The sequence below is a fragment of the Sutcliffiella sp. NPDC057660 genome, from assembly GCF_042800035.1.
GTDB lineage: Bacteria > Bacillota > Bacilli > Bacillales > Bacillaceae_I > Sutcliffiella_A.
This window is the reverse complement of sequence record NZ_JBHVHV010000008.1, coordinates 1-230,686: the sequence shown is the minus strand read 5'-3', so window position 1 is coordinate 230,686 and position 230,686 is coordinate 1. Positions and strand designations below refer to the sequence as shown.

Annotated in this window: 214 protein-coding genes, 1 other RNA gene, 10 pseudogenes, 1 riboswitch and 1 other annotated feature; of the genes and pseudogenes, 50 read left to right on the top strand and 175 right to left on the bottom strand. The window is 40.5% G+C overall.

All coding sequences use genetic code 11. The features are described 5' to 3' along the window. Positions 1-356: 356 nt before the first annotated feature. The 6 genes from ACFVAD_RS11380 to ACFVAD_RS11355 form a co-directional block, all read right to left on the bottom strand. Positions 357-494, bottom strand: coding sequence for a hypothetical protein (locus tag ACFVAD_RS11380; protein WP_386639652.1), 138 nt, complete (start codon positions 492-494; stop codon positions 357-359). Between the two features lie 15 nt (positions 495-509). Continuing rightward, a complete protein-coding gene (locus ACFVAD_RS11375) occupies positions 510-797 on the bottom strand; it encodes a hypothetical protein (RefSeq protein WP_386639649.1) in 288 nt (95 codons plus the stop codon). Positions 798-903: 106 nt separating this feature from the next. Beyond that, entirely contained in the window at positions 904-1,419 is a 516-nt protein-coding gene (locus ACFVAD_RS11370) for a hypothetical protein (RefSeq protein ID WP_235252822.1), read from the bottom strand. A gap of 432 nt (positions 1,420-1,851) precedes the next feature. Beyond that, positions 1,852-3,015 carry a Ger(x)C family spore germination protein gene (locus ACFVAD_RS11365; RefSeq protein ID WP_386639646.1) on the bottom strand — a complete coding sequence of 388 codons (1,164 nt, stop codon included), beginning with the start codon at positions 3,013-3,015 and terminating at the stop codon, positions 1,852-1,854. Continuing rightward, positions 3,012-4,025 (bottom strand): spore germination protein, encoded by a 1,014-nt coding sequence (locus tag ACFVAD_RS11360; protein ID WP_386639644.1) that lies wholly within the window; start codon positions 4,023-4,025, stop codon positions 3,012-3,014. Before ACFVAD_RS11360 ends, ACFVAD_RS11365 begins: the two co-directional genes overlap by 4 nt. Further along, complete coding sequence (locus ACFVAD_RS11355; protein WP_386639642.1) at positions 3,979-4,281, bottom strand: N-acetylmuramoyl-L-alanine amidase family protein; 303 nt, start codon at positions 4,279-4,281, stop codon at positions 3,979-3,981. The genes ACFVAD_RS11360 and ACFVAD_RS11355 overlap by 47 nt, the downstream gene beginning before the upstream one ends. 364 nt (positions 4,282-4,645) lie before the next feature. On the opposite strand from ACFVAD_RS11355, the gene ACFVAD_RS11350 reads away from it, so the two are divergent. Further along, a complete protein-coding gene (locus ACFVAD_RS11350; RefSeq protein ID WP_144521919.1) occupies positions 4,646-5,098 on the top strand; it encodes a hypothetical protein in 453 nt (150 codons plus the stop codon). A 254-nt stretch (positions 5,099-5,352) separates the two neighbouring features. Here ACFVAD_RS11350 and ACFVAD_RS11345 read toward each other — a convergent pair whose 3' ends face one another. Continuing rightward, on the bottom strand, positions 5,353-5,928 hold the full coding sequence (locus ACFVAD_RS11345; protein WP_001169292.1) for a recombinase family protein: 576 nt from the start codon (positions 5,926-5,928) through the stop codon (positions 5,353-5,355). 151 nt (positions 5,929-6,079) lie between these two features. On the opposite strand from ACFVAD_RS11345, the gene ACFVAD_RS11340 reads away from it, so the two are divergent. Then, positions 6,080-9,046 (top strand): Tn3 family transposase, encoded by a 2,967-nt coding sequence (locus tag ACFVAD_RS11340; protein ID WP_386639634.1) that lies wholly within the window; start codon positions 6,080-6,082, stop codon positions 9,044-9,046. Positions 9,047-9,216: 170 nt separating this feature from the next. Here the strand turns inward: ACFVAD_RS11340 and ACFVAD_RS11335 are convergent, their stop codons facing one another. From ACFVAD_RS11335 to ACFVAD_RS11325, 3 genes are all read right to left on the bottom strand, one after another. Continuing rightward, a complete protein-coding gene (locus tag ACFVAD_RS11335) occupies positions 9,217-10,638 on the bottom strand; it encodes an ATP-binding protein (RefSeq protein WP_386639632.1) in 1,422 nt (473 codons plus the stop codon). After that, positions 10,625-11,308: a response regulator transcription factor gene (locus ACFVAD_RS11330; RefSeq protein ID WP_386639628.1), complete on the bottom strand. Its 684-nt coding sequence runs from the start codon at positions 11,306-11,308 to the stop codon at positions 10,625-10,627. The genes ACFVAD_RS11335 and ACFVAD_RS11330 overlap by 14 nt, the downstream gene beginning before the upstream one ends. A 153-nt stretch (positions 11,309-11,461) precedes the next feature. Beyond that, complete coding sequence (locus tag ACFVAD_RS11325; RefSeq protein ID WP_386639625.1) at positions 11,462-12,508, bottom strand: ATP synthase beta subunit C-terminal domain-containing protein; 1,047 nt, start codon at positions 12,506-12,508, stop codon at positions 11,462-11,464. Between the two features lie 266 nt (positions 12,509-12,774). Here ACFVAD_RS11325 and ACFVAD_RS11320 point away from each other — a divergent pair, with 266 nt between their 5' ends. Then, entirely contained in the window at positions 12,775-14,124 is a 1,350-nt protein-coding gene (locus ACFVAD_RS11320) for a glucoamylase family protein (protein WP_386639621.1), read from the top strand. A 253-nt stretch (positions 14,125-14,377) separates the two neighbouring features. Here ACFVAD_RS11320 and ACFVAD_RS11315 read toward each other — a convergent pair whose 3' ends face one another. Both ACFVAD_RS11315 and ACFVAD_RS11310 read right to left on the bottom strand, forming a co-directional pair. Beyond that, the gene (locus ACFVAD_RS11315; RefSeq protein WP_386639618.1) at positions 14,378-15,772 is read right to left on the bottom strand and encodes an L-cystine transporter; all 1,395 of its coding nucleotides are present in this window, start codon (positions 15,770-15,772) and stop codon (positions 14,378-14,380) included. Positions 15,773-15,917: 145 nt separating this feature from the next. After that, positions 15,918-16,187, bottom strand: coding sequence for a DUF1292 domain-containing protein (locus ACFVAD_RS11310; RefSeq protein WP_386639616.1), 270 nt, complete (start codon positions 16,185-16,187; stop codon positions 15,918-15,920). 160 nt (positions 16,188-16,347) lie between these two features. Between ACFVAD_RS11310 and ACFVAD_RS11305 the strand changes: the two genes are divergently transcribed. Next, complete coding sequence (locus ACFVAD_RS11305; protein WP_386639614.1) at positions 16,348-17,760, top strand: amidase; 1,413 nt, start codon at positions 16,348-16,350, stop codon at positions 17,758-17,760. A 65-nt stretch (positions 17,761-17,825) separates the two neighbouring features. Here the strand turns inward: ACFVAD_RS11305 and ssrS are convergent. From ssrS to ACFVAD_RS11265, 8 genes are all read right to left on the bottom strand, one after another. Further along, positions 17,826-18,013, bottom strand: a non-coding RNA gene (ssrS, locus tag ACFVAD_RS11300) — 6S RNA. A gap of 106 nt (positions 18,014-18,119) precedes the next feature. Further along, positions 18,120-18,413: a DUF6509 family protein gene (locus ACFVAD_RS11295; protein ID WP_386639612.1), complete on the bottom strand. Its 294-nt coding sequence runs from the start codon at positions 18,411-18,413 to the stop codon at positions 18,120-18,122. Positions 18,414-18,432: 19 nt separating this feature from the next. Beyond that, positions 18,433-19,677, bottom strand: a complete 1,245-nt coding sequence (locus ACFVAD_RS11290) for a DEAD/DEAH box helicase (protein ID WP_386639609.1) — start codon at positions 19,675-19,677, stop codon at positions 18,433-18,435. Positions 19,678-19,791: 114 nt separating this feature from the next. Next, entirely contained in the window at positions 19,792-20,391 is a 600-nt protein-coding gene (locus tag ACFVAD_RS11285) for a response regulator (protein ID WP_386639607.1), read from the bottom strand. Beyond that, on the bottom strand, positions 20,388-21,524 hold the full coding sequence (locus tag ACFVAD_RS11280; protein WP_386639604.1) for a sensor histidine kinase: 1,137 nt from the start codon (positions 21,522-21,524) through the stop codon (positions 20,388-20,390). Before ACFVAD_RS11280 ends, ACFVAD_RS11285 begins: the two co-directional genes overlap by 4 nt. A 597-nt stretch (positions 21,525-22,121) precedes the next feature. Next, positions 22,122-22,730, bottom strand: coding sequence for a hypothetical protein (locus ACFVAD_RS11275; protein WP_386639601.1), 609 nt, complete (start codon positions 22,728-22,730; stop codon positions 22,122-22,124). Positions 22,731-22,808: 78 nt separating this feature from the next. After that, complete coding sequence (locus ACFVAD_RS11270; protein WP_386639598.1) at positions 22,809-23,294, bottom strand: zinc metalloprotease; 486 nt, start codon at positions 23,292-23,294, stop codon at positions 22,809-22,811. A 124-nt stretch (positions 23,295-23,418) separates the two neighbouring features. Next, positions 23,419-24,585, bottom strand: coding sequence for a tetratricopeptide repeat protein (locus ACFVAD_RS11265; RefSeq protein WP_386639595.1), 1,167 nt, complete (start codon positions 24,583-24,585; stop codon positions 23,419-23,421). A 336-nt stretch (positions 24,586-24,921) separates the two neighbouring features. Here ACFVAD_RS11265 and ACFVAD_RS11260 point away from each other — a divergent pair, with 336 nt between their 5' ends. The 3 genes from ACFVAD_RS11260 to cydS are packed head-to-tail and all read left to right on the top strand — an operon-like array spanning position 24,922 to position 27,401. Continuing rightward, a complete protein-coding gene (locus ACFVAD_RS11260) occupies positions 24,922-26,259 on the top strand; it encodes a cytochrome ubiquinol oxidase subunit I (RefSeq protein ID WP_386639591.1) in 1,338 nt (445 codons plus the stop codon). Positions 26,260-26,272: 13 nt separating this feature from the next. After that, positions 26,273-27,286, top strand: a complete 1,014-nt coding sequence (locus ACFVAD_RS11255) for a cytochrome d ubiquinol oxidase subunit II (protein ID WP_386639588.1) — start codon at positions 26,273-26,275, stop codon at positions 27,284-27,286. A gap of 13 nt (positions 27,287-27,299) precedes the next feature. Further along, a complete protein-coding gene (gene cydS / locus ACFVAD_RS11250) occupies positions 27,300-27,401 on the top strand; it encodes a cytochrome bd oxidase small subunit CydS family protein (RefSeq protein WP_386639586.1) in 102 nt (33 codons plus the stop codon). A gap of 336 nt (positions 27,402-27,737) precedes the next feature. Here cydS and ACFVAD_RS11245 read toward each other — a convergent pair whose 3' ends face one another. From ACFVAD_RS11245 to ACFVAD_RS11195, 11 genes and pseudogenes are all read right to left on the bottom strand, one after another. Continuing rightward, a complete protein-coding gene (locus tag ACFVAD_RS11245; protein WP_386639683.1) occupies positions 27,738-28,097 on the bottom strand; it encodes a glyoxalase superfamily protein in 360 nt (119 codons plus the stop codon). A gap of 5 nt (positions 28,098-28,102) precedes the next feature. After that, a complete protein-coding gene (locus ACFVAD_RS11240; RefSeq protein ID WP_386639583.1) occupies positions 28,103-28,738 on the bottom strand; it encodes an NUDIX hydrolase in 636 nt (211 codons plus the stop codon). Between the two features lie 60 nt (positions 28,739-28,798). Beyond that, on the bottom strand, positions 28,799-30,046 hold the full coding sequence (tyrS, locus tag ACFVAD_RS11235) for a tyrosine--tRNA ligase (protein ID WP_386639580.1): 1,248 nt from the start codon (positions 30,044-30,046) through the stop codon (positions 28,799-28,801). Between the two features lie 45 nt (positions 30,047-30,091). Next, positions 30,092-30,302 (bottom strand) — a binding site (T-box leader). 57 nt (positions 30,303-30,359) lie between these two features. Continuing rightward, positions 30,360-30,678 (bottom strand): annotated as a pseudogene (locus ACFVAD_RS11230) (winged helix-turn-helix transcriptional regulator). A 398-nt stretch (positions 30,679-31,076) separates the two neighbouring features. Continuing rightward, positions 31,077-31,733 (bottom strand): Type 1 glutamine amidotransferase-like domain-containing protein, encoded by a 657-nt coding sequence (locus ACFVAD_RS11225; RefSeq protein ID WP_386639577.1) that lies wholly within the window; start codon positions 31,731-31,733, stop codon positions 31,077-31,079. Positions 31,734-31,868: 135 nt separating this feature from the next. Beyond that, positions 31,869-32,714: an AraC family transcriptional regulator gene (locus ACFVAD_RS11220; RefSeq protein ID WP_386639574.1), complete on the bottom strand. Its 846-nt coding sequence runs from the start codon at positions 32,712-32,714 to the stop codon at positions 31,869-31,871. Between the two features lie 528 nt (positions 32,715-33,242). After that, positions 33,243-34,529, bottom strand: coding sequence for an IS110 family RNA-guided transposase (locus ACFVAD_RS11215; protein ID WP_386639571.1), 1,287 nt, complete (start codon positions 34,527-34,529; stop codon positions 33,243-33,245). Positions 34,530-34,745: 216 nt separating this feature from the next. Further along, the gene (locus ACFVAD_RS11210; protein WP_386639568.1) at positions 34,746-34,958 is read right to left on the bottom strand and encodes a PF20097 family protein; all 213 of its coding nucleotides are present in this window, start codon (positions 34,956-34,958) and stop codon (positions 34,746-34,748) included. A gap of 70 nt (positions 34,959-35,028) precedes the next feature. After that, positions 35,029-35,280 (bottom strand): glycosyl transferase, encoded by a 252-nt coding sequence (locus ACFVAD_RS11205; protein ID WP_386639565.1) that lies wholly within the window; start codon positions 35,278-35,280, stop codon positions 35,029-35,031. 270 nt (positions 35,281-35,550) lie between these two features. After that, entirely contained in the window at positions 35,551-35,763 is a 213-nt protein-coding gene (locus tag ACFVAD_RS11200) for a hypothetical protein (protein WP_386639562.1), read from the bottom strand. A gap of 2 nt (positions 35,764-35,765) precedes the next feature. After that, positions 35,766-36,026 (bottom strand): histidine phosphatase family protein, encoded by a 261-nt coding sequence (locus ACFVAD_RS11195; protein WP_386639559.1) that lies wholly within the window; start codon positions 36,024-36,026, stop codon positions 35,766-35,768. 331 nt (positions 36,027-36,357) lie between these two features. Between ACFVAD_RS11195 and ACFVAD_RS11190 the strand changes: the two genes are divergently transcribed. The 3 genes from ACFVAD_RS11190 to ACFVAD_RS11180 all read left to right on the top strand — a co-directional run bounded on the left by ACFVAD_RS11190 (position 36,358) and on the right by ACFVAD_RS11180 (position 38,302). After that, positions 36,358-37,101, top strand: coding sequence for a hypothetical protein (locus ACFVAD_RS11190; protein ID WP_386639556.1), 744 nt, complete (start codon positions 36,358-36,360; stop codon positions 37,099-37,101). 14 nt (positions 37,102-37,115) lie between these two features. Beyond that, positions 37,116-37,982 carry a DUF3307 domain-containing protein gene (locus ACFVAD_RS11185; RefSeq protein ID WP_386639553.1) on the top strand — a complete coding sequence of 289 codons (867 nt, stop codon included), beginning with the start codon at positions 37,116-37,118 and terminating at the stop codon, positions 37,980-37,982. 173 nt (positions 37,983-38,155) lie between these two features. Further along, positions 38,156-38,302, top strand: coding sequence for a hypothetical protein (locus tag ACFVAD_RS11180; RefSeq protein ID WP_386639550.1), 147 nt, complete (start codon positions 38,156-38,158; stop codon positions 38,300-38,302). Between the two features lie 158 nt (positions 38,303-38,460). On the opposite strand, the gene ACFVAD_RS11175 is transcribed toward ACFVAD_RS11180, so the two are convergent. Continuing rightward, positions 38,461-39,438, bottom strand: a complete 978-nt coding sequence (locus ACFVAD_RS11175) for a ring-cleaving dioxygenase (RefSeq protein WP_386639547.1) — start codon at positions 39,436-39,438, stop codon at positions 38,461-38,463. A gap of 183 nt (positions 39,439-39,621) precedes the next feature. After that, on the bottom strand, positions 39,622-40,425 hold the full coding sequence (locus ACFVAD_RS11170; protein WP_386639544.1) for an RDD family protein: 804 nt from the start codon (positions 40,423-40,425) through the stop codon (positions 39,622-39,624). Between the two features lie 110 nt (positions 40,426-40,535). Between ACFVAD_RS11170 and ACFVAD_RS11165 the strand changes: the two genes are divergently transcribed. Continuing rightward, positions 40,536-41,504, top strand: a complete 969-nt coding sequence (locus tag ACFVAD_RS11165; RefSeq protein ID WP_386639542.1) for a stage II sporulation protein M — start codon at positions 40,536-40,538, stop codon at positions 41,502-41,504. On the opposite strand, the gene ACFVAD_RS11160 is transcribed toward ACFVAD_RS11165, so the two are convergent. The 17 genes from ACFVAD_RS11160 to ACFVAD_RS11080 all read right to left on the bottom strand — a co-directional run bounded on the left by ACFVAD_RS11160 (position 41,496) and on the right by ACFVAD_RS11080 (position 58,958). Beyond that, positions 41,496-42,854: a DUF58 domain-containing protein gene (locus ACFVAD_RS11160; RefSeq protein WP_386639539.1), complete on the bottom strand. Its 1,359-nt coding sequence runs from the start codon at positions 42,852-42,854 to the stop codon at positions 41,496-41,498. The two genes, ACFVAD_RS11165 and ACFVAD_RS11160, sit on opposite strands and share 9 nt — an antisense overlap. Further along, the gene (locus ACFVAD_RS11155; RefSeq protein WP_386639536.1) at positions 42,805-43,734 is read right to left on the bottom strand and encodes an AAA family ATPase; all 930 of its coding nucleotides are present in this window, start codon (positions 43,732-43,734) and stop codon (positions 42,805-42,807) included. Before ACFVAD_RS11155 ends, ACFVAD_RS11160 begins: the two co-directional genes overlap by 50 nt. Then, positions 43,731-44,867, bottom strand: coding sequence for a DUF4350 domain-containing protein (locus ACFVAD_RS11150; RefSeq protein ID WP_386639533.1), 1,137 nt, complete (start codon positions 44,865-44,867; stop codon positions 43,731-43,733). Before ACFVAD_RS11150 ends, ACFVAD_RS11155 begins: the two co-directional genes overlap by 4 nt. A 24-nt stretch (positions 44,868-44,891) precedes the next feature. Then, on the bottom strand, positions 44,892-45,527 hold the full coding sequence (locus ACFVAD_RS11145; RefSeq protein ID WP_386639530.1) for a DUF4129 domain-containing protein: 636 nt from the start codon (positions 45,525-45,527) through the stop codon (positions 44,892-44,894). Between the two features lie 33 nt (positions 45,528-45,560). Continuing rightward, positions 45,561-46,475 (bottom strand): hypothetical protein, encoded by a 915-nt coding sequence (locus ACFVAD_RS11140; RefSeq protein WP_386639528.1) that lies wholly within the window; start codon positions 46,473-46,475, stop codon positions 45,561-45,563. Positions 46,476-46,956: 481 nt separating this feature from the next. Further along, on the bottom strand, positions 46,957-48,036 hold the full coding sequence (locus tag ACFVAD_RS11135; RefSeq protein WP_386639525.1) for a Ger(x)C family spore germination protein: 1,080 nt from the start codon (positions 48,034-48,036) through the stop codon (positions 46,957-46,959). Continuing rightward, on the bottom strand, positions 47,957-49,126 hold the full coding sequence (locus ACFVAD_RS11130) for a GerAB/ArcD/ProY family transporter (RefSeq protein ID WP_386639523.1): 1,170 nt from the start codon (positions 49,124-49,126) through the stop codon (positions 47,957-47,959). The genes ACFVAD_RS11135 and ACFVAD_RS11130 overlap by 80 nt, the downstream gene beginning before the upstream one ends. Before the next feature lie 14 nt (positions 49,127-49,140). Next, positions 49,141-50,679: a spore germination protein gene (locus tag ACFVAD_RS11125; RefSeq protein ID WP_386639520.1), complete on the bottom strand. Its 1,539-nt coding sequence runs from the start codon at positions 50,677-50,679 to the stop codon at positions 49,141-49,143. A gap of 578 nt (positions 50,680-51,257) precedes the next feature. Beyond that, entirely contained in the window at positions 51,258-51,632 is a 375-nt protein-coding gene (locus ACFVAD_RS11120) for a nucleotide excision repair endonuclease (RefSeq protein ID WP_386639518.1), read from the bottom strand. Between the two features lie 59 nt (positions 51,633-51,691). After that, positions 51,692-52,828, bottom strand: coding sequence for an NAD(P)/FAD-dependent oxidoreductase (locus ACFVAD_RS11115; RefSeq protein ID WP_386639515.1), 1,137 nt, complete (start codon positions 52,826-52,828; stop codon positions 51,692-51,694). A gap of 143 nt (positions 52,829-52,971) precedes the next feature. Continuing rightward, positions 52,972-53,793 carry an adenosylmethionine decarboxylase gene (gene speD, locus ACFVAD_RS11110; RefSeq protein ID WP_386639513.1) on the bottom strand — a complete coding sequence of 274 codons (822 nt, stop codon included), beginning with the start codon at positions 53,791-53,793 and terminating at the stop codon, positions 52,972-52,974. Positions 53,794-53,879: 86 nt separating this feature from the next. After that, positions 53,880-54,794, bottom strand: coding sequence for a CBASS cGAMP-activated phospholipase (locus tag ACFVAD_RS11105; protein WP_386639510.1), 915 nt, complete (start codon positions 54,792-54,794; stop codon positions 53,880-53,882). Positions 54,795-54,838: 44 nt separating this feature from the next. Next, entirely contained in the window at positions 54,839-55,375 is a 537-nt protein-coding gene (locus ACFVAD_RS11100; RefSeq protein ID WP_386639508.1) for a hypothetical protein, read from the bottom strand. Further along, positions 55,372-55,854, bottom strand: a complete 483-nt coding sequence (locus ACFVAD_RS11095; protein WP_386639505.1) for a hypothetical protein — start codon at positions 55,852-55,854, stop codon at positions 55,372-55,374. The genes ACFVAD_RS11100 and ACFVAD_RS11095 overlap by 4 nt, the downstream gene beginning before the upstream one ends. 74 nt (positions 55,855-55,928) lie before the next feature. Next, entirely contained in the window at positions 55,929-56,876 is a 948-nt protein-coding gene (locus tag ACFVAD_RS11090; RefSeq protein WP_386639502.1) for an ArsA family ATPase, read from the bottom strand. 10 nt (positions 56,877-56,886) lie between these two features. Further along, on the bottom strand, positions 56,887-57,150 hold the full coding sequence (locus ACFVAD_RS11085; RefSeq protein ID WP_386639500.1) for a cory-CC-star protein: 264 nt from the start codon (positions 57,148-57,150) through the stop codon (positions 56,887-56,889). 65 nt (positions 57,151-57,215) lie between these two features. Then, the gene (locus ACFVAD_RS11080) at positions 57,216-58,958 is read right to left on the bottom strand and encodes a carbon starvation CstA family protein (protein ID WP_386639497.1); all 1,743 of its coding nucleotides are present in this window, start codon (positions 58,956-58,958) and stop codon (positions 57,216-57,218) included. A 361-nt stretch (positions 58,959-59,319) separates the two neighbouring features. Between ACFVAD_RS11080 and ACFVAD_RS11075 the strand changes: the two genes are divergently transcribed. After that, the gene (locus ACFVAD_RS11075; protein ID WP_386639495.1) at positions 59,320-60,651 is read left to right on the top strand and encodes an SGNH/GDSL hydrolase family protein; all 1,332 of its coding nucleotides are present in this window, start codon (positions 59,320-59,322) and stop codon (positions 60,649-60,651) included. Between the two features lie 58 nt (positions 60,652-60,709). Here the strand turns inward: ACFVAD_RS11075 and lsrF are convergent, their stop codons facing one another. From lsrF to ACFVAD_RS11055, 4 genes are read right to left on the bottom strand one after another with little or no spacing between them, the layout of a single operon-like run. Next, positions 60,710-61,498 carry a 3-hydroxy-5-phosphonooxypentane-2,4-dione thiolase gene (gene lsrF / locus ACFVAD_RS11070; protein WP_386639493.1) on the bottom strand — a complete coding sequence of 263 codons (789 nt, stop codon included), beginning with the start codon at positions 61,496-61,498 and terminating at the stop codon, positions 60,710-60,712. Between the two features lie 22 nt (positions 61,499-61,520). Further along, positions 61,521-61,874, bottom strand: coding sequence for a cupin domain-containing protein (locus tag ACFVAD_RS11065; RefSeq protein WP_386639491.1), 354 nt, complete (start codon positions 61,872-61,874; stop codon positions 61,521-61,523). Between the two features lie 24 nt (positions 61,875-61,898). Then, a complete protein-coding gene (lsrK, locus tag ACFVAD_RS11060; RefSeq protein ID WP_386639489.1) occupies positions 61,899-63,458 on the bottom strand; it encodes an autoinducer-2 kinase in 1,560 nt (519 codons plus the stop codon). Between the two features lies 1 nt (position 63,459). Then, the gene (locus ACFVAD_RS11055; RefSeq protein WP_386639487.1) at positions 63,460-64,404 is read right to left on the bottom strand and encodes a sugar-binding transcriptional regulator; all 945 of its coding nucleotides are present in this window, start codon (positions 64,402-64,404) and stop codon (positions 63,460-63,462) included. A gap of 264 nt (positions 64,405-64,668) precedes the next feature. On the opposite strand from ACFVAD_RS11055, the gene ACFVAD_RS11050 reads away from it, so the two are divergent. The 4 genes and pseudogenes from ACFVAD_RS11050 (at position 64,669) to lsrB (ending at position 69,255) form a co-directional block, all read left to right on the top strand. Beyond that, positions 64,669-66,177 carry a sugar ABC transporter ATP-binding protein gene (locus ACFVAD_RS11050; protein ID WP_386639485.1) on the top strand — a complete coding sequence of 503 codons (1,509 nt, stop codon included), beginning with the start codon at positions 64,669-64,671 and terminating at the stop codon, positions 66,175-66,177. Then, positions 66,174-67,097, top strand: a pseudogene (locus ACFVAD_RS11045) (ABC transporter permease subunit); the annotation flags it as partial. The gene ACFVAD_RS11050 and the pseudogene ACFVAD_RS11045, both read left to right, overlap by 4 nt. Before the next feature lie 109 nt (positions 67,098-67,206). After that, positions 67,207-68,202 carry an ABC transporter permease gene (locus tag ACFVAD_RS11040; protein WP_483887609.1) on the top strand — a complete coding sequence of 332 codons (996 nt, stop codon included), beginning with the start codon at positions 67,207-67,209 and terminating at the stop codon, positions 68,200-68,202. A 12-nt stretch (positions 68,203-68,214) separates the two neighbouring features. Next, positions 68,215-69,255, top strand: coding sequence for an autoinducer 2 ABC transporter substrate-binding protein LsrB (lsrB, locus tag ACFVAD_RS11035; RefSeq protein WP_386639480.1), 1,041 nt, complete (start codon positions 68,215-68,217; stop codon positions 69,253-69,255). 67 nt (positions 69,256-69,322) lie between these two features. On the opposite strand, the gene ACFVAD_RS11030 is transcribed toward lsrB, so the two are convergent. The 4 genes from ACFVAD_RS11030 to ACFVAD_RS11015 all read right to left on the bottom strand — a co-directional run bounded on the left by ACFVAD_RS11030 (position 69,323) and on the right by ACFVAD_RS11015 (position 75,536). Next, positions 69,323-71,842, bottom strand: coding sequence for an AAA family ATPase (locus ACFVAD_RS11030; RefSeq protein ID WP_386639477.1), 2,520 nt, complete (start codon positions 71,840-71,842; stop codon positions 69,323-69,325). Between the two features lie 151 nt (positions 71,843-71,993). Continuing rightward, on the bottom strand, positions 71,994-73,064 hold the full coding sequence (locus tag ACFVAD_RS11025) for a helicase-related protein (protein ID WP_386639680.1): 1,071 nt from the start codon (positions 73,062-73,064) through the stop codon (positions 71,994-71,996). Beyond that, complete coding sequence (locus tag ACFVAD_RS11020; protein ID WP_386639475.1) at positions 73,013-74,692, bottom strand: DEAD/DEAH box helicase family protein; 1,680 nt, start codon at positions 74,690-74,692, stop codon at positions 73,013-73,015. The genes ACFVAD_RS11025 and ACFVAD_RS11020 overlap by 52 nt, the downstream gene beginning before the upstream one ends. A 43-nt stretch (positions 74,693-74,735) precedes the next feature. Continuing rightward, a complete protein-coding gene (locus ACFVAD_RS11015) occupies positions 74,736-75,536 on the bottom strand; it encodes a S1C family serine protease (RefSeq protein WP_386639472.1) in 801 nt (266 codons plus the stop codon). 199 nt (positions 75,537-75,735) lie between these two features. On the opposite strand from ACFVAD_RS11015, the gene ACFVAD_RS11010 reads away from it, so the two are divergent. Further along, positions 75,736-76,266 carry a YceI family protein gene (locus ACFVAD_RS11010; protein WP_386639469.1) on the top strand — a complete coding sequence of 177 codons (531 nt, stop codon included), beginning with the start codon at positions 75,736-75,738 and terminating at the stop codon, positions 76,264-76,266. Between the two features lie 184 nt (positions 76,267-76,450). On the opposite strand, the gene ACFVAD_RS11005 is transcribed toward ACFVAD_RS11010, so the two are convergent. Genes ACFVAD_RS11005 through ACFVAD_RS10995 form a run of 3 tightly spaced genes read right to left on the bottom strand, consistent with a single transcriptional unit; the run spans position 76,451 to position 78,711 of the window. Then, a complete protein-coding gene (locus ACFVAD_RS11005; RefSeq protein ID WP_386639466.1) occupies positions 76,451-77,122 on the bottom strand; it encodes a GNAT family N-acetyltransferase in 672 nt (223 codons plus the stop codon). Between the two features lie 20 nt (positions 77,123-77,142). Beyond that, the gene (locus ACFVAD_RS11000; RefSeq protein WP_386639463.1) at positions 77,143-77,811 is read right to left on the bottom strand and encodes a GNAT family N-acetyltransferase; all 669 of its coding nucleotides are present in this window, start codon (positions 77,809-77,811) and stop codon (positions 77,143-77,145) included. Between the two features lie 12 nt (positions 77,812-77,823). After that, complete coding sequence (locus ACFVAD_RS10995) at positions 77,824-78,711, bottom strand: carbon-nitrogen hydrolase family protein (RefSeq protein ID WP_386639461.1); 888 nt, start codon at positions 78,709-78,711, stop codon at positions 77,824-77,826. A 367-nt stretch (positions 78,712-79,078) separates the two neighbouring features. Between ACFVAD_RS10995 and ACFVAD_RS10990 the strand changes: the two genes are divergently transcribed. Continuing rightward, positions 79,079-79,267, top strand: a complete 189-nt coding sequence (locus ACFVAD_RS10990) for a hypothetical protein (RefSeq protein WP_204414725.1) — start codon at positions 79,079-79,081, stop codon at positions 79,265-79,267. Between the two features lie 120 nt (positions 79,268-79,387). Here the strand turns inward: ACFVAD_RS10990 and ACFVAD_RS10985 are convergent, their stop codons facing one another. The 8 genes from ACFVAD_RS10985 to ACFVAD_RS10950 all read right to left on the bottom strand — a co-directional run bounded on the left by ACFVAD_RS10985 (position 79,388) and on the right by ACFVAD_RS10950 (position 90,036). Further along, positions 79,388-81,397: a penicillin-binding transpeptidase domain-containing protein gene (locus tag ACFVAD_RS10985; RefSeq protein WP_386639457.1), complete on the bottom strand. Its 2,010-nt coding sequence runs from the start codon at positions 81,395-81,397 to the stop codon at positions 79,388-79,390. 139 nt (positions 81,398-81,536) lie between these two features. Beyond that, positions 81,537-82,163: a flavodoxin family protein gene (locus ACFVAD_RS10980; RefSeq protein ID WP_386639454.1), complete on the bottom strand. Its 627-nt coding sequence runs from the start codon at positions 82,161-82,163 to the stop codon at positions 81,537-81,539. 118 nt (positions 82,164-82,281) lie between these two features. Further along, complete coding sequence (locus tag ACFVAD_RS10975) at positions 82,282-83,976, bottom strand: M3 family oligoendopeptidase (RefSeq protein WP_386639450.1); 1,695 nt, start codon at positions 83,974-83,976, stop codon at positions 82,282-82,284. Between the two features lie 617 nt (positions 83,977-84,593). After that, the gene (locus ACFVAD_RS10970; protein ID WP_386639447.1) at positions 84,594-85,604 is read right to left on the bottom strand and encodes an LLM class flavin-dependent oxidoreductase; all 1,011 of its coding nucleotides are present in this window, start codon (positions 85,602-85,604) and stop codon (positions 84,594-84,596) included. Positions 85,605-85,628: 24 nt separating this feature from the next. Further along, positions 85,629-86,798, bottom strand: a complete 1,170-nt coding sequence (locus ACFVAD_RS10965; protein WP_386639445.1) for a M20 family metallopeptidase — start codon at positions 86,796-86,798, stop codon at positions 85,629-85,631. 295 nt (positions 86,799-87,093) lie between these two features. Continuing rightward, positions 87,094-87,186: a YjcZ family sporulation protein gene (locus ACFVAD_RS10960; RefSeq protein WP_386639443.1), complete on the bottom strand. Its 93-nt coding sequence runs from the start codon at positions 87,184-87,186 to the stop codon at positions 87,094-87,096. Between the two features lie 139 nt (positions 87,187-87,325). After that, positions 87,326-88,558 carry an aminopeptidase gene (locus ACFVAD_RS10955; protein WP_386639441.1) on the bottom strand — a complete coding sequence of 411 codons (1,233 nt, stop codon included), beginning with the start codon at positions 88,556-88,558 and terminating at the stop codon, positions 87,326-87,328. 191 nt (positions 88,559-88,749) lie between these two features. Continuing rightward, positions 88,750-90,036 (bottom strand): hypothetical protein, encoded by a 1,287-nt coding sequence (locus ACFVAD_RS10950; RefSeq protein WP_386639439.1) that lies wholly within the window; start codon positions 90,034-90,036, stop codon positions 88,750-88,752. Positions 90,037-90,245: 209 nt separating this feature from the next. Here ACFVAD_RS10950 and ACFVAD_RS10945 point away from each other — a divergent pair, with 209 nt between their 5' ends. Beyond that, positions 90,246-91,001: an AraC family transcriptional regulator gene (locus ACFVAD_RS10945; protein ID WP_386639437.1), complete on the top strand. Its 756-nt coding sequence runs from the start codon at positions 90,246-90,248 to the stop codon at positions 90,999-91,001. Between the two features lie 50 nt (positions 91,002-91,051). On the opposite strand, the gene dat is transcribed toward ACFVAD_RS10945, so the two are convergent. The 3 genes from dat to ACFVAD_RS10930 all read right to left on the bottom strand — a co-directional run bounded on the left by dat (position 91,052) and on the right by ACFVAD_RS10930 (position 94,019). After that, the gene (dat, locus tag ACFVAD_RS10940) at positions 91,052-91,906 is read right to left on the bottom strand and encodes a D-amino-acid transaminase (RefSeq protein WP_386639435.1); all 855 of its coding nucleotides are present in this window, start codon (positions 91,904-91,906) and stop codon (positions 91,052-91,054) included. A gap of 15 nt (positions 91,907-91,921) precedes the next feature. Further along, on the bottom strand, positions 91,922-92,683 hold the full coding sequence (locus ACFVAD_RS10935; protein WP_386639432.1) for an exodeoxyribonuclease III: 762 nt from the start codon (positions 92,681-92,683) through the stop codon (positions 91,922-91,924). A 430-nt stretch (positions 92,684-93,113) separates the two neighbouring features. Further along, the gene (locus ACFVAD_RS10930) at positions 93,114-94,019 is read right to left on the bottom strand and encodes a DUF899 family protein (RefSeq protein WP_386639430.1); all 906 of its coding nucleotides are present in this window, start codon (positions 94,017-94,019) and stop codon (positions 93,114-93,116) included. Between the two features lie 107 nt (positions 94,020-94,126). Here ACFVAD_RS10930 and ACFVAD_RS10925 point away from each other — a divergent pair, with 107 nt between their 5' ends. Next, entirely contained in the window at positions 94,127-94,453 is a 327-nt protein-coding gene (locus tag ACFVAD_RS10925) for a hypothetical protein (protein ID WP_386639428.1), read from the top strand. A 294-nt stretch (positions 94,454-94,747) separates the two neighbouring features. Beyond that, entirely contained in the window at positions 94,748-95,086 is a 339-nt protein-coding gene (locus ACFVAD_RS10920) for a hypothetical protein (protein WP_386639426.1), read from the top strand. Positions 95,087-95,234: 148 nt separating this feature from the next. Here ACFVAD_RS10920 and helD read toward each other — a convergent pair. The 8 genes and pseudogenes from helD to rpiB form a co-directional block, all read right to left on the bottom strand. After that, a pseudogene (helD, locus tag ACFVAD_RS10915) lies at positions 95,235-97,576 on the bottom strand (RNA polymerase recycling motor HelD). Between the two features lie 258 nt (positions 97,577-97,834). Further along, a complete protein-coding gene (locus tag ACFVAD_RS10910; protein ID WP_386639423.1) occupies positions 97,835-98,131 on the bottom strand; it encodes a ferredoxin family protein in 297 nt (98 codons plus the stop codon). After that, complete coding sequence (locus tag ACFVAD_RS10905) at positions 98,131-99,426, bottom strand: FAD-dependent oxidoreductase (protein WP_386639421.1); 1,296 nt, start codon at positions 99,424-99,426, stop codon at positions 98,131-98,133. Before ACFVAD_RS10905 ends, ACFVAD_RS10910 begins: the two co-directional genes overlap by 1 nt. Continuing rightward, complete coding sequence (locus tag ACFVAD_RS10900; RefSeq protein WP_386639418.1) at positions 99,419-100,444, bottom strand: electron transfer flavoprotein subunit alpha/FixB family protein; 1,026 nt, start codon at positions 100,442-100,444, stop codon at positions 99,419-99,421. Before ACFVAD_RS10900 ends, ACFVAD_RS10905 begins: the two co-directional genes overlap by 8 nt. Then, positions 100,444-101,271 (bottom strand): electron transfer flavoprotein subunit beta/FixA family protein, encoded by an 828-nt coding sequence (locus ACFVAD_RS10895; protein ID WP_386639416.1) that lies wholly within the window; start codon positions 101,269-101,271, stop codon positions 100,444-100,446. Before ACFVAD_RS10895 ends, ACFVAD_RS10900 begins: the two co-directional genes overlap by 1 nt. A gap of 1,050 nt (positions 101,272-102,321) precedes the next feature. Beyond that, positions 102,322-104,328 (bottom strand): transketolase, encoded by a 2,007-nt coding sequence (tkt, locus tag ACFVAD_RS10890; protein WP_386639413.1) that lies wholly within the window; start codon positions 104,326-104,328, stop codon positions 102,322-102,324. Positions 104,329-104,466: 138 nt separating this feature from the next. Then, positions 104,467-105,432 (bottom strand): class II fructose-bisphosphatase, encoded by a 966-nt coding sequence (glpX, locus tag ACFVAD_RS10885; protein ID WP_386639410.1) that lies wholly within the window; start codon positions 105,430-105,432, stop codon positions 104,467-104,469. Positions 105,433-105,479: 47 nt separating this feature from the next. Next, on the bottom strand, positions 105,480-105,962 hold the full coding sequence (gene rpiB / locus ACFVAD_RS10880; protein ID WP_386639408.1) for a ribose 5-phosphate isomerase B: 483 nt from the start codon (positions 105,960-105,962) through the stop codon (positions 105,480-105,482). Between the two features lie 267 nt (positions 105,963-106,229). Here rpiB and ACFVAD_RS10875 point away from each other — a divergent pair, with 267 nt between their 5' ends. Then, positions 106,230-107,000 carry a DeoR/GlpR family DNA-binding transcription regulator gene (locus ACFVAD_RS10875; RefSeq protein WP_386639405.1) on the top strand — a complete coding sequence of 257 codons (771 nt, stop codon included), beginning with the start codon at positions 106,230-106,232 and terminating at the stop codon, positions 106,998-107,000. Between the two features lie 225 nt (positions 107,001-107,225). On the opposite strand, the gene ACFVAD_RS10870 is transcribed toward ACFVAD_RS10875, so the two are convergent. The 13 genes and pseudogenes from ACFVAD_RS10870 to ACFVAD_RS10810 all read right to left on the bottom strand — a co-directional run bounded on the left by ACFVAD_RS10870 (position 107,226) and on the right by ACFVAD_RS10810 (position 117,714). After that, entirely contained in the window at positions 107,226-107,999 is a 774-nt protein-coding gene (locus tag ACFVAD_RS10870; protein ID WP_386639402.1) for a triose-phosphate isomerase, read from the bottom strand. Further along, positions 107,996-108,655, bottom strand: coding sequence for a dihydroxyacetone kinase subunit DhaL (dhaL, locus tag ACFVAD_RS10865; RefSeq protein ID WP_386639399.1), 660 nt, complete (start codon positions 108,653-108,655; stop codon positions 107,996-107,998). Before dhaL (ACFVAD_RS10865) ends, ACFVAD_RS10870 begins: the two co-directional genes overlap by 4 nt. Positions 108,656-108,670: 15 nt before the next feature. Continuing rightward, positions 108,671-108,874, bottom strand: a pseudogene (locus ACFVAD_RS10860) (dihydroxyacetone kinase subunit DhaK); the annotation flags it as partial. Positions 108,875-108,951: 77 nt separating this feature from the next. Then, positions 108,952-109,224, bottom strand: a pseudogene (locus ACFVAD_RS10855) (dihydroxyacetone kinase subunit DhaK); the annotation flags it as partial. A 146-nt stretch (positions 109,225-109,370) separates the two neighbouring features. Further along, on the bottom strand, positions 109,371-109,532 hold the full coding sequence (locus ACFVAD_RS10850) for a dihydroxyacetone kinase subunit DhaK (protein ID WP_386639677.1): 162 nt from the start codon (positions 109,530-109,532) through the stop codon (positions 109,371-109,373). A gap of 294 nt (positions 109,533-109,826) precedes the next feature. Next, the gene (locus ACFVAD_RS10845) at positions 109,827-111,335 is read right to left on the bottom strand and encodes a tripartite tricarboxylate transporter permease (protein WP_386639396.1); all 1,509 of its coding nucleotides are present in this window, start codon (positions 111,333-111,335) and stop codon (positions 109,827-109,829) included. A 15-nt stretch (positions 111,336-111,350) separates the two neighbouring features. Continuing rightward, positions 111,351-111,809, bottom strand: a complete 459-nt coding sequence (locus ACFVAD_RS10840; protein WP_386639393.1) for a tripartite tricarboxylate transporter TctB family protein — start codon at positions 111,807-111,809, stop codon at positions 111,351-111,353. Between the two features lie 107 nt (positions 111,810-111,916). Then, positions 111,917-112,912 carry a tripartite tricarboxylate transporter substrate binding protein gene (locus tag ACFVAD_RS10835; protein ID WP_386639391.1) on the bottom strand — a complete coding sequence of 332 codons (996 nt, stop codon included), beginning with the start codon at positions 112,910-112,912 and terminating at the stop codon, positions 111,917-111,919. Positions 112,913-113,278: 366 nt separating this feature from the next. Beyond that, positions 113,279-113,935 (bottom strand): dihydroxyacetone kinase subunit DhaL, encoded by a 657-nt coding sequence (gene dhaL, locus ACFVAD_RS10830; RefSeq protein ID WP_386639388.1) that lies wholly within the window; start codon positions 113,933-113,935, stop codon positions 113,279-113,281. A 58-nt stretch (positions 113,936-113,993) separates the two neighbouring features. Continuing rightward, positions 113,994-114,995: a dihydroxyacetone kinase subunit DhaK gene (gene dhaK / locus ACFVAD_RS10825; RefSeq protein ID WP_386639385.1), complete on the bottom strand. Its 1,002-nt coding sequence runs from the start codon at positions 114,993-114,995 to the stop codon at positions 113,994-113,996. A 39-nt stretch (positions 114,996-115,034) separates the two neighbouring features. Then, positions 115,035-115,937 (bottom strand): dihydrodipicolinate synthase family protein, encoded by a 903-nt coding sequence (locus ACFVAD_RS10820; RefSeq protein WP_386639382.1) that lies wholly within the window; start codon positions 115,935-115,937, stop codon positions 115,035-115,037. 50 nt (positions 115,938-115,987) lie between these two features. Further along, positions 115,988-116,887: a sugar phosphate isomerase/epimerase family protein gene (locus ACFVAD_RS10815; protein WP_386639380.1), complete on the bottom strand. Its 900-nt coding sequence runs from the start codon at positions 116,885-116,887 to the stop codon at positions 115,988-115,990. Beyond that, on the bottom strand, positions 116,887-117,714 hold the full coding sequence (locus tag ACFVAD_RS10810) for a sugar phosphate isomerase/epimerase family protein (RefSeq protein ID WP_386639377.1): 828 nt from the start codon (positions 117,712-117,714) through the stop codon (positions 116,887-116,889). The genes ACFVAD_RS10815 and ACFVAD_RS10810 overlap by 1 nt, the downstream gene beginning before the upstream one ends. 580 nt (positions 117,715-118,294) lie before the next feature. Between ACFVAD_RS10810 and ACFVAD_RS10805 the strand changes: the two genes are divergently transcribed. Continuing rightward, positions 118,295-118,612, top strand: a complete 318-nt coding sequence (locus ACFVAD_RS10805) for a hypothetical protein (protein WP_386639374.1) — start codon at positions 118,295-118,297, stop codon at positions 118,610-118,612. Between the two features lie 224 nt (positions 118,613-118,836). Here ACFVAD_RS10805 and ACFVAD_RS10800 read toward each other — a convergent pair whose 3' ends face one another. Genes ACFVAD_RS10800 through ACFVAD_RS10785 form a run of 4 tightly spaced genes read right to left on the bottom strand, consistent with a single transcriptional unit; the run spans position 118,837 to position 120,782 of the window. Then, on the bottom strand, positions 118,837-118,983 hold the full coding sequence (locus tag ACFVAD_RS10800; protein WP_386639371.1) for a hypothetical protein: 147 nt from the start codon (positions 118,981-118,983) through the stop codon (positions 118,837-118,839). Between the two features lie 57 nt (positions 118,984-119,040). Beyond that, positions 119,041-120,177: a zinc-dependent alcohol dehydrogenase gene (locus ACFVAD_RS10795; protein ID WP_386639369.1), complete on the bottom strand. Its 1,137-nt coding sequence runs from the start codon at positions 120,175-120,177 to the stop codon at positions 119,041-119,043. Between the two features lie 16 nt (positions 120,178-120,193). Further along, on the bottom strand, positions 120,194-120,556 hold the full coding sequence (locus tag ACFVAD_RS10790) for a spore coat protein (RefSeq protein WP_386639366.1): 363 nt from the start codon (positions 120,554-120,556) through the stop codon (positions 120,194-120,196). Positions 120,557-120,566: 10 nt separating this feature from the next. Next, positions 120,567-120,782, bottom strand: a complete 216-nt coding sequence (locus ACFVAD_RS10785; RefSeq protein WP_386639364.1) for a spore coat protein — start codon at positions 120,780-120,782, stop codon at positions 120,567-120,569. Between the two features lie 144 nt (positions 120,783-120,926). Here ACFVAD_RS10785 and ACFVAD_RS10780 point away from each other — a divergent pair, with 144 nt between their 5' ends. After that, positions 120,927-121,139, top strand: a complete 213-nt coding sequence (locus ACFVAD_RS10780; protein ID WP_386639361.1) for a hypothetical protein — start codon at positions 120,927-120,929, stop codon at positions 121,137-121,139. Next, a complete protein-coding gene (locus ACFVAD_RS10775) occupies positions 121,132-121,431 on the top strand; it encodes a spore coat protein (RefSeq protein WP_386639358.1) in 300 nt (99 codons plus the stop codon). The genes ACFVAD_RS10780 and ACFVAD_RS10775 overlap by 8 nt, the downstream gene beginning before the upstream one ends. Positions 121,432-121,546: 115 nt before the next feature. Here ACFVAD_RS10775 and ACFVAD_RS10770 read toward each other — a convergent pair. From ACFVAD_RS10770 to ACFVAD_RS10745, 6 genes and pseudogenes are all read right to left on the bottom strand, one after another. Further along, positions 121,547-121,690, bottom strand: a pseudogene (locus ACFVAD_RS10770) (tRNA 2-thiouridine(34) synthase MnmA); the annotation flags it as partial. A 22-nt stretch (positions 121,691-121,712) separates the two neighbouring features. Beyond that, positions 121,713-122,693 (bottom strand): LLM class flavin-dependent oxidoreductase, encoded by a 981-nt coding sequence (locus ACFVAD_RS10765; protein ID WP_386639355.1) that lies wholly within the window; start codon positions 122,691-122,693, stop codon positions 121,713-121,715. Between the two features lie 22 nt (positions 122,694-122,715). Next, the gene (locus ACFVAD_RS10760) at positions 122,716-122,997 is read right to left on the bottom strand and encodes a DUF3219 family protein (protein WP_386639352.1); all 282 of its coding nucleotides are present in this window, start codon (positions 122,995-122,997) and stop codon (positions 122,716-122,718) included. A gap of 423 nt (positions 122,998-123,420) precedes the next feature. Continuing rightward, positions 123,421-124,368, bottom strand: coding sequence for an LLM class oxidoreductase (locus ACFVAD_RS10755; protein WP_386639350.1), 948 nt, complete (start codon positions 124,366-124,368; stop codon positions 123,421-123,423). A gap of 320 nt (positions 124,369-124,688) precedes the next feature. After that, entirely contained in the window at positions 124,689-124,997 is a 309-nt protein-coding gene (locus ACFVAD_RS10750) for an ArsR/SmtB family transcription factor (protein ID WP_386639347.1), read from the bottom strand. 105 nt (positions 124,998-125,102) lie between these two features. Next, the gene (locus tag ACFVAD_RS10745) at positions 125,103-125,981 is read right to left on the bottom strand and encodes a LysR family transcriptional regulator (protein WP_386639344.1); all 879 of its coding nucleotides are present in this window, start codon (positions 125,979-125,981) and stop codon (positions 125,103-125,105) included. A 114-nt stretch (positions 125,982-126,095) separates the two neighbouring features. On the opposite strand from ACFVAD_RS10745, the gene ACFVAD_RS10740 reads away from it, so the two are divergent. Continuing rightward, positions 126,096-127,175 (top strand): citrate synthase/methylcitrate synthase, encoded by a 1,080-nt coding sequence (locus ACFVAD_RS10740; protein ID WP_386639341.1) that lies wholly within the window; start codon positions 126,096-126,098, stop codon positions 127,173-127,175. A gap of 84 nt (positions 127,176-127,259) precedes the next feature. Here the strand turns inward: ACFVAD_RS10740 and ACFVAD_RS10735 are convergent, their stop codons facing one another. The 4 genes from ACFVAD_RS10735 to ACFVAD_RS10720 all read right to left on the bottom strand — a co-directional run bounded on the left by ACFVAD_RS10735 (position 127,260) and on the right by ACFVAD_RS10720 (position 131,166). Then, a complete protein-coding gene (locus ACFVAD_RS10735; protein WP_386639675.1) occupies positions 127,260-127,967 on the bottom strand; it encodes a DsbA family oxidoreductase in 708 nt (235 codons plus the stop codon). Positions 127,968-128,067: 100 nt separating this feature from the next. After that, positions 128,068-130,329: an AAA domain-containing protein gene (locus ACFVAD_RS10730; RefSeq protein ID WP_386639338.1), complete on the bottom strand. Its 2,262-nt coding sequence runs from the start codon at positions 130,327-130,329 to the stop codon at positions 128,068-128,070. Positions 130,330-130,429: 100 nt separating this feature from the next. Beyond that, positions 130,430-130,732 carry a hypothetical protein gene (locus ACFVAD_RS10725; RefSeq protein ID WP_386639335.1) on the bottom strand — a complete coding sequence of 101 codons (303 nt, stop codon included), beginning with the start codon at positions 130,730-130,732 and terminating at the stop codon, positions 130,430-130,432. A gap of 68 nt (positions 130,733-130,800) precedes the next feature. Beyond that, positions 130,801-131,166 (bottom strand): hypothetical protein, encoded by a 366-nt coding sequence (locus ACFVAD_RS10720; protein WP_386639333.1) that lies wholly within the window; start codon positions 131,164-131,166, stop codon positions 130,801-130,803. 213 nt (positions 131,167-131,379) lie between these two features. On the opposite strand from ACFVAD_RS10720, the gene ACFVAD_RS10715 reads away from it, so the two are divergent. Continuing rightward, positions 131,380-131,586 carry a hypothetical protein gene (locus tag ACFVAD_RS10715; RefSeq protein WP_386639330.1) on the top strand — a complete coding sequence of 69 codons (207 nt, stop codon included), beginning with the start codon at positions 131,380-131,382 and terminating at the stop codon, positions 131,584-131,586. 374 nt (positions 131,587-131,960) lie between these two features. Continuing rightward, the gene (locus tag ACFVAD_RS10710; protein WP_386639328.1) at positions 131,961-132,281 is read left to right on the top strand and encodes a hypothetical protein; all 321 of its coding nucleotides are present in this window, start codon (positions 131,961-131,963) and stop codon (positions 132,279-132,281) included. A gap of 50 nt (positions 132,282-132,331) precedes the next feature. On the opposite strand, the gene ACFVAD_RS10705 is transcribed toward ACFVAD_RS10710, so the two are convergent. The 20 genes from ACFVAD_RS10705 to ACFVAD_RS10610 form a co-directional block, all read right to left on the bottom strand. Then, positions 132,332-133,189, bottom strand: a complete 858-nt coding sequence (locus tag ACFVAD_RS10705; RefSeq protein ID WP_386639325.1) for a YihY/virulence factor BrkB family protein — start codon at positions 133,187-133,189, stop codon at positions 132,332-132,334. Positions 133,190-133,216: 27 nt separating this feature from the next. Next, positions 133,217-134,074 carry a dimethylarginine dimethylaminohydrolase family protein gene (locus ACFVAD_RS10700; protein WP_386639672.1) on the bottom strand — a complete coding sequence of 286 codons (858 nt, stop codon included), beginning with the start codon at positions 134,072-134,074 and terminating at the stop codon, positions 133,217-133,219. Positions 134,075-134,375: 301 nt separating this feature from the next. Next, positions 134,376-135,197: a CAP domain-containing protein gene (locus tag ACFVAD_RS10695; RefSeq protein ID WP_386639322.1), complete on the bottom strand. Its 822-nt coding sequence runs from the start codon at positions 135,195-135,197 to the stop codon at positions 134,376-134,378. A gap of 112 nt (positions 135,198-135,309) precedes the next feature. Next, positions 135,310-136,269 (bottom strand): Gfo/Idh/MocA family protein, encoded by a 960-nt coding sequence (locus ACFVAD_RS10690; RefSeq protein ID WP_386639319.1) that lies wholly within the window; start codon positions 136,267-136,269, stop codon positions 135,310-135,312. A 64-nt stretch (positions 136,270-136,333) separates the two neighbouring features. Next, positions 136,334-136,852, bottom strand: coding sequence for a type 1 glutamine amidotransferase domain-containing protein (locus ACFVAD_RS10685; protein ID WP_386639670.1), 519 nt, complete (start codon positions 136,850-136,852; stop codon positions 136,334-136,336). 69 nt (positions 136,853-136,921) lie between these two features. Beyond that, positions 136,922-138,043, bottom strand: coding sequence for an alpha-hydroxy-acid oxidizing protein (locus ACFVAD_RS10680; RefSeq protein WP_386639317.1), 1,122 nt, complete (start codon positions 138,041-138,043; stop codon positions 136,922-136,924). 10 nt (positions 138,044-138,053) lie between these two features. Continuing rightward, the gene (locus ACFVAD_RS10675; RefSeq protein WP_386639315.1) at positions 138,054-138,728 is read right to left on the bottom strand and encodes a methionine ABC transporter permease; all 675 of its coding nucleotides are present in this window, start codon (positions 138,726-138,728) and stop codon (positions 138,054-138,056) included. Beyond that, positions 138,700-139,740 carry a methionine ABC transporter ATP-binding protein gene (locus ACFVAD_RS10670; protein ID WP_386639311.1) on the bottom strand — a complete coding sequence of 347 codons (1,041 nt, stop codon included), beginning with the start codon at positions 139,738-139,740 and terminating at the stop codon, positions 138,700-138,702. The genes ACFVAD_RS10675 and ACFVAD_RS10670 overlap by 29 nt, the downstream gene beginning before the upstream one ends. Positions 139,741-139,815: 75 nt before the next feature. After that, on the bottom strand, positions 139,816-140,631 hold the full coding sequence (locus tag ACFVAD_RS10665; protein ID WP_386639308.1) for a MetQ/NlpA family ABC transporter substrate-binding protein: 816 nt from the start codon (positions 140,629-140,631) through the stop codon (positions 139,816-139,818). 1 nt (position 140,632) lies between these two features. Then, the gene (locus ACFVAD_RS10660) at positions 140,633-141,721 is read right to left on the bottom strand and encodes an iron-containing alcohol dehydrogenase family protein (protein WP_386639305.1); all 1,089 of its coding nucleotides are present in this window, start codon (positions 141,719-141,721) and stop codon (positions 140,633-140,635) included. Between the two features lie 84 nt (positions 141,722-141,805). Then, positions 141,806-141,915, bottom strand: a riboswitch (SAM riboswitch). Positions 141,916-142,292: 377 nt separating this feature from the next. Next, positions 142,293-143,666 carry an argininosuccinate lyase gene (gene argH, locus ACFVAD_RS10655; protein ID WP_386639302.1) on the bottom strand — a complete coding sequence of 458 codons (1,374 nt, stop codon included), beginning with the start codon at positions 143,664-143,666 and terminating at the stop codon, positions 142,293-142,295. A 31-nt stretch (positions 143,667-143,697) separates the two neighbouring features. Further along, positions 143,698-144,912 (bottom strand): argininosuccinate synthase, encoded by a 1,215-nt coding sequence (locus ACFVAD_RS10650; protein ID WP_386639300.1) that lies wholly within the window; start codon positions 144,910-144,912, stop codon positions 143,698-143,700. Between the two features lie 67 nt (positions 144,913-144,979). Next, on the bottom strand, positions 144,980-145,954 hold the full coding sequence (argF, locus tag ACFVAD_RS10645; RefSeq protein WP_386639297.1) for an ornithine carbamoyltransferase: 975 nt from the start codon (positions 145,952-145,954) through the stop codon (positions 144,980-144,982). Beyond that, entirely contained in the window at positions 145,939-149,169 is a 3,231-nt protein-coding gene (carB, locus tag ACFVAD_RS10640) for a carbamoyl-phosphate synthase (glutamine-hydrolyzing) large subunit (protein ID WP_386639294.1), read from the bottom strand. Before carB ends, argF begins: the two co-directional genes overlap by 16 nt. Further along, the gene (locus ACFVAD_RS10635) at positions 149,156-150,232 is read right to left on the bottom strand and encodes a carbamoyl phosphate synthase small subunit (protein WP_386639667.1); all 1,077 of its coding nucleotides are present in this window, start codon (positions 150,230-150,232) and stop codon (positions 149,156-149,158) included. Before ACFVAD_RS10635 ends, carB begins: the two co-directional genes overlap by 14 nt. Positions 150,233-150,234: 2 nt before the next feature. After that, complete coding sequence (locus ACFVAD_RS10630; RefSeq protein ID WP_386639664.1) at positions 150,235-151,389, bottom strand: aspartate aminotransferase family protein; 1,155 nt, start codon at positions 151,387-151,389, stop codon at positions 150,235-150,237. Positions 151,390-151,414: 25 nt separating this feature from the next. Next, positions 151,415-152,209 (bottom strand): acetylglutamate kinase, encoded by a 795-nt coding sequence (gene argB / locus ACFVAD_RS10625; RefSeq protein ID WP_386639291.1) that lies wholly within the window; start codon positions 152,207-152,209, stop codon positions 151,415-151,417. 13 nt (positions 152,210-152,222) lie between these two features. Then, positions 152,223-153,464 (bottom strand): bifunctional glutamate N-acetyltransferase/amino-acid acetyltransferase ArgJ, encoded by a 1,242-nt coding sequence (gene argJ, locus ACFVAD_RS10620; protein WP_386639288.1) that lies wholly within the window; start codon positions 153,462-153,464, stop codon positions 152,223-152,225. 22 nt (positions 153,465-153,486) lie between these two features. Continuing rightward, on the bottom strand, positions 153,487-154,524 hold the full coding sequence (argC, locus tag ACFVAD_RS10615; RefSeq protein WP_386639661.1) for an N-acetyl-gamma-glutamyl-phosphate reductase: 1,038 nt from the start codon (positions 154,522-154,524) through the stop codon (positions 153,487-153,489). Between the two features lie 111 nt (positions 154,525-154,635). Then, the gene (locus ACFVAD_RS10610; protein ID WP_386639286.1) at positions 154,636-155,772 is read right to left on the bottom strand and encodes a M20 family metallopeptidase; all 1,137 of its coding nucleotides are present in this window, start codon (positions 155,770-155,772) and stop codon (positions 154,636-154,638) included. A gap of 377 nt (positions 155,773-156,149) precedes the next feature. Here ACFVAD_RS10610 and ACFVAD_RS10605 point away from each other — a divergent pair, with 377 nt between their 5' ends. The 5 genes from ACFVAD_RS10605 (at position 156,150) to ACFVAD_RS10585 (ending at position 160,979) form a co-directional block, all read left to right on the top strand. After that, entirely contained in the window at positions 156,150-157,127 is a 978-nt protein-coding gene (locus ACFVAD_RS10605) for a Gfo/Idh/MocA family protein (protein ID WP_386639283.1), read from the top strand. A 234-nt stretch (positions 157,128-157,361) separates the two neighbouring features. Beyond that, a complete protein-coding gene (locus ACFVAD_RS10600) occupies positions 157,362-157,565 on the top strand; it encodes a hypothetical protein (protein WP_386639280.1) in 204 nt (67 codons plus the stop codon). A gap of 34 nt (positions 157,566-157,599) precedes the next feature. After that, positions 157,600-158,067 carry a spore coat protein gene (locus ACFVAD_RS10595; RefSeq protein WP_386639659.1) on the top strand — a complete coding sequence of 156 codons (468 nt, stop codon included), beginning with the start codon at positions 157,600-157,602 and terminating at the stop codon, positions 158,065-158,067. 392 nt (positions 158,068-158,459) lie between these two features. Next, entirely contained in the window at positions 158,460-159,251 is a 792-nt protein-coding gene (locus ACFVAD_RS10590; protein WP_386639277.1) for a hypothetical protein, read from the top strand. A 90-nt stretch (positions 159,252-159,341) separates the two neighbouring features. Continuing rightward, positions 159,342-160,979, top strand: coding sequence for an AMP-binding protein (locus tag ACFVAD_RS10585; protein WP_386639274.1), 1,638 nt, complete (start codon positions 159,342-159,344; stop codon positions 160,977-160,979). A 247-nt stretch (positions 160,980-161,226) separates the two neighbouring features. On the opposite strand, the gene ltaE is transcribed toward ACFVAD_RS10585, so the two are convergent. After that, positions 161,227-162,261: a low-specificity L-threonine aldolase gene (ltaE, locus tag ACFVAD_RS10580; protein WP_386639271.1), complete on the bottom strand. Its 1,035-nt coding sequence runs from the start codon at positions 162,259-162,261 to the stop codon at positions 161,227-161,229. 121 nt (positions 162,262-162,382) lie between these two features. Between ltaE and ACFVAD_RS10575 the strand changes: the two are divergent. The 5 genes and pseudogenes from ACFVAD_RS10575 (at position 162,383) to ACFVAD_RS10555 (ending at position 168,655) form a co-directional block, all read left to right on the top strand. After that, positions 162,383-163,861: pseudogene (locus ACFVAD_RS10575) on the top strand (spore germination protein). A 13-nt stretch (positions 163,862-163,874) separates the two neighbouring features. Continuing rightward, complete coding sequence (locus ACFVAD_RS10570) at positions 163,875-165,068, top strand: Ger(x)C family spore germination protein (protein ID WP_386639268.1); 1,194 nt, start codon at positions 163,875-163,877, stop codon at positions 165,066-165,068. Positions 165,069-165,088: 20 nt separating this feature from the next. After that, a complete protein-coding gene (locus ACFVAD_RS10565) occupies positions 165,089-166,189 on the top strand; it encodes a GerAB/ArcD/ProY family transporter (protein WP_386639265.1) in 1,101 nt (366 codons plus the stop codon). 99 nt (positions 166,190-166,288) lie between these two features. After that, a complete protein-coding gene (locus tag ACFVAD_RS10560; RefSeq protein WP_386639262.1) occupies positions 166,289-167,521 on the top strand; it encodes an MFS transporter in 1,233 nt (410 codons plus the stop codon). Positions 167,522-167,593: 72 nt separating this feature from the next. Beyond that, complete coding sequence (locus ACFVAD_RS10555; RefSeq protein WP_386639260.1) at positions 167,594-168,655, top strand: DUF3900 domain-containing protein; 1,062 nt, start codon at positions 167,594-167,596, stop codon at positions 168,653-168,655. Between the two features lie 244 nt (positions 168,656-168,899). Here the strand turns inward: ACFVAD_RS10555 and ACFVAD_RS10550 are convergent, their stop codons facing one another. Genes ACFVAD_RS10550 through msrA form a run of 3 tightly spaced genes read right to left on the bottom strand, consistent with a single transcriptional unit; the run spans position 168,900 to position 171,095 of the window. After that, complete coding sequence (locus tag ACFVAD_RS10550) at positions 168,900-169,289, bottom strand: VOC family protein (protein WP_386639257.1); 390 nt, start codon at positions 169,287-169,289, stop codon at positions 168,900-168,902. Between the two features lie 21 nt (positions 169,290-169,310). Then, complete coding sequence (locus ACFVAD_RS10545; protein WP_386639254.1) at positions 169,311-170,498, bottom strand: DHH family phosphoesterase; 1,188 nt, start codon at positions 170,496-170,498, stop codon at positions 169,311-169,313. Positions 170,499-170,549: 51 nt separating this feature from the next. Continuing rightward, on the bottom strand, positions 170,550-171,095 hold the full coding sequence (gene msrA, locus ACFVAD_RS10540) for a peptide-methionine (S)-S-oxide reductase MsrA (RefSeq protein ID WP_386639251.1): 546 nt from the start codon (positions 171,093-171,095) through the stop codon (positions 170,550-170,552). Between the two features lie 244 nt (positions 171,096-171,339). On the opposite strand from msrA, the gene ACFVAD_RS10535 reads away from it, so the two are divergent. After that, positions 171,340-172,875 carry a hypothetical protein gene (locus tag ACFVAD_RS10535; RefSeq protein WP_386639249.1) on the top strand — a complete coding sequence of 512 codons (1,536 nt, stop codon included), beginning with the start codon at positions 171,340-171,342 and terminating at the stop codon, positions 172,873-172,875. Positions 172,876-173,282: 407 nt separating this feature from the next. On the opposite strand, the gene ACFVAD_RS10530 is transcribed toward ACFVAD_RS10535, so the two are convergent. From ACFVAD_RS10530 to ACFVAD_RS10520, 3 genes are all read right to left on the bottom strand, one after another. Next, positions 173,283-173,549 (bottom strand): hypothetical protein, encoded by a 267-nt coding sequence (locus ACFVAD_RS10530; RefSeq protein WP_386639247.1) that lies wholly within the window; start codon positions 173,547-173,549, stop codon positions 173,283-173,285. 95 nt (positions 173,550-173,644) lie between these two features. Further along, positions 173,645-175,801, bottom strand: coding sequence for a DNA helicase RecQ (recQ, locus tag ACFVAD_RS10525; RefSeq protein WP_386639245.1), 2,157 nt, complete (start codon positions 175,799-175,801; stop codon positions 173,645-173,647). Between the two features lie 130 nt (positions 175,802-175,931). Further along, a complete protein-coding gene (locus ACFVAD_RS10520) occupies positions 175,932-176,477 on the bottom strand; it encodes an HD domain-containing protein (protein ID WP_386639242.1) in 546 nt (181 codons plus the stop codon). Positions 176,478-176,670: 193 nt separating this feature from the next. On the opposite strand from ACFVAD_RS10520, the gene adh reads away from it, so the two are divergent. Both adh and ACFVAD_RS10510 read left to right on the top strand, forming a co-directional pair. Then, positions 176,671-178,191, top strand: coding sequence for an aldehyde dehydrogenase (adh, locus tag ACFVAD_RS10515; protein ID WP_386639239.1), 1,521 nt, complete (start codon positions 176,671-176,673; stop codon positions 178,189-178,191). 1 nt (position 178,192) lies between these two features. After that, a complete protein-coding gene (locus tag ACFVAD_RS10510; protein ID WP_386639237.1) occupies positions 178,193-178,522 on the top strand; it encodes a DUF779 domain-containing protein in 330 nt (109 codons plus the stop codon). 69 nt (positions 178,523-178,591) lie between these two features. Here ACFVAD_RS10510 and ACFVAD_RS10505 read toward each other — a convergent pair whose 3' ends face one another. Then, a complete protein-coding gene (locus ACFVAD_RS10505) occupies positions 178,592-179,389 on the bottom strand; it encodes a DUF2935 domain-containing protein (protein WP_386639235.1) in 798 nt (265 codons plus the stop codon). Between the two features lie 162 nt (positions 179,390-179,551). On the opposite strand from ACFVAD_RS10505, the gene ACFVAD_RS10500 reads away from it, so the two are divergent. From ACFVAD_RS10500 to trhA, 4 genes are all read left to right on the top strand, one after another. Beyond that, a complete protein-coding gene (locus tag ACFVAD_RS10500) occupies positions 179,552-179,989 on the top strand; it encodes a cupredoxin domain-containing protein (protein WP_386639232.1) in 438 nt (145 codons plus the stop codon). Between the two features lie 137 nt (positions 179,990-180,126). After that, positions 180,127-181,746, top strand: a complete 1,620-nt coding sequence (locus ACFVAD_RS10495; RefSeq protein ID WP_386639229.1) for an ABC-F family ATP-binding cassette domain-containing protein — start codon at positions 180,127-180,129, stop codon at positions 181,744-181,746. Positions 181,747-182,078: 332 nt separating this feature from the next. Further along, the gene (locus ACFVAD_RS10490; RefSeq protein WP_386639227.1) at positions 182,079-183,182 is read left to right on the top strand and encodes an AI-2E family transporter; all 1,104 of its coding nucleotides are present in this window, start codon (positions 182,079-182,081) and stop codon (positions 183,180-183,182) included. Positions 183,183-183,371: 189 nt separating this feature from the next. Then, on the top strand, positions 183,372-184,019 hold the full coding sequence (gene trhA, locus ACFVAD_RS10485; RefSeq protein ID WP_386639224.1) for a PAQR family membrane homeostasis protein TrhA: 648 nt from the start codon (positions 183,372-183,374) through the stop codon (positions 184,017-184,019). A 36-nt stretch (positions 184,020-184,055) separates the two neighbouring features. Here trhA and ACFVAD_RS10480 read toward each other — a convergent pair whose 3' ends face one another. From ACFVAD_RS10480 to ACFVAD_RS10465, 4 genes are all read right to left on the bottom strand, one after another. Continuing rightward, on the bottom strand, positions 184,056-185,501 hold the full coding sequence (locus ACFVAD_RS10480; RefSeq protein ID WP_386639222.1) for a phospholipase D family protein: 1,446 nt from the start codon (positions 185,499-185,501) through the stop codon (positions 184,056-184,058). A 106-nt stretch (positions 185,502-185,607) separates the two neighbouring features. Then, a complete protein-coding gene (locus ACFVAD_RS10475) occupies positions 185,608-186,393 on the bottom strand; it encodes an STAS domain-containing protein (RefSeq protein WP_386639220.1) in 786 nt (261 codons plus the stop codon). Between the two features lie 43 nt (positions 186,394-186,436). Beyond that, a complete protein-coding gene (locus ACFVAD_RS10470) occupies positions 186,437-187,528 on the bottom strand; it encodes a PQQ-dependent sugar dehydrogenase (RefSeq protein WP_386639218.1) in 1,092 nt (363 codons plus the stop codon). Between the two features lie 630 nt (positions 187,529-188,158). Beyond that, positions 188,159-188,362: a DUF6501 family protein gene (locus tag ACFVAD_RS10465; RefSeq protein WP_386639216.1), complete on the bottom strand. Its 204-nt coding sequence runs from the start codon at positions 188,360-188,362 to the stop codon at positions 188,159-188,161. A 116-nt stretch (positions 188,363-188,478) separates the two neighbouring features. Here ACFVAD_RS10465 and ACFVAD_RS10460 point away from each other — a divergent pair, with 116 nt between their 5' ends. Continuing rightward, complete coding sequence (locus ACFVAD_RS10460; protein WP_386639214.1) at positions 188,479-189,180, top strand: class I SAM-dependent methyltransferase; 702 nt, start codon at positions 188,479-188,481, stop codon at positions 189,178-189,180. Between the two features lie 236 nt (positions 189,181-189,416). Next, entirely contained in the window at positions 189,417-190,004 is a 588-nt protein-coding gene (locus tag ACFVAD_RS10455; protein WP_386639211.1) for a cell wall hydrolase, read from the top strand. Between the two features lie 44 nt (positions 190,005-190,048). On the opposite strand, the gene ACFVAD_RS10450 is transcribed toward ACFVAD_RS10455, so the two are convergent. Both ACFVAD_RS10450 and ACFVAD_RS10445 read right to left on the bottom strand, forming a co-directional pair. Continuing rightward, positions 190,049-190,240, bottom strand: coding sequence for a DUF2187 family protein (locus tag ACFVAD_RS10450; protein ID WP_386639209.1), 192 nt, complete (start codon positions 190,238-190,240; stop codon positions 190,049-190,051). A gap of 44 nt (positions 190,241-190,284) precedes the next feature. Continuing rightward, positions 190,285-191,151 carry an alpha/beta hydrolase gene (locus tag ACFVAD_RS10445; protein WP_386639206.1) on the bottom strand — a complete coding sequence of 289 codons (867 nt, stop codon included), beginning with the start codon at positions 191,149-191,151 and terminating at the stop codon, positions 190,285-190,287. 110 nt (positions 191,152-191,261) lie between these two features. Here ACFVAD_RS10445 and ACFVAD_RS10440 point away from each other — a divergent pair. Then, a pseudogene (locus ACFVAD_RS10440) lies at positions 191,262-191,762 on the top strand (YhcN/YlaJ family sporulation lipoprotein); the annotation flags it as partial. Between the two features lie 70 nt (positions 191,763-191,832). Here ACFVAD_RS10440 and ACFVAD_RS10435 read toward each other — a convergent pair. The 19 genes and pseudogenes from ACFVAD_RS10435 to ACFVAD_RS10345 form a co-directional block, all read right to left on the bottom strand. After that, on the bottom strand, positions 191,833-193,026 hold the full coding sequence (locus ACFVAD_RS10435) for a toxic anion resistance protein (RefSeq protein ID WP_386639203.1): 1,194 nt from the start codon (positions 193,024-193,026) through the stop codon (positions 191,833-191,835). A gap of 14 nt (positions 193,027-193,040) precedes the next feature. Continuing rightward, positions 193,041-193,664 (bottom strand): 5-bromo-4-chloroindolyl phosphate hydrolysis family protein, encoded by a 624-nt coding sequence (locus ACFVAD_RS10430; protein WP_386639200.1) that lies wholly within the window; start codon positions 193,662-193,664, stop codon positions 193,041-193,043. Positions 193,665-193,829: 165 nt separating this feature from the next. Next, entirely contained in the window at positions 193,830-195,245 is a 1,416-nt protein-coding gene (locus ACFVAD_RS10425; RefSeq protein ID WP_386639198.1) for an NAD-dependent succinate-semialdehyde dehydrogenase, read from the bottom strand. A gap of 102 nt (positions 195,246-195,347) precedes the next feature. Then, positions 195,348-196,553 carry an MFS transporter gene (locus ACFVAD_RS10420; RefSeq protein WP_386639195.1) on the bottom strand — a complete coding sequence of 402 codons (1,206 nt, stop codon included), beginning with the start codon at positions 196,551-196,553 and terminating at the stop codon, positions 195,348-195,350. A 255-nt stretch (positions 196,554-196,808) separates the two neighbouring features. Continuing rightward, positions 196,809-198,056: a DUF4153 domain-containing protein gene (locus ACFVAD_RS10415; protein WP_386639193.1), complete on the bottom strand. Its 1,248-nt coding sequence runs from the start codon at positions 198,054-198,056 to the stop codon at positions 196,809-196,811. A 41-nt stretch (positions 198,057-198,097) separates the two neighbouring features. After that, a pseudogene (locus tag ACFVAD_RS10410) lies at positions 198,098-198,231 on the bottom strand (helix-turn-helix domain-containing protein). Between the two features lie 641 nt (positions 198,232-198,872). Continuing rightward, entirely contained in the window at positions 198,873-199,883 is a 1,011-nt protein-coding gene (locus ACFVAD_RS10405; protein ID WP_386639191.1) for a DUF3231 family protein, read from the bottom strand. Between the two features lie 453 nt (positions 199,884-200,336). Further along, positions 200,337-200,654 (bottom strand): hypothetical protein, encoded by a 318-nt coding sequence (locus tag ACFVAD_RS10400; protein ID WP_386639188.1) that lies wholly within the window; start codon positions 200,652-200,654, stop codon positions 200,337-200,339. Positions 200,655-201,190: 536 nt separating this feature from the next. Continuing rightward, a pseudogene (locus tag ACFVAD_RS10395) lies at positions 201,191-201,289 on the bottom strand (NUDIX hydrolase); the annotation flags it as partial. A gap of 306 nt (positions 201,290-201,595) precedes the next feature. Further along, positions 201,596-201,832, bottom strand: a complete 237-nt coding sequence (locus ACFVAD_RS10390; protein ID WP_386639185.1) for a hypothetical protein — start codon at positions 201,830-201,832, stop codon at positions 201,596-201,598. Between the two features lie 193 nt (positions 201,833-202,025). Further along, positions 202,026-202,694, bottom strand: coding sequence for a DNA alkylation repair protein (locus tag ACFVAD_RS10385; RefSeq protein WP_386639182.1), 669 nt, complete (start codon positions 202,692-202,694; stop codon positions 202,026-202,028). 287 nt (positions 202,695-202,981) lie between these two features. Then, positions 202,982-203,509 (bottom strand): hypothetical protein, encoded by a 528-nt coding sequence (locus ACFVAD_RS10380; RefSeq protein ID WP_386639179.1) that lies wholly within the window; start codon positions 203,507-203,509, stop codon positions 202,982-202,984. Positions 203,510-203,522: 13 nt separating this feature from the next. Continuing rightward, a complete protein-coding gene (locus ACFVAD_RS10375) occupies positions 203,523-203,975 on the bottom strand; it encodes a LytTR family DNA-binding domain-containing protein (protein WP_386639177.1) in 453 nt (150 codons plus the stop codon). Between the two features lie 519 nt (positions 203,976-204,494). Beyond that, a complete protein-coding gene (locus tag ACFVAD_RS10370; protein WP_386639175.1) occupies positions 204,495-205,010 on the bottom strand; it encodes a YusW family protein in 516 nt (171 codons plus the stop codon). Positions 205,011-205,063: 53 nt separating this feature from the next. Continuing rightward, the gene (locus tag ACFVAD_RS10365; RefSeq protein WP_386639172.1) at positions 205,064-205,711 is read right to left on the bottom strand and encodes a phosphatase PAP2 family protein; all 648 of its coding nucleotides are present in this window, start codon (positions 205,709-205,711) and stop codon (positions 205,064-205,066) included. 72 nt (positions 205,712-205,783) lie between these two features. Further along, positions 205,784-207,706, bottom strand: a complete 1,923-nt coding sequence (locus ACFVAD_RS10360; RefSeq protein WP_386639169.1) for a vWA domain-containing protein — start codon at positions 207,704-207,706, stop codon at positions 205,784-205,786. 11 nt (positions 207,707-207,717) lie between these two features. Next, entirely contained in the window at positions 207,718-208,596 is an 879-nt protein-coding gene (locus ACFVAD_RS10355) for an ATP-binding protein (RefSeq protein WP_386639167.1), read from the bottom strand. Positions 208,597-208,731: 135 nt separating this feature from the next. Next, on the bottom strand, positions 208,732-210,057 hold the full coding sequence (gene ltrA, locus ACFVAD_RS10350) for a group II intron reverse transcriptase/maturase (RefSeq protein ID WP_386639165.1): 1,326 nt from the start codon (positions 210,055-210,057) through the stop codon (positions 208,732-208,734). Between the two features lie 719 nt (positions 210,058-210,776). Continuing rightward, positions 210,777-211,553, bottom strand: coding sequence for a TerC family protein (locus tag ACFVAD_RS10345; protein ID WP_386639163.1), 777 nt, complete (start codon positions 211,551-211,553; stop codon positions 210,777-210,779). A 493-nt stretch (positions 211,554-212,046) separates the two neighbouring features. On the opposite strand from ACFVAD_RS10345, the gene ACFVAD_RS10340 reads away from it, so the two are divergent. Both ACFVAD_RS10340 and ACFVAD_RS10335 read left to right on the top strand, forming a co-directional pair. Next, positions 212,047-213,414, top strand: coding sequence for an MATE family efflux transporter (locus tag ACFVAD_RS10340; RefSeq protein WP_386639160.1), 1,368 nt, complete (start codon positions 212,047-212,049; stop codon positions 213,412-213,414). Positions 213,415-213,522: 108 nt separating this feature from the next. Further along, positions 213,523-213,906 carry a hypothetical protein gene (locus tag ACFVAD_RS10335; protein WP_386639158.1) on the top strand — a complete coding sequence of 128 codons (384 nt, stop codon included), beginning with the start codon at positions 213,523-213,525 and terminating at the stop codon, positions 213,904-213,906. Between the two features lie 56 nt (positions 213,907-213,962). On the opposite strand, the gene ACFVAD_RS10330 is transcribed toward ACFVAD_RS10335, so the two are convergent. The 15 genes from ACFVAD_RS10330 to ACFVAD_RS10260 form a co-directional block, all read right to left on the bottom strand. Continuing rightward, on the bottom strand, positions 213,963-214,823 hold the full coding sequence (locus tag ACFVAD_RS10330; protein ID WP_386639156.1) for a CAP domain-containing protein: 861 nt from the start codon (positions 214,821-214,823) through the stop codon (positions 213,963-213,965). A gap of 405 nt (positions 214,824-215,228) precedes the next feature. Next, positions 215,229-216,380, bottom strand: a complete 1,152-nt coding sequence (locus ACFVAD_RS10325) for a homogentisate 1,2-dioxygenase (RefSeq protein ID WP_386639153.1) — start codon at positions 216,378-216,380, stop codon at positions 215,229-215,231. A 17-nt stretch (positions 216,381-216,397) separates the two neighbouring features. After that, positions 216,398-217,309 carry a fumarylacetoacetate hydrolase family protein gene (locus ACFVAD_RS10320; RefSeq protein ID WP_386639151.1) on the bottom strand — a complete coding sequence of 304 codons (912 nt, stop codon included), beginning with the start codon at positions 217,307-217,309 and terminating at the stop codon, positions 216,398-216,400. Position 217,310: 1 nt separating this feature from the next. Continuing rightward, positions 217,311-217,928, bottom strand: a complete 618-nt coding sequence (locus ACFVAD_RS10315; RefSeq protein ID WP_386639149.1) for a flavin reductase family protein — start codon at positions 217,926-217,928, stop codon at positions 217,311-217,313. After that, positions 217,925-219,040, bottom strand: a complete 1,116-nt coding sequence (gene hisC / locus ACFVAD_RS10310; RefSeq protein WP_386639146.1) for a histidinol-phosphate transaminase — start codon at positions 219,038-219,040, stop codon at positions 217,925-217,927. Before hisC ends, ACFVAD_RS10315 begins: the two co-directional genes overlap by 4 nt. A gap of 638 nt (positions 219,041-219,678) precedes the next feature. Then, positions 219,679-220,797, bottom strand: a complete 1,119-nt coding sequence (hppD, locus tag ACFVAD_RS10305) for a 4-hydroxyphenylpyruvate dioxygenase (protein ID WP_386639144.1) — start codon at positions 220,795-220,797, stop codon at positions 219,679-219,681. 120 nt (positions 220,798-220,917) lie between these two features. Continuing rightward, entirely contained in the window at positions 220,918-222,351 is a 1,434-nt protein-coding gene (locus ACFVAD_RS10300; RefSeq protein ID WP_386639142.1) for a dihydrolipoyl dehydrogenase family protein, read from the bottom strand. Position 222,352: 1 nt separating this feature from the next. Then, on the bottom strand, positions 222,353-223,606 hold the full coding sequence (locus ACFVAD_RS10295) for a dihydrolipoamide acetyltransferase family protein (protein WP_386639139.1): 1,254 nt from the start codon (positions 223,604-223,606) through the stop codon (positions 222,353-222,355). A 17-nt stretch (positions 223,607-223,623) separates the two neighbouring features. Then, complete coding sequence (locus ACFVAD_RS10290) at positions 223,624-224,619, bottom strand: alpha-ketoacid dehydrogenase subunit beta (RefSeq protein WP_386639136.1); 996 nt, start codon at positions 224,617-224,619, stop codon at positions 223,624-223,626. Beyond that, a complete protein-coding gene (pdhA, locus tag ACFVAD_RS10285) occupies positions 224,616-225,686 on the bottom strand; it encodes a pyruvate dehydrogenase (acetyl-transferring) E1 component subunit alpha (RefSeq protein WP_386639134.1) in 1,071 nt (356 codons plus the stop codon). The genes ACFVAD_RS10290 and pdhA overlap by 4 nt, the downstream gene beginning before the upstream one ends. Positions 225,687-225,704: 18 nt before the next feature. Then, on the bottom strand, positions 225,705-226,811 hold the full coding sequence (locus tag ACFVAD_RS10280) for a Leu/Phe/Val dehydrogenase (protein ID WP_386639656.1): 1,107 nt from the start codon (positions 226,809-226,811) through the stop codon (positions 225,705-225,707). A 70-nt stretch (positions 226,812-226,881) separates the two neighbouring features. Next, a complete protein-coding gene (locus ACFVAD_RS10275; RefSeq protein ID WP_386639132.1) occupies positions 226,882-227,271 on the bottom strand; it encodes a thioesterase family protein in 390 nt (129 codons plus the stop codon). Positions 227,272-227,476: 205 nt separating this feature from the next. Further along, on the bottom strand, positions 227,477-228,271 hold the full coding sequence (locus ACFVAD_RS10270; protein ID WP_386639131.1) for an ABC transporter ATP-binding protein: 795 nt from the start codon (positions 228,269-228,271) through the stop codon (positions 227,477-227,479). Continuing rightward, complete coding sequence (locus tag ACFVAD_RS10265) at positions 228,249-229,271, bottom strand: ABC transporter permease (RefSeq protein WP_386639129.1); 1,023 nt, start codon at positions 229,269-229,271, stop codon at positions 228,249-228,251. The genes ACFVAD_RS10270 and ACFVAD_RS10265 overlap by 23 nt, the downstream gene beginning before the upstream one ends. Positions 229,272-229,347: 76 nt before the next feature. After that, the gene (locus tag ACFVAD_RS10260; RefSeq protein ID WP_386639126.1) at positions 229,348-230,352 is read right to left on the bottom strand and encodes an ABC transporter substrate binding protein; all 1,005 of its coding nucleotides are present in this window, start codon (positions 230,350-230,352) and stop codon (positions 229,348-229,350) included. Positions 230,353-230,686: the final 334 nt, after the last annotated feature.

The window sequence follows — 230,686 nt, the reverse complement described above, 5'->3', positions numbered from 1 at the left end:
TGAAATATAGCAACCGTTTTGATTATAAGGCTATTTTATATATAAGGGATCCCACTAACAAAAAGCGCTTAAAACATACGCTAAGCATAATTCGTCATGAATAAAGCCGATTTTTCCTCAACTTACGAGAAATAATCGGCTTTATGGATAAGGGGACAATCGTTTGTCAAAATGAATCCATTCCTAAATACTATTTAAAAACCGGTTGATGTGAAACCATTACCATAATCTAAAAAGAGAGTATTATTCGGGGTGACACAAAAATAATTTATTCAAGTGGATTAACGGACTAGTGCGCCTAATATATGTGATATATATAAAGATATCTTACCATAGTGTAACGGGAGGGTAGTGATTTAGTACAGGATATCTGATGTTAAAAAGACTCCGGCAGGAGGAACGCCGTTCTGATATATAGGAGGTTCAGTGAGTGTTGTATCAGTTGTAGCAATCCAAGTTCCGTACTCACCTGCAAGCAAAGAGGGAGGTTTCATAATAAACCGTCCACTTTAAACGAAATGACGAATTCTAATCGAGGGATCATCAAATATAGTTAAGTTACCAAAAAATGAGGCATATGGTGAATCAAAACTTATTTGTTTGGTGTTTTCTTCCCAATACCCATTAATTTGAATAGGTGTACCACGAAAATTAATTGTACCAGATACTTTATTATTACCTGTAATAGAACTAATGATGAGTACTCCCCAAATAATGGGTCGACCGGCTATAGAAGCCGAAATACCCCATTTTGATGGAAAAGGTATACTAACCATGAGTTTCTGTGCAGTTTGCAAAAGTTGATTCCTCGTTTCGTAATAATCATAAATACAAGAGTTTAAAGTTTAATTTCTATCTATACATCAGAGTGTTAAAAAAAGAAAGAAAGTCTAATAAATTATTTTAATATTTATTCATTTTGAATCTTCCATATTCGGTTTCGAACATTTCATTTACTTCCCAAGATTCAACGGTTTTATAAGCTGTTTGTTGATCAAAGCCTTTTCCCAGAAGGTAGGCCATTGCGGCAATTTCAGTTAGCGCATGTTCATAGGAAGTAAGAGCAACTTCTTTTAGACCATAATCAACAAAAGGCTTTATTGCCATTAATGTTTCACTTTTCAAATCCTGATCCGAATTTTCTCTCTCATCGGATTCATTACCCTCTAGATTTGGATGTGCTTCTTTGTATAGCACCTCCCACTGTTCATACAGACTTGTAGCTGTCTCAAAGTCCTCAGAGTCTACTGTTAAATTTTTTTGTAATTTACTCATTAAATTACGCCATGTCTCTTCCCATTCCTCTAAAGTTCTTAAGTCAAAGAGTTTTGAGAACTTCGGTTTCACACTTTCCCAATGAACATAAATGTCGGTACACCATCCCAATAAATATTTATAGTTTTCCGTTTGGGCTTCCATTTTTTTATCACCCTTTTTAAATTTTTTCACTTCTAAAAAAAGAAGCAATATCGCGTGTAAAATGAGGTTAAATACCTTTTAAAACCAATTTACAATTCTATGGTATGTTTCACTTATGTCCCTAGACTAGGCATTTGTCTCATTTAACAAAATAAATTTTGTTTTCTTTCCAAACGGATAAATATGTTGCATTCTGCAAGTATAATTTTCCTTTGCAAACAAGGCCGGTGTTAAAAGTATAAAGACATTTTAAAACGTTCTTAACAAACAGATAAAGAGCAGGTAAGCTGAGGAACTTGATAAAAACCTGAAGGGGTTCCGTCAGGAAAATGCGGATTTACAACGTTAAACTATTTTTTGGGAAACAAAAACCTTGCTTCCCCAACGCTAAGCAGAAGAAGCAAGGTGAGTTAATAATTTCACTTGCCAGAATCACGAGGTGGATTCACCATGTTCATGTAATTTATATCTTCCAGGGTAAACAATATTCACCTCAACCTTTACATGGCGCAGGGAATCTTGGTTTAAAACGAGTTGCTGTTTTCCTGTGGCAATGCTCTTCCATTGATGTGGATGTTTGCGATACAAAGATTCGCCCAAATTGTAAATATCTATACCCTCTTTAAAAGCAGTTTGATACGTTTTGCGGATTTGCTCCTCTATTTTTTCCTGAGCCATTTGTGTGAGTTCCTTTTCGGTAAGGTCCGTATGCAATTCATTGATCCCTGCCTTCACTTTTACTGAAATATCGAAATACGCCTTGTTCAATTTCACAATAGGAGTCACTTCATATTTGGGTTTTTCTGCGACAAGAACAGCCGCAAGCTTTTCTTCGGCAAACAAATCAAGAGGTACTCGGATCGTGTGAGTACTTAGCCAGGGCATTCCCGACAAATCCTTAAGATCCATTCGTCCATAATAATTGTGTAGATCATATACATGTATGCCAGAATATCTAAGCAGCTCTTTTGGTTTATTACTTTCCTGCCATTGACCTTTGCGAAGCGATAATTCCGGTATATAACTGGTTCTGGCCTTTTCGTTTGAGTCCAGTACAAATTGTTGCAGGCGGACCGGAGCAAGGATAGAACGCTGTCTGAAATTTTGCTCGGGATTGTGAAGAATGGATGCATTTGGCGATAATCTAAAAAATGGGGTTGCCAGCAAGATTTCTTCAGGAGGCTCTCTTGTGCTAAACAGCCAGGCCAAGTACCTTATTTCACGATAACGGTTGATCAATTCCAGCACTTCTCCGACTTTGTTTTCCTTCATCAATCTCTCGCTGAACAAAATGGCAGAGATTTGTCCCAAGTTTAAGCGTTGTTGTGATGTACTGTACAAATTATTTGCCGCCTCCGTAAACGAGGAACCTTCGCCTTTGCCCACCCAAACCGGGGGCTGCTCCGCTTTTTGCTGTCCCTCCAGCTTGGCCACTGTCGAGAAATCAAGCAATTGCACATACAAGGTGTATTGGCCATCGACATAGTCTATTCCAACAGCCGTAGCATAGTTCATGTTTTGCACTTCATATCTGCTCCAGCAACCGGTAAGGGTGAGAAGAAGGAAAAGTGCAATCATACTTTTATATCTCCTCATTTATGCCTGTCCCCTTGCCTTGTAGAATCTCGTGTCTTCAACATGTCCGGTCGAGTGTTTCGCCATGGCCAAGGTAATCGAAACAAAGCGTTGGCCAAGTCTTTAAATGGAGGTGATATTGGGGCCAAGTAAGGCAAGCCGCATGAACGCAATGAGGCTAAATGGCTGAGCACAATAAATAATCCAAGAAAGAAGCCATAAATGCCAAGCGTGGCAGACAGAATGAAAAGAAAAAAGCGTAAGGTACTAATCGTTCCAGCCAATGATAGGCTCGATAAAGTTGAACCAAAGATTTGTGTAATTGCTCCGATGACAACGATACCTGGGGATAAGAATCCAGCACGAATGGCCGCATCCCCCAGGATAAGTCCTCCTACAACCGTTACCGTGGAGCCGACCGCAGAAGGCAATCGGATACCAGCTTCCCGCAGGATTTCTAAGAAGAGAAGTGCAATAAACATTTCAACTGCCACATCAAAAGGGATTCCCAACCGGTTAATCCCCAAAGTGGCAAGTAGATAATAGGGCAGCTGATCTTGATGATAGGAAAGAATGGCAACAAAAAATGCAGGAAGCAGTAGCGATACGGACAAGCCAAGTAAACGAAGCGTTTGACCAAATGTAGCTGCCAAAGCAGTAAAGTGGATATCTTCGGGTGCTTTCACAAGCAAAAATAAATTGGCAGGCGCAATCAACGCAGCCGGTGTACCATCCACAATCAACGCTACACGCCCATTGAGCATACAGTTCACGGTAAAGTCTGCTCTGCCTGTATACCCCATCAAAGGAAACAATGCTTTTGTCGGTTCCATTAATTCTTCTAGCTGAGTGGCGCTAAACGCTCCGTCAATGTGAAGATCATCTAATTTATTCTTTACATCTTGAACAATCTTAGGATCAACAATGTCACGCATGTAAAGAATTGCAACGGTTGTTTTCGTGCGAACGCCTACTTTTTTCGTTTCATAAACCATGCTGGTTGATTTGATTCGTTTCCGAATTAACGCCACATTGACTCCCACTTCTTCCACAAATCCATCCTTTGGCCCCCGTACCGAAAGCATTCGCATCATCTGTACGTTCTTGCAAGCTGCGCGTAATATCTGCTGTTCTACTCATTTTAATTTGCAGGCCTTCATAATGGTTTTCCAAGAGATTTCGGATGCTATGGGAAATATTTAAGGTAATTTCTTTTTCCTGCATCCCATTGCCAATAGCTCCTGGGTCCATTCTCCCGTGACCAGGATCTAAATATAATTTAAACATTTTACACCACCTCGTACAAATAAAATATGATCGAAGAGTAACGGAGGTATAGGAATTCGTCTGAGATACATATAAAAATAGGTGATGATAGGCATTACATTTCATTGAATCAGATGATTTATTTTAAAGCTAAGAAATTTTCCAAATGCGAGACCATATGTATGAGCAGCAGCAATTAATGTTCCATATTTTTCGTGGGTCAGGCAAACTCTTGTTCATCTAGACAGTAGGCTGATTGATTATTGATGCTTCTTTCTTAACAAAACACCTAAGTGATTCTCTGTGCATATACTGTATCATTACTACAGGATTATGATTAAATACAACTCAATCCATACATAAAATAATCAAGGAGAGGTTAATTTTGAAAATTCCAAAGACAGCCAAAGTTAGTATCCCCTTTCCATCCGTATGGGGGATTGATGCTTCTATTGCGGGGAGATCCATTATTAGAGGTATACTTACCATTGATTCCATTGTAGACAACAAAGTAGTAGGTACAGTTAATTTTCGTGGTATACCTATTCCGATTAATGGGTATTGGGACGAAAGCGCTAAACAAATAAGTTTCGATTCACCATATGCCTCCTTTTTTGGCAACTTGACAATATTTGATGAGACCGCTATAAGCATTCGGCATTTCATTTTAAGTGGACGGTTTATAATGAAACCTCCCTCTTTGCTGGCTGGTGAATACGGAAATTGGATTGCTACAACCTTTACAACCCGTTTGGGACCTCCCATATATACTAATGTTTTACCACCTGCTGGTGCCTTTTCAGTCTCAAGTATGCTCTTGGGACAGCAATTGTTTTAATTAGACCATGACTTTATAAAAACAACCTTCCTTTGTGATTGACTAAGGTTGTTTTTTATAAAGTGTTCTCGAAAAATACAGCCTTGCTTTAAATCTGAGTTTAGCGTATATCTCCGTTAAAATGTACTCGGAACCCTTTGATGATCGTGCCTAGTTAGATAAACAAATATTGATACTTCCTTATAGAAATAGCCTGCTTGGTTAGGTACGTTGTTTCACAATCCCCGGAAATTTTTAATATAAGTAATGAATGCTTATTTTTTTCCTTCCGATAGCTTTCTATATAAAGAAGCTCTAGATACATTTGTAATTTCACAAATTTGATTTACAGTCATATTTCCTTCTTTATATAGCTTTACTGCATAATTCATTCCTGCGTGATTTTTATGATATTTCTTTAACCGTCCTTTAAACTTCCCTTCTTTCTTTGCGAGCTCAATTCCTTCACGCTGACGCATACGAATAAGGTCTCGCTCTAATTGGTTAACACCAGCCATTACCGTAATTAAGAATTGGCTATATGGATTATCTTCTGATAAATCTAGCCATGTATCCTTAAGTGATTTTAAGCTTGCCTTTTTATTTCGTATTAAATCAATCAATTCAAATAAATCTTGCGTACTTCGAGTGATCCGAGTTAAATCTGTAACATAAATAATGTCACCTTCCTGTAAATCCTCTAACATTTTTTGAAGTTGTTCACGATCTTTTGTGGCTCCTGAAATTTTTTCTTCATAAATAATATCCATTCCAATTTCGTTCAATTGCCGAAATTGCCTTGAAGGATTTTGGCTAGTCGAACTGACGCGTACATAACCGATTTTCTGCAAAATTTCACCTCGTTTTTGAGACAAGTCTTATGAGACACTCTTAACTATGATTTTATCAGTCTACTATACTTGTATCAATAGAGTACACTCTATTGATATATAATTGAACTAATTAATTAACTGAATAATTATGGAAATGGGATGATACTGAATGAAAATTGCGAGAGGTAGAGAATTGCTTACACTGGAACAGAGGCAGGATTTTATGCAAATCCCTGAAGATGAATGGATATTGGGGACCTACTTCACTTTTTCCAAACGGGATTTAGAAATAGTTAATAAGCGAAGGAGAGAAGAAAACCGTTTAGGGTTTGCTGTTCAATTAGCTGTTCTTCGGTATCCCGGTTGGCCATACACTCATATCAAAAGCATCCCGGAATCAGTCATACATTATATATCGAAACAAATCGGTGCCACTCCATCTTCGATTAGTCTTTATCCTCAAAGAGAAAATACACTTTGGGATCATTTGAAAGAACTTCGAAGTGAATACGACTTTGTAACTTTTACTCTAAGAGAATATCGAATAGCATTTAAGCATCTTCATCAATTAGCTTTTGAAAATGGCGATGCCATACATCTACTACATGAATGTATAGATTTTCTAAGAAAAAACAAAATCATACTGCCTGCTATTACTACACTTGAAAGAATGGTGTGGGAGGCAAGGGCAATGGCTGAAAAGAAACTGTTTAATACTGTTAGTCAATCTCTTACAAATGAACAAAAAGGAAAGCTTGAAGAGATCATTACTTCGCAGCATCCATCCGAATCCAATAAAACGATATTGGGTTGGTTAAAGGAACCACCGGGTCATCCTTCACCCGAAACATTTCTAAAAGTAATAGAACGACTCGAATACATACGAGGAATGGAATTAGAAACGGTACAAATTAGTCATTTGCATCGCAATCGCCTGTTACAACTATCTCGCTTAGGCTCAAGATATGAGCCATATGCATTCCGTGACTTTCAAGAAAATAAGCGATATTCGATATTAACCGTCTATTTATTACATCTTACTCAAGAGTTAACGGATAAAGCTTTTGAAATTCATGATAGACAAATACTTAGTCTGTTATCAAAAGGCCGTAAGGCTCAAGAGGAAATTCAGAAACAAAACGGTAAAAAGCTGAATGAGAAAGTTATACACTTTACGAACATCGGACAAGCTTTAATCAAAGCAAAAAAGGAAAAATTAGACGTTTTTGAGGTTTTAGAATCCGTTATCGAATGGAATTCTTTTGTCTCTTCGGTCGAAGAAGCTCAGGAGCTTGCACGCCCTGCCGACTATGATTATTTAGACTTACTGCAAAAACGATTTTATTCACTTAGAAAATATACGCCAACGCTATTAAGGGTATTGGAATTTCATTCTACAAAAGCAAATGAGCCACTTTTACAAGCTGTTGAGATTATCCGTGGAATGAACGAATCCGGAAAGCGAAAAGTGCCTGATGACTCACCTGTGGATTTTATTTCAAAACGTTGGAAAAAGCATTTATACGAGGATGATGGTACAACAATCAATCGTCATTACTATGAAATGGCTGTTTTAACAGAACTTCGGGAGCATGTTAGGGCAGGAGATGTTTCCATTGTTGGCAGCAGACAATATAGAGACTTTGAAGAATATTTGTTTTCAGAAGATACATGGAATCAAACGAAGGAGAATACAAGATTATCAGTTAGTTTATCATTCGAGGATTATATGACGGAGAGAACCAGCAGCCTTAACAAAAGGTTAAAGTGGTTAGCTACCAATTCCAACAAGTTAGACGGGGTTTCTCTTGAAAAAGGAAAGCTGTCAATTGCACGCTTAGAAAAAGATGTTCCAGAAGAAGCAAAAAAATTTAGTGCAAGCCTGTATCAGATGCTACCAAGAATAAAATTAACCGATTTACTGATGGATATTGCTTATATAACAGGATTTCATGAGCAATTTATTCATGCTTCCAATAATCGAAAACCGGATAAAGAAGAAACAATTATTATTATGGCTGCTCTTTTAGGAATGGGAATGAATATTGGTTTAAGCAAAATGGCTGAAGCAACACCCGGACTTACATATAAGCAATTGGCCAATGTATCACAATGGCGCATGTATGAAGATGCAATGAATAAAGCCCAAGCCGTATTAGTAAATTTTCATCACAAATTGCAATTGTCCTCCTATTGGGGAGACGGTACAACATCCTCGTCCGATGGTATGAGAATGCAGATAGGCGTTTCATCGCTACATGCAGATGCAAACCCACATTATGGAACTGGAAAAGGAGCCACCATCTATCGTTTTACAAGTGATCAATTTTCTTCTTATTACACAAAGATTATTCATACTAATTCAAGGGATGCGATTCATGTTTTGGATGGTTTGTTACACCATGAGACGGATCTAAATATAGTAGAGCATTATACAGACACGGCTGGTTACACAGACCAAATATTCGGACTGACCCATTTATTAGGATTTAAATTTGCTCCAAGAATACGAGATTTATCAGACTCGAAATTATTTACAATAGATAAGGCAAGTGAGTATCCAAAATTAGAAGTCATTTTACGTGGACAAATAAATAAAAAGGTCATTAAAGAGAATTATGAGGATGTTTTGCGATTAGCTCATTCTATAAGGGAAGGAACAGTTTCAGCATCCCTTATTATGGGGAAATTAGGTTCTTATTCAAGACAAAACAGCTTGGCTACAGCCTTACGTGAGATGGGCCGAATAGAAAAAACGATCTTTATTTTGAATTATATTTCGGATGAATCATTAAGAAGAAAAATACAAAAAGGATTGAATAAAGGAGAAGCCATGAATGGACTGGCAAGAGCTATTTTCTTCGGAAAACAAGGCGAGCTTAGGGAACGAACCATACAGCATCAATTGCAAAGGGCCAGTGCCTTAAACATAATTATCAATGCCATCAGTATCTGGAATACTTTACATCTAACAAAGGCAGTTGAATATCAAAAACGGTCAGGTAGTTTTAATGAAGAATTATTGCACCATATGTCACCTCTAGGTTGGGAACATATTAATTTACTTGGAGAATACCATTTTAATTCGGAGAAAATGGTCTCGTTAGATTCTTTAAGACCATTGAAACTTTCTTAACGTTGTTAAAACTGGGGGAATCGTCTTGAAAATGGGCTTAGCGTTGTAAATCCGCATTTTCCTGACGCTACCCCAAGAACAAGAATAACGGGTGAATGTGTCAGGTGAATGTCGGTGGGCAAATGGAAATAAAAAACCCACAATGGAACAATGTTAACAACATCATTTCATTATGGGTTTTCATTATTTCCGATTAATGGAAGAGAAACTTTAAAAGTCGATCCTTTGGTTGAGGATTCTACTAATATTAGCTCTCCTCCAAGGGCATGTGCAATCATTTTACTGAAGGGGAGCCCAATTCCCAACCCTCTTAATTTAAACTTCTTGTTATCTCCTCGGTAAAATCTCTCGAAAATAAGACTCTGTTCCTCAATTGGAATACCACAGCCAGTATCTTGAATAGTGATCGAGAGGTGATCGAATTCTTTTTTCATGCTAAGTGTAACCATTCCTTCCTTCACAATCGCTTGTTTGGCGTTGTTCAGAAGGTTGAACAGCACCTGTTTTAAGCGCATGGCATCCGTTTCTATCTGCTCATCCTCTTCAAGAAGACAAATTTTCAGCTCAACAAAGTTATCCTGTTGTGAGTGCTTCCATTGATAGGCAGTTTCCGCCACTACCCGATTGATAAAATGGTGCTCATTGATGATGGACAGCTGGTTAACGGAGAAAGAATTGAAATCCAGCAGATCTGCAATCATTTTTTGCATTCTGAACGTTTCCTTCAAAGAGATTGCTATAAATTCTTTTGCATCTATTCCAGTCACAACGTCATCTCTAACTGCCTGCAAAAGACCACTTATAGATGTAACAGGTGTCTTCAACTCATGTGTCACACCAGCCAAAAGCTCTGTTCGCAAGGATTCGAGTTGCTGTAACCGGTCTGCCATCTCTCTAAAGGATTCGACAAGTTCATATGTCTCTTCTTCGTGCAGGTTTTCAGGTAATTGAAAGGTATAGTTCCCCTCCTGTACCTGTTTTGCTGCTATAGCCACTTCTTTAATCGGTGAGGAAAGCTTTCTTGATAAAAAGTAGATCGCTGCCCATCCCAATATTGCCAAACTGCCTAGCATAATGAATAATAGGCTATATTCTTGTTTGACTTCTACCAGCTCGTTTTCTGGTTGGATGATTACGACCCATCCTACAATCTCCCTGTTAATTTCTATTGGTGCCTTAACTAGATATTCCTGAATCTTATTTCCGTCCGCAATCTTTTGAACCTGCTCCTCATTATTCAAAAGATTCTGCGGCAAAGTTCCTTTAAAAGATTGTCTTATGGATCGATTGGCAGAAAGAATAGTTCCGTCTTTATCAACGATATAAATGACTCCATTTGTCCTATGCTCAGGATCTTTGAACATGGGAGTATTATCCCTCGGAATAAATCTCCCTTGTTCATAATTCGAAACTCGGCTCGCAATTTCCTCTGCCATAAAAATGGTCATATTCAATCGGTTTTCCAAAGCGGAATGTTTGATCCACAGCACTGAAAGGAAAGCGATGACGATCAATCCGATCATCAGAGTGATAAAATATCTTGTTGTCCAATATCGTAAAAGTGATGGCCTTTTATCTCTAATCTTTAACACAGAATTGATACCCCAGTCCCCGCAGTGTCTTTATCTCCCCTTCATGGATGGACCATTCCCCGAGAGCTTTACGTATTCTTTTTACAGCAAGATCTACAGCTCTATCACTGCCGTCATAATCCATTCCCCATACCCGATCTAGTAGTTGTTCTCTTGTAAAGGTTTGATTTGGATGCTGCGAGAGGAATAGAAATAAGGCCAAGTCCCTTGGAGATAAAGGAATTGTTACTCCATAAAGAGAAACAGAATGAGACTTCCAGTTTACCGTCAATTGTCCGAATCGCTTGACACCATCAGGTTTTGTTTTATTGCCAGACCTTCTAAGAACAGCCTGTACCCTGGCAACCACTTCATCTGCAATAAATGGTTTCGTTATGTAATCATCTGCTCCACCTTTTAATCCGTTTAGGCGGTATGTGATCTCATCGAGTGCCGTCAGCATGATAACAGGACAGCTTCCTATCATTCGAATCTCCTCAAGGATCTTCCATCCATTTGTTTCCGGAAGCATGATATCCAGTAGCACCAAAGCCGGGAGTTCCTGTTGAAAAAGACGGATTGCTTCATTTCCATCAAAGGCTTGCACCACTTGATAACCTTCTTTTTGCAAATATACCTTAAGCACTTGATTGATTGGCACCTCATCCTCCACAACTAAAACCTTCTCCATCCGTTCCACTCCTTTGAACCTATTATACCTAAACATGAATAAGCATGAAAATCACAAGTACCATCCAGCCATAGTAGCCCAAGAATATGTCGGGAAGATGTCAAAATAAAAAAAAGACCCCGGTGCCAATACCGAAGTCCATAGCATTATATACTATCTTAATGAACCAATATAAATTAGAGAATCAACCTGCACTGTATCTAAAGAGCCGTCCAGAATTTTTCTGACATCACTAAGGGTATCCTGCAGACTGACGGATTCCCCTTTTTTCCCGGAGAACTGCTCCGCTACATAAAAGGGCTGCGTCAGATAAGCTTCCAGTCTTTCTCCCCTTTGGAAAGTTAGTAGCTCGGATTCTGGTAGTCGGTCGGTGCCCCTGACATTTACCAAAGACCGTAATTCCCTGTAGCGGCGTAATAACTTTTGTGCACGCTGTTGGATGCTTAGATGCTGCAGATCCAAATGTGCTCCTTCGAGGACAGAGGATGTGGAGTAGACGGGATTTATTGCCGGGAATTTGTGTCTTGCTGCCAGGTCTGCATCAAACTGCCAGAGTGTTTCAAGTGGACCGAATGGAAGATCCTCATCCACCACTTCTCCACTTAAGTCAACCAAAAAGGTGGTAACAGAATGGATGCCTACATTGTCAAGCTTCTCCTGTAGTTCCTGAATCTTGCCGGAAAGGACGTGACTTCTGTCTGCTGCAAAAGCAATTTCTTTTGAATTTCCTAGTGCCAGCGCTTTTTCATAGCTTTCTTCAATGGAGTTTGTAATAACATCTATCTCGTTGCTGATGTCGTTGACTTCTGGATGATTTCCTTCCGGATTCAGCAGCATGGTTGTAAAACCATCCATCTTTAAACGATAGAATAATTCAGCAAGCAATACAAGTTGCCCCATCCCGGGACGAGCCACCAATCCATTAGTGCCGCCTTTTGTTAATGGCGCAAATAAATCTACCACTTTAATTTTCGTTTCGATCATTTCTACCTTCTCCCCTCTGATAATCAAATCATCCAAACTGCAGCCTGCCAAATCAGCAAGAGCAACCAAGGTACGGACCTCCGCCCTTCCTACCGGAATTTTACCTGTGCAAAGATTTGATACTGTCGCCGGGCGTAAACCGACGGATTTGGCAGCACTCGTTAAATTTGGGACACGCCTTCTTAGCAAGGAAACATTTAATCTTATATTATCCAAATTTTACACCCCTTCCTTACTTTCAACAGTAATATATTTTCCGTTGTAAAGCAATCATTAAATTACTTTTAAGAGAAAAAAATATTACGCTAAAGGAGTGTGTGCAGTGTTGCATGATACATTCTGAATAATTGATTCTAAAGTATTGCTAGGATTTGCTAAAAAGGTTATATTTACAGAAATGAATGCCCTTTCATACCGCGAAATTGAAACGTTTCACTTCGGAGGGTATTTTATTCCATTTTATAAGGAAAGGAGATAGTTGTATGAAAAAATATGTAATTTCAGCAATATCTGTAGTTATTCTTGCTGCTATTGTTTTCTTTGTATTAAATTACATGGATACAGGAAAGAAAGCAGACGGGGAACTTGATCAGGAATTACTGGTCACTGCAGAAAAAACGTTTCGATTTTTTGAGGATTATACTGATCCAGCCACGGGACTGACGATGGACCGGGTTGATTTTGAAACGAAGGAGGTTAAAGCGGAGCATACCTCCCCAACCAATATTTCGATGTATTTGATGGGAATGGTTTCAGCAGTTGAGCTTGACTTGATTTCAAAAAAGGAAGCCGAGGAGAAAGTCGAAACCACCCTTCACACTTTGGAGAAAATGGAAAAATGGAATGGACTCTATTATAACTGGTATAATACGAAGGACGGCTCGCTGAAAAAGGATTGGGGACAGTTCATCTCGAGTGTCGATAATGGGTGGCTTACTGCAGGACTTATCGTCACCGGCCAATATTTTGAAGACTTGAAAGGAATGACAGACCCGTTAGTTGCGGCCATGGACTATTCCCACCTCTACGACCCGCAAGTTGGTCATCTCTATGGAGGTTATGACGTAGAAAAGAAAAGCGTGACTTCACACCATTACGGTTTGCTCTATACGGAACCCCGAGTTGCCAGCTATTTGGCAATCGGAAAAGGTGATGTGCCAAAAGAGCACTGGTGGAAGCTGTACCGTGCTTTCCCTCCGGAATTCGACTGGCAGCAGCAACGGCCTAACGGAACGATGGAAACGTATGACGGGATTGAACTCTTCCAGGGCTATTATGAGTATGAAGGAATTAAATATGTTCCAAGCTGGGGCGGCAGCATGTTTGAAGCGCTTATGCCTAGTCTCGTGTTAAAGGAAAATGAGCTGGGTACGAAAGCATTGGGATTAAACAACAAGCATCACGTTGAGGGGCAGATTCGTTTTGCAGAAAAGAACGAGTATAGAGCATGGGGCTTCTCGCCCGCAGGCATCCGTAATAATTATGGGGAGTTTGGTGTTCCTGCACTCGGTACAGAAGGGTATGAGGACAAGGCGACAGTCACTCCACACGCAACCTTCCTTGCGCTTGAGCATGCACCGGATGAAGCTCTTGCAAATATCCAAGCGTTAAAAGAACTTGATGCAAATGGCGAGGATTATGGATTCTATGATACAGTCAACCTTACATCCGGGGAAGTGGCACACTCCTATCTTTCCTTGGATCAGGGGATGATCTTAGTCTCTATCGCCAACTATTTACGTGATGGAGTCATTCGTGAATACTTCCATCAGGATCCGATTGGGAAGAAGCCGGAGCATTTGTTGGAGAAAGAAAACTTTAATATACAATGATGTGCTATTAAACAGCATTATTAAAAGCCTTGGCACTTTCCGAGGCTTTTTCTTATTGCTTTGAAACTTTGTTCAGAGCCAATGAAAAAATACTTGTAATGATAATAGGTGAGCCGAGAAATTATTTTCATTGCGTGCGAACGTATTTTCATTCGCATTTGCACTTCTGTTCATTTGTTTTGAACGAAAGTTCGAGTGTGATGATTGCTAAAAAAAAACGGCAGATCTCTCTGCCGCTTCCCTTCAATCTTTATCAAGCATCCGCTTCAAAATCAGTGGATGGTGGACGATTGTAAACAGTGGTATCCAAGTTTCCGGTTGCCTTTCCGGTCAGCACTCCTGCTGTCATACTTCCACTAACATTCAGTGCAGTACGTCCCATATCAATCAGCGGTTCAACGGAAATCAGCAAGCCTGCCAATGCTATCGGCAGATCCATCGCAGATAGTACAAGAATGGCAGCGAATGTTGCCCCTCCTCCTACTCCCGCCACACCGAAGGAACTAATGGCAACGACTAAAATCAACATGAACAAGAAAGATGGATCAAGTGGATTGATTCCGACAGTTGGTGCAATCATCACTGCCAACATCGCAGGATAAACTCCTGCACAACCATTCTGACCAATGGATAAACCGAATGAACCGGCAAAGTTTGCCACCCCATCTGATACTCCCAGCTCCTTCGTTTGCGCTTTGATATTTAACGGTAACGTCCCGGCGCTTGTTCTGGATGTGAAAGCGAAGGATAGAACCGGAAATGCCTTCTTTACATATGTTAAAGGATTCAATCCGGCAAACATCAAGAGCAGCAGGTGAATTCCAAAGACAATAAGTAGCGCGACATAGGAAGCTGCTACAAACTCTCCCAGCTTTGCTATGGCACCGTAATCACTGGTGGCGGTCACACGGGTCATGATGGCCAGAATTCCATAAGGTGTCAGACGAAGGATCAATGTTACCACACGCATAATAATCGTATAGAAGGTATCCACCAGTTTGGCAAAAGAATCGGCCTGTTCGGCATTCTTCCTGCGAACCCCAAGATATGCGATACCTATGAATGCTGCAAATATGACGACAGCGATTGTAGAAGTGGAGCGTGCCCCTGTAAAATCAAGGAAGACATTCGCAGGCAATAAATCCAGCATCTGCTGTGGGAAGGTTTTGGAAGCAAGGTCACCAGCACGTGATTCCAATTGCTCCCCCCTTGCTGTTTCTGCATCACCTTGCTCTATCTCAATTGCTTCTAGATCAAATAAGACGGTCGTACCGATACCGACTGCAGCGGCAATCGCTGTCGTACCGAGCAATATACCGATGATAAGAGCACTCACTTTTCCTATATTGCTTTTTAGCGTCAGGCGTGTAAACGCAGCGATGATGCTAATGAATACAAGCGGCATGACAATCATTTGAAGAAACTTCACATAGCCTGAACCGACGATATTGAACCAGTCGATGGAACCGGCGAGCACCTCCGAATCAGCTCCATATGCGTATTGCAATCCCAGACCGAAAACAATCCCGATGCCTAAGCCTGCAAACACGCGCTTGGCAAAGGAGACTCCATTCTTTTGCATCTTGTACAGCCCAAAACACAGTAAGAGTAAAAGAAAAATATTAAGGACGAGTAAAAAATTATCCATGCTGTCTTTCCTCCCTTTATCTTCATTACTGAAGCGTTGAGGCTTCTCTACATCTTATGGGCTTATTGGATGAACATGCCTCAGACAATAAAAAAAGAAAGTAGGACAGGCACCTTGTAGGGTACTTGTTCTACTTTCCTGCTTCTTATTCTTGCTCTTCTACTACTCCCTCGAATGCAGAGGAGACTTTATCAAATTCTTCGTCGGACTCTATTTCGGAAAGTTCTCCATCCTCTTCCACTTTCAAGAAAAAGATATCTACGTCACCAGTGGTCTGCTTCTCGACTTCTTCGACAAACGCTACAGCTACGTACGTGGAGCCCTCCACATCCATTGTTCCTAGTACTTCTAGTTCCTGATCCTGGTCATTTTCATCCTGAACGATGAAAATATCTCCTACTTCCACTTTATCCATCCTTATATCTCCCTTCCATTCCTATCGATGACATTCACTATTATCCTATCTTCCCTTTTACGAAAATTAATATACCTCCGTATCGTAGAAAATGGACCTTCCTATCTTACCATAATGTGCTAATCTATTAATAGTCATACTACATAAATGAGGTGTACATATGGAAGAATATGTGGAGATGGATGCAGTCGGTCTTAGTGAACTAGTAAAAAGGAAAGAAGTAAAACCAAGTGAATTGGTGGAATCGGCTATTGACAGGAGTAAGCAGGTCAATCCCCTCATCAATGCCGTAATAATCGAGATGTTTGATGAAGCAAGGAGCTTGGCTACATCGGATGATCTGTCTTCACCCTTTGCAGGTGTCCCTTATCTAATGAAAGACTTGGAGTTTTTTGCAGGAGCACCTTATACAGCTGGTTCGAGACTTTTAAAGGATTTCTTATGTCCTACAGATTCCGTATTATCTTCACGGATACGCAGGTCCGGATTGATTACAATTGGAAAAACGAACACTTGTGAGCTTGGCATTCAACCAATTACCGAACCGGAGCTTTACGGACCAACTCGAAACCCTTGGAATCTTAGCTTTACCGCTGGAGGTTCAAGTGGTGGATCTGCTGCTGCTGTGGCAGCTGGAATTGTCCCAATGGCCCATGCCTCGGATGGCGGTGGTTCAATCCGAATACCGGCTTCCTGCTGTGGTATATTCGGGATGAAAATCAGTAGAGGACGAAACCCAAGAAACCCCGATACTCTCGGATTGGGTGTCAGTCATTGTGTTTCCAGGAGTGTTCGTGATAGTGCCGCATTACTCGATGCTACACATGGGCCAGGATTTGGAGATCCATATGTTGCACCCTCACCTATTCAGTCCTTTATCAAAGAAGTTACGACCACTCCTGGTAGGCTGAGAATAGGTTTTCTATCAACCACATTCGATGGGAAGCCGATTGATCCCGATTGCAGGGATGCGGTAGTGGATGCAGCCAAATTGTGTACGGAATTAGGACATCATGTGGAAGAAGCAAGCCCGGCAGTCAATGTGGAAGCATTTACGAATGCCTTTACCGTTTTATGGTATCAGATGGTAACGCTGGGAATCGCTTCTCTCCCTGCACTTGTCGGAAAAGTGGCAAGCGCGGAGCACTTTGAACGGCTGACTTGGGAAATAGGTCAGGCTGGAGCAAAGTATACCGGGGTGGAAACCCTGACTGCCATGTCCTATATGCAGCAATTGGCAGGTACAATGGCACGATTCTTCACAGACTATGATTTGCTACTTACACCGACCCTATCTAAACCACCTGTAAAAATAGGGGAATTGGTATACAAGGGGAATCTTGAGGAGTATTCAAGGCTAGCGAATGGATGGGTTCCTTATACGCCTCTTGCCAATGCGACTGGGATACCGGCGATGAATGTGCCTCTCTATTGGAATGATAACAATCTACCAATCGGTGTTCAATTTTTCGCCCCATACGGCGACGAGGCCACGCTGTTCCGTCTTGCAGGTCAGCTTGAGGAGGCACGTCCATGGGCTGGTAGAATGCCTGCCTTTACGAAAACGTCTTAAAAGCAAAAGAAAACCCAGCGTCCGAATCGGATGCTGGGTAGTTTTAGGTTTAAATTAGTATGGAAGTACAAGCCACAACTGCCGTAACTTAGTATAAGAAAGTTTTAAACCACCACTCCTGAAAGTGGGTGTTCGCAAAAACATTCTTGTCGTCCTCTATCTCGGAGGCTTGACATTCCTGCTTTTATATAAAACTCCCTAGTTAAGTATAAAGGTTAAAACTTTGTTATGGTTACGTGCATCGCAGCTTGTTTTACTATAGTACAGTAGAATAGATTGAAATGCAACTATCAACTATTAGTTGAAATCATTGAAATTATCCGTCTATTGCGACCCTCTTGCCAGTGTTGTCCTTTTGCTTAAAAGACACCATGCTCGAGCTCCTTTATGCAATACTCCTTCATCAATGCCAGCTCTTCTTCTTCCAATTCAAAGTCAAGCAAGGTGTTGGTTGAATCCTCGTAGAGATGATACTGGACAATTCTTGTTCCGTTGTCATCTACTGCTACAATCGCTTTGATAAAGACACCATTCTCCATATGCATCTCGTCATCTTCGGGAATTTCGATGTCTATGAGGAATTCATAGCGGTCTCCAGTCAATATTCCTGTCGGGTCTTTCAGTTTTTCTGCTTCATGTCCGGTAATGTTCATATCTGACATCCTTTCTCTACTATCGTTTTCTTCTATTGAATTCTTGTTTTTGGCTAGCGGTAAATTCTTTTTTCTTCTGAGCTGATTTTCCCGCTTTTTTGATGTTCATTTCTCTTTCCTTCTCATAATCGTCGCGATCGGGAATGCTGATTCCTTTGATGACGACTCTCTCCAAGGTCTGCTTGATTCCCTTTTCAATCAACTGTAGATTATCAACGTCCCTTGGTGCAAATAATGTATAAGCCGAGCCATCACCGCTTGCTCTGCCTGTTCTCCCGGTTCTATGTATATACGTCTCAACATCTTCTGGGACATCATAGTTATAGACGTGTGTAACACCTTCCACATCGAGCCCTCTTGCCGCCACATCCGTTGCAACAAGGTACTGAAGCTTGGCATCGCGGAAGTTCCTCATCGCACGCTGGCGTTTGGACTGAGGGATATCCCCGTGCAGTTCATCCGTCAAAAAACCTTTTTCCTTAAGGGTCGCATTTAATTTTTCCACCCTTGCTTTTGTCCGGCAGAAAATGATTGCCAAATAGGGCTGGTGTTCCTGTATCAGGTGAAGCAAAGTACCTTCTTTGCGTCGATCGGTGGTTTCAACAGCGTACTGCTTGATCTTATGGACGGTAACCTGTTTTTCTTTGATTTCAATGTGCTCAGGACTTTTCATATACTTACTGGCAAGTGCATGAATTTCCTTAGGGATGGTCGCGGAGAATAAAAGGGTCTGCCGTGATGGGAAAGTTTCGTGGATAATAGTATCCACATCAGGCAAAAATCCCATCAATAACATCTGATCTGCCTCATCTATGACAAGCATCTTCAAAGTCGAAAGATCAATCGTCCCACGTCTCACATGATCTAAAAGTCTTCCTGGTGTCGCCACAATGATATGCTGCGCACCTTTCAGCTTCTTCAGCTGATGCTGGACGTCCTGTCCCCCAAAAATCGCGAGTACATTTACTCCATCAATGTTTTCCATCATCTTCTTTATTTCTTTCGTTATCTGATGAGCAAGCTCACGGGTAGGTGTTAGGATTAGAGCTTGTGTATCGGGATTGTTAACATCGATCTTCTCGAGGATCGGCAGCACAAACGCCAAAGTCTTTCCTGTACCTGTCTGCGCTTGTGCAATAATATCTTTTCCGTCCAATACGGCTGGAATCGTTTTTTCCTGTATGGGTGTTGGTGTGACAAGTCCTAAGGATTTCAATGTATGGTTCAGTTCTTTTTTAATTCCCAATTGTAAAAAGTCAGGCATGTAGATCACGTCTCTCTTCTATTAAGTTGCTATTTTGCTTCCTAACTATAACATAACCAAGATTAACAAAAAATAAAAAACGGTCCCGATGGAGTCCGTTTCTTCATAATGATATTATTTGAACCATCCCTTTTCCTTGGATTGGGTAATGGCCTCAATTCTGTTTTTCACTTCGAGCTTATCGAGAATGGTAGAAATATAATTTCTTACCGTGCCGCTTTTGATGCTGAGCTCTTCAGCTATTTCCTGCGTATTCTTTCCATCTGCAACTAGCTCAAGAACCGCTTTTTCCCTTTCAGTCAATGGATTTTCCTCTCCATAAACATCATCCATCAGCTCAGGAGCATAGACCCGTTTTCCATCCATGATGCTGCGAATGGAGCTGGCAAGCTCTTCACTGGGGCTATCTTTCAACAAATACCCTTTCACGCCGGCTTTTAATGCTCGCTGGAAATAGCCGGTGCGGGCAAACGTTGTTAAAATGATGACTTTGCAATTCGTCCCCTTTAATTCTTCTGCTGCATCCAACCCCGTTTTCAAAGGCATTTCTATATCCATCATGCAAATATCGGGTTTGTATTGATTGTAGAGGGCAATGGCCTCCTCGCCGTTACCTGCCATGCCCACCACTTCCATATCATCTTCCAAATCCAGCAATGAACCTAAAGCACCCAGCATCATTCTCTGATCCTCGGCTATTACTATACGAATCATACATACTCCCCCTTATCTCTCTGCATCACCACATTCGGTACTTTGATGAGAACGGTAGTTCCTTCTTCCGCTTCTATCTCTAGCGTTCCGTTCACAAACTCAAGTCGTTCCTTCATACCCGATATTCCGCTGCCTTTTAATAAATCCTGTTCCTCTTTCATGCCGATCCCATTATCTGTGATAGTGAGACGCAGCTCCTTACCTTTTTGCTCTATCTGAATATGACATTCTGTTGCCTTACTGTGTTTCACCACATTTGTTACGGACTCTTTTAGACACATGCTTAATATATTTTCGAGAAACAGCGAACTGTTTTTCAACGGAAGATCATGATCAATCGTGCATGCAATTTCTGCTGCATCCAAGATTTGTCTTACCCGTACCATTTCTTCCTTCAGTCGAATTCCGCGCATCTGGGAGACCATATTCCTTACTTCATTCAAAGCGGTTCTAGCGGTCTGCTGTACATCCTTCAGCTCATTTTTTGCCTGCTCGGGATTTTTATTAATAAGCTTCCGCGCCAAATCACTTTTAAGGCCAATGAGTGAAAGCTTTTGCCCTAGAGTATCGTGGAGGTCCCTGGCAATCCTCTGTCTCTCCTCTTGCTTGACCAGCTCGGAAATACGCTTGTTTGCAACGTCCAGTTGTGCTTCCAATCTGTCTTGCTTTCCTTTGTTGAAGAGGTTGAAGGGTAAAAGGATAACGCTGATCCATATAATTACGATAAACGGCAATTGAGTCAGGAATAGATCATCCCTTAATGCCAGGTTAATATTGATTGCAACGGTTGTTGCAACGAGATGAATAATATAAAGCGTGATAAATGCTATTCGATTTTTTATTTTTCCATTATAGTAAGCGATGTAAAAAGCGAAATAAATAAAATGAAAAACGATGGTCATGGTAATGGAAATGGCAATCAATATACAAGTCCATAGATAGACAGGCCATTTTTTTGATAAAAATGCAAAACGGTAAGATACAAAAAATAAGATAGTCAGAACGATTCCGATAATAACCTCCATTGTTGAGGAGGATTGAAAGATGAAATAAAATGGCAGGATACTGAAAACACTCCATATATACGGGTTGATTCCAGATCCTTTTTGAAAAATCAAGTACCTTTTTTGCATAATATAAACCTCTTTATTCTGTATGAAAGTTTTGTCTTTCTGCTATTTTACCATATTAAATAGGAAAGTAATGTAAAACCAGAGTTATGTGGGACAAAAAAATGTACTTTTTTCAAGTACATTCTAGGCTGTAGACAAACTTGAGGTAATTCGAGGTTGTCTACAGTTTTTTGTGTACCTGTATAATTAAGCCCGTTGATTTCCGTTCCAGGCACTGCGCTTATCCTTAGGCGGTCCGGGAGCCTCCTCGACGCTGCGCGTCTGCGGGGTCTCCCTTGTCCCTTCCTCCCGCAGGAGTCTCCGTGCCTTCCACTCCAATCATACTGAGTTTTCTAAACTTTTTGCGGACCGATAACCACGTGTATTTTTAAATTATAATTAAAAAACACGTGAGGTAATAAAGATGCTTACTAAAGAGGGATACCGTGAATATTAATCCCCGAAGCATCTCTGTGCTACTGTTGAAATGTATAGATTATCAAAAGGTGGTATTCAAGAGATTTATCCAACGATATCATCCAACTAAATCGGATAATGGGGTTCAGAATTTGACCAGTCCGAACCCCTTATTTCAAGTACATTCTAAAACATTACTCATCAAATCGTCCATTGATCATGAATGATTCCCACTACATACCATTTGTCATCAAGCTTTTCTATTACCACCCGGAGGCTCTTCCAGTCCATTCCCTCATACTTCTCCTCAAATCCAGGGAAATGAAACTCTACGACCGTTGCGCCCGGATAAACCTCCATACTGTTATCAATGCTATTGCCATGACCAAGTCTCTTGTTAATGGAGATTTGCTCTGCATGTAAAAAGTCAGCATCATAGACAAACTTTTTATAGTATTCATGGAAGGACAATTCAATCGGGTCGCCTGTGCCGTCATATTCCCCCCATAGATAGATTTGCTGATTCTCTTTTAGTGCACCTACCTCACTCGCTGATAACACGAGATTTTTTTCCACATCGATATAGCCATATGGGGTAAAACGGACCCCCTTGGTAGGATGTATCAGGTCTTTTAAAGCGGAAAAGTCTTTTTCTTTTAATAGCTTTACAGCAGCAAAGGCAGAATCCTCTGCGCTTAATTCCTTTTCCACTACTGGTTCAGGGTCTTCCATCTCTTTCATTTCTTTCATGGAGCATCCCATAGAACTAATGCCTGCAACCAATATTATCAAAAGTGCGATCATTCTCATATTTCGTTCTCCTCCGCATTCCATTTATTTAAAGTATGGCCAAAATGGAAGCACAAGAACATTCGAACCCAATCTTTTTCAGTTGGAAGGATTTTTATCGAACTTTTTGTTGGTCAGTACATTTAAAGCAGCCATTCCATCGCTTGGACATCCATTCAGATGGTTGATGGGAAACAGAGAGAAAAAGACAAAGTAAAAGGAAAAGTAGGTGAACTGATAGATTAGGATATTAGGCTCGATCACCCCTTTCATGATCAATCCATTCAAAATCAGGATGGAGGCGATGTTAAACAAGGACCCTCCCAAATATACCAATGCTTTTTCAATTTTCCCTGCTCTATTACTGACTGTGATATATTCACACCAACCATCATAAAAGTAAAGCTTTCTAATTCTGAGGGAACCAATCTTAAACAATATGTTTCCAGTCCCGATATGAACAATCACTTTTCCGCCAAATAATTTTGCAAAGAAAAAATGCCCTAATTCATGTAAGATGGTGACCATTGGCAAAACGAGGAAGAAAGAGACAAAGAACTTCCATAGATCATTAAATCCGAACATCAGCAACCACTCCTAAACCTGATTTTATACAAGTAAATAGAAGTCTTTTTCCCCTAAATGAATATAAAAAAACACACCAAATTTCAAAATGGTGTGTCATATTGAAATGAATCGGGCTCCAGTATTAGATGAGGGTCGTCTTATTCTTCCAAACTTTTAAACTTAATTCGTAATATTCACAGGCTGACTGGTATCTGTCAGTCGATGTATAATACTCTGCCAAAATCTCGGCATATTTAGCCACGTTATCTTTGTCTCCCGCTCTTGTAAAATAATCGATCACATAATCGGATATATATTTTTCGATTTCAGGATTTTTAGTTATTAAATATATGTGAACATTGAAATGTATAATATATTCCTCTATTTTATTTCTTTGGGCCAATACCAAGCCTTCTTCCGCCCAACCAAGAGCAAATTCATTCTGATTAAGCTTGTAATACTCTTTAACCAGGGTATTGATGGAAAACAAGCTTCTGTCTTCCTCTTTTTTAAGTTTAAGTGATTCCAAGAAATAAAAGATGGCATCTTCTGAGTTTCCCAAGAATGATTGCATACATCCAAGGTTATGCAGGGCCATGGATTCCAGATACACATCCTTCAAGTCTACTCCGATTTTTTTTGCATAAAGATAGTTTTCTTGGGCTTTTTCCAATTGATGGACTTTATGATAGCTCAAACCAAGAATAACGTGGCACTCTGCCGATCTCCGGTTATAATACAGGGATTGATAAATAGAAAGCGCTTTTTCGGCATAGGTGATCGCTTCGAAGTAATCGGATGTTTTTTGGCTTGTCAATGCAATTTGATAAAACAGCTCCGCCTTATCTTCTTCTGATAATGGAAGTTTATTATGCATCTCCAATGCCTGTTTTAATATGAATATGGATTGTAGGTTATCGTTTACTCGATAATAGTAGATTCCGATGGTCTTCTTCCGAATATACTCAATGATAGTATTTTTGCTTGTCGGGAGGTCGGATATCTGGTTATAAAGGCTGTCGATTAGCTTCTTATCAAAGATTAAAAGGGCATATTTCAGTTTTACACATAAATAAAGCAGCAATGTTTCGTGAGGCATGGTTTGACTTCCTATATTGTATTCCTCATTAATATAGCTCAGTTTTTTCCATGACTCTTTCGGGTCCTGTCTGACAGTACTCTCGTAGCAGCTTAACAGCTTGTCCACTAAATCCAATAGGTGTGAAGCGGGAAAAATCCCTTGAGATAAATTTTCCTGTGAGATACCTTTTTTGTTTCGGTAGTAATCGATCATTTCTCCGTTTCTCAATGCCAACACCCTTTATTTGAATTATAAGAATATTTTACCATCATTTTCTACAATTATATACAATTTTCTGTGAAATTTTCCTATTTGATGTGCTTATAAGGACGTTAGTACCATGTTTACACTTCATTTTAAGCCGGTCACAAATTCGTCGCTGTCCTGCCATAAAGTTGTCATAAACAGTGCCCTCTACCCTGTTTTGTTACAAAGGAAAAGGGAATATACTTAAGAACATACAAGAACTTAAATCTTATATTGTGAAGTATTGAGCAAACTATTGTATACTATTGTTAAGAATTTATTATTGATGGTTCTATCAGTGACCAAAGGAGTGAAAATATGTTTGGTTTAGAGTATGATCCGGTTCTATACAGCAGAATTTTAACTGGTCTGACGCTTGCGGTCCACGTCATCTTCGCAACTGTAGGTGTAGGTGTTCCACTAATGATTGCTCTTGCGGAATGGATGGGTATCAAACGGAACGACGAACATTATCGTCTTCTCGCACGCAGGTGGGCCCGCGGTTTTGTCATCACCGTTGCAGTCGGTGTTGTGACGGGTACGGCTATCGGCCTGCAATTAAGCCTTTTATGGCCGAATTTGATGCAGCTTGCAGGACATGTAATTAGTCTTCCGTTGTTCTTGGAGACATTCGCTTTCTTCTTTGAAGCTATTTTTCTAGGTATCTACTTATATACTTGGGATCGATTTAAAAAGAAAATCTATCATTTTATCCTGTTGATTCCTGTGGCTCTTGGTGCCATGGCTTCTGGCTTCTTTATATCCACTGTCAACAGCTTCATGAATTCACCTAGTGGATTCGAAATTGAGAATGGTGTATTGACGAATATTAGTCCTCTTGGTGCAATGTTCAACCCTGCCACACCAACCAAAGTGGCACACGTGTTATCTTCTGCTTATTTGACAACAGCATTTGTTCTGGCGGGAATTGCCGCCATTGCCATTCTGCGAGGAAGAAATCATGTTTATCATAAAAAAGCACTGCATCTGACAATGACAGCTGCAGCCGTATTCGCCATTTCCACTGCAGTAATTGGGGATTTATCCGGTAAATATCTAGCAGAGTATCAGCCTGAAAAACTGGCTGCTGCAGAATGGCATTTTGAAACTTCGACTGAGGCACCGCTACTTATCGGCGGATATCTGACAGAGGACAACAAAGTCAAATATGCACTTGAAATTCCATATGCCTTAAGCATCCTTGCGCATGGTGACCCAAAATCTGAGGTAATCGGACTCGAGGAATTTCCTGAGGAAGAGCTTCCGCCTTTGGTCGTACACTATTTCTTTGACCTGATGGTCGGTATCGGAATGTTCCTTGCCCTTGTCTCTATCCTTTATGTTGTTATTGCCAAGGTGAAAAAATGGAATGAATGGAACAGGCCGCTACTTTGGGCAATAGCAGCCGGCTCCCCATTAGCATTACTTGCCATAGAGATGGGCTGGTTCTTTGCCGAGCTAGGAAGACAGCCGTGGCTGCTTGTCGGATATATGACTGTTTCAGAAGGGGCTACCACATCCGAGCATGTCGATCTTATGCTGGTGCTTTTCATCATTCTTTATGCAGTACTTTGTACAACATGTATTACGGTACTAAGAAAAATGTTTAAAAATAATCCAGTCGAAAAAGAACTGCAAGAAAAAGGCATGGAGTAAAGGAGGGGAAAACATGAGTTATGAAGTTGTAGGTATTACGGTTTTATGGACATTTCTATACGGATATTTGATTGTTGCTTCAATTGACTTTGGTGCCGGATTTTTCAGCTACTATTCTACTGTTACAAAGAAGGACCATCTCATTGATAAAGTGATTGTCCGTTACCTCTCTCCTGTTTGGGAGGTCACCAATGTGTTTCTTGTTTTCTTCTTTATCGGGATTGTCGGCTTCTTCCCTTCCACAGCCTATTATTACGGAACAACTTTGCTGATACCAGGTAGTATCGCGATTATCCTGTTGGCGATCCGTGGAAGTTATTATGCCTTTCATCACTATGGTGCAAAAGGCAGCAAGTTTTATCAGCTTTTATATGGAGCTACAGGCCTGTTGATACCAGCCGCACTTTCTGTTGTATTGACCATATCCGAAGGTGGATTCATCAGCCTTGCCGGTGATGTAGTAACATTGGATTATGGTGCTTTGTTTTCAAGCTTCTATTCTTGGACGGTTGTCATTTTGGCACTGGTCAGTGTGCTATATATATCCGCTTATTTTCTTGCATACTATGCAAGAACAGCCAAGGACGAAAAAGCTTTTGAAGTGTTGCGCAAATATGCGCTTAACTGGAGCCTTCCTACCATCCTGGCAAGTGTGCTCGTATTCTTCGCACTCAGTGACCACAATCCGAGTCACTTTGAAAGGATGCTGAATCTTTCATGGATGTTCAGTCTTTCTTTCCTCTTCTTCCTTGGAGCGGTGTATCTGATGTGGAAGAAGCAGCGTCTTGGACTCTCTTTCATTTTCGTCATGCTTCAATTCGCGACAGCATTCTTTGGATATGGGGCATCTCATATGCCATACCTTCTGTATCCATACTTGACGATCTATGACGGGTTTACAAATGAGTCAATGGCTATTGCCTTGATTACCGCCTTCATCGGTGGTCTATGCTTATTGATTCCATCGCTTTATCTTTTAATGCGTCTCTTCCTATTTGATAATCAATATGTACAAGGGAAAAAGTAAGGAGGTTTTTAAAATGGAGAATTTTTTGATTATGATCGCTCCCCCTCTTATCATTGTCGTGGCGATTGGTGTGTTGTTTCTGTGGGGAGCGGCAGGCAAAGAGAAGTATAAATAAAAAGGGGCCTGGGACAAAACTAAAAAAATCTAACAAAAAGACGAATAATTTAAGTGCCGGCTCTAAATACCGCTATTGATTTCCGTGCAAGACTTCGCTTTCCGCGGGTGACCCGTGAGCCTCCTCGGCTTCGCCTGCGGGGTCTCACATTGGCCACTGCTCCCGCAGGAGTCTTCGTCTTGCACTCCAATCAACCGCTAGTGTAATCTAAAACCTAAACGTATATTTTAATACTTTCAAAAAACCGAACTAATTTGGACGAAAACTCAAATTAGTTCGGTTTTTACTTAGGCTAAAACACTTTTGTCCCAGCCTCTTTTTTGTAGTGAAAACTTTTTACTGGATTCTCTCGTAAAAGACAATTCGATTGCCAAATGGGTCGCCAACGGATATCTCCTTGGTTCCCCATGGTTTTTGCTCTAGGCCGGGTCTTGCGAAACGGTAGTTCTTCTCGATCAGCCCTTTGTGATAGTCTTCAATTGAACTCGTCTCGATTCTTACCGCAGACCCTGGTGTGCTATCACCATGATGTTCAGAAAGATGCAGAATACAATCCCCCCTGGAAACCTCCATATACAAAGGGAAATCCGCTTCAAAACGGTGCTCCCATTTTCTTTCGAAACCCAAAAAGTCCATATAGAATTCTTCTGCTTTTTCCACATCGAAAATACGTAGTATAGGGATAACCGCTTTCATCTCACTCATCGGGATTCCTCCTCCAATTTCATTTTTATAGCTGCAAATGTCTCCATGTAAAAGTGATCTTCATGCTGAACGAAATGACCTTTTTTCACAGTCTCTTTCCATTCTGCTCTTTCCCCGTTAGAAGCCATTTTGAATCCATCTGCCTCTACTTTTTCTGTCTTTCCTTTCCACAGTTCAATCATATCATCCAACCTCACCTTTGCCATCCCTGAAACTTCTTCAGGCTGCAGAATAAAATCCTCCATATCATACTTCCTGACTAGTAAAAATACATGTGCCAATTCACGGTCTATCAGTTCCTGATGAACGTTGGTGTATGGAATCACCCCCAATGGCATGAGATCTCCCATTATTACATCGATTCCAATCTCTTCCTTCACTTCCCTGATTCCATCCTCCACTGTCTCTGTAGCCAAAATATGCCCAGCTGCTGTAATATCCAGTAGATTCGGATAATCCTTCTTTTGTTTGCTTCTGAGCTGGAAGTAGATGTATTCTACCCCCTCTTCCCTACTGACAAGCCAAAAATGAAAAGTTTCATGCCAATAGCCTTTTTTATGTACTTCTTCTCTGGTCGCTACACCAACATACTTTCCACTTTCATCAAATACCTTCAGTTTTTCCGACTCCATCCTCCATGCCTCCGTTCCTATCCTTCTCTTTATTGGTCGAGCAGGTAAACCTTGCTCGACCTATGAAATGCTCACCTTTAAAAACTTCCTTTTCCCTACCTGAATGATAAAGTCCTTCTCGAAACCTACAAGAAGATCAACCTCCATCACCTTTTCTCCATTGATTCTTATCCCACCATTCTGTATCATGCGGCGAGCCTCACTTTTAGAGCTTTGCAATTCCAATTGAACTAGCAAATCTATTATTGGTATTGACTTCTCAGCTTTCCATATGATCTCAGGTGTATCTTCAGGTATTGCTCCGCGTTGGAAAACAGTCTTAAAATGCTCTTCAGCAAGCTTTGCCGTTTCTTCATCATGGTACATTCGCACAATGACTTTTCCAAGATGCATCTTCGCATCCCTTGGATGTAAGTCTCCTTTTTCCAGCTTCACGGCTATTTCAGTCTTTTCTTCTTGCGGCAGATCTGTTATCAGATTGAAGTACTTCATTGTTAACTCGTCGGGAATGCTCATGATTTTCCCCAACATCTCGTTAGGCTCTTCATCAACACCGATGTAATTATTCTTGGACTTAGACATTTTCTCCACTCCATCCAAGCCTTCCAATAAAGGCAGCATGATGACAACCTGCTTTTCTTTCTCGAAATGCTCCTGAAGGTGTCTGCCCATCAGCACATTGAAATGCTGGTCCGTACCGCCAAGCTCCACATCACTTTCCAGTTCAACAGAATCATAGCCTTGCATCAGCGGGTAGAAAAACTCATGAAGGGAAATCGGCTTACCTGTCGCCAATCTTTCGGAAAAATCATTCCTCTCCAACAATCGTGCAACTGTTATACTTGCAGATAAGTTTATCGTATCCTCAAGGCCTAATTTGGAGAGCCAGCTTGAATTGTAGTATAGTTCCACTTTCTCCATATCCAGTACCTTGCTGAATTGTTCAAAGTATGTTTTTGCATTGTGCTTTACTTCTTCGTTAGTCAATTGCTTCCTTGCAGTTGATTTGCCGGTAGGGTCGCCGATCTTCCCGGTGAAATCGCCAATGATCAACTGAATGATGTGGCCATTCTCCTGAAACTGCTTCAGCTTATTCAGCACAACCGTATGCCCCAAATGTACGTCTGGAGCAGATGGGTCCAAACCGAGCTTAATTTTAAGCGGACGCCCTGTCATAAGTGACTTTCCGATTTTCTCCTTCATTTCATGTTCCGGTATAATTTGCGATACCCCACTTTGGTATATCGTGAATTGCCTCTCCATTTCTATTTGTTGCTCTTTCGACAGCTTATTTTTCACAGTCCCCATCAACAATTCCTCCAACTATATAAAATAAAAAAACCACGCCCCTAAGAAAGGGACGTGGTTTACGCGGTACCACCCTTTGTTGAAGATTTCTCTTCCACTCAAACGAATAACGGTTCGGCCGTCTTCTGCTACTCTTATGTTCACAAAAGAAGTTCAAGGAGGTAATTCGCCATTATCTTTGTACTGATTTCCACCTACCATCAGCTCTCTCTAACAGGGAGATAATATACTACTGGATTCCTATCAAAACTTATTATTTAATTTTTATTTATTCTAATGGATATTCCAGATAAATACAACAATAAATTTTTGATTATTCTGCTCCATTCTTTTCGATTTTCCCTTCCCCCCAAGCGCACATGGCGTCGAGGATCGAACGAATTGACCAGCCATACTCTCTGGTAAGGAGTAGACTACCTTCGGCGGTACCTGATCAAATACGGTACGGTTGGTCACTCCATCGCTTTCAAGTTCTCTGAATTGCTGTGTCAGCATTTATTGTGTAATTCCGGGCATCAATTTTTTAATTCGCTTGTTCTCTTTTCGCCCTTGATCAAATGGCACATGACGACGACCTTCCATTTTCCTCCTATCACATCCAATGTCGCTTCTACCGGTATATTATAAGCCATCCAATAATCCTCCTCCTTTACAGCAGGGTACTTGCAGGTACCTACCGTACTTAAAAGTGCGTACTTCTGTTTTGCACTTTATGATCTCTGTATGTAATGACATTTTAATCCCCCCTTTAAGACGTAAAACTATCTTCCAGAAATACTGCCCGATTCCTTAATTGCAATTATTTCAAAACGAGTTAATAAACTCTATCTTTTTTCGATAATTAAAAAGACACTTACCCCTTTATAGATAAGTGCAATTTTAGCAGCGCCCTTTTGCTGAAGACCGTTCTGCACATCTATTCTTTCTGTATAACTAAGAAAACAATCCTATCTTGCGTAGTTCTCCTTCATTAAATTAAAAATAGAAGCTTTACATAAAGAAATTAATACAATTAATCCATAGCTATTCACTACAAATAGAGCGTCTCATCCAATTTCTGAATCTTTGAGCGGGAAATTAAATATACATTGCCAAAAATGTCGATTTTGTCTCCCTTTGTACGTACAGCGCAATCTTTGTTCGACGCATAAATATTCATTTCTTCCGATAAGGGAGACAGTTCACTTTGAACCAGCGCAATGTTATTTTCAAGATCAAAGTGAGACAGGACGGAAAAATCGTCAAGGCCGATTCCGTCGTAAACAGAGCTAATTTCATCTCCAAAGTTTTTTGAGCATAACCATTTAGCGGACATATTGATCGCACCAGCGCTTGCTCCCATAACAACGGCTCTGCTTTTTTTAATCAAATCCGACAATTCATATTCCATCAAAAAATCTTTTTGTTTAAGAATACTTCCACCCAACAAGAAAATGACTGAAGCATTTTGAATTAACGTTTGTGCATCTTCCTTCTGTACGCGATAATTAATTAAACGATATTCATCAAACATAATGCCTGCCTGGTCAAGCCATGAACGTTCAGTAGCACCATCATCTTCATAAAAAAATGGATTCGAGCTAATCATAACAAGCGATTTTCTATCAGTTATATCCTCCTGTAAAACCCTGCCCAGATTCTCTGGAAAAAAGTTGCTAAACCAACCTAAATAATAGTGAATTTTCATAAGTATCCCCAGTCATTACTCATTCTCTTTTCTTGTTACTAACACAATATTCTCAATATGGCCCGATTTAATTGTTTGGACTCAAGCGTTTATTAAGTAATTGCGCCAGATTGTTAAAGATGAATTATTGAAAAATTATCTAAGAATAATTGGAACCCATAATTCATGACGCGGTTTATGCCCTGATCCATAATAACATTCAATACAAGGTAAATTAGCAAGTTCATATCCTGATGTAGGAACCCATTCAGAATATAAACGTTTCCATGCCTCAACAATATTTGGGAAAACAGCCCATGTACTTGGCGGAATATTTAAAGTTTGCATTTCTTCAGGAAACTCACCATCATACCGTACTCCCATAAAATAATCAAATTCTTCATCAGTGATGGCTGCCTCATTTCCACATACACCTAAAATTCCTTCTAGTGAGCATTTCGGATTCTCCCACGACATATCTATTAATTCCTGCATAAATCCTTCATTTTTCGCTTTGCTCCAAAGTGTTGGAATACTTTTAAAGGCTCTGTTTGTTTTTACTGGTTTACTCTTACCAACAATTCTTATTTCAAATTCTAATTTTTCAATTCTATACTCCATTTCAGTGTCTCCCTTTATTGATAATTGAAAGGAAATTTTCGGAAAGGCTCTTAATTGTATCCCCTGATGACGACATTCAGATGGTTTTATTCCATGGGTTCTTTGAAAAGCACGGGAAAATGAATCAGCAGATTCGTAACCGTACTTATTTGCAATTTCTAAAATTCGAATATGACTTTTTTGCAATTCGAATGCAGCAAGTGTCAATTTCCTACGCCTAATATATTCCGACAGTGAAATTCCTGTTATAGATGCAAACATTCTAGAAAAGTGAAACTCCGAACAGTAAGCAATCTTTGCTAATTGTTTGTAATCAATTTCATGCTCCAAATTATCCTCTATATAATCTAATACATTATTCATTCTAACAAGCCAGTCCATATAATCCTCCTTTCAATACCAATATTAAAAAAACCGAAAATTTTGGTCCGATATTATTTGCTTAAAAAAGTAGGTTTCACAAAAACAAGTTTAATTTACCTTCTTCAACAATCCTCCCTCTATAAAGAAAGAGATAACTCTTGTTTTCTCACTCATTCTCAATATTTCTATTAGACTTATATCTTTAAGACATTTGAATTATGGGTAGATGTTGAAAGTAAGGGGAATTTTGGGCATTTAGAGAAAAAGAAAGCTAACCTACCCAGCCACTTCAATCCAAAAAATGGTTAACTAGTAAAAGTATGGTCGCACTGGTGGATCTCCACATTTCTCATGGAGGTCAACCCTCCCATTTCTCACAGAGTCTATGCTCTAAAATTCCTTCGTCCAACCTTTCCATGAGGTGGATGTCAGTCATGCTGCCCTACAGGGTCTATGCCCGCACTTTAGTTGTTCTACTGACTAATCCGTGCTTCAAATGTCTATGTCAAAATCTCTAGAAAAAACTATATATTGAACGTTAATAACTTAAGCCGCATTCTGTATTGGAGCCAAGTGAGGTATGTCCCTCAACATTCGTTCTTCACTAAATTCACATTGCTTCGTGCCAATCGCAAATAAGATACGAATAATCTTGTTACATATGGCAATCATGGACTGCATCTTCTTCAAAGGATTACTCTTTCGAGTTGTATAGTAGTGATGTAGAGCCTTAAAAGCTGCATTCTTGGCGACTAACGGCATAGCTACTCGGAAGAGGAGAGCTCTGAGTGCTTTCCTACCTCGTTTCGTTATTTTCGTTAGTCCTTTATGTTTCCCAGAGGTGTTTTCCTTCAAGTTTAGTCCGGCCAATTTAATGATTTGGCGAGGGTGAGAGTAGTTCCCTAGGTCTCCTACTTCCGCATAGAAACCTGCCACTGTCTCCTTGCCAATTCCAGTAATGGCTAACATCTGTGGAACTCCAGGAATATGTTCGAGAAGCTCTTCAATATCAGAGTCTAACTCTTCGAACCTTTCGATTATCAACTCATACTTTTCTAGTAAGGTGCGGAGCTCTAATTTAGCCATTTTTGAACCTTCACGAATGCCAATTGAGTTTTTGGCAGCTCGTTTAAGTTCATGAATTTTACGGAGTCCAACCGCACGTTTTACTGCCTTTCTGAGGTGAATCAGGATCTCTTGATCCGAGATATGTTCCAGCTCATGTGGTAATACATTCAACTTTAATAATTGTAGTGCTGCTTTCCCCTCCCAATCCTTAAAAACGGTTAGGAATTCAGGGAAATAGCGGTCTAACCAGTTGTGAATTTGCCCTTGAAGCACCTGTAGATCAACAGACAAAAGATCACGTATTTTTCTGGCCACACGAAGTTCTGCATACACTCCTTGCGGAATATTTGGTTCAGCGTATCTTCCATCTTTGACTAACTGTGCAATTACTTTGGCATCTTTCACATCATTTTTGGTTGGTGAATTATCATCCAATTCCTTCGACTTTTTTACATGCATTGGATTCACTACGACAAACTTAATCTCTTTTTCTTTTAAGAAATGAGCGAGGTTAAGCCAATAGTGGCCAGTAGGTTCCATGCCTATAATGACCTTCTCCATTTCATTTTCGTTCATTAGCTGCTTGATCCAGTCTAGAAACATCTCGAAATGGGTTTGGGTATTTTCAAAGTGACAAGGTGCTCCAAACTCCAATCCTCTGAAGTCTTGAGCACGTGCCACATGCTTGAACTTCGCAATATCTACACCAATAATTAGTGTTTGAGAAGTGATTTGAGCAATCTTTTCATTTTGGTTATAATTCATCTTGAAGGCCTCCTGGTATATATGATTTTGTCCATTTTGCTGGCCAGCTCAGGACACTCATATCATACCAAGAGGTTATTTTTTATTTCAAACCCCATTTTTCTTCATAACAGGAATGCTGCCCTATTCTTAAGTAAGGAGCGATCCGCTATGCTGCAGTCGTTCCCAGGTTTTAAAAAAAATGAGGCTTAAGAAACTTCTTTTCTAATCATTATTTTAATTGTATTTAAAAATAACTAGATTACATTTTTCACATCTAAATGCTGGAATTTTACTTATTTGAAAAATTGCATCTTTTATTAATACTTCATTTCCAAAATCAGCGATTATTGAATCAGCCGATTCTGACCAACAAATTCTACGAGGAGAAAAAATATATCCCTGCTTCCCTTCATTACTGCATTCAGGACAACTAACAATCTCGTTCATATTTAGTCACTCCACCCTTTCGCATCTCCCTTATTTCTCTAATATTTTCCTGATTGAAGCAACCTCCCTGTTAGCTTCTTGTACAATAGCTCCATTTAATGCCATATTTATTTTTTTCTTTTAGTAAAGTAACTACCCCAATGCTGAACACCAAGATACCAATTAACATCAATGAATGTATAAATCCGTTTAGAAGAGGTACAAAATCTCCTGTTAGATTCTGGTTTCGATACACAATAGTAACTAGGCTGTACCCTAAAGGGGAACTAACCAGTAAAATAATAATCCCAAAAATAAAATATAACATTGCTTGTTTCGTCATCAATCATTCCCCCTATTTTAATTTAATTCTTCTGCTTTATCGCTTAATACCAATTATTTCAAATATCGTCTATTTACTCAATATATATTTTCCATAAAAAAGAAGCTTACCTTGTTACAGATAAGCGTCCTTTAATTGAATAACTAAAATCTGAAATCACTCATAAAATCACTTAATTCTTATTAAACTAGGTGCTTTACTTTAAGTACAATTCTTCACATAAACCAACTATTACTTAAAATTAAATGTTTTATAATCACCAGAATCAGATCAGAATTTTAATATATTTCCATCCGAAGGTATCCCTTCAAAGAAAGCACCTATGCAACCTGTGGTACATCTGTGACCAGATATAAGAACATTTAATTCTTTTTTTCCATGTTGTATTTCAAGTTCTTTCATAAAGCTAAACACTCTTTTTACAAATAGACTTGGTTCTTCAATCCCTTTATACAAATAAGAATCAGGTAATTTACCAGCCATTTTTACTTCTTTAATATGTAATCTGAATCAAAGACATCCAATCTATCATCCAAAACCACTGACTTTCCAGTAACTATTTCTGCTGTTTGTACGGCTCTCTCTTGTGGGGAAGAAAATACAAAATCGAAATCTATATTCTGTAATTTCGCTTTTAAAGCCTTTGCTTGTTCGATTCCGAAATCATTTAATGGTAAACCCATTTTCCTTTGCATCTTACGTTCTTTATTCAAGTCTGTATGTCCATGTCTAATTACATATATCATGTCATATCCCCTTATTAAATAATCCTGCCCTTGAGCAACAGTGGCAGGTCATCATTTAGAAAATTCTGGTAACATCAGCTTACCTGGAACGGAAATCAACGGGCTTTATGATACAGGTACACAAAAAACTTTAGACAACCCCGATTTACCTCGTGTGTGTCTAAATTCTAAATCCACGTTTATACGTGGATTTTTTGATTATATCATCTACTTATCTTTGATTCGATTAATCTATCGAATTAATGTATAATTTGATTATATAGTCGAATTAATTTAAAATATATGCATAAACTAGTAAAACGTTTAGTTGGATGATGGAGGAGGACAGCTTATGAAGAGACCCGTATCGGTGTTTATGATGGATGTAACGGATTCCAGCAGAAATTGGAAAGATGTTTCCTCCTATTTGGAAAAGGTGGAAACTTACATAAAACTCTGGACAAAAGGATTGCCGAATGTCCATGTCAAGCACCGTCTCGGTGATGAAATTGTCTGTATTTTTGACCATTATGCCACTGCTTATACAGTCGCGTTTTATATAGGTCAAATCTGGAAGTTTACGGATCAGCCACCCTACTTCGGCATGTCATTTGGACTTGTGGATGAAGATATTTCGGATATTGATATTGATAAGTGGAATCACCCCCTGATGAAACATGCCAGAATGGCAAATGAGAAAATCAAGCAGTCCACAAATCGGTCACCTATCCTTCTGTTTCCCGATTCGGATGCGATGTCCATCCCATCTGTGGAGATGAGCAATCTTCTGCTTGAATATCAAGGAAAACTGATAGCTGAGCAAACGAAGCTTCAGCGTCTCATTTCGGGACTATTTTCCGTATTGGATGAACAAAAGACGATAGCAAGCCTATTAGGAAAGTCCCCTTCTACCATCTCAAGCCACTACAAGAAAGGAAATTGTGAGATAATACTTAAAACCTTGAATACCATACAAAACACCTTAAACAACCTGGAGGAGACACAATCCGGGACCTATCCGAGTAATATTACGAAAGAGCTGCAAAACACAATAAAGAATCATTTGAAACAGAACTTGGTTATTATTACGAATTAGTAAGGAGCGGAACCATGATTGTTCTTAGCCTCATTCTTGCACACCTTGTAGCTGATTTTTACCTTCAGACGGAAAAGATGGTGTACGATAAAAAGAAGTTCCTTAAGCTCCATCTACTCCATCACACACTAGTCACCATTGTGACACTGTGGATCCTGTATTATTTGCAGGATTTTTCAAATATCATGGCAACCGTACTATTTCCTACCTTGTCGATCGTTATTTTCCATGCGCTGATTGATCTGGCCAAAATGCACCTGCAGGAAAAAGTCATTTTTATGAAGCAAAAAAATGGCTGGAATCTTGCCTTATTCATTACAGATCAAGTATTACACCTGTTTACTATTTTAGCAGTTTGCTATTTCTTCCTTGAGGTGAACCTTTATCACTTGATTGATACGATTTTAGTAAACTTGCATATGAAAGATGGCATGATTGCCGACAAATCATTGATTGGCAGCACTCTCTTTATCATTATAATGTTTATTTTGATTACGTCGGTCACAGGTCACTTTATAAAGATACTACTTGGATCCCTGACCCGTCACCTCTCTCTTTTCGAAGGGAAGTATACACTCCGTGATGTAGAAATAAGCGCCACAAGTCAAAAAAGCTTGTCCGAGGAGTATACATATATGGTAATGAAGCATCAGGACCTTTCCCGTGGCAAAGTGATCGGCTATCTTGAGCGGTTGCTTGTAGTGGCACTCATCCTGATGGGCTCGTTCTCTGCTGTCGGGTTTATCGTTGCTGCAAAATCCTTGACCCGTTTCAAGCAGATGGATGATCGTGACTGGGCGGAGTATTTTCTGCTTGGCACCTTGACCTCCTTCCTCTTTGCAATTGTAATTGGAATTATTCTGAAAGTGGTATTTTGGTAAAGCTTTGATAGCTGTAAATATACTCTATGTAACATAAAGCATGGGTTTAAAAGCCCTTCTTATTTTCTCCCATCCCTATCAAATTGCAAAAAAAGGGTGTTTTATCCGGTCAAAGACCCTGTCTCCTTCTATTAATTTACATATGATAGATAATAGAAAGGGGTGATCAATTCGTGAATCGAATTCAAAGCATCTTGAAAAATATCGGAGAAGATTATAAAGAAGAATTAGAAGTGTATGGAGCACTAAGAAAACTTGTAGCAGCCCGATTAATTAATGGCGCTAGAAAAGGTTTAGAGCGTTTGGAAGAGAGACTATAAATTAGTGCCCCTTGCAAGAATATTGTGTCGGATCAGGCATAATGTTCTTTGCTTACATACCGTTCTGATTTATTAATAAATATAACGTTTAAATCTTTTACAAAATAAAAAAGTCCATTCTTTCTTTAATTGAATGAAGAATGGACTTTATTTGTTTTTTATTCTTTTTTAAAGTCGAAAGTACTTCTTACTGTATTTATAGGGCGAACAAAGCTTTCAATCTGCTCTCTTTTCGCTTCAAGGAAGGGAGGAAGGGACAATTTTTCCCCTAGTGTTTCATAAGGCTCATCACCCATGAATCCTGGACCATCTGTCGCAAATTCAAATAATATTTGAGGTGCTATGCGAGCATATAAGGACTCAAAGAAATAACGGTTCACATGACCGGAAGTATGGAATCCAAAACTCTTCAGCCTTTGGTCCCACTCCTCGATAACAGAACGGTCCTCCACCCTGAATGCTGCATGGTGAACTGTACCATAGCCTTGCATTGCCTGAGGGAGATCCTTGTTATGCTCCGCAATTATCTGGGCACCATTTCCACCCTCACCAACTTCAAATAGGTAGGTGGAGCCGCTGTGAGATACTTCTTTAAAAAGCAACGCCTTTTCTAACACTTCTTTAAAGAAATCGAAGTTCGCCACTCTTATTGTTATTGGGCCTAAACCTGTAATTGCATGCTCTAATGGGATCGGCCCTTTTTGCCATGGAGTTCCCGAAGCGACACCTTTATTCTTTTCATCTGAAATCAATTGATATTGCTGATCGTCAAAGTCAACAAAATTCAGCACCTTTTTTCCGAACTGCTCTTCTATGCCTGAATGCTTCACCTTCAAGCGATCAAATCTATTTAACCAATAGTCGAGGGACGCATCTGTTGGTACTCGAAACGCTGTCCGGAATATTTCATTAGTACCATGAGAGCCTTTTTGGATTCCCGGGAAGTCAAAGAATGTCATATCTGTCCCAGGACTCCCTTTATCATCTGCGAAAAAAAGATGATATGTCTGGATGTCATCTTGGTTTACAGTTTTCTTAACGAGTCTCATCCCTAATACATAAGTGAAAAATTCATAGTTCTTTTCAGCACTGCTCGTAATGGCAGTAACATGATGTATGCCTTTTAAACCATTCATTTATATTACCTCCTGTTTTGAGAATTATCTTTGCGAGTGAAAAAATATATCTTGAATTCGAGATAAATATATCAAACCAATTTAATAAAGTCAAACTGATTACCCGAAAAAACTCATGTAAGTTTAAAAAAGCCCAACTTCTCACCAGAGAAATTGGACTAAGCAAATTGAAAATAATTTAAATTACAGTTCAAACTCCCATTCATCCTTCAACAATAGATAAAGGACAAGCAACAAATTCTCTAGCTCCTCGTATCCTTTTTCCCCAACCGTCATCCCGAGCTTAGGAGCTACAATTTCTGCAACCTGTCGGGTCAAGAGTATCCTATCATCAACAGAAAGCTGAAGGAAACGGTTTGTATAGGTTTTCAATAACTTCCAATCTTTTTCGTTGAATCGTTTTAAATCGTACTCGTTCAACGGTAGATTCTCGCGGGAAAGTCCCCGGCTATGGATTTCTTTTTCAATTGCAGTCATCTTCTTTTTCTTCTTCTTCCGTCTCTCATGGACTACTATGGTACCTGTCACAAGATCTCCAAGCCGTTTATGCTTGGTATGGAAGAAAATCATCAACATACCCACCAGATAGTTCATCGGCAGGCTATCAATGATACGCAAGAGGTTGCGTATCAGGCTCGATAAAAGGGTAATGCTGTGACCATTTTCCTGGATTACTCGAATACCCAACATCTTCTTGCCTAGCGTACTTCCGCCTGAAAAATACTCAAATGCAAAGAAATAACCCCATCTGATAATGAAAATTAAAATGATTGCCGCTGCAACAAGGTAGGAAGGCATATTAGCGGAAAAGAAATCCATGAAAGTTCCATTGATCATGAATAACAATCCAATGATGATAAGAATATTGACGATCAACAGGATAATCTGATCAATGATAAACGCGGCTGCGCGGCTTCCAAGACCTGCAGATTGGAATTGTAATGATACATATTCTGGTGTTTTTATGTCCACTTGCTCAGCGTTCAAGGGTATTACCTCATTTCATGGATAAATTTTACCAATAGTGTTTCTATTTATCTATAATATTACTATAATAAAGGTTAATAACAATAAATGACAAGAAGGTGTAAACCTGTATGAATGTAAAACAATTTGTGAAACAGCATCGAGATGTATGGAAAGAACTCGAAGAAATCGTGACAGAACTACATAAGAGTAAAAATATCACCGGAAAAAGAATCAGCAAATTTCATCGTCTATACCGAAAAGCAGCACAGCATCTTTCCTATAGTCAGACCTATTTTCCTAATGAAGAAGTTACACAATATTTGAATGGCCTTGTCTCCAAATCTCATAATCTGCTTTATAAGGATCAGGTTTCGAGCTGGAAACAAACACGTCAATTCTTTGGAGTGAAATTTGTTGGTCTGCTTATTGAGCAATGGAAATTTGTCATGATCGCTATGGCGCTTTTCACAATCGGTTTTCTAGGAAGTTATGCGGCTGTGGCGAATGATGAGCTTCTACTATACTCTGTATTGCCTGCCGGAATGGCCAACAGCTTCGATCCGGACCAGCTTGGTGCAAATGAGGGTCACGTGGATGCACCACTGATGTCAGCTTCCATCATGACCAACAATATTCAGGTAGCTTTCCTTGCTTTTGCAGGTGGAATTACATTTGGTCTCCTTACCGTTTATGTATTGATCTATAACGGGATTATTGTTGGTGCCATTGCAGCCTTATTCTGGCACTATGATAAAACCTATGAGTTCTGGGCATACATCGTACCTCATGGAATGATTGAGCTTACCGCCATTTTCATTGCAGGGGGAGCAGGCCTTCTGATGGGTTACAGGCTATTTGTACCTGGTCCTTATTCCAGAGGTTACCAGTTGAAAGAAAACGCAAAACGATCTGTTCAGCTTTTACTTGGAACGATTCCATTATTCATCATAGCAGGTGTAATTGAAGGGTTCATCACACCTGCAGCCATTTCGTTTGAAGCGAAATACTTTGTAGCGGTCCTTACTGTTGTCGGGCTAATCCTCTATATCGGTATTGCGAAAATGAAACTCCAAAAGCAGGAGCAACTGCTACAATAATCCTCTATTGATCATATCAATGTAATAGGATACTGCGGTTGTTGCTAGCTTTTCTTCCCGGGCCTCCACCATTAGGAGGCCTTGTTTTTCCCATTTTGCTTTTCCATCCTTCTTGATCAGGATCTGCTGTTGTGCGATACTTTTTACCATGGTTTGCTGTGCATATACAGGTGCCTCTTTGCTTCTACTCACCAGCATATCGTCCTCCACTCCAATCATCAGGAACAAGTGCCTTTGTCTCAATCTTTTCAGATAGATCAATGCACTTTCTTCATGAAGGAAAGTCTGAATATCACTGAATAACAGAATGAGACTGCGCTTTTTCTGTACAAGCTGAAGATAATTTAAAATCTCCCCATAATTGGATTCCGCAGCATCCACTTCCAGATTATAGATACCTTGAAGAATGGTTTGAAGATGAGACATGCCTTTTGCTGGTGGAATATAAACTTTCACCTTTTTGGAGAAAGCAAGAGCGGCTACATAATCACCCTTTTGTAAAGCGGCAGCGGTCACAGTCAGGGCAGCCTCGATGGATTTCTCCAATCGGTTCCCATTTTTCAGTTCAGCTCCCATCATTCTTCCGCAATCAATCAATATGGTAATATGTTTCCCATGCTCCGGTTCATATTCATTTGTCATTACTTCCTGCAGCTTAGCAGTCTGACGCCAGTTGATTTTTCGTGGGTCATCCCCTACCACATAGGAGCGGATCTTTGAAAATTCCCCTACACCACTTTTATATTTTCTAATTTTTATACCTTCGTAGTTTAAGAATTTTTGGGCATCCTCCAAAAATTGTTTGGTTTGGGTCATGTCCGGTATCACCTTGATGCTTCCGTTTAAAGAAATGGAGAATTGTTTTTCCCATAGCCCCAATGAACTTCGGTAACGGATGTACATTTTATTAACCTGATAATCGCCACGGACTGGTGCTTTTGTCCAATAAACAAATTTTACAGAAGTCTCTTTACCGATTTTTCCGTATAATGGAAAAGGTCTTTCGAAGGATTGAGGCAGACCGTCTATGATTCTGAATTGCACATCATAGGGGGATGCGTTCTGAATCGTGATCGGTACCTCATAGTTGATGCCCCTCTCCATTTCAGTCGGACATGAGCGTTTCACCAAAAGCTGATTCTTATTGGGGGAAAAAATCAAATCCACCAAGCTGAACAATAGTACCAGGATATTGGCAAGTAGGACAAATGACCATGGCAAATTCCATAATGTCGCTGTTAAAAGGATTCCTGTAAGAATGGCGAATACTATAAGTAATCGATTGGTTGGTACAATCCCCTTATCTCGGAACAGGAATCGACCCCACAAGCTCTTCAATGATCTGGTCAACAGTAGATCCCTCCAATTCCGTATGTGGAGATAGTTGGATACGGTGGCGCAGGGCAGGCTTGGTTACAATCTTTACGTCATCAGGCGTAACATAATCACGGCCACTTAAATATGCAAAGGATTGTGCTGCCTTTCCGATGGAGATTCCGGCACGAGTACTTGCCCCAAAACGGATGGAGTCTGCTTCTCTTGTTTTGCGTACTATCTGCATAATATAATGAAGCACACTCTCGCTGACCGTAATCATTTCAATTTCTCTTCTGATGGATAAAAAGGTTTCCATATCTAAAACTGGCTGAACGTTACTGGCGTCATAGTTTTTTTCAATCACTTGCTTTAATACATTCGTCTCCTCTTCCAAGGTTGGGAAATTAACATGCAATTTAAATAGGAAGCGGTCCTGTTGTGCTTCCGGTAATGGATATGTACCTTCAAATTCAATAGGATTCTGTGTTGCAACAACAAAAAATACATCGGAAAGAGGATAGGTATCCCCCTGGATGGTTACCTGACCCTCTTCCATTGCTTCAAGTAAGGCAGCCTGCGTCTTGGCAGGGGTACGATTTATTTCATCTGCCAACAGAATATTTGTGAAGATCGGACCCTTCAGCGTCTGAAAAGAACCTTCTTTCATATTGTAGATGGTACTTCCTGTAATATCACTCGGCAGTAAGTCCGGTGTAAACTGGATACGTGTAAATGTTCCACCAAGAAAGCTGGCCAGCGTACGTACCATTTGCGTCTTCCCGGTTCCGGGTACTCCCTCCAATAGCACGTGTCCACCTGCAAGAACAGAAGAAAGCAAGAGTTTAAGATTTAAAGATTGTCCCAAGATTCGTTGTTCATATTTTTCAAGTAAGGATGCTAATTCAGGTTTCATCCTTCCTCCACCTCTTTCCTAAGTTGATCCAATTTTTTTGACCAGAGCAAATATTCCTGTTTGGTTATCTTCTCTTTTGCCAATATGTTTGTTAAATCATGTAAAAATATTTTCACACTCTTTGGGTCCATTATTTTAGATTTTCGTTCAAGCTGGTCGGCACGGTCCATCCATTCTTTACTGGATGGAATGCCCCATTTTTCTTGATATGCAAATTTCAGATAGTCCGCCTGGATGGAAAGAGAATCCTGATACCTGTTCCCCTTTATATGCCAGGCTGCAAGAGCCTGCAAATTTTCATCACTGAAACGGACAGTTTCCTCCCTGGACACGAGGATAGGGCCGAATCTTTTTCCGCGATTCCATAATAAGAGAATGGTCCATAACACTCCTTGAATGATGATTACAATAAACCATTGAGGATAAGTGGTCGTGAAAGTGGAACCACTGTTCTCACCATGTATATACTCGTCAATTAACAGCACATTCAGTGCTTGATTATCCTTCTGCAGTAAGTACAACAGAAGTTTCAGGTGCTCCTCTTTCAGGATTGAATCATTTGTGATCCATTCCGGTGTATTGGAAACAACAAGGGAGCCCTGTCCAAAATTCCGTTTCAATGCGACCGTTCCGTGTTCATCATTCAGAAGGACTTCATCTGTTTCTTCATGCTCTATTCGAACGGGTGAAAAGTTTTGTGCTCGATATTCCTTAGAGCTTTCCATGAAAATCTGCCCATCTGATGAAGGGGATTCAGTATAATTGGTGTTAAGACCGAACATCGAGTCCGGGTTGCTCATAAGAAGCAGAATCGTATTACCCTGCTCCATAAATGCAATATACTCATCCATGATTTTCTGGTTTGGGACGGTATATGGCTCCACCATCAAAAGCAGTTGATTTTCCGAGCCTGATAGCTTGCTAGGCGGTTCCTCCCATCTGCCGATTCCACCGATTTCCTTTTGTGCATATGTATAAAAGGCTTTAATACCTGTTGGTGAAGGGGAATGAGAGTCATAGGGCAAATACGTTTTGGTCCCTTTTGAAAGGATAAAGTAGCTGCAAAGCAAAAATAGAATTAATATTGCGGCAAACCAGATCCATCCGCGGTTTTTTGATAGTCCCTGTAGCAATTCTACCTTCCTCCTCCTTCCATTTTAGACATCCTCATTTTCTCGTTCCAACCATTTCAAAGCCTTATCCCGGTAAAGGCTGTACTCTTCTTTTTGAATCTGCTGTTTTCCGTAGGTTGCTCGATCAAACAGAAGGGCAAAGTTGAAAAATAAATCTGCGCTTTCTTTTTTTGCGGATCGGAGCTCTTCGTAATACTCCCAGTTAGTTTTCCAGATTCTAGCTTCTAACCAGCTTTTTTCATGGAAATAGAGAAGAAGTGCGAGAAAAAGATGGCGTGTAGATAAGCTGAAATCACTTAATTCCTCTTGTTTCAATGCATGTTTGAGATGCTGCTGATAACTCCACTCCAATTCATTTGGAGATTGAAAAGGCTGCTGCTTCCCTATGGACCTTCGCTGCCGATACCTTACAGCAAAAAAGATGAATATAATCAGTAATACAGCAATTGCAACCGAAATGACTACGATAAGAATATTACCAGCTACCGAACTTGTCGCCTCCAATGATGGAAAGAACTTGGCCAGCAGATCCGCCAACCAAGCCTTTAGGTCATCCCATAAAACTTGCAAGGTATTTCTATTATCCTCGTAATATATCTGATACTCGTGATGCTTGAGTATCTCCTGTAATTCTTCTCTTGCCTTTTCTTCCTTCATCAATACATCATCACCTGTCTTTCACTAGGACAAAGGTTATTGTCCGACATGGTAGTCGTCAATGAGATCTTTTAGGTCGTCAGCATCGTGGCGACTTTTTAAATCCAAAAACATGACAGCGTATCCGACTGACATGATGAGAGTTGTAAATAAAGTGGCAAGACTGACAATAAGTCCTAACAAGACGCTTCCACCAAGCAGAAGTGCGAATGAAAGTTCTATGGCAAATGTAATGGAGCTGATAATTAAAAAGAAGATAAGGTACAGTCCCATGGACACCCATGTACGTCCCTGGCTCAACTTCCAGCTGCGACTTAAGCCTGGTGAATTACTATCGATGACAACCGAACCGAAATAGAAGCTCCAGCGAGTGGAAAAATACCCTACAAATACTGCTGATCCTATGGATAAAATAATGGTCAAAATAACACCGATTACCGGATCAATTGCAAAGAAAACGAAACTCATTAATACTACTGATAAAATAGTTCCAAATATCAATCCAAAGACGATGATACCGTATAGAATACTGCTGCCGATAATGGCCCAGAAACGGGAGAAACCTTTTTTAATCAATGTGCCAAAAGTAAACTCCTCGTTTTTCCGAACGTGATCAACACCATAAAGAATGGCAGCCTGTGCTACAGGATAAAGAAATAAACTGATCAATCCTACCAGCATGACACCGATATCGGCAGCTATATTGGAACTGAATGCAGGATCACTTGCCTCAAAGCCTGCAGCCATCTGTTCCAACCATCCGTTACCCTCCCCTACTTCTCTGAAAAAGCTGGTGCCAGTTGCTAATTGAACCAGTGCCTGTATCAAATAGACAGGTCCTAAAAGGATAAGTAATATTAAGAAAAAATCTTTGAAGCGGGTTCTGCTTAGGCGAAACGTGACATCCAATATTTGCCCGAACCCTTTTGGTCTGTTTAATTGTTCATTCATCCCTGATTGCCTCCTAAATTTATATTCCATATGTTGTCATATCGACTATTTTACCATTAATCTAGCAAATTTCGAGAAATAATTTGCTTTTTCAATAGATAATTTATGAAAAGAAAAATCCTCTTAAAACAAAAAATCTCTGTCATTGACAGAGATTCAGACTGTAGACAAACTCGAAGTAATTCGAGGTTGTCTACAGTTTTTTGTGTATCTGTATAATAAAGCCCGTTGATTTCTGTTCCAGGCACTGCGCTTATCCTTAGGCGGTCCGTGAGCCTCCTCGACGCTTGCGCGTCTGCGGGGTCTCCCTTGTCCCTTCCTCCCGCAGGAAAAGGAAGGCTGCGGCAGCGATACATCGCACGAAGGAAATGCTTGCATTTTCGCGGAGTCACCGTGCCTTCCACTCCAATCAACTTAGTTTTCTAAACTTTTTGTGGAACGATAACCATGTGTATTTTAAAATAAAAATAGATATGATCTTTCAGCTTATTACTCCAGCTTCCAATATTTCCACTTCAGCTTCCACCTTAACCTCAATGGAAGGATAAAGCTCATCCCATTTTTCTTTTGACCAATTTCTTGAACGATGCTTCACCTGAAATCCAATACCAAGTGGGTCAATTTTCAACCCTTGAAACTTTTTTATCATTTCCTCTCCTTTCTTTTCAATTTCCTCTTCCATACTCCGTTCAATTTGTTTTTTTACTTTCGATGTGATATCGTCCCCTGAATATTCCTGGATAATTGCATTTGTTTTTATTCGTATTGTAATATTTGGATCAGTTTCGATATTTTTTATTTTATATTTTCTCTTTGAATCAATATGATAAACAGATGCAAATTCCCCATCTTCGCCTAATTTGACGCTCATAGAAGCATCTGAAGTGAACTTTTCAATCAAAAACATAAATATATAACCTTCTTCCCCTTCTATCGATCCAACAAATTGATCTTCCTTAAAAAGAGCAACTCCCTTTATGTCGGCTTCTTTGTCGGTTAATTTCAAGTAAGGTAGAAAAGGGTCCCTTCCCTCTTCCCTATAGGCCTTGGTAAAAAGATGCAAATTTGTTTTCGGGAGAATGCCACTTTCAATATTATGCTGGATCAATTTTGAAAGAAACATGCCATTATCTGTTTCCCCGTACTGAATCTTCAGGGAATTCCCGAGGTCTCCTTCTACTACAGCAAGGAACATTTTTGCTCCAGTGGCTGGATCCCTTCTGAACGTATCGATGATATCAAAAATTCCTTTTTCGGCAAGCTCTTTGCTGTATAATGCTACTTCAATCTTCCCGCTTACAAACGGTTTTGGAGATTTTCTATTTAATTTATCTCTTATGATTTTACTAAGCTTCGAGGAAGAGGTGTACGTTCTGTTTTCCACTGTTAAATCAGGCTTATATACGGGGAATACAGCGGTAGCAATTATTGTATCCTCATCCTCACCCAATTCAAATCCCGCTGCACTTGCCAATTGGACATCATCCAATATTTTTTGATTTAGGCAGCCTGATAAAATAAAAGTGATAGTAAACAGCCAATAGCACAAATGCTTCTTCAATTTTTTTCCTCCTTACCTTGGACATAACAAGGTATAGTAGAAAAAGTAAAGGCACAAAGCCAAATTCAGAATAATAGCCGACTTTGGTGGTCCAGCTACTTAGCGTGGCAACCTGTTCCCTTTTCTGAAAAAAACTACTGAGGATGATCATCAACAATACTAAAGCGAACAATGTATACTTTTGATTAGTACCCAGTACCTTTTTCATCCCCCTTGTTGATGCCCAGAATAATAAACAAACATTGGGTAATATAATTAACGCCCAGGAAGCGATTCCAATATACTCAAAACGCTCCACCACAGGCATTTCGACTATTTTCCATAAGGTTAAAGTTGCCCAGTTTTGTTTCACCAATTGCGCCTCACTAAAATAGCTTAATGAAATAATTGTGATAAGCAGATAGGTTAAAAGGGTTAATAATGCCCCCATCTGAGCCCATTTATGTGACGTTTTTGCCTCTTTTATGAAAGGATAATACATCAATAGGGTAGAAAAACCAAGATAACTAAGTGTCATCTCCTTGGAAGCCAGAAACATGTCCTTTAGGTCGTGGTTCCAGATAGGGAAAAGGGCAATGATTTCGGTATATGGAATGGGAAAAAGGAAAGTGAAAATCAAGTATGCCGGTATCACCACCCCAAGAAAACAGATCCCCGCTACTGTTCTAAAGCCTCCTAAGATCGTATAGACGATTAGAACCCCAAGAAGTATAGACAATAATATGTTATTGGCTTCTGGAAACATCCAAACATGTATGACTTCAATATACGAATAGAGAATAGTAAATCCAATACTAAGGAAATAAAACATCCAAATAAGACTAAAAAAACTACCAAGCCATTTTCCAAAAACGAATCTATTTATGTCGATAAGATCCATTTCAGCACGGTTTAATAATTGGAAGATGATCCAAATGACAATATGAACAGCGATTCCCGCACTTATAACAGCTATCCAGGAATCATTTCCTGCTGCAGAAACAAGGCTTTGCTGAAATCCTAAGATCCCGACACCAATTTGAACGGAGTGTACGAGAAAAAACACAAAATATGGAGATACTTGAAAAACTTCAGGAATGCCTTTTTTCATTTGCCATCTTCCTATCAGTAATACTCATCAATGTCTTTCAGCTTCTTTTTCTTGTTTTTCTTATTATCAAATCTGACCGTATCTTCCGACTGAACCTCAATAGGTCGCTTGGATTGCAGTGAAAAAGGTAATCGGATGATTGCATCCCTCATATCTGCAAGACGCAAAGGATTTATTGGTTCTAAGAAAGGCCTCCCTAATGAAGTCAATCGAAGTAAATGTATAAGCAAAAAACAAAAGCATAAGGTAACTCCCAATAAGCCTAAAAAGTGAGCAGAAATGAGAAATGGAAACCGGATCAGTCTTATCGTATTACCCATTTGATAGACCGGTGTTGTAAAAGAGGCTAAAGCAGAGAGTGCCACAATAATAAGCAGAACATTACTTGTCAGGCCAGCCTCCACAGATGCAGTTCCAATTACAATCCCTCCTACGATACCGATTGTTTGACCGACTTTTGTAGGTAGTCTTGCCCCTGCCTCTCTTAATAATTCTATTGCCAGTTCCAGAATGATTGCTTCTAGTATCGGAGGCAGTGGTATCGCATTTCTCGACGTGACCAAGGTACTTACGAGATCTTTTGGAATCAATTCATAGTGATAGGTCAATACGGCTACATAGATAGGTGTCACTAATATGGAGAAAATGACAGCAAAAAGACGAACGACACGGAAAAAGGATGCGATGATCCAATTAAGAAAATAGTCTTCAAATGCAGAAAAGAACTCAAAAAGCGTCGTCGGGCCAATCAGCCCATGCGGCGCACCATCCACAAGAATGACAATTTTACCCTCAGCCAATACAGATGCAACCCGATCTGGCCGTTCTGTGTCAATAAATTGTGGGAATGGAGAGTTGTTATTATCCTGGATTAATTGAGTGATGTAGGAGCTATCATTAATCTGATCGAATGAAATGTCTTCTATTCTTTGAATGACCGTATGTATATTTTCACTATTTGCAACATCCTCCAAGTATAAAACCGCTACTCTAGTTTTGGATAACTTGCCAACAGTAAATTCTTTCACTTCAAGCGTTGGTACAGGCAGCCTTTTTCGAACCAGGTTTAAATTTACATCCAAAGATTCCACAAAAGATTCTTTGGGCCCCACGACACTGAATTCCACTTCCGGCAGGGAAACTTGCCGTCCCTTATTTGCTATGGCAGGTAATAATGCTACAGTAGTTGATTCTTGTGATAAATGAATGCCAACGTAGCCGTACAGGAGCATTTCTTGAACTTCATGCCAATCGTCCGTCATCTTTATGTCATCAATAGGGATAGTCAGAGGCAGGTCTTCCATCTTTTCTACTTCGAATTTATGAAAATATGGAAGTATCTCCTTTTGAATAATATCCTTATCAACCAAAGAGCTGTAATAATAGAGATGAAATGGTGTTTTACATTTCTCATAGAACGAATATACAAAGTCGTCGGATTTCTTGAAGAGTTCTAGTAATTGATCAAAAGTTTTGGTCTCCTCCACCGTCTCAATGGGTTTAGGTTCTGGAGGATCATGATTGATCAGTTTTTTTATAGGTCTTTTTTTCATTACAGTCACCCGTTTATTCTTAAGGATGCATAGGATATTTTTGTTATTATTCCATTAAATTGGATAATAATTCACTTATGAGCTACAAAATGGTGTTCATTTCCAAAAGCGCAAAAAATCCAGCATACAACTATGCTAGACTTTCACTTTTATTTATAGGCTTTGTTAAACAAAAGTGTTGATATATGATAACTAGCTGTTGATTTCCGCACTAGGCTCCACAAACGCTCCGCGGAAATCAACAGTGGTGCTTAACAGAGCATATTTATAAAAAATGCTTCCATACGCGAATAATCAATCTGGGAATAAAAACAATGATGTTCCAGAGGATGGATAAGATTATCGAATCCTTAATTTCCTCAAATAACCATCGTACAAAACTTTTTTGTTTTCTTCTTTTTTTCTCCAATATCCAAACCACCAAATCTTTTAATTTCAATGAATTACTATGTAAGCTTATCTTGTTCTATGTTAGGCATCTTTATAATTCCGCTAGTCCCTTATATGTTATGTAAAAATGGTAGTTGTTTTCTTAATAAGTAAATAAAAGTCCCCTTCATAACGAAGAGGACTTCCCATTACTTATAGAATGCTTTTTCTACGTTATATTTTGCTTCCAGCTCATTGATGAAATATGTTTCATAAATCTCGCGCTCCATCGCATCTTCCACGATGCAGACGTCGATTCGGTATACTTCATCACGGTGGTTCTTTATTGGAGATACGTTATCTTCCAAATGCTTTTTTACGCGCTGACGAAGCTTTCTTGCCTTGCCGACGAAAAGCAGTTCATCATTGATATTAAAGAACATGAAAATCCCGGCTTTATCTCTTGGGATCTGATGTAGGTCAATGAACCCGGAGACAGGTGTGATGATAGGTTCGTCATTTCTTCTTATTTGTTGGCGTTCCGTAATGGACACGCTCGGTTTAGGTATGCTGATATTAATCATGTTTAGTCACGTCCTCTTTTCTTGTAGAGCTAAATGGTACCATATCTTATGTGGAAAAGCTATGAGTTGTTTGAGTCTTTCACCAATGCTCCACCAACATCATAATTCATGGGTTCAAGAACGGTCGGCTGACCTAGGGCGAGTCTTGCCAACTCAGCGCCCATAAAAGGTCCGCTTGTCAATCCTGATGCACCCATCCCATTCGCCACAAGGATCCCCTCATACGAAGGAAGGGCTCCAATAACTGGAAGGAAACCTGGGGTGAAAGGTCGAAATCCTACTCGAGTTTCAATATGGGTGCCATTCTCCAATCCAGGCGCCACATCAAGTGCTTTTCCCAGTATTTCATGTATTCCGCCTGCTGTTACACGAGTGTCAAAGCCCGCGTTATCTTCGTGAGTGGCTCCTATCACTACCCGGCCGTTTTCAAAGGCAAGGATATATTGATTGGTAGGAGGCATTATTACCGGCCATTTTGCAGTATCTGCTTCCTCAAGTTCCAAGTGGACAATCTGTGCTTTTTGGGGAACCACTGCAAATTGAACTCCAAGTGGTTCAATCGTCTTTTTGGACCAGGCACCTCCTGTATCAATTACCATGTCTGCATCATAAAACTGATTCTGATTGACTGTTACTCCTATAACCGTCTTTTCTCTGTGTACAATTTCAGCATGTCCGTTCATTACTTTTACGCCAAGCTTTCTGGAAGCATTTAGCAAAGCGTCTCTTAAAGCCCGCCCGTTCACTCTTGCACCACCACTTACAAAAACTGCCCCATACCCTTCTGCTAAAGGGGGGAAAAGCCTTTTGGCCTCCAAATGTGAAAGAATGGAGATTTCCCCTATCTCTGGCGCGTCCTCTCTTCTCTTTCTGGCTCTATAAGCCATTTTTTCTAGCTTTTCAATTTCTTTATGTAAACTGAGGGCACCAACCCGGCTATAGCCCGTCTCGGTTTCCCCATCCTCTTTAAGCATTTCAATGAGTGTTGGATAGTATCGGGCTCCGTTCCTAACTAGTTCATACCATGCCTTATTTCTCCTCTGCGAAATCCACGGACAGATGATTCCAGCTGCTGCGTCGGTTGCCTGCCCTTTATCAAAGCGGTCTATGAGGGTGACATCCGCTCCAGCTTTCACAAGGTGATAGGCTGTCGAGGCACCCACGACACCTGCGCCAATAACAATAAATTTTCGCATAATTAACACCTTTTCCTTTGCATATGTATACAAAAGCTATTATGCCTCAATTACAGTTGAATTCCTAGTGATGCCTTCAGATAATCAAAAAACAAATAAGCCTAGCAATGGTTGGCTAGGCTTGATTGAACGTTTCTTTTGATTTAGTCGTTATGTCCAAAATTTATATTCTTTCCATAGAATATTTCGTCCATTTCATTTGTAAGCTTTTCCGTAATCTCGTACCTCTCATCATCATTCAGCGATTCTTTGGAAAATCCGAAAAGATAATTATTCAGGTCAAAATCCTTTAGTCGGCACTTGGTGTGAAAGATGTTTTCCTGATATATATTGACATCGATCATATCATAGAGGCTTTTAACATCTTCCGGTATGTAGTTTTGTATCGAATTTATATCATGATCGATAAATAGCTTATTACCGTTGATATCCCGTGTAAACCCACGGACACGGTAATCCATCGTCATGATGTCTGTTTCAAAGGAATGGATGAGATAATTCAGAGCTTTCAGAGGAGAAATCTCTCCACAGGTGGAAACATCAATATCAGCGCGAAATGTACTTATCCCTTCTACTGGGTGGTATTCCGGATAGGTATGAACGGTTATATGGCTTTTGTCCAACTGAACTACAACATTATCAGGAAGCGGTCCTGGAGATTCCTCATACGATTCATTCGGCACTTCCACCACAGGACCTTCCGAAACAAGTACGGTTACACTTGCTCCCTGAGGCACATAATCCTGTTTGGCGACATTTAGCACATGCGCTCCAATCAGGTCGGCAACTGTAGTCAGTATTTTTGTCAAACGGTCGGCATTATACTGCTCATCGATATAATCAATATAGGCCTCCCGCTCTTCCTTTGTTTTCGTATAGCAGATATCATACATGTTGAAACTCAGGGACTTAGTGAGGTTATTGAATTCATGAAGCGTGATTCTCTGCTCTGGTGTGATTTTCAAAGTTTCTTCCCCCTTTTTTCCTAGCACTAAATATGAAGTGCTTATAATTATTTTTATAGTACCCCTTCCTACTAGGAAAAAAACAATTAGTCCAGGGCAAGAAAATCTGCTATCTCATCTTTTCGTTCGATAAAGGCCTTTCTACCCGCTTCAATTAACTCATCCATGTAAGTAATATCATCAAATGGCACCTCACCACCCAGTTCCTTGTTAATGCGGAGATAATTCCCGCCAAGCAGCTGCTTACACTGATAGGTAACGGATTCTGAAGACAACTGCAAAGCGAGGTCCAACAGTTTTGGTGTCACCTTCATGGATGGAATACGAAAAGGAAGCCACTGCTTTACCCCCCAATACTTGTTATCAGAAATAGTAAAATCAATTTTCTGAAGACCTGTACCGATGGATAAAATGTTTATTTCCTCTATACCGAGATTAAAATACTCCAAAGCCTCTGTAATACAAACCATTGATGGATTATTTGCCCATAGTCCACCGTCAATTGATAAATAGTGATTGCCGATATTGTTTGGTGGAAAGTATACGGGTGCGGAACAGGAAGATAAAACTGCGTCCCAAAGTTTGATCGTTAGATCCTTTGAATCTTTATTTCCATAATTGGATCGATGAACAAAAGGTCTTCCATGAGTAACGTCAACAGCAGGTATCAATAAGGGGGTAGATATGTCAGCCAATGTACGTTCACCGAAAGCCTGAGTTAAAAATTTCCTAAGATATTTATCGCTGTAGATGCTCTTAAATAGCCCCACTTTGGCTTGCCTGATAAATATCTTCTCTCCAGAACTTATATAGCTCTCCAGTACTTTTTTCATTTCCATTTTTAAGCAAACTGAAGCTGCAATGACAGATCCTGTGCTTGTACCTGCAACGACATCAAAGAGTTCCGAAACCGGCTTATTATTTTGCTCTTCGATAGCCTGTAGAATAGCCAGGGAGAAAACTCCCCTTATGCCTCCTCCATCAATGCAAAGTATTTTCATTATTTTCACCTTATTTTTTTGTCTTACAAGTTATCTTTTCCTCTTCAACGATACTTATGTGGGATAGATTTGGTCACAGATCTCACTTTGGTGAAGAAGAGTATATTGAGTGCCATGATAAAGATGTAAAAGAAAAAGGAATAGAGGGATGTCCAATTTTTGAATTGAAAAAGATTGAACTGTAAGGATATCAGTTCCAAAGTAGTAAGAATCATTCCCCAGCATAAAGTGTATATAAGCCAATTCGGTTTATATTTCGAGTAAAAGTAGAATGCAATGACAATAGGCGGTGGATATACCAAAGTCTGCAGGACTACATCAAATATTTCTGCATGGGCATAGTCGATTGTATCGTACATATCCAGGGGAGGCTCTGCAAACAGGGATTCGAGTGTTGTAGTAAGAAAAAGATTGAACAAATAAACAGAGAAAACCTCCACTGCCGATAATTGCCTCTCTCTTTTCAGCAAGTAGAAAAGTAGACTGAGTACGAATATGGTAATAACAATGGTATATATTTCGTTCGCATCAAACTGCTTCGGTAAAATTGGATCCATGATGGTTGAAAACATGTTACTCATGTCTGCAACCTTTCTCTCATTAACAATCGGTATAAATACTTCTTTATGACAAAGGTCATGAATATGACAATCAAGGCGAATATAAAATCTATTTGCGGAAACCAATTTTCACCATTTTTTTTAAGGATCCCTGAGAAAAGATAATATTTTTCACTGGCTACAATAAATGCAGCCCAGCCAAGAATACTGAATGAAATAGTTAATTTGTTATTCGATCGTGACATGAATATTATCCCTATTAACAAAACAGGTAAAATGACACCAAAATGCAGCTTTATAGAGATTTTAGCCCATAGATTATCCGTGATGCTTATCCGGTCATATGGAGAAAATAATTTATAAAAGGTATTTTGACATAAGTAGGAAGCCACAAGGAATAACAATACGAGTTGAAAGGCAGTAAACCTTCTTCTGTAGCGGTGTAAAAAGGACAATATGAGGATGGAAACGGCAAAAGTGATGAAAAAAGCTAAAATCATGAGCGTAACTCCCAAGTTATGACATTTCACTTTTAGTATAACAAAGGAGTTACGATTCATACTTTCCTGGAAAATTACTTGCTATTAATAGTGAGACCTCCAATTACATCAGCGTATGCTTCCAAATGCTTGATTGATGAAATATCATGTTCAAACAAGGGAATATGGATGATTTCCTGCTTTTTGAATTTAAGTGTTATCTGCTGCAGATATTGCGCCTCATTATCCCGTCGGTTCTTCATGAAATCACCGTCTGCATGGGAAGGAATGACTTTGTTGACAATGATTGTTGATACGAGGATATCGTTTTTCTCCAAAACAGCTATGGCTTTTTCTGTTTCAATGATGGGCAGCCGCTCTGCGTTGAGAACAAATGTGTATTCCGTGATGGCTGAATCAAGCAGTACATCACGGACTTTTGCAAATTTTTGTTTCCTTGTTTGTAATTTCTCAAATATGGGATCCTCAATTGGTTCACCATCGTTAAGCAATTGGGTGTAATTGTCCTGGATCTTCCTTCTCTTTTCCAACAGTCCGCTTATCCATACATTCATCAGTTCAGGCAGCGTCAACAATCGAATGGTATGCCCTGTTGGGGCTGTGTCAAAGATGATATGGTCGTAGTTATTTAATTCATCGAGTATGATTGAGGTGATTTTATCAAAAAGGGACGCCTCATCTGCACCGGGTGTTGAGCTGGCCAAATCAATCTGACGGTATACCTCATTTAGCATAGTGGCTTTTACTAGTCCTTTAATATTGTTTTTCACTTCAGATATGTATCGTTTTGATTCAGTCTGTGGGTTAATTTCAAGCAAATACAGATGGTCATTTATCCTCAAAGTAGAATCTTTCGGACATACATGAAAGATATCGCCTACATTATGAGCCGGGTCAGTTGAAACCAATAACACCTTTTTATGTTCATTTGACAATTTAAGCGCAATGGCAGAAGCGGTTGTTGATTTTCCCACCCCACCCTTCCCTCCAACAAACATTATTTTCTTATGTGTACTCTTCATAATTCTCCTCCTAGCAGCATCGAATTCCGTTCAATGGTGACTTTTCCATCCCCATTCGCAAGTGCCAATCATGAAATCGTTCAATGACAAAAGGATAAAGCTCAAGTGTAAAGTAAAACGCAGGGTTTGGGAGGCCCAGCATTTCTGAAAAACATAATAGAGTGAATAGATCTTCTTCATCACGCAGTTCCCTTGCTATTTCCGTACGATGGGGCTGCTGCAATATTTCATCATAGGTAGAAGCCGCTTTTTTTAACAGTTCAAGGATTTCCATATAAAAGCTCCTTTCTGAAATGAAAACGAGGATGATCCATAAAAACGATCATCCTCTTATTCTTTTTACATGGATGGATCGATTGGTGGTGTCTGCTCTTTACTTGTAAATGCCTTGAAGGCCTCAAGAATGATCCAAAATACAAACGCCAGTATTATTCCGCCAAGAATGAACAAGAGCATATTAGCATCAGAATCTCCAAGGCCTGACCATTGGAAAACTACTTGTTTTATCATCGCCCACAAGGTCATCACAAAGATGAAGACCATTGGTACGAAGGTGAAGAAGAAATTTCGTCCCAGCCTTTTTAGCCATATGGATATCAGAAGTAAGCTTATTCCTGCCAACAGTTGATTACTTGTTCCGAATAAAGGCCATAACAGGTAACCACCAGATCCAAAGCCATTCGGCCCCTTGGGAATAAGTACAAGTGCAGCGCTGGACACTACAGCTACAGAGGTAGCAACATGCATATTCGTTAGTGGTTTAAAGTTGTATTCGCTTCCAATTTCAGCGATGATATATCGCATCAATCTAAGAGAAGTATCCAAGCTTGTTGCAGCAAAACTTACTACGATAACAGTAACAATCGTCCGTGCAATGTCTGCTGGGATGAATATTCCCGTAGCAAGCTGGGAGGCTCCATTAATGAAGTTTCCCATTCCACCCAAGCTTGCAGCACCGAAATCGGAATATGCCGCTCTGAAGTCTGCTGCGTTTGCAAACAAGGTAGCTACAGCAATGATGGAAATTATGGCTAAGATCCCTTCCCCCACTGAGCCGAGATAACCAACAAACCTTGCATCAGTCTCTTTGTCCAACTGTTTGGACGTTGTACCGGAAGCAACCAATCCATGGAATCCGGATATGGCTCCACAAGCAATAGTTATAAAGAGCAGCGGAAACCAGGAAACATCACTTACCTCATTTGTCATCGGTGCCGTCAACTCTGGACGTAAAAATACCAAGCCTGCATAAAGCATGATCAGCCCTACGACTAATTGGTGGGAGTTAATGTAATCACGCGGCTGTAAAAGCTTCCAGACGGGTAAAGTGGAAGCAAAATAGCAATAGATAAGGAGAATGGTAATCCATACAAAGAAAGACATGGATACTGCATCCAGACCAAACATGACAGTGTTGTCCGCTCCGCCGAAATAGCGTACAAGATCAATCTGTAAGGCTGGTACTTTACTCGTCAATACAGCTGTACCATACATAATTGCTAATGCAATGATAGACGGAATAAGCATTTTTGCTTTTCTTTTATACACGGCATAACCTATCCAAATTGCAATTGGAATTTCGATAAAGATTGGCAGTACTGATGCAGGAAATTTAATAAAAAGATTGGAAATGACCCATGCAAATACTGCGTTTACCATTAACACAAGAATCAAGATGATAAAAAGAAACAGCATTTTCGCACGCTTTCCAATGAGACGATCAGTAATAGTACCGATCGATTGTCCTTTGTTGCGAACCGATAGGACAAGTGTACCAAAGTCATGAACTCCTGCAGCAAATACAGTGCCAAGAACTACCCATAGGAACGCAGGTCCCCATCCCCAGTACACGGCAATGGCAGGTCCAAGAATCGGTGAAGCTCCTGCCACCGAGGAAAAATGATGCCCCCACAGAACCACTTTCTTTGTTGGTACAAAGTCCACCCCATCCTCATATCGATGGGCAGGTGTAACATAATTCGGATCTAAGCGATAAATCTTTTCTGCGATGAACTTAGAATAATAACGGTAACCCACAGCAAACACAAAAACTCCAATAATCGCCAACCATATGGAATTCACCCATATCCCCCCTTAAATATGTATACAAGAGAATCGTAACCAATCTATGAAAGCGTTGTCAATAATAATTTCAGAAAATTCTCAATTAATAGGAACTGCAGTTAGGATTAGGTACTATTTTCAAAAATATAATTCTTAATTGAGAATGAAGTCTGAAGTTTGGAGAAATTCATATTCTACTAAAATTAATTTACACAAACCATATTTTTAGGCAATAAGGTTTATAACACAGGAAGCTATACTAGGAAAACTCTCTTATGAAAATGATAGAATATTCCTTTTTTTCATATTGTTAATTCTATATAAAGAACTTATAATATGATAGATTCATGAAAAAATTTACTTTTAAGGAGGACTATGGTTGAAGACTAATGGCTTTTCATTATTGTTTGCTATTTTGCTAGTATTTAATATTTTTGCTTCCAGTTCTGTGTTTGCGGAGGGGAATTCGGAAGAACCACCAACGATTGTTGCATTGGGTGATTCCATACCATATGGATATAATTTGACTGGTGATAACTCTGTTCCTTCCAGTTTAGCTTTTCCCAATTTAATTGCTGCTGGATATCCAAATGTCCATAATCTGAGTAAACCTGGATTAACGTCAGATGTCCTTTTGGCTGGTTTGAATGAACAAGTATTAATGACTCTGGAAAGTGCGGATCTTATTACTTTGAATATTGGAAGTAACGATTTACTACAAGCAGTGGAATTTTCAAAGATATTAGCTTCTGGTGTTCCGATTGATGAAGCGAAGAAGTTGGAACTTATGCAAAAAGCTACAGTTGCAGCCCAAAAATTGGGGGATAATTTAGGTGTAATCCTTCAAACAATTCGTCAACAGACGGATGCCCCAATCTTTTTATACAATATTTATAACCCATTTGCTGCAAGTCAAGATCCGTTCGCTGGCTCCATACATATTTTTGGCGAGACGATTTCAAAGACAGTAAATCAAATGGTCATTAATCCAATGCTAGCAATTCCAGAGACCTATATTATAGATTCCTATAGCGCTTTTTCTGGAAATCAAATGAATCTAGTCATTCCCGGTGACATTCACCCTAACCAGGATGGACACAAAGTTCTCGCGGGATTGGCTGATCAACAGTTGGCTATTCTCTATCCTGAAGAAGAAGTCCCATCCTTAGAAGCGGAACTATTCGTTTCTGATGAAGAAGAAACAGAAGGTCCAGTTGAAGTCTTTATCGAAACCAACAAAAATGACTCGGTTACAGCACTCAAGTGGCTGAAAGGATCTGATTTGACAAAGGAAAATTTCATCAGTGAGGGCAATGAAATCAGTTTGGAGACCTTCTCTTTTGAAATTGTGGAAAATGGAACCTATACTGTCTACGTTGAATCCTATGAAGAATTTATCCTTTTGAAGTTCACAATTGAAAATATCAAAGCTCCGCCAGTCGAAGAGGAAGAGCCGCCGGTAGAGGAAGAGGAGCCCCCTGTGGAAGAAGAACAGCCACCGGTTGAAGAAGAAAAGCCTCCTGTAAAAGAAGAACCTAAAGAAGAAAAACCACCAGTTAAAGAGGAAACGAAAAAGCCGTCAAATGGTAATAAGCTTCCGAATACAGCTACAAACTCTTATAACTATCTAGTGATGGGGTCAGGAATGCTTGTGGTAGGTTTTTCTGTAATGCTGACTTCGAGAGTCAGAAGTCGAAAAGTGAATAAATAAAGCAGTAGCCCCCAATTGAAATCAAATGGGGGCTTTTGATTATTCACATCTTCTCAGGTCAGGCCTTCACATTTGCCGAAGACTCATATAGCTCCAACGCTTCCTTGACATTGTAATTCTTCTTGACAATTGCATGAATGGCCTTAATCATTGCTTCGGGCTGCTCGGATTGCCAGATGTTCCGGCCCATATCCACTCCCGCTGCCCCTTGGCACATGGCATTGTAGGTTATTTCCAACGCTTCTTTTATCGTATCGAACTTCGGTCCTCCAGCAATGACAATGGGCACAGGACACTTACTCGTCACCTTTTCAAAATCCTCGCAATAATAGGTTTTAACAATATCGGCTCCCATTTCCGCCGTCACTCTGGAGGCAAGGGCCAAAAATCTGATATCCCTTTTTTCGAGCTCCTTACCCACTGCCGTTATTCCCAGGACAGGAAGACCGTAATCATGTGCTTCACTTACCACATGGGCGAGATTGGTTATCGTCTGTGTTTCGTATTTCGATCCCACAAATACGGATACCCCCACTCCCACCACATTGTGGCGGACTGCCTCTTTCATGGATGTGACGATGGTTTCGTTAGACAGATCATTCAATACAGTTGGTCCGCCTGAAACTCTAAGAACCATCGGCTTTTCGGTATCTTCAGGTATGCATGCAGCTAGTGTACCTCTGGTTAAGTATAGGGAATCCGTATATGGCAGAAGGTCCTTGACAGTTTCCCCCGGCTTTTCGAGACCGGATATCGGCCCAAGAAAATATCCATGATCGATTGCAAGCATAACTGCCCTTCCATTTGGAAGTATTTTATTTAGTCGGTTTTTAAATCCCCATGTCATAACACTTCACTCCTTTTAACATCTATATTTGTGGTTTATCGATGACAACTGAGTCATTCTTTCCTATATGCGGTGATTTGATGAAGACAGCTTTAAAAAGACTGCTTGATTGATTGATAAGATAATGGGAGTCTCCGGGACTGCATTGGATCATATCCCCCGGTTTCGCTTCCACCCTTTCACTATTAATATAGAAATCAATCTTCCCTTCTAAAATGTAAAATATCTCCTCGCACTCCGTATGATAATGATTGGGGAAATCCTGACCAGGCTTCAGTACGACAACCCCGAGATCCACATTCGGGCCCTTTGTCAAATATTTGGGTCCGTTATCACCAAAACGGTACTCAAAATCATTTTCATTCACCTTCTTCATGTCTACCACTCCTTTCGCTCGTCTCTATAAACCTGGTGCCTTCCACATATGTGTTGTTACTCCACTATCAGCAAGCTTCAGCTGTGCTTCATACACCCTCCGCCAATTCCCATAGATTACTGCATATTCTTGATGATTGGCCATCCTTGGCTGGAAGGTTCTCTCCCAAACGACAACTTGATCTACTGCTTCCTTGATAGATGAATAGATTCCTGCTCCAATAGCTGCATATAAAGCTGTACCCAGTGCTGCTGCTTCTTTTATGACAGGCACTTTTACCGGGACACCCAGAACATCCGCAAGAGTCTGGCTCCACAATCTCCCCTTGGAAGCTCCTCCTGCAAATATTACTTCTTCCGGATAGTGACCGGTTACTTCTTCTATAAGCTTCAAGTTTCCTAGAGTGATGAGTGCTGCGTTTTCCTGGAGTGATTTGAACATTTCCATTTTTCCGGTCTTTTGAGGATCGATACTGAGGTTAATAAAGGATGGTGCTGCATGGCGCCAGGATATATAATTCATGACATCGGAGAATATAGGAATGATCCCGTTAGATCCAGCAGGTACAAGCTTGGCTTTCTCTTCCAATATCTCATAAGCATCCCTGCCGGTTATTTTTGCCTCTTCCAATTCCTTCTCGCAAAAGGCATCCCGGAACCAACGCATAACAAGCCCTGGGAAGAATGCGATAGCCTCCAATTGCCATTGTCCACCGACTGCATGACAATTTACTCTAAGCCTGCCTTCTGGATCAAAATAAGGTTTATCCACGTTCACCTCTTGCTGCCAAAATGACCCGCCGGAGACGACCGTTTGGTTTGTCGTAATGGCACCTACGCCCACTGAAGCCATCTGTGCATCTCCTCCACCTGAAACAACCAGTGTTTCCGGGCTTAATCCAGTAAGAGATGCTGCTTCCTTTGTGATTTTCCCAAGTACTGTTCCTGCTTCATGTACCTTTGGAAAGAAAGTATCCTTGATTCCACATCTTGTAGATATTTGTTTTTGCCACTGCCTTTTCTCAAGATCAAAAATTCCACTCGTACAACCATTGGATGGATCCACTTGAAGGACGCCTGACAATCTATAGAGTATCCAATCGTTGATCATCGTTATAGAAGTGGTTGCTTCGTAGATTTCAGGTTTATGCCTTTTTAACCACAACAGGCGCGGGATGGCACCTAGCGCAAAAGTCTGACCCGACTCGGCATACAATTCCATCTCCAACTTTTCATCCAATAATTTCAAGTCATTAACCTCTTCGCAAGCTCTTGCGTCCACATTTGCACATGCCCAGATTTCCTGGCCTTTCCGGTCGTACAAGACAAACCCTTCCCTCATACTTGTCGCACTTAACGCTTTAATTTCTGATGGAAGGATATCTGTTTCCTGCAACACTTCCTTGACGCAATGAATGACCAGGTTCCAATTGTAAACAGTATCAAAGTTCATCGACCCAGGAACATCCTCTTCCGAAAGATGGGTCCATTCTTTTTGCGACACTCCTATTTGTTTTCCATTACGATCAAATAAGACGGCTCTGATACTTCCTGTTCCTGCATCAAAGGCCAATACGTATTCCATGCTATACGTTCACCTCCATATTCATTAAAGCCCTTGCAGTCGTTTCATCTGTTACTAATGTATGAATATAGCCACCCTTTAAAGCTCCATAAATGGCATCAAGCTTTTTCTCCCCTCCGGCAACTGCAAGGACATTGTTCATTTCTTTCAATCTATTGATATTCAATCCTATTAATCTTTTATGGTGTGGAAGGGCAATCACTTTTCCTTCCCGATCATAAAACTGTCCCAATATGTCTCCGACTGCATGTTGCTGCTTGATAAAAGTAAGTTCATTCAGCGTCATTTTCTCTTCCTGGATGATGGTGGCGTCGGGAGATACCCCTCCTATCCCAACCAAAATGTACTTGGATAGAGTGCCAAGCTCCAGAATTTCCTTGATGGAAGGCTCCGACAAGAAGCTTTCCGCCATCTCTTCCGAGGAAGCAAGGAAAGGTGCCGGAATGATGGAAATATGATGGAACTTCTCCATCCCTCTATCGGTGGAACTTCGATTATGGAGATAATAGTTGACCCCACCTGTCAATGTGACGACACATACATTCAAGTTGGGATCCAATGTAAGATAATCGATGGTACGGGAGACCGCTTTTCCCCAACCGAGTCCTATCAAGTCATCCGGCTGGAGCTTATGGTGCAAATATTGTGAAGCTGCCCTTGAAAGACTATCACTTAAATCCTCCATATTCGGTGGTGTCGGGATTATAAAGGCATTTGCCAATGAAAAAGCGTCTTTGAATTCTTTCTCCATGCTTAAACAATTCGTTCCCATCCCTCTTATGTGGAACTGGACAACTCCCTCCATTCTGGCCCGCTCAAGCAGTCTAACCACCTTTGTACGTGAAATCTCCAAAGTTTTAGCAATTTCGTTTTGGGTCAAATTGTCCTTATAGTAATACCATGCAACTTTTATTAGAAGGTTTTCGGTAAACTTATCCTGTATCATCTGCTGTACACTCCTCAACAAATGTGCGCCATGTAAACTTATGTTCGTGCTTTATGACCAATATATCCATCATGAATATATAAAAGAACTGAAAAAAATCTTTCGGAAAAAATAATGAAGTAGATGGAATAAATGATATCTCTGCTGTGTAAATAAATAACAAGCAAGCAAAGACAGTTGAACATATTTTGAGTGCAGCTTTATTTGTTCAATTGAAAGCGTTTAAATTCCATTTTAACCCCGATGAAGGTGGTGAAGGCAATAATGACGGGCAAATCCGATCCACTTTTGAAAGTGGAAGTAATAACTAAAAAATTTTCAGGAAATCAAGTACTAAGTGGAGTTTCTTTGTCCTTGGATCATGGAGAGGTCCATGCCATTGTGGGTGGAAATGGAGCAGGAAAATCCACTTTGATGAAAATAATTACCGGTTTATATAAAGCAGATAGCGGCAGGATTATCGTGAAGGGGAAAACGGTACAATTTTCGTCCACACATGAAGCACATCAACATGGAATATACCTTGTGCCACAGGAACCGCTCATCTTCCCCAATATGACGGTTGAAGAGAACATACTCATAGGTATCCCTGGGAAAAAATCCATATTGCAGAACAAAATCAAAGACCTTACTTCAAAGCTGGGATGGAAGCTGAACCTTCACGAAACAGCTCTGTCTTTATCCATTGCGGAGAAACAGTTGGTGGAGATCATTCGGGGTCTTGTCAGGGAAGCGGATATTTTAATTTTAGACGAACCTACCTCCACTCTTACCTTTGGTGAAATCGACTCCCTTTTTACCACGATCAATCAGTTGAAAAAGGAAGGAATCGGCTTATTCTATATCACGCATCGTTTCAGTGAAATTTTTCGGATGGCAGATAAAATTTCCGTCCTGCGTGATGGTGTCATATCTGGTCAAGGTCTTGTTAAAGAATTTACGTATGAAAGGCTTTTAGCCAGTTTACTCCCTGAAAATACGGAAACTATATCGAATGCGAGCCATTTCGAAAAGTACGCGGAAGGACACAAAGCATCCAGCATATTAGAGGTCACCAACTTGACAGGGCGAGGTTTTGAAGAGGTTTCCCTCTCTCTTTCACCTGGCGAAATATTAGGAATTGCAGGAGTGGTTGGAGCTGGACGGACAGAACTGGCGGAGGCCATTGCTGGAATATCCAATCCTTCAGGCGGTACTATCAACTTTAATAATGAAGAAATCAGTAACATACCCATAAGGAAAAGGATTGATAAAGGATTAATCTATGTACCTGAGGACAGGCATAAACATGGCATCTTCTCTCTCGCTACTATTCAAAGCAATATATCCTCCACCATTCTTCATCGCCTCAGTAAAGTATTTTTGCCATTTCGTACAGAAAGCTCCCTTGCGTCGGATTATGTCTCGAAACTTAAAATAAAAACTACCTCCACTCTTCAAATTTTGGAAGACCTATCCGGTGGAAATCAGCAAAAGGTGGTCCTTTCAAGATGCCTTGCTGCCGATCCCAAATTAATTATATTCGATGAACCTACCCGGGGAATTGATGCCAATGCCAGAAAAGACATCTACCATATTATCCATCTATTGAGTCAGCAGGGGTTGGCGGTTCTTCTCATTTCCTCTGACATCGAGGAAATCGTCAGCCTTAGCGATAGGGTCGTCATCCTCTATGAAGGAAAGCTTGTAAAAACCCTACAAAAAGCAGAGCTTTCACCTGATACGATCGCTGCATATGCATTTGGGGTAAACAGTGAGGTGATTCACAAATGAGCGCACTTTTCTTGCGTTTACTCAAGACCCGTGAGCTTTCCTTAGTCTTACTATTGTTTGCTTACATTCTCTTTGTGAGCAGCATCAATTCAGATTTTTTTTCCAGGGACTCATTCTCCCTGTTAATAAAAGCAAGTGTCATTCTTCTAGTTTTGGCAGTTGGCCAGTCTTTTGTCCTGCTCACCTCTAATATTGATGTATCGGTAGGATCCATCATGGGGTTGTCAGCTGCAGTCTGTGGGGTTCTTTTAACTTCAGGTGTGGGTATTTGGATTGTACTACCTGCAGTTCTCTTAGTCGGTGGTCTTGTTGGATTGGTGAATGGCATCGGGGTATCCTATCTGAAGGTTCCTTCGATCATTATGACTCTTGGGATGCTTGGTGTAATCAGAGGAATCATGCTGATCTATACCAAAGGCATGTGGATTGAAAATATCCCGAACTACTATAAAAAGTTGGCAAATCTAAAGCTCATGGGAATCAACCTCTCTGTCTGGATTGTCCTACTTCTGTTGGTGCTCGCGCATCTCTGGCTTACTAAATCTCGATTTGGCCGATACTTCTTTGCGGTTGGAGATAACAAGGATGGCGCGAGTCTGGTAGGTATTCCTGTACAGAAAGTAACCGTTTTGGCATTCATACTTTCAGGAGTGTCTGCTGCAATAGCCGGTTTGATATTTGTTATGAATATCGGATTTGTTCCCAATCAAACTGGAACAGGCATAGAGCTGCAGGTTATTGCAGCTGCTGTTCTTGGAGGTGTCAGTTTAACCGGTGGGTTAGGAACCGTCCTTGGTGCTGGGCTTGGTGCACTATTTCTGACAACGATTACAAATTCCTTAATCTATTTAAAAATACCTGCATACTGGAACAATGCCATTTTTGGTTTATTGCTTTTATTGATTGTCATTGGCGACTCGAAATTTCAATCCTTCATTAAAAGTCAGAGCTTAAAAAAGCGGGAACACCATAAAAGATTAGCAGACAAATCCATAATCAATGGGGGTGGTGATTCTGAAAAAGAGCTTAATGATCTTACGTAAGTGGGAGGGCATTCTTCTCTTGCTCATAATAGTTGAATGTTTCTTGTTCGGAATGCTCTCTCCCGGTTTCCTGCAATTTAATAATCTTTTATATAGCATGAATGACTTTGCCTATATCGCGCTTGCTGCCATACCATTGACATTTGTCATAATTACTGGTGGCATTGATGTCTCTATCGGATCCATCATGGGTCTCACTTCCATCCTTCTTGGTGTTCTATGGATGAACGGAATCTCCATCTGGATTGCCCTCCTGCTGGCACTTCTTATTGCGGGCATTGCAGGCGGAATAAATGGGAGTTTAGTTGCTTTTTCCAATGTTCAGCCTTTGGTTGTAACATTAGGTGGCATGTTTTTGTTTTCAGGAGTAGGTCTCGTGATCTCTGGTGGATCGAGTGCCTCAGGTTATGAAGGCATCAGCGGTTTTCCTTCCTCCTTTGTGGATATCGCGAACGGTCAATTTCTGAACCTGCCGAATCCGATCTGGCTGATTATCGGAAGCGTTGTATTCTTTGGGATTCTACTCCATTTCACACGTTATGGAAGAAACGTGTTCCTGGTGGGGATCAATATAAAAGCTTCACGGTACAGTGGCATTCCTATCAAATGGACGGTCATGAGTACGTATATGCTATCCGGCCTTGGAGGTGGTATTGGGGGAATCATCTTAACATCCTATTTCAGCTCTGCCAGATCTGATCTTGGTTCTGAAGCGGTCCTGCCTGTAATTACAGCGGTTGTACTGGGAGGAACGAGCATTTTCGGCGGAAAAGGAAGTGTTTTAGGGACAGCGATTGCCTGTATTTTCATCGGAATCATGCAATATGGTCTCCAGATGCTTGGGCTATCGAGTTCATACATCAGTGTTGTGATAGGCACCATCTTGATTATTGCTGTCATTTTGAAATACTCCAATTGGCAGTCACTGAATCTTCTATTCACAAGGATCAATAAAAATAAGCATCTTCTAGATAAGAAATAAGGGGGATATCACATGTCGCGAATTAAATTAGTCGGTATATTCATTATTATTCTAGTTTTAGGCAGCTTCCTGATGGCATGCAACAGTGATGAGAAAAGCAAAGAGGATGTGAAACTTGCCTTCATTCCTAAGCTCACAGGAGTAGGATTCTTCACATCCGGGGGGCAAGGGGCAAAAGAAATGGCTGATTCTCTGGAAGTGGAATTGAAATATGATGGTCCAAGTGAAGCGACTGTAGCAGGCCAGGTTCAATACATCAACAATTTCGTGAATCAGGGTTATGATGCCTTGATGATCTCTTCCGTGTCTGTTGATGGTTTGAGCCAGGCGTTAAAAAGAGCAAAGGATAAAGATGTGAAAATTTTGACATGGGATTCCGATGTAAATCCAGAGGACCGATCCTTCTATATTAACCAAGGAACACCGGAACAACTGGCAGAATTGCTGATTAAAATGACTTCTGACCAGATTGGGGATACAGGAAAAGTGGCGTTCTTCTATTCCAGCCCAACCGTTACCGACCAAAATCAATGGGTAACGAAAGCGAAGGAAATCATTGCAGCAGACTATCCTGGCTGGGAAATTGTGACCACCCAGTTCGGGGAAAATGATGCCCAAAAATCATTATCCGTTGGGGAAAGCATTCTTCAAACCTATCAGGATATAGATGCCATCATCTGTCCTGACGCAACCGCCCTCCCTGCCATGGCTCAGGCAGCAGAGAATCTTGGCAAGGACGGCGAAGTTGTCATCACAGGATTCTCTACACCAAATGTTATGAGAGACTATGTAAAGCGTGATACGGTCAAGCAATTCGGTCTGTGGGACGTGAAAAAGCAAGGTGCTTTAGCAGCTTATGTGGCCTATCTTATGACAGTGGAAGGCAAAGAGCTGAAGGTTGGAGACGAATTTGAAGTTCCGGATATCGGAAAAGTGAAAATTGAGCCTAACTCCATCCAGGGGTATGATTATGAAGCGGAAGATAGCGGAATCATTCTTCTTCCGGAGCGTGTGGTCTTCACGAAAGAAAATATCGATGATTATGATTTCTAAAAATTATAATAGGGACGGTCTGCGAGTAGTTTTCGCGACCGTCCTTTTTTAAAACATTTATCCTTTTTTACTTTTCTAAAATTTCTTCCCATTTATCTTTCTCATTACCCCAATGATCTGATAAAACAGGACCAATTTCAAACTGTACAATACGCTCAAACCATTTCTGTTCATCCTCCACCAGTTCTGAAGAAGTGCAGAAATAGCTATGTCCAATCTGAAAGTTTCCCTTTTTCTTCAGTTTATTCTGTTTCAAATTGCTATTGATCCGTGTCATCAACAGAACAAACTGTTCCAAAAAGGATGTACTAATACCTCTTTTTAAGAGGAAGGATTGGAATTTTTCCGATTCAAAGGCAGGTTCCACCTTTATTGTGGCAAATCTCCTGCGAAGCGTCGGATCCGTTGAAAACTCTGGACTTTGAGTACAGATAATATATACATTTGGGGGGACAAAAAAACTGGTCTCTTTCACATCTTTTGCAAGTGTTACTGCATACCTATGATGCCTTTTATCCGCTTCGATCAATAAAAGGGCCTCCCCTAGTACATTAATGAAGTTTCCACGATGAATATCATCGACAATGAAATAATAGTTATTTTCAGGATTTTCCAATGCCTTTTGGCAAAAACGATAAAAGATGCCTTCTTTGATGATAAAGAGTCCTCTTTTGTTTGGTCTGGCTCCAAGAATAATATCTTCATATTGAACTTCTTTGTGAAGATGGATCAGCACTATTTTACTTTCATCCATACATTTCATGTGAGCATATGCCAATCTTTTTGCAAGAAAGGTCTTTCCCACTCCCGGTGGCCCAAGTAGGATGATATTCTTTTTAGTATGCAGAGCGTCCAGTATGTCTGATGCTCTCTCTTCTGAGATGAATACTTCTTCCAAGAAATCTACCATCGTATAGTTTTGCAAGGCTTTGTTTAATGGTTTTGAAGGTGGTAATGGTTGAATTTTCAGTTCATTATCCATGTCGGCAGTTCTTTCTAGGGTTTCATCTTTTATTTCCAGGATTTCATTCTTTTCTCTCTCCCCGCTTGCAATTGGACGGTAATCCTTTGCAAGCAAATCAAGGAGATAAGTTACAAAATCTTCATATACAGTAATTTTGGTTAAGGTTTTTGTAAAGATAAAACGCCCTTTAACCTCCCAGCTGCCAAGTGCCAACCACTCCATTTTTCTAAATGACGTTAGAAGGATTGACGGGTCATGAAAGCAATAGTGTGAAACGATGATGCCAAGTGCAATTATTTGTTGTGGGCCACTTTTCACAAAGACAAAATCTCCGACTTGCATTTCGTGGCTAAATTGATAATAGACCTGAGCATCCAGTGTGCTAGTTTGTGGGATATTTTTATTAGCCTTCAAGGCTTCTTCCATTTCCTTTTTGCTTTTGTATTGAAGAAAATCTCCTAAACCTTGTTTTTCCAAAGAGAGGATCGATTCTTTTCTTAGTTGCTCCCACTGGATTTTTTCTTTATCCAATGAAAAAATCCAATAGTTTTTTGGTGATGCAGCACTTTTCTTTTGTTCCGTTCCCATGGAATTATTCAAATTAAATTCTTCGTATACAAAATCCAAAAAACATCCAACTTCATAAAGGAGCGGTAAACCAGTTTGACCTCCTACAATATCCTTATATTTTTCCAATAGTCCACTATGGGAAATAGTATATTGATAAGACATGAAATTTTTAGCGAAACTCTCCTCTTCCTCCTCCTTATCATACATTTCTTGAATGAGTTCCATGGTCTTTAAACGGTTAGGAGAAAAACTGCAATATGTTTCTGGAAATATGTGCGAGATAAGATCACATATGGCATTTGCCCCAAACCACTTCAATTTATATCTGTCATTTGTTATCAAAGCCTCCATGCGCTGCTCAAGCGAATCCTCACCAAATATTAGGTACAGTAAACTTGCCCTATACCGCTCAATGGGATTATGGAATAAGGCCATCTCATGGTAATATGGCAATTGAAAGGCAGGTAGAAAATCCTTAAGTTTTTCTATTTCCTCCAATCGTAATGTTTCCAAAAACTCCTTGATGCCGAACTGCTTAAAAAATTGATACCTTTTTTCAACAGAGTGTACGTTTTCGAATTTGTCTCTATTTGTATGCTGGAATAGAAAGAGATATTTATCAATTTGCGGGTGTTGTGATTTGATTTTGATTAGTTGGGGAGAGAGCCATAAGGTATGTAGAAGATCAAATTCCGATTTCGTTAAAGCGTACATTTCTTTATCCTTTATTTTAAAAAGCTCAAGATTCTTTACAACAGGTACTTGACTCAACTCATGAAGAAACAGCACCTTTTCAGTTTCGGCCATTCTCTTTTCTTCGATATGAAATGCTATCTGCCATTTTTCCTCTTCTAAAACTGCTTCTGCAGCAACCTCTCCTAAACCTATGATTGCGCTGTTCCCTTCTTCCCTCTTATCCGATTGAACAAGGAAAATTCTATCCCCTTTGAGTACTTTCATCGCGTGATAGGCTGATTGGATTGGCCACATAGTTGGATTTTCTTTAAACAAGTCAAAATGGGAGGGGCTTCCCTGGAAGATCCAATACGCCATAAAAATCTCTCCTCTATAAATAGTCTCTTCCTATAATTTATTAGCAAGAAAGTAAATCATTCGAGATAATTGAAGTAATTTATTCTTCCAAGCACTGACTTGCTTCAAACTGACTGGATAATGTCGTTTTACTTCAGACTTAGAAGCGGTGCTATGCATGATTATCATAAGATGGAAGAAATAAGTAAAAGTGAGGCTGACCAGACTGTTTCTCTCTTTTGAAAAAACCGAAAAAAAGTTGACTCCATATAGGAATTTTCATTTTTCCATGAGGATAAATTTTGAAGTTTCTAGGCTTACTACGTATTTTTGTAAAATGGCAACGATCACAAACTCCATACTTAAAGTCATTGGAAAGCTTTTCTCCGCAATTCCTGCATTGTTTGGTCAAAGTTTTTACGTCAGTTTTTAATCGTTCATGTACCTCGTCGCTGAAGGTTTCCCGGACGCGCTCCCAATAGGTGGCTTCTGTCCTCCTGTCCAGACGATAAAGAAACAAAAGATGAAGTCCAACCGCCTTATAAGATAGTTCGCCATCCTCCAGGCTTCCTTTTCTCATAAATGGCTCAGGCAGTTCTGTGCCATTTACGATTGCAAACATTGTTTCCTGCCATTGGTTCACCAACACTTGCTCTTTCGTCGAAAATGGGAGATGCAGAAATCCATATAGGTCACCAGCTGAGAGCCGTGCTTCAATTTCAGTATCCTTGATTGTTTCGTATAAAAATTGTTCTTCTGATAGGGATGCCTTTTCCGTACCTTCCGGACTTTCGAATTTCTCCCATAATTCAAAGAATGTGCCAAGTCTTCTGGAATATTTCTGAAACCTCTCCAAAACGGAACTTGTTGGAGCAATTGCAAATGTGTGGACCTCCTGATCCTTTTTCTCAAGAAGCTTCGCCATAGCAGGTATATCATTCGTAAAAGCCACTTTCCCGATATTATAGAGGCCTTTTCTTCCTGCCCTCCCTGCTATCTGTTTCACTTCCTGCGAAGTTAGACGCCTTCTTCTTGTACCATCAAATTTATCATTTTGAAGGAATACAATTCTTCTGATGGGAAGATTCAGTCCCATGCCGATGGCGTCTGTTGCGATGATGACGGTTGTTTCCCCTTTTATGAAGTTTTGCATCTGCTTTTTCCTTGTCTCTGGCGGCATGCTCCCATATATCATGCTGACGGAATAGCCCCTTTGCTGAAGGGATGATGCGGTTTCAAGCACTTTTTTCTGGAAAAGCAAACAAGTGCATCTCCGCTCTTTGCATCGGCCAGAGTGAAAATCCTGGACTCCACTTGAAGTGGGGTATCTCGGCTATACCGGTGCACTTCCACTTCAGCTTCCCCTAGAAGCTGAAGGATCATGTTTTGCATGTTATAGCTGCCGATGATATGTACTTCCTTCGCATTAGCTTTTGTAATGGCCTTATACCAGGAAAACCCGCGGTCTTTGTCTGCAATCATCTGGGCTTCGTCAATCACCACCACTTCATAAAAATCCCTTTCGTGAAACATTTCAACCGTAGAAGAAATATGACTGGCTCCCGGTACGATTTTTTCCTCCTCTCCTGTCTTCAGTGAACATGGAATCCCTCCTGCATTCAGGACGTCATATACTTCGAGAGCGAGAAGACGTAGCGGTGCAAGGTATAAACCACTTTCAGCTTCCTGCATTCTTTTTAGTGCCTGGTATGTTTTCCCTGTATTTGTTTCTCCTACGTGAAGGATATAACGAATGTCCCTGTCTGCCGAAGGGATATATTCCCTGCCGAAAATATCGTCGAGCATTCGTTCTTCCTCTTGTTTTTTCCGTTCGATCTCCGCCAGTTCTGCTGCCTTTCTTTGCTCACGTTCCTGAACGTCCTTTTCATAAATGCTCTGATGAACTGACTTTTCGTAAGGAATAGGCACTAATGCCAACAAATCAGAAACATATTCCTCTTGTATCTCTTCCATATAGCTATGAATGATTAAATGCAGGGCATTTGCCAACATCTTTCTAAGCTTGGATGGATTAACTCTCTCGCCCATTACATCTTCATATCTTTTTAAAATTTCTGTATCCAACTCTTTTAGGACCTTTTCAGGAATAACTCCGAACAGGAAATCCGTTATCCGCTTTTCATATTTAAAATAATACGTTTCATATTCGAAATAGCGTTCCCCGTATTGGTAGGTTTTGTGTATAGCTCCGGTAAGCTCCGTAAAAAAGGAAGCGACTGTGGAATAATCCTCCGGGTTGAAGGGTCCTGCCTCCAATAACAGCTCCTCAAGTTTATACGTATCTACCTCCTCATACTTAACAGCTCCATATAAATCGGTATCAAGTTTATCGGCCACAAAATTCCTTACAATCAGGTAATATTCCTGTTGGCCTTTTTCCACTAATTGATGGGCTTGGAGTTCCAAGGCAGTAACTACTTCTTCCCGCTCAGCCTTTGCACGCTTTTCCCTTATTCTTTGTTCAAAAAGGGATCTTGCCTTCTTATATTGCTGTTCCCAAGCAAGAGAGTTTTCCTTTTCCATGCCTTTTAACCATTCCAGGGCAGCAAAAGGCTGGTATTCACGCATTTCATTACGAAACAGCTGGTTAATGAGCTTTCTGTCTACTCCTTCCACCTCATAGCCACGCTCATTTAAAAAAGCTTTCTTTTCTTTTCTTGCCACGTCATTTGTCACTTTATTCAACCAAACATTTATCCATATTTGTTGAACATAATGGCTACGTTCTTCCAAATACTCCTGAAATGTCGGCAGCTCTTCTTTCGTTTCCAAAAATTGCTGAATGTCTTCCTGAATTTTATATTTTGTCTGATCTACAGCTATAGGATACAAGATATTTAATTGATTCATTGGAAAGTTTCCTTTCTTGCCCAAGTATTTCAGAGACTGCATGTTAGTCTATGTCAAGTTCTTGGATGATATTTTCAATAGGTATGGCAAGTCCGAATCTTTGATTGTTCTTTGTTTTATCTATACTTGCATAGACGACCGCAATCACCTCACCATCCTCATTTATAACGGGACTTCCACTATTGCCGGAATGAATGGGAGCATCCAGAAGTAGGACCGGTTTAGGAAGGCTGCTATGGTATAACCCTGCAGTCTCCCCTTCCATCACAATGAAAGAATGGGCAAGGGGATTTCCGATGATATAGATATGTTTGCCAACCTCTTCCTGATCAGTTGATCTATCTAAATCTAAAGTAGGAAGGCTTTCACCTTCTATTTCCAGGAGGGCAAAATCATATTCCGGGTAGTCAGAGATAACTTCTGCTGAAAAAAGTTGGCCATCAGGGAAAGTAACCATGATCGAATCCATCTCTTCAACAACATGCGAATTTGTAAGGACCTTTCCAGATTGGTCAATGTTGAAACCTGTTCCTTTAATTCCATTCCCATTTATCGAAACGACAGCCTTTTTCCATTCCTCTATCCTAATATCCTTTGATAATTCCTTTGATTTTAATAAAAATTGTATGGACGGGAGATTAAATAGCTTCGGGAATATTCCCCAGACATTAACGGACAACATCAGGATAATGATTAGACTTATAAGTTTAATCATTTTTTTCTTTTTCTTTGATGTTTCTTCTTTTCTTCTGATATCATCCTCATTCACCAAAAAATCTTCTAGAGGGGGTTCCTCATCATCCAGATTTCTCTCTATGTAATCTTCTTCTTCCTCTCTTTTCATCTGGTCACCCTCTCCCACGCTTAAGTGGCTAAGACTCGAACTATGCCAAATACAATATATTAACTATACACTTTTTTTGAAGTTAAATTAAGGAAAAACATTGTTGACAATAAATCAAAAAGCGCATATAATTTATCTTGAAGTTATAAATCTTGAATTAAAGATAATTAATACTGAGGGAAAATGGGAGGAATTATTAATGGCAAAAACAAATTGGAACGTAGACAAAGCACACAGTTCAGTGGATTTTTCTGTAAAACACATGATGTTCGCAACAGTCAAGGGGGCTTTTCAGGAATTTGACGCGACAATTGCGGCGGATCCTACTGATTTAACAACAGCGGATATAGAGTTTACGATAGATGTAGCGAGCATTGATACTCGCAACGGTGACCGCGACGCTCACTTGCGTTCTGCAGACTTCTTTGACGTTGAAAACCACCCGAAAATGACATTCAAATCAACAAACATTGAAAAAACGGATGACAATGAATATAACATTACAGGTGATTTGACGCTTCGCGGTACAACAAAAGCAGAAACCTTTGCTGTTACTTTTGAAGGAACTGGATTAGATCCTTGGGGAAATGAAAAAGCAGGATTTGCTGTTTCAGGCAAACTAAAGCGCAGTGATTATGGTCTAACATGGAATGCACCACTAGAAGCTGGCGGCGTACTTGTTGGTGACCAAATTAAAGTGGAACTTCAACTTCAGGCTGCAAAAGGCTAATTAAAAGAAAAGGGATAGAATAGGCTGCAAAATGCTGCTTATTCTATCCCTTTTTCATATTATTACTCTTTTTCTAAAAGTGTTTTGATTTTTTTTAGATCTTTATTATTGGCTTTTCTCATCATAGGACGTATGGTGGTGTGAGAGGTCGGGGGTAAGTCCCCCTCCTACTCGATTATTCATATCAGATTGCCTTCAACATAATGGTTTCCGCATTCTCCAATTTCTCGATCATTTGTAACCATGCCTCTGGCTTATTTGGTAATACAGTATAGTAACGTTTTAAAAATGCCACAATTAAATCAGCTTCCAATGTTTCCTTGTTAGCAGCCATAGATAAGAAACACAGATCCAGTCCTTCGACAGCCTCTCCATCATTGTTCCATGAAGGATGAACGTAAGTGAAGTCCAACCGCCTATAGCCAAGGTGAGATAATACCTCTCTCCGTACATAAGGGTTCATGGATCTAACCCCACCAAATTCATAGGAGTCCACCTTGTAAGGGTCGTATATTTCCGCAAACATCCCACGGAGATCCTTTCCATTGTTTTTTGCTAATGCATGTAGATCCTGCGCACGATTGTTGGCTAAAAATGCCCCGATTCCAAGTCCGTCTTTCCCGATAATTGTAAAATCGGTCATAGCTACGTTGAAGTCCTCATAATAACGGTATTCTGTAGCTCCAATTACTTGGTTATTTTCCACTGCGACAAATACCCGGATACCTGGGTCCTCCAGCGGTTCCTTCCATAGATCAAAATCCAATACCTCTTCACCAGGAAACACCTGCTGCATTAACTGATGCATCTGTTTAAATAAGGGATCTTCTATACTGGTTATTCTAATGTACTCCATTTTCTCTCTACTCCCAACACTCAAAATTTTTTAAAAGGGTTTTTCCATTCCATGAATGCTCCATAATTGTGGGAATCTTCATCTTCAAGGTAGTTTTCTACAACCCTTACTGGTGAGCGGCCACAACGCAATAGGAAAGTAATGACAGGATCTTTTACTTCTCCCTTTATTACTGCATCCAGATATTGTTGTGCTGACATTTTATCAGCGTGTTTATGATAACCGGGCATTCTACCGCCACCTAGTAAGCGATCCACACCTAGTTGAATCACGACTTCATACATGGAAAGCATGAGCCATTTTCCAAGACCCAGTTTTCGATAGGCTGGACTGACACTGATATCTACAACATATATGGTGTTTCCATCCGGATTATGAGTGCGGATATAGCCATTGTCCGTTATTTCTTCCCATGTATGATCAGGGCTGTCAGGGTCATAATCTACAAGTAGTCCTGTCATTGATCCTGCAATGTTACCATCTATTTCCACACATAATGCTCCTTCTGGAAACAAAGTGATATGATTACGAAGCTGTTCCCTGTTCCACCACAACTCGGATGGGAACGGTGGTGGAAAACTTTCCTGCTGGACGCGAATCAGATTGGAAAAGTCCTTCTCTTCGTAGTTTCGAATAATGGCCTTTACTGGTTTATCTTGATCAAAGACAAAAAACTCTTTTCGATACAACAATATCCCTCCTTATAAAGATAAGGCTAAATTTTTCTTATTATTTTCCCAATCAGGATAAAGGTCGGTACGGCGGTCTCTCCAAGTGGTGACGGAGCCCTCTTCACGAACCTGGTAAAGAAGTTCCAAATCCAGGTCAGCAGTGACAATCATATCCTGATTGATTTCTCCCTCGACCAGTAATCCTTTAGGTGGAAATGGAATATCATTCGGTGTGATGACTGCAGCTTGGCCGTAATTTGCTCTCATGAAATCTACTGACGGGAGTGAACCTACTGTACCAGTTGTGACGACATATACCTGATTTTCGATGGTGCGTGCATGGCTGGAATAGCGAACTCGATGGAATCCATGCTGATCATCCGTACAGGATGGACAGAATATAATATCTGCACCTTTAGCCTTAGCCATTCGGACTATCTCAGGAAACTCTATGTCATAGCAGGTTAACATCGCAATGGTCCCTTTGTCTGTTTCAAACACCTCCAACCCTTCGCCGGGTGACATATTCCATTCTTTTACTTCAGTAGGTGTCATATGGAGTTTTGCTTGTTCTTCTACTCTTCCATCCGGATAAAATAGATGGGCTACATTGTAAAGTTTACCATTTTTTCTAACCACATGGGTACCACCAATGATATGAAGCTCATATTCTGTAGCCAAGTTTATAAATAAATTTCGATAGGATTCCGTAAAACCTGGCAGATCGTCAATGGTTAACGCAATTCCGCTTTCATCACCTATCGACATTAATTGTGTGGTGAAAAATTCAGGAAAAAGGACAAAATCAGCATTATATTCCTGAGCTGTCTTAACATAATGACGCACCTGATCTTCAAATTCCTGAAAGGATCTGATTGTCTTCAATTGATATTGAACCGCTGATACTCTTAATTTCATATTGCATCCCCTCTCTTGCATCATTTATATGATAAATTTCATTTTTTTTTAGTAAGCTATGATGTATCAAATGATATTATTAATTATTATGTATGAATTAACAAGTACGCACATTAAATATACATAGTGTAAAAAAGTATACTTATTGTGTAGTCGGTCCTAATAAACATGGAATCTGGACAAAAACACTATGGTTTCATATGCTATGGTTACTAAATTGATTCAATTTGAAACTCTTACGGTGATTAAATCTGATGCGAGGATATAATATATTGGGTAAAAGTACAATCTTGTACTTTCTATTTTGTCCAAAGGATTGTTACTAATTCTTAAAGAGCTTGAAAGATAATCAAAAGAGGTGGAGTAAATGAAGATTGCAATAATACTTGTAATAATCATTGGAGTTGCATCCCTGTTTGTCACACTTGCTTTGGCAGGAAAGAATGATGAAAACTACAGTGGATCAACCAAAGGAAACATATTCCGCTTAACATGGATATATGTAGGACTTGCAGTGGTGCTTTTAGGAGGAATTGCATTATATTTAAATATATAGGTATGAAGATGAGCAGGGAGATGTACTTGCTGCTTTTTCTTTTTCACTTTGTTCAAGTATAAAAGCCCTCCCTATTGTCAATCTTTGACTTTGGGGAGAGCTTTCTACTGAAACTAATAATTACTCTTGTGAAACTCTAAGTGCTTCATAGAACCGTTTTGTCATTTCGACTGTATAAGTACTTCCCCTCGGTTCCTTCGCTTCGACACCTTCTATCATCATGGCAGTAAGCATGGTAGGGTCCTGCTGGTCATAGGAGACAAACCATCCATTTTCCGTGCCGGTTGTTCCCTGTTCCATTTTTATTTCTGCGGTACCGGTTTTTCCGGCAATTTCCCTACCCGAAATATTCGCTTTCTGAGAGCTGCCTTCTGAGACGATCTTACGTAGACTCGTTTGCAGGAGCTTCGCTTGTTCTTCTGATACTATATTCTCTTTCCAGACCTTTTCCGGTTCTTCCTCCAATAAAAGCGGCTGCATCATGTTTCCGTTGTTGATGACCCCGCCATAGATGCTTGCTAAATGGACGATGTTCAGAAGAAACTCGCCTTGGCCGTATGCAGTATCCGCCAAAAGAATTTCCCGATCTAGCGTTCCGGAATTGGAAATCTGGGATTTTACAGTTGGATAGGTGAATGGAAGAGCTTCACCCACTCCCAATTTTTCCAAGCCTTCCTGGTATTTCTCGGGACCCATCTCTAGCCCGACTTTCGCAAAATAAATGTTATCAGAGAATTTCAAGGCACTTTCCAAATCTACTTTTGTTTCGTTTTCATAGTATCTGACGACTTTGTAATCTCCCCAGGATTCATCCTTTTTCCATTCCTTGGAATTGATATCAAATGCCAGGTTTGGATCCAATGAACCATTTTCCAATCCAATGACGGAGGTTAGCAGTTTCATGGTGGAGCCGGGTGAATATGTATAGGAAAAGCGGTTTACCGTCGGTTGATCAGGGTTGTTTTCAAGTGCTTGCCTCTGTTCAGTAGTCAGACCCAAGACATAATCATTGGGGTTGAATGTAGGCAGGCTGACAAGGCTTCTTACTTTTCCAGTGCTTGGATCGAGCACTGCTGCAGTTCCTTTTTCTTCTTTTAACGTTTCAAAAAGTGTCTGTTGCAGATTGCTATTAATTGTCAATTGAATGGTTTCGCCGTTCTGAGAAGCTGTTTCCACAATATCAACGGTGCTTCCGTCCTCTTTTTCCAAGTAGATTTTCTGCCCATTCTGTGATCTAAGACGTTCTTCTAGCAATTGCTCTAGCCCCCGCTTACCAACTTTGTCACCAGGTGCATACCCTTCAAGCGTTTCCAGATCTTCTGCAGACACTTCCCCGATATAGCCGATCAGGTGTGCAGCTGCTTCTCCGTAAGGGTAAATCCTTTCTTTCACCCTCGTTACGGTTACACCTCCTATCTCATCCGCTTTCCTTACAATTTCTTCATCTTCAAGAAGGAATTTCTTTACGGGCATGTCGTAGTCGGGCTGTGCCCAGCTTAGGGTGTATTGCGATTTGATATATGCTTCATCCATATTGATTATACTTGCCAAAAGGGATAAAGATTTCTCTTCCTCAAATTGACCAGGTACCACCCCCACTTGGAACACTTCTCCATTGTGTGCCATTGGATTTCCCTCACTGTCAAGAATCTCCCCTCTTTCAGCAGTAGTGGAATCTATGCGTACCTTGTCGGTCAATTCGAGGTCCGGCAATATAAAACTCGGGTCCCAATGAACGGTCCAGGAGTCTGCTTCCTCTTCCTTGATAACCTTTTCCATCACAAAATCTTTTTCATACTCGACCTTTCCAGCGAAGGTATCAAAGGAGAGCTTCCCAGGGATGGTAACAGAAGTTTCCTCCTCCCACGCCTGCTCCTTATCCAGAACCTCTATGGTCAGATTATCAATCTCTAAATCTCCGTAGAGCTTCTCATACCTTTCCAAAAAAACGTCATAAGTGAAATTCTCTTTCGTGGAATTAGTTAAATATGTATCATACATTTTTTGATAATCGTTTTCTTTCCACGATCCTATATACTCATCCAACACATCATATGGGCTGACCTTTTTCTCCTCCTGGCAGCCGATTAGCAGTAACACAAAGAACAAGGCAAAAATTACTTTTTTCAAATCCTTTTCCTCCTCAGCAGTATCCCATAAATATCTAATCTAGGAAAATATGTTATATTCTTAGGATACAGGAATTACCACTTTAATTAAAGTCAAAAGAAAAAGCCTAGATAGAATCTAAGCTTTCATGTCCAAAGTATCAACTTTCAATTAAGTTTCCTTCAGCGGGTATTCGATTTGCTTTTAGTATCCGAGCAAAATGAATTAAATTGTAAGCCATCGTTTTCGCATGTTGCATTGTAAAGTCATTTTTATACCCTTCCGCTTCTATATATGAAGCACCAGGTCCTGCCTCACCAACCCAGTATGTATCTACATTTGGCGGGATGGTAAACCCGCAATGGGTAAGGCCGTAGAGTACAGAGCTTGCCGCATGTTTGGCACCATCCTCGTTTCCTGTCACAACCACACCAGCTACCTTATTGTAGTAAATACTTTGACCCTTTTCATTTGTCAGACTGCTTCCTCCGTAAATCCGTTCCATCGCCAGTGTTGTGATGCTGCTTTTTTCCCCTATCCAAAGAGGTGTACCAATCACTAGAATATCGGCTGTTTTGATTTTTTCTAGAATGAAAGGCCATTCATCCCCTTCCCCTTCATCCTCGGATATTCCGAATTTAATATTGTAGTCAGCTAATCTTATTGTTTCGGACTGAACATTCTCCTTTTCAAAATGAGTGATTACTTCGTACATCAAGCTTTCAGTGTTTGAAGTTTCCTCTCTCGTTTTAAGGCTCCCATTCAGTAACAGTGCTTTTAAAGTCATAGCCATCCTCCAATTCATATCGTTTATCTATTTACCTACCCTATTTAATAGATTAATAACGTAAAAGGGGATCCCCCCATGCTTGCTGATCTTAGGCATGGGGGGATCCCTTTAGAAATTATAAATCTTTGTCATTTATCCCATCCAAGTAGACCTCAATTTCCTGGATGACTGAATTGACACAACCATCTTCAAATGGTGAAATTAATTTTGCTTCTCTTACAAGGTCTGTAAACGATTTGCTGCCACCTTGCTTGCATAGATGCAAATAATCTTCCCATGCCGCCTCGTGGTCCTCTTGTGCTTTTTTCCAGAACTGTAATGCACATATTTGAGCCAATGTATAATCGATATAGTAGAAAGGTGATCGATAGATATGACCTTGCTGGTGCCAGAACCCTCCTTCTTCAAGGAATTCATTTCCGTCATAGTCGATATGTGGCAGGTACTTTTTCTCGATATCACGCCAAGCTTTATTGCGTTCCTTTGGAGTTGCATCCGGATTGGCATATACATAGTGCTGGAATTCATCCACAGCCACTCCATAAGGGATAAAAAGTACGGCTTCACTTAGATGAGAAAATTTATACTTGTCGGTATCCTCTTCGAAGAAAAGATCCATCCACGGCCATGCGAAAAATTCCATGCTCATGGAGTGGATTTCACAAGCTTCCAAAGTCGGGAATCCATACTCAGGCACCGCAAATCCTCGGCTCTCAAACACTTGGAAGGCATGGCCGACTTCATGCTTCAAAACACGTACATCTCCCTTTGTACCATTGAAATTGGCGAAAATAAATGGAGACTTGAACTTGCTTATGTACGTACAGTATCCGCCGCCCGCTTTTCCTGTTTTACTCAGCAGGTCCATCAGTTCGTTGTTCAGCATATAGGTATAGAATTCATTCGTTTCAGGGGACATCTCTTTGTACATTTGAATGCCCTGCTTGACTATCCATTCTGCGTCCCCTTTTGGATCGGGGTTTCCGGATTTGAAACTGAAACTATTATCATAGTACTTCAGAGAGTCCACACCAATCCGTTCCTGCTGCTTCTTCATTAGTTTTGTTGCCAAAGGTACGATATATTCTTTTACCTGGTCCCGGAATTTTTCTACCATTTCTGCATTATAGTCCGTTCTGCTAAGACGTGCATAGGCCAGATCGGTAAAAGAATCAAAGCCCAGTTTTTTCGCTATTCTGGTTCTGACCTTCACCAGTCTATCGTACAGCGTATCCAATGTATCGGCATGCTCGCTAAAGAATCCGTATTTAGCTTCATTTGATTTTTTACGGACTTGCCTGTCTTTTGATTGAAGATATGGGGCAAGCTGAGATAGGTTTCTCTCTTTATCTTCGATTTTGATTTTTGCTGATGCAAGTAATTTTACATACTCACTCACCAGCTTATTTTCTTCCTGAAGGTCCTCAAGGACTTCCGGTGAAAAAGTTTTCAATTCACTGTCTGCAAGTGAAAACAGCTGACTCCCCCATTTTTCCTCAAGCTCGGTCCGATACCTGGATGTGGTAAGCGCTTCGTAATATTTTGTAACCAGACCTTTATAGGAAGGACCTGCTACATCAAAATAAGTTTTCTCTTCTTGATAATATTCATCAGTTGTATCAACGGTGTGGCGGATTTGAACAAGCTGTCTCATAGATTCAAACTCTGAGCGCAACACATTAATTTCCGCCATCACCTGATCCTGCACCTCGAAGGATTCAGCCGACTGAAATTTCTCCAAAAGTTCATTAAAGTCTTTTTCAAGCACTGCCATATTTGGTCGTTGATACTGATATTCATGGAATTGCACGGAAAAACTCCCCCTTTTATCGCTGTTTCTCTAATTATTTCGACAAAAGGTGCAGATAACCCTTCCGATTTCTCGAATTAATTTCGAAAAGCGAAACAAAAGCGGTATGTGGGTGGGACTTATTCATGTCTAGTGAAGGGTGAAGAAGTCTAAAACCCAGGTGTAAGATTTAGAGACTACGATCCCTTGTAATTACAACCGATCGTGGTTTCAAAGTGGGGTTTTGAGACCGCCATTCCCTTCATTCTACCCAATCGTGGAATCAAAGTGGGGTTTTGAGACCGCCATTCCCTTCATTCTCCCCAATCGTGGACTCATAGTGGGGTTTTGAGACCGCCATTCCCTTCATTCTCCCCAATCGTGGACTCATAGTGGGGTTTTGAGACCGCCATTCCCTTCATTCTACCCGATCGTGGTCTCAAAGTGGGGTTTTGAGACCGCCATTCCCTTCATTCTACCCGATCGTGGTCTCAAAGTGGGGTTTTGAGACCGCCATTCCCCGCGATTCTACCCGATCGTGGTCTCAAAGTGGGGTTTTGGTCATAATAAGGGCGATAATAACAAAACCCAACAAAAAAGAGTGGCTCATGAAAACGCCACTCTTCTCATCAATTTTTTTACTTATTCCAAACCTCAGCAAGAATTTCAAAAGATCGTAACCGAGCCTGGTGATCGTAGACACTTGTATTGACAATTATCTCGTCGGCTTGTGTTTCCTCCAGGATTTTCATTAATTTATTCCTTACCGATTCACCGCTGCCTGTAACAGTATATCGCAGCTGCTGCTGGACAATCTGCTGTTCATACGGACTCCATAAAGTGTTGATATCTTCTACAGGAGCATTCATTTTACCGGGATTTCCACGGATCAGATTCAAAAATTGCTGTTGAAGTGAGGTTGCAAGAAATTCGGCTTCCTCATCGCTTTCCGCAGCTATCACGTTAACACCAATCATGGCGTATGGCTGGTTAAGCGCATCGGATGGCTTGAAACGGCTGCGATACAGCTCCAAAGCCGGTAATGTATAATCCGGTGCAAAATGGCTGGCAAATGCAAATGGCAAACCAAGTTCAGCCGACAGTTTCGCACTAAATCCACTGGAGCCTAACAGCCATATAGGGATATTCAACCCTTCACCAGGCACTGCCCTAACTTTGGTTGTACCGTCAGGATGGAAATATGAACGCAGTTCCGCGAGCTGCTGAGGGAAATGCTCTCCACCACTGTTTCTGTCTCTTCGAAGGGCAGCCGCGGTAAGCTGGTCGCTACCGGGTGCTCTTCCTAAGCCTAAATCTATACGGCCTGGATAGAGGGTTTCCAAAGTTCCGAATTGCTCTGCGATAATAAGGGGTGCGTGGTTCGGCAGCATGATCCCTCCAGAACCTACGCGTATCGTCGTTGTTGCACCAGCAATATGGCCAATTACAACGGATGTAGCTGAGCTGGCAATTCCAGTCATATTATGGTGCTCAGCCAGCCAGAATCTTTTATATCCCAGCTTTTCTGCATATCTTGCAAGCTCCACGCTATTTTGGAAGGATTGTCCTGCGTCGCTTCCTTCCACTATTGGAGCTAAATCCAGTACGGATAGCGGAATCGTATTGGATGGTTGTAGATTGTCATTCATAGTAGAACAAACTCCTTTCCTACTTCACTTTTTTATCTTAGAAAATTCATCTTTAATTCTATTTAATAGTTCCGGCTCTGTAAGGATTTGCAAAGCTGTAAGGGCCATCGCTTTTGCCCCGAGTATCATCGCCTCTTTACCTTGCTCGCTTAACGCAGCATCCCGGAATTCCACCGTGTGGCAACTGAAAAACTCGTTACAGATTTTGATATATGGATGAATGGAAGGGACAACAAGGCTGACATTCCCCATATCCAATGAACCTGATCCATCTCTTGATTCTATTATATCGTTAGCGGATACTCCCAAATCAATGAGTGAGGATGTAAAAGCATCTGAGAGGGATTCATTTGTCACCATGTTGTCATACGACAGTTCATAGTTGGACATTTTCATCGTTGCCCCAGTCATAAGCGAGGCACCTTCAGCTATAGCTTTTATCTTTTTTACCAATTCATTGACGTAGCTCCTGGTGTGGGCTCGGACATAGAACTGTGCGACCGCATAATCAGGAACTACATTAGCCGCTTTACCGCCTTCTGGAATAATACCGTGAATCCTCGTATCTGAAGTGACATGCTGTCTTAAGGCATTGATACCATTAAAGGTTTGAATGACTGCATCCAAGGCGTTTATCCCTTTTTCAGGGTTCGCAGCTGCATGGGCCGGCTTTCCAAAGAATTCAAACTGTATGGCATCCATTGCCAATGAAGAGCCGCTTTTCACATAGGAATGCAATGGGTGGACCATCATCGCTACGTCAAGGTGATCAAATACCCCCTGTTCCGCCATGGTGACTTTCCCGCCCTTTGTTTCCTCGGCAGGGGTGCCGTACACAACAACTTTCCCTCCGGTTTCCGCTATTATCTTGCTGATCGCAATGCCAGCAGCGATACCCATGGTTCCAATCAGATTATGCCCACATGCATGACCGATCTCAGGTAAGGCGTCATATTCACTCATGATTCCAATTGCCGGCCCTTGTGCTCCGCTATCAAATACTGCCTCAAATGCAGTAGGCAGGTCACATATTCCCATTTTCACCGAAAATCCATGCTCCAACAGTTTATCTGCAAGCAGCTTGGAAGATTTGAATTCTTCATGCCCAAGCTCAGGATTCTCTCCAATCCTGGTGCTTATATCATAAAATTGTTCCCGTAATGCATCTAAAGTATCTATTAGAATCTGTTTCATATGAGGTCCCCTTTGCCGCTTATATGTAAGGAATGATTTAGAAAACATCTTATCATGAACTTATTTTTTCGGATAATAATCTGCTTGCAATAAATAACGACACTTCATTATTTGAAGTACCGATTGTTTATAGGCTTTGTTGAACACCGCTGTTAATTTCCGCACTAGGCGCAACGACCCAAGAGGCGCTTGTGGAGCCGCTGATTCTTCCCCTTTACTTGTTTAATAGCATGTCCAACGGATACTTGAAAAAAATGGCCGGACGATTGACCAACCATTTCAGCACAGCATCTTACTATCTTAAAGCTCCAGCTCCTGCGATAATAAGGATGATGAAAAGAACAACGATCAATGCAAATCCGCCGCCGTATCCGCCTCCACCTGACATGAAATTCCCTCCTCCACATTAACTACTATACACAATATGCATAGGCCTTGTACGTGGTATGGGCAGGCAGGTATATGATGAAAAGAAAAAAGGCACTACATATGTGTAGTACCTATAATCTTAGGATGAGTTATGTTAATTATTCCGCCCAATTTCCATTTCTGAAAAGCGGAACACGTTCGCCATCTTTTGTAATACCGTCAATATCCATTTCCTTTGTACCTATCATGAAGTCGACGTGTGTAATACTTGAATTTGCCCCAGCAGCCTCCAGCTCTTCCTCGCTCATTTCTTTTCCGCCCTCAAGAGCGAATGCGTAGGCATTTCCGATAGCCAAGTGGTGGGAAGCATTTTCATCGAAAAGCGTATTGTAGAATATCAGATTTGTATTGGATATAGGTGAATCATGTGGAACAAGGGCAACTTCACCTAGATAGTGAGAGCCTTCGTCCGTATCCACAAGCTTTTGAAGTGTTTCATACCCTTCTTCCGCCTCGATTCCAACGATGCGGCCATTTTCAAAGGTGAGGGTAAAGTTTTCAATGAGATTTCCGCCATAGTTTAAAGGTTTGGAGCTTCTTACTGTTCCATTCACCCCTGTTTTGAGAGGGGTAGTGAACACTTCTTCGGTTGGCATGTTCGCAATGAATGTATGTCCTTTATCATTAATGCTTTCAGGACCGATCCATTCATGTTTTTCAGGCAGTTCGATTGTAAGATCTGTTCCCTCAGCCTGATAATGCAATGCCTTGAACTTTTGTCCATTAAGGAAATCCACTTTTTGACTCAGCTTGGTTTTATGGTCATTCCAAGCTTTTACAGGGTCCTCCAGGTTGGCTCTGGTTGCATGGAAAATCGCTTCCCATAACTTCTCTTCTTGTTCTTTTTCCTCAAGCTCAGGAAATACCTTTGCAGCCCAGCCCTTGGAGGGCACAGCAACGATGGACCAACTTACTTTATCGGACATCGTGTATTTACGGGACTTTTTTGTTGCTTCTCCGGCTGCCTTTTGAAGATTGGCGATTTTCTGGGAATCGACACCTTTCAAAAGGTCTGGATTAAGGGACGTGATTGCCAACAACGCAGCCCCTTCCTCATAGGCTTTTTCCATCATCTCCGCTTTCCAGGCAGGGAAATATTCAAAAGACTCATCCGGTGCAACGTCATAGCGGATTCTAGTCACCGCTTCGTCGTTCCATTCCACTTGAACAAGCTTTGCTCCTGCTTCGTAAGCTTTCTTTGCCACTAATCTCACATATGGTGCTGCTCCAATGTCAGCGTTTACAATCAAGGTCTGGCCAGGTTGTACGTTCACTCCTACCTTGACTGCCAATTCTGCATACTTTTCCATTGTCTGTTCAAAATTGCTCATTATGTATTCCTCCTATATATCTCTATCTACTATATGGTACTATTTCAAAACAGATAAGCAAAAATCCTGCTTTGGAATATGAATTAATTTGATGCCCTGTCCAAAAAGTATCATTTCAGGAGGTGTTTGTCCAATATATAGAATAAAATTTCATGAAAAAAACCGATGATCCGCTCATCGGTTTTTTGTGATTATTTTACTTTTGCTACACTGCTCACTTTTGGCAACCGCTCGCTGAAGAACATCATTCCATGCTTGAATCCTGCAAGACCGTAGAGCATGGAGCTCCAGTCAATCAAAGTCACCTTAGTTGGGTACCAGCGATTCGGCTGCTCCAGATGCCACCAGGAAATTCGGTGTAATCCATATTTATAGGCTGCACGAAGTTTCGCTTCATCTTCCTTATCCTCATCATTTGTATAGACATCGTATGGAATATGCAAGGAATATTGTGCATACAGGTCATAGATCCCTGCAGGATAAACAGGAAGATATCCCCCTATGATATAGGATGATGCGATATCATGAGGCGCATTGTTGATTTTATCAGCATGGTAACCGTCAAATAGGCCATCATTAGGACCGGCACCATAGCCCCAGATATAGGAAGGTACATCCTCCAGCTCTTTCCATTTGAATCTGTCAGCAAGACATGCATTTTTATAATACTCCAGATAGGTCGGGCTTTCTGCGTATTCTGGTACAAGGAAGTATGGAAATTGCTGCACAAAGGAAGACAAGAATGTCCCAGGGCGGTCATTCAAGACGGAAAGTCCACGAAAATCCTCCTGTGGAAGTTGAGAGATCCTATTTTCAGCAAAATTATTATTCCAAAGGGCTTGAATGTCTTCGTTTTCTGGTTGTCCAAGCATCGCCAGGTACGAAACCATCACATATTCGTTATAGGCAGGAAGTGGTGCGATACCTTCCCCATCTTTCGCGATCATGTTGATGACACCAGTTTCCTTGTCAGCGACAACGATGCTCCAGTCGATGGACTTTAGGAGATTATTTGCCATTTCCAAGATTTCCGGATGTCGATCATGGAAGTGATGTCCTGCGAATAATGCACCAGTAATAAGAAGGGTCGAATCGATTGTCGAGTACTCGGAATTCAGATTCTCCCCTGTTTCCATGTCTACAAAATGTGCATAGAAGCCGGTCTTTTCTTCTCTTGCAACCTGGCATCCTTCAATTTCACCCGAAACCCCACGAAGCGTAACGATCGCTTTTTCTGCAGCCTTTTCGTCCCAGCCTTCCTTATCTGCCACACATAAACTGATCAGTCCTACACCAGTTGCTGCAATGGAACAGCGGAAATCCGGATTTTCATCAAATGAGAAGTAAGCATCGGCGTATAGACCTGTTCGCGGATTGCGGGATGCTTCAAAAAGCAAATAGGAATCCTTATATTGTCGGTCAAAGAATGCCTTCACTTTTGCTGGCAGATTTTTATACATGTCTGTTGTCGTAGTCATTTTTTGTACCCCTTTCCTGGTAACAATAATTCCGTAATTTTGAATATTTCATTGTGTGCATGAGTTTTATGTAAAGTTCAAGTTAATCACCATCTAGTCCGCGGACTAGGATGATGTTATAGTTATCATATATGAAAGCGGATTAAATCGAAATGGACAAAACGTTTTTTTTTGGACGATTCATCAATTTTTTTGAGGGGAATGGCAATATGATCGATATTAGTGGGGTATTTCATGACGTAGAACCAAGTTGGAGCGTAAATAGTGACAGCGGGTGCTCTACCCTGGTTTTTGTGACAGATGGGCTTGTGAACTACTTTGTTGAAGGCAAAAAAATACCATTGCAAAAGGGCGAACTCTTATATATACCGGCAGAGCTTGAACGTTCCTGGAGCAATGCGGCAGACACTACGCATAAGAAATATACGGTAGTCTTTTCAAATGATATTCATTTACCATTATTTTCCGACAATAATGAAGAACTTATTCGTTTCAGGCCAAGAAAGGCTGCCTACTACGAACAGCGGCTCACATTCCTTTATGTGCAATGGCTGAGCCAAAGAAGCTTTTTTAAAGAGATGTCACAAAATATCCTGTCGGAGATTCTTATCCTGATTGCTCAGGAAAAGGAAGAATGGCATACCTCGCCAATTAAGGAAAAAGCGGTGCGGAAAATCCAGGAATATATCCTATATAACTATCGCAGGAATATTACTATCGAGGAACTTGCAGAGCTTGCCGGTGTGACGAGCAATTATGTGACGGTTTTATTCAAAGAGGTGCTCGGGGTCACCCCCATCCAGTATTTACATCAGACAAGAATAAATACGGCATGGAATCTGTTGCATAATACAGGCATGACTGTGCGTGAAGTGTCCGAGTATCTAGGCTATTGCGATCAATCCTATTTTAACAGGATGTTCAAAAAATGGATGGGAATGGCTCCAACACATGTAAGAGTATAAAAAAAGGCAGTGTTCACCCTTGTGGACGAACACTGCCTTTTTCTGTAATTTCACCCGACAGCTGAAGAGGTTTCATTTTTCACTGTCAGGGAGAAAGCCTGCTGAATTTTTCTAGTCAAACTCCCGGGCCTTCCATCGTTAACGTCTTTCCCATCGATGGAAATGACCGGCACCACCTCACTGGTCGTGGAGGTGACAAAAACTTCATCCGCCTCCAAAAGTTCTTGGGTGGTGAATGGATGTTCTTTGAAGGTCCATCCGTTTTCGTGATAGACTTCCAGAAGTTTCTGCCTTGTAATGCCATTCAAAATGAGATTGGTTGCAGGATGGGTGTAGATGGTGCCGTTCTTGATGATAAATACATTGGACGATGTTCCTTCCGTCACCACTCCATCCCTAATTAGTATCGCTTCAAAACAACCTTGCTCATAGGCTTTTTGCTTGATCATGATGTTGTAGAGCAGATTCAGGCTTTTAATATCACAGCGAAGCCAGCGTAGATCCTGTTCGGTTATGGCTGTAACCCCAGTTGATCTTGATTCTGACATTTCCTTGTAAGGTAAAGGGTAAGCTACCAATTTCGATGATATATCCTTTAGATATTGATGCGTCCTTGGTGCCACCCCTCTCGTCACTTGAAGATATAGTCCGCCCTTTTTCATATCATTTTCCTGGATAAGCTTACGGATATCATTTTTTAGATGATCAGACTCGAAATTGATTGAAATTCCTATTTCCTGTGCACTCCGGTATAGCCTTTCGATGTGTTCATCTAAAGTGAAGGGAACACCATCATAGACATTGATGACCTCATAGACACCGTCCCCGAATTGATAGCCTCTGTCTTCCATATCCACCTTCACTGCCGATCTTGCAACGATCTCTCCATCCACAAGAACTTTCATGCGAACCCCTCCGATTTATATTAAGTGTAAAGCGACAGGACAATGATCGCTTCCAAGAATCTGGCAATGAATCTCTGCATCTTTAAGTCTCTTTTCGAGCTGTTTCGAGGCAAGGAAATAGTCAATGCGCCAACCAATATTTCGCTCTCTGACTTTGTTCATATAGGACCACCATGTGTAGCGGTCTTTATGGTCGGGGTAAAAATGGCGGAAGGTGTCGATGAAACCGGTACCTAGCATTCTGGTCATCTTCCCACGTTCTTCCAAAGTGAAACCTGAATTGTTCTGATTGGATTTTGGATTTTTTAAATCTATCTCGGTATGTGCAACATTCAAGTCGCCGCATACAATGACAGGTTTCACCTTATCCAACGTTTGAATATAATCAAGGAACCTATCTTCCCAGTCCAAACGAAAATCCAGGCGAGCAAGATCCCGCTGTGAATTGGGGGTGTAGACAGTCACGAGGTAGAACTCATCATATTCCAGGGTGATAATCCGTCCTTCTGGCTCCCGTTCTTCTGCATTTTCCATATCCAGGCCATATGTAACGTGAAGTGGCATCACTTTTGAAAAAACTGCCGTACCTGAATACCCCTTCTTTAAAGCATAATTCCAAAATTGATGGTACCCCGGCAGGTCAAGATCAATCTGCCCCTCCTGCAGTTTCGTTTCCTGAATACAGAAGATGTCTGCATCCATCTCATGGAAGTATTGCAAAAATCCTTTCTTTACGCATGCTCGTATTCCGTTGACGTTCCAAGATATCAATTTCATGTTGTAGGTGTACTCCTTTATAAACTGTTAAACATATATTCTCTAAATTATAGCAAAAAGAATAGGCCTGGTACAAAACTAAAAAAATCTAACTAAAAGACGAATAATTAAAGTGCCGGTTCTAAATACCGCTATTGATTTCCGTGCAAGACTTCGCTTTCCGCGGGTGACCCGTGAGCCTCCTCGCCTGCGGGGTCTCACATTGGCCACTGCTCACGCAGGACAAGGAAGGCTTCATAAGCCATACATCGCACGCAGAAAATGCTCGCATTTTCAAGGAGTCTTCGTCTTGCACCCCAATCAACCGCTAGTGTAATCTAAAACCTAAACGCATATTTTAATACTTTAAAAAAACCGACCTATTTTCGAAAACTCAAATTTGGTCGGTTTTTACTTAGGCTAAAACACTTTTGTCCCAGCCTCAAGCAGTCTATTTACTTTCAAAGAGGTGAAAGTTCATCCCATAAGGATCCTCGATCATGAGGCTCTTTTCGTTATACTTTTTTGTTATGCTACAGCCTTGATGTAAAAGCGAATCCTTGATGGAATCCACATCCTCTACAGCGAATTCAAAGAAGACCTTCTGTTTTGCATCTTCACATTTCTCCATATAGAAATGGGTACCGTTCAAGGTGAATTGGGTTTCCGTTTCATTCGTCTCTATCAGTTCCATTCCAAGTGTTTGCTCATAAAATTGTCTGGCCTTTTCATAATCCTGTACTTGGATGGCGATATTGTTTGTAAGCTGGAATGGTGTTTTCTCGTTCATTTTTTTACTTGGACGGTATTCTTCATAGCCGGATGGAAGAAGATCAAAGAACGACCAAACAGAACAGAAATCATCACCCGGCCCGAAAAATGTCTTCGCATGATGAAAAATTTTCCCATCTTCATCTCTCGTAAAGACCGATACCCCTGGGTAATTCATTCCTTCAAGTACAAATCCCAGATCCTCCTTAAAGGAGTTTTCTTTTGTAGAAACCATCGGGAAAATCCATCTTCTTTCGGCAGCAAAATTCTCCTGATCTGCAGGGCTGTCAGGGCTCGATACAACAAAGGAAGCCTTTTTGATAATGTGATGATATACACTACTAAAGCCGTCCGCCCACATTGTGCAATAGGAACAGCTTTTCCCCATATTATGTACGACCAGCAGCTCATTCTTGTTCCCAAACAGTTCCAGCAGAGTGACTGGTTTCTGATGAGATGTGACAAAAGTGTAGTTTTCGACCTGTTCGCCTTCGATTCCTTTTCTCAGCTCTGAAAGCTGCCTTTTCTTTTCGATAATCTCCAATTCCAGCTTCTGTATTTCACTCATTACATGTGTTTGACTCATTGCTTGTCCCTCCTTTAAATTATGTATATGGATAAAAATAGTTCTTTAAACTGTGTAGATCTTGCTTTATGATAGGAATAATAAATTTTTGACGAAGGAGTGGGTAGATGAAACTGACAAAATATATCATTATCATTGCTATTTTCATAGCTTCCACCACGTTTCATCTATCCAGTCATCCTTCCCCCAATACAATTCTCTCTTTGGTGAAGGATTCCTTCTTTTTGGACCTGGACAATATGAATGCTGATGAAAGTTCGGATAAAAACCATACTTGGATGAATGACCATCCATTTGCAATTGCCGGATATCAGACGATTGCAACAAATATTACAGGTGCAAAAGAGCAACTGCCTTCCTTTCTCCATCATCTTGTCACAGTATTTCACCAGGGGAACTTTATGGACCAATTCATGAAAGATCTCACCTTTTAACCGACAAATAAAAGGAGGAGTTATCATGATGTGGGTCCGCATTATTGCAATTTGTTTTTTCTCCCTTACTTCCCTCAGTCTATTTGCATTTCAGGGTATCGAGGTTGTCAAGGCATTTACTGAATATTTCCATTCAAAATAAGGATAGGTGGAGAAAGTCGCATTCATTGGTGCGGCTTTTTTCTTGTGCAAAACAAGAAATTATTTTCCGAAAATACAAAATATTTTGTTAGCACTTACATATATTAATACAACTAATACTTATCTTTTATCTACAAAGAAGGAGCGATGTTCATGAGAGATATGCCGAATTTCGGTGAATTTTATCCTAAATCTCTTGTACCAATCAAGAATGACGACCTGCTGATTTTTTTGGAGAAAGTGACAGATATCGAATCATGTGATCATTTCAGTCATTGGTTGATTGCGTTGGAAGGAAAAGAGATGAATCTCGGCGAAGATTTCTACCATTGGCAGATAGTAGTCTTTCCGGCAGAACTGAATGGCGGATTTGATTACAAATATCCATTATATGTCTCCTCATTCTTCCTCTCCATCGATGAAGCACTGGACTACATCACGGAAGTCGAAAAAATTGCGAAAGATGGGCAGTTGTTTACCATCGCAGGGTGACAAAAAAAGAAAAACATCTCTGTTTTTCTTTTTGAAAGTATATGTGAAACAGTGTACAAAGAAAGTGATATACATACCCCTCTCAAAGTGCATCTCCGCTTCGTAAGTCCCTTACGTTACATTTAATTTCCCAATTGATCAGTAAAATTTATTTCTCTTTTTTGATGAAACCTTCCTGTATTACGTTTCGTAAAAATGGGCTCGGTTTCCCTACACTGTAAAGCTGCAATTGATGCATCGCTCTGGTGCAGGCGGTGTAGAAAACTCTCCGCAGGCTCTCATCACCATATACACGCTCCGATGCATCATAAATAATAACTGCATCGAATTCGATGCCCTTGGATAAATACGACGGTACGACAACCACGCCTTGTTCATACGCAATCGAATTGCTTTTTAGGAGTTTAATTTCATCGATGCTGGAAAGAGATTGATATGCATGTAAACTTTCCTCAGCAGATTTGCATATGATCGCAATACTATCAAACCCCAGTCTTCGCAAATCTGCAACTTTGGAGGCGACGCAACCCTGCAGTTCTTCGTGATCGGCTAATTGTTTAAGGGCAGGTGGTTCACCATCTCTTTCAAAAGGAATAATCCCTTCTCCATTCGGAACAAGTCTTCGGGTGAACTCAATGATCGGTTTGGTGGAACGGTAACTCCGAGCAATATTGATTATCTCCGTTTTATCTGGTCCATAAAGGCTGGTAAGTGTGTTGAAATTTACCTCTTCACTGGCATGGGCAAATATTGCCTGGTTAAAGTCGCCGAGCACTGTCATCCTTGCTGCAGGAAACAACCGCTTCAGAAATTCAAATTGAAACGGGGAATAATCTTGAGCTTCATCAACAACTATATGTTTGATCGAGCTGTTCGTCTGAAAACCTTGAATCAGCTCTTTCAATAGGAGAAACGGAGTAGCATCTTCATAAAAAAGTTTATCTTCATTCAGCTTTTCCAATGTAGCCTCGCATATATCAGCCCATTCTACTGGTGTCTCCCCTTCCATCCAAAGCTCGATCTGCAGTTGATCAGCAAAAAGTTGCTTGTATAACCCCTTAAAGTCGATAAAACGAAAAGCTCGGACTCGTTTACGAACCGGCTTCAATTTTTGGTGAACAATCAACCGGGCTAGTGCTTCTGGCTCCATTTCATAGTCGCCAATCGATTCTCTTTCAAAGCCCCGTTTTTCCGCTAAGTACTTATGTGCCTTATGGTAATCATCGTTGCTTAGCAGCTCGATCTCCTCTTGTACCCAAGGCTTTGACCATTCGACCTTTTGGACCTCACTTATTTTCTTGATTAACCAACCCTTCAATTTTTCCAGTCTATTATGGAAACGGAGTGAAGTGTCATGGCTATAGAACCTTACTGATATTTGTTGGCCAGTAATGATTGGTTGCCCTTTGAAGGTAATATCCTTAAATAGCATTCCTGATAATTCCAAGGACTGTCTATATGATTGGATCGCCTCAACGAAACGGGTAGATGCTTTAAAGCGGATACTCGCAAGCCTTGACCTGTACGAAAGAGTATTCACAGCAGTTAAAACGTATTCCAGTTGCTCGTAGGGATTTTCAACTATAAACTCTTTACTCAGACTATGATCCAAGTATTCCTGGAATGTGACCTGCTGCATATTCTCTTCACCAAGCTCTGGAAGTACATTGGACACGTAACTGCTGAACATGGAATTTGGTGAAAAAAGAATGATTTGATCAGCATTCAGGCAATCTCGATATTTGTAGAGCAAATAAGCAATCCTTTGGAGGGCGGCTGACGTCTTGCCACTACCTGCTGCACCATGGACAATGAGCAGCCTCCCTTGGTCATGACGGATGATCTGGTTCTGCTCCTGTTGAATGGTAGCTACTATATTGTGCATCTGCTTGTCTGTACCTTTGCCGAGAACCTTCTGTAAAATCTCGTCTCCAATGGTGAGACTCGTATCGAACATGGACTCTAGGACACCGCCGCGGATAAGATATTGCCACTTTTTCTCCAATATTCCCCGGACTCTGCCTCCGGGTGTTGCGTACGTGGCCGAACCTGGCTGATAATCGTAGTAGACACTCGAGACAGGAGCCCTCCAGTCGTAGATCAGAGAATCTTCTCCACTAGAATCACTGAGCGAGGAGATACCAATATAGATTTGTTCCTGAGTTGAATTCCCTTCTTCGATAAAGTCTATCCGACCAAAATAGGGATTCTCCTGCATTCGGCGAAGGGTGGATAGTCGCTTGGCTGCATGCCTATGGGTGCTTTGGCTTACCGACAGAGCTTGAGCCTCTTGACGCAAGCCGATAATCGTCTCAAGGTAATCATCAAAGCTATCCGTATTCACCTTGACTTCATCCCAAAAGTGTCTCCGGATATGAACCACTTCGTTCCGACGCCTGGCAGTTTCCTCTTCCAAACCGGTGATTTCCTCAGAGATTGTCTCCATCACACTGTCTACTCGTTCTGCTCCCGTTGAAGTTCTGAATTCACGGCAAACACTCCTTAAAAAAATTAGTAAAAGAGTTGACTTACACCTTGATTGCATTGTATAATTAAAATAGGGATAATATATTATATTTTTAAATAAACAATGCATATCTATATAAATTTACCACAAGATTACATGTTTATCAATGTCTAATTAGTAGCTAGCCAAATACGCAGAGGTGTTTGGCTATTTTTATGTGAGACGACTTCGAGTTCCTATAATAAAAAGAAGCCTATCGGTTTGATAGGCTCTTCATTCTTCTAGGCAAGTCTGAAAACAATGCCATGACCGCCCTTTGGATATTCCCACTTGATATTTTGATGCGGACATCCGATCCGGCAGCTGCCACACTCATGGCATCCTTCGTACCCGACATGCATTCTGATCTGCTCCCATTTATATATTTCCGCAGGGCAAAAAATGGTACATAATTTGTCCGGACATTTGGTCAAACAAATGTCCTCATCCAAAACATGGAGATGTGATTTGGTGTCTGCATTGAAACGTACAAGATACTGCTTCTCTTCGATAGTCTGACATTTCTTCTGTTCCGTCATTACTTCATCACCTTCCACGCTCGATAGGCGTCTCGAGCCAATTTGAGTTTTTCTTTCGGTGAGCCTAAGTCTTTCCAGATTTTCTTCTGTTTTTCCCACTTGGATTTCCCATCAACCGTAAACATCTGGCTTGCTGCCCGGTTCACCATCGGAATATATTGGTCGAAATACTGAGGAAACTTATTGAAGTGATGTGTTGAATCCTTGTATTTCTTCATATCCTGCCCGACAAAACTCTTCATCAGGTTGACCCGGTATTGGTCCAGGATGCTCTCTGAGAAATCCCCCTGCTCTTTCGCTGCAAGGATTGTTTCAGCAGCAAGCCTTCCGGAAGTCATCGCAAGATTGGAACCTTCACGGTGAATGGCATTGACGAGCTGTGCCGCGTCGCCTACCACGACCACTCCATTCCCTACGATCCTGCCCATCGATTTGAGACCGCCCTCCGGAATGAGATGTGCCAGATATTCCACAGGCTCCCCACCAGCGAGGTATGGTCTTACCATCGGATGGTTTTTGACATATTCCAACAGCTCATATGGTCTTATTTTATGCTCAATCAGCCCGGAAAGAAGTGTCCCAACACCAATACTTAAAGTATCTTTGTTTGTGTAGAGAAAACCGGTACCAAGAATGCCTTTCGTTGCATCGCCGAATAGTTCAATGGTACAGCCTTGGTTTTTTTCCAGGTTAAAACGTTCCTCGATGGTTTTGCTGTCCAGCTTGATGATTTCCATGGTAGCGAGTGCCACTTCATCCGGCCGGTACTCTTTATGGAAGCCCAGGGATTTACCCAAAAGGGAGTTGACGCCATCCGCGAGCACCACCACATCGGCATAGACCTCCCCGTCTGGACGATCGGTTCTGACACCAATTACCTTGCCATCCTCGACGATGCATTCCAGTACTACCGTTTCATTGACAAGCAGGGCCCCCTGCTCGACTGCCTTTCCCGCAAACCATTGATCAAACTTTGCCCGGAGAACCGTAAAGTTGTTGTAGGGCTCCTGTGCCCACTCCAGACCCTTGTAACCGACTGTCACAGCAGACTCTTTATCCATCATCATAAATCGCTGTTCCACGACCGGGCGCTCCAACGGGGCCTCCTTATGGAATTCGGGGATGATATCCTCCATCATCTTCCGGTAAAGGACACCACCCATTACATTCTTCGAACCTGGATATTCTCCTCGCTCCAGCAGCAAAACTTTTGCTCCGCCCTTGGCCAGTTCAAAGGCACAGGATATTCCCGCTGGTCCTGCACCGACTACGATACAATCAAACTTCTCAGACATGATTTACCTCCTCTCCGGCCAGCTCTTTTTTGAATTCCTGAACCAGCAATGGAATGATTTCAAATGCATCCCCTACAATTCCGTAATGGCACGATTGGAAAATTGCTGCCTCAGGATCTTTGTTTATAGCAATAATGAGTCCCGCATTTTTCATCCCCACGATATGCTGGATGGCCCCTGATATCCCAATGGCAAAATAGATTTTCGGTGTCACGGTTACTCCCGTCTGCCCCACCTGATGGTGATGCCCGACCCAGCCCGCCTCGACAACATCGCGGCTTGCCCCGACGACTCCACCGAGCGTGTCTGCCAGTTCGTGAATCAGCTTGAATCCTTCCGCACTTCCTAGTCCCTTTCCTCCAGCAATGACGATATCAGCTTCATCAATCCTTACTTTTTTGCTGGTTTCTCTGACAATCTCCAACACTTTCGTTCTTATATCCTCTTCTTTAAGGTCGATATGCTCCTCTATCAGGGTTCCTGTTCTTCCTGCTTCCGGGGAGAGGGCCTTCATCACCTTCGGACGCACCGTCGCCATCTGCGGTCTGTACTTTTTGCAGAGAATGGTTGCCATGATATTTCCGCCAAAAGCTGGTCTACTCGCCAAAAGAAGACCTGTGTCCTCTTCTACATCAAGCTCTGTTGTGTCGGCTGTCAAGCCAGTAGGGAGATCTGTCGCTACTGCACTCGCCAAATCCTTTCCTGTGGAGGTGGCTCCATAAAGGATGATCTCAGGCTTATATTTTTCGCTGCAGTGAAGGAGCGCTTTCATAAAGGATTCAGTGCGATATAGCTTGAAAATCGGCTGATCGTATACATAGACGGTATCTGCGCCATATTCAAAAATAGTTGAAGCCAAGTCCTTCACATTGTCTCCAATGATTACACCAGCAAGTTCTACCCCCCTCTTGTCTGCAAGCTTCTTCCCTGCCCCAAGCAGCTCAAGGGAAACGGGAGCTATTTCCCCTTCCTTTTCTTCAATAAAAACCCATACGCCCCGGTAATCTTCAAAACTCACTAGGATCCCCTCTTTTCTGCAAACAGCTCTTTCTTTTCCAAAACAATAGAAAGAATTTGCTTTACCTGATCTTGTGGTTCCCCTTCAATCAGCTTACCGCCCTCAGGCTTAGGCGGGGCCCATACCTTTGCTACAATGGTTGGGGACCCTTTAAGACCAAGCTGAGTACGGTCGATATCAGCCAGATCATTGACAGACCAGATTTGCGGATTGTACCTGGCAGCCTTAAGCATATTGGGAAACGATGAGTATGGGACCTCGTTGATCTCTTTTTCCACTGATAACAGGCACGGCAATGTGGTTTGCACCACCTCATATCCATCCTCGAGCTTCCGCTGAACCACCATGAACCCTTCTCCCTTATTGATTTCCACTATCTTTTTAACAGAAGTCAATGGGGGGATATCCAACCGTCTAGCAATCCCAGGCCCGACCTGTCCGGTATCCCCATCGATCGTCATTTTTCCGCATATGATCAGATCTACAGGCATTATTTCGCTTATTTTGTCAATCGCTTTTGTCAAGGCATAGCTTGTTGCCAGTGTGTCGGCCCCGGCAAATGCCCGGTCAGAAATCATATACCCCTCATCCGCACCGATTTCGATGCATTTTCTGATCGCTTTCACAGCTGGCGGCGGGCCCATCGTTACTACGGACACCGTTCCACCATATTTATTTTTGAGGCGTACTGCCTCCTCCACGGCATGTGCATCATATGGATTTAAAATGGCCGGTGCACTGGCGCGGTCCATCGTATTTGTTTTTGGATTCATCTTGATGACCTTCGTATCCGGCACCTGCTTGATACATGCGACAATATGAAACAATCCTTTCCCCTCCTAGTCCTCACCTATTTCACTATTTTTCATGATGTATAAGTAGATAACTGTCCCATTATTATTCATATATATGGACAAGGGGTGGATATCATTCCAGTTTTTATAGAATTGGAGGAAGAATTGGTTTGGGGTGGAGTAAAAAAAGAGAAGGAATACCTAACGAGATCTGTTATCTGTAGCATAAAACAAAAAATGCAAAAAAATAGACCAACAAAAAGTGAAATTTTTTTGGTCTCGATCAGTTGATATATGGGCTTTCTGGCAATATTTCTAGGTTTGTTTGTAGTTCATTTTGGAAAGAGAAATACAGACTTACAAAAATTTCTGTAAGTCTGCAAAAAAACTGCATTTTCATATCCAAATTTACTAACAAAAATTCACCAGTAAAAGAGATAAAGGAAATGAAAAAAACAGGATTAACTCCTGCTTTGGTTTTGCCACATTCCGTTATAGTTTCCTTTAGCTGATCAATCAAACTACTAAATTAATCAAGAGCTCGCATTAATACTCCAATTAATCAATTCCTAATAAAGTTGTTCCAACGATAATTGTATTTGTGCTTTTATCTACAAAATTTTTTGATAAAATATCGTCAATTATTAGATTTTCAAAATGGTTCCATAAATGGTAAAGCCTAGCAGTGAATTGCATCTTCTACATTTACTACAAACATAAAACACTCCCCTAAATAAGAAATGGTCTATCTTCAACCTTTAACAATCCTACACTTTCCTTTAATAACAAGTATTTCAAAGTTTGAGTTACATTATAATCACCTTTTCCAGAAGTCAGGCTTCTCAAAGAAAAAAATGGACACAAACCATATTGCTGGATTGCGCCATTTCTTGATCAAACATTTACATAGTAATTAGTCGGTCTCTATTAAACCGGATTTTTATACGTATTTTATATTGGTTGTATGGAAATTTAGCTAAATTTTCTACTTACGAATAGAATTCGCTAGTTCGGCTGTTCTCTTTCACTTTACTTAGGCAAAAAAAAGCCAGCAACATTGTGTGACTTTGAAACCTTTTATTTTTACAAAAGTTTCTCTACTTGTTTGACCACATTTTCAACGGTAAAGCCGTATTCTTCGATCAGTTTGTCCCCATTACCTGACGCACCGAATGTATCAACTGCTAAAACAATACCGTTTTCTCCCACATATTTGTGCCACCCGAGAGAAGAAGCCATTTCAATTGCAACCCTTGCCTTCACATTTTTAGGGAGTACGCTTCCCTTATAAGTTTCGTCCTGTTTTTCAAAACGATCCCAGGATGGCATGCTGATTACATTCACGTCAATGCCTTTTTCTTTTAAATGCGCTTGGGCACGAAAGGCAAGTTGTACCTCAGATCCCGTAGCAAGAAGAAGTGCATCTGGAACTTCTTTATCACCTTTACTTACTACATAGGCTCCTGCTTTTACCCCTTCATAAGCGGTCTCTTTTGTTCCCTCTAATGTCGGAAGGTTTTGTCTTGTCAGTACTAGAGCAGTTGGTTGATTCTTACTTTCAATGGCTAATCGCCATGCTGCTTGCACTTCATTTCCGTCTGCAGGACGGATTACTGAAAGATTAGGAATCGAACGTAACCCTGCAAGTTGTTCAACTGGTTCATGTGTTGGCCCATCTTCACCTACCGCGATTGAATCATGTGTAAGTACATAGGTGACAGGTGTATTCATGAGTGCTGATAAGCGGATTGCAGGTTTTAAATAATCACTGAATACGAAGAATGTCCCGCCATACACTTTTACACCGCCGTGAAGTGCCATTCCATTTAAGGCTGCTCCCATTGCAAATTCACGTACACCAAACCAAATGTTTCTTCCTGCATAATTACCTGGAGTAAAATCATCTTCGCTAGTGATTGTTGTTTTATTGGAACCAGCTAAGTCTGCACTTCCACCAATAAAAAATGGAACTGACTTTGCAATCTCATTTAGCACTTTTCCAGAAGAGGCACGAGATGCAAGTGTATCTTCTCCCGGTGTGAATTCAGGAATACCTTGCAACCACCCTGATGGTAATTCACCATTTATTGCAGTTTCTAACTCAACAGCTTTCTTAGAATAAACCTCTTTATATTTCGTGAATAGAGTATTCCAGGCATCTTCAGCCAATTTCCCAATATCAACAATTTTTTTACTGAAATCATGATATACTTCCTCTGGAATAACAAAATCCTCGTAGTCCCATTGATATGTTTGTTTTGCAAGCTGTATTTCTTCTTTCCCAAGTGGCGAACCATGAGCATCCGAGGAACCAGCTTTATTCGGTGAGCCATAGCCGATAACTGTTTTTATTTCAATTAATGTTGGTTGGCTTGTGTTTTCTTTCGCTCCTTGGATAGCTTTGCGAATTGCTTCTAAATCATTCCCGTCATCAACTCGTAATACCTGCCAGCCATAAGCGTTAAAACGTTCCGCCGTGTTATCTGAATATGAACGGTCTAGATCCCCATCTAAGGAAATATCATTCGAATCATATAAAACAACTAATTTTCCTAGTTTCAGATGACCTGCTAAGGATGCAGCTTCGTGAGAAATTCCCTCCATTAAGTCTCCATCTCCAACAAGTGAGTAGGTATGATGATCAATGATCGGGAAGTTTTCTTTGTTGTATTTTGTAGCTAAAAAGCGTTCTGCCATTGCCATACCAACAGACATGGCAATTCCTTGACCAAGTGGGCCGGTCGTTGCTTCAACTCCATCTGTATGGTGAACCTCTGGATGTCCAGGTGTCTTAGAACCGAGTTGACGGAAGTTTTTCAAGTCTTCAATGGTTACATTGTAGCCAGAGAGATGTAAAAGACTATATAAGAGGGCTGAACCATGACCAGCAGATAACACGAAACGATCACGATCAAACCATCTTGAATTTTTCGGGTTATGCTTTAAAAAGTCTGTCCATAGCACATATGCCATTGGAGCGGCCCCCATTGGGAGCCCTGGGTGACCTGAGTTTGCTTGTTCAATCATATCAATTGATAACGTACGAATTGCATTTACAGATAATTGTTCCACCGATACTGCTTGCACCATTTTTTCTCCTCCTGTACGCATAAAACAAGAGCAACTGAAAACAATCAATTGCTCTTCACTTTTATTATTTAACTAGCATCTATCGTGTTGATAACTTTTTATTTTTTCTAGTAATTTGATTTAGACGTCCTTACATTGTTAAACTACAACGGTATGATATCTAACATCATTTATCACATGTACCGTTTCTGTACAGCGTAAATTTCGATCATTTCCATTAATCATAATGGAATGAGTTGTGAATTTATTCTGATCTCGCTTAATCCCGTTTAGTAACATATTACTTGTAATACCCGTTGCTACAAATGCGCAATCATCGGTCGCTACTAATTGCTCTAGTAGTAATCCTTTGTTTACATCATTAATTCCCATACTTTTACAGCGATTACGCTCCTCATCTGTTCTTGGAAGAAGTCGTGCTTGCATGTCACCACCAAGGCTTTTTACTCCTACTGCTGCCAGCACACCCTCAGGAGCACCTCCAATTCCGATAAATAAATCAATTTGAGTTGATTCGATACAAGTTGAAATTGCCGGAATGACATCCCCATCTTCAAACAAATATGTTTTGGCACCAAAGCTTCTTACTGTCTCAATCCAATCTTGGTGTCTTTCCCGATCTTGAATAACCACTGTTAGCTCATGTATTTCTTTCCCAGTAGCATTTGCAACCGCATACAAATTTTGTTCAAAGGATGCGTTAATATCAATTTTCCCGGCTGCCTTTGGTCCTGTTGCAATTTTCTCCATGTACATGTCTGGTGCATGAAGTAATGTCCCTTTCGGAGCTCCTGCAATAACAGCGATGGCATCATTTTGGCCTTTCGATGTGGATGTTGTTCCATCTATCGGATCTACGGCTATATCAATCCGTTTCCCAGTTCCTGTTCCTACCTTTTCACCAATATATAGCATGGGTGCTTCATCAATCTCGCCTTCCCCAATTACCACAACACCATCCATTTCAATTTGATTCAGCATAAATCTCATTGAATTTGTGGCAGCTCTATCGGCTTCTATTTTGTTACCGGTTCCAATCCAAGGTAGCGAAGCAATTGCGGCTGATTCTGTTACTCGCAAAAAATCATAGATTAATTGATTCATTGGAAGTCACTCCTTATTAAGTGCGTCATTGTTTAACCTCAAGTCAATTAGTTGCAAGAATTCGCAGAAATTTCTTTACTAATTTCAGAGAAAAATTCCTTCTCTTTATCGACAATTTTATCAACTTTACGTTGAGAGCCACCTGCCCATTGAGCATTCAGGTATGCGGCAACAACCTTTTTCGTAACTTCCGATCCCAAAATTTGAGAACCAATCGTAATTATCTGGGCGTCATTACTTAATTGTGCTCTTTCAGCTGAATAAACATCATGAGTAAGCGCGGCACGGATTCCTGGATATTTATTGGCAGCAATACACATTCCAATGCCAGTTCCACAAAGTAAAATACCTCGTGTAACTTCACCATTGCTCACACCAGCAGCAACTTTAAATGCAACATCTGGATAATCTACTGCATCCTTTGAAAAACAGCCATAGTCTTCTACCTCATGGCCAAGTTCCTTAACATAACTTTTTACGATTTCTTTTAAATCAAAAGCATTGTTGTCGCATCCAATACCAATTTTCACTTTCATTTCCCCTTTCGCTTTTTCACATTAAGTCATATTTCATTAATATTATACTATTATTCTATTATATTTATTTTCTTTTTTCAACATTTATTTTCGTTTATTATTGTTTTGTTAGTTATTAATATATAATTACTTACGTAAATAACCCCTTGCCTTCTACTCTAATATTGATTAAACTTGAATTAGTATAATACATAGGGAATTTAAATAATTTTGCTTTTAATTATTTTTTACTTTTATTTTCAATCAAAATGAGGGATATAGATGAATAAATTATTTGCTACTGAAAGAAGACAATTAATATTAAACTTACTCGAGGAAAAAAAGAGAGTAACCGTTAAGGATTTGGCACGGGATGTAAACGTTTCCGAGGCTACTTTGCGAACAGATTTAAATGTATTAGAAGAAGAGGGGTTATTGACCCGTACGCATGGTGGGGCAGTGTTAAATGAAGACTTAACCAATGCCAAGGTCAGCTTTTCAGAGCGCGAAAAAAGAAACCCAGATTCCAAAAATATCATTGCCCATAAAGCAATCAATCTCATCAATCAAAAGGACTGTATTTTGCTCGATGCTAGCACAACAGCACTTTCACTAGCTAGATTAATTAGAGAGTCTACTTTAAATATCACTGTCGTAACGAATGGAATTTCAGCAGCGATTGAATTGAAGGAGAATCCCGGAGTTAATGTTATTCTAGTTGGCGGTATGGCAAGAATGGGCTCAATGGCGCTTGAAGGTTTATTAGGAACAAATATATTAAATAAAATAAATATTGATACCATGTTTACATCTGCTAGAGGATTTTCGATTGAAGAAGGCCTAACGGATTTTAATGTGTATGAAGTTGAATTAAAAAAGGTAATGGCCGATAAGGCAGATAAAATTGTTGCATTATTAGATCATTCAAAAATAGGAACAAGCTCTATCGCTACCTTCGCTACTTGTGACCAACTCGATACAATTGTTTGTGATAAAGAGTTGGATACAGAATTCAAAAAGGAACTAACAACACGAAATATAAACATAATATAATCCAAAAAAAAGATACTCTCCCTAAGTATCCTTTTTTGGAGAATACTTGATTAAATTATTATCCCAGACAGTCTTGAAACCACTTGTCATACTAGGCGCACAGTCGAGCGAAAACGCGAATAGCAGTTGCCTTCATGAGCGACGAAAGAAGCAAACAACGCCGTATGTGAGCGGTAGTCAACAGTCTGAAAGGATACTCGTTGTGAGTATCCTTTTTGTTGTATCTTACTGGTATAAATGTTTCTCAAGCTCATGAAGAATAACAGTAAAAGTTTCCATATTCCAAGCAGTTCTTCCTACGAACAATCCATTAACATCCTGATGATCTATGTATTCTAAGAAATTCTCTAAGTTGACACTTCCTCCGTATAGCAATGGAATATCATTACCAACCTCCGGAAACAGTTCAACTATTATCCCACGTAAGAAGGAATGAATTTCACCTACATACTTAGCGTCTGCAGGCATTCCATTTTCACCGATTGCCCAAACAGGTTCATACGCGATTAGAACCTGTTGTGCCTGTACTTCTGTGAGACCTTTTAAACATACCTTTAGTTGAGCAGCAAGTACCTCTAGAGAGATCCCGTTATTTTTCTGCTGAATGTTTTCTCCAATACAAACTAAAGGTTGCATTCCATACTTTAACGCAGCAACTACCTTTTTGTTAATATCAGTATCATTCTCATTAGAATATTGTCTTCGTTCAGAATGGCCCAATTCAACTAGATCTAACCCAATTTCATTAAGCATCTTGGGAGAGATTTCGCCTGTATAGGCTCCTGTATCTTCCCAGTGCATGTTTTGTGCACCTATTTTAATTCTAGAGTTACTTACTTCCTTCTTAATATCGACTAGTGCTGTGTGGGAGGGAATAATGAACAATTCAATATCAGAAGTGAGTTTATTTGCAATTTGCTTTAGTTCCTTTGTATAGGAAATGCCTTCAGCAATTGTTTTAGTCATTTTCCAATTGGTTCCTACCCAAATCTTACTCATTGTCCTCGCCCTTCTACCCAGTCCTTCATTGCTTTGAAGATAAATGAAACAGTTGTAGCAGCAGCATCCTTATGTCCAATAGCTCTTTCATCTAACAATCTAATACGGCCAAACATTGCAACATAACCCTTTGAAGCTTCCACACCATTAAGAACTGCACTTTCTGTTTTTCGGCGTCCTTCTACTAAGCTATAATTTGCTGTTGCACTTTCCTTTAGTGCTTGGACTACAGGCATAAATGCATCGATATTTGTTTTGTCTCCAAGTTCAGCCTTGCTACGTTGTTTGCTTGCTACTATTGCCTTTTCAAAGATCTCAGCTAATAATGGTAAGTCAAGAGCTTCCTTATGGTCTAGTCCCTTAATTCCACCAACAAACATTGTTCCGAGTATAACACCTGATGCTCCACCCATTGTAGAGATCATCGACATACCAATTGTATTAAAAACATCATTCACCGTTGTAAATTCATTCGCTTTTAAATTTTCCTTAGCCTTTGGGAATCCTACTGACATTCCAATCCCATGATCGCCGTCTTCGATAGCGCTATCAATCTTTGTTAAAAAAGGTTTACTTTCTATGACTTTTTCTCCTACGAATAAAAACATATCCTTTACTTGACTATCATTTAGATTGTTTACTATTTGTGTCGACATTATCTAACTCCCCCTTTAATTTTTTTCGACTTTGTTGTTATATTGTGAGCTTGCAGGAGCATTATATAACTCTTTTAAGAATGTAATAGAGAAACCACCCATCTCTTGCGTTACGCTATAGCTATTTACATCCATGTCGTAGATAGTAATTCCCTTTTCTTCTAATACTTGGGCAACTCTTTGATTCACAATCAATAGTTCTAATATTGTAGTAGAACCTAAACTGTTTACTTATATAGCTAGTTCGTCTCCTGCTTCGATTTTAACTTCTATTAATTTTCCGAGTAATACATCAGTTAGCTGGTCAGCTGGCATAATTTTGTACGTTTCATACTTGGTTCGCTATGAATTCCGATTCCTAGCTCAATCTCATCATCACCTAATACATATGGCGGTTCAGTTTCTCCAGGAATAGAGCCTGGTGAAGTTGCTACATCTATGGAAAGTATTTGGTCTGCTGCCTTTTGAGTTGCTCGAGTTACATCATCTAATGACCAGCCTTTTTTTGAAGCAGCACATGTAATTTTAATGACAAAAACGTCACCAGCAATACTTTTACGGTCAGACTTTCTCTTCTGGGACTGATGCTACATCATCAGCTACTAACACAGTTCTTGTTTGAATATCTTCAAAATCTAATGGTTGCCATAACGAAAAGAGCATCACCTGCGTAATTTCCTTATACGAATAGAACCCCTTTTCCTTGATCTACTGCTTAAGCGACGTCTTGAACTGTGTTTGGGGTCGGTGCTGCGAACACAGTTCCAGTAGCAACCCCATCGACAAGACCTTCTCCTATAAAGCCAAGGAATAATGGTTCATGTCCACTTCCACCACCTGTAACAATCACAACCTTATCCTTGATATCTTTACGAATGATTCCGTTTATATTTTCTACTCTTTAGTTAATAAATCGTTATATGCATACATGCACCCTTCTATTGCTTCCTGAACTACATTTCTAGGATTGTTGATTATCTTTTTCATTTCTGTGCCCCCTAATATAAAAGTATATTAAATGATGATATTTTTTTATTTATTTTTTCGTTTTAATACTGTCAATTTATCATTTTAGTTGTTCAAGGAATAAAATAGAGGGTGACTTTGGTTATAAATAACCTTAAGTACACCCCCTTCTTAATATAATTTAAGTATTTAAAATTCACGCCATTTAAGTAGCTTTGTTTTCATCTATTTCTGCTAAGTGATATTTCCGTTTTGAAATGTATTTTTGAAATAAAGGAGTAAACAATGTAAGAAATGCTAAAGCTATTAAAATTGCAGATATTGGTCTAGTAACAAAAACAGTCCAATCACCATCAGCTATTACTAGACTCCTTCTTAAATTTGATTCCATCATAGGTCCTAAAATTAATGCTAAAATTAATGGTGATGGTGGATAATCATGCTTTTTTAAGAAATAACCGATCAACCCTGCAATCAACATTACCCATACATCAAACATATTATTTCCAAGTGCAAATGAACCAACAACACAAAGGATTAATATAATAGCAGCTATGTATATTTTAGGAATACTAAGAACCTTTACAAAAAGTCTAATAGCTGGTAATCCAATTATTAATATTAGTAGATTTGCCAAAATCATTCCTATGAACAATGTATATACAAGGGTAGCATTTTCCGCAAATAGTAAAGGGCCAGGTTGTAATCCTTGTACCATTAATGCCCCAAGCATTACAGCAGTTACAGCATCACCCGGAATCCCTAACGTTAGCAAAGGAATCATAGCACCACCAGTTGTAGCATTGTTAGCAGCCTCAGATGCAGCAACCCCTTTAAGTTCTCCTTCACCAAATTTTTCGTCTTTTTTTGCAAATCTTTTAGCCTCACCGTATGCAACAAAACATGAAATATCTCCACCAGCTCCAGGAATCATACCAATGAATGTACCAATCCCAGTGGAACGTAAAATAGTAACGATTAAAGATTTAAATTCATACCATTTGAGTTTTGCTTTGTCTTTAATTCTTAGAACCTCTCCACTTTTAAACGAATCTTCAATAGTTTGAAATGCTTCTGATGCAGCAAACAAACCAATCATAATTACAATGAAATCAACACCACCCATTAGGTTAGTTGAGCCAAAGTTAAATCTCGGAAAACCACCTACGGGATCCATTCCTATCGATGCAATGAGTAGTCCAAGGAAACCCATAATAAAACCTTTAATTGGATATTTACCAGCAATTCCCGAAATAATTGACAGTCCAAAAATCGCTAAGGCAAATGATTCTGGGGCACTAAATTTGAGAGCGAATTGCGCCAACTTTGGTGCGATGAGGATTAAGATAACAACACTTAGCACACCCCCAATTGCTGATGATATTGTTGAAACGGTTAACGCTTTTAATGCTTGACCTTTTTTTGCCAATGGGTATCCGTCAAGAGCAGTTGCAGCAGAAGATGGAGTACCTGGTGTGTTAAGCAAAATTGCTGCAATGGAACCACCATAGATTGCACCAAAATAGACACCAACTAATAATAATATACCGACTACTGGATCCATACCAAAGGTCATTGGAAGTATAAGCGCAACCCCCATTGTTGCCGTTAACCCTGGTAGCGACCCTATTGATATCCCAACAGCTACACCTAAGATTAATACAATTAGGATTCTGAAATCCAATATATTAGGTAGTGCTTGTATTAATTCCATATTTTCACCTCGACGTTATAAAAATAAACTTCCAACCGGAACAGGAACTAGTAACATTTTTTCGAAGAATAAAAATACAAATAAATTTGTTCCTACTGAAACAAGAATGATCGTAATAACTTTTTTTACGCGACTTAACAATAAGAAAAGAATTATGAAGATTGCGGAAACAATATAAAAACCTAGATATGGAATTAAAAAGATATAGATTATTGAAAGAGCCATTATGCCTAAAACTAAACCGAAATTCTCATATATTGTTTGGGTTACAGTTTGCTTATTTCTAATTTCTCTTATTCCCTGGATTAATAGGATTATTGAAAGTAAAGTTAGTATACCAGAGTACATTTTCGGCATAAAACCTGGACCCACATCTGCTGGATGTCCCACTGAAGGGAAATCAAGGCTTATGACAAAGAAGAGACCAGCAATAATAAGAAAAAGTACACTTCCAATTATTTTTTCGTTCCTCAAGATATCACATCCTTGTAGACTATTCGATGATAAATCATTGTAGTAATATTTTTATAAAAGGAGAGAAGAGAAGGGTTTCTAAATCCCACTCTTCTCTCAAACTAGTACTATTCTAAGTCTAAGCTAGAAATAAGTTCTTCATAAATTTCATGGCTATTAACCATTAATCGTTTAAAGTCAGCTGAATCTCTTAAAACAATTCCTAAACCATTATTTTTCATAAATTCTTTAAACTCTTCTTCTTCAGCTGCCTTTGTAAAAGCATCAGTTAATACAGATACAACTTCGTCTGGGGTATCCTTTGGTACTGCAACACCTCTCCAAACTCCAATTTCGCCAACATCGTATCCCACTTCTTGGAAGGTAGGTGAATCAGGTAATGTCTCTAAACGATCATTTGACATAATCGCTAGAACTTTTAATTCTCCAGCATTTACTTGTGATAATACTTCAGGTGGTTGGACAGAAGCCGCTTCAATGTGACCACCTAGAAGGGCAGTTACTGCTGGAGCACTACCATCGAATGGTACATGGTTAAATTCTGTTTCAGTTGCTTTCTCCATTGCCATTGCAGATAAATGTCCTGTTGCACCTGTACCACCATTACCGATTCTTACTTTACCTGGGTTTTCCTTCGCATAAGCTAAAAATTCTTCAATAGTGTCATACGGAGCATCAGCAGGCACAACAATAGAAGATGGGTCAAAATTAAATTGTGCAATTGGCTTAAAATTCTCATGTGTTGTTGTAGTTAATCCCAAATGCGGCAACATTGTTACTTCAACCGTAAGCATTGTAATAGTATATCCATCAGCCTTAGAGTTAGCCCCTTCAGTCATACCAACAGCACCGCCACCACCGGTTTTATTAATTACACCGATTGACTGCCCTAAGTGTTTTTCAGCTGAAGTAGCAATTGCTCTAGATACTGCATCCGTTCCTCCACCTGCAGAATATGGAACTATTAGACTAACTTGTTTCGTAGGAAAATCTACCTTTTTGTCACCGTCACTTTTTACTTCACCTTCAGTCCCCTTCGTAGTACTACACCCCGCAACTACAAACGCGATCGCCATAAGTAAAAATAGAAACTTTTTCTTCATAATTTCATTTCCCCCTTAAAGTTTTCTAATTTCACTTTCACTTTTTTATTTATTTTCTCTAAGTGTCGTCTACTTGCATTCAGTTTGTTCTATGCACAGTACTTAGAGGTTTACCAAAAAAAGCAAAAGTGTTGAAACCCCTTACATTTGACTCGATAATTTATAAACCTTTAAATAAAGTATATTATATATTTTTGTTTATTCAATATTTTTATTGAATTTATTTTTAAATATTTTTAAATAGTCAAAAATTCTATTTCATTCGAAAGTAAATGCGATAAATAAATAAAATAAAAGGGAATCCTAGTGATGAGAAAGATCATAGATAATTCACCTGAAGATTTTTTTCTATTACTAAATTTCCTATTAAACTAACTCTTCTTCTTTCGATTCAACAAAGCTTAGGAAAGTTGATAAGATGAAATAAGCTGATGTCGCTCCTGGATCTTGAGCACCGATTGATCTCTCACCTAATCTACTAGAACGGCCAATTTTAGAAATGAGATCCTTCGTTGATTTCATTCCTTCTTCACCAGCTTGTACAGCTTCAGTAAATACTTTGACAAATTCTTTCGTTAGTGGTGTTTCCTTTACTAATACATCACCGAATGGAATTAATGTATCTAGAATGGTTTTATCTCCTACTTTTGCCTTACCACGATCTCTTACACCGTTAACAAAGGCAATCCAATAATCGATAAGATCATCATTCGTCAATGCGGATTTCCCCTTTACCACTTGCCCTGCTCTCATAAAACCAGTTGCATACAGTGGTCCAACAGATGAACCAACTGCATTTAAAAATGTCATCCCAACAGTTGTACTAATTTTTCCGCAGTCAATTTCTTCTGCTAATTGATTGTTTAACTGGTCATTAATCGCTTGCCAACCGATAGACATTGTTACACCGTGGTCTCCATCCCCGAGCTTACGGTCCAATTCACAAAGGTAGTCTTTTTCTTTTTCTACAACTTCAACTACTTGCTTCATATAATTTATCAAATCTGTTGCTGTGAAATTCATTATCATCATTCCTTATCATAGATTTAATGGATAAAATTGTCTCTTTGTGGTGCAATATTTATCTTTGAACAAACATTGGACAATCAACAGGGTGATCAATCAATTTCTTCATTTCATCATCTAGCTTGGTAAGAGTAATTGAACATCCACCCATTTCAAGTGACGTAATGTAATCGCCTACATATGAACGATGAATATTAATTCCCTTTTCTTTTAGTACCTGCTCCACTCTCCTAAACATAATGTATAGTTCCATCCGAGGAGTAGACCCTAAACCATTAACTAAAACTGCAACTTCGTCTCCATCTGTTAATGGCATATCTTCAAAAATAGGTGCTAATAATTGATCGGCTACATTATCTGCAATATCAATCTTTGTTTTTCTAATTCCTGGCTCTCCATGGTGGCCTAACCCAATTTCCATTTCATCTTCACCTATTTCAAAACTTGGCTCTCCTGTTTGTGGCAATGAACATGGACTTAGTCCAACTCCCATAGAACGTGTTACATCATTAGTCCTTCTTGCAATATTTGCAACTTCTTCCAACTTGTATCCTAATTCAGCAGCCGCTCCTGCCATTTTATAAACAAAAAATTCCCCTGCAATTCCTCGTCTTTTTTCTTTTTCTTCTTTTGGAGCAGAAGCCACATCGTCTGAAGCAAGAACCATTTCAACTTTTATATCTTCCATTTCTGCTAATTCTGCTGCCATTCCGAAGTTCATAACATCACCGGCATAATTACCATATAGATAAACTACACCAGCACCTTTATTAATAGCTTTTGTTACTTCTAGGATAGGTGCTGGAGGTGGAGATGCGAAGATATTCCCTACAGCCACACCATCAGCCATACCTTGACCAACATATCCCATAAAAGCAGGCTCATGACCAGAGCCACCACCAACTAAGATTGCAACCTTTCCATCTTCTTTAGTCTTCGTCGAAACCAGTGCACGGTCATGCTCTTCTAATCTTTTAATATAGTTTGGATGGGCTTTTACATACCCGTCTATCATTTCTTCAACGACATTTTTAGGATTATTAATAAGCTTTTTCATTTATATCGCTCCATTTCTAATAGTACGGATTTAGTATTTTTATATAATACCTGCTTCCTTCAATATCTCGTTTAGTGCATCTTTTTTCTCATCATTAAGTACTCGTGCTGGAGGCAAAACATTCGTTGAAATATTCAAACCTATCATGTTCATTGCTTCCTTCACCACTCCAATAAATGGAGAATCTAGTTTGTACAACTTTGGAAAAGTTGAAATTTGTTTATTAAGTTTTACAGCTAACTCCAAATCATTCTTCATAAATGCATCGTATAATCCTAGTGCTACTTGTGGAGCAAAGTTTATACTTGCACAAATTGCACCGTCCCCTCCAAGACTTAACGTATTAAATAAATGGTTATCAAATCCTGCAAATACAGTAAAGGATGGAAATTTAGTTTTAACAATTGTAATCATTGAATGTATGTGTTCAATAGAATCAATTGTTTCCTTTATGCCTACTATATTCTCGTGTCTCTCAACCAACTTTAAAACAAGTGATGGTGATAGGTCCTGACCAGTTAAATTAGGGAAATTATAAAGCAGTATAGGTAGCTTTACAGATTCAGCAATATCGCCAAAATGCTTTAATAGATTTTCCTCCGTTAATGACCAGAAGTATGGATTAATAACAACGATACCATCTGCACCGATTTCTTCTGCATGTTTACTTAATAAAATTGTTTCATTAGTACTAGAACTACCTGTACCGATTAAAACTGGCACTCTCTTCGAAACATATTTTGTTGTAAATTCTGCGACCTCGATGCGTTGTTCCGTAGATAATTGTGAGAATTCACCACCACTCCCAAGGAAGAACAACCCATCAACCTTTTCTTCAATCAAATAATCAATGACTTTTGCCGTGCCTTGTCGATCTAATTCTCCATTTTGATCAAAAATAATTGAAACTGGCGGAATGATGCCATGAAAATATTTATTCAACGATTTTACTCCCCTCGAATATAAATAAGTATTCTGTTACTGTTAACCTATTAAACTGTACCTACTCCTAAAACGTCAGTTAAAATACCTCTTAGGGTCGCTTCATTTTTAAAGCAAGTATTCTTATCCCCTTTACCACGTACCTCCATTGCAACACGTAAACCATTTTCCTGTTGAATACCTAGCTCAATGGCTTTTTGGAGAATAGTAGCAATTCTTTTTGGAGTAAGAAAGCCAGGTTCACCAATTTCCATATGAAAATCGCCATACATTTCACTCTGAGAATCTAAAACTGCATTTGAAAAATGTATTTGATGAATTAGGTCTTTTCCTATTTCTAATGCCTCAAGGATATTTTCTCCATTAAGCGCTGCATGTGCAGTGTCAAATGCTATTCCAACATTTTTATTTTTTTCCTTCACCCTCGATAACAATGCAACAGTTTCCTCTGTAGTTCCAATAATTCTTTTCTTATGGGAAAAACGATCCAATGGTTCAACTAATAGATTCATATTGTATTCATTCGCCGCCTCAGCTATCTCGCATAGGCTTTCATAGAGGCATTCAATACCTTCAGCCCAGCGTTCATTCCCAGGTGTATTACCAGTAACTATCGCGATATTTTTCGCTCCGATTTCCGCAGCTAAATATAAGCTATTTTTTATTTGCCTAACTGTTTCTAATCTTAGAGAATTGTCTATGATTGAGACATCTAAGTTATTCTCCTCTAGTAAAAACGTTAGCCACTGTGTAACTTCAATTCCATTTTTTTCTGTGATATCAGCAATTTTTTTTCTTTCATTTTTATTAAAACCGTCACCTAGTTCTATAGATCTATAAAAATCCTCTATCACTAATCTTTCAAGCACGTCAACAGCAAAGTCTTTTTCCCTTTTAAATGGATGGAAGACTTCTGGAAATAATAAAGAAGGGAGAAAGTTAGCAGTCATTATTTAAACACTCCTTTTACAATCGGGTGTAAGTTTTTCTTTACATATTCACCAATCTCCACGATTGTGTTACTCGTGTCCAATTGTGCTTCAGGTGTTTCTTCTTCCACAATAACCCAGCCATCATAACCATTATCATGTAGAATCTGAACACATTTATTAAAATCAATATCTCCCTCGCCCATTTTCATCCATTTAAAATCTATAGAGGCGTCTTTAAAATGAACATGCTTAATTAATGGTAATGCCTCTTTGAATATCTCTACTGCATCCATCCCACCGAATGCTATGTGACCAACATCCGGAGTGTAGCCCATGTATCTTGGATCCAATCCATTAAATAACACTTCGTAGTCTTCCTTAAATCTCCAATAAGAAGTTTTATAGGAAATTGGATGTAACGATGTGATAATACCGTTCTCAAGTGCACGCTTTCCGAGTTCATTCGCACCTTTTATAATCTCTTTCTGCCTTTGGTAAAGATTGTCACGATTAGACCCAATTCTAGATGGAACATTCATGATAGCACTTGGGAAGTGTTTTAAATACTTAAAGAAGTATTCCTCAAGTTCCTTTTCTTCTTCAGATGCTTCTCCCCCTGGAAATGCGTGAGGTATAGTTAGAGCAGCTAACTTAAGTCCTCTTTTATCTAATTCTTCCTTAAATCTTTCAGGTTCATTTCGATATCTTCCTAATAGAGAGATTTGCATATCAAGCCCTGTAAATCCGCCTCTTTGTACATCATCCATAATTTTATCCATAATATCTGCTTCTATGTCATAATCCAACACCCAGGTAGAGCCTTGACAGCCAAAATCAATCGCCATCTTTATACCTCCTAGTAATATTATTTGTGCATCCATTTTGCAAAAATTTGTATTAAGTATGTAAAACTATTATTCTATAGGTATCAAATCATTATCACTAAATATAGATTACTCTCATTTTTCAAAAAATTCTCTATAGTTATTTGTAATCGTTTTCAGGATGCTTAAATAATATATTATCATTTATTTTCGATTTGTCAATGTTGTTATTGATTTTAAACTATTTCAAGTCTTAAAAGAGGTATATTAAACTAAAACGAAAGTAAATAAAAAAATAAGTGTTAACCTTTATAAAAAGTAATTTTAGAATATTCGTTCGAAAATAATTACTAATAGTGAAATATATTTTCCTGAAATCACAAAATTCTATGGGTTAAGGTTATCCAGAATATAAAAAGAGTCTACTTATATGAACTACCCGAATAAGGGACACTTATAAAAAAGTGCCCCTTATTCGGGTTTTTCTATGTCTATAACTAGTTAACCCGTTTATAATTAAATAAATTTAACGGAGTAATCATTCATTATTAGAAATCATTTTACAGAATACCAAATTAAAGAGCTTGAGAAAAACCTTAATGTGGTTCAGGCTTCCGATAGATCTATTACTAATACTGCTTCCTTTAAACTTAAGGCTGTACAGGAATATAATGTTGGAAAGACACCTACTCAAATCTTTATTGAAAATAGATTTGATTTAGATGTTTTAGGGAAGGATCAACCGAAAAGATCATTACAACGTTGGCGGAAGACTTTTAAACAGTTTGGTGAAGTTGGTTTTCAATCCGAAAGAAGAGGCAAAGCAAGTACTGGTCGTCCAACTACTAAAAACCTTTCAGCGGATTTGGGGAGGAGTAAAAAAAGAGAAGGAATACCTAACGGGATCTGTTATCTGTAGCATAAAACAAAAAATGCAAAAAAATATTCCAATAAATAGTGAAATTATTTTTTGGTCTCTATCTGTTGATATATGGGCTTTCTGGCAACATTTCTAGGTTTAAGTAAGTCGATTTAAAAATTGGAAATGATTTTTAACAACACCTTTAACCAAAATAATTATTTAATTTAGTAATCATTAATTCAAAAAAAGACGATGGATGCTCACCGCCTTAAGTAATTGTTTTATCTTTCTGTAAATTTATTTTTGAAATAAAGGTAATCAACCTTATGTTTTGTGGCCATTAATTGTGATGCAAGTATTGCGGTGTAGATAGTTGTTAATAGTATGCCAAAAACTGCTATCCCTAATATTGAGTCCTTGTTATTCAAAATAACAACCTCCACTTCTAAAAGAATATATAGGAATTCATATTGGATTTATTCAATTCAAGGTTTTAGAATGACTTTTATACAATTATCGGTCCTTGTGTCAAAAACTTCGTATCCATGCTTTGCCTGGTCTAATGGAAGAACATGTGTAATTACATCACCAATATCAACCTTTCCTTCAGATATAAGATTATAAAGAAAAGGCATATACGGAATTACTGGGGCCTGACCCGTTTTAATGTCAACATTTCTTTGGAAAATGTCTCCTAACGGGAAACCATTATAACGTCCCCCATAAACACCGGTAATTTGAATGGTTCCAGCTTTGCGTACAGCCTGTGACGCAATGACAATACCGCCCATCGCACCGCCATGAAGCTTCATTCCAGATGCAAGATATTCAAGTGGCGTCATCTTGCCGCTCATACCTGAACAATCAATAACGATATCTGCTCCACCTTGTGTTATTTCTCTTAAATATTCGCCAACGTTTTCATGTTCTTCGAAATTTACAGTCTCCACTTTATTGGTCCGTTTCGCATGCTCAAGCCGGTATTTGAGGTAATCGACCGCAATAACACGCTCAGCACCTTTAAACCAAGCAAATTTTTGAGCAAGGAGACCTACTGGACCACATCCTAAAACGATGACAGTATCACCAGCTTTGACACCAGAGTGATCTACACTCCAATAAGCTGTTGATGCAGCATCTGCTAGTAATACTAACTTTTCATCTTCTACTTCGCAATTCTCCGGTATTTTAAAGGGAGTAAAGTTTCCATATGGAACTCGCAAATATTCAGCTTGTCCGCCAGCAAATCCACCGGTTGTTTCTGAATATCCAAAGAAACCGCCCATTTCACCATGAGGGTTTGAATTATCACATTGGCTGGTTATGTCATTGTTACAGTACCAACAATGCCCGCAGCTTACATTAAAGGGAATAATTACCCGATCCCCTTTTTTAACTTTTGTTACTTCCGGTCCTACTTCTTCGACTACCCCCATCGGTTCATGGCCTATTACGTAATCAGTTGGCATATTGGGAATCATTTGATGAATCAAATGCAAATCGGATCCGCATATAGCAGAAGTTGTTATTTTTACAATGATATCATCGCCATTTTTAATTTTTGGGTCTTTTACTTCTTTAACCTGGACATTTTTATTCCCCTGGTACGTGACAGCTTTCATTTTTCTCTAACCTCCCTTATTTATTAGGCGTTGCGAACATTCCAAGTCTATCCGTATCATTCGGGAATAAGTTCATCCCAGCAATCATTAGAGCATTTTCGGCAGATTTAAGATCCAACTCAACTTGCTTGCCAACATCGTTTGGATATAACCACCCCTTGCTGATCATCAATTCAGATATCTCGGTGTGTAAACCAATAGATAGTTCCATTTGCCTGTATAATGCCTCTCTTAACTCCATGGTTGCTGTTTCAGTTAACGCAATGGCATATGTATGAATGCCCGTTTTAACTGACAGAAGAAACTCCAACGCAATGCCCGAGTCTGCCATTTCTGGCATATGTTCAGCACCTTGGGGATCTAAATAATCCATTTCCATTTTTTTCACCTCATTCTATATAATTGGTTCTTGCCCCTTTGTAAAATTCTTTAAGTTCATTTATCGCTGCAATTGACTGTTGAACATTTTTTTCCATCAGTGCTTTTAAATCATTATCGAAACAAAGGCCCTGCATAAGCTTTGATTTCAATAAGCATACAGTGTTCAGGTTTAAAACCTCATGTGTTTCCATTGTTTCATGATAAGCTAAGCTTTTCTTTTCCATGACTTCACCTCCTGAATTTAAAATTCCTTTAATATGTGAATATTATCCCCATGAAATGTTATTTGTTATGGATTATTTTGGGAGGAATGTGTATCTCTAATTGAAGTAAGATAAGAGAAGTTTTTAAAGAATGGAGAGATACTCTTGACAAAATATTTGGGACTACACGAAACTCTGGAGACACTCGAGTTAATTGCATTTAAAACAGTATGTTTAACAAAAGCTGTAACTATGAGCAAATTGCTTCCTGATGGAGACCTTAAAACGATTCTTTCTGCTGATTTAGAATCAGGAAGTCAAGAACTTAAGCAACTTAAGACCTTTATTACAAACCGGGAGGAGACACAAAATGACTAATATCCTGCAAAATATGGCTGGAATGGGAGGATTAACAGAACGGGCAATCGCCTCGGATTTTCTGATTTCATCTAAATCTGCCGTCAGAAATCTAGCATTTGCTATTACGGAAACAGCTACACCTGAACTGAAATCAGCTCTTCGCGAGCAATTAAGAAATGCAGTGGATACACATGCTAAGATAACAGAGTTTATGACTGCCAATGGATATTATCATCCTAATCATTTAGGTGATCAATTAAATGTAAGATTGCAGGATGCTCATACTGCTTTAAGCCTTAAAGATCAATAGGGGCAGATAACGTATGTTTTATGCAAAAAAAAATCAGCTGCGATTAAACAGCTGATTTTTCCCTTCTATATATTACACAGGTAGATCTTCAACCTTACACGCTAGTTATTGCTTCACCGGTACTGCGTTCCTGCTTTCGCAAGAGAAAAGTCAATTCTAAAAATGCCTTGAATTTGATTTCCTTATTGCAGATCACATCAGGATTTGGCGTTCTTCCCGCCTTATATTCTTCCAGGAAGTGGGTGAACACCTTATCCCAATTCCTATTAATGTTAACATTCTCATTTAATAAATTGTTCTGCGATTAATCGATATGATTGATGCTTATCTTTTGCTGAATATGTGATAGTTACAATCATGATTTCATCTGCTAATACTTGAGATTGAATTGCTAATATTTTTCTTTTCACTTCATTAGGAGTACCTATAATCATTTTCTTTTTTATTCTTTCAATAGACTTTTGATTAGGTAGATTTAGTAGAAATCTTTTTGCCTCATCAACAGAAGGAACTCCTTTGTTTTCTCCCATACTCTCATTTTGTAGTTCCCAAGCAATTGAACTTAAAGCAATTTCTTCAGCTTTTTGAGTAGTTTCTGCACATATTACTGATAAAGCCATAATGACGTATGGTTTTTGCCCTTTTTTCCTTGGTTGAAATGACTGACGATATTGTTGGACGATTTCTGCTCCATTTTCATCACTCATAAATTGTCCGAAACTATAGGCTAAACCGTTTTCCGCCGCAAAATTCCCACTTTTTCTACTAGTACCTAACATCCAAAGATCAGGACTAATTTGCGGTATCGGAGAAGCCTCTACTACGGTCCCTTCATTATCTATATATTTAATTAATTCATTTACTAAATCAGGCATTTTATAGACATGTTGCAAATAGTTATCCGATAATGCATTTGTTGCTTCAGCAGGACCACCCGGTGCCCTTCCAATCCCAACATCAATTCGATTTGGAAATAGAGTGGATAACATGTGATAGGTTTCTGCTACTTTATACGGCTTATAGTATGGCAATAAAACTGCTCCAGAGCCAATTCGTATATTTTTTGTATTTGCCCCAATATACCCTAACATTACCTCTGGCGCGGAGCATGCAAGCCCTGGCATTGCATGATGTTCAGCAATCCAATAACGTGAATATCCTAATGCCTCCCCTATGCGTGCGAGATTCATTGATTCCTGTAATGCTTCATATGCCGTTTGATTAGTTGAAATGGGAGACTGATCTAAAATGCTTAATTTCATAAGATGAAAACCCCCTTTTCTATTATTCCGCTTCTATCAAAGTCAGTTTATATTCACCAATTTGCCCTTTTTCGTATAGATTCGTAACTGATGTTGAATATTCTTGAATCGTTCCTCGGAACTGAAGATGTCTCTCAGGCACGATTACATCAAATGTTCCTTTGTATAATAACGTTGCTATGTCATGGTAGTCGTCACTTGAAACATGAAAAGTTAACGATATCTGAGTTTTACCTTCTATCTTTTTTTCAACATATTGTGCGATTTTAATTTCAGTATCATTTAGTTTGATTTCAGTAACCATTTCATCATCGTCCCTTTCTAGAAGTTACACATTCCTTATACATTTAACGTACTCTAACTTATTTTTCTAAAATATGGTGACGAACGTAAACTTTCTCCGTTCGTAACAACCATGTAAAAAGGTAATTAACCGTTTGCTGTGTTTTTCAAGAATGTAACCAACTTACTTGTGATTCGCGCTTTTATTGAATTTAATACAGCGTAATAGATCAGGCATCATAATAATCAGGAAATCTATAATTGTCATTTTACCCAATTTCTTTACTTATTTCTCTCGTAATGTTTCTACTCTAATTTTTAATTTCTAACATCTTTTCAATTTCTTCAAGATCACTAACTAAGCCGTTAATTTTCTTCTCATCTGGATAATCTAACAAAACGCCCATCGCGATTGTTTGGTCATCAGGATTAAATACGCGCTCGATTACGTTAAAGCCGGAAATAGAGGAACTACTTCTTCTGCTAATTCTTGTATTACCTCTTCTGCAGGGCGACGACTATATTTGTTATTTATAATCACATGGTTTACTCCGACTTCTTGTAATGCGTTTAAAAATTCGACTAAGAATTTATGGCCACTTCTGAACCCTAAGTGAATAGATGTTGGCCCTTCATTCGGATCCTCAGTTAAATCAATATATAGCGATTGGGCAAATGGTTTAAATCCATCTGTTAATGAACGATAATCTCTAATGAGTCTCTCTTGTTGAGCTGGATTACGTGGATAACCAAGTATTCCATCACTATTTTCCGCAATCCATTCCATCGATTGCCCAGAAAAACCTGTTACAAATACTGGGATATCGCCTGAAGCAGGCTTTGGCAGAAGATCTGTTCCTCCAGTCAGATTTACCCTACTAGAATTAATCGTTGGGAATGATTTTGCCCAAACTTCCTTCATCACATAAAAAGCTTCTTGATATAATTCAGTCCTTTTTTCTCGGTCAACGCCATAAGCGTTAAATTCAATCGGCCGATCTCCCGTTGCAAGACCAAATAAAAGTCTTTCCCCTGAGATTTTGTCCAAGGATGCTGCTGATTTAGCAAGATTTAATGGATGTTGAAATGACGTTATCGCACTTGCTGTTCCTAAGGCAATTTTCTTTGTATGCGCTGCTATATGGCTAAGGAATACCCACGGATCATACATTTGTCCTACATCTCCGAATGACGGATCATTTAATGGAACATCTCGGACAAATAGAGAAGCAAAATTGGCTTTTTCAGCAACAGTTGCTAGTTTTATTTGTTGTTCCAAATCCATTTCTGGAATGTTGCCTTGGTAGGCTTCTAGTGGAAAAAGCAACCCTAAAGTAAGTTTATTTTCTTGAAATGTTCTCGCATATCCATTATGTTTTTCAAATTTGTTCATATTAATTATCTCCCTTTTCATCTCTTAGAAGTTCAGTATATTATTAAGCAACGTTTTGTATTGGATCACTAGGAAACAAAAGCGAATACTTCATCCTTATTCTTGTGGACATCCATTTCTAATTTAGTCTAAATCTCTTCCTTACTATAATTAATAAATCAGATCCTTAAATAAAGCTGAAATCATAGAAGCGTATATAATAAATTAATATATCGCGAATTAACGATTTATTTTAATAAAAAAATATATTTATATATCCAGAAATCTCGATGTATAGTAATTAATTAAAGTGAATTGCTTGAAGCAATTCACTTTAATCCTCAAATCTCTTTCGCAATGTAATTGCTTATTTCCTTAATAACTTCTTCATTACGCTTATAATATGTCCACTTCCCCTTACGCGTTGCTTCGAGTAGCCCAGCCCGATGTAACATAGTAAGATATTGAGAAACTGTTGATTGTGTTACATTTAACTTTTGATGCAGCTGTGATACGCATACACCCTCTTTCTCAAAGCTAACCCCTTCAGAAATAGGGAGGGTAAAATAGTTTTCGGGCTCTTTTAACCACTTCAAAATCTGCAAACGTTTTTCATTAGACAATGCTTTAAAGATTTCTATGATATCCATAGGCTTATAATATCATTATTTTCCGATATGTCAATTTGTATTTTCCTCTATAAGGATATCAATCGAAGGTTTTTGTCCTTGCTTTTTTTATTAATTCGTTTTTTCCTAGATTCTATAGTTCCCCAGAAACTTAAGAAACTCCTTTTGAATAGAATGCTCATACTTCATGAGAGCGAATGTCTGTGCTTCCGGTAAAGTGATATCGGGGCAGTCAATCTCCATGAGCCTTCCCTCTAATAGCTCTCTTCTTACAGTAGAGATGGGTAGAACAGAAACTCCGAGACCTTCCACGATAAACCGCTTCGTTATATGGACCTGAGAGACCTTCATCATTTTAATCCGTGGGAACCTGGCTTTTATGATCTGGCACAACTCATCCCAGTATCCTGGATGATTATGGGTCAGCAACGTGCTTGACTGTAGCACTTCCTCAGCCTCCAAAGGATGTGCTCGTTCTGAATCAAAGCCATCATGGGGAGCTACTAGTACCAATGTATCATGGTAAAGGGAATGACACCTCACTTTAGGGTCGCTTCCAGGCAAACACGATAATCCTATGTCCACTTCCTCAGCTAAAACAGCAACTTCTATATCATGAGACTCAATTATCTTGATGGAAATCTCTACATGTGGATGTTTGGTAATAAAGCTTTTAAGTACATAAGGAAGAATAGTGTCTGCTATCAAAGGGGAAATGGCGATAGTCAAAGTTGTTGTGAAACCCTGCTGGTAGGACTGGAGGTCTGCCACTCCTTCGTTAAGCGCCTCCAGAATCTTTCTGGCATGAATCAAGTAGCGTCTACCTTCCTCCGTCAGTACAATATTTCTTCCATCACGAACAAACAAAATCGCACCAATTTCCTTTTCCAACAACTTGATATGGACGGTGACAGTCGGCTGTGATAGATATAAAAGTTCGGCAGCCCTCCGGAAATTTGCTGTATCAGCAGCGGTTACAAATGTTCGTAGCCAGTTGAAATCCATAGAAACTTTCCTCCTATTGATTAAGAAATTTAATTGATTTGATTAATAATATTTAATATTCATAATTAGCTTTATTTTATAAAATATAAGTAAGAAAGGAAAGGAGAGATTGAAATGATCCAGCAAGGTTTGAAAGGTGTTATTGCAGCAGAAACAAAAATTGGTGAAGTGGATGGCTTGAACGGGAAGTTGATTTATCGGGGATATGAGATAAGGGAGTTAACAAAAAAACTCTCTTTTGAGGAGGCAGCCTATCTACTGTGGTATGGAGAGATTCCCGATTCTGATGAGTTGTTAGAGTTTAAGAATTTCTTTTATCAAAACAGAGCTTTAACACCTGTGATGCAAGGGGTACTGGACATTCTTCCTCCAGATATGGATCTGATGAGTGTCATTCGCACCGTAATTTCCGCATCCGGCGATTCGTCTTATGGTTGGAAACCCACCCTGGAACAGGCTATTGAGATAACAGCAAAAGTGCCAACCATTATTGCCTACCGGAATAATAAGCTGGAAGGCCGCTCATACGTTGTACCTGATCCGAGTCTCAGCCATGTGGAGAATTATTTGTATATGCTGAATGGCACTCATTCAAAATCCGAACATGTACGTGCCCTTGAGACATATATGATTCTTACGATGGAGCATGGAATGAATGCTTCCACTTTCTCAGCAAGGGTGACAGCATCCACAGAATCGGATATGGCTTCAGCCGTATGCTCAGCCATCGGCACAATGAAGGGACCTCTTCATGGCGGCGCACCATCAGAAGTCATTCGGCTGTTGGATGAGGTGGCAAACCAGGAAGATGTTAAGGCATACCTTTGTGGAAAAGTTCTTGCAGGGGAAAAGCTGATGGGGTTTGGTCATAGAGTATATAAAACGCATGATCCCCGGGCACTTGCATTAAAAGAGAATCTTATGGAGCAGGTAGGAAAAGATGAGTGGCTAGACCTCGCGCTTTCAGTGGAGGCCGCAGCAATTGAAACCTTGCATGAGCTGAAGCCAGGCAGATCACTTTACACAAATGTAGAGTTTTATGCCGCAGCGATCATGAAAGCACTTCAGCTCGATTCCTCCCTCTTCACCCCGACATTCACCGCAAGCAGGATGGTCGGTTGGACTGCTCATGTACTGGAACAGGCAGAAAACAACACTATTTTCCGGCCTTTATCGAAGTATGTGGGCAAATGAGTCGCAACTTTTTACAAAATAAAAACCCCAGCAGAAGCATCCGCTGGGGTTAGACTTATTCATTTATCAAGTTATACCGTTAATTCATTCACAGCCCTCATCTGAACAGTACGATGTCTTATCCTTCGATTCAAACGTCTTTAATATAGGTTTTTCGTTCTCCTCTTCCCAAACCTTTTCAAGAGCCTGAATAAATGTCTCTACCGACTGGGCACCGGAAATGGCATATTTACGGTTTATTACAAAGAAAGGTACACCTTGAACCCCTATTTCGCGGGCTTCCGCTTCATCTGCACGGACGTCCTGCTCATACTGGTTCCCGCTCAGCACTTCTTCCACTTCCGCGACGTCGAGTCCGATTTCAGCAGACAGGTCCTTTAGGAAATCCAGACTGCCAATGTGTTTGGAATCTGTGAAATGTGCTTTTAACAGGCTTTCTGTTAATTCATGATCTTTCCCCTTTTTTTCTGCGAGCTTGGCTAAACGGTGAGCATCAAAGGTATTGGTTGGGATGTTAGTATCAAAATTGAATTGAAGACCGACTGTTGCAGCTTGAGCTGCAACTCCCTCGCTCATCTTCTTTGCTTCGGAAACTGGCATGCCATACTTTTTGGCAAGTATTTCATGAATGGTGAGATTCGTGTCACGCTTGGCGTTGGGATCCAATTCAAAGCTTTTGTATTGTACTTCTACTTGATCACGTTGTGGAAACTTCTCCAACGCTTCTTCAAGTCGTCTTTTTCCTATATAGCAAAATGGACAAACAAAGTCGGACCAAACTTCTATCTTCATTGTTTTATCGCACCTCTTTCTAATTAATGTCTGGTACATCTTATCATAATGTTCCAAAATCCTCTCCTATTTTGCTTAGAGTGGCAATGCAATCGGAACATCAAATTACTACATCAGTAAGGTTCCATTGGTTTACTAGATACCTGCAAAGGACAGCGGACTCCGCTCTCACCGAAACATGAGGAGGCCTTGTATTCCTTCCAGTTTCATAAGGTGTGCCGAGCCAAAGAATCTCTTCATCGATCATCACAAATGGAAAAGTAAGCTCTTCCACCACTCTCGTTATCTTAAAAAGGGGTTGACCAGAATCTCGACCTGTGACAATCACTAAAGTAGAGTGAGCTTTAAATTTCTTTAGAACCTCCAGCCATTGGGGGGAAAGGTTGGAAAAGCAAGGTATTCCGATAATGACAGACTTTTTGGATTGGTTCATATCGCAGAATACCTTTTCCAGCTTTAACGCATGCATCCATTGGACTTTTGCATGCTGATTTTTCACCCATATTCCGATATCTTTCGGAAAAGCCTGATATTGGTGGCACTCCTGATGAAGAATCAGTTTTCGAATCGTTTTTTGTGAGCCGATTTTGCTTTTCATAAAATGGGTATCACAGATATGAATAAATTTCCCTCTTGTCCTTGTGATAGCCACATTCAGTAAACGTTCGCTCTCTTTTCCAATCAAGAGCATTCCTGGTCGCATTAGTGGGTAGCTGTCTACCGAATCGAAAATCACCATATCCTTTTCACTTCCCTGAAATCTGTGAACAGTTGCAGAAAGTATCTCTGCCGTTGCCATTTCTTCCAAATACACCTCTTCCAGAAAAGCTTCCATAAGACTCGCCTGTGCGCGGTAAGGAGAGATATATCCGATGGAAGTTATACCCGAAAGATTTCCTTCATGGATATTTTGAAAAGAAAGTAGCAGATGCCATAGGTTCACTCTTGACCTTGACACTCTATCTATCATCCCATATTCCCCTGAAAAGCTTGTTTGCAGCAGGACGGAAGCTTCCCCGGCAAATGGCAAGCTTTTGGCCATAGCCTTCCGTTTTTTCTTGATTTCCGGATGATCTCCAACCAGGGAGTGATAGATATATTTATTGGTGAAGGAGGATATGTCCGGATGCATTCTTCTCTGCTCTTTTAAAAGCAGCAATTGTGGATGAAGCAACCCGTTTTCTACTGTATCCGCCACTCCTGCAAGGTGAAATATGTCTTCACGGAGCCATTTGTCCACAAGTTCATGCCTAGCGGAAGCAATTGGTGGGAGCTGTTTGAAATCACCACAGATGATGACATGCCTACCTAATGAAGCTGCAAAAGCGGCTTGGGGCACATAGGCCATGCTTGCTTCGTCGACTATGACCACATCATATTCCTTTTCATAGATGGTTTTGTCACCCGCAGCCTTTGCTAAGGTGGTTCCGATGATATAAGCATCTTCCAGAAAATCCATTTCTTTCTGGCGAATTTTCTCCAGAATTCTTCCGAGCTTGCTTTCAATTTCCAAAAGCTGTGCGGAATCCCTCTTACTGAAAGACTTATACAAGTCCCTGTTCAGAAGACCTCTTTCCTCTATCAGCGCATTTTTTTCCATTGCAAGCTCTGGGTGGTCCGTTTCTAAAAGCTGGCTAGTGGAAAGCGCGAATGGCTGTGAAAGTATGGAAAGGCTTTGTGTCCCGTACCGTAGTACATCTCCTTCCACAAAACGTTCCTTCTTTGATATGAAGGAAGCAATCTCTTTGATCAGCACATCCACCGCCTGATTACTGTGTGAAAGGATCAGCACTTTTTTCTTTTTGAAATATTTATTGGCTGCAACACGGGCAAGGGTATAGGTTTTTCCAGTACCAGGGGGCCCCCATACAAATGTGACAGGATTATACTTGGACCGGAGGATAAGCTCGTGCACATTGCTTTTTATTATCTCCTTGGGGTGATTCACTTCTTGGCTGGGATTTAGCAGCCTTTTAACCCTTGTACGCTTATTTTTATTTTCCTTCAGTTCTTCCATTCTTTCAAAAAGGTTATCTAAAAGTTCCCAGGGATCATAGTGGATGTATGCCTCTGAAAGATTGGTGCCCAAGGTTTCCTCAAAAGTGAGGATGACACTCTTGCCTTCCGAGGTAAGGACTTTCCCCTCCTTCGACAGAGTTCCCCATTCCAGCTTGATCTTGCTTCCAACGGGTATTCTAATTGATTGAGGTGCTTCAAAGAAATAGGTAAATCCTTTTTCTCTTGAAAATAGATGTCCATTTCGAACTAAATACTTTGAACTGCCATACTTTTTAAGATGCATGATTTCTATTTGGATGGCTTTTTGCCATTCCTTAATGTTACCAAGTAAGTTTTTCTTCATTACTATCTTCCTTCGTACCTGAAGAAACCCCGTCCGGATTGACAGGGTTTCTTGCTATTGTTGCTATACTATAGCATAATCCAGATGATGATTCTAACTACTAATCAAACCATTGGGCGGTTTCCCCGTCCACTATCCGCTCTAGCTCATTCAGAAAGTTCAACAAAAGAGGTCCCGGAAGCAGATCTTGAATGGTGACCACAAGGTCCAAGGATTCCGCCTCTTCCTGCAGTATTGGTCTTTTAGGAAGTGTAGTAAACCAATTTTCAAACTCATCAATGAACAGATAGAAATCTCGTTCGAATTTCTCTGCCCATTCTGCGCCTTCATCCCCCTCTGTCTGTTGCATCATTTTCCAATCATCGAGTGCCTGCTTCAAGCTCTCCAACACTTTATCTCTCATCTTGATCTCCTTCTCGATACAAAAAAGTGCCAGATCTCTTATTTATAAGAAATCGGACACTTTTCCTTCTATTTATAAAACTTTACTACTGTTTTCTCGACTTTTTTGTCTTCTTTTGATACATTTTTCGGCTTGATTGGTGAAACAGGTTCTGCTTTCACATTTTCTGTTGCACTGATCTCCAGGTAAAACGGGTTGGACGCTTTATCGCCGCCAAGGTAGCCTTTGAGGATTTTCAGCTTGCTTGTGGATCCTTTCAGCATCGCCTTGTAATCCCAGTCAATTTCATTTTTATAGGTACTATCCATTCTTTCCTTTAATGCTAATGCTTCTGATACTGCTTCAGCAGGCGTGCGGAAAAATGTATCCGCTCTTTTCAGCCCACGCTTTTTCATGCCGTCTCCAGCTCTTGCTTGATAAAGTGTTACTGACATATTTGGTCATCCTTTCTGTATGTCGGTTTCACACCTTTAGACGGTGAGTCTGTACACCAGGATACCAAAGGAAGTTACCTTCTCCCTCTAGTATACCCCTAAATGCCAATTACTACCACGATTATATTTTTTATGTGGGGAGGAATAAGGTCTGTCGAAAATATATTTACGGTTTTCATGGGCATAATGAGGAATATATGAGATAATGAATGAATGATTAAAACTTCACAATGGAAGAAGGAACAAATATTGAAACTAAAAAATAAATTTCAAGACAACGAAAAAGTTGTTTTAAAAAGCACAGGCGAGCAAGTAACCATCAGCAAGTTCAACTACGTTCCGAATTTAAAGAGATATTCCTACACACTAAAAGAGTATCCTAAAACTTTCTATTTTGAGGAAGAAATCAAACAACTCTAATCTATCCTTTTCAGGTGTAAACAGATGTCTAAAATCATAGTGGTCCCCTTCAGATTGCAGCCCTCTATAAAATTCATTTTGTCACCTCCATTTATCTTAAGCACACCATGAGAACCGGCTAAGGTTAGCTGGTTTTTTTATTTGGGTAGATAAATAAGAAGGCTATTTTCACAGAAATTGTTGCTTTTGACGAATACAATGTGAACACGAAAATTTACATATTTTCGTGCTCTTTTCGGTGTATGAGATAATATAATTTTTAAATTATACGAAGTTTATCTCAGTAAAAAATCCAAAAGCCGATTTTTTAAAGTCATAAGCAACAAACTTTACGAAAAGAGCTAATAAGAAAGAGAAAAATTTGGAGGGATAGTATGTTTTTATTACTGTACATTAGTGGTGGTATTTTCCTTATCTCCATAATTGTGTTCGTCGTCTCTGCCATTGCATTTCGCAGAGAGACAAAGCCCACATTTGAGTCCATTCAAAGGATTGAGATGAGACTGCAAGAGGAAAAGGAAGCTATCAATATCCAAACCGAAAAGATGAAAATTAAAAAAGATGAATTAAAAAATGATCTGGATTGGAAAAAATCTGTTTTCACTTTTACAATCAGTGAGTTGAAACGACTCCTTGATACACTGTTTAAAACAAGTGCCAATCAAAAGACGGATCATTATCCTAGAGAGATCTAAATCCTGAATCATAAAAAACCGCGGAAGCTCTTATGAGCTTCCGCGGTTTTTCATAATGCTGTGAATTCTTCATCATGATACATTTTATTCGTTCTAATATTATCTTTATGATAGATAGCGTTTATTTCTCCCCCGATGACCAATGCAAGTCCAGTCAGGAACAGCCACAGCATAAGTACAATCACTCCGCCCAAGCTTCCGTAAGTGGTCGAATAATTGCCAAAATTGCTTACATAGAAAGAGAATCCAAGGGAGATTAGCTGCCATATGATGGTTGCTACAAGAGAACCCGGGATGACTTCCTTGAAGCTTTTATCCACATTCGGTGCTACTCGATAAAGTATAGTTATTATGGTAAAAATGACTACAAATGCAATGATGAAACGCAGAACATTCAGAAGCATTGAAGTTCCACCAGGAATATTAATGAATTTCTCCAAGCTACTGATAATCACACCACCAAATATCGGCAGAAAAAATGCAATTAAAAAGGCGAAAATCAATCCAATTGTAAGACCGATGGATAATAGACGGACCATAATAAACGATCTGGTTTCCTGTGCATTGAATGCTTCATTCATCGCCTTAATAAATGCGTTCATGCCATTGGAAGCGGACCATATTGTGCCAAGGATACCAAAAGTGAGTAGCCCCCCATTAGGCTTACTAATAAATTCGTATATGCTGTCCTCAATCAGCTCCACTGTCTGCTGCGGCATAATCGTATTCAAAAATTCGATTGCTTTTACGGGATCGATGGACAGATAGGGAAGGATGGAAAGTGTTAATATCAACAACGGGAAAATAGCAAGCATATAATAGTACGCCTGTTCCGCAGCAAGTCCTGTTGCCCGATCGTCCTTCATTTCCTTACCTAGTCTTTTACCGAATTTGATAGCCCTTCCCATGCTCTCCCACTTCCTTCTTTGTATTTATTATCTATTTGAACGCTTTACAGGCAATGTACAGCAGCGGAATGAACCACCGGATTTAATGATTTCTGATATGTCCACTTCAATGACTTCATACCCTCTGTCTCGCATATCCTTGTTCACCTTCTTATTGCAAGGAAGACTGATTACCTTTTTATTCCCAATGGAAAGAACGTTCGTCCCCATGGTGAACTGCTCTTCTTTCGTAACCTCAATCAGCTCATAACGCGTGGACAAATAATCCAGTTCCTCTTTCCTCAGAGCAGGAGGGAAAATAAGTGCCTCTGATTGAGAAAGGACGTTAAATACACAGTCCAAATGCAAATATGATTTATCTATAGGGATTTCTTTAACTGTAAACCCTGACAACGCTTCAGAAAGCTTATGTATGGCCTCGCTTGAAGTCCGACCGCTGATTCCTATAAAAATGACATCACGGTCTACAATCACATCTCCGCCTTCTATACTGTTGTCTGTTAGTGATAGAAAGGGAGCGCCTTGCTCATCAAGCCAATTCTTGAAAAGCTGTTCTTCGCCATGTCTGATTTCACTGCCCATATTGGAAACAAAGACCTTATCTCCAAGCGTAAATCCAATATCTCGTGTAAAGACCTGCTCTGGAAACTGTTCCAATGCTTCCAGACTAATTACTTCAATTCCTTCCACTTTCATTTTTGCAACAAAATTCCGATGCTGCTTGGTGGCCACACTTTCATCAATATTCTCCTCTGCATACTGCTTTTGTGTTTCATTGATGATTTCGCTGATGCTCATGAATGTAGGAGGACACACCAAAACCTTTTCCAATCTTTCATATTCACTGTTGCACTGTAATTCAAAATTTTTACGAGTAGCTGCCATATCGATTGTCACTTGAAATCCCCCGTTCAATATCCATTGTTTTTATAAGATACATTCCCGAAAGTGGAAAAGCGTTAAACCTTTATTTGAAATATTATTTTAATAAATGATTATTATAAAAATGAGGCTGTGACAAAAGTATTTTAGCCAAAGAAAAATCCGAACTACAATTCATGATTCTACGATTAGAATGTTGAATTAGTTCGGATTTTTTCTTTAAAGAGTCTTTTCTAACCAAGATTATTCATCATTAATATTGAACATTATAGATATGTTCCAGCCTCTTTTTATCCATCACATACTATTTTCCGATAAACATTTGTGTCCAGTAATTTCCATCCTTAACATATCCTACACCGATGTGGGTGAAATTGCCATTCAGGATGTTTTTACGATGGCCTTCGGAGTTCATCCAGGCCTGTACTACTTCCTCAGGACTGCGTTGCCCCATGGCAATATTCTCTCCAGCCGTATTATAAGTAATTCCAAAATCCCTCATCATATCGAATGGAGAACCGTACGTAGGGCTTGTGTGTGAGAAGTAATTCTTTGCTTTCATATCCTTGGACTTCTCTCTAGCAACATTACTTAGAGCAGAATCCGCTTTAAGATCGGAAAGGCCGTTTTTGCGTCTTTCTGCATTTGTCAATTCAATTACTTTCTGTTCTGTTTCTGAGATTCCTTCTGTTGTTTCAGCGGCTGGTGCCTGGTCTTGCTTTGCTTCAGGCTGACCTTCAGGTTTTTCCTGTGCAGGTGCAGGCTGTCCTTGTTGTGTTCTAGGCTGTTCACCTTTAGGTTTTTCTTGTTGGAACTTATATACACCAAATTGTCCATACTGCTCCACTTTCTGAGAGTGCGGAAACTTATTGCTTGGAGTGCTTGTGCTAAAAGAGTTTGGATCGATGGTTAAAAACCCATGATTAATTTTTTGGACCTCTCCGCTTATGCCATCTCTTACATTACGATCATTGTTAATATTTCTTACTGTATCGTCCAATGCATTGTTATAGGAAGTGTTTTCAGGCGCTGCATTATTTTCCATATTATTATTGTTGTCTCCACATGCAACAAGCATGGATAGTGTTAATGTGAGTACGGAAACCAGATAAACAAATTTTTTCATGTGACATCTCCTTTTCCAAAGTTATTACGATAATAGCTTTTCTTTTAAAAGGAAAAGTATTATTGGTAATAAACGTGAAAAAAGGAGAAAACAGGTGCCTGGCCCCTGTTCTTTAACCTTCTATTATCTTTTCCAATAATCGTTGAACAGCGTAGCCTTCATCAAAGCCCACTAGATAGGCTTCGTGACCATCAAGCTTTTTAACCAGCTCTTCTATCAGGCTGTATTGTGGGAGCTTTATTTCGTTCAAATCAACAGGATGCCAATCTTCTCCCATCTTAGCTGATTTTACGATTCTCCAATCATCGAGCGCTACGGATTGCTTTGTGCCATGTATGGAAAAGGAGAGATGTTCTTTTTCTGCTTGTCCTACCAGGCCATCTACCAGAACTTTTATTCCACTTTCCAGTTCGATTGTTGCAATGGCGCCAATTTCACTTGCTGTTTCATCTGGAGGGAATTCCAAAGAACTTTGCACTTCTTTTACCGGTCCAAATAAAGACAATATCATTTGCAGATAGTGTGGGGTGATCTCCCTGATAAATCCACCCTGTTCCCTTTTGCCGATCCAAGGAGTTTGCTGCCAAGGCCTTGGCCATTCTGGAAAATGCATTTTAAGGTGAATACGCCTGATATCCCCTAGAAAATCTTGCTCCACAAGTTCTCTCATAAAAAAGAAGGCTTTTTGGTATGCTAAAGGAAAATGCATCGCATGAATAAGCCCGGCTCTCTCTGCATCTTTTAACATCTGTAATCCTTCCTGCTCCGAATTTGCCAACGGCTTTTCGCATAGAACGTGCTTATTATGTGCGAAAGCTGCCATCACTACGTTATAGTGGATTGCTGGTGGCACTGCCACATAAATAAAGTCAACATTCTCTTGTTTTATTAGTTCATTAAAATCAGTATAAAATGGAACACCACCAAGTTCAGTGGATGTTTGTTCAGCCAATACCTTATGTCTATCACAAATCCCCGCAATCTCAATGGAGGATGACTTTTTAAATTCTGAAATTAAGCGTTGTCCGATTACCCCAAGCCCTACAATTCCTACTCTTTTTACATTACTCATGCTACTTCCCCCTTAAACTTGAAAACACGAAGAAAGATAGTCTCCCGTCATAACGGAAAACTACCTAGCTTAACACCTTGATGAACTCGCGCATATAATCAGGCAAGTCTGGCGGACGGCGGCTGGAAATAAGGTTGCCATCCACTACAACCGGTTCATTCACCCAGGTTGCCCCTGCATTGATCATGTCATCTTTTATTCCGGGTGTACTTGTCACTTTTTTACCTTGGAGAATCTTCGCTGAGATCAGGACCCAGCCTGCATGACAAATTTGTCCGATCGGTTTTTGCTGGTCGTTCATCACTCTTATAAGCGATAAAATATCATCATACCTTCTCAGTTTATCCGGCGACCAACCGCCTGGAACTAAGATTGCATCGTAATCGTTCGGGTCCAGGTCATGGAATGACACATCCGATTCAATCGGAACACCATATTTTCCGACATATGTCGCATCGGATTTTTCTCCCGCAATGACGACAGACGCTCCTTCTTCCCTCAGACGCAGAACCGGATACCAAAGTTCAAGATCTTCAAAATCGTCACTGACGAGTTGAATAATTTTTTTGTTATGTAGTTTGATGGGAAACGCCTCCTTTTATATTGGCATACTGTCATTGTGAAGGAGTAAATTGAGTTTTGCAAATATTACTCAGCCATTTTTCACTAAAATATCATGCTTTATGTCATTAATGGAGGACAAGCCACTTAGGGCCAGGGTTGCATCCGCATCTGTCTGTAGGTTCTGAAGCACCTGTTCCACACCATTTTGCCCGTCAGCTGCCAACCCATAAATATATGGACGGCCTACCAGGACTGCGTCTGCTCCAAGCGCAATTGCCTTAATCACATCAGGACCTCTGCGGATTCCACTGTCGAAAAGGACTGGGATTTTACCCCTTATTGCATTTGCTACTTCCTCCAAAGCATCCAAGGCCGCAATGCATCCATCCAATTGTCGCCCCCCATGATTGGAAACGATAACACCGTCCATCCCATATTCAAGGGCAAGTCTGGCATCTTCAGGATGTAGGATACCCTTTAAAATAATGGGTAGATTCGTTTGTTTTCTTAGGAAACTCAAGTCCTCCCAGGAGAGAGTTGGTTCGTATACGACATTTACAAGTTCCTTTAACGCCGCCTCCAAATTGTCTTCAGGGCTTTCATGTAATCGTGATAGAAAAACCGGATCGGAAAAATAGTTCGCTGCCCCTTTCCCTAGTTTCAATGGTGAGTAGCCATGAGTCAAATCACTTTTCCTGAATCCCAGTAGTGCCGTGTCCAAGGTTACGACAATTGCCTCGGATCCTGCCTGTTCAGCCCGTTTCACAAAGCTTGCAGTGATTTCCCAATCCCTGCTCCAATATAATTGAAACCACCTTGTATTATCCCCTGATTCATGTGCGATTTCCTCAAGAGAATAGGTGGATACGGAACTTGTAATAAATGGAACGTTCATCTGTTTGGCTGCTCTCGCAGTTGCTTTTTCTCCTTCCGGATGGGCGATCCCCTGCATCCCGATTGGAGCCAAGAAGAAGGGAGTGGGGTGTTTCTTTCCGAAAAGGGTTATGGACAGGTCTCTTACTGAGACATCCTTCAAAAATCTTGGCCTTATTTTCCATCTGTGAAAAGCTTCTTCATTTGCACTCAATGTTTCCTCATGTCCTGCACCACTTTGGATATAAGTAAAAGCGTGAGGCTCCATTCGTTTTTTAGCTTCCTGTTCCCATTCTGCATACTTAATTATCCGTTTTTTCAAAAGGTCCACTGCCACTTTCTCACCCCTAATCCTTTTTAAGCGTTCTTGCAACAACATTTCCAAGAGTCTGAATGCCCTGTACCAAAATAATTAATAGAAAGACGGTTACATACATCACTTCTTCTACATACCGCAGATGACCATATCGATAACCGAGATCACCGAGTCCTCCAGCCCCAACAAGACCTGCCATCGCTGTAGCTCCAATCAACCCGATTGTTGCAATCGTTAACCCGAGTACAATGGAAGGACTTGCTTCTCGTATCATCACATTCCAGATGATATCTTTACTTTTAATTCCCATTGCTTCATATGCTTCCAAAACCCCTCTATCCACTTCAAGCAGGGAATTCTCCATCAGTCGTGCAATATATGGAGCGGTGTACACGACGAGAGGAACCATAACACCTGCTACACCCATCGTTGTTCCTACCACAAGTTTCGTAAAAGGCAGAATAAAAAATAATAGGATGATGAACGGGATGGACCGTACTACGTTTATCAATAAATTTAAAAGACCGTAGACATACTTGTTTTCCAAATTCTTTCCTGGTCTTGTCAAGACAAGGAGAATCCCAAGCGGAAGGCCGATCAGTACCGAAATGAAAAGTGCAATCCCAACCATTTGCAGGGTTTCCAGAACGGCTTGCCAGACAGCATCTCCCCACTCACTATGAAATTCGCTTATTGTGTTTAACATGATGATCCGCTCCCTCCACTTGTATATTTTGCTCTTTTAAGTATTGTATCGCCCTTTGAACCTCTGACTCTTCCCCTTTGATATGAACGAGAAGACTTCCAAAAGGATGTTCCTTTAACTGTGTAATGTTTCCAGACAAAATATTAGGATACACATCGAATTTTTTGCTCACAACAGCTAAAGCAGGATCTTTGGAGGAATGCCCCAGGAATTTCAAGGAAACGATTTCCCCATTATCCCCTAAAGTCTCTAATAGTTCAGGCGTGAGTTGGTGATTGAAAATACTATTTACAAACTTTTTCGTTGTAGGATGTCCAGGCGATGTGAATACATCTTTGGTGAGGCCCTGCTCGACCACTTCGCCATTTTCCATCACCGCCACCCGATCACAGACCTTTTGAATGACATGCATTTCATGGGTAATCAGGAGAATGGTTATACCCAGTTCTTTATTTATCTTCAGTAATAGATCCAGAATCGCCTCTGTTGTATCAGGGTCCAATGCGCTTGTTGCCTCATCGCTTAATAGTACCCTAGGTTCATTGGAAAGCGCCCTTGCGATTGCGACCCGTTGCTTTTGCCCACCTGAAAGCTGACTTGGATACGCGTCTTTTTTGTCCAATAGACCGACAATTCCCAGATATTTGTCTACTCTATTCTCTATCTCCTTTTTAGATACACCGGTCAACCGCAAAGGTATGGCGATATTTTCATATACTGTAGCGGTTTTTAGCAGATTGAACCCCTGAAAGATCATTCCTATTTTTCGGCGTGATGCTAAAAGCTTTTTGGAGGTAAGAGAAGTCAATTCAAGCCCGTCAACAAAAACCTTTCCTTTTGTTGGTTTTTCCAGAAGATTGACACAACGGATCAGGGTGCTTTTTCCCGCTCCACTGTAGCCGATTACACCAAAAATCTCGCCTTGCTGCACCTCCAACGAAACATTTTTCAAAGCCTCGATGCTGGATTTCTTGGAGACAAAGCTTTTGGAGATGTTATCGAGTCTAATCATTATGTATCCCTCCATTTTCTGAATAAATATTGTAGAAAGCCGCACCAATGGCGGCTTTCCTAAGTTTTGCTTTTATTACCATGATGGAACAACAGAACCTTCAAAAGTTTCATCGATAAACTGTTTCACTTCATCAGAATGATAAGCTTTAATCAGCTTTTTCAATACTGGATCATCCTTGTTCTCCGTGCGGACGACCAATGTATTTACCCAAGGAGAGTCTCCTGGTTCAATGAAAATGGAATCTTTGGTTGGAACAAATCCAAATTCCACCGCAAAGTTTGTGTTGATAGCAGCAGCTGCCAGTTCTTCGAGTTGACGTGGAATCTGGGAAGCCTCCAATTCAATGAATTCCAGGTTTTTCTCATTTTCCTCTATATCCTTTAAGGTTGCATTTGCACCAGCGCCTTCTTTTAATTTGATCAAACCTGCCAATTCAAACAGTTGCAAGGAACGAGCCCCATTAGTTGGGTCATTTGGCAAACCGACCTTATCGCCATCTTTCAGATCTTTAACATCTTTGATGCCTGTAGAATATATGCCCATCGGGAAGTTAACTGTTGTCGCTACATCTGTTAAGTCCAATCCGCGGTCCTTTTTGAACTGCTCCAGATAAGGCTTATGCTGGAAGCTGTTTACATCCAGGTCTCCCTCGTCCAACGCGACATTCGGCATTACATATTCAGTGAAAACCTCGATTTCTATATCCAATCCATCCTTTGCCGCGACTTCCTTCACTTTTTCCAATATCTGCTCGTGAGGTCCCGCTGTAACCCCGACAACCAGCTTATCTTCACTCAGGGCCTCACTCCCCCCTGATTCACTGCTCCCACATGCAGTAATAACTGATAATAATAGTGCTGTTACCAAAAATCCTAATATTTTCTTCATCCTACTCTCTCCCTTTTCCAATTATCTTTTCGATTACTTCAAATGCTTCCAAAATATCAGATGCTTCATATTCCCTTTTCATAAAGTGGATCGACTCTGAAGGAAGCAGGGTATTATTGGCGATTTTTTCTAGAGTCTCCCTATCATTGATGGAAAGGCCAAGATCGTGGAGCCTCATTGGAAGACCTGTTTTTTCAAAAAATGCAGCAAGTTTGGTGATTTCCTCTACTTTACCTTCCAATGCCAGTTGAACGAGTATTCCATATGCTACTTTCTCTCCATGAAGAAGATGATGGGTGGAGGGAATTTTCGTCAGTGCATTATGTACAGAATGTGCGGCTGCTATCCTTCCATAGTAATCTGCATAGCCACCTACCATTCCACCGAGCATAATGATGGCGTCGGTGACAGCTCGGAAACTGGATGTGAGCGTTCCCTTCTCCATATCAGCAAGAGCTTGAATTCCTTCTTCCAATATAATTTTTTTACAAAGCTCGGCTGATTGCAGCCCAATTTGCACTGGTACTGGAATGGTATTGAGGTCGTAAATAAGGCTCTCCGCCTCATACCATTTAGCAAGTGTATCCCCGATGCCAGCCTTGAAAAACTGTATTGGTGCTTTGAGCAAAATCTCAGGTTCCACCAAGACCATAAGCGTACTTTTAGGAAAAATGGTATACCGCTTAAACTGGCCACTCTCCGAATAGAAAACACTTAGTGGGGTCCAAGCGGCACATGTGGAAGCGACTGTAGGAACCAGAACAACTTCCACTCGCATTTCGTAGGCCAACGCTTTAGAAAGATCTAACACTTTTCCTCCGCCCAACCCGATAATGATGTCCGCATCCCATGATTCTGCAGTTTTTCTTAACCGTCTGACTTCCTCATCCGAACATTCTCCACTGTAGTGTTCAAAGTGCACCTGTAGGGATCCGAAATCAGGAAGATAAGATTTCACGGCATGCAGTGATTTTGTTCCATGTACGATGAAGACTCTTTGAAACCCATTTGAGTCTAAAAATTCAGGAAGTTTTCCAAGTACTCCCACCTCCGATTGATAGATAGCCGGTGCACCTTGTACGTTGATCATTTCATTCCTCCCTCCCAGTGTTGTAATACAACAAAAAATCCTCCCTTGAAAACAAGAGAGGATGAGAAAACTAAAAATCGTCCTCTCTTATCTTCCAGAACATTGTTGTTCTGCAGGAATTAGCACCTTTTCTAGCGTTCTAGAAAGGTTGCTGGGCGTCATAGGGCCAGTCCCTCTGCCACTCTTGATAAGAGTTGTAATTTTTGAAACTATTGAATTTTTAAAAGATTAAAGTTAGTATATGTTGCTGAAAAGCTTCTGTCAATAAGTTTTTTGAAATAATAAAATGTAAGCGTTTTACTACGCTAATCTTGTAAATAGATTGTCACCTTTGAACACCGCTGTTGATTTCCGCACTAGGCGCAGCGACCCAAGGGGCGGTGCTGGAGCCTCCTCGGCTTCGCCTGTGGGGTCTCCAGTCTACCGCTATCTCCCGCAGGAGTCTTCGCCTATTGCTCCAATCAACAGCTAGATTCTTAAAACCTACACTAGAAATTAACAAGGCCTGCTTAATAAAAGCAGAAAGTTAATAAATATAGTTGAAGTTTTCCTGTGCGCCAAGAAACTCCAATTAGTCGATAAATTGCTCGGCGAAGGACAGTTGGTTTTTTACTTGTTGGAATCCTGTGCCGCCTTGGCTGTTTCTGGCTCCTACTACATTTTTGGGCTGTAGGATTTCATAGATGTCTTCTTTGAATAACGGGGAAAATTGTTGATATTCCTCGATGGTCAAGCCTAATAGGAACTTTTGGTTGTTTATGGCATACAGGACTATTTTTCCGATTATTTCATGTGCCTGTCTGAATGGCAGCCCCTTTGTTACAAGGTAATCTGCAATATCTGTTGCATTGGAGAAATCCTGTGATACAGCTTGGTGCATCTTATCTTTGTTGACAGTCATGGTAAGGATCATCGGGGCAAGAAGGCGCAATGAGCCGTCGAGTGTTGCCACTGTATCGAACATCCCTTCCTTGTCTTCCTGCATGTCTTTGTTGTAGGCAAGCGGCAGCCCCTTCAAAACAGTCAGCAGACCTACGAGGTTGCCATATACTCTGCCGGTTTTGGCACGGAGAAGCTCCGGGACATCTGGATTTTTCTTTTGAGGCATAATACTAGATCCCGTGCAAAAGGCATCGTCTAGTTCAATGAATTGAAACTCCTGACTCGACCAGATGACAAGCTCCTCTGAAAGACGTGAAATATGTGTCATGATCAGTGAAGCGTGTGACAGGAACTCGACGATAAAATCCCTGTCGCTGACTGCATCCATGCTGTTCGGATAAACCATATCAAACCCTAATAATTCTGCGGTCTGCTGTCTATCGATCGGAAAGGTTGTTCCAGCAAGTGCGCCGGCACCAAGTGGCGACCAGTTTATGCGTTTCAAGCTGTCCTGCAATCTTTCTTTGTCACGTTCAAGCATCCAAAAATATGCTAGAAGATGGTGAGCAAATGAAATAGGCTGTGCTCGCTGAAGATGTGTGTAGCCTGGCAGAATGGTGTCAATATGATCCTTTGCCTGATTCATTATCGCTTTTTGCACGTCGTTCAAAAGTCCAATGATCGATTTCGTCTGCTTGCGAAGATACAGATGCATATCTGTCGCGACTTGATCATTACGGCTTCGTCCTGTATGAAGCTTTCCTCCAACAGGTCCTATCTCATCTATCAGCAGCTTTTCAATGTTCATGTGAATATCCTCATGCTCCACAAGAAACTCTACATTTCCATTGTTAATTTTTTGCTGTATCGTCAATAGTCCCTCTTTGATTGTATTTGCGTCCTCAATGGCGATTATTCCGCAGTCCCCGAGCATCTGCACATGTGCGATACTGCCTTCGATGTCTTCACTTGCCAACTCTTTATCGAAAGTAATAGAGGCAGTGAATTCTTCTACTAGCTTGTCGGTTTCCTTGGTGAATCTTCCGCCCCATAGTTTAGACATAGGATGATAGCCTCCATTTCCAAAAATAAGTTTAATAGCTTGCTACTTTTTCTTTTTTATGAATTTCCGCATACACCTTGGTAGGCAGGCCCCAAAGCTTGATAAATCCTACTGCAGCGTTATGGTCGAACATGTCCCCTTTTGAATAGGTGGCCAGTTCCTCATTGTATAAGCTGTTTTCGGATTGACGACCGACTACTGTATGGTTTCCTTTTTGGAGCTTTACGCGGATTTTTCCGCTTACATGCTTCTGGGTTTCCTCAACGAAAGCTTGCAGCGCACCCACTAATGGGGAATACCATAATCCTTCGTAAATCACTTTTGCCATTTGCTGATCGATGGAGGTTTTGAATTGGGTCACTTCTCTAGGCAATGTCAAAAACTCCAATTCCTTATGTGCCTGAATCAGAATAAGCGCAGCGGGATTCTCGTAGACCTCACGGGATTTGATTCCCACAAGACGATTTTCGATGTGGTCGATACGGCCCACTCCATGCTTTCCACCTATTTCATTCAATTCTTCAATCAAGGGTACAAGGTCCATACTCTTATCATTAAGTGCTACAGGAACGCCATTTTCAAATGTTATCTCAAGGTATTCCGGCTGATCTGGAGTCAATTCAATCGGATTGGTCCATGCAAATGCAGCTTCGGGTGCTTCATTCCATGGATTTTCCAAAACACCTGCTTCGCAAGCTCTTCCCCAAATGTTCGCATCAATGGAAAATGGATTATCCAAATCTACCGGAATCGGAATATCATGCTTCATTGCATATTCGATTTCCTCATCACGTGTCATACCCCATTCCCGTACCGGTGCAATTACTTTCAAGTTAGGGTTAAGCGCCTGAATGCTTACCTCAAAGCGGACCTGATCATTCCCTTTCCCGGTACAACCATGTGCAACGGCTACCGCTCCCTCCTGTTCAGCCACTTCCACCAACAGCTTGGAGATCAAGGGGCGTGAGAGTGCTGAGGATAGTGGGTATTTCCCTTCATACATGGCATTCGCTTTAAGTGCCGGAACAATATATTCCTTCGCAAGCAGTTCTTTTGCATCAACCATGATTGCTTTGATAGCTCCTACGTCCAGTGCCTTCTGCTGAATTGAGGCAAGGTCCTTCCCTTCTCCTACATCCAGTCCGAGCGCAATAACATCGTATCCATACTTCTCTTGCAGCCATTTAACGGAAACGGAGGTATCAAGACCTCCGGAATATGCTAATACCACTTTTTCTTTAGCCAAATCATTCGTCCTCCCTAGAATAAAAATCTATCTTGTTGTATTTTTATACATTATATCGTAAAAAAAATCATCTTTCCAGTAATAGTTTCAAAATCGCCTTTTGGGCATGCAGGCGGTTTTCTGCTTCATCAAATACGACAGAATGCGGACCATCAATAATGGACGCTGTCACTTCTTCTCCTCTATGTGCAGGCAAACAATGAAGGAAAATATAATCTTTGTCGGCAAGTTTGCAAAGATCTTCATTTACCTGATAGGGAGAGAATGCTGCCAAGCGATCTGCTGTTTCATTTTCCTGTCCCATGCTGGTCCAGACATCAGTTACAACCACATCAGCACCTTTTATCATGGCTTTGGGATCTGTCGTACATTCTACCTTTGAACCGGTGAATTTGGCCTCTTCCTTCACAGATTCCATGATGGCATGATTAGGTTCGTAACCTGAGGGAGTTGCAATGGAAATATCCATGCCCACTTTAACTGCGCCTTCCAATAGGGAATGGCACATATTGTTGTTACCGTCACCCAAATAGCACATCTTCAGGCCTTTCAATCTCCCTTTATGCTCAAGTATGGTCAATAGATCTGCCATTACCTGTGCCGGATGGTGGGTATCTGTCAAGCCGTTGATGACAGGGACAGTCGAATGCTCTGCAAATTCTTCAATCGATTCATGTTCAAAAGTTCGTATCATAAGTCCGTCTACATAACGAGAAAGCACTTTGGCAGTATCGTGGATGGTTTCCCCACGGCCTATCTGGATGTCTTTTGAGCTTAGGAATATCGCATTGCCTCCAAGCTGGAGCATTCCAACCTCAAAGGATACACGGGTTCTTGTGGAGGATTTATCAAAAATCATCCCTAATACCTTGCCTTGCAAGTAAGGGTGAGCAACACCAGATTTTTGCATACTTTTAATTTCGATTGCTTCTTCCAACATGATCATTATTTCGTCGGATGAAAATGATCCCAGGGTTAAAAAATCTTTTTTTGATAGTTTTTTAGTTTTTTGTTTCGAATCCCATTTTAGTACACTTTGCATAAATATTCAACCACCTTTTTATTCTTACTTAAATAATTTTCCATGTGGGCATAATTGGGCTTAACTGTTCCACTTAACGCAGCAGCCATTTTCGCTGTATCCAGACTGGTGAAGATCGAGATGCCATATCTTGTGAATAAGGCCCGATAATGCAACCCGTTTCGGTTTTTATCCCTTCCCTTTGTTGGAATGATAATTCCTGCAGCACACGTCCCGGATTGGATGAATTCAGCCATGCTAACTTTTGTAATTTCCTCTACTTCGACTATTCCTTCTGATTTCAGATATTGATAGGTTCCTTGGGTCGCGGCTATTTTAAATTTCATTTCTACTAATTTCCTGATAAGTGGAAGGGCAGCCTGTTTTTCCCGATCTGAAAAGGAGCAGAAAATCTTGTTTGCTTTCTGGTTCGGTACGAATGGACTGTTCTTTCCTTGGAAGAACGCCTTGGAAAGTGCTTCTTCTACAGTTGATCCCAGGCCGATTACCTCTCCTGTCGATTTCATTTCGGGTCCAAGTACATGATCTACGCCTTTTAATTTTGTCACGGAAAAAACAGGCGCTTTGACAGTGAAGAAATCCGGTTCCTTTTTTAATCCTTTATCTATAAGCTTCTGGCCAAGCATGGCGTTTACCGCCAGCTCAATCATCGGCACCCCTGTCACTTTACTTACGATCGGTACAGTACGGGAAGCGCGCGGATTTACTTCCAAAACGTATACATTGTTTTCCTGAATAACAAATTGGATATTGGCAATTCCTATAATCTTGGCACTTCTACAAATCTTTTCTGTATATGCCAGCAAAGTTGCTTTTATAGTTTCCGAAAGTGTAATGGGAGGAAATACCGCTACGCTGTCCCCGGAATGCACACCAGCTTTTTCAATATGCTCAAATATTGCAGGAACGAATATCTCCTTACCATCCGACACTACATCAAGCTCACATTCCATCCCTGGTACAAATTCATCTACTAGCAATGGCCAGCTTCTGCCATCACCCATATTATCGAGCTGTAAATATTCAAGCATTTCTTCTTCACTGTATAGGATAAACATCGATTGTCCACCTATCACATAGGAAGGTCGTACAAGAACAGGGTATCCTAAAGAAGAGGCCGCTCCCTTCAATTCTTTCGTATTATGGACAATCATTCCTTTTAAATGAGGGATATCCGATTGTTCCAATAACTGATAAAAGAGGTCCCGGTCCTCCAATTGATCTATGGTCTGGATGGAGCTTCCTCCAATGGTTACTCCTTCTTTTTCAAGCTCCTCAGCAATATTGATGGCTGTCTGGCCGCCGAATTGAATAAATGCAATATCTATCTGTTCCTTTTTTATGATGGGAATAATGTCTTCTGCAGTAATCGGTTCAAAATACAGCTTATCGGCAATCGAAAAATCGGTACTCACTGTTTCCGGGTTATTATTAACTACAATCGTTTCATATCCGAGCTTCTTCAATGCCATGACAGCGTGGACAGACGCGTAATCAAACTCGATTCCTTGCCCGATCCTGATGGGGCCGGACCCAATGACAAGGGCTTTCTTCTTTTGACTGACCTCGACTTCATCATTCCCGAAATAAGTGGAGTAAAAATAAGGGGTGACTGCTTCAAACTCCCCTGCACAAGTATCCACCAATTTATAGGAAGGGAAAAGCCCTTTATGTTCGCAATACTTTTTCCACTCATGCTCCTTGCATCCGAGGAGGGAACATATGGTCGCATTACTGATATTCTGATATTTAGCTAACATCAAAGTTTCAGAGGGTAATGTCTCAATAGTGTGCATAGAAAGTTGATCTTCCACCTCAGCCATAGCAGCAAGCTTGGTAAGGAACCATTTATCAATGGAGGTCAGCTGATGGATCTCCCCAATGCTTAACCCTTTATGCAGTGCCTCAACAATGGCAAATAAACGCATATGGGTGGGAACTGTAAGCAGCTCCATCAGTTCATCAACACTACTCCCGGAAAGACCGGGGTGCGAAATGCCTTTGACTTTTATCTCCAGAGATCGAATCCCTTTATTTAACGCCCCTTCAAACGTTCGATCTATCGCCAATACCTCGCCAGTTGCTTTCATTTGTGTACTAAGTGTGTGATCTGCTTCCGTAAATTTGTCAAATGGGAACCTTGGAAGTTTTACCACAATATAATCAAGTGCCGGTTCAAACGATGCGAATGTATTGTTTGTAATCGGGTTGACGATTTCATCCAAGTGGTACCCTACCGCACATTTCGCTGCAATTCTTGCAATCGGATAACCGGTTGCTTTTGATGCTAAGGCTGAAGAACGGCTGACTCGCGGGTTGACTTCAATAATGTAATAGTCATCGGAATTTGGGTCCATCGCAAACTGGATATTGCACCCACCCACAATCTGCAGCTCCCGGATGATCTTCAGGGAAGCATTTCGAAGGATCTGATATTGTGTATCCGTCAAGGTCTGGGATGGCGCTACTACAATGGAATCCCCCGTATGGACTCCGACAGGATCGAAGTTTTCCATATTGCAGACAATGATGCAGGTGTCGTTCACATCACGCATCACCTCATACTCCACTTCTTTCCATCCTTTGATACTCTTTTCAATCAGTACCTGATGGATTGGACTCAGCATCAACGCATTCTTAAGGATAGATTGCAATTCTTCGAGATTATTGGCAAAACCGCCCCCTTCTCCACCAAGGGTATAGGCAGGACGCACAATGATCGGGTAGCCCGCAGACGCGACAAAATCCACCCCTTCCTCGAAGGTATGAACGATGCTTGATTCCGGTATAGGTTCTGTCAGGTCCAGCATCAACTTGCGAAACTTCTCCCGATCTTCCCCTTGTTTGATCGAATGAACGGAGGTTCCGAGAATCTTCACTCCGTATTTTTCCAAAACACCCTCATCATGAAGCTGGACAACAAGATTAAGTGCTGTCTGACCTCCAAGTGTTCCAATCACGCCGTCGGGTTTCTCTATTCTTAATATTTCTTCGACTGCCTCAGTAGTCAGCGGCTCCATGTAAACGATATCGGCAATATGGGAATCGGTCATGATGGTGGCAGGATTATTATTAAGCAGGATGACTTGAATACCCTCTTCCTTCAAAGCAAGGCAGGCCTGGGTACCGGCATAATCAAATTCCGCTGCCTGCCCAATGACAATCGGACCGGATCCAATCACTAACACTTTTTTTATATCATTATTTAATGGCATATGACATTACCTCAGTTCTTTCATAGATGCTTTTCATGAATGATGAAAATAAGTACGTGGTGTCATGTGGCCCTGGATTCGCTTCAGGATGAAATTGCACAGACAATATTGGCAGATTTCTATGACGAATCCCTTCCACTGTCCCATCATTGATGTTTTTGAATAGCACTTCAAATTCTGACAAATCCAGGCTCTCTTCCTTCACCACATAGCTGTGGTTCTGTGAAGTGATAAAAACTTTTCCTGTGGAAATTTCCTTAACAGGATGATTTCCTCCCCGATGCCCAAATCGCAATTTCTGCGTTTTTGCCCCGAATGCCAAGGCAATCAGCTGATGTCCCAAACAGATTCCTAAAGATGGAAAATGCATGCTTATCATTTTAATATCCGGTAACTGATTCTTCAGTTCTTCCGGATTCCCTGGCCCATTGCTGAATACGACTCCATCCGGTGAGAGTGCCTTTACCTGTTCAAAGGTTGCATGGTAAGGAAGCAGGGTAACCTTGCAGCCTTCTTTCAGTAATGCGTGTAGAATGGATTTTTTGTGGCCATAATCGATTAAGGCGATATGTGCGCCAGGATTGTCGAAAACCTTTGGTAGTATAGTGGATACTTCTTTCACCAAAAAATTTGTGGAGGTTGTTGTTGGGAATTTCTTGATTTCATTTGTTATCAAGCCCTTTACAGTACCGCGCTTGCGGATGGTTTTCACCAGCTCCCGTGTATCCACCCCTGTCAGACCGCTTATTTTGCTTCCTTTTAGCAGAATGTCGGCTGTTCTCTCTGATGAATAATGATTGGGGGCAGTACAAAGCTCTCCTGTAATAACCCCTTTAGCATATAATGTTTCCGCTTCAAAATCATTTGCGTTCACTCCGTAGTTGCCGATTAGGGGATAGCAAAATACGATTATCTGTCCTGCATAGGATGGGTCGGACATGATTTCCTGATATCCTGTCATGCTTGTGTTAAAGACGACTTCTCCGATAGACTCCTCTTGACTGCCTATCATTGTACCCGGAAAAATCTCCCCAGTTTCTAGAAGTAAGTATCCTTTTTCCATCATCATGCCTCCATGTAACGTTCTAATGCTATAGAGAATTTTTCTTCAAAATCTTCAATCTCATCTTTTGTAATAGTAAGTGGTGGCAATAGTCGGACTACTTGTGGACCTGCTGATACCAGCAACAGATTTTCCTGCAGTGCGAAGTCAATTATACTCCCTGCCTCCCCGTCTATTTCCATTCCAATAAGAAGCCCTTTTCCTCTTATACTTTTGATGAATGGAAATCTGATTTGCAATTTTAAGAGAATAGTATACAAACTCTCACTCGCCGTTATAGCATTTTCCAAGACCGTTGATGTAGTCAGTTCATTTACCGTAGCCAAGCCTGCAGCAGATGCCAACGGATTGCCGCCAAAGGTGCTGCCGTGACTTCCCGGCTGAAAAGCGGTGGCTACTGCTTCTTTTGCCAGCATTGCTCCAATGGGAAATCCTGAGCCCAATCCTTTTGCAAGTGTGACAATGTCAGGCTCGAAGCAGTATTGTTCATATGCGAATAGCGTTCCTGTTCTTCCCATCCCGGTCTGGACCTCATCCACCACTAGCAGTATGTCCTCCTCTTTACACACTTTCACGAGTTCATCTATCCATTCCTGTTTTGCGGGAATCACACCTCCCTCTCCCTGGATCAATTCGAGCATCACAGCAGCGGGGGCAGCGTCTTTAATTTTTCCCAGTGAGTTGAAATCATTGAAAGGAAAATGGATAAACCCTTCGAGCAAGGGTTCAAAGCCTGCACGGATTTTCTCCTGTCCTGTTGCGGAAACAGTTGCCATCGTTCTGCCATGGAAGGATTGGGAAAAAGCGGCTATTACCGGGTTGTTGCCTTTTTTTGCTTTTGAATAGGCGCGGACCAGTTTTATGGCCGCTTCATTCGCCTCAGCACCGCTGTTACAGAAGAATGCCTGATCCAGACAACTTTGTGAAGTAAGAAGGTCCGCTAACTTCTCCTGGTTTTCAATGGGAAATAGATTGGAAGTATGCCAGAGTCTACTTAACTGTTGCTGAATCGCCTGCATGACATTTTCAGGTACATGACCAAGATTGCATGTAGCAATTCCGGAAGTGAAATCAAGATACTTAGCACCGTTCTCATCCCATAAATAACTGCCCTTCCCCTCCACGAAATTTATTGGAAAACGTTTATATGTATTCATGACCGAAGAAAGAACCTTAATAGAATCAGCCAATGTTTATCATTGCCTCCTTTAAATAAAAAGTGGTTCCTACGCCTTTTCCCTGTACAAAGTCCTGAAAAATATGCTTATTAGCACCATTAAGCATTACTACTTCTTTGACACCTTCAGTTAATGTTTGAAAGGCTGCTTGGACTTTCGGAATCATTCCACCTGTAATGATTTGATTTTCTATGAGTCGATCAGCTTCCAAATTGGATAAAGTATGAATGAGCTCCCCATTGACATATACACCATCTACATCAGTGACAATACATAGGGATGCCTGCAGTGCCTTTGCTATCGCAGCAGCCGCAGTATCTGCATTGATGTTATAGCTTTGACCCAGTTTATCGACTGATACCGGTGAAACGACCGGTATCAGATCACTAGCTATGAGCTGTTCCAGGATCTCTTTTTTAACCGAGACAATGTCTCCTACAAGGCCAAGACCCCCTTTGTCATCCAATGGTTTAGCCTCGAGAAGCATCCCGTCCACACCACTGAGCCCAAAAGCTTTTCCTCCAGCTTTTATGATGTTTCGTACAATCTCCTTGTTCATGCTGCCTGACAGAATCATTTCGACCACTTGAAGTACAGGCTCTGTCGTTATACGAATACCATTAATGAATTGACTCTGAATCTTCATTGCCTCTAAATGGGATGAGATGCTCGGTCCTCCTCCATGAACGATTACAGGCTGTATCCCCTTTTGTTCTTTGATTTTCACAAGATCCAGATAGAAAGATGGTGGAACCTTATCCATGATACTCCCGCCGCACTTGATTACCAGATATTCCATTCTCCCACTCCTTTTATGTTCTATATGAGGCATTGATGCGGACATAGTCATAAGAAAGGTCACAGCCCCAGGCAGTAGCTTTTTCATTTCCCGCTCCAATTTGGACAAAAATCTGAATTTCCTCATTAGATAGATAGCTTTTTGCTTCCTTTTCTGAAAATCCATACGGCAAACCGTTTTCCACCACTTTGATTGGCCCTATACTTACGCTGATCAAATCAGGATCGAGTGCGATGCCGCTATACCCGATGGCAGACACGATCCTCCCCCAGTTTGCATCCTCCCCAAAAATTGCTGTCTTCACGAGACTTGAACCAACAATAGTTTTGGAGATCCTTTGTGCATCCTGTTCTGTAAGAGCTCCCTCTACAGTCACTTCAATCAATTTTGTCGCACCTTCGCCATCTCTGGCAATCTGTTTAGCCAATGATAAGGATACCTCTTGAAGCCCTTCCACAAAGAGATGGTAGTCCGGATCATCCTCATGGAGAAGTTCGTTATGTGCCAAACCGCTTGCCATTACAATGACCATGTCATTTGTGCTCGTATCTCCATCAACTGTGATCATGTTGAATGTTTGTGTTGTTACACTTTTAAGTGCCTTTTCCAAAGCTTTTTGTTCAATATGGATATCTGTTGTGATAAACCCAAGCATGGTTGCCATATTTGGATGGATCATTCCTGAACCTTTTGCAGCCCCACCAATGGTAATGACTTTATCTTTTATCTTTATTTGCAGACACTCGTTTTTTGTAAAAGTATCGGTAGTGAGGATCGCTTCTTCAAATTCAGCTGCATTGTTGTTATCTTCTATGCAGGTTACCTGTTCAATGCCATTCAGCAGTTTCTTTATTGGCAGTTGTTCACCAATTACCCCTGTGGATACAACTGCCACATCCTCTTCCTCTAACCCGGTTTGGTTGGCAAAGCCTTTTCTCATCATGTACGCATTTAGTAGCCCTTCATCGCCAGTACAGGAGTTGGCATTTCCTGAATTGACGATGATGCCTTGCAACTTCCCGTTTGTACTTATACTTTCCTGGGTCACCTTAAGAGGAGCTGCCTGAAAAAGATTTGTCGTATAGACAGCTGTTGAATTGGCAGGTACATTGCAATAAATCCAGCCCAGATCCCTTCTTTTGCGCTTGATACCGCAATGAAGGCCACCTGCAGTAAACCCATTAGGGGAACAAACACTTCCGCCTTCCACTTTGATCCATGCTTTCTTCTCTTTTACCGTAAAGTTTGCGTTCATTTTTATCCGTCCTCTCGCTTATCTATGGATATACAGGGGTAAACGTTAAACCCGTCTCATCCGGCCACCCGTTAAGTACGTTCAGATTCTGGACAGCCTGACCCGCCGCCCCTTTAACGACATTATCAATCACAGAAACAATGATAAGTTTCTTCGTTCTCTCCTCCACCTTGATTCCGATATCGCAATAATTTGAACCCAGTACTTCCTTAGTTGCCGGCCAAGTGTCAAGCGGCCGAATTCTAACGAAGAAATTGTTTTGATAATATTCTTCATATTGTTTTAACAGTTCTTCTGTCGTAGTTTCCACTTTCAGATCTGCATACATCGTACACATAATTCCTCTTGTCATCGGAACCAGATGTGTAGAGAAAGTGATGGGATGTTGTATGCCTGAAAGGACGGAGATAATCTGTTCAATTTCAGGTATATGCTGATGAGACCCCAGCTTATATGCCTTCATGTTTTCATTGATTTCGCCATAATGTGTTCCCAAGGAAGCTTTTCTTCCAGCTCCAGAAACACCTGATTTTCCGTCGACCACAATGTTCGTCGGGTATATCCATCCGTTTTCCAATGCAGGTGCAAGACCTAAGAGTGTTGCAGTCGGGTAGCAGCCAGGATTGGCAATCAACGTCGAACCAACTATTTCTTCACGGAAAATTTCCGGTAATCCATATGTAGCCTTTTGTAGGTTTTCGTTGGACGCTTGTGTATGTTTATACCATTTTTCGTATAATGCGCCATCCTTTAACCGAAAATCTCCCGACAGATCGATACAAGTGATCCCTTTTTCAAGGAATGCTGGAATCAAATCTTTGGATATTCCGGATGGAGTTGCAAAAAACATCAAATCTATTTTCGAAGCAGCTTCATTTATATCCAGTTCTTCAATTCTATCATCAACAATCCTTTGTAGATGAGGGTATTGTTCACATATCAGCTTGCCGCTCGAAGAATGGGAGGCAAGATATCTCAGTTGAGCATACGGGTGTTGCTGAAGCAATCGTATCAACTCCACACCGCTGTAACCATTCGCTCCGATTATTCCAACGTTCATTTTCATCACCGTTACCTCTCGCTAATAATATGAATCATTATAACTTTGTATGCATAAAAATACAATCCTATTTTTTAAAAAAGACGCCTCTTTTTAAAGAGACGCCTTTACTTATTCTTCTGAAAGCTTATTTATTGTTTTTGCAAGGAGTTCTATCCGTTCTATGAGAGATGGTATCTCCAGGTATTCCGCATCACTGTGGGCATTACCGCCAACCGGGCCCATGCCATCGATGGTTGCCACTCCCATTGCTGATGTAAAGGAGGCATCAGAGCCGCCTCCAGTTGAGGTATCCTTCACTTTCAGACCCATCCCAACACCAACATCTTCTATCATATGGAGCAAGGAGGTGGTTTGGGCATTTTTCTCCATAGGGAGGCGGTTCATCTTTCCTTCCAAATGGATTTCCGTACCTTTTACATCGGTTGACGCACAAATGGTTTGTATTTTTTCTTCCATAGGTTTTGCTTGTTCTTTTTCTGAAATGCGAATATCCACTTCTGCCATGGCAGTATCTGAAACGGTATTAACCGAAGATCCCCCTTCAATCAATCCCACATTGACACTGATTCCCTTCTCATGATCAGTCAAATCGTGCAGGCGGATAATTTTGTATGCAAGCTCTTCAATTGCACTTCGTCCTTTTTCCGGTTCGATTCCCGAATGGGCCGCTCTCCCCTTTACACTGATGGTATAGTGGCCTTTTCCCCTTCTGGATGTAACAACAGAGCCATCTTTTCTGGCAGGCTCCATCACTAAAGCGTATTTCTTTCCAGCCGCTTTATTCTCTATCAGCTCTTTGGAGGATGGCGAGCCGATTTCCTCATCGCTATTCAGTACAATCATTACATCCTGATAGGCTTTTGAATGAAACTTAATCAGGGCTCTCATAGCATATAAAACCGCCACTTGACTGGCTTTCATATCAATTACACCAGGTCCATATGCGCGGTTATCTCTAATTTGAAAAGGGCGGTTCTCTGCGGTACCCTCCGGAAATACAGTATCCATGTGGGCTATGATAATTGTTTTGGGGTTTTTGGCTAGTGGGTGTTGGATGATTAAGTGGTTACCATATTCCTCTTGTTTGATTTCTTGTACCGCAAAACCCATGTCCCGATATTCCTTCATGAGAATTGCCCCGATCTCATCCACCCCTTCCTTGTGATAGGAACCACTATCGATATTTACCATTCTTTCTAGCAGTTCTAGCATTTCATCTTGTTTTTCCATTAAAAACTGACGCATTTTCCAATCGCTCCTGACTTGATTTGCACAAATTAATAGTTTTTCATCTCTTCTCTAATACCATTATAGCGCTAATATGAGCATAATATCCTATATTTCATTTATTCTATTATTTTCAAAAGTTTAAACGTAGTAAATTTAGAAAGCAAACAAATTAAAACTTGAGTTCCTTTTACTGATGTGTTATATTTATTTGGCGATGAGCTGAATTGTGTAAGTCGATATTCGCGCTACTTGTAGCAATGCATGAATGTGGTCATGCAGATTATCGCCTCAATACGCAAAGAAGACACCTTCAACGGTGTCTTCTTTTTTTGTTAAATTTCTATTTTTATTATAAGATTGTACCAACACGTTACATAAAGGAGTCGTTACATATGCGATTTGGAATAATTGGAACCAACTGGATTACAGAGAGCTTTATTGAAGCTGCAAGCGAAGTGGACGGTTTCACTTTGACTGCCGTTTATTCACGTACATTAGACCGTGCCGAGGAGTTTGCGGCCAAATTTGGAGTAGAACATATCTATACCGACCTGCATGAATTTGCTGGCAGTCCCGAAATTGACGCAGTTTACATCGCAAGTCCGAATTCCCTTCATAAGGAGCAGAGCATTATCTGTATGGAAAACAACAAGCATGTACTCTGTGAAAAACCGATTGCATCCAATGCTAGTGAGCTTATGGAAATGGTACAGGTTGCAAAGGAAAAGAATGTACTGCTAATGGAGGCACTAAAAACAACCTTTCTGCCAAATTTCTTAACCATTAGGGACAACTTGCATAAAATCGGTAAAATCAGAAGATATTCTGCAAGCTACTGTCAGTACTCTTCCCGTTATGATAAATATAAAGAAGGTGTCATTCTCAATGCTTTCAGACCTGAGTTTTCCAATGGTTCTTTGATGGATATCGGCATTTATACCATTTACCCGATGATCGCACTTTTCGGTGCACCCTCTACCATTAAAGCTAATGCGGTGATGCTTGATTCGGGAGTAGACGGTCAAGGCAGCGTCCTTTTCGAATATCCAGGGATGGAGGCAGTCATCACACACTCCAAGATTGTCAACTCATACCTCCCTGCTGAAATTCAGGGCGAAGATGGAACCATGGTCATTGACAAGATACATACACCAGAAAAGGTGCAGATTTTCTTCAAAGATGGTACATCAGAAGACATAACAGTCACGCAAAAAGCAAAATCCATGTATTATGAAGCGGCAGAATTCATAAACCTTGTGGAGAATGGTCAATTGGAATCTTCCACGAACAGTTTTGCCAATTCCCTTTATACGCACAGAACTTTAGATGAAGTGAGAAAGCAGATCGGATTGAAATACATTGCCGATTAAATTGAATATGGCAATTACAAAAGACAGGAAAAGGGAATTTTCCTGTCTTTTTTCTATTGAGTTTTATTTCCCCATTTAAACTCTACCTTTCTTCCCTACCTATTTCTCTTTCTAGTAAAATGCCGCCCTTTCTATTAAAAATTGTAAAAATGGTCGTTTGATAGAGGATGTTTGTCCAGTCTTTTTATCTTTTCTCACATAGTATGTGGTGAGGTAGGAAAAGGAGGTGTGTAAATGGTAGATCGCAATGATATGCAAAATGAGATTTCCAAGCTCTCTCAAACTAGCACAAATCTTCTACTGGATAACATTCTTAAAAAGCACAATGTCAAGTTTGATAAGTCAAGTCTATCAAACGAGCAAAGATCTCAGATTAAAAAACTGGTTCAGGATTTACAGGAATCTTTTCAAAAGCTTCAAAAACAGGAAAAAAAATAAAGGGATAAAATGGGGGATTTTATAAATGAGCAATATGAATAATTGGTTGTTTGGAACAAGAGACTCCCACTGTGATAGTGGAAGCAAATGGAGTGCATTGGATCCAAGAGGTAAACACCCTTTGGACAACAGTGACATCGAGCAAGAAGCAGACCAAGTAAACAAAATGATTCAAAAATCTTATGAGCAGATCATTATCAAGGATTCTGCAGATGTAGAGGTTACAACTACTGATACACAAGTTGCCCTTTCTTTACAAGCTGCAATCCAGGCTGCAATTGTACTAGTAATCAGCGTATCCATTGCAGATAGTACAAAAGCGGAACAAATCACTCAAGAACTTTTACAAAAATCCAAGTCTGTTCAAGTCAACCATCAACAAACGTATATTCAAAATTCACGCGGTGTTAGAGTAACAACTACTGACACTGATATCGTCATCAACATTCAATTGCTGCTTCAAATTCTACTGGCTCTAGTAGTAAGAGTAGACATTCTGTAAACCAGGATCCAGAAATATTATACACCGCCACCTGTACCACCCACCTATCTTCACCCTCTTCATTTCATAGGAGGCTACCGCCTATAGCCTCTTATATAGGAATTTTTTAACGATCGACATTTGCACCATCCTTTTAAATACAAACCACACCAGGAAAATCACTATTCAAGAAGGCCCGTAGAGGGGGCCTTCTTCATTTTGCTATTGGCTATCTATTGGTTGGCAAGAAAATCGAATATTTATTGGCCAATGATTTATACGGAGCAACCATCTATAAATTGGATGCGTTTTTTGTACAGGCTTTAAATAGGAAAAATGCCCAGTTTCAAGAACTTAATGAGCATTTATCCCGATTTTTCATATGATATCTAAAACTACTTACTGGGAGTGTAATGATGAACGAGGAAGTGCAAGAACAACCTATCCCGAAGTTATATCTCCATTCAAATATAAACATGAGCAATCAGAGTATTCTAAGAAAAAGCTACTTGATGGAGCTATTGGCAATGCAGGCGCAAACCAACGATATACTTTTCCATTCAGTAACAGATGTGCATAATGAATTAGAAAAAACTAATTCAAATCAAGTACACCAATTTGAAAATATCCTGTTGAAAATGGATATGCAGCAGGAAGTAAGTGATCATCTTAAAAATGAAGTCCATTTGAATGATCTTAACAATAAAGAAGTCTTGGAGCGGTTAAAGAGTCTTGAAATATCGAACAGAGAAGTAAGCAAAACGCTTGAGGAAGAAAAGTTAATGAGTCAGGTAACCATTGACCAGCTTTCCTTTCAAGAGGATTTGACACGGGAAATTCACAACAAACTGGAAAATTATGAAAAGTTGTACAAAGACATACAGCAAAAAATGATTGAACAGGAAGTCTTTTACGATCAAATAAATCGGCAATTGGAAATACAGGATATGTTCCACCAGACAGTCATCCAGCGCATGGATAAACAGGATGCTAATACAAAGCAGATCGAGAATAAAATGGATAGTCTCAGAGAAGCTATGATAGGAAAAATTGAAACTGCTATCGATTATTTTGAAATAAAATATAAACAAACGCTCTTCTTTTTGGGAAATCTGTTGAACCCTAAGGAAAAACGCCTCATACACAGGCTTCCTCAGCAAAAGGATGAACCCCTTGAAGAAAACGAAGAAATCAAAAAGGATTAGCTGCTTTGTAAGCAGCTGTCCCTTTTTAAATTGATTTTTCAGAACATTCATACTAATATTTAAGTATCATAGAAAATGGAGGTATTTCAAATGGCAGAAATCGTACATAAAACAATTGGAGATCTATTGGATGAAACTGCAGAAAAATTTCCGACCAAGGAAGCTGTCGTCTATGTAGAACAGAACCTTCGCTATACATATCGAGAGTTCCAGGATGTATGCAATACCGTAGCAAAAGGTCTTATGGGGATGGGAGTGAAAAAAGGTGATCACATAGCCATCTGGGCATCCAATAAACCGGAATGGGTCATTACCCAATATGCCAGTGCAAAGATCGGAGCCGTACTTGTAACTGTTAATACAAGCTACCAATCCCAGGAACTCGAATACCTCCTGAAACAATCCGATTCTACTACCCTCCTACTCATGGAAGAATTCAAGGGGGCCAACTATCTCGATATATTCAAAGAAATCTGTCCTGAGGTTACGGAGCAACTTCCGGGCGATCTGTCATCTTCACGGTTTCCGAAACTGAAAAATATCGTCTTCCTGGGGGACGAGCAGCAGACTGGGATGTACACATGGCATCATTTATTGCGAGCAGGGACTGAAATTTCAGATGAAGCCTTACAGGAAATTCAGCAAAGCCTCACGCCTGATGAAGTGATCAACATGCAATATACATCAGGTACAACCGGTTTTCCAAAAGGAGTCATGCTCACCCACTCTAATATAATCAATAATGCCATCAATGTCGCAGAATGCCAGCGCCTGACAGATGCGGATAAGATCTGCATCCCTGTCCCTTTCTTCCATTGCTTCGGCTGTGTGATGGGTACTCTTGCAGCGGTCGCAACCGGTGCAACAATGGTTCCTCTCGTCACATTTGACCCTTTGCTTGTTCTAAAGGCGGTGGAACAGGAAAAATGTACAGCTCTTTACGGCGTTCCGACCATGTTCATAGCCGAGCTGAACCATCCCCAGTTCCACGACTATGACCTCTCGAGCTTACGAACCGGCATCATGGCCGGCTCCACCTGCCCAACAGAGGTAATGAAAAAAGTGGTCCATGAAATGGGGGCTCGGGAAATCACGATAGCCTACGGACAGACAGAAGCATCACCAGTTATTACACAAACCAGACCTGATGATAGCATTGAACGAAGAGTTTCCACTGTGGGTAGCGCCCTGGAAAATGTAGAGGTGAAGATCATCGATCCCACAACGGGAGAAACCGTTCCAAACGGTGTTCAAGGGGAGCTTTGTACTAGAGGATATTTGGTGATGAAGGGCTATTACAAAATGGAGGAACAGACACTCTCCGCAATTGACTCGGATTCGTGGCTTCATACAGGAGACCTCGCCACAATGGATGACGAGGGATATATCCAGATTACTGGCCGGTTGAAGGACATGATCATCCGTGGTGGGGAAAATATCTATCCTCGTGAAATTGAAGAGTTTCTCTACACGCATCCCAAGATTTTTGATGTCCAGATTGTTGGTGTTCCCGACGAAAAGTTCGGCGAGCATGTTGCCGCCTTCATCAAGGTGAAAGAAGGCGAACATCTCTCCGCTGAGGAAGTAAAAAACTATTGCACTGGGAAAATATCGCGCTTTAAAATTCCGTACTATGTAGAAATAGTAGAAGAGTATCCGATGACAGCGTCCGGGAAAATACAGAAGTTCAAGTTGAAGGAATATGCAATGCGGGAGCTTGTGAAGTAAACTTTTTATAGTGTTGGAGGCTGCCCAGAGTTTGCTTATTAGAAGTCCATTAGCTGCGTTCTATTGACCTTTTTGCGCGTGTTTCTCTAGGAGCAGTCCATTAGTGGCTTTTGAAAAGCGACCTTACGTTTTATTAAATCTCTGGGTGGATTGAATATAGGGGTGTGGAATAAAAACTAGAAGAATTTGCAAAATCGCTAGAAGAGTAGTAAAAGGGAGTACCACCATGTGGCCCTCCCCGTTCTCCCTATATCTTAATCACTTTGCTTACATCAATAATCGCACCAACAGCTTTCTCCAAATCAGCCCGGCTCACATCATAATGTGTTGTCAATCTCACCTGAGTAGGCCCGAACGTTACGGCGAGGACTCCTTTATCTTTCAATGCAGCTACAAACTTGTCTGCAGAACATCCAAGGCCGCCCACTTCCAAGACAACGATATTGGTGTCCACTGTGTTGGATATAGCCATACCTTCAATCTCTCCAATTGCATCAGCCATAAACCTCGCATTTTCATGATCCTCGGAAAGTCTGTCCGTCATTTTAGTCAACGCTACTAATCCAGGAGCAGCAATGATTCCGACCTGTCTTAAACCGCCACCTAAACGTTTTCTCCACTTTCTGGCTCTTTTTATGAATTCCTCCGAACCTGCTAGTATGGAACCGACTGGTGCACCAAGCCCTTTCGAAAGGCAGATCTGCACTGTATCACTGTACTGGGTAAATTCCTTAATCGAACAATTTGCACCAGCTGCTGCATTAAACAGCCTCGCCCCGTCCACATGCACTGGGATATGGTGAGCCTTTGCATGCCGATAGATATCTTTCATATTGGATGCAGGAACAATAGCCCCACCAGCACGGTTATGAGTATTTTCTATGCAAATCAAACCCGTTTCAGGAAAGTGCTGGTCCTCTCCCCTGATGGCTGCGAGCACATCTTCAGGATTCATTGCCCCGTTTATCCCTTTGATTGTTCTTGTTTGAACCCCAGCCAACGCTGCCACAGCCCCCGATTCATAATAGAAAATGTGAGAATCAGCCTCCAGCAATATTTCATTACCTGGACGGCAGTGAGTAAGAACAGCAATCTGATTCCCTTGTGTACCGCTTGTAACAAACAGCGCCGCTTCCTTCCCCAGCATTTCAGCCGCTTTCTCTTCCAATCTGCGAACAGTAGGGTCTTCACCATACACATCATCCCCCACTTCCGCTTCATACGCAGCCTTCCTCATTTCTTCTGTCGGTCTTGTAATGGTATCACTTCTTAGGTCTATCATTAATTTTCCTCCATCTGGGACAAGGGACCTGTCCCTAAGTTATTTATCTCTTTATTGAATAATTTTATTGGCTTTCTGGCAAGTTATTATTATGAAATATCCATGGTAAAGAGGTTGGAAAATGTCGACAGAATCTAAAGATCAGTTATCTGATTCTAATGCAGAAAATATACCTTTGATTAAAAGATTGTTTGGGAATAGTTCTGATTTGTCAGAAAGAGAATTAATGCTGCCACACATTAATACCAAAGCACACCTCCTGTATATTGATGGAATAAATGATACTGATAAAATAGAAAAGCATATTTTAACACCCCTATCCCTATTTAAGGTTGATAAAGAGAGTTATAAAGGTTTCATTATCGATTATCTTCGATTACAAGTGATTAATAGTGTAAAAGTGGAAGTAGTAACTGAGGTTACATCTGTTATTAAAGGAATTTTGGACGGTAAAACGGCGATATTTGTAGATGGAGAAATTTCGTGTCTTCTTGCAGATACGGCTTCCTGGCCAGAATGAAGTGCTCCCGAACCAAAAGCGCAAAGGACTTCAACTGGTCCTGACATCGGATTCAATGAATCTTTGGAATACAATACTGCTTTAATTCGTAAGACAATAAAAGATTCCTATCTCCGAATAGAAAAGATAAGTAATCCTTATGTCAAAACGTCAATAACTCTTGTCTATCTAGAAGGAAAAGTGGACAAAGAAGTGCTGGAAACGGTAAGAAGAAAAATAAACAAAATAAATATTCCTGTGGTACTGGATGTGAACTACCTGGAAGAATCATTGACAGATGAGACAACCTCCATGTTCCCATTGACCATAACAACCGATCGTCCCGATGTAGTAAGTGCAGAGGTACTAAGTGGAAAAATTGCCATCGTTGTAGATGGGACACCTTTTGTCCTTACCTTGCCATCTGTATTCATACAGTTCTTTCAATCACCTGACGACTATTACATTCTAAATAGAACTATTCAAACGAAAAGAGCTGCGAGATTTATCTTTTATTTGTTAGCAATACTATTGCCTGGTCTTTACATATCGTTTACCCTATATCATCCTGGTTTGATTCCAACAAGCCTTCTGATTGGTCTTATAGCTCAAAGGGAAGTTGTTCCCTTTCCTACTATTGTGGAAGTATTGGTATTTATCTGGCTTATCATCATCATTACCGAAGGGTCCCAGAGGCTCCCATCTGGAGTTGTCTTGACTGTAACTGTCTTCGCGTCTATTACCCTTGGGCAGCAAGCAGTGGAAGCACAGCTCGTTCAGCCTGCCACTCTTGTGGTACTCAGTGCCTCCTACGTCATGTCCACTTTAGTTCCAATTTATAGCCTTGCCAGGGTCTATAAGCGATTAACCATGCGCTTCATTGTGCTTGGAACACTCTTGGGACTCTACGGAATATTGGTTGGCCTGATTGTGTTGCTGCTTCATCTCAGTTCTCTCCGTTCATTTGGCGTACCCTATCTATCACCACTTGCGCCTTTTCAAATGCAGGATCAGAAGGATACAGTATTCCGGCTGCCCATGCAATACATAGTAAACAATTCAAAATCAGAATTGAAAGAAGATCCAATGAAAAAAAAGTAGAGGCTGATCATCGATGATGTGGAAAAGAAACTGGCTATCTATCGCTACAACAATTTTTTTATTAGGTTCATGCTTCATTGTCGGGAAAAATGCAGAAGATTCCCTTATCAAAAACCTGATCATTATTTCTGCTATTGCTGTTGATATAAAGGATGAGGAATTATTGGTGACGATACAAGCAATCGATTCCACCGCCATAAAAAACAGTTCTACAAGCCAACTTGGATTTATCCTCTATCAGGAGAGTGGGCGTACGATTACCGAAGCTATTCAGAAAATACACACATCCTTTTCAAGATTCATTTTCCTCGATGACGTCAAAGTGATCCTTGTAAGTGAAGCGCTTGCTAAATCAAGGGGGATTAATGATGTCGTAAATTATCTATTCATGGAGCAGAGCATCTCCTCCAACACCATGTTTTTTGTCAGCAAAGACACTTCAGCACATAATATCCTCGCGATGTTTACTCCCTTCCAAAAAGTATCTTCGCAAAGGATTGTGGACATGATTGAAAATATTAAAAACTACTCCTCCTTTGCCATACCGGTATATCCAAACAGGGTGAAAAATCTCCTTTTGAATTATCCTGTTGTCAATAATGTGATTCCATATTTAAGAATTGTTGGAGATGATGAAATTGGAATGACAAAGGAAAATATTGAGACTTATCAACCTGCATCTAGAATCACTATTGATGGGATGTCTTATTTTAAAAATGATAAACTGGTGGATTATCTTAGTAATGAGGAAAGCCAAAGTCTATTATTCTTGATGAATAATATCAAGGGTGGATCCATTGAAGCCGGCTGTCCACAAGGAGATGGATTTTTTTCATATTTTATTAAAAAATCCAAAACTTCATTTAACGTAAGATGGAACAAGAATTCTCCAAAAATAACGGTTGATGTCAAAGTAGATGGGAGAATAATCGAATCCGAATGTAAGGATTCGTTTACCCATCCAAATCTAGAGAAGTTTAGAAAGCAGTTATCGGATCAAGTAAAAGATAACATAACCATCCTCATCCAAAAGAGTCAATCTGAAGAGCTTGATTATATCGGAATCGGAAAAGAACTTTATCTATCTGAGCCGAAAAAATGGCGTAAAATTGAAAAGGAATGGTTTTCCATTTATCCGGAGACTCCATTTGAAGTAGTAGTGGATATATCTGTTACAAAAACGGGAGACGCATCGTCGCTAGAATAGCTAAAATAAGGATGAGGCCAATGAATACAACAAAAATATCAATAACTCAGGCATTTACATTACTGACCCTTTTCCTTCTTGGTTCATCCGTTGTATTGGGGCTAAACCTGGAAGCAGAAGAAAACGCATGGGTCATCAATACAGGTGCGTCCTTGTTTGGTATCTTCCTTTTTTTCTTTTATACGTATATTCTACAAAGAAATGGCTGGCCCGAATTCCATCAACTATTGGAAATCGCCTTTGGAAAGCTGCTAGGTAAAATCTCACTTCTTCTATACAGCTTTTATTTTCTCTATATAGGAACTCGTGTAATGAAGGATTTCATCTATTTTGTCAGCCATATTTTCTTTTACAATGCTGATCACGGGATCATTTCTTTTGTATTCATCTGTCTGATTGGCTATGCAGCCACATTGGGTCTGGAAGCAGTGGCCAGGACTTCGGAACTATTATTTGCCATTTCATTATTTCTTATTATATTGATAATTTTATTCTCTTTCCTATCAGGAATTATAATGGTTGAAAATATCCGCCCTTTTATTGATCTTGAGGTAATTCAACTAACGAACTGGATTAAATATATCACCTTCCCTTATGGAGAAATGGTAGTGTTTTTGGTGATATTCCCATTTATAAACGACAGAAAAAAATGGATGAAACGTGGTTGGATCTCCGTCGTACTCTGTGGGTTGATTCTAATTTCTATAACAGAAATCATCATTGCCATTTTAGGGGCAAAGGTATCTTCTCTTTATACTTTTCCCCTGGTGAAAGCTATTGAAATGATTGAATTCCTCGGAGTCATTCAGCATTTGGAGCTTCTGACAGCTTTTTCTTTTATTATTGTAGGCTTTGTAAAAATGTCTATATTCTTTATCGCTGGTATTAAAGGCGTTTCATACACTTTCCCATTCTTGCAGGAAAAGTTCATCATCTTTCTAATAGCATTATCCGTCTATATTGCAACCTTTTACATTGCCGAAGACATGCCGGAACACCTGTACATCGGCCTAAAAATCGTCCCGGTATATCTACATATCCCTTTCCAATTTATCATTCCACTTATTATATTGGCACTTACCGCGATAAAAAGTAAAAGCAACAGGTTCCTTGGTTCTTAATAGAAACGAAAATTATTTCGAAATCCGTAAAAAACGATACCTTTTGCACAAAATGTCATGCTATGATAATCATAGTTCAGCGCAAAGGGAGTATTCGATATGTTAGCTCAAAAAATCTCTTTACCTAAAGAAGAAAACAAAACAGTCTATTCCATCCTATTCATCATCGGCCTGGTACACCTTTTGAATGATGCCATCCAATCGGTTGTCCCTGCTTTGTTTCCGGTGCTGGAAAGTTCAATGGGACTGACATTTACGCAAATCGGCCTGATTGGATTCGCTTTAAATGCAACCTCTTCCTTGATTCAGCCTGTAGTCGGATTATATACAGATAAACGACCTTCGCCCTACGCTCTTCCAATAGGTCTGATCTTTTCCTTTATTGGGATTATAGGCCTTGCACTTGCGCCTACATTCTGGCTCATCATCATCTCAGTCATGTTTATCGGGATAGGCTCTGCCACGTTCCACCCGGAAGGTTCGAGGGTAGCCTATATGGCTGCAGGGAACCGGAGGGGATTGGCACAATCAATCTATCAGGTCGGAGGAAATTCCGGTCAGGCGCTTGCACCGCTGATCGCAGCATTTCTATTGGTCCCATTCGGGCAATTCGGTGCCATATGGTTCACCCTCGTTGCCGGTCTTGGGGTGTTTCTATTATTCTATATTGCCAAATGGTATAAAATGAAGGTTTCTGAATCAGCTGTAAAAGCCCCGGTTAAGAGAAAAACAGCTGCCAGCAGCAAACAGCTGGAACAGAAAAAGCTTGTACTATTCTCTATTACTCTATTAATTTTTCTAGTATTCGCCCGCTCCTGGTTCCATGCAGGAATAACAAATTTCTACCCCTTCTATCTGATTAAAAATTATGGACTGTCCATTGCCGAATCCCAGATCTATATTTTCATTTTTCTTGGAACGGGAGCCGTCGGGACTTTCTTTGGAGGACCGCTTGCCGATCGTTTTGGGAAGAGAAACATGATCCTCCTAAGTATGCTGGGTTCTGCACCGTTGGCTTTCCTACTTCCTTATACCGGTCCGATGCTCTCCTATGTACTATTGGGTATCATCGGGTTCATCATCCTTTCCAGCTTCTCTGTAACGGTTGTATACGCACAGGAGCTTGTCCCTGGTAGAATTGGACTCGTATCCGGACTTATTGTCGGCCTCGCTTTTGGAATGGGAGCAGTCGGTTCAGTAGTTCTTGGTATCCTCGCAGACTGGATAGGTTTAAATAATACAATCATGTTTGCAGCTTGCCTTCCATTGATTGGATTACTCACCTTCCTGCTTCCAACAGATCAAAAGTTGCGGGAAATGAATGGAGATTGACCCAACGAAGTCACTTCCCTATACTGGTAGAGTGATTTCCAAAAGATAATAAATTGAATTAGGTGATTAATCTTGGATTTTGATATTCAGTCTTTAGCCTTTTATGTGATTGAAATTGAAGGAAGCGGCGATACTGCAAAAAAGCTTTTTAAACAAATGGCAACCCTTGACGAAGCGCAGTATCAGGAGAGCCCTTTAAAATCTTTTCTGGATGGGGAATTAATGAAAATCTCCAAACGCAAGGTGGACCGCCACCCAAAAAGTGATCAGGTACCAACAAAAATTGGACGTTTCACCGTGGAACCGGGGTATGATCTTGGATCAAATCCAAACTATAACCTATTCCATCGCATTAAATTTGCAGAAACAATGGAGCAGTTCTCCAAGGCAAGTGAAGAAGTCGCAGCCACTTATACAGACACTACTGCAGTAAGAGGCGGGGTGTTGATCGTTTCACGTGCCAAGTTGAATAAGTATTTTGATGAACCATTCGTCTTTGTCCTAAAATGTGACTTTGAGCAGAAGGTAGCATCCATCACGGACGAGAAAACATTGATACATAATGTGCAAATGGCTATTACAACCAAAAACATGAAGTCCATTCAGTACCCTTTCATGCCAGAGGAAGGGATCGTGGAGGAAGGCGAATTGAAGATTCATCAATCCTCCCATTCCCGATATTTTGAGGATTTCCTGAAATATGTGGAGTATGGGGAATCGATGCCGGAGATCATCAAGACGCAAGTAATGGGAATGGTGCATCAGGAACTCGCAGAAACCTATCAGGATGAAAGTGAAGAAAAGGAAAAGGCGGAATCGGCAATGGAGGCTTGGGCCACTAGTCCGAAACGGGAACTTCAGGAACGCTGGTCTGATGAACAGGTAATCGAGGCTTCCTCAAGCATCATTGAGCAGACGCCTGATATAGAACTCAAGTTCAAGCTCGACCACCTTTCTGTAAAAGGTCTCCTTGCCGACTATGGCGAAAATATTCATATCGCAAGGATCAATAATCGGGTGGTCGTCCTTTTGGAAGGAGATTTTCTGCAATTCGAGAAAAACGTCTCCCCTGTCGAAATGCTGAAACCGAGCGATCTGAAGCTGATAGTGGAAAAGCTGGAACGTAAGCATTAGGATAGAAGAAACATAAGGGAAATGAATATATATTGATTTTTGTGGAAACATATGCCTATCAATTAGATGGGGTGAGCAAATGGATTGGTGGACGTTCCTACGCTATGCATGCTCTATTTCGGGTATGGTTTGCCTTGGATTTACCTATGCATATATGATAAAAAGTTCAAAAAAGAAGGAAGAAAAGCTTGAATAACAGGAAAAAAGCAGGAGTCCATTGACCCCTGCTTTTTTCATCTCACAATCAATTGATCTTTTCAAAAAGCTCGATTCGTTCCCCATCCGGTCCTTCAAAGAAAATATATCTCGCTCCATTGGGAAGTGTGGTGATTTCATTTTCCACAAAACTGACATTCAGGTTCTGCAGACGCTGGTATTCTTCCTCGACATCATCCACCTTCAAAGCTATGTGATGAACCTTGCCTTCAGCAGGCAAAGCATCATTATATCCCTCAATCAATTCAATTTCCGTTTCTCCGTCCACCTCAAACCCTAAAAACGCCAGCTTTATTGTCCCATTCGAATGGTCCAGCTCCCCTTTCAACTTAAGCCCAAGGGTATCTGTATAGAATGAGATGGATTTTTGAATATCCCTCACCATTATTCCTACATGCTCAAGACGTTTTATTGCCAAGGATAATCTCTCCCTTCCATTTTAATTGCTGCGTAGGCGACGGATATTTTCAACAAGGAATGTCACATATTCCTCATCCTTCACAAGCCACGCAGCAAAGTTTCTCTTGATGTATTTTTCCGCTTCCTGAAATGACAGAAAGCTTTTCCCCAGCAGCTGTTCATTATTCTCAATCTCCCATGAACCATTTTCCCTTGGAATCAGGAATAGAATGCCCTTTGACTTGGATTCATACAGAACCCCGTTTGGAGATTCCTTGATATTGAACACATTCTTGGCTGCATCTGTTTTCAAAGGATCCAATGGGAATGATTCTGCTACATATAGCTTATATGCCGCTTCATTTAGATTGCATCCTGAAGCCTTCGCATGGCCGCCTCCTTCAAATTTTCCTGCTACTTCCGACACATCCACATCATCATGGATCGTTCGAAGGCTTATTCTTTTACTTCCCATATTGATCATTGCAATATAATCAAGGTGGGGATTTTCTTTTCCCAGTGCATTGCCTAGCTCCGACAAAAAGGATTCTGCGTACACGATGCCAACCCATAGGTTTCCAACCTGTTTTTGCACAAGCTCCCTCTTTTTACGTCGCAAATACTTTTCCATCTTTTTTTCTTCCATATTCAATAACTGGTCTTCAAGGTCATCAAATAGGAACTTCGTTGAATCCGCAAGCTTTGCAAGCATTCTTGCTTCAAACTCATCAATGGACATCATGTATAGGAGATCATTTAGCCTTTTAGCCTTGTGATTTTGGTTTCTATCCCATTCCCATGTATCATATTGTCGTACGAGCTCCACAAATTCATGGATTGCTTCGGTTCTTTCCAAAAGCTGATGGTTCTGGAGATACTCGTAAAATAGGGATGTGGCACTTGTTAAGCGTCCATCTTCGTATTCAACTTGCACGAAACCCCAATCATACTCATTCAGGGAGAGCGCCGTCTTGTGGTGATCGATAAACTGAACCTTGCCCCCTGCCTTGTTAAGGGAATCCAGTTTTTTTGCATTTTCTTCATGGACCGATAAGTCTGTTATGTATATGGTATCATTGGGAATGGCGTGCTCAAGATAATTGGCAACCTGATAATTCAAGCTCCCTACCGAGTTGTAGTGAACCTCAACTTTTTCCTTAAACGCTATTTTAGCCAGAATTCCACAGCCAACCCCGTCCAAGTCGTTATGTGTAAACAAGTGGATCATTGCATTCACTCCTTTTCTAAAACGAAATAGAGGCCGAAAAACTCGACCTCCTTATTTAGTATATTCTGCTCCCCAATGTTCACTTATATGAGCCTCTCTTCCGGACTCTACACGTTCCTGCTTATATTTTTCCGGATTTTTTTTATAAAAGGCCTGATGATACTCTTCAGCTGGGTAGAATTCGACAGCTGGAATGATTTCGGTTACAATCGGCTTTTTAAATCGTCCACTTGTAGCAAGATCCTTTTTGGAATTTTCCGCAAGCTCTCTTTGTTCATCATTATGGTAGAAAATTGCGGTTCTGTACTGACTTCCTCTATCAAAGAATTGACCTTCATCATCAGTAGGATCGATTTGCGGCCAGTATAGCTCCAATAATCTTTTATATGGGAACAGCTCAGGTTCAAACTCAATCTGGACAGCCTCGTAGTGGCCTGTATCCCCCTTTTTAATATCCTCATAGACTGGATTCACTGTATTTCCTCCCGTATAGCCTGAAGTCACGCTGACAATACCGGGCATTTCATCAAAAGGCTTAACCATACACCAGAAACAGCCTCCTGCAAAGGTTGCGAATTCTGTTTTTACATTTGTCATTAGATGAACATCCTCTCTGAAAAGCAATTATGTATTTGATGGAATTTTACACTAATTATATAGTTGATACAATGAATTTGTTCATCTTTAGTTTACATAACTAAATTACGGAAAAGTAATATTAACTTAATCTTTAAACTTTTCCATGGTTGCGTTTACATACATTTACTATCCACCCGTTGTATTGTACGATAATCCTTTGTGTCAAAAAACACATCTATTATAGAACGATTGGAGTATCATCATGCAAATACTAGAACAAATTACACACCTGCAATTAATGAACCAGTTTTGGCTTCTTCTCCTCTTTTTAATCCCAATGGTTTTGATTTCAAGAATGGCAGTGGCAGGCACACGCTTTTCCCCGATCTTAATCATTGTTATCTTAGGATTATCAATGGGCTACCTATTGGTTTCCACTGAAGTTGCGACACCTGGACTAGTGGAATTCCCTTTGGTTGACTTTATGGCTAGGACGACCATTATAGCATTGATAGTCTCATTCTTTGTTGGCGGACAGGAGCTTCGGAAAATTCTTGGAAACAAAGATCTGGAGTCAGAGGATATCATCACACCGTCTGATGAGGAAACAATTCTTGGGACAAATCGCAGTCAATTTATTTTTATCATTCGAGCATTTTTCCTTTTATTCGGACTCGAAGGTTTGACGCGCCTACTGTTGAATGATGATAATAGCATTTTCAGCAGCACATATCCATTGATTGCCTATATCGGTATCATTGGAGCAGTCCTCTTTGTCGATAACCGTGCAAAGATAAATAACAAACATCAGTATATCCCTAAAGGGCTACTTGAAATGGGGACCATCGTTCTCGTTTTGGTGCTATCTTTTCATATTGCTGCTCTAGTTAAACCTTTCATCGCTCTTCCGCAGATATTCTTTGCCATGATGATTTCTGCCGCTTTAGGAGCAATACTATATAATTGGACATTTGGTCCTACCGTCCGAGCTTTGCTATATGCAGGTATTCCAGTAGTACTTGCTGCTAACTTCATGGTTGGTGGCTCGAGGATCGGTGATGCATTTTCGATTTCTGGAATGAATGCTGTATTGGCATACGGATTTTTCGGCCAGTTGTTCTGGATGTTTGGTGGAATAGCACTTGTTATGTTCTTTGCCAAAACAGCTCACGCACGTAATTTGGCACCTGGTATGGCTGGTTCCCTGTCTCATTCAGGTTTGACCGGAGCCTGCACAGCGGGTGATTTCGGTTCCACTGCTGCTAAAAGGGCGCCAATCATGATCAACATCCCATTTTTCGGTCATATTTTCGTGTTTTCCGTACTGGCGATCAGTGCAGAGCGTGGAAGTCTTTGGATCTCGCCATCGCTATTGATTATCGCAGTAGGTTTAGGTCTTACTGTTCTTTCCTTGATAAATTTAAGAAAATCAGCTGGGGATGACAAGAAAGAAGTAAAAGCCTTGATGCAATTTTCATTCGGCTGGCAGATGTGTGCCGTGTTTGGCGGACTCGCACTTTTAAGCCTTAGCACGATGAGTCTTGATTATGCAGCCATGGCTCAATCTTCTGCCATTTCCCACTTTGGCCTGTTTGCAGCCATTCAAGGGGGAATGTTTGGTACGGAGGCTTCTGCCCTGATTCCTTTCATCTTCTCCATGCCGTTCCTGGTTCACCCATTGGTATTTTTCATGTTTGGTAAAGCCATGGAAAACAACGGTGAAATGCCAATCAAACCAGTATACATCCTTGCATTAATCGGTGTTGCCGGTGTTGCTTATGCCATATTTGGTGTTTAAGCTTAACTAAATAACACTTAAAAAGAGGCCCTAAAGTCTACAAAGGATGACTTTAGGGGCCTCTTTTTTTAATATTATAGATGCAGATTTGTTAGAATGATTTTGGATATTGTTAGAATGAAGCCCAAAATTGTTAGAATGATTGTTACATCTGTTAGAATGTTTAGTCTTTCTGTTAGAATGATGTACAAATCTGTTAGAATAAGGTAGAAATTCCTGCAATGTTTCTTCCTCGAAGGTACAATTCTACCAAAATCTTCATTTTCACTAGCAATTGGGGCATTTATTCTACCAAACACCTCAATATTTCTGCTATTCAGTCCAATATTTCTACCAAGCCCTAAAAACCGAACAAAGTGCTGCCAGAAAAGTCAGCAAATATACTTTTCAGACAGCATCTTTTTGGGCTATTCCTGAACATTTTTATTATAATAATCCACAGAGTACATTGCACCCTCACTTACCATTTTGTTGTCCTCGATATCCTCTGGATCCGGGTTTCCCGCCTTTTCAATCGGCAGATTTGATTTTTTATGGTTAAAAGAGACGATTCTGCTTTTAAGATTTTTGGTTATGGATACTAGTTTATGCCTGCTTGGATTAAATGCAATCAATCCCACACTTGTTAGCCCTGCTCCTATTAAAAGATACGACTTGAGTGGACGACTATTCATTTACATAAACCTCCTCTAAAAAATGTTTTATGATTATTCTATGTTTATACCCCATCCGGCAGGGATAAAACATTCAGGAGGCCACATAAGCCCATTCAATTTATTCCGTGTTTGAACATGACGGCCTTGATAGCCATATAATCCACTTCTTCCGGCAGTGCCTCTTTTATTGGTTTCAGTTTTTCGGAACCAACCTCTTCCATTGCTTGAATGATGGCATCTTCGAATTCTCGTGGAATGAAAGTATCCCAATCTATTTCCACGTCTTCTTCCTCTGCACATTTGAAAAGATGATTTTGAATGGTGATGGGACTCATCTTTCTTTCTTTTGCTATTTCTTTTATGGATAGTCCTTCCATGAAAAGCTTATAGGTAAAAAGATGACTAGGTTCCCCTGACGATGTTTTGTTTCGGCTACCGACTGATGATGGCTTGCGTTGCGAAGACTCCATCACGTTCGGTGATTTATCTATTTCGATGCCATTCTCTGTTACAAATCGGGTTATCTCTTCTTCAAATAGCCTGCCAAACTTCTCATATTTCTGTTCTCCCACCCCTTTAATCTCAAGCATCGCATCCTTATCCTGAGGGTAGAATTTACTCATTTCTCTTAAGGTACTATCGGCAAACACAACATAAGGCGGTATCTCTGCCTCTTGTGCAACCTTCTTTCTAAGCTCTCTTAGGGCCTCGAATAAATCGCTGTTTTCATAGATTCTGTCTACTGTCTCCTTCAATTTCAACAGGACTTTCTCTTGGTTCTTTAAAACCGGTACAGACCTCGAGTCAAGTTTAACTATAGGGTATTGGCCTTCGGTAAGAATTAAATATCCTTCTGCAATCAGGATATTAATCAAGTCCACTAGTTCTTTCTCTGAGTAGTTGTTCATCAGGCCATAGGTAGGCAACTGTTCGAAACGGAATTGCTGGATTCTCTTATCCTTGGAGCCTTTCAGCACTTTTGCTACTAGAGTGGCACCGAACCTTTCATTCATCCGATGGATACAGGAAAATATCTTCTGTGCCTCAAGCGTAATATCCTGCTCGACATATTCATCTGAACAGTTGCTGCATTTCCCACAGTTTTCTTGTGTGTCCTCACCAAAATATCGCACAATATAGCTCTGCAGACACTGCTGTGTATAACAGTAATCCATCATGGATTGGAGCTTTTGATATTCCTGCTGCTTTCTTTCGGGAGATCTGATACTTTCTTCTATCAGAAATTTTTGCAACTGTACATCTCTTGCATTGAAGAGAAGCACACATTCACTCGGTTCTCCATCTCGTCCTGCCCTTCCTGCCTCCTGATAATAGGATTCAACCGTTTTAGGCATATTGTAGTGAATGACAAAGCGGACATTCGATTTATCGATGCCCATTCCAAAGGCATTGGTGGCAACCATGATTTTTACCTGGTCATAAAGGAAATCCTCCTGGAACTGTCTTCGTTCATCTTCTGTCAGTCCCGCATGATACTTCCCGACCGCATAACCTTTTTCATTTAAAAGACCGAATAGCTGATCCACTTCTTTTCTTGTACTAGCATAAACAATACCAGCTTCTTCTTTATTTGCTTTTAGGAACTGTTTCAAAAACGACTCTTTATTTGTGCCCCTTAATACGGAAAATGTCAGGTTTTCCCTTGAAAACCCCGTCACGAATGTATCCTCGTGATCAATATTCAAAATGGAACTGATGTCTTGGATTACTTCCTTCGTTGCAGTTGCAGTGAATGCTGCAATAATCGGATTTCCTGCGAGCCTTTGTATAAACGTTCCAACTTCCCGGTAGCTCGGTCTGAAGTCATGTCCCCATTGAGACATACAATGGGCTTCATCCACTGCTACAAGTGAAATGGTGGTATGTTGAAGAACGCTCAAAAAATCATAGGAATCAAGCCGTTCCGGTGCCAAATAGACCAGTTTTACATTCCCTTGTGAAATAAGCCCTAAACGATGCTGAACCTCACCAGAGGAAAGCGAACTATTGATGTATGTCGCCTTCACTCCGATGCTGTTTAGAGTATCCACTTGGTCTTTCATTAAGGAGATCAAAGGCGAAACGACAATGGTCAATCCATCCATAAGCAAGGCTGGAATCTGATAACAAATGGATTTCCCTCCCCCGGTTGGCATTACACCAAGTGTATTTTTCCTATCTAATATGTTTTGGATGATTTTCTTTTGTCCAGGCCTGAAATCCTGATAACCGTAATAATGTTGAAGCAGCTTTATAGCTTGTTCGTACATAATGCACCTCTTTTGCAAATGTTAATTGGAAGATACAATGAATTGGGGCTTATCCGTGGAAAAGGGAGAGTAAGTGGGAGACCATCTACCACTATACTAGCTAAAATAAAGGAAGTGTTCAACTTTCAGCTTACGCGAATAGTTCTTTCACAGTCATGGATAAATCGTGCAGAATTCTGCTGTCTTTCATCGTTTCATTCATTTTGAAGCTTTCAATAATCCCTTTGTAATACCATTCCTGTTTTTCTGCGCCTCTATTAAACCGGGACCATATTGAGTGCCCAATCATTTTTTTGTCTTCAATGATAGATTTCAGGTTATGTAATTTATCGGCACAGATTACATGACCGATTTCCATATCCACCTTCATGATTTCGGCAATGGTATGCTGTTTCCGCTCTTCCCATGGAGCCCCCTTGTTCGGTTCCGAACAGCCCTCCACTATCCTGGCTACGTTATCGTTGAATTCCAACGAAAGAATGGAAAGATTCATGTCTGTGTCCTCCACTGTGTCATGAAGTATTCCAGCACAAATGACATCCTCTGAACACCCGTACTCCTGCAGGATCATTCCTACTCTGACCGGGTGCACGAAATATGGTATATCTGTTCCTTTTCTGACCTGATTCCTATGTGCTATGGCGGCAATGGCTAAAGCCTTATCAATTTGGCTCATTAATATCCCCCTATTAATCTTATTCCTAGTATTCTCTTATTCTATCATGATAAAACACCGTATTGCTTGATTTATAAGTTCAGAATGTTTAAAATTTACCTTACAATAGGTTGTCTAACAAATCATATTGACAGTTTTTGAATCCGCTTACATAGTTGGTTGCCTATTAGTATTTATTTAGGGGGAATATTCAATGATTTACGCTAATCCTGGTGAAAAAGATTCAAAGGTATCCTACAAGAACCGCTATGACAATTTCATTGGTGGAGAGTGGGTTGCTCCAGTTAAGGGTGAATATTTTGAAAATACTACTCCGATTACCGGACAGGTCTTTTGCGAAGTGGCCAGATCCACCTCAGAAGATATTGAATTGGCATTGGATGCCGCTCACAAGGCTAAAAAGGCTTGGGGTCAAACCTCTGTTGCAGAAAGAGCAAATATCCTGAATAAAATAGCTGATAGAATGGAAGAAAACTTGGAAATGCTTGCAGTTGCTGAAACGTGGGAAAATGGGAAACCTGTAAGGGAAACATTGGCTGCCGACCTTCCGCTGGCCATAGACCATTTCCGATATTTTGCAGGTTGCATACGTGCCCAGGAAGGTTCGCTTGGTGAAATCGACAATGATACAATCGCCTATCATTTCCAAGAGCCGCTTGGTGTTGTTGGACAGATCATCCCATGGAACTTTCCGCTCCTGATGGCTACATGGAAGCTTGCCCCTGCCCTAGCTGCAGGAAATTGTGTCGTTTTAAAGCCAGCCGAGCAGACTCCTGCGTCGATTATGGTACTTACTGAACTAATAGCAGATCTTCTCCCACCTGGGGTATTGAATGTCGTGAACGGCTTTGGTGTGGAAGCAGGAAAACCGCTTGCATCCAGTGATCGAATTGCAAAAATTGCGTTTACCGGTGAAACCACCACTGGGAGACTTATCATGCAATACGCATCCCAGAACATCATTCCTGTTACACTCGAGCTTGGAGGAAAATCACCAAACATCTTCTTCGAGGACGTTCTTGCAGCCGATGACGATTTCTTTGATAAGGCTGTGGAAGGCTTCGTGATGTTCGCTCTTAACCAAGGCGAGGTTTGTACATGCCCTTCCCGAGCACTGATCCACGAATCCATTTACGATAAATTCATGGAACGGGCATTGGAACGAGTTGCCCAAATTAAACAAGGAAATCCACTTGATACTGAAACTATGATAGGAGCACAGGCTTCATCCGAGCAGTTGGAAAAGATCCTCTCCTATTTGGAGATTGGAAAGGAAGAAGGAGCAGAATTGCTAGCTGGTGGTGAACGCAATATGCTTGAAGGAGATCTTGCTGGAGGCTATTACGTTAAACCTACTGTCTTTAAAGGCAATAATAAAATGCGAATTTTCCAGGAAGAGATCTTTGGTCCGGTTGTTTCTGTTACTACCTTTAAAACTTCCGAAGAAGCACTGGAAATTGCGAACAATTCCCTGTATGGTCTCGGAGCTGGGGTATGGACACGGGATGTGAATACCGCATACAGATTTGGCCGACAAATTGAAGCCGGTCGTGTATGGACAAACTGCTACCATGCCTATCCTGCTAATGCAGCATTCGGCGGATACAAAATGAGTGGAATCGGTCGTGAAAATCACAAAATGATGCTTTCCCACTACCAACAGACAAAGAATATGCTGGTGAGCTATAGTCCGCAGAAACTTGGATTCTTCTAAAATGGAAAAAGTCAAGGCGACAGTTGCCGCTATTGAACTGATAGAAAAGCTGAGAGTCAAGCACGGTCCAGTCCTATTTCATCAGTCGGGAGGCTGTTGTGATGGCAGTTCACCAATGTGCTATCCGAGGGATGACTTTATGATTGGGGATTCTGATATTTGCCTAGGGGAAATTGGTGGTACCCCTTTCTATATGAACAAAAAGCAATATGAATATTGGAAACATACGCAGCTGATCATTGATGTCGTTCCAGGCAGAGGCGGCATGTTCTCATTGGAAGGTCCTGAAGGAGTAAGGTTTCTTACCCGGTCAAAGGTGTTCCCAACATAAGCAAAAAAAGACCTCAGATAAGTGGAATTGATTTTCCATCAGTCTGAGGTCTTCTTTTTATTTTTACTTTCATTCTGTTCTTGGTTTAGTGGGATCGCATTTAGGTTTAGCGATACTCGAGGATTGAGCCAGTTTCATTAGGTAGTAGCATTCTTCCCTTGCCATATGGTCTGCCATGATTACGGAAAAGCTTCCGATTAATTTGTCTTCCAGCTGCAACTCCTTAATTTCATTTAAGAAGACCATAAATAACTCAATTTCTAGTTTTACTTCTTTGTTCATGCGATCTAAGGCAGGAAAAGAATCCACATTCGCCCTTAAATAGCCTGCGAGTTCAACTGCTTTAACATAGAATTCTTTGAATTCATTGACAAAGTCGAAGGATTTCAATTTAATTTTATGCTCGACCATATCCAAGCTGTCATTTATCCCTTGTGCATGGCCAGCTGCATCCAATAGCCAAACAAGGTGATGATGAAGTTCATGAAAAATTGGAGGACTCTCCCCCGCTTCGAGGTACTGATGAATATTCAAATATTCTTCTAACTCATTCACCATATGGTTGATGAATGTAGGTGGAAGATTTATCGTGATCTCGCCTGCCAACTGACGGCGAATAATGGATAGTTTAAATTCTCTCAATTTATTGGTAAGAATTTTTGTTTGCTCCAGCTGATTCTTTACGTTTTTTTCATTTAATCTCTTGCTTTTTTCATACCAATTGTCATATTCGTCCTTGAAGTAAGTCGCTCTTTTCACATCCTCTATTTCCTTGGGAGCCAAACTATCTAGGAAAAACCTCGCATGATCTCCAAAAATCTGCATCCAAAATAGCTGTTCAAACTTAGCATCTTCCAAATACCCCAATTTACTTCCACCTCCCGCTTTTAAAAATATATTCGCTTAACTAAGAATTATTTCATTGAGGCTATGTATTTATATATCTTGTTTTTTAAAAATATAGACAACCCTTTTGATATTGTTGCATACAAATTAATATTAGACATGCTTTTAGAAGGGGTGGAATTTGTGAGATTCTTTATCGTAAAAAAGAGTTGGATTATTTCGGTTTTGCTATGCTTTATCATTGCATTAGGAGGCTGGTACATCGTCAATGTCGGCATCATCCCGACAACAGGTAAACCGGCACAGGATAATCAGTATATTTATCATATGATTACATCGGAATTTAAAACGACCCTAGCAGATGGCTCGGAAATGGAAGCTTATCGTTTTGATCCTGGTACCATTACTGTTCCTAAAGGTAAGGAAGTTACAATCAGCATTTTTGGGGTAAACGGTTCGGAGCATCCATTTTCAATTGAAGGAACCGACATATCCGGCGTAGTCAAAAAAGGCGAAGAAACATTAATCACCACCACATTTGATAAGCCAGGAGTCTATCAGTTGGTTTGTACCACACACACCAACCATGCTCACCATGCCAACCAAAAGGTCCCTCTATGATTGCCTATATCTATGTATATTAAGAAAGCTGGGTCCTCTCAGCTTTTTTATTTTCCTTCAAAATGAAATGATTCTTTTGCAACCCCGCTATTTAATGGTATAATTTCAACGACATTAATTTTGGAGGAAAAGTATACATGCTTACAGTTACAAATATAAGTCTACGTTTTGGTGATCGAAAATTATTTGAAGATGTTAATATAAAATTCACCCCTGGCAACTGCTACGGTCTTATTGGAGCAAATGGAGCAGGGAAATCCACGTTCTTGAAAATTCTATCTGGCGAAATAGAAGCACAGACTGGCGATGTTCATATGAATCCAGGCGAACGTATGGCCATTCTTAAACAGAACCACTTTGAATATGAAGAACACGAAGTAATGAAAGTCGTCATTATGGGGCATTCCCGTCTGTATCAAGTAATGCAAGAAAAGGACGCCATTTATATGAAAGAGGACTTTTCTGATGAAGACGGCATGCGTGCTGCAGAACTTGAAGGCGAATTCGCTGAACTTAATGGTTGGGAAGCAGAGTCTGAAGCTGCCATCCTTCTTAAAGGTCTAGGAATCTCGGTTGACCTTCATGACAAGAAGATGTCTGAACTGACAGGTGGAGAGAAAGTGAAAGTTCTACTTGCTCAAGCCCTATTCGGTAAACCAGATGTTCTATTGCTCGATGAGCCTACAAACCACTTGGACTTGAAAGCGATCCAATGGTTGGAAGAATTCCTGATCAACTTTGAGAACACAGTTATTGTGGTTTCCCATGACCGTCACTTCTTAAATAAAGTGTGTACACACATTGCCGATCTGGACTACAGCAAAATTCAGATCTATGTTGGAAACTATGATTTCTGGTATGAATCAAGCCAGCTGGCATCCAGACTTTCATCTGATGCCAACCGTAAAAAAGAGGAAAAAATCAAGGAACTCCAGGCATTTATTGCCCGATTTAGTGCAAATGCTTCCAAATCGAAGCAAGCGACTTCCCGTAAAAAATTACTGGATAAAATTTCGATCGATGATATTAAACCATCATCCAGAAAATACCCATACGTTAACTTTACTCCTGAGCGAGAAATCGGTAACGATCTTCTTCGCGTAGAAGGTTTAACAAAAACGATTGATGGGGTTACTGTGTTAAACAACGTCAGCTTCATTATGAATAAAGATGATAAAATTGCGCTGGTTGGCGGAAATGAAATCTCCAATACTACATTAATGAAAATTTTGACTGGTGAAATGGAGCCGGACAGCGGTACGTATAAATGGGGTATCACCACTTCCCAAGCATACTTCCCAAGAGACAACTCCGAATACTTTGAAGGTGTGGACGCAAATCTTGTTGACTGGTTGCGTGAATACTCCCCTAACGACCAGACGGAAAGCTTCTTGCGCGGTTTCTTAGGAAGAATGCTATTTTCTGGTGAAGAAGTGTTGAAGAAAGCAAGTGTCCTTTCAGGAGGAGAAAAGGTACGTTGCATGCTTTCCAAAATGATGCTGAGCGGGTCGAATGTCCTGTTATTGGATGATCCTACAAACCATCTGGACTTGGAATCCATCACTGCCTTGAATAACGGTCTGATCAGTTTCAAAGGGTCCATTATCTTCACTTCCCATGATCATCAGTTTATCGAAACGATTGCAAACCGTATCATTGAGATTACACCAAACGGAATCGTCGATAAGCAAATGTCTTACGATGAGTACCTGGAAGATCCAACTGTTCAAAAGCAACTAGCAGATTTATACGCATAATCTAGAAAAAAGTCTTCTTTCCGGAAGGCTTTTTTATAAATAATTGAAACTTTTCTAAATACTAAATCGTAGAAAATGAAGAATATTTCATATGATACCCTTTTATCCATAGGATTTTATTCTGTGACTGGCAATTGTTGATTTACTTACTAAACTTAGCTGTTGATTGGAGCAATAGGCGAAGACTCCTGCGGGAGGTAGCGTTTAGTGGAGACCCCGCAGGCGAAGCCGAGGAGGCTCCACAAACGCCCCGCGGAAAGCGCAGCCTAGTGCGGAAATCAACAGCGGCTTACTTAGGCTCGTTAATATTTACGAAAAAAGAGGTGAAGACAGTGCCACAATCTAAGTGGTTTCGAATCGGCTATGGGCTGATTGTCATTTTATTGATTATTTACTTGCTTTCCCTTGTCAATTTCATTTTCACCCCTATTACAATCATGATCAAAACGTTGTTTGCACCGATCATATTGGCAGGAGTGATGTATTATCTTCTGCGTCCTCTAGTGAATCTCGTAGCTCGCTATGTTCCAAGAGGTTTGGCTATCTTAAGCATTTACTTAATGTTTATCGGATTGATCACGCTTTTGCTATTCCTGATCGGTCCAACCCTTCAGCAGCAGGTTAATAGCTTAGTGAAGAATACACCTGAAATCGTCAATGACATCCGTGACTTTACCGCAGAACTCCAGGAAAATGAGTATATAGCAAGATTTCAGCAGGACGAGCGTTTCTCCCTTGAGGAAATCTCCGGCAAAATTGCTGATAATCTGAATGCCTATTTGACTGCCTTTGGATCAAATGTAATAAATGTTATCAGCGCCATAACCGGATTTATCGTATTACTTGTCATCATCCCATTTGTCCTCTTTTACATGTTGAAGGATGGAAATAGCCTTCCTGATCAGATCATCAAATTCATCCCTAGACAGCATGAACGGGAAGGCCGTGATGTTCTTAAAGACATGGATATTGCCATTAGCTCCTATATTCAAGGACAGATAATTGTCAGTATTTTCGTTGGTGTCCTCATTTATATAGGATTTTTGATCATTGGCCTGGAGTATTCTCTTGTTTTGGCTCTGATCGCAATGTTCACCAATGTAATTCCATTTATCGGTCCTTTTATTGGCACTATTCCTAGTATTATAGTGGCATTTTTTGATGAACCGATTATGGCACTTTGGGTGATGATTGTGGTAATTATCGTCCAGCAGCTTGAGAGTAATCTTGTATCTCCTCAAGTAATGGGGAAAAAACTTGATGTACATCCTTTAACCATTATTCTTTTATTGCTTGTGGCGAGTAAGTTTGCGGGTCTGTTGGGCCTCTTGCTTGCCGTACCGACTTACGCCATTTCCAAAGTGGTAATTCTGCATACCATCCGTTTTATCAATTTACGAAAAGTGAAAGTGACTGAAGATACACTCATAAGGTGACGTACATGAAAAATATGAGAGGGATAACCCTCTCATATTTTTATTGCAAAAGAATGATATAATGCTGTCATTTATGTTAAAAATATCTGCATCCTACTACATGGTTCTTTTAAATGGATATTTCATAAAATTCTTGATATGATGGAAATAGATTTTAGTTCATTAAACTAGGAAAGCGCGGGGATAATAATGGCACAAACACATACCTTTTCGAAGGGGGAGGAAATTGCCAATTCCATTACACATGGTATAGGCATATTAGTTAGCGCAGCTGCACTGGTTCTACTCATCGTATTTTCTGCAATTAATGGAACCCACCTGCATGTTCTTACCTTTATAGTATATGGTGTGACCATGCTGATGCTATATACCGCTTCTACATTGTTGCATGCATTACCTCAAGGGAAGGCGAAGAATGTCTTTGAGATCCTGGACCACTCTTCCATCTACTTCTTTATTGCAGGGAGTTATACTCCAATAACATTGATCATCATGGAAGGAGTACTAGGGTGGACCTTGTTCGGAATCGTTTGGTCCCTTGCTTTGGCAGGCACGGTTTTCAAAGTATTCTTTGTTCGCAGATTTCTTTTTGCATCCACAGTTCTCTATGTTTTGATGGGGTGGCTGGCTATCTTTGGATGGAGTGAGATTACGGCTAAGGTCGGTACAACAGGAATAGCTTTCTTAGTGACTGGCGGAGTCGTATATAGTGTTGGAGCCATTTTCTATATGTGGCGGGCATTCCCATATCATCATGCGGTTTGGCATATTTTTGTGCTTGCTGGGACAGTACTTCATTTCTTTTTTGTTCTGCTATATGTGCTGCCGATAAAATAAAACAAGCAGGAGCTCCTGCTTGTTTTATTTTGCACTTTAATAGGTCGTAAACCTGAGAAGTTTCTGTATACGATATAATACTTTTTTGATAAGAGTTGTTTCATCTTGATATTTTTCCAATGGCAGGGTGTACTCTGCATCTTCATTGTTCCACAATCTTTGGAAATAGGTATCCATTTCCGTGATTATTCCCTCGTTGTTGGGAGCCATGATTTTTATGTCCGTTTCGAGGTTAAGGTCAAATAAATTTCTTCTGGTGAAATTTGCAGACCCACCGATAATAGAAGAATCCTCTTTTCCTTTGATATAGATCATTTTGGGGTGATACTGCTCTCCCCCAGTATTATACCACTTGATCTCGATGTTCCCTTTCCCTTCCTCCACCATTTCTGCTGCTACTGGTCTGTTTGGCAAGCCAATCTTCTGTTGCCCGAAAGCATGCTGATTCGGGTCAAGTATCATGCGGACCTTCACACCTTTTTGTGAGGCTAGGATCAATTCATCCACTACCTTACGCTCCGCAATGTAGAACATCCCGACCCAGATTTCTTCTCCCCTCTTTGCAGCTTTAATTTCTTTCCTGATATGCTTTAATATTTTTCCTTCCGTCAATAACTGGACTCGAATGGGACCTTGCTCTTTTATTACGTCTGCATTTCCATTATCCGAATAAGAAGGCAACTCCCCTCCACCGGAAAAATCTAAAACTGCTTGTTCCGTTAATAGCATATCTTTGATTATGGATCCGGACACCTCAAATGCTGTGTTAGAATGAAATCCACTCGCATCATGCGGATTGGCTGAAGAAACGATGCCCGTTTTATCGGTTATGACAACTTTCCTGTGGTTTGCTTTAATGTTTAAAAGCTTCAAATACGAACGTACAGTTGTTTCAGGCGCATTTTTGGACATCGGGTTTTTTACCCAGCCTGTACCGCCTTGGCCAAACCACTGAAAGAATACTCTCCATACCCCGGAATATAGCGGGTTGGAATCCCGAAGAACTTCCACATTTGATTGGACCACCTTAATGCCATGGTCTTTCAGCTTTTGCAGCTCTTCTGCTTCATGGGAGCCATAAGTCGTATTTACTTCGTCGGTGATGAAGACGATATCAACTTCCGGATTTTTTTCCTTCTTTTCTAGTAAAGCATTCAATAAATTGTCGCTTAAAGGCGGAAAATCCTTTTCGCCATCGTTATACCCGTTAAATAAGAACATATCAATAACAATGAAATGTTCGGCCTCTTCAATTACTTCAAAGATTCTATCAAAAATGTGATGCTCGGTGACAGTCTTTTCCCCTTGTTGAAATGTCAGGTCATAAAGAAATTCCACATCATCGACATAATGCTCTTCCCCTTCAAAAGAAACGTTTTCCGGCAGTGGCTTGTAACTATGATAGATACTGGTACCAATTACTGTAAGAACAATCAATCCAATGATAAACGAAATTTTATATTTTTTTATAAACCTGATCACAAAGCTTCCCCCTACATTCATGTATATACTATATTTCCTCAATTTTCCTTATCAAAACATAAAAAATAGGCTGATTTTTATACAAGCCTATTCCTGTAAACAGTGATTAAATTTTAACGAGTTTGTATCCCATTTTTGCCCATACATATTGGATACCCTGCTTGAAGGACTGACAGGTTTTTACCCGCACCTTCAACCCTTTCCTGATCATCTGCTGGACAAATTGTGCGTTAAGTCCGACAAATATTGCCTCAGAGCCCATTATTCTTAACGCTTCAGCTATTTGATCCAGGTGAAATACCACCACTTCGTCAATATCATCAACAATCCCTGTAAAATCGAAGATGACGTATTCCGCCTTTTTATCCGCACATGCAATCAGGATGGCATCCTTCGTGTATTGCATTCTTTCCTCGGTCAATAAACCGGTCAACGCAACGAGTAATACTGCATCAATGGCAGTACCAATAATAGGCGTATAGAGGCTTTTCAACATATTCTGCTGGACTTCGAGTTCCTGCTGATAATCCGAAACGTCCTTCCAAGTTAATATATACCCGGTGAACTCTCCCGTCTCGCTAAATATTCGATCCACTACAATCTTTGCAGAAAAACGGTTGAACAGTTTTATATGCGCTGTATGGGGGAACGTATCACCTGACAATATTCCATTCTGCCTCGGTCCGTGAAACGTGGAGAGATTTTCTCCTATAAAATCTTCGGGGTCATGTATCTTTACATATGGCCCGATCTTGGCTAATAGCTCTTTTGCAGATCCATTCATCCATCGTATATATTGGTTTTTATCTACAAAAATAAGACTTTCCCCTATACTGTCCAATAACCTTAATACATTCAAGTCTTTAAACATATCTATCTTATTTGGCATCATAATTTCCCTCTCCACTATCCTATTATGAAAATTCTATGGGGTATCAGTTTTCTCTTTTCAGCGGTATTTTTATAAGTCGATCATCGTTCGGAATCGGATTTCCTCTACCATCAGTATTGTTAGTTACTGCATATAAAGTTTCTCCATCCAATAGAACATCCCTAATTCTACCGAAATTCTCAACAAGTGTATATTCCTTTTTACTCTCCAGTTCAAATTGGCGGATCATTTCTCCCCTTAGGCTTGCAACGAATAGCGAGCCATCATAATAGACCATGCCTGAAGGGGCCCATGTATTGGTCCCTGACTGAAATATTGGTGATTCCATTCCGTCCTCTTCTTCCGTTCCGGAAATGACTGGCCAGCCATAGTTTTTTCCTGCTTCGATGATGTTGATTTCATCTCTGGCAGAAGGTCCATGCTCAGATTCGTATAATGTGCCCTGCTGTTTATCCCAAGCTAGTCCTTGAGGGTTGCGATGCCCGTATGAATAGACGTAGGAATCAGGAATTGGATAATCCCCTGGAATGGATCCGTCCAATCCCATTCTAAGAATGCTTCCTGACAGGCTTGAGAGATTCTGTGCTTCCTCGGGTATTGTAGCATCCCCAACTGTAACGTAAAGCATGTTATCAGGTCCAATCGCAATTCGGCCGCCATTATGATAGATTGCTCCAGGAATGTCTTCCAATAGTGCACGTTCTTCTTTCCAGGAGCCATTTGCGTATTTTATCAGTACTAAACGATTTTTGACATCCTCAGGTGTACCGTATGTATGATAAGCATAGGCAAGCTTGTTTTCCTCGAAATCGGGATGCAGCGCCAACCCAAGAAGACCTCCTTCTCCGTACTGGAGAACCGCTTTATTTAGTTGAACTGTCTCTCTTGAAAAGTTATCACCTGAGATTCTTGCGATAGTTCCCTTTCTTTCTGTTATATAAAAAGTATCATTGTGTTTGGTAATTGCCCAAGGCACATCCAGGTTTTCTGCAACCGTTTCAACAGATGCATCCAAGGAATTAGTAACTTCCTTAGGGGGAGGTGTATTTGTATAGCTATCTCGTTCCTGTTTAGCCATGCATCCGTTAGCAAAGATAAGAATTAGAGCAAAGCAAAATATCATCCTTTTCCTCATGAGCTCACTCCTCCATTTTTTATACCCTATTTACTTCATTCTAACCCTTTTTGTGAAAAATAAAGGCTCTTTTCATAAAGATTGTTGCTTTAAGAATTGGGCTGGGCTAAAGATAAGATGTCAACATTAAACACCCTGTTGTTCTCCGTTCCAGGCGTTCGCTTTCCGCGGGCGGCCACGGGAGCCTCCTCGGCGCTTTGCGCCTGCGGGGTCTCCCTTGACACGCTGCTCCCGCAGGAGTCTCACGCCTTGCACTCCAACCAACAGGGGTGACACATAGTAAAAAATTCACCTTACTAAAGGTACAAAAATCGCATTTTATCTCAATTTTTCATTTCAATAGCGAACTTAATTTGTTTTAAGACTCTTTCTAATAGCAAATAATGTTTAACCCGTGAGTTGATTGTAGCGGAGGACACTTGACTCCTGCGGGAGAGTAGAGGGCATGGGAGACCCCACAGGCGAAGGCCGAGGAGGCTCCCATCCGTCCCCGCGGAAAGCAAGTGTCCGGAGCGGAAATTAACGGGCTATATTTGATGTGTACATTTTATCTAAATAGAAACAATGCATGCGAAAACAGCCAAAATAAAAAAGCACGACTGATGAATGTCATGCTTTTTGCATTTCAATTTAGATTGTTTCGAAATAATCCTTGTAATAGCCTCCGATATGGCCGCTGTTATCCACGACAAAGTAGAATTCCTCTGTTTCATTTTTCACTTCATATGTCTTCCCAGCTGTCAGCATATTGTTCACCACATATTTTTCTGCATTCGTATGTACGCACTTGACCATTTTTACGGTGGCACGATCTTTCCATGTTGCATGTATCATTCTATGCACCTCCTGCTTCTATTTCTCCATAATCATATCTTAACTTATGCATAAATGCCAGGTCCTTTTTGAACGTTCCATCCCCTCCACTCATATGAATAAAGGAGGTGATTAACATGAAGAAATCCTGCTATACAGACCTGCTTGCATTATTCGGAATTGGTGGTGCCCATCCTGGAGGGCTTGAGCTTACAAAGGAGCTCATGGCCAAATTAGATATCAATGATAAAAAATTCTTGGAAGTTGGATGTGGAACTGGGCAAACAAGCGCCTATCTGTATGAAAGAGGAGCATTACTCACCACGATGGATGCTCATCCATTGATGGTGGAAAAGGCAAACACAAGGTTTACCGAGATGGGACTGACATGTCAGGCAATCCAGGGGAGTATTGAAAAGACTGATTTCACTTCAAATACTTTCGATTATATACTTGCAGAATCTGTACTGTCTTTTACAGAAACTTCTTCTTCATTAAAAGAAATACATCGCATATTAAATTCCGGTGGTACTTTTTTGGGTCTTGAAATGGTAAAAAAGAGCTCTCTCCCGAAAGCCATCGAAGAAAGAATGAAAGCATTCTATGGTTTATCAAGTATTTACTCATTAGAGGGATGGAAAACTGTTCTACAGGAGAGCGGTCTGCGAATTATCTCCCTTATGCCTTATTCCTTAGAAGAATTAGAAGCAAGCGAACCCGATATCAACCCCTCTCCAGATATTGATGCAGCATACTTTCAGGTTATGCAGGACCATGAGGAGATCACATTGTTATCCCGTCCTCATATTGAACTATGTATAATCAACTGCAGTAAATAAACATGGGCTAATGTCATAGATGGCATTAGCTGTTTTTCTATATTTATGTATGAATAGATATTTTTTCATATCTTTCACCTATAGTTTTCCATATTATTGTGATATAAAGCCAATTTCTACAATAATTATGTTCTGTTGGCAACATTTATACAGTGAAATGATTCCTTGGACTTGTTACCATTTACATTAGAGTGTCCGAGAGTTGCTTATAAACAACACAAGGAGGAATTCATTTTATGAAAAAACTTATAGTAATTTCAACTTTAGCAACAGCACTTTTTTTTGGCACAGGATTCAGTGCGCAGGCTGAAGAAACATATAAAGTTCAATCAGGTGACAGCCTTTGGAATATTGGTAAAACGTATGGTGTATCCGTTAAAGAGGTACAAGCCATCAATAATAAAGGTAATCATTTAATCTTCCCTGGTGAAGCGTTAAAGATGCCAACTGCAGTATCTGAAGAAGAAAAAGATCTATTGGCACGTCTTGTTCATGCTGAGTCCAAGGGTGAACCTTACGAAGGGAAAGTAGCTGTGGCAACAGTGGTTCTAAACCGTGTAGATAGTGATATTTTTCCGGATACTATCAAAGAAGTGGTAACTGAAACATCTCCTGGTGGAGTTTATCAGTTCTCTCCAGTGAAAAATGGTGAAATCAACAAAAAAGCTGATGAAGAAGCGATCAAGGCTGTAGAAGAAGCGATTGCTTTCCGTGGTGATGGAAACAACTCGTTGTACTTCTTCAATCCTGATAAAACAAGTGACGAATGGATTCGTACTAGAACAGTAACAAAAACAATAGGAAACCACGTTTTTGCACAATAGTATAGAATACAAAAAAGAAGGTACGGATTTCGTACCTTCTTTCTTTATACTGTTTTATAATTTTTATGGTTAATGACAGTCCTGATCGGTTCGCCTGTGCTTGGATTCTTCCCAAGTTCCACTATCACGGAACTGTCTCTTATAACGATGACCTTTCCTTTGCTTCCTTTATTTGTGCCATTTTTTATCAGGATGGTATCCCCAATTTGGATCCCACTAGCTTTTGTCTCTTCCATTTTACATTCCACCTTTGTTTTTTTGTACTTCCCTATTATTACCCTTAAATCTTGGAAAGCAAAATACTTTTTAAACAATTATAACAAATGAAGCGAATTTCCTCCGCTTCATTGAATAGCTGATGATTCCCTCCATCAATCAATATTGCTTTACTATCAGGAAAAAGATCGAGTAAAAATGAAATATTAAACCGCCAATCAACCGTAGTATCCTTATTACCCTGTATCAGGTGCAATCTCTTATTCTGAATCGGATATTGAAAGACTGCCTCGTGCCATTTTGATAGGGAAACAATCCAATTGGTCGGTAATGTGTCAAATTGCAATGGGTCATTCTTTACAAATTCCAGATAATTTTTATTTGAAGCATTTTTTCTGTATTTTCTTTTGATGGATTTTTTTCTATTCTTTAACAGTTTAACCCCTATCCTTGAAAATGACCATAGATAAGGCTTGATCAGTGGTGCAACCAGGATAATCTTCTCAAAAAGAGAAGGATGATGAGTGATATATTCCGTAATGATCGAGCAGCCTGTACTATGACCAATAATATGATATCTGCTGTTATCCAAATGTTGAGTTGATGCAGATATCACACATTTCAACGCATGTACATATTCATCAAAACCGCCGATATCACCTCTAGGCCCATAGGAATTTCCATGTCCGGGCAAATCGAAGGTAATTACAGAAAAGGAATTTGAGACGAGAAAGCGAATGAGACGCGAAAGAGAACCCGAATGATCCAAATAACCATGAACTAAAAATATGGTTCCTTTGGATTCACTCGGGATAAATGATTGCTTAAATATCTCTCCATAATCTGAAGAAATGAATTCTGAATGGTGCAATGAAGATAAATCGGATAGAGCATATTGTTTTAAATAGGTCTCTTTCTCAAATACAGACATACTGTCATTCCTTATCAAATTTATTATCATCAATAGTTTAACCTAAAGATTGTATAAAGTTCCTTCATTTGAAGAATTCTAACTGTAATCAGAAATGGAAAGAGGTGAAAATGGTGAACATAAAAGGCTTTGTTGTTACAGGACTTGTATTCACTATCTTGGCCAGCGGTTGTGGGAATGTAAATGATTATGGTGCTGAAAAAAGAAACGCACCGAACGATTCGCTGAATGTAAATTATGACCAGGATCGATTTAACCGGCCAGAAAATGTTCGTAACAACATTAACCCAAGAAGGGTTAATGAAGGGAACGAACCAAGAATGGCAATCGCCGACCGTGCTGCAGATATGGTAACTGACTTGAAAGAAGTGGAAACCTGCAATGTCATTGTGACTGATGATAATGCATATGTAGCAGCTGTACTTGAAAATGGAGAAGATGAGCTATCGCAAGATGTAGAACGCAAAATCGCTGATCAAGTTCGTAAGGCAGACCCGGATATAGACGATGTATTCGTCTCCGTTAATCCTGATTTTATAGATCGTATGGATGGTTATGCAAACGACTTACGTTCAGGTAGACCAATAAGAGGAATGCTTGATGAATTTACGGAAACTGTCAACGTGTATTCCCTACAAACAGATAACCTCACAAAAATAAGAGAGAGGGAAGGTCCTCTCTCTATTTTTGCGCTTTTGCACGTATATTTAACAGTTTGTCTTTTAATTCGTTTTCCATTTGTACAAGCTCCATCTCCACCTGCTGGCGTTTTTGTCGGCCTTCCTGCTGAATCTGGAGTGTTTCTTCCAATGTTTCAATAAGGTTTTCCTGTGTTTTCTTCAAAGTTTCGATATCAACAAGTCCTCGCTCGTTTTCTTTTGCAGCTGAAATGGTATTCTGCTTCAACATTTCGGAATTCCTGAGCAGCAGTTCATTGGTTGTTTCAGATACATTTCTCTGCGTATCCACGGCTTTTTGCTGGTTATAGAGGGATACGGCGATTACCAGTTGATTTTTCCATAACGGAATGGCTGTCAGGATCGATGATTGGATCCTCTCCACCAATGTCTGATTCGTATGCTGGATCATCCTTATTTGCGGAGCCATCTGCAACGTGATCTGTCTGCTTATTTTCAGATCATGTGTACGTTTTTGGAGGCGGTCCGCAAATTGCATCATATCACTTACTGCCTGCACATCCATCTGATCATTGGTTGAACGTGCTTTTCTTTCCATCTCAGGTATAAGATTCGCCTGAATATCCTCGAGCTTGTGCTCTGCTGCTGCAATATATACATTCAATGCCTGAAAGTAATCTTTGTTTTTATCATACAAAGACTCGAGCATAATATTATCGCGTTGCAACACTTTTTTAAAGCTTTCCAACTGATCGGCAATTTTGTCGATTTCAAACCCAATTTTTCGGTATTTAGCAAAAAGCTGATTCACAGAATTATTGACACTACCGAAAATTCTGCCAAAAAAACCTTTCTTTTGCGGTTCTAGTTCCCCTGGCTTCACTTCTTTGATTTTTCGCATCAAGTCTGAAACCACTTCGCCGACAGGTCCAGCATCCTTCGCCTGTACATGGGATAGGATGGAATTCGAAAAGGTCGATAGCTCGTTCTGGGCTGTAATACCATAGGATGAAATGGCTTGCTGATCATTCGGGTCTATTTGCTTGGCAATTTCCATCGCTCTGAGCTTCAGGTCCTCTGAAAGGCTATCCATCACTTTTTCCCTTTTCGGTTCTGCCTGCTGCTCGGTCTGAGTTGCCAATTCATTTTCCATATCAGGATTGGAAAAAGGGTTGCTAAGCAGGTCATTTAATGTATCGTTTTTGATTTTTTCATCCAATTTCTCTTTATTATTCATCTTTTCACCTCATATTACTTCTTGTCTATTGTAAGAGATTGCTGATTCATCAGTTTAATTTCCGTGTTCAGGTTGTTCATATCACCAGCAAGAACCACCATCAATTCCTTTTCCATGTTACGCTCCATCTGTTTAAGTGCATTCTCCGTCTCTCTTAATGCTGCAGATACTTCATGTGTTCTTACAGGTTGAGAAAGTAATTGTACATACTTTTCGGCAATGATTGCAGATGAATCCAAATGCTGATGAAAAAAAGTCTGGGCACTTCGATAACGGATTGGTTCTTTTTCCACCATCTTAATGATTTTATGGGATATTTTATAGAGCTTCGTTATATTTTGATAGACAAAGATGCTTCTAACTTTAAATCTGTTACTATTCAATTTTTGCAGCTTCGTTTTCGCATCCTTGACTTGTGCAAGAACATATTTTTTCTCTTTCCGTTCCACTTTATCCAATTCATCCTGAGGCAATAATTTGCGCTTCAGAAGCCAGTAGCTAAGCAGAAACCCGGCAAAAGCACCGAGCACACCCAATTGGATTTGATTCCCAGTTGAGAAAAATACGATCACAAAGGATATGATCGCTATATTGGAAGAAGCAACAAAAATAAATGCTTGCTTTAAAAATCGTTTCATCCTCTCACTCCTCGCCCTTTCCTTTAGGCATATCATTCATATACTTCATATACGAATAGCTAGAGAAAAAGTTTCATTTAGCTTAACTTCATTATATATGATTTTTGCATATAAAAAAAAGCCTAACCCTCTTCATGTCGAGTTAGGCTGAATAAAAATTGTTTATCAAATTCCGATAGATACATATTTTACTTCGAGATACTCTTCCAATCCATGGTGCCCGCCTTCACGACCGATACCGCTTTCCTTCAGCCCACCGAATGGTGCCTGTGCTGTTGATGGAGCCCCATCATTAACACCGATGATTCCATATTCCAATGCTTCAGTAACCCGATACATTCTGCCCAGATTCTCCGTATAGACATAGGCAGCCAGACCATACGGGGAAGTATTTGCTCTTTCCAGCACTTCCGTTTCTTCTTTAAAAGTACTGATTGGCGCCAACGGACCAAACGTTTCCTCCTGCATACAAATCATATCATCCTTCACGTTTGTCACTACGGTCGGCTCCATAAATGTTTTCTCCATCACCTCGCCACCAAAGGACACTTTCGCACCTTTTCTTTTGGCATCCTCGATATGCTCCTGGACCTTTTCCAGGGCATCCCGGTCAATCAAAGGCCCGATATCGATGCCTCTTTCCAGGCCATCTCCAACCTTCAACTTAGAAACTTCCTCAACAAATATGGAGGTGAATGAATCCGCCACTTCTTCGTGAACATATATTCTGTTCGCACAAATGCAAGTCTGACCTGCATTGCGGTATTTTGATTGGATGAGCCCCTTTGCCGCCTTTTCAAGGTCGGCGTCTTCGAATACGATAAACGGTGCATGTCCTCCCAGCTCCAGAGAAAGCTTCTTTACTGTATCGGATGCCATTTTCATCAGTGTTTTCCCTACTTCCGTCGATCCGGTAAACGTAAGCTTTTTCACTTTATTGCTTTTCATCAACGTTTCTCCAATGAGACTGGATTTACCCGTGACCACCTGTATCACACCCTTAGGGATCCCTGCTTCATGTGCATACTTGGCAAGAAGCAATGCGGTTAACGGTGTCTGGCTGGCCGGTTTGACAATTACAGTACACCCTGCTGCAAGGGCAGGTGCGACTTTACGTGTAATCATGGCTGCAGGAAAATTCCATGGTGTGATGGCCGCAACCACTCCTACCGGCTGCTTTTGAATCAGGATCCGTTTATTTTCCTGTGTAGAAGGCATGGTTTCCCCGTAGATTCTCTTTGCTTCCTCTTTATACCAATCTACAAAGTTATTTGCATACATTACTTCTCCAAGAGCTTCCTTGAATGGCTTGCCCTGCTCCTTCGTTAGGGTTTCAGCGATACTCTTTTTGTTTTCATCCAATAATTGATACCACTTCCCCATGAGCTCTGCACGTTCGTATGCGGTTTTTTTTCTCCAGGATTGGAACGCAACAGACGCGTTGTCGATAGCCTGCTCCAGCTGCTCTTCGCTTATACTGGGAACCGTGCCAATCACTTCATCGGTAGCTGGATTGGTTACCTCAATCTCATTATCAGACTGTACCCATTCTCCATTTATGTACATAGAATACTTCTCCATCGTGTTACCTCCTTCAAAATTTAAACCTTCTGGTAATCATACCTAATATATTCACTATCTTTCTCTCATTCCCTCTAGAAACAAGAAAAAAACACCCTTATGTCATAAAGGTGTTTTCTGATGTGCAATTTTCATCGGCTGCCTGAATAGCTTTAACCCATACATGGTTATAAGCGTCAACGATAGGAATCCAAATACAAGAGCCATTATCTGCAATCCGATTGTATCAAGGAATAATCCTGTACCGAGAAGAACTACCTGGAACATAACCCGATCGAGCATATTTCGGAAGGAAAAGAAGCGCCCGTGAAACTCTTTTGGTATTTTTGTTTGGAAGATAGTAGCCGCAATTGGAAAAAAGCAGCCCACAGCCAAACCGAATATGCCAAAAGAAATGAGTGTAATGATTTTGATATCCGCAAAAAACAGAGTTAAATGAGCCAAAGCGATCAGTGTAACGAAAATAAACATCAGCTGTACCATGTTATTATCATTTGATAGCTTTTTCACTGCAAATGCACCGATCATAAAACAGACACCTTCTATTGTGTATATAAGACTCTTGATGGTCTGATCGTCCTGTATTTCACTTATATTGATAACTACCAGATTAAATCCGCCGATAAACAGAAATGGAACAATCGTCAATATCAAGACAGTAAGGGCAATTGGAGTTTCCTTGAGCACCGGCATAATTTCCTTGAAACTGCCAGATCCCTTTCCATCCTTTTTCCGCTCTTCTGCTGTAATATCCTCAAAATTGAGAAGAAATGTTGACATGAAAAGGATTCCGTATGCCACCATGGAAGCCAGATACAAAGAGGATAGACTCATAATGACAAGCATCGCGCCTGCCAAAGCGGTTCCTGCAATTCTTGATACGGTGGAAACATTCATATGGACCCCATTCATTTGCAGTAGTTCCTTTTCCGTAACGATTAGCGGAATGGACGACTGCAGTGCCGGAAAATAGAATGCCGCAGAAAGCTGTATTGCAATCATGAATAGTATCATAAAAAGGATGGATTGATATTCAATTGCCAGAAACATGAAACACACACTAAGCATGCGTCCGAAGCCCGAATAGATCATCACTTTTTTCTTGCTGTAGGAATCAATTATTTTTCCTGCCAATGGTCCTACCAGAACACCTGCGAGTAGACCAATAAAAAGAATCAGGGACTTTGCGAAGTCTGATGGCACGTGAGCTTGCATAAACTCAAGATTTCCGATGATTCCTGTCCAAAGTCCGATACCTGCGATAAATTCTCCCATTAGAATAATCCATACATTTCTATTTTTCCACATGTTGTGTTCCCCTATTTCCTATAGTAATAGTAAAATCATAACATGGTTAAATTCTTTTCGCCACACGAAGTTTTTAAAAAAACAGGCTCTGTTAAACACCGCGGTTGATTTACTCACTAGGCGCAGAACGGAAGCTCCCATGAGGCTTGATCCCGTTTAACAAGCGAAGGTAATTGTTTGTAACTCGAACCCTGAATATCCTCTTTTATTTTAGAAATGTAGAAGATTTGCTTATCGTTACATAGCAGAGCCTTTCTAATTAAAAATTAAAGGAAAAGTAAATATAACGAAAGCTGCCCAAAGTCCGTAGACCGGCAAATACTTAGTAACGGAATCTTGGATAGTTGAAGGTCCTGATTTGTTTTGTAGAAAACGGAAATAGGAGAACATAATCAAAATTAGATTTGCCCAGATAAGTATGTTTACACCTAAAACAGCAAGTCTGTTCGGCGTAATCCCATAAGAAGAAAGTCTGAACACTATGGCTGACAATGCCACACTGTCAATGATAAGGGCAAGAACAATTAGGGCAAAATTTATATAGTCCGAGATGTTTTTTTTCTCGTCTGAATCGCTTTCGGTAATGGAAAATATGGTAACGACCAATACACCAAGGAGTATTCCGTTAAAGGCTATCAGGAAATTACGGTCCAAGAATGGATTTTTTCCGAGCCATATAACCGCAATAAGATAGACCAACAATGTGACCAGGACAAGAGGGCTAAAAATTTTAGCTATATAGGGTGTAATATTCTTAGCAAGTTTATGATTCATTGATACCAGGTATGCAGCCACAATAGCGAGAGCGGAAGCACCAAATAAAACGACATTACTAAAATAAAAGTCCTCTATATCCAAGCCGATAAAGCTGAATAACTGCATGGTTAATGCTGCCAGTATCATTCCACTCACAGCCATGCTGGCGTAGAGAATACTATATTCCAAATTATATTTGATATAGGCTAATCTAGTACTACCTTTTGAATACTCATTTCCAGTAAATGCAAGCCCTAACAATATCCATAAGAATATGGGAATGTGTAAATAAGTAAGGATAATACTGTCTTTATCATTTAAAGGCAGCATATTAAGATAAACCCCAGAAATTAGGAACAACGCTACAAGGGAGTATATAATACTTTTCTTCGGAGTATTTTTGTAAACAAAATAGGTAGCAATAAAAGGAATTATACCAAAGGCCAGGTTAATCGGAGCAATCACTTCCTGTTCGACAAAATGGAAAATGATCCTGGTAAATATCCCTGCCATAATGGCTAAAATGCCCATGAATATGAAATCTTTTTGGAGCTTGGAAGATTTTTCTGTATTTGCAGCCTCCTTGAAATGCAATCTTTCAAACCAAACGTTAAGGACCTGAGAATCAGGATTTTGTTCCCATGCCTGTAAGAATGAATTTTTAAAGGCTTTTGGGTCTTTTCTATATATTCTCTCCAGTTCATGAGGATTATGAATATTTTCAATAATCGAATTGTTAATTTCCATCGTTATACCTCCCCTAATAATTGTTAAATCCTCCACAATGGTTAACTGTCTTCGTCACTTTTGTATTCTAAAATATCCCCAGGGTAACACTCTAAAGCCTTACAAATTGCTCTCTAAGATGGATAATCGAATCGCTTTCGCCCTTTCCATTTTTCAATAAAGAAAGGTTCGTCATCTCAGGCACCAAAAAGATGCAAAGAGCAAGACTGGGACTCCTATAAAAATAGCAGCTATTTTTAAAAACAATATTGTAACATTTTACATAAAAGCACCTCATTTATTAATTCTGATTTTGATTTTAATATATTATTTATTGATTTACAATAAATATTTATTAATTTTTATAACAGTTTTATTGTAATTTATAAAAATTAATAACCATGTCTAAATCTTCTACATCCTCCGTTCCCGTATAATAGAAAGGAAAACAAAAAAAACTTTATAATATATCTGAACCAATCTTTTACTTCATAGTCTTCTCTCATACTTCTCCCACGAAATCCTTACATATATTAGACCTTTTTGTTTGTTACATTCACATTGAAAAAAAAGGGGTTCGGAATGTGACCATCCGAACCCCTTTTTAATATTTAGTTGGATTTGATCGATTTGATATGAATCGATAGACCACTTGAATACTATATTTAGACTATCGCTGGACCTCTCCATGTCCAGTTTGCCATTTTCTTTTGATTTAATGCAACGAAAGTAAGCATCGCCTTCATCGACATTTTTTTATGCCTCACAACATGCTTTTTGTAATTTCCGGCTTTTCCTGGGATTTTCACTTCACAAGTGCCCGTTATGATTCTTACCTTAACTTTTAGTCAATTGAGCTCGATCCTCACCCTGTGGCGGTTCTTCCATCCAACCATTTTTGACCATAATTCTTCCACCTTGTTTTGCAAAATCAAAAATATCTTTTGCAAGGAGCGCCATTTTTGCAGGTATGTCACTTCGTAAACTAAACGCACCGCCAAGTGCATTACTTCCAAGTCCAAATGTACTTAATAAGCTGGTATTGTACATCATTAATTTATCAGAGAACGGGGCGACAGTTGAATTTGTAGCTTTCCCGGCGTGAGTAGCCGGTGGTTCAATATAATCCTGCCGAAAAAATTCTCCTAATGCCGTTTCGACTTTCTTTGATAGTTCCATGCCTTTAACAAAATATTTTCGTACCTGGTGATCTTGTGCTACTTGAGCAAATCCAATCATTAATTGCATACCCGTAAGGTTTGTCTCAATGGTATGATGAATAAGAGAAATCTCAATTGTATTTAAGGATCTTTCATTACTTAACCAATTCAACCCAGTTATATAATTTTTGTTATGTACAAACTTAACTTCTTTTGGCATTGAAACATAAGGGGGACGTGAAAGAACTCCTGCTTCTAAAAGAAAATGTGTCGATTGATCAAACGCCTCTTGTCCTTCATCTGTTAACCGTCTGAAAAATTTTCTTATATCTTCCCGGTACGACATGGTCGAATAGAGCGCGTAAAGGTTAGTTCCTATTTTAGACATCATGTGTAAATACATCACATCATACATATAGTCAAATAACTTTGGAGCCCCTTTATTTACGTCTTTTTCAGTAAAACCAATCGGAATAACCGCGCCTTCCTGTTGAAAAATCTTGGTCACAAACTCTATACTTTCAGCAGCACGGTCATAATAAGACTGCAGAATTGTCCGTATTTCCTCATTTTCAACATGTTCCAGGAAGTATTCTAGAAATCTCATGATCATTGTCTTGTCTTGATACGTCATCCATAAGTTCGCTAATTCTGAAGAGGTTATTGGTATTCGATTTGAACTATGCATTCAAAAGCCTCCAAAATTTCATTCGTTTTCTTACTCTTTACTTTTGAAAAAATTTATTAGGTATACAGTATTTTTGTATCAGCTACTATTGTTGGAAAAACCGTTTATTTAGGGTAAGGCGACCAAAAGTGAAATGAGGGGCTACTGTAATTATTATGTACTTTCATCAAATATCCATACGGTAAATTCTCAGGCCTTTTCGCAGGGCTTTTTACACAACATAACATCCCTGTAAGATTTTCATATCGCTTAATCAAAAACATATTTTCATTTTTCTGCCAATCTGTCCATCTGTTACAAAACAAAGGCGATGCCCCTAATTTAAGCATCGCTCCTTATCCGAAATTAACTGCTCAACTAACGCTCCGGTTTTACGGAATACGCAGTGTCAAAGGTACTAATTGTTAAACAATGATACAATTTACTTTAAATTGGAATATTCAGTTCAAAAAATCAAATCTCGCCAAAGTGAAGAAGTATAAGAAAGAAGGGAAAAATAGCTATTAAGATACATAAAGCACCTGTAATTACACCGATTTTCTTTATGCTTAAATTCAATAGAAAATACAATGCAAGACCTAAAAAGAACGTTGCTAAGAAAAGTAGTATCAGTGATCCTTTAGGTTCAAAAATCCCAAAAGCATTTTCCATAAATGATTTAGGAGGGCGAGTAGAAGCAACCGGTATTGGGTAAAAGAAATTCTTAACAAATAATAATGACATAATAAAAGTGCTTATTAAGAAAAAAAGTCCCACTAGTTTTTTTACCACAATTAATCTCCTTTCGAAATACAACATTTACATCACATATCTTAAGTAAGGAGTGATACACTATGCAGCAATCCCTCCCTATAGTTGAATAAGATGTTTACATTCAAACATAAAAATTAAAGGAGTTTCATGGATTTACGGAATGCGACTTTCTTCTCAAATGAGTTCCTAACAATAACAGAATTATGCTATAGATGCTAAACACAACTACCCCAAGAATTGCCTCACCAGTAAAACTAATCGGTTCATATCCGCTATGATTGTTAATATGGGACTCTTTCCCTTTGTAAGTAAACCAAATAATAGCCGAAATAAATACATACAAAGCAATTAGGAACGCTGACATTAAATTAGTTAATATTTTGTTATTTGAAGAAAACGATTGCAGTGTATATAAAAATAGACCGCCATATACAAGCATAATAATGAGTGTTTCAGAAATCCCCATTTTATCTCCTCATATTCCTAAAGATACTAAAAGTAGTTATTATTTTAATAATACAATGAAGTTATCATACTAATAACCCTAATCTGGTTTCATCCCATTTCGGATTTTCATTATGGTAAACTACAATATGACCTAACAAATGGCAACTTCCCCTAACATAACCTTCTTCAAATGATTCACGCTTAAAAAATCCTCAGGAGTTTCTCAAATTATGGCTTATCTCCTGTAAGCCACGCAATTAGATATCCGATAAATACAATAAAAAAAAATAATAATATTTTTGTTATCTTTATTATTTTATTTATTAACAAATTAAGACTAGTTTGCTTTTTAATTTTGAAAATTTCAATCGAGAGAAAATAATAGATTAGTGTTAAAAAAGTAATCATTATTAACAACCTCCGGGGAAGTCTCTTCCTCTATGGTATATATTCTACTTAACTTTATTCTCGCTTCTCCCCAATTCACATTTATTACTATCATTTAATTATTCTTAATGATGTATTGCTTTATTAGCCTTATGAACAACTTCTTTGGGTACAAATAATTGATAAGTGGAGGAAAATCCGTATCCACCGCCTTCGCCTCCACCATAACTAATGGTTTTAGTTTTATATTTAACGTTATTATTTTCAAGTTTCCCTCTTATTGAAGAGTATTCAGCTACATCTTGAGTTGAATAAACCAATTCCCAATTAACAAATAAGCTTGCAAAAAAATTCTTGAACATAAAATCCCTCCTATCAATTATCCCTATAAAACAAATGACATAATATTCAAATTATTTATCGGACACCAAGCTTATTCCATTAAACTCCCAATAGCAAAAAAGGATCTGGAAGCTTACTTTCAGATCCTTTCCATTTTGAGGCTTTGAATTCCTCTATTTTCACATCAAATCCTTATGAATTTTTCAGTGGTCACTAATTATTAATTCGTTTGTTAACTTCAATCGTAATGAACTCCGGCAAATAATTGGGCGTACATCCTTTTGATACCATTTCATCTTTGTAAAGACCCGTTTTTTCACCAAGTTTAATACAACGTGCTCGATACTTTTCATCATAAACGCCTATCCAGCCTGCGGTGAAATTCATAGCCCATTGAACTTCCGGTTCTTCCTTCATAATATTAGCTTCAATTGCAGAAAGTAAGTCTGCGGTGTTATCAGGCGGTGTTTGTCCAGTCCATCTCAATCGCCCTTGAAAATACCAGAAAACTCGCCTTTGAAGAGCAGAAGGACTATGTTCCCATAACTCCATCAATGCAATGTTCTTCTTGTCTTTGGTGAGCTGATTAGCCATTAACCAATCCATTAAGTTATTTCGCTCATCAAATGTATGAATCTGCATATCCTTATCAAGCTTATTTAGTACATCTTGTGAAAGAAGTTTTTTGTCCATAATTAAGATTGCCAATAGTCTGGGCAAAAAATCTCCGGTTGACCAAAGTTCCATAGCTAGTTCGTGATCTTTTTTAATGTCCTTCGCGATTTTTCGTAAGTCGCCTAGCTTAGTATTACTATTGATCTGAGGTAGAATGTTTTCTGCTTTTGATGATCGTTTTATTTCTGTGCTTTTACTTTTATTCATTTGACATAACTCCTTTTTAAAGCACTGTTTCTTAATATGTCATTTGCGGGATATATCAATAACTAAATTTCGTTATAAGTCTTATTGCATACAATTGTACCATAACAACGTAAAAGGGATGATTCATTTCGCCGTTATTTATGATACAGTTCCCCACTACTAGTGCTAAACTACATCTTCAACAATCCGGCCAAAAAATGGAAAATGAGCGCTTATCCTTGTTACAGGATAACGCCCATTAGTTGAGTAAGACTATCTTTCCCCACCAATTCCCTTCATACACAAGGTTACTCTTTGTCAGCTAATAGCTGAATTTTGAAGATATCTGTAAAGCCTGTTCTGTCGGTGACTAGTGTGATTGAAATCAAATCACCTTCTGACAATTCAGAAAGCCGGATAACAGCATCCTGCCGATATATATTCACTTCTCCCCATACATCATATTGAAACTCACCTCGATAATTCTCATCATTGAGGGAAATACCATCAACCAATATAGACTTCTCGCCAACTTCTTTTACTTCTGCATAGAATGTCTGAATATCAGAAGCTGACATCACCCATGCATCTTCTTCGTAATCTTTATAGGCATTAACATATCCCGCATTATAGCTAATAAATATGCCAATGAGTAAAACTAATATGGTCATAACAATAGTGACTTTATATGGAGGAACCATTGAAATACGTTTGCCCTCGGTTGTCCCTAAAGCCTTATTGACATGCCGATTAAAGATTTGAAAATAAACAATGACGGTAACGACAAATATTATTAGAATTGCAAACAGCGCGAGAAAATAAATAGGTAAACCCATGCAATTGCCTCCTCTATATTCCGAAATATTCTTTGAAAATGTAGTAATAGCTTCTTGTTACATCAACACTTTTACCATTAGTCATTGTAAGGATAAACTTCGACGAAAGAGTAGGTGTAATTCGTTTAACCTTATTTCTTGCAATTACAACAGAGTTACTAATACGCAAAAATTTTGTTGGGTCAAGCAAACTGACAATTCGATATAATCGGTCGGTAGCTTGATATAGTCCTTCTTTCGTTTGTACCTCAACTGCATGACCGAACGATTCGATACAAACAATATCCTCTACCGATAAAATGATTCTCGCATTTGTTCCTTTTTCTCTCACAGTCAGATTATCAATGAAGCTGTTGGTTTCACATAATACCAAGTCGGCAGTATCATCTATTTGAATTCCTCGTTCTTCAAGTGCAGATTTAATTTCAACATAACGCTCATTACTAATGTCAAGTTTGATTTTCAAATTGCAACCTCCTTTCGTACATCGTAATACATAGCCATGTGCCAAAAGTAGTATAACAATCGGATTTTCGCATCTCAATATAAGAGGAACACTTTACAGATATAGCCACATAGATTACACAACATGGTGCATGAACATTAGCATTTTTCTTTTCGCTGCCTGTATGCAGGCTTTTCCGTTTACTCACATTAAATCCTCCTTAACATCTTTACTATCGAGCTTAACTTTTTTTACAATAATAAAAACTATTAACCTATTTTTGGTTAATAGGTCATTTTATGTAGGGTATAATCAAAAATCAATTATGCCCAAGTTCTTTTGCCAATTATCCTGCTGCTGTATCTGTAGGTAAATTACCATTTATAACATATCATAAAAATTCTAATTGACCCCTTAGTTAAAACACAAAAAGCACTGCGAAAACGCAGTGCTTTTTGTTATACCTATTTCTATACATTTTTCCATACAATTCTGGATTTTGTGACAGGTTCGGAATCCGTTATGATACGCTCCCGTTTTTTATTGTTTCACTTTATACTCTTTTGATGTACCATCAGCAAATGTAACTTCCAACTCAAATTCTGTGTAGTCCTTTTCCAGACTGAATACTTCAAGGACCTGCGTTACTACTTCTTGCTCGTCTGAGTTGGCGTCAATCTTTAGCTGCTCAAGCATTGGGGATAATTCTTTGTATGCTTCATCACCTTTTAAGATGTTGTCATTTACTGTATCCTCAATTTCTGCTTCGCCGTTACCTTCAGCTTCAAAGTCCGCTTCATACTTTTTATTGTCCTTATACTCGACATCCAAATCAAATTTGGTATATGTATGTCCTGTCTGTGATTCCAGGTCTCCATTTAGCCCTTCTTCTGTTGTGCTTTCATCTCCTGGTGCCTGGGTTTCATCTTGTGCAGGGGCATTTTCAGGTGGTGCAGACATATTTTCGTTGTCTGTGCCACAACCTGAAACTATAGCGGCAGACAGTAGTATGGACAATGCTGATAAAACTGCTTTTAATGAAAGAAATCTTTTCATCAAGTTTCCTCCTCCATGAAATTACAGGTTATTTTATCCATTTGATAGTGAAATTACCCATTTTCAAAAAATTTTACCTCATGACTTTTGCTTCTTAGTTTTGTCCATATCCCGATTAGTAATGTCAACCATGCAGCCCCGGCTAAATATCCTGCCAACACATCCAATGGATAGTGTACACCCAAATAGATTCTGCTCAGCCCAATCAACAAGATAATTATCGATGCTAAAAACACTGCTAAGACCTTAATTTTTCTTTGATGGGCTATCATAAGTACTAGAAATGCAATCATCCCATAGGTAGCCATGGCATTCATCGCATGACCACTGGGAAAGCTGTAAAAATTAGCATCAACTAGATGTTCGAGACTTGGCCTTTCCCTCTGGTAGATACCCTTCATACATGTATTGAGTAGGCGGACACCTACAATATTCACCCAAACCATCATGATAGCAAAATGATATCTCTTAACGAGTAAATAGATGGAAACTACAAACATAGCTGGGTACAAGAAGTTTCTTGACCCTATAAAAGATAAGAAAATAAAAAACCAATCCAGATCCCAAAACTGATACCCATACCTTCCCCATTGCCTATCAAGACTTTCCACTGACTGAAATTCCAATAAGAATCCCAGCAATAAAAACAGCAGGCCTAATAGGATACTGCATCGAAATAGATACTTTGCTTGGATCTTCATCTCATGCCCCCTATCGCAACTGCATAAAAAAGCTAACTTACCCTAATAGGTATAGTTAGCCAATATCTTTCTTTATAAACTTTTAAGAAGCAATTTTTTCAGTAGTGGGAATAGCACATCAGGAAGTTCCTCTATATTCGGAACAAGGATACTGTATTTTCCATACATGTTTTGGATTGTTTTTACCTGACTTTCCTCAATTTCTCCATTGCTGAGGAAAACGTTGATTACTTCAATACCACTTTTGCGTGCATCCATTACTGCCTGATGTGTATCCACAATTCCATTCTGTTCATATTGCATCGCTGCAGGCTCCCCGTCAGAAAAAACCAGCAGGAATTTCTGCTTTTCACTTCTGCTTAACAGCCGTTTTGTCATATGTCGAATTGCATATCCATCGCGATTGTCCTCTTCAGGTTCCAATTGGAGGATTTCTGGACCAGATTTATTCTTCATGCTTGAAGAAAAATCAATCACCGTCTTGAAAAAATTAGGTTGGCTTGTTGAGGTTGCATCATTCGTATCTTCCCAAAAGCCGACCACTTCATGAGGAACGAACACCGATTTAAGCGCTTCATGGAACAGGGTTATACCAAATTTGGTCTGCTCCATTTTATCAAACATGGACGCGGAACAATCTACAAGTAGCGTGAAAACAGCATCAATTTCTATGGAAGGGTTATCCCTTTTATAAAACATTTTTGGATTATCATCCATAAACCAAGGAAGTAGCTTTTTGCTTAATCTGCCGAAAGCCAATTCACTTCTGGGCAGGATTTTTTTATGCTCAAGTGTTTTCTGGATAAGCTGCTTCAGTTTCTTTTGATAAGCGGATATGAACAGTTTGTATTCTTCATAATCGTTCTTTTGCTCTATCGTAACTGACGAAGGGGTAAGGAATACTGGGTAGGCATATTTATTCTCCTTCCCGAATTCCACATTGGATCCCCTTTCCTTCTTCTCCTCATTTTGCCTAACATCCATGGCTTCAAGCGAGGAATAGTCATTTTTATTGGTTTGCTTGCTAGACCCCTGGACATATCCCATCGCCTGGTCTCCGTCTTCCCCTTCACGGCCACCCTCGCCCATCAGGTCCATTTTCGTACCCTGCTCCAGATCAAACTGCAAAAAGCTCTGGGAACTGGACTCGGATTCCCTATGCCAGGTTGGAAGCTTATCCTCATGAATATCTTCGTCTTCCGTTTCTTTCTCTTTTTTATCGTCGTTCTTTAATTCACTTTTTCGCTTTAGGTCATCAAATGTCAAATTATCCTGCATTTCCTCTTTTTCAGTAAAATCCGGCAAAAGAAAATACATATTGAGCATATCTCTGTCTAAAAGTTCGTCCAGTACTTCCACGATATTCAGACAGATTCTCTCTATTTCTGAAGTTGAGTTTGCCTCATAACATTTAGAAGCCTCTGCTCTGACAAAAGAAAGTGCGGGATCTATCTCATTACCGATAAAAGGAACCTCCTCCAACGGGTTATCAGTCGTTAAGAGGAGATATAGCAGATTATATAACGCATCTGTTGTAATGGTCCTATCGAGATTTACCTTTAATTGGCTTCGGAAATACTTTCGATATTCCGCCCTTCTTACGTGAAAGGATCGGGTGGTGCCAGGTCTTTCCCTTTTACATATTTCCTCAAGGCGCAGATCTTCCAACAGCATAAAAAGCTGCCTGCTGAAACTGAATAAATGAGATGTCCTGCTTTTAGTCATGAAACGGGAAACGCTGGAAAAATCCGTATGCGGGATGGTTCCGACGCTCCTCAGATAAACATCGCTTTTCAACCCATGCATCTTTTCGTGATGAGGGTGGTTATCCCAGAAAAGACTGATAAACATTGAATTCTCAAATGGGTCATAATAGGATTTGAATGCATAGGCCACTTCCAAGCTTTCTTTTTTTGCCAGTGATACCGCCAGATCCGCAAGCTCCATAAACAGGAAGGAATCAATTTTCTTATCGTTGAAAACAATAGGTCTCAATTGGCCAACCCTCAATCAAACAGAGTCTGGGCAACATTGAGTACTGCTGCCTTCTCACGTTCATCTTCCAGCTTTTCCATGATTCCTCTTTTAATGGCGCGAAGTGGTGGTATATAGACGCTCAAATCGCATGTGTCCAGAAGTGCACGAACAGATGCAGCTTCTTCCGAAAGTTGACCATTCCTTACTAAAGCGATTAGATCAGATGAAAGCGTGACGAATTTTTTCAGCAACTTCTCATCCTTCAAGTGGGATTGTTCACGGAGAACATGCAAAAGGACCTCTCCTTGAATATACGGGACATCGATTACAACAAAACGATTTTTAAGGGCTTCATTTAGTGGTACCGTTCCCACATAGCCTTCATTGATTGCCGCAATGACTCCGAAGTCGGATTGAGCAGTCACGACCTCCCCCGTAAATGGATTGGAAATGGTTTTGCGGTAGTCGAGAACGCCATTCAGGATTGGCAAAGTTTCCGGCTTGGCCATATTGATTTCATCGATATATAACAAATGACCTTCCTTCATGGACTCAATCACCGGCCCTGGAACAAACTCAATGGATGCATGCCCTTCTATATTTTGAATCGTTTTAAATCCTAGTAGTGCCTCTGCATCAAGGTCGACGGAACAGTTGATACTATGCATTGGCTTTTGGAAGATGGAGGATAAGGTTTCTGCCAGCTTCGTTTTGCCTGAACCTGTAGGGCCCTTCAACAGTACATTTTTACCTATTGACAGGGCAATGATTGCATCAAAGATGATGCTCTCTTCAGAGGCAGTGTATCCTCCTTTACCTATCAGATTTGATCTACTGGTACTTGCTATTGGGCGGCGGTTAATTTTTTCTTGGATATCACTTGGAAGGCTATTTATATTAAACAACATATTAACTCCTTTTCTATGTAGAGGATATGGTATTACTATTGTTACACAAACTAGAAATAGAGTAGGCGCATGAATTTATTCATGCGCCTCTCGCAGATCCGTACGTGCGGGTCATCGCATACGGCTCCTCCATGGTTATCCCCTTTGAGGATGATGTTCATTATAAATACTTTCGAGAAAGACAAGACCTAATTCTTTGAACCATTCATTAGGCATGGCGGTGTGAACCGCTTTACTCAAAGAGCTTCTCCAGAAACACATGCGCAGGTTTGGAAGTGTGCCCTTCCAATCTCTTCTTCGAAGTTCTCGGTGTAGCTTTCTAACCTTCCGCCAGCTTCTAAGCTGAATCATGCGCAGTCTTCTACGAATCCATGAGTCCAGCTCTTGGAATAGCTTCTTGGCGTCACCTCTACCAAAGTAATTACCCCATCCCCTTAGTAGCGGATTGAGCTTCTCTTTGATGAGCTTTCCTATGTTTATGGTTTGATTCCTTTTTGTAACCTCTTTTACTTTTGCTTTGAACTTTGCCACTGATTTCTTGGAGGGAGTTGCCCATTTACCATTCTTGAATTCATACCCTAGGAACACAAATGATTCTATCCTATTGTCTACAATCTTTGTCTTTTCTGGGTGGATAATGAGTCCAAGTTCACCTTCAAGAAATTTCTGTAGTGATTTCAGTACTCTTTCTGCCCCTTTTTGGGATTTACAACATATTACGAAGTCATCCGCATACCTTGTTATTCTATGTCCTCGTTCCATCATCGCTTCATCTAGTGGATGTAGGAATATGTTCGCTAACAGGGGGCTTATCACTCCACCTTGAGGTGTACCTTTTTCGTTCAAATAAAAGCTACCTTTATCCAGCACACCAGCTTGAAGGAATTCCGTTAGAAGCTTTAGTACACTTCCATCTACAATTTCTTCTCTCACTTCCTTCATGAGACGCTCGTGGGGGATGGTATCAAAATAAGATTTCAGGTCGGCATCTATGACATATACATACCCTTCTGCTAGGTCTTTACGTATTTTGTCTATTGCCATATGAGCACTTCTGTTTGGACGAAATCCATAACTACAATCTTTGAACTTGGCTTCAAATATAGGTTCTATTACTCTACGGGTAGCTGCTTGAGCTATTCTATCCCTTACAGTTGGAATCCCTAGGGGTCTCTCTGTACCGTCAGCCTTAGGGATGTAGACTCTTCTCACTGGCATCGATTTATAAGATTTCGTCTTTAAATCGTTTTGAAGAACTCGTACGTTGTTCTCCAGGTCAGCCTCGAACTCTTTTATAGTTACGTTGTCCACACCCGACGTGCCTCGGTTTCGTTTCACCTCTTTGAATGCTTCTTCTAGATTGGTGCTAGCCCAGATTTTATCCATCAAGCTGTACCATTTTCTCTTTCTTGTTTTCTTTACTCCCTCACGAAAGGTTGACTTCCTTATTTCCTCGTTCATGCTCGTTTCAATTTCCTTTCCTCCTATAGATTGAATAGCCTAACTTCGGCAATATCTTTAGGTTGTTTCAGTACTACACCCATACGGTCTACCCTTCTGTTCGACCCCGGGTCTATGGTCATCTTCCTACCGGTTTCTGTATGGCACATGACGGTTCTATTTAAGTCGCTTACCTTTTCTTCCATGGACAGACGGGCTTCGCATAGAATCCCCACCTTTTGGGTTGAGGTTCCTCTTAATAACTAGTATTAAGTCACTTACCATTGCGACTTTTCCGATAAGCTTATTCACTACTATCCCCTGTTCTGACTTCTCACTGCTCATAGACTCCACTTGCTCATCCCGAACTTGTTAGAGTGTTACCATTATTGGAAACAATGAGACCTCCTTGGGTCACGTCATCAAACTTTCCCTCGAATCCAGTCCTCATAACTTTCAGAGTCTCAAGTGGTATTGGACATTCCCATCTTTTGCGAGGTTGTCCGACTCTGCCAGCCAACGTGGATCTTATCGCCTGTTCCGAGTTTTGCCTTCAGGTCCTCCGCACGATACCTCACGGACACGCACTACCTGTCAGCTATACATTTCCGCCACTTGCGGCACGTTAGGGACTTGCACCCGTTAGTTTGATGCGCTGCCAAGCGCACAAAAGCTGCTGACAAAGTATTGTCAACAGCTTAGCTTTATTATAGCAGTATATGTGATTCACTGAAAGTAATTTACTTGATGCTGTCTACTTCCTGAACATTTTTCTTCTTTCCGGAAATGATCCATGCACCAACCGCAATACCGATCAGGACAACCCAGAACATCGTCTTAAATAGTGGAGAATGCGGGAATTCATGTGGCAGGATACCGAGATGAGCAAGTGTGAACACCAATAACTTGAACCCTACCCAACCTACGATGACAAAAGCCGCGGTTTCCAGGCTCGGACGCTCTTTTAAAAGCTTCACGAACATTGTTGCAGCAAATCGCATGATGACTACCCCTACGAATCCACCTAGGAAGATGATGATAAATTGTCCACCGTCAATTCCACCGATTTTTGGAAGATTCGTCTGTGGAAGCGTTAAAGCTAAAGCGAATGCAGCCAAAATGGAGTCAACCGCAAATGCGATATCTGCAAGTTCAACTTTAAGGACCGTCATCCAGAAACCGGATTTCTTTTCCGGCTTATCAACCGCTACGGCAGTTTCGGCTCTATGGACGACAAATCGGCGCCATAAATGATTGACTGCGATAAATAACAAGTAAGCTGCACCGATTGCTTGAACCTGCCATATGTTAACAAGGTATGAAATGATGAATAAGGACCCTAATCTAAATACCAATGCTCCTGCAAGTCCGTAAAATAAAGCTTTTTTTCTTTGTTCATCTGGTAAATGCTTGACCATGATGGCAAGTACCAGTGCATTGTCTGCTGCCAGTATACCTTCAAGTCCGATCAGGACAAGAAGTACCCAACCATACTCCAATAACAGCTGAAGTTCCATTTTTTCTCCTCCTAGTTTACAAAAGCCTCTACCTGATCATAGACAGAGGCTTTTTATACAACATAAAAAGACCTCCACCTAGACCTGTAATAAGTTTAGGCAAAGGTCTTGCTAACAACGGAATCGTTGCCAATAAAGCCGGTGGCTGGTGAACAGTCACGTAATGACGGCAATATTGTTTTCATAGCTACTCCCCTTTGATGGGCTTGTAAGTATATAATTTTAATATATTACTATTCTAGTAGCAACTCTTCATCATGTCAAGATTTAGTTTATGGTCTAGAATGATTAGCAAAAAAATTAGCTTTGACATGTAGGGGTACAAAAAAACTACTTTCTACTTAATTGCTGTTTCAATGAAGGACAAGCCTTATTCTTTCGAAATAAGCAGCATTGTTCAGACTATAATGAATTTAATTTATTTCTGTCCTCTAAATAATTCTGTTATGGTATAATCACCTAATTACAATGAAATAGAAGGATAGTGAATCGAATGAGACAAGTATTCTCCTACCCAGAACGCATAAAACTATTCATAAAAATTGTCATACCCATCCTGGTCACCCAAATCGGCCTATTTTCCATGAATCTATTCGATATTATGATGACTGGAAATGTCGGCGCACAAGATCTCGCAGGAGTTGCCATAGGAGCCGGTCTCTGGGTACCTGTTTTTACAGGTTTAAGTGGAATTCTCCTTTCCATAACCCCTATTGTCGCTCAGCTGGTTGGTGCGAAAAGAACCGAGAGTGTTCCCTTTTCCCTTACACAAGGCATGTATGTCGCAATTGCCATGAGTCTGTTGGTTTTAGCCGTCGGTGCAATATTCATGGATCCCATACTTCAAAGTATGAACCTTGAAACAGAAGTGCGGTACGTTGCAAAACACTATTTAATTGCATTGGGATTTGGGGTCATCCCATTATTTTGCTATACTGTTATTCGCTGTTTTATCGATGCACTCGGGCATACGCGGATTTCAATGATCATCACCTTGCTATCGCTTCCGACTAATGTAGTGCTCAACTACTTGCTGATTTTCGGTAAATTCGGCCTTCCGGAATTGGGTGGGATTGGAGCTGGTATTGCTTCTGCCATTACCTATTGGGTCATCTTGATCATTTCACTTTATATTGTGCTGAAAAAGAAGCCATTCACCCAATTCACTCTTTTTAAAGTGCTATATCCTGTTTCCTTTTCAAAATGGAAGGAAATATTATTGATCGGTGTACCAATCGGGTTATCGATTTTCTTTGAAACGAGTATTTTCTCTGCCGTGACACTCCTGATGAGCTCCTTCGATACAGTGACGATCGCCTCTCATCAGGTTGCTTTGAATTTTGCTTCTCTGCTTTATATGATTCCTTTAAGTATATCGATGGCTTTAACCATTCTGGTAGGATTTGAAGTTGGTGCCAATAGAATCAAGGATGCCAAGCAATACACCATTATCGGAGTAATTTCTGCTGTCGCCTTATCGTCACTGTGTGCCATCTTCCTCTTTTTCTTCAAGTCAGAAGTGGCCGGACTTTATACGAAGGATGTAGAGGTAATTGCCTTGACAACCTCGTTTTTACTGTACGCGATTTTCTTTCAGCTTTCTGATGCCATTGCTGCTCCGATACAAGGTGCGTTGCGAGGCTTTAAGGATGTAAATGTTACCTTTATCATTGCACTTGTCTCCTATTGGGTCATTGGATTGCCAATAGGTTATCTGCTAGCCAACTATACGGGCTTAGGCGCATTCGGATATTGGCTTGGGCTGATCAGTGGTTTGGCAGCCGGAGCAATCGGCCTTGCATGGCGACTATCCAATATCCAGAAAAAGTATCTGAATTTCCAATCTCAAAAGGCAAGCTGATAAATTTGAATCTCACTATTCTTATAGGAATAATAAAAGGAATTTGTAGTTTCTTGTCGAATAAAGCAGATAAAACGATATTAACTACAATTTATGAGGAGATCTTATATGAATAGCTATGATTTCAATAAAGCGGTTTCAGTTCTTGATTTCTTTCAACAGGAATTAAATGTGCTCATCAGTCTACTGACAAAATATGAAGAATCACAATTTGGTGAAAAATCCCTACTGCAAGCTGAAATAAAGCAGCAATTCAAATATGTGAAAGATGAGTTGAAAAAGCAGATAAAAGTGCTCATTGAATTTGATGCAAATGCCTTGGTTGTCGAGTATCTGCTTCCTCCCTTATGCGTGGCCTCTACACATTTCCAGGATATCGGCATCAATAGGATCAATCCAAACAGCATTCACAAGGTTAGACAGCTAGCAGTGAAAGCTAACGGATTTATCAATAAGTATCATTCTCAGCTTGCAAATGATCAATTAGGATAACCTAAAATCTCATAGTAAAAAGGCAGCCAAATTGGCTGCCTTTTTTTCATCACCTATTATTTACCGATGAACATTTGAGTCCAGTAGTTACCATCTTCAACATGACCTACACCAATATGAGTAAACTCACCATTCATGATGTTCGCACGGTGTCCTTCGGAATTCATCCATGCATTTACCACTTCTTCTGGAGATTGTTGACCCATCGCAATGTTTTCACCTGCAGTGCGGTACTCCACTCCGAATTGCTTCATCATATCAAACGGAGATCCGTAAGTTGGACTATTATGAGCGAAGTAGTTGTTTTTCTTCATATCATTGGACTTTTCTTTTGCTACTTTGCTTAATTCTTCGTCAAGCTCAAGTGGTGCCAAACCTTGCTTTGCACGTTCAGCATTAGTAAGTTCTACCACTTTCTTTTCGAATTCACTAACAGCACTAGCTGTTTGCTCTGTTTTATTCTCTGCTGGCGCTTCAGCTTGCTGTTGTGGTGCCGGTTGCTGTGGTGCAGGAGTTGCTTCTGCTGCAGGCTTTTCTTCTGCTTTTGGAGCTTCTGCTGCAGGCTTTTCCTCTGCTTTTGGAGCTTCTGCTGCAGGCTTTTCCTCTGCTTTTGGAGCTTCTACAGCTTCAGCTGGCTTTTGTTCTTGTTGTTTTTGGGGTGCTTCTGCTTGAGCTGGCGCTTGTCCTTGACCAAACTGTACTTTTACACCAAATTTGCTTTCGAGATCTTTTATATAGTTTTCTAAAAATGCTTTCGCATCATCTTGATTATTAAAAGTTTGAATATTTGAACCTAAGTCGCATGTAGGTTTTGAAGGTGCATTTCCTTCAGCCTTTGCATTCATGCCGAATGGTGCTGCTGTTAATACCGCTGCTGTAGTGACAGCTGTTAATAATGATTTTTTGTTGAGTTTCATAGGTGAAATTCCCCCTTGAAAAATTTTTGTAGTGTTTTTTGCTACACGAAAATCATATCATGGGTTTTATGTAATAATACTGGGCAATTTTAGAAAATGAATGAAGCCATTTTACATAATAATTCCAAAAGGTGATTCACGCCAATATAGACAAGACTTTGTCAGATTACTGAGACCACATCAATCAGAAAAGTTTTTCCCATAATCAACCAGCATTTATATATTATTCTAGTAAAATAGTATTGACATGTATTTTTTTTAGCTTCAAATATTACAAATCAGCCTAATGGATTACATATATTACACAAAATCAGGTTTCTGTAACAACCAAAGAAAAGAAAACAAGCTTCTTACCGAATGCATGTTTCCATGACATTTATAAGAAGCTTCGATAACGTGTATCGCTTATTTTTCTATCCAGGTAAACATATAGTTCTTATCTTCAATCTCTTGCGCTTTTTTTACAATCTTCAAAGGTTTGAACGTATCAATCATGACTGCAAGCTCCAATGTTTCCTTTTTGCCGATGCTTGCTTCTGTTGTTCCTGGATGAGGACCATGTGGGATTCCTGAAGGATGCAAGGTAATGGAACCTATTTCGATTCCTTTACGGCTCATAAAATTCCCTTCAACATAGTATAGAAGTTCATCACTGTTCACATTACTATGGTAGTATGGGGCAGGTATTGCCTCAGGATGATAGTCATAGAGCCTTGGCACAAAGGAACAAACGACAAAATTATGGCCTTCAAAGGTTTGATGCACAGGAGGCGGCTGATGTACCCGGCCAGTGATTGGTTCAAAATCTTCTATATTAAATACCCACGGATACAGATACCCGTCCCAGCCGACGACATCCAAGGGATGGTGCCCAAGAATGTGGGAGTGCATAAAGCCCCGTGTTTTGGTAAGTACCTCAAATTCCCCTTTTTCACTATAGGTTTCCAATACCTCTGGACCGCGGAAATCCCTTTCGCAAAATGGACTATGCTCCAATAACTGACCATATTCATTGCGATATCTCCTTGGTGTCGTCAGCTGGCTGAAGGACTCGATAAACAAAATCTTCGTTTCCTCCGCTGGCAGCACACGATAGATGGTGCCGATAGGGATGGTTACATAATCCCCCGGTCGATACGTAAAGGTTCCAAACATTGTCTCCACCTTCCCGGAGCCGTAATGAATGTATAACATCTCATCTCCGTCACCATTGCGGTAAAAGCTCTTCATATCCTCTGTTACAAGTGCAGTTCCAATCAGGAGATCATTGTTTCCAAGCAGATACTCCCTGGCATCCAATGCATTTCCCTTCTTTTCGATGGAAGTTGTCTTTAGATGACGGTGATTCAATGCAGTATGCTCTTCATATTCAGGAAGATAGCTATACAGGACCTCAGATTTCACTACTTCCGTCGGCAAAAAATGATGATAAAGAATGGACTGTGACCCTGAAAATCCCTTCGTACCCATCACCTGTTCCCGAAAAAGAGAACCATCTTCTTTTTTGAACATCGTATGGCGCTTATGTGGAATCTCTCCCATTTTCCGATAATACATTTTTACACCCCTTCTACCTATTTGATGGTATTAACCAGTTTTCCAAGCCCGGTAATGGATAATTCCACTGTATCACCAGCTTTTAACCAGCGATGGACATCCGTTCCAAGCTCCAATATACAGCCAGTGCCCACTGTTCCTGAACCGATCACTTCACCGGGATACAACGTCACATCCGCTGAAGCCCGTTCAATCATCTCGGCAAATGTATAATGAATCTGATGGAAGTTCCCGTGCGACAGCTGTCTTCCATTGACGCTGGCCGTCATGGTTAAATCATATCTGTCATTCTTTTTGTATCTTTCCAATTCATCCTTGGTCACAATCCACGGACCGAGTGACGTGGCGAAGTCCTTCCCCTTGGCAGGTCCGAGCCCCACTTTCATCTCTTTCGCTTGGAGGTCCCTTGCGCTCCAGTCGTTCATGATGCAATATCCGAAAATATGAGCCTCTGCCTTTTCAGCTTTTATGTTTTTTCCCTGTTTCCCAATAATGCATGCTATTTCCAATTCGTAATCAAGCCAGTCACATTGGTCGGGTTTTTCTATATCATCAGCTGGCCCCTTTATCGCCAAATGATTGGTGAAATAGAAAACGGGGATTTCATACCACTCGGGAATGACCTCTAACCCCCTTTTAGCCCTGGCAGTTTTCACATGCTCCTCAAATGCATAGAAATCCCTTACACTTACAGGCCTTGGTAATGGCGAGAGAAGCTGAACATCATTGAGTGAATAACGGCCATGTATACTTTGAGCCTGAACTGTCTCATGGACGGTGTCAGCAAAGCTTTCGTGTTGTTCAATAAAAGTCAGTAAGTTTTTTGGCAGTTTTCCTCCTGAAGCCTCATGCATGTCGACAGCATGATCCCCGTCAAGCCATCCTGCACACTGTTCGCCATTGTTTTTAATAAAGCTTATATATTTCATGTTAATCGCCTCTTTTGCGGATTAGCTCAAACATATCACTAGTTGCCCTGGAGTACATATTACCTGCCATTCTTCCGACAGGATTCAGTTTCTTTGTATCAATCTTGCCATCATAATATAGAGCATCCGCGATATGTACCATTTCGACTTTCCCGATCACCAAACTTCCTGCACCTGCTTCCTCTCCGAAATGCAACACTTCATGTAAGGTACACTCAAGCTGAACACCGCTTTCCTTCACTCTTGGCGATGAAATCAAGTGACTATCCTCTTTTGTAAAACCAGACTCATGAAACTCATCCACTTCACTTGGAAATTCAGTGGCTGTGATATTCATTTTTTCCACCATTTCTTCACTAACGATATTGATGACAAACTCCCTTGTTGCCTCAATGTTTTCGAGAGTGTCTTTTTTTGCACCGTCACCACCTCTTCTCATCGGGGAAAAACAGACTAGCATCGGATCTGCACATATGGCAGTAAAGAAACTGAAAGGTGCAATGTTTGCTATTCCTTCTTTATTAATAGAGGAAACAAGGGCTATGGGTCTTGGTAAGATGGAACCGACTAATAATTTATAGGCATCTTTCCATTCAAGACTGCTTGGTTGAACATTCATGAAACCCCACCATTCCTATTTTCGATATTTTTGAGGCATTTGATAAAATAGTGATTGTCCTGCATGGAACTGATGGTAACCCTAATTGCATCTGGGTACCCAAGTGCAGCTCCGGATTTAACAAGGAGACCATGCTTCAACAACTCCCTGCATACAATGTCACCAGGCTGTCCGGTGTGAATCATCATGAAATTGGCCTGAGTATGGAAGTAAGAGTATCCCATCTTGGTAAGCTCGGATTCCAATAAATGCTTTCCCTCTTCATTTCTTTCCACACATTCCAATCGGAAACCCTGATCCTCAAGCGCCACAATAGCTGCAGCCTGGGCAAGCTGGTTCACATTGAATACCTCTTTGACCTTGTTCAGTTCCGCAGCAATATAGGAATCCATCATTCCATAACCGATTCTTAGACCAGCAAGTCCATAGACTTTTGAAAACGTCCGCAGAATCACCAGATTACTGAATTTCTTTAAGAATGGAACAGACTGAAGATACTCCTCACTTGTTGCATATTCGTAATACGCTTCATCAAGTACAATCAATATATGTTCAGGGACCTTTGCAATAAAATCCTCCAACTTCTTTTTCTCCACAATCGTCCCAGTGGGATTGTTGGGATTGCAAACGAAAATAAGCTTGGTATTCTCCGTAATGCTTGCAAGCATCCTATCCAGATCATGTGTTCCTTCAATCAGTGGGACCAGAACTGGTCGGCCTCCTTCAATGGTTACATTGGTTTTATACCTTGGAAAGGTGATTTCCGCCATAACAGCTTCATCCCCTGCATTCAGAAAAGCCCTTAATAAAAGACGGATGATTTCATCGGAACCATTTCCGATGAAAAGCTGATCACTTTTTACGTTCAGAAATTCCGCCAATTTGGTTGTAAGCAATCTCGCCGATCCGTCCGGGTATGTAAATAAATGATCAAGTTGATGTGTCAGATGGTTTTTCACTTTTGGGGAACACCCAAAGACATTTTCAATTTCCGATAAATTGATGATGCTTGGCAAACCCATTTCTTTTTGCAGATCGAAGACACTTTTTCCCAATGGATAGGCAGTCACCATCTGTAGAATTTCCCTGCTCTTCACTTTCACTGCCATCATTTATCCCCCTTTTAAAAAAAGGAGGGCTGGATACCTCCTTTTTTCGTGAAGCTTATATAATCTTAAGGCTGTATTCACAAACATTGTTGCTTTTTAGAAAGATGTATCCATCTAATATTGCCCGTTGATTTCCGCTCCGGACACAAGATTCCCCGGGGACGGATGGGAGCCTCCTCGGCTTCGCCTGTGGGGTCTCCCATGCCCTCTACTCTCCCGCAGGAGTCAAGTGTCCTCCGCTACAATCAACTCACGAGTTAAACATTATTTGCTTTTAGGAAGAGCCTTAAAACAAATTAAATTCGCTATTGAAATCAAAAATTTTGATAAAATGCATTTTTTCATCTTTAGTAAGGAAAATTTATACTATCGGTCACCCCTGTTGGTTGGAGTGCAAGGTGTGAGACTCCTCGAAAATGCGAGCATTTTCTTCGTGCGATGTATCGCTGCCGCAGCCTTCCTTGTCCTGCGGGAGCAGCGTGTCAAGGGAGACCCCGCAGGTGCGCAGCACCGAGGAGGCTCCCGAGGCCGCCATGGATAAGCGAACGCCTGGAGCGGAGACCAACAGGGTGTTTAATGTTAAAATCTAATCTTTAGCCTAGCCTAATTCAAAAGCAACAAATTTTCATAAAGAGCCAATCTTATAGATTTCCTCTTAGTTCCTGTTCTCTTTCGATGGATTCAAACAAAGCCTTGAAGTTTCCTTCTCCAAACCCTTTGGCACCTTTGCGCTGAATCACTTCTATGAATAGAGTCGGTCTATCCACAATCGGCTTGGTGAAAATCTGAAGCAGATAGCCTTCGTCATCCCGATCAACCAGGATGCTCAATTCACGAAGCTTGGCAATCTCTTCATCGATCTCTCCGACTCGTTCGGATAGCATTTCATAATACGTATCAGGTGTGTTCAGAAATTCCACGCCGTTCTCCTTCAGCTTGCTGACCGTTTGTACGATGTCTTCCGTAAGTATGGCAATATGCTGAACTCCTGCGCCATTATAGAATTCAAGATACTCCTCGATTTGGGATTTTCTTTTTCCTTCTGCAGGCTCATTGATTGGAAACTTGATCCGACCGCCATTGTGCATCACTTTTGACATCAATGCAGAATACTCCGTGTTGATATCCTTATCTGTAAAATGAGTCATTTCCTTGAAGCCCATCACTTTTTCGTAATAAGCAACCCATTCCTCCATGCTCTCAACATTCCCAACTACATGGTCGATGCCGATGATTCCTGCATCCTTTACTGGAGTGGAGTTTTTATAAGTTCTAAAACCTGGCATGAATACACCGGAATAATTCTTTCTCTCCACAAGGGTATGGATTGTATCGCCATATGTACCGATGACAGCTTTTTTGATGCTTCCTTGCTCATCTGTCAGTTCCTGTGGAGGTTGCAATGCAATAGCGCCTCTTTCAACGGCGGTATTGTAAGCCTTTTCAACATCGTCCACCAAAAGGGCGATATCCTTTACGCCGTCTCCATGTTTTTTTACAAACTCAGATATTCTTGTATCCTGCTTGAGAGAACCGGAAATAACTAGACGCACATTACGCTGTTTCAAAACGTAGGAGACATTCTCCCTGTTGCCTGTTTCAAGACCGGAATATGCGATTGGTTCAAAACCGAATGCAGTGGTGAAAAAATGGGCGGCCTGTTTTGCATTTCCTGTATAGATTTCCAAGTAATCGACATCTCTTACAGGAAAGAAATCTTCCGTCAGTGGTTGGTTTTGCATCGCTTTTTCTACGTTCATTTTGACCCCTCCATAAATAAATTGAAAAATATTTTTATTCTGAAATTAATATAATGGATAATTCAGTACGCTTGCAAGAGTCCCATTTAAAGCTAGAATGCTTTGACGTGCAAAAGTATTTTACACCGTGACCTTGCTGTTCTTGACTGACGGCGGCTTGTGTATCGCTTTGTTTGATAGATCCTCAAGGGACTCAAGGAAATTTTCATTAAGGCTCGGATGTGGAAACAATGGGAAAAGCAGATCTTCTTCCCTTCCTACCATTTCGAGTGCCACAATCCCTGAAGAAATGAGTTCGATTGCACCCTCTCCCATCATGTGGACCCCAAGAATCAGCTCTGTTCCTGCTTCACTGATTGTTTTGATGAGGCCATCCTTCTGCCCAAGGATGGATGCATACCCGTTGGTCCTGAATGCCGATTCCCCGATTGCAATTTCATAGCCCGCATCTTTTGCCTGTTCTTCAGTAAAACCGACCGATGCGATGGGAGGAATCGTATGCAGAACTCTGGGTAAGTAATTGAGATCTATCTCTGATTGGAAGCCTGCAATGCTTTCTGCTGCAACTTTTGCTTGTTTGATCGCTTTCACAGCAAGAGAAGGTCCTTCTGTAATATCCCCGATTGCATAGATGTGATCAACGGATGTCTGGCATTTGTGATTCACTTTTACAGCCCCGCTATCATGCAATAGGATACCAGCTCTACTTACACCTAATCCATCCGATGTTCCTCCCGGCTGAGATGCAACATATAAATGGGTACTCATCAAAGTCTGCGTTTTTCCTTCCGCATCTTGTATGTCCATTTCCCAGTTTTTATCGAAATAATTGGTGCTCTTTACTTTGACATCTTTAATCAGTTTGATTTTCTGTTTTTTGAATTGCCGCGTGAGCTCTTTATTGATGGAATCATCAAAAGTGAAGTCCTTTTCATTTTCAGGAAAGATCAGTGTCACTTCTGATCCCAGTTTTCGGAAGCACATGGCGGCTTCCAGCGTGAAATCGTCATTCCCATACAAAAGTAGAGAGGCAGGCACTTCATCTAGTTTCCATAATGTTGTTATGGTCAAGTAATTGCCTTCTATTTTTAATAGTGGTCTTTTTTCTCTACCGGCAGCAATGATTGCATGTTTAAAAGTGTAGGTATCATACTGATGGCCGTTTTCCACCCCTATTTTGTCAGGAGAAAGAAACATCGCATCGCCTTTTAATACCTCTATTTCATTTGCTTTACAAAGTGCTTCGATTCCCTGCTTCAACTGCTTGATTGTGGCATTCTTATACTCCTGCAAGGTCGCCATATCGAAAGTTGTATCTTTGAATTGGAAGCCCATGCTTTTCATGCCGGTCAAGCGATGCAGGTTTTGTGCTGCTGCTGTATGTACCTTGGACGGGATACACCCTTCATTCAGGCACAAGCCACCCATTTCCCCTTTTTCTATCAGGGTAACCTGCAAGCCTAGCTGGGCTGCACGAATGGCGGCATGATATCCCCCTGGCCCGGCACCTATGATGACGAGGTCCCGTTCCTGCGTCAGTTCTCCAACTACCATATTAGACCAACTCCAGCAATAATAGTTTTGGCTCTTCCAGCAATTCTGTCAGTCTGTTTGTGAAAGCTACAGCGGTTGCACCATCTGCCACACGATGGTCAAAGCTCATGGAAATGTTCATCATGGACCTGATGACGATCTCATCCTGATCATTTACGACAGGCCTCTTTTTCGTTTTATGGAAGGAAATCAATCCCACCTCCGGCTGATTGATGATCGGTGTTGCTCCGATGCTTCCCCCTAATGGACCGACATTACTTATCGTGAATGTACTCCCTGTCATTTCGCCACTAGTAAGCCTGTTTTCCTGTGCTTTTACAGTTAGTTCCTTCAGCTCATTATGAATAGCTAGCAGCGACTTCTTTTCCACGTTTCTTACAACAGGCACAATCAGGCCTTCTTCGGTATCGATGGCCACTCCGATATGATGCTCCCCGTGCAGCTCAATTAGGGCTTTTTCCTCATTAAGACGTGCGTTGAAAATAGGGTATTCCTTTAATGAAATGCTGATGGCCTTCACAAAAAGTGCGGTCGCAGAAACACTTACATTACGCTTTTTCCAAAACTCACGCATCTCCAATATGTTCGTTACATCCACTTCTTCAAAGTGGGTGCAATGAGGAATGGTTAAAAGGGATTGAGACATTTTGGCGGCAATCTGCTTTCTTCTTCCTTTAAAAGGAATGGTAGTAGATTTGGCTTCTGTTAGATTTTTTCCCACCGTTTTCTGCTTCGTTGACTTCAGAGGCAATTCTTGTTGGATTTTCTTCTCTGTTCCGAAGCTTAGTACATCTTCATCAGTTATCCTCCCAGCAGGACCAGTTCCTGTGACCATTTCAATGTCTATCCCATTTTCCCTGGCAAGCTTTCTAGTATATGGGGATGCCATTGTACGTCTGGTCTTGGACTTTTCTTTACCAGATGCCACTGCATGTACTGTTGTTTCTTCGTCTTGGTTTGTGGTTTCTGATACCGAAGGAGCCTCAACTGCAGATGCAACCTCCGCTTCACTTTCATGTGCCACTCTTTCCAGGAGAAAGATCGTCGTTCCCACTGAAATCGTCTCGCCGACCTCCACCTTCACCTCTTTGATCACTCCGGCATAGGGAGCAGGAATTTCCGCTGTCATCTTATCAGTCTGAACCTCGACCAATGGCTCATCAGGGTTCACCCGGTCTCCTGGTTTGACGAAGAGTGCCAATACATCTGCCTGAGTCATGCCCTCGCCTATATCATGTAGCTTCACTTCTATCATCACTGCACCTCCAAAGCCTAAAACTTCATCACTTTTTCTATGGCTGCCACAACCCGTTTGCTTGTAGGCAAATAATAATCCTCAAAACCGAAATAAGGTACCGGTACATCAAACCCTGTTACCCGCTCAACTGGAGCCTTTTGATACAGGAAGGATGTTTCGTTGATGATGGCAATCACGTCCCCGCTGACACTTGTAGCAGCATGTGCTTCATGAATAATGACTGTCCTTCCCGTTTTCTGGACGGACTCGGAAATGATATCCTTATCAATCGGGTATAGGCTTCGAAGATCGATTACCTCACAGCCCACTCCCTTTTGTTCCATTTCTTTTGCTGCCTGCATGGCAACGGGGATCATTGCACCCCAGGCTATGACAGTAACATCGTCGCCTTCCTTGCAAATCTTGCCTTTTCCGATCTCCACTGTATACTTTCCTTCCGGTACTTCCTCTCTTTGCGAGCGATAGCAGCGCATCGGCTCCAAAAACAGGACCGGGTCCGGGTCTTCGATTGCAGAGATCAAAAGACCTTTTGCATCATAGGGATTGGATGGGCAAACCACTTTGATTCCGGGCATATGCGTAAAAAGAGCTTCCGTCGAGTCCGAATGAATTTCTGGTGCTCTAACTCCTGCGCCATAGGGGGCCCGTATTACCATCGGCGCGGTATAATGCCCCATCGTTCTGGCACGGAGTCTCGAAGCATGTGTCATAATCTGCTCATAGGCTGGATAGATGAATCCAAGGAACTGAATTTCCACCACCGGTCTGAAACCGTTGATAGCCATTCCAATCGCGGCTCCGATAAATCCGGCTTCACTCAAAGGGGTATCCATCACGCGGTCTTCCCCGAATTTCGCCTGCAGTCCCTCTGTTGCACGGAACACTCCCCCGTTGACGCCGATATCCTCCCCCATCAGCACAACGTTCTCATCCGTTCCCAACATGGTATCCAATCCGTCTGTAATTGCCTGGACCATTGTCAAGGTATTCGTTTTAATTGCCGTTTTCATCTGGTTTCACCCCTTAACACTTGAAGAAGGTCTTGTTTTTGCTGCTGTATTCCCCAGGTTGGCTTTTCAAAGACATGGTCAAACATGTCTGCAGGATCCGCTTTAGGGAAGCGTTCCATTTCTGATATAGCGCTGTCTATTTCCTCTGAAATTTCGTCAAGCCATACGGATTTCTCTTCTTCATTGAACCAGCCTCTATTTTTCATGAATCGCTCCAGGCGAAGTATGGGATCTTTCGTTCCTCTTCTTTCGTCACTTTCCTGCTGGTTTCTATATTTGGTCGGATCATCTGCAGTGGTATGGGCGCCATATCTCCATGTTACCGCTTCAATCAGGGTAGGTCCTTCCCCATTTCGTGCCCGGTCCAATGCTTCAAGTGTGAGGAAATATACCGCAAAAATATCATTGCCGTCGATCCGTTGGCCAGGTATGTCATAGGCCAAGGCTTTCTGCGCAATAGTTGCGGTTTTCATCTGTTTTGACAAGGGTACAGAAATGGCATATCCATTGTTCTGATTGAAAAATACGACTGGAGCCTGAAGGACGCTTGCAAAGTTCAAGCCTTCGTGAAAATCACCCTCTGATGTCGCTCCATCACCAAAATAGACGATACTGGCATTCTTTGTTCCTTTTCTTTTCTCGGCGTATGCCGCTCCAACTGCATGTGGGAGCTGAGTGGCGATAGGGATTCCCGGCGGAAACACCTTTTTGCCTTCTGCTGGAATACATCCTTCATTTCTGCCATTCCAAAAGAGCAGGATATTTCGCAAGGAATGACCGAATGTCATTGTTGCTCCATGGTCGCGGTAAGATGGAAACAGCCAGTCTTCTTGATTTAAAGCAAGAGCACTTCCAACCTGTGATGCTTCCTGTCCCTCAAAAGGGGCATATGTTCCAATTCTTCCCTGTCGCTGAAGACTGATTGCCTTTTTATCAAATGTACGGATCCGCAACATATTTTTATAAAAATTTTCTGTCAGTTCTTTGGTTATTTTTGATGAGTAGTTCTCATCTGTAAGATTTCCGTTCTCATCCATCAATACTTTTATCGGAAATTGATTCTCCATCCCATTTCCCTCCATCTATTAAACTCGCACAGACCATTTAGGACGTTTTGAATGGGTGAAAAAGCTGTTTCGGCGTGTACGGTCCGCCAGGCGCTGTTCACAGAAATTGTTGGCAGCTTCCACTGTCGTAATATTCATTTTTTCGGCTTCTTTATATACATCCATCAATGAATTATAGATGGCTTTCGTTTTTCTCAGAACTCTTTCTTTATTAGGCTCATATAGCTCATCAGCCACTTGGATGAGACCACCCGCGTTTACAATATAATCAGGTGCATAAAGAATCCCTTTCTCCTGTAGCATCGCACCATGATGGTTTTCAATCAGCTGATTGTTCGCAGACCCCACTACAGCCTTCACTTTCAGTTGTTCCACTGTATGATCATTGATGATGCCCCCAAGCGCACACGGCACAAAGACATCTGCTTCCACAGAATAGATTTCATCGCCGCCTACCACTTTGATTCCTGCTCCAATCTCTTTTGCTTTAGTGACCAATTGATTGATTGCATACTCATTGATATCTGAAACATAAAGGTCAGCACCTGTCTGTAGAAGCTGCTCAGCAACTTTTGCCCCGACTTTCCCAAGCCCCTGGATCGCATAGCTTTTGCCGTATAGATTTTTGGAGCCCCATACAGTCAGGTTGGTTGCTTCAATTCCGTAGATGACGCCCTGAGCTGTCGGCACCGATGAATCGCCGCTGCCGCCGTATACTTCATCCACCCCGACAATGCAGTTTGTTTCTTTTAAGGAATGAACAAAATCCTCAGGGGACGTTCCCATATCGGTTCCTGTATAGAAGCGGCCATTCAGCGACTCGACAAACTGTCCGAATGCACGGAATAGTTCAGGGGATTTGTCCCTTTTGGGATCCCCGATGATGACCGCCTTGCCTCCGCCAAAATCCACATCAGCAGCTGCACATTTATATGTCATCCCTTTAGAAAGGCGTAATACATCAAAAAGTGCCGCGTCAACAGATTGATAAGGCTGCATGCGACATCCTCCGAGAGCTGGTCCCAATGTTGTGTTATGTATGGCGATAATTGCTTTTAAACCTGTATCAGGATCATTACAGAAGACCACCTGCTGATGATTCTGGATTTTGTCGAACATATCCATTCCCCCCACTTCAGAAGTAAGCGTTTTCAATTTTGTCAACACGACCACCCTTTTTATCTAATATTCTTGTTTAGTCTTGCCCTATTATTCTATTTATCTTGCTTTTTGGCAGTACAGCCTGCTTTACTTCCCCTGTTCCAACAATTCTTTTCCCCGCTTTCACGGTGACTTCAGTCAGAATGCCATTCCGGTTCAAGCTGATCACTTTTGCCTCCAAAACCAATTCTGTCCCGTCAATTGCAGGCGAGAGGTGTTTAACGGAAACCTCCGCTCCCATCCCCTCTTCCTCCTCTTCCAAAAAGGGTAGAATGATCTGACGAGAGACCCATTCCATATGATAGACCATGGTGGCCGTGGAATAGACGGGGTGAACCACTTTCCCTTCGAATTGCGCAAACATGGAGGGCGTAACTTTGACTGTCAGACTCTTTTGAGTGCCTTCCTTTAAGCCAGGCTTCAATATCTTCACCTCAAAACGTATAACGTTTATTCAACGCTATAATAACATTTCGTTAAATAAACCGTCAATGAATTGTAGAAATTTTGTAAATAATCACTTCATTTTGATAATTGGATATCAGGTTACATGGTTCCCCTTATCCATGAGAGACGAAAAAACCGGAACACATAATGTGTCCCGGTGAATTCTTAATCTTTGTCTAACCTTAACTCAGAAGTGCACGGTCATTAGACATCTGCTCGCCGCGTATTCTTTGGAACTCCTGAAGCAGTCGTTCGATGGTCAATGTTTTCTTTTCTTCTTCTCCGACTTCAAGGATGATCTGCCCCTTATCCATCATGATCAGGCGGTTCCCAAGATCGAGTGCCTGCTGCATATTATGCGTCACCATAAGTGTGGTCAGCCCTTTTTCAGCCACAATCTCCTTGGTGATGTTCGTGATAAGCTCTGCACGGGATGGATCGAGTGCAGCAGTATGCTCATCAAGCAGAAGGATGGAAGGCTCTGTAAAAGTAGCCATCAGCAGGGAGAGGGCTTGTCTTTCCCCTCCTGATAACAGACCGACCTTAGCTGTTAAACGGTTTTCCAATCCAAGATGGAGCGTTTCCAGTACTTCTTTAAAGTACGTTCTTCTTTGCTTGGAAACTCCACGTCTGAAGGTGCGTGTTCTGTTTCGCGAATATGCCATTGCCAGATTTTCCTCGATTGTCATGGACGGTGCCGTTCCTGCCATGGGATCTTGGAACACTCTGCCGATATATCTTGCGCGTTTATGCTCAGACATGAAGGTGACATTTTTCCCATCGATCTCGACAGTTCCTGTGTCAGGTGTCAGCACTCCTGAAATCATATTCATCAGGGTTGACTTTCCGGCACCGTTGCTTCCGATGATGGTGACAAAATCACCCTTATTCAAGGAAAGATTCACATGATCCAAAGCATTTTTCTCATCTAAAGTACCCTCGTTGAACACTTTGTTAATCTGAGTTAAGTGTAGCACGCTCATCACCCTTTCCTCTGGTTGCATGTAAAGTTTGCAGCTTCAGCATTTTTTGCCGTTTCCGCTTTCTTTCCTTATAGGCATCCATTATTTTAGGTGCAACAAGCGCAATGATAACGATAGTAGCAGTGATGATTTTCATATCTCCTGTTTCCAGAAAATCTACACGTAGTGCAAGTGTTACGACGATCCGGTAGATGATCGCCCCACCGATAACAGCAAGTGTGGTTCTTGCAATTGTTTTTGTTCCGAAGAGGGCTTCTCCGATGATGACGGAGGCAAGTCCGATAATAATCATCCCGATACCCATTCCCACATCGGCAAATCCTCCATGCTGGGCAATCAGCGCACCGGAAAATGCGACCATTGCATTTGACACCCCTAGCCCCAGGATGACAAGGCCATTTGTATTTGCCGAAAAGCTGCGAATCATTCGCTTATTGTCACCGGTAGCTCTTATCGCAAGGCCAATTTCCGTCTTAAGGAACCAATCCGTAATGAACTTGATTGCGAGCGTTACGATGATCATGACAAAGATGACACCCCAGGTCCTTGGAACGAATGCCCCTAACCCGACGGAGGCAAAAGCATTATTGATGAGTGGATCGATGCCTGTCCCCTCCCACCAGGTACGAAGCTTTGTAAAGAAAGTCTCCGTATTCAACATGGGAACGTTCGACCTACCCATGATACGCAGGTTGATGGAGTACAAGGCTATCATCATCAGAATTCCTGATAATAACGCATTTATTCTACCTAAAGTATGTAAGGCCCCGGTGATACAACCTGCTACAAATCCAGCAAGCATCGCAACGACCGTAGCCAATATCGGGTTAGAACCGTTTACAATCATTGTTGCAGCAACCGCTGCCCCAGTTACAAAGCTACCATCTACGGTAAGGTCCGGAAAATCAAGGACCCTAAAGGATAAATATACCCCTAGGGCCATGATTGCGTAGATGATTCCTAATTCGACTGAACTGAAAATTGCAATACTCATGTTAGAATCATCTCCTTGTTGTCTTAAAAATTTGCTCTTTTCGCAGCAACAAACTTTACAAAAAAGAGCCTACAAATTATTTACCGTCAAAGAATTCGGCGATTTCCGTCCATGCATCCTTCACTTCCACACCTTGTGCTTCAGCAGCTTTTGTATTGATGACAAGCTTCAGGTTCTGTGGATAGGATACAGGGATTTCAGATGCTTTCTTCTCTCCTTTCAGAATCTTCACAGCCATCAGGCCTGTTTCATATCCAAGATCCTCATAGCTGAATCCGCTGGCGGCTACGGCTCCAAGCTTCATGGAATCAAGCTCACCTGCAAACAATGGAATCTGCTCGTCATTTGCCACACCAACTACAGTCTGGAAAGCAGAAACAACAGTATTATCAGTTGGGATATAGATGGCATCTACACGTCCGATGAAGGATTCTGCAGCCTGCTTCACCTCAGCTGAGTTTGAAACGGATGCTTCCACCAATTTCGCACCCTTTGCTTCCACAAGTTCTTTCAAAGCTTCTACTTGCACAACAGAGTTTTGTTCACCGGCATTGTAAAGCATCCCAATGGATTTCGCCCCGATTTCACCAGTCATAAAATCAACAGTACTTGAAAGTGCATCCGGGTGAGTATCGGAAGTTCCCGTAATGTTGTCTCCTGGCTTGTCAAAGGACGCCACCAATTCTGCGCCAACAGGATCAGTCACAGAGGTGAATACGATTGGAATGTCTTTTGTTGCCTGAAGCGCACTTTGCGCACTTGGAGTGGAGTTGGCAAAAATCAGATCCACTTCATCCGCTACAAAATTCTGTGCGATCGTTTGGCTGTTACTCATTTCCCCTTGTGCTATCTGAACATCAAACTTTACATTCTCGCCTTCTTTGTAGCCGTTTTCCTCAAGTGCTCTCTTAAACCCTGCAAAAGCAGCATCCAAGGAAGGATGTTCCACAATCTGAGTTACACCGATGACGACCTGTTTCTCTTCCTTATCGCCTGTGCTTGTGGAATTTGATCCGCACCCAGCCAATAACATGAAGCTTGCCGTTAGTGCCAATGCTGATTTCAATCGAAACTTTTTCATAAATATCCCCCTTATATTTTATAAAGCTTGCAAAATGAAATTATTACAAGCTAGTAAACCCTGAATAACCAAGCATTAACAGATTATGTATTCTATCATGCTAAAAGAGAGATTCGTTTTTTCAACGTTATATTAACACTCCATTTTTTATAATGTCAATATATTCTAAAAATTTTATATATTATATTATTTTAAGATAAATACGCCATATATGTCAAAAACCCTTTTTTATTTCAGAAGAACAAAATCGCTAACGCGACTCTTTTACGTCCCAAGTGAGGCTTATTCACTTGGGACATTCTTCGCTCTTCGCATGATTCCATCACAAACAGGA

Coding starts and splice junctions, on each gene's coding strand:
- ACFVAD_RS10585 (WP_386639274.1), top strand. CDS start 159,342: ATGGCAGAAATCGTACATAAAACAATTGGAGATCTATTGGATGAAACT.
- ACFVAD_RS11040 (WP_483887609.1), top strand. CDS start 67,207: ATGATCTTACGTAAGTGGGAGGGCATTCTTCTCTTGCTCATAATAGTT.
- ACFVAD_RS11225 (WP_386639577.1), bottom strand. CDS start 31,733: ATGAAAATTCACTATTATTTAGGTTGGTTTAGCAACTTTTTTCCAGAG.
- ACFVAD_RS11015 (WP_386639472.1), bottom strand. CDS start 75,536: ATGAAAAGAGAGGAAGAAGAAGATTACATAGAGAGAAATCTGGATGAT.
- ACFVAD_RS10495 (WP_386639229.1), top strand. CDS start 180,127: ATGCTTACAGTTACAAATATAAGTCTACGTTTTGGTGATCGAAAATTA.
- ACFVAD_RS10815 (WP_386639380.1), bottom strand. CDS start 116,887: ATGACTGCTAACTTTCTCCCTTCTTTATTATTTCCAGAAGTCTTCCAT.
- ACFVAD_RS10290 (WP_386639136.1), bottom strand. CDS start 224,619: ATGAAAACGGCAATTAAAACGAATACCTTGACAATGGTCCAGGCAATT.
- ACFVAD_RS10385 (WP_386639182.1), bottom strand. CDS start 202,694: ATGAATAAAAGTAAAAGCACAGAAATAAAACGATCATCAAAAGCAGAA.
- ACFVAD_RS10945 (WP_386639437.1), top strand. CDS start 90,246: ATGATCGATATTAGTGGGGTATTTCATGACGTAGAACCAAGTTGGAGC.
- ACFVAD_RS10670 (WP_386639311.1), bottom strand. CDS start 139,740: ATGATTAGACTCGATAACATCTCCAAAAGCTTTGTCTCCAAGAAATCC.
- ACFVAD_RS10330 (WP_386639156.1), bottom strand. CDS start 214,823: ATGAAACTCAACAAAAAATCATTATTAACAGCTGTCACTACAGCAGCG.
- ACFVAD_RS11020 (WP_386639475.1), bottom strand. CDS start 74,692: ATGAATCAATTAAATATCTTGTATCCTATAGCTGTAGATCAGACAAAA.
- ACFVAD_RS11340 (WP_386639634.1), top strand. CDS start 6,080: ATGAAAATTGCGAGAGGTAGAGAATTGCTTACACTGGAACAGAGGCAG.
- ACFVAD_RS11285 (WP_386639607.1), bottom strand. CDS start 20,391: ATGATTCGTATAGTAATAGCCGAGGATCAGAGAATGATGCTGGGTGCT.
- lsrK (WP_386639489.1), bottom strand. CDS start 63,458: ATGGAATACGTATTGGCCTTTGATGCAGGAACAGGAAGTATCAGAGCC.
- ACFVAD_RS11200 (WP_386639562.1), bottom strand. CDS start 35,763: ATGGCTGGTAAATTACCTGATTCTTATTTGTATAAAGGGATTGAAGAA.
- ACFVAD_RS10365 (WP_386639172.1), bottom strand. CDS start 205,711: ATGAAGATCCAAGCAAAGTATCTATTTCGATGCAGTATCCTATTAGGC.
- ACFVAD_RS10595 (WP_386639659.1), top strand. CDS start 157,600: ATGAATAATTGGTTGTTTGGAACAAGAGACTCCCACTGTGATAGTGGA.
- ACFVAD_RS10810 (WP_386639377.1), bottom strand. CDS start 117,714: ATGGCGATTGATTTTGGCTGTCAAGGCTCTACCTGGGTGTTGGATTAT.
- ACFVAD_RS10905 (WP_386639421.1), bottom strand. CDS start 99,426: ATGTCTGAGAAGTTTGATTGTATCGTAGTCGGTGCAGGACCAGCGGGA.
- ACFVAD_RS10955 (WP_386639441.1), bottom strand. CDS start 88,558: ATGAGCAATTTTGAACAGACAATGGAAAAGTATGCAGAATTGGCAGTC.
- ACFVAD_RS10545 (WP_386639254.1), bottom strand. CDS start 170,498: ATGATCCACTTGTTTACACATAACGACTTGGACGGGGTTGGCTGTGGA.
- ACFVAD_RS10380 (WP_386639179.1), bottom strand. CDS start 203,509: ATGGGTTTACCTATTTATTTTCTCGCGCTGTTTGCAATTCTAATAATA.
- ACFVAD_RS10980 (WP_386639454.1), bottom strand. CDS start 82,163: ATGACTTTAAAAGCACTGTTACTGAATGGGAGCCTTAAAACGAGAGAG.
- ACFVAD_RS11195 (WP_386639559.1), bottom strand. CDS start 36,026: ATGATATATGTAATTAGACATGGACATACAGACTTGAATAAAGAACGT.
- msrA (WP_386639251.1), bottom strand. CDS start 171,095: ATGACAAATGTAAAAACAGAATTCGCAACCTTTGCAGGAGGCTGTTTC.
- ACFVAD_RS10950 (WP_386639439.1), bottom strand. CDS start 90,036: ATGACTACGACAACAGACATGTATAAAAATCTGCCAGCAAAAGTGAAG.
- ACFVAD_RS10695 (WP_386639322.1), bottom strand. CDS start 135,197: ATGAAAAAATTTGTTTATCTGGTTTCCGTACTCACATTAACACTATCC.
- ACFVAD_RS11355 (WP_386639642.1), bottom strand. CDS start 4,281: ATGTTTAAATTATATTTAGATCCTGGTCACGGGAGAATGGACCCAGGA.
- dhaK (WP_386639385.1), bottom strand. CDS start 114,995: ATGAAAAAGCTTATTAATAATCCTAAAAATGTCGTTGAAGAAATGATA.
- ACFVAD_RS11055 (WP_386639487.1), bottom strand. CDS start 64,404: ATGATACAGGATAAGTTTACCGAAAACCTTCTAATAAAAGTTGCATGG.
- ACFVAD_RS10300 (WP_386639142.1), bottom strand. CDS start 222,351: ATGGTAGTTGGAGAACTGACGCAGGAACGGGACCTCGTCATCATAGGT.
- ACFVAD_RS11275 (WP_386639601.1), bottom strand. CDS start 22,730: ATGAGAATGATCGCACTTTTGATAATATTGGTTGCAGGCATTAGTTCT.
- ACFVAD_RS11370 (WP_235252822.1), bottom strand. CDS start 1,419: ATGGAAGCCCAAACGGAAAACTATAAATATTTATTGGGATGGTGTACC.
- ACFVAD_RS11010 (WP_386639469.1), top strand. CDS start 75,736: ATGGCAAAAACAAATTGGAACGTAGACAAAGCACACAGTTCAGTGGAT.
- ACFVAD_RS10845 (WP_386639396.1), bottom strand. CDS start 111,335: ATGGAATTAATACAAGCACTACCTAATATATTGGATTTCAGAATCCTA.
- ACFVAD_RS10720 (WP_386639333.1), bottom strand. CDS start 131,166: ATGTCAGTAACACTTTATCAAGCAAGAGCTGGAGACGGCATGAAAAAG.
- ACFVAD_RS10715 (WP_386639330.1), top strand. CDS start 131,380: ATGATTAAAACTTCACAATGGAAGAAGGAACAAATATTGAAACTAAAA.
- ACFVAD_RS10740 (WP_386639341.1), top strand. CDS start 126,096: ATGATCCAGCAAGGTTTGAAAGGTGTTATTGCAGCAGAAACAAAAATT.
- ACFVAD_RS10795 (WP_386639369.1), bottom strand. CDS start 120,177: ATGAAAGCTGTCACGTACCAGGGGAATAAAAATGTCCAGGTTAAAGAA.
- ACFVAD_RS10775 (WP_386639358.1), top strand. CDS start 121,132: ATGACTAATATCCTGCAAAATATGGCTGGAATGGGAGGATTAACAGAA.
- ACFVAD_RS10370 (WP_386639175.1), bottom strand. CDS start 205,010: ATGAAAAGATTTCTTTCATTAAAAGCAGTTTTATCAGCATTGTCCATA.
- ACFVAD_RS11140 (WP_386639528.1), bottom strand. CDS start 46,475: ATGAATGAACAATTAAACAGACCAAAAGGGTTCGGGCAAATATTGGAT.
- ACFVAD_RS11155 (WP_386639536.1), bottom strand. CDS start 43,734: ATGAAACCTGAATTAGCATCCTTACTTGAAAAATATGAACAACGAATC.
- ACFVAD_RS11365 (WP_386639646.1), bottom strand. CDS start 3,015: ATGAGGAGATATAAAAGTATGATTGCACTTTTCCTTCTTCTCACCCTT.
- ACFVAD_RS11005 (WP_386639466.1), bottom strand. CDS start 77,122: ATGGAGTACATTAGAATAACCAGTATAGAAGATCCCTTATTTAAACAG.
- trhA (WP_386639224.1), top strand. CDS start 183,372: ATGGCACAAACACATACCTTTTCGAAGGGGGAGGAAATTGCCAATTCC.
- ACFVAD_RS10445 (WP_386639206.1), bottom strand. CDS start 191,151: ATGTCTGTATTTGAGAAAGAGACCTATTTAAAACAATATGCTCTATCC.
- ACFVAD_RS10790 (WP_386639366.1), bottom strand. CDS start 120,556: ATGGAAATGGATTATTTAGATCCCCAAGGTGCTGAACATATGCCAGAA.
- ACFVAD_RS10765 (WP_386639355.1), bottom strand. CDS start 122,693: ATGAAATTAAGCATTTTAGATCAGTCTCCCATTTCAACTAATCAAACG.
- ACFVAD_RS10660 (WP_386639305.1), bottom strand. CDS start 141,721: ATGATCAACGTACAAGGTGCACCGGCTATCTATCAATCGGAGGTGGGA.
- ACFVAD_RS11270 (WP_386639598.1), bottom strand. CDS start 23,294: ATGTTCGGATTTAATGATCTATGGAAGTTCTTTGTCTCTTTCTTCCTC.
- ACFVAD_RS10745 (WP_386639344.1), bottom strand. CDS start 125,981: ATGGATTTCAACTGGCTACGAACATTTGTAACCGCTGCTGATACAGCA.
- ACFVAD_RS11295 (WP_386639612.1), bottom strand. CDS start 18,413: ATGAACATTACCGGACATGAAGCAGAAAAACTGAAAGACCCGACAGGA.
- ACFVAD_RS10565 (WP_386639265.1), top strand. CDS start 165,089: ATGAATACAACAAAAATATCAATAACTCAGGCATTTACATTACTGACC.
- recQ (WP_386639245.1), bottom strand. CDS start 175,801: ATGTACGAACAAGCTATAAAGCTGCTTCAACATTATTACGGTTATCAG.
- ACFVAD_RS10910 (WP_386639423.1), bottom strand. CDS start 98,131: ATGACGGAACAGAAGAAATGTCAGACTATCGAAGAGAAGCAGTATCTT.
- ACFVAD_RS10345 (WP_386639163.1), bottom strand. CDS start 211,553: ATGGAACTTCAGCTGTTATTGGAGTATGGTTGGGTACTTCTTGTCCTG.
- ACFVAD_RS10460 (WP_386639214.1), top strand. CDS start 188,479: ATGAAGAAATCCTGCTATACAGACCTGCTTGCATTATTCGGAATTGGT.
- ACFVAD_RS11130 (WP_386639523.1), bottom strand. CDS start 49,126: ATGAAAAAAGGCATTCCTGAAGTTTTTCAAGTATCTCCATATTTTGTG.
- ACFVAD_RS10965 (WP_386639445.1), bottom strand. CDS start 86,798: ATGAAACAGATTCTAATAGATACTTTAGATGCATTACGGGAACAATTT.
- ACFVAD_RS10785 (WP_386639364.1), bottom strand. CDS start 120,782: ATGGAAAAGAAAAGCTTAGCTTATCATGAAACAATGGAAACACATGAG.
- ACFVAD_RS10325 (WP_386639153.1), bottom strand. CDS start 216,380: ATGTATTATCGGAAAATGGGAGAGATTCCACATAAGCGCCATACGATG.
- ACFVAD_RS11100 (WP_386639508.1), bottom strand. CDS start 55,375: ATGAGTAACATGTTTTCAACCATCATGGATCCAATTTTACCGAAGCAG.
- ACFVAD_RS10935 (WP_386639432.1), bottom strand. CDS start 92,683: ATGAAATTGATATCTTGGAACGTCAACGGAATACGAGCATGCGTAAAG.
- ACFVAD_RS11310 (WP_386639616.1), bottom strand. CDS start 16,187: ATGGATAAAGTGGAAGTAGGAGATATTTTCATCGTTCAGGATGAAAAT.
- ACFVAD_RS11115 (WP_386639515.1), bottom strand. CDS start 52,828: ATGCGAAAATTTATTGTTATTGGCGCAGGTGTCGTGGGTGCCTCGACA.
- ACFVAD_RS10390 (WP_386639185.1), bottom strand. CDS start 201,832: ATGTTCAAGAATTTTTTTGCAAGCTTATTTGTTAATTGGGAATTGGTT.
- ACFVAD_RS10730 (WP_386639338.1), bottom strand. CDS start 130,329: ATGAAGAAAAACTTACTTGGTAACATTAAGGAATGGCAAAAAGCCATC.
- ACFVAD_RS10600 (WP_386639280.1), top strand. CDS start 157,362: ATGGTAGATCGCAATGATATGCAAAATGAGATTTCCAAGCTCTCTCAA.
- ltrA (WP_386639165.1), bottom strand. CDS start 210,057: ATGAACGAGGAAATAAGGAAGTCAACCTTTCGTGAGGGAGTAAAGAAA.
- ACFVAD_RS10870 (WP_386639402.1), bottom strand. CDS start 107,999: ATGAGTAAGATTTGGGTAGGAACCAATTGGAAAATGACTAAAACAATT.
- ACFVAD_RS10425 (WP_386639198.1), bottom strand. CDS start 195,245: ATGGAGAAGTATTCTATGTACATAAATGGAGAATGGGTACAGTCTGAT.
- ACFVAD_RS11220 (WP_386639574.1), bottom strand. CDS start 32,714: ATGGACTGGCTTGTTAGAATGAATAATGTATTAGATTATATAGAGGAT.
- ACFVAD_RS10995 (WP_386639461.1), bottom strand. CDS start 78,711: ATGAAATTAAGAGTATCAGCGGTTCAATATCAATTGAAGACAATCAGA.
- adh (WP_386639239.1), top strand. CDS start 176,671: ATGATTTACGCTAATCCTGGTGAAAAAGATTCAAAGGTATCCTACAAG.
- ACFVAD_RS10750 (WP_386639347.1), bottom strand. CDS start 124,997: ATGGATATCATAGAAATCTTTAAAGCATTGTCTAATGAAAAACGTTTG.
- ACFVAD_RS11125 (WP_386639520.1), bottom strand. CDS start 50,679: ATGAAAAAAAGACCTATAAAAAAACTGATCAATCATGATCCTCCAGAA.
- ACFVAD_RS11095 (WP_386639505.1), bottom strand. CDS start 55,854: ATGATTTTAGCTTTTTTCATCACTTTTGCCGTTTCCATCCTCATATTG.
- ACFVAD_RS10510 (WP_386639237.1), top strand. CDS start 178,193: ATGGAAAAAGTCAAGGCGACAGTTGCCGCTATTGAACTGATAGAAAAG.
- hisC (WP_386639146.1), bottom strand. CDS start 219,040: ATGATGGCAGTGAAAGTGAAGAGCAGGGAAATTCTACAGATGGTGACT.
- ACFVAD_RS11215 (WP_386639571.1), bottom strand. CDS start 34,529: ATGAATTATAACCAAAATGAAAAGATTGCTCAAATCACTTCTCAAACA.
- ACFVAD_RS11090 (WP_386639502.1), bottom strand. CDS start 56,876: ATGAAGAGTACACATAAGAAAATAATGTTTGTTGGAGGGAAGGGTGGG.
- ACFVAD_RS11050 (WP_386639485.1), top strand. CDS start 64,669: ATGACGGGCAAATCCGATCCACTTTTGAAAGTGGAAGTAATAACTAAA.
- ACFVAD_RS11185 (WP_386639553.1), top strand. CDS start 37,116: ATGATTGTTCTTAGCCTCATTCTTGCACACCTTGTAGCTGATTTTTAC.
- ACFVAD_RS10475 (WP_386639220.1), bottom strand. CDS start 186,393: ATGATGCCAAATAAGATAGATATGTTTAAAGACTTGAATGTATTAAGG.
- ACFVAD_RS11210 (WP_386639568.1), bottom strand. CDS start 34,958: ATGAACGAGATTGTTAGTTGTCCTGAATGCAGTAATGAAGGGAAGCAG.
- ACFVAD_RS10435 (WP_386639203.1), bottom strand. CDS start 193,026: ATGAATAATAAAGAGAAATTGGATGAAAAAATCAAAAACGATACATTA.
- pdhA (WP_386639134.1), bottom strand. CDS start 225,686: ATGGAGAATCAATTTCCGATAAAAGTATTGATGGATGAGAACGGAAAT.
- cydS (WP_386639586.1), top strand. CDS start 27,300: ATGGAGAATTTTTTGATTATGATCGCTCCCCCTCTTATCATTGTCGTG.
- argB (WP_386639291.1), bottom strand. CDS start 152,209: ATGGAATATCTGGTAATCAAGTGCGGCGGGAGTATCATGGATAAGGTT.
- carB (WP_386639294.1), bottom strand. CDS start 149,169: ATGCCATTAAATAATGATATAAAAAAAGTGTTAGTGATTGGATCCGGT.
- ACFVAD_RS10610 (WP_386639286.1), bottom strand. CDS start 155,772: ATGCGTCAGTTTTTAATGGAAAAACAAGATGAAATGCTAGAACTGCTA.
- argC (WP_386639661.1), bottom strand. CDS start 154,524: ATGAACGTTGGAATAATCGGAGCGAATGGTTACAGCGGTGTGGAGTTG.
- ACFVAD_RS10920 (WP_386639426.1), top strand. CDS start 94,748: ATGAGAGATATGCCGAATTTCGGTGAATTTTATCCTAAATCTCTTGTA.
- ACFVAD_RS10570 (WP_386639268.1), top strand. CDS start 163,875: ATGATGTGGAAAAGAAACTGGCTATCTATCGCTACAACAATTTTTTTA.
- ACFVAD_RS10705 (WP_386639325.1), bottom strand. CDS start 133,189: ATGGGAAGGGCTATCAAATTCGGTAAAAGACTAGGTAAGGAAATGAAG.
- ACFVAD_RS10970 (WP_386639447.1), bottom strand. CDS start 85,604: ATGAATGACAATCTACAACCATCCAATACGATTCCGCTATCCGTACTG.
- tyrS (WP_386639580.1), bottom strand. CDS start 30,046: ATGGGGACTGTGAAAAATAAGCTGTCGAAAGAGCAACAAATAGAAATG.
- ACFVAD_RS11190 (WP_386639556.1), top strand. CDS start 36,358: ATGAAGAGACCCGTATCGGTGTTTATGATGGATGTAACGGATTCCAGC.
- ACFVAD_RS11330 (WP_386639628.1), bottom strand. CDS start 11,308: ATGGAGAAGGTTTTAGTTGTGGAGGATGAGGTGCCAATCAATCAAGTG.
- ACFVAD_RS10630 (WP_386639664.1), bottom strand. CDS start 151,389: ATGAATACATATAAACGTTTTCCAATAAATTTCGTGGAGGGGAAGGGC.
- ACFVAD_RS11240 (WP_386639583.1), bottom strand. CDS start 28,738: ATGGAGTCGGAAAAACTGAAGGTATTTGATGAAAGTGGAAAGTATGTT.
- ACFVAD_RS11205 (WP_386639565.1), bottom strand. CDS start 35,280: ATGACGAAACAAGCAATGTTATATTTTATTTTTGGGATTATTATTTTA.
- ACFVAD_RS11120 (WP_386639518.1), bottom strand. CDS start 51,632: ATGATTAATATCAGCATACCTAAACCGAGCGTGTCCATTACGGAACGC.
- glpX (WP_386639410.1), bottom strand. CDS start 105,432: ATGAATCAATTAATCTATGATTTTTTGCGAGTAACAGAATCAGCCGCA.
- ACFVAD_RS11280 (WP_386639604.1), bottom strand. CDS start 21,524: ATGCAAAAAAGGTACTTGATTTTTCAAAAAGGATCTGGAATCAACCCG.
- ACFVAD_RS11105 (WP_386639510.1), bottom strand. CDS start 54,794: ATGAAAATACTTTGCATTGATGGAGGAGGCATAAGGGGAGTTTTCTCC.
- ACFVAD_RS10320 (WP_386639151.1), bottom strand. CDS start 217,309: ATGAAATATATAAGCTTTATTAAAAACAATGGCGAACAGTGTGCAGGA.
- ACFVAD_RS10430 (WP_386639200.1), bottom strand. CDS start 193,664: ATGAAACGATTTTTAAAGCAAGCATTTATTTTTGTTGCTTCTTCCAAT.
- ACFVAD_RS10535 (WP_386639249.1), top strand. CDS start 171,340: ATGCAAATACTAGAACAAATTACACACCTGCAATTAATGAACCAGTTT.
- ACFVAD_RS10760 (WP_386639352.1), bottom strand. CDS start 122,997: ATGGTTACTGAAATCAAACTAAATGATACTGAAATTAAAATCGCACAA.
- lsrF (WP_386639493.1), bottom strand. CDS start 61,498: ATGACATGGGGATTTAAAAACCGACTAAATAAAATACTTCCAAATGGA.
- ACFVAD_RS10710 (WP_386639328.1), top strand. CDS start 131,961: ATGTTTTTATTACTGTACATTAGTGGTGGTATTTTCCTTATCTCCATA.
- ACFVAD_RS10605 (WP_386639283.1), top strand. CDS start 156,150: ATGCGATTTGGAATAATTGGAACCAACTGGATTACAGAGAGCTTTATT.
- ACFVAD_RS10260 (WP_386639126.1), bottom strand. CDS start 230,352: ATGAAAAAGTTTCGATTGAAATCAGCATTGGCACTAACGGCAAGCTTC.
- tkt (WP_386639413.1), bottom strand. CDS start 104,328: ATGGTGCAAGCAGTATCGGTGGAACAATTATCTGTAAATGCAATTCGT.
- ACFVAD_RS10690 (WP_386639319.1), bottom strand. CDS start 136,269: ATGAGTAATGTAAAAAGAGTAGGAATTGTAGGGCTTGGGGTAATCGGA.
- dat (WP_386639435.1), bottom strand. CDS start 91,906: ATGAAAGTTCTTGTGGATGGAGAGATCGTTGCAAGATCGGCAGTGAAG.
- argH (WP_386639302.1), bottom strand. CDS start 143,666: ATGTCTAAACTATGGGGCGGAAGATTCACCAAGGAAACCGACAAGCTA.
- dhaL (WP_386639388.1), bottom strand. CDS start 113,935: ATGAATTTCACAGCAACAGATTTGATAAATTATATGAAGCAAGTAGTT.
- lsrB (WP_386639480.1), top strand. CDS start 68,215: ATGTCGCGAATTAAATTAGTCGGTATATTCATTATTATTCTAGTTTTA.
- ACFVAD_RS11315 (WP_386639618.1), bottom strand. CDS start 15,772: ATGGATAATTTTTTACTCGTCCTTAATATTTTTCTTTTACTCTTACTG.
- ACFVAD_RS10835 (WP_386639391.1), bottom strand. CDS start 112,912: ATGAAGAAAAAGTTTCTATTTTTACTTATGGCGATCGCGTTTGTAGTT.
- ACFVAD_RS11290 (WP_386639609.1), bottom strand. CDS start 19,677: ATGCCTGACTTTTTACAATTGGGAATTAAAAAAGAACTGAACCATACA.
- ACFVAD_RS10415 (WP_386639193.1), bottom strand. CDS start 198,056: ATGGAAATTAACAATTCGATTATTGAAAATATTCATAATCCTCATGAA.
- ACFVAD_RS10560 (WP_386639262.1), top strand. CDS start 166,289: ATGTTAGCTCAAAAAATCTCTTTACCTAAAGAAGAAAACAAAACAGTC.
- ACFVAD_RS10340 (WP_386639160.1), top strand. CDS start 212,047: ATGAGACAAGTATTCTCCTACCCAGAACGCATAAAACTATTCATAAAA.
- ACFVAD_RS10295 (WP_386639139.1), bottom strand. CDS start 223,606: ATGATAGAAGTGAAGCTACATGATATAGGCGAGGGCATGACTCAGGCA.
- ACFVAD_RS10735 (WP_386639675.1), bottom strand. CDS start 127,967: ATGAAGATAGAAGTTTGGTCCGACTTTGTTTGTCCATTTTGCTATATA.
- ACFVAD_RS10455 (WP_386639211.1), top strand. CDS start 189,417: ATGAAAAAACTTATAGTAATTTCAACTTTAGCAACAGCACTTTTTTTT.
- dhaL (WP_386639399.1), bottom strand. CDS start 108,655: ATGTCGACACAAATAGTAAACAATCTAAATGATAGTCAAGTAAAGGAT.
- ACFVAD_RS10470 (WP_386639218.1), bottom strand. CDS start 187,528: ATGAGGAAAAGGATGATATTTTGCTTTGCTCTAATTCTTATCTTTGCT.
- ACFVAD_RS11085 (WP_386639500.1), bottom strand. CDS start 57,150: ATGGAAATCCTTGAACTGTTAAAAAAAGCGGCTTCTACCTATGATGAA.
- ACFVAD_RS10405 (WP_386639191.1), bottom strand. CDS start 199,883: ATGCATAGTTCAAATCGAATACCAATAACCTCTTCAGAATTAGCGAAC.
- ACFVAD_RS10315 (WP_386639149.1), bottom strand. CDS start 217,928: ATGAATGTTCAACCAAGCAGTCTTGAATGGAAAGATGCCTATAAATTA.
- ACFVAD_RS10335 (WP_386639158.1), top strand. CDS start 213,523: ATGAATAGCTATGATTTCAATAAAGCGGTTTCAGTTCTTGATTTCTTT.
- ACFVAD_RS10725 (WP_386639335.1), bottom strand. CDS start 130,732: ATGAGAGATAAAGTGTTGGAGAGCTTGAAGCAGGCACTCGATGATTGG.
- ACFVAD_RS10990 (WP_204414725.1), top strand. CDS start 79,079: ATGAAGATTGCAATAATACTTGTAATAATCATTGGAGTTGCATCCCTG.
- ACFVAD_RS10465 (WP_386639216.1), bottom strand. CDS start 188,362: ATGATACATGCAACATGGAAAGATCGTGCCACCGTAAAAATGGTCAAG.
- ACFVAD_RS11065 (WP_386639491.1), bottom strand. CDS start 61,874: ATGAAGAAGGTGAATGAAAATGATTTTGAGTACCGTTTTGGTGATAAC.
- ACFVAD_RS10925 (WP_386639428.1), top strand. CDS start 94,127: ATGAAACTGACAAAATATATCATTATCATTGCTATTTTCATAGCTTCC.
- hppD (WP_386639144.1), bottom strand. CDS start 220,797: ATGAACGTAGAAAAAGCGATGCAAAACCAACCACTGACGGAAGATTTC.
- ACFVAD_RS11165 (WP_386639542.1), top strand. CDS start 40,536: ATGAATGTAAAACAATTTGTGAAACAGCATCGAGATGTATGGAAAGAA.
- ACFVAD_RS10280 (WP_386639656.1), bottom strand. CDS start 226,811: ATGGATATGTTCGACAAAATCCAGAATCATCAGCAGGTGGTCTTCTGT.
- ACFVAD_RS11175 (WP_386639547.1), bottom strand. CDS start 39,438: ATGAATGGTTTAAAAGGCATACATCATGTTACTGCCATTACGAGCAGT.
- ACFVAD_RS10520 (WP_386639242.1), bottom strand. CDS start 176,477: ATGAGCCAAATTGATAAGGCTTTAGCCATTGCCGCCATAGCACATAGG.
- ACFVAD_RS11380 (WP_386639652.1), bottom strand. CDS start 494: ATGAAACCTCCCTCTTTGCTTGCAGGTGAGTACGGAACTTGGATTGCT.
- ACFVAD_RS10530 (WP_386639247.1), bottom strand. CDS start 173,549: ATGAATAGTCGTCCACTCAAGTCGTATCTTTTAATAGGAGCAGGGCTA.
- ACFVAD_RS10635 (WP_386639667.1), bottom strand. CDS start 150,232: ATGGAAAAAGGATACTTACTTCTAGAAACTGGGGAGATTTTTCCGGGT.
- ACFVAD_RS10960 (WP_386639443.1), bottom strand. CDS start 87,186: ATGTCAGGTGGAGGCGGATACGGCGGCGGATTTGCATTGATCGTTGTT.
- argJ (WP_386639288.1), bottom strand. CDS start 153,464: ATGAACGCAAACTTTACGGTAAAAGAGAAGAAAGCATGGATCAAAGTG.
- ACFVAD_RS10355 (WP_386639167.1), bottom strand. CDS start 208,596: ATGTTGTTTAATATAAATAGCCTTCCAAGTGATATCCAAGAAAAAATT.
- ACFVAD_RS10930 (WP_386639430.1), bottom strand. CDS start 94,019: ATGAGTCAAACACATGTAATGAGTGAAATACAGAAGCTGGAATTGGAG.
- ACFVAD_RS10700 (WP_386639672.1), bottom strand. CDS start 134,074: ATGGCAGCTACTCGTAAAAATTTTGAATTACAGTGCAACAGTGAATAT.
- ACFVAD_RS10875 (WP_386639405.1), top strand. CDS start 106,230: ATGAATAAATTATTTGCTACTGAAAGAAGACAATTAATATTAAACTTA.
- ltaE (WP_386639271.1), bottom strand. CDS start 162,261: ATGATAGACCTAAGAAGTGATACCATTACAAGACCGACAGAAGAAATG.
- ACFVAD_RS11305 (WP_386639614.1), top strand. CDS start 16,348: ATGGAAGAATATGTGGAGATGGATGCAGTCGGTCTTAGTGAACTAGTA.
- argF (WP_386639297.1), bottom strand. CDS start 145,954: ATGCAAAGTGTACTAAAATGGGATTCGAAACAAAAAACTAAAAAACTA.
- ACFVAD_RS10755 (WP_386639350.1), bottom strand. CDS start 124,368: ATGAACAAATTTGAAAAACATAATGGATATGCGAGAACATTTCAAGAA.
- ACFVAD_RS10665 (WP_386639308.1), bottom strand. CDS start 140,631: ATGAAGAAAATATTAGGATTTTTGGTAACAGCACTATTATTATCAGTT.
- ACFVAD_RS10265 (WP_386639129.1), bottom strand. CDS start 229,271: ATGAGTATTGCAATTTTCAGTTCAGTCGAATTAGGAATCATCTACGCA.
- ACFVAD_RS10420 (WP_386639195.1), bottom strand. CDS start 196,553: ATGTGGAAAAATAGAAATGTATGGATTATTCTAATGGGAGAATTTATC.
- ACFVAD_RS11320 (WP_386639621.1), top strand. CDS start 12,775: ATGAAAAAATATGTAATTTCAGCAATATCTGTAGTTATTCTTGCTGCT.
- ACFVAD_RS10450 (WP_386639209.1), bottom strand. CDS start 190,240: ATGGAAGAGACAAAAGCTAGTGGGATCCAAATTGGGGATACCATCCTG.
- ACFVAD_RS10675 (WP_386639315.1), bottom strand. CDS start 138,728: ATGTTAAACACAATAAGCGAATTTCATAGTGAGTGGGGAGATGCTGTC.
- ACFVAD_RS11260 (WP_386639591.1), top strand. CDS start 24,922: ATGTTTGGTTTAGAGTATGATCCGGTTCTATACAGCAGAATTTTAACT.
- ACFVAD_RS11255 (WP_386639588.1), top strand. CDS start 26,273: ATGAGTTATGAAGTTGTAGGTATTACGGTTTTATGGACATTTCTATAC.
- ACFVAD_RS11245 (WP_386639683.1), bottom strand. CDS start 28,097: ATGAAAGCGGTTATCCCTATACTACGTATTTTCGATGTGGAAAAAGCA.
- ACFVAD_RS10590 (WP_386639277.1), top strand. CDS start 158,460: ATGATGAACGAGGAAGTGCAAGAACAACCTATCCCGAAGTTATATCTC.
- ACFVAD_RS11030 (WP_386639477.1), bottom strand. CDS start 71,842: ATGGCGTATTGGATCTTCCAGGGAAGCCCCTCCCATTTTGACTTGTTT.